The 224757-nt window shown below is 68.9% G+C and carries 216 protein-coding genes, 1 tRNA gene, 3 pseudogenes and 1 riboswitch (2 of these 221 only partly in view); of the genes and pseudogenes, 112 read left to right on the top strand and 108 right to left on the bottom strand.

Annotated features, from left to right (window positions below; genetic code table 11):
* The 3 genes in view from cobN to ACKTT0_RS03195 are tightly spaced (each overlapping or abutting the next) and all read left to right on the top strand, a layout consistent with a single transcriptional unit that may run on beyond the window.
* Positions 1-1334 carry the end of a cobaltochelatase subunit CobN gene (gene cobN / locus ACKTT0_RS03185; RefSeq protein ID WP_407848058.1) on the top strand. The gene continues 2623 nt to the left of window position 1, outside the view, so 1334 of the gene's 3957 nt are visible here — the last part of the coding sequence; its start codon lies off the left edge, out of view; its stop codon occupies positions 1332-1334.
* Positions 1331-1864: a MotA/TolQ/ExbB proton channel family protein gene (locus ACKTT0_RS03190; protein ID WP_407848060.1), complete on the top strand. Its 534-nt coding sequence runs from the start codon at positions 1331-1333 to the stop codon at positions 1862-1864. The genes cobN and ACKTT0_RS03190 overlap by 4 nt, the downstream gene beginning before the upstream one ends.
* On the top strand, positions 1864-2172 hold the full coding sequence (locus tag ACKTT0_RS03195) for a DUF2149 domain-containing protein (protein WP_407848062.1): 309 nt from the start codon (positions 1864-1866) through the stop codon (positions 2170-2172). The genes ACKTT0_RS03190 and ACKTT0_RS03195 overlap by 1 nt, the downstream gene beginning before the upstream one ends.
* A gap of 26 nt (positions 2173-2198) precedes the next feature.
* On the opposite strand, the gene ACKTT0_RS03200 is transcribed toward ACKTT0_RS03195, so the two are convergent.
* The 4 genes from ACKTT0_RS03200 to ACKTT0_RS03215 all read right to left on the bottom strand — a co-directional run bounded on the left by ACKTT0_RS03200 (position 2199) and on the right by ACKTT0_RS03215 (position 5920).
* Positions 2199-3515 carry an APC family permease gene (locus ACKTT0_RS03200; RefSeq protein WP_407848064.1) on the bottom strand — a complete coding sequence of 439 codons (1317 nt, stop codon included), beginning with the start codon at positions 3513-3515 and terminating at the stop codon, positions 2199-2201.
* A complete protein-coding gene (locus ACKTT0_RS03205; RefSeq protein ID WP_407848066.1) occupies positions 3512-4237 on the bottom strand; it encodes an alanyl-tRNA editing protein in 726 nt (241 codons plus the stop codon). The genes ACKTT0_RS03200 and ACKTT0_RS03205 overlap by 4 nt, the downstream gene beginning before the upstream one ends.
* A gap of 80 nt (positions 4238-4317) precedes the next feature.
* Positions 4318-5163 carry an AraC family transcriptional regulator gene (locus tag ACKTT0_RS03210; protein WP_407848068.1) on the bottom strand — a complete coding sequence of 282 codons (846 nt, stop codon included), beginning with the start codon at positions 5161-5163 and terminating at the stop codon, positions 4318-4320.
* Positions 5164-5254: 91 nt separating this feature from the next.
* Positions 5255-5920, bottom strand: a complete 666-nt coding sequence (locus ACKTT0_RS03215; protein WP_407848070.1) for an O-methyltransferase — start codon at positions 5918-5920, stop codon at positions 5255-5257.
* 92 nt (positions 5921-6012) lie between these two features.
* On the opposite strand from ACKTT0_RS03215, the gene ACKTT0_RS03220 reads away from it, so the two are divergent.
* Both ACKTT0_RS03220 and ACKTT0_RS03225 read left to right on the top strand, forming a co-directional pair.
* On the top strand, positions 6013-6660 hold the full coding sequence (locus ACKTT0_RS03220) for a TetR/AcrR family transcriptional regulator (protein ID WP_407848072.1): 648 nt from the start codon (positions 6013-6015) through the stop codon (positions 6658-6660).
* Positions 6661-6733: 73 nt separating this feature from the next.
* A complete protein-coding gene (locus ACKTT0_RS03225; RefSeq protein ID WP_407848074.1) occupies positions 6734-7180 on the top strand; it encodes an SRPBCC family protein in 447 nt (148 codons plus the stop codon).
* A 13-nt stretch (positions 7181-7193) separates the two neighbouring features.
* Here the strand turns inward: ACKTT0_RS03225 and ACKTT0_RS03230 are convergent, their stop codons facing one another.
* Genes ACKTT0_RS03230 through ACKTT0_RS03240 form a run of 3 tightly spaced genes read right to left on the bottom strand, consistent with a single transcriptional unit; the run spans position 7194 to position 8527 of the window.
* Positions 7194-7673, bottom strand: coding sequence for a DUF1801 domain-containing protein (locus ACKTT0_RS03230; RefSeq protein WP_407848076.1), 480 nt, complete (start codon positions 7671-7673; stop codon positions 7194-7196).
* A gap of 28 nt (positions 7674-7701) precedes the next feature.
* The gene (locus ACKTT0_RS03235; RefSeq protein WP_407848078.1) at positions 7702-8124 is read right to left on the bottom strand and encodes a hypothetical protein; all 423 of its coding nucleotides are present in this window, start codon (positions 8122-8124) and stop codon (positions 7702-7704) included.
* Positions 8125-8179: 55 nt separating this feature from the next.
* Entirely contained in the window at positions 8180-8527 is a 348-nt protein-coding gene (locus tag ACKTT0_RS03240; protein WP_407848080.1) for a hypothetical protein, read from the bottom strand.
* A 171-nt stretch (positions 8528-8698) separates the two neighbouring features.
* Between ACKTT0_RS03240 and ACKTT0_RS03245 the strand changes: the two genes are divergently transcribed.
* Positions 8699-9091, top strand: a complete 393-nt coding sequence (locus ACKTT0_RS03245) for a hypothetical protein (protein WP_407848082.1) — start codon at positions 8699-8701, stop codon at positions 9089-9091.
* 22 nt (positions 9092-9113) lie between these two features.
* Here the strand turns inward: ACKTT0_RS03245 and pdeM are convergent, their stop codons facing one another.
* The 5 genes from pdeM to ACKTT0_RS03270 all read right to left on the bottom strand — a co-directional run bounded on the left by pdeM (position 9114) and on the right by ACKTT0_RS03270 (position 15910).
* Positions 9114-9776, bottom strand: a complete 663-nt coding sequence (gene pdeM / locus ACKTT0_RS03250) for a ligase-associated DNA damage response endonuclease PdeM (RefSeq protein WP_407848084.1) — start codon at positions 9774-9776, stop codon at positions 9114-9116.
* Positions 9760-12219, bottom strand: coding sequence for a ligase-associated DNA damage response DEXH box helicase (locus ACKTT0_RS03255; protein WP_407848086.1), 2460 nt, complete (start codon positions 12217-12219; stop codon positions 9760-9762). The genes pdeM and ACKTT0_RS03255 overlap by 17 nt, the downstream gene beginning before the upstream one ends.
* Positions 12216-13820 carry an ATP-dependent DNA ligase gene (locus tag ACKTT0_RS03260; protein WP_407848088.1) on the bottom strand — a complete coding sequence of 535 codons (1605 nt, stop codon included), beginning with the start codon at positions 13818-13820 and terminating at the stop codon, positions 12216-12218. The genes ACKTT0_RS03255 and ACKTT0_RS03260 overlap by 4 nt, the downstream gene beginning before the upstream one ends.
* 114 nt (positions 13821-13934) lie before the next feature.
* Positions 13935-14939 carry a ligase-associated DNA damage response exonuclease gene (locus tag ACKTT0_RS03265; RefSeq protein WP_407848090.1) on the bottom strand — a complete coding sequence of 335 codons (1005 nt, stop codon included), beginning with the start codon at positions 14937-14939 and terminating at the stop codon, positions 13935-13937.
* Between the two features lie 50 nt (positions 14940-14989).
* Positions 14990-15910 (bottom strand): LysR family transcriptional regulator, encoded by a 921-nt coding sequence (locus tag ACKTT0_RS03270; protein ID WP_407848092.1) that lies wholly within the window; start codon positions 15908-15910, stop codon positions 14990-14992.
* 148 nt (positions 15911-16058) lie between these two features.
* Between ACKTT0_RS03270 and ACKTT0_RS03275 the strand changes: the two are divergent.
* The 5 genes and pseudogenes from ACKTT0_RS03275 to ACKTT0_RS03295 all read left to right on the top strand — a co-directional run.
* Positions 16059-16949, top strand: a pseudogene (locus ACKTT0_RS03275) (hydroxymethylglutaryl-CoA lyase); the annotation flags it as partial.
* Between the two features lie 153 nt (positions 16950-17102).
* On the top strand, positions 17103-18281 hold the full coding sequence (locus ACKTT0_RS03280; protein WP_407852375.1) for a CaiB/BaiF CoA transferase family protein: 1179 nt from the start codon (positions 17103-17105) through the stop codon (positions 18279-18281).
* Between the two features lie 48 nt (positions 18282-18329).
* Positions 18330-19319 carry a tripartite tricarboxylate transporter substrate binding protein gene (locus ACKTT0_RS03285; protein ID WP_407848094.1) on the top strand — a complete coding sequence of 330 codons (990 nt, stop codon included), beginning with the start codon at positions 18330-18332 and terminating at the stop codon, positions 19317-19319.
* A 105-nt stretch (positions 19320-19424) separates the two neighbouring features.
* On the top strand, positions 19425-20321 hold the full coding sequence (locus ACKTT0_RS03290) for a DMT family transporter (RefSeq protein WP_407848096.1): 897 nt from the start codon (positions 19425-19427) through the stop codon (positions 20319-20321).
* 114 nt (positions 20322-20435) lie between these two features.
* The gene (locus ACKTT0_RS03295) at positions 20436-21587 is read left to right on the top strand and encodes a metallophosphoesterase (RefSeq protein ID WP_407848098.1); all 1152 of its coding nucleotides are present in this window, start codon (positions 20436-20438) and stop codon (positions 21585-21587) included.
* A 34-nt stretch (positions 21588-21621) separates the two neighbouring features.
* Here the strand turns inward: ACKTT0_RS03295 and ACKTT0_RS03300 are convergent, their stop codons facing one another.
* The 7 genes from ACKTT0_RS03300 to dsbD all read right to left on the bottom strand — a co-directional run bounded on the left by ACKTT0_RS03300 (position 21622) and on the right by dsbD (position 29335).
* Positions 21622-22524 (bottom strand): DMT family transporter, encoded by a 903-nt coding sequence (locus ACKTT0_RS03300; RefSeq protein ID WP_407848100.1) that lies wholly within the window; start codon positions 22522-22524, stop codon positions 21622-21624.
* Positions 22525-22654: 130 nt separating this feature from the next.
* Entirely contained in the window at positions 22655-23374 is a 720-nt protein-coding gene (locus tag ACKTT0_RS03305; RefSeq protein ID WP_407848102.1) for a class II aldolase/adducin family protein, read from the bottom strand.
* Positions 23375-23414: 40 nt separating this feature from the next.
* A complete protein-coding gene (locus tag ACKTT0_RS03310) occupies positions 23415-24404 on the bottom strand; it encodes a tripartite tricarboxylate transporter substrate binding protein (RefSeq protein ID WP_407848103.1) in 990 nt (329 codons plus the stop codon).
* A gap of 169 nt (positions 24405-24573) precedes the next feature.
* Positions 24574-25776 carry an MFS transporter gene (locus tag ACKTT0_RS03315; protein WP_407848105.1) on the bottom strand — a complete coding sequence of 401 codons (1203 nt, stop codon included), beginning with the start codon at positions 25774-25776 and terminating at the stop codon, positions 24574-24576.
* Between the two features lie 137 nt (positions 25777-25913).
* The gene (gene dsbG, locus ACKTT0_RS03320; RefSeq protein WP_407848107.1) at positions 25914-26687 is read right to left on the bottom strand and encodes a thiol:disulfide interchange protein DsbG; all 774 of its coding nucleotides are present in this window, start codon (positions 26685-26687) and stop codon (positions 25914-25916) included.
* Positions 26688-26696: 9 nt separating this feature from the next.
* Complete coding sequence (locus ACKTT0_RS03325; RefSeq protein ID WP_407848109.1) at positions 26697-27533, bottom strand: prolipoprotein diacylglyceryl transferase family protein; 837 nt, start codon at positions 27531-27533, stop codon at positions 26697-26699.
* The gene (dsbD, locus tag ACKTT0_RS03330; RefSeq protein ID WP_407848111.1) at positions 27530-29335 is read right to left on the bottom strand and encodes a protein-disulfide reductase DsbD; all 1806 of its coding nucleotides are present in this window, start codon (positions 29333-29335) and stop codon (positions 27530-27532) included. Before dsbD ends, ACKTT0_RS03325 begins: the two co-directional genes overlap by 4 nt.
* A gap of 148 nt (positions 29336-29483) precedes the next feature.
* Here dsbD and ACKTT0_RS03335 point away from each other — a divergent pair, with 148 nt between their 5' ends.
* Positions 29484-30152 (top strand): response regulator, encoded by a 669-nt coding sequence (locus tag ACKTT0_RS03335; RefSeq protein ID WP_407848113.1) that lies wholly within the window; start codon positions 29484-29486, stop codon positions 30150-30152.
* Complete coding sequence (locus tag ACKTT0_RS03340; protein ID WP_407848115.1) at positions 30149-31486, top strand: ATP-binding protein; 1338 nt, start codon at positions 30149-30151, stop codon at positions 31484-31486. The genes ACKTT0_RS03335 and ACKTT0_RS03340 overlap by 4 nt, the downstream gene beginning before the upstream one ends.
* Before the next feature lie 80 nt (positions 31487-31566).
* Here ACKTT0_RS03340 and ACKTT0_RS03345 read toward each other — a convergent pair whose 3' ends face one another.
* Entirely contained in the window at positions 31567-31992 is a 426-nt protein-coding gene (locus ACKTT0_RS03345; protein WP_407848117.1) for a bleomycin resistance protein, read from the bottom strand.
* 115 nt (positions 31993-32107) lie between these two features.
* A riboswitch (yybP-ykoY riboswitch) is annotated at positions 32108-32279 on the top strand.
* A gap of 7 nt (positions 32280-32286) precedes the next feature.
* On the opposite strand from ACKTT0_RS03345, the gene mntP reads away from it, so the two are divergent.
* From mntP to ACKTT0_RS03370, 5 genes are all read left to right on the top strand, one after another.
* Positions 32287-32853 carry a manganese efflux pump MntP gene (gene mntP, locus ACKTT0_RS03350; protein ID WP_407848119.1) on the top strand — a complete coding sequence of 189 codons (567 nt, stop codon included), beginning with the start codon at positions 32287-32289 and terminating at the stop codon, positions 32851-32853.
* 83 nt (positions 32854-32936) lie between these two features.
* Positions 32937-33482: an AAA family ATPase gene (locus ACKTT0_RS03355; protein WP_407848120.1), complete on the top strand. Its 546-nt coding sequence runs from the start codon at positions 32937-32939 to the stop codon at positions 33480-33482.
* Between the two features lie 188 nt (positions 33483-33670).
* On the top strand, positions 33671-33958 hold the full coding sequence (gene groES, locus ACKTT0_RS03360; protein ID WP_012250823.1) for a co-chaperone GroES: 288 nt from the start codon (positions 33671-33673) through the stop codon (positions 33956-33958).
* A 31-nt stretch (positions 33959-33989) separates the two neighbouring features.
* On the top strand, positions 33990-35630 hold the full coding sequence (gene groL, locus ACKTT0_RS03365; protein WP_028352540.1) for a chaperonin GroEL: 1641 nt from the start codon (positions 33990-33992) through the stop codon (positions 35628-35630).
* A 269-nt stretch (positions 35631-35899) separates the two neighbouring features.
* Positions 35900-36808 (top strand): YihY/virulence factor BrkB family protein, encoded by a 909-nt coding sequence (locus tag ACKTT0_RS03370; protein WP_407848121.1) that lies wholly within the window; start codon positions 35900-35902, stop codon positions 36806-36808.
* On the opposite strand, the gene ACKTT0_RS03375 is transcribed toward ACKTT0_RS03370, so the two are convergent.
* From ACKTT0_RS03375 to ACKTT0_RS03415, 9 genes are all read right to left on the bottom strand, one after another.
* The gene (locus ACKTT0_RS03375) at positions 36781-37551 is read right to left on the bottom strand and encodes an SDR family NAD(P)-dependent oxidoreductase (protein WP_407848123.1); all 771 of its coding nucleotides are present in this window, start codon (positions 37549-37551) and stop codon (positions 36781-36783) included. The two genes, ACKTT0_RS03370 and ACKTT0_RS03375, sit on opposite strands and share 28 nt — an antisense overlap.
* A 1-nt stretch (position 37552) precedes the next feature.
* Positions 37553-38251: an ABC transporter ATP-binding protein gene (locus ACKTT0_RS03380; RefSeq protein WP_407848124.1), complete on the bottom strand. Its 699-nt coding sequence runs from the start codon at positions 38249-38251 to the stop codon at positions 37553-37555.
* 15 nt (positions 38252-38266) lie between these two features.
* Positions 38267-39046 (bottom strand): ABC transporter ATP-binding protein, encoded by a 780-nt coding sequence (locus ACKTT0_RS03385; RefSeq protein WP_407848126.1) that lies wholly within the window; start codon positions 39044-39046, stop codon positions 38267-38269.
* On the bottom strand, positions 39043-40038 hold the full coding sequence (locus tag ACKTT0_RS03390; protein ID WP_407848128.1) for a branched-chain amino acid ABC transporter permease: 996 nt from the start codon (positions 40036-40038) through the stop codon (positions 39043-39045). Before ACKTT0_RS03390 ends, ACKTT0_RS03385 begins: the two co-directional genes overlap by 4 nt.
* Positions 40039-40057: 19 nt before the next feature.
* Positions 40058-40978 carry a branched-chain amino acid ABC transporter permease gene (locus ACKTT0_RS03395; protein WP_407848130.1) on the bottom strand — a complete coding sequence of 307 codons (921 nt, stop codon included), beginning with the start codon at positions 40976-40978 and terminating at the stop codon, positions 40058-40060.
* Positions 40979-41004: 26 nt separating this feature from the next.
* A complete protein-coding gene (locus ACKTT0_RS03400) occupies positions 41005-42180 on the bottom strand; it encodes an ABC transporter substrate-binding protein (RefSeq protein WP_407848132.1) in 1176 nt (391 codons plus the stop codon).
* A gap of 61 nt (positions 42181-42241) precedes the next feature.
* Positions 42242-43696 carry a 2-hydroxymuconic semialdehyde dehydrogenase gene (locus tag ACKTT0_RS03405; RefSeq protein ID WP_407848134.1) on the bottom strand — a complete coding sequence of 485 codons (1455 nt, stop codon included), beginning with the start codon at positions 43694-43696 and terminating at the stop codon, positions 42242-42244.
* Positions 43697-43703: 7 nt separating this feature from the next.
* On the bottom strand, positions 43704-44417 hold the full coding sequence (locus tag ACKTT0_RS03410; RefSeq protein WP_407848136.1) for a class II aldolase/adducin family protein: 714 nt from the start codon (positions 44415-44417) through the stop codon (positions 43704-43706).
* A complete protein-coding gene (locus ACKTT0_RS03415; RefSeq protein ID WP_407848137.1) occupies positions 44414-45277 on the bottom strand; it encodes a VOC family protein in 864 nt (287 codons plus the stop codon). Before ACKTT0_RS03415 ends, ACKTT0_RS03410 begins: the two co-directional genes overlap by 4 nt.
* Before the next feature lie 132 nt (positions 45278-45409).
* Between ACKTT0_RS03415 and ACKTT0_RS03420 the strand changes: the two genes are divergently transcribed.
* The 5 genes from ACKTT0_RS03420 to ACKTT0_RS03440 are packed head-to-tail and all read left to right on the top strand — an operon-like array spanning position 45410 to position 49319.
* Positions 45410-46144 carry a GntR family transcriptional regulator gene (locus ACKTT0_RS03420; protein WP_407848139.1) on the top strand — a complete coding sequence of 245 codons (735 nt, stop codon included), beginning with the start codon at positions 45410-45412 and terminating at the stop codon, positions 46142-46144.
* Positions 46145-46194: 50 nt separating this feature from the next.
* Positions 46195-46623, top strand: coding sequence for a RidA family protein (locus ACKTT0_RS03425; RefSeq protein ID WP_407848140.1), 429 nt, complete (start codon positions 46195-46197; stop codon positions 46621-46623).
* Positions 46624-46671: 48 nt separating this feature from the next.
* Positions 46672-47205, top strand: coding sequence for a 3-hydroxyanthranilate 3,4-dioxygenase (locus ACKTT0_RS03430; RefSeq protein WP_407848141.1), 534 nt, complete (start codon positions 46672-46674; stop codon positions 47203-47205).
* Positions 47202-48197, top strand: a complete 996-nt coding sequence (locus tag ACKTT0_RS03435) for an amidohydrolase family protein (RefSeq protein WP_407848142.1) — start codon at positions 47202-47204, stop codon at positions 48195-48197. The genes ACKTT0_RS03430 and ACKTT0_RS03435 overlap by 4 nt, the downstream gene beginning before the upstream one ends.
* Before the next feature lie 57 nt (positions 48198-48254).
* The gene (locus ACKTT0_RS03440) at positions 48255-49319 is read left to right on the top strand and encodes a DUF481 domain-containing protein (protein ID WP_407848143.1); all 1065 of its coding nucleotides are present in this window, start codon (positions 48255-48257) and stop codon (positions 49317-49319) included.
* Between the two features lies 1 nt (position 49320).
* Here ACKTT0_RS03440 and ACKTT0_RS03445 read toward each other — a convergent pair whose 3' ends face one another.
* The 14 genes from ACKTT0_RS03445 to ACKTT0_RS03510 all read right to left on the bottom strand — a co-directional run bounded on the left by ACKTT0_RS03445 (position 49321) and on the right by ACKTT0_RS03510 (position 65171).
* Positions 49321-51528, bottom strand: a complete 2208-nt coding sequence (locus ACKTT0_RS03445) for a xanthine dehydrogenase family protein molybdopterin-binding subunit (protein ID WP_407848145.1) — start codon at positions 51526-51528, stop codon at positions 49321-49323.
* 13 nt (positions 51529-51541) lie between these two features.
* A complete protein-coding gene (locus tag ACKTT0_RS03450; protein ID WP_407848147.1) occupies positions 51542-52540 on the bottom strand; it encodes an FAD binding domain-containing protein in 999 nt (332 codons plus the stop codon).
* Between the two features lie 4 nt (positions 52541-52544).
* Positions 52545-53114 (bottom strand): (2Fe-2S)-binding protein, encoded by a 570-nt coding sequence (locus ACKTT0_RS03455; protein ID WP_407848148.1) that lies wholly within the window; start codon positions 53112-53114, stop codon positions 52545-52547.
* 14 nt (positions 53115-53128) lie between these two features.
* Positions 53129-54196: an Ldh family oxidoreductase gene (locus tag ACKTT0_RS03460; protein WP_407848150.1), complete on the bottom strand. Its 1068-nt coding sequence runs from the start codon at positions 54194-54196 to the stop codon at positions 53129-53131.
* The gene (locus ACKTT0_RS03465) at positions 54193-55695 is read right to left on the bottom strand and encodes a mannitol dehydrogenase family protein (protein WP_407848152.1); all 1503 of its coding nucleotides are present in this window, start codon (positions 55693-55695) and stop codon (positions 54193-54195) included. Before ACKTT0_RS03465 ends, ACKTT0_RS03460 begins: the two co-directional genes overlap by 4 nt.
* 4 nt (positions 55696-55699) lie before the next feature.
* On the bottom strand, positions 55700-56911 hold the full coding sequence (manD, locus tag ACKTT0_RS03470; RefSeq protein WP_028352559.1) for a D-mannonate dehydratase ManD: 1212 nt from the start codon (positions 56909-56911) through the stop codon (positions 55700-55702).
* A gap of 58 nt (positions 56912-56969) precedes the next feature.
* A complete protein-coding gene (locus ACKTT0_RS03475; RefSeq protein WP_407848154.1) occupies positions 56970-58508 on the bottom strand; it encodes a UxaA family hydrolase in 1539 nt (512 codons plus the stop codon).
* A 29-nt stretch (positions 58509-58537) separates the two neighbouring features.
* Complete coding sequence (locus tag ACKTT0_RS03480) at positions 58538-59404, bottom strand: fumarylacetoacetate hydrolase family protein (protein WP_407848155.1); 867 nt, start codon at positions 59402-59404, stop codon at positions 58538-58540.
* Positions 59405-59450: 46 nt separating this feature from the next.
* Entirely contained in the window at positions 59451-60197 is a 747-nt protein-coding gene (locus ACKTT0_RS03485) for an SDR family oxidoreductase (protein WP_407848157.1), read from the bottom strand.
* Positions 60198-60257: 60 nt separating this feature from the next.
* Positions 60258-61661, bottom strand: coding sequence for a TRAP transporter large permease (locus ACKTT0_RS03490; protein ID WP_407848159.1), 1404 nt, complete (start codon positions 61659-61661; stop codon positions 60258-60260).
* Between the two features lie 26 nt (positions 61662-61687).
* Positions 61688-62326, bottom strand: coding sequence for a TRAP transporter small permease (locus ACKTT0_RS03495; protein ID WP_407848161.1), 639 nt, complete (start codon positions 62324-62326; stop codon positions 61688-61690).
* 66 nt (positions 62327-62392) lie between these two features.
* A complete protein-coding gene (locus tag ACKTT0_RS03500) occupies positions 62393-63367 on the bottom strand; it encodes a sialic acid TRAP transporter substrate-binding protein SiaP (RefSeq protein ID WP_407848163.1) in 975 nt (324 codons plus the stop codon).
* Between the two features lie 71 nt (positions 63368-63438).
* Positions 63439-64470 carry an L-idonate 5-dehydrogenase gene (locus ACKTT0_RS03505; protein ID WP_407848165.1) on the bottom strand — a complete coding sequence of 344 codons (1032 nt, stop codon included), beginning with the start codon at positions 64468-64470 and terminating at the stop codon, positions 63439-63441.
* Positions 64467-65171, bottom strand: coding sequence for a FadR/GntR family transcriptional regulator (locus ACKTT0_RS03510; RefSeq protein ID WP_407848167.1), 705 nt, complete (start codon positions 65169-65171; stop codon positions 64467-64469). The genes ACKTT0_RS03505 and ACKTT0_RS03510 overlap by 4 nt, the downstream gene beginning before the upstream one ends.
* A 174-nt stretch (positions 65172-65345) precedes the next feature.
* Here ACKTT0_RS03510 and ACKTT0_RS03515 point away from each other — a divergent pair, with 174 nt between their 5' ends.
* From ACKTT0_RS03515 to pyrF, 3 genes are read left to right on the top strand one after another with little or no spacing between them, the layout of a single operon-like run.
* Complete coding sequence (locus tag ACKTT0_RS03515) at positions 65346-65741, top strand: diacylglycerol kinase (RefSeq protein WP_028352568.1); 396 nt, start codon at positions 65346-65348, stop codon at positions 65739-65741.
* Positions 65742-65775: 34 nt separating this feature from the next.
* Positions 65776-67104: an NAD(P)/FAD-dependent oxidoreductase gene (locus ACKTT0_RS03520; protein ID WP_407848168.1), complete on the top strand. Its 1329-nt coding sequence runs from the start codon at positions 65776-65778 to the stop codon at positions 67102-67104.
* A 4-nt stretch (positions 67105-67108) separates the two neighbouring features.
* The gene (gene pyrF / locus ACKTT0_RS03525) at positions 67109-67927 is read left to right on the top strand and encodes an orotidine-5'-phosphate decarboxylase (RefSeq protein WP_407848169.1); all 819 of its coding nucleotides are present in this window, start codon (positions 67109-67111) and stop codon (positions 67925-67927) included.
* Between the two features lie 34 nt (positions 67928-67961).
* Here the strand turns inward: pyrF and ACKTT0_RS03530 are convergent, their stop codons facing one another.
* From ACKTT0_RS03530 to ACKTT0_RS03585, 12 genes are all read right to left on the bottom strand, one after another.
* On the bottom strand, positions 67962-68531 hold the full coding sequence (locus tag ACKTT0_RS03530) for a CinA family protein (protein ID WP_407848170.1): 570 nt from the start codon (positions 68529-68531) through the stop codon (positions 67962-67964).
* A complete protein-coding gene (locus tag ACKTT0_RS03535) occupies positions 68528-69034 on the bottom strand; it encodes a phosphatidylglycerophosphatase A family protein (protein WP_407852376.1) in 507 nt (168 codons plus the stop codon). The genes ACKTT0_RS03530 and ACKTT0_RS03535 overlap by 4 nt, the downstream gene beginning before the upstream one ends.
* A 39-nt stretch (positions 69035-69073) precedes the next feature.
* Positions 69074-70051 (bottom strand): thiamine-phosphate kinase, encoded by a 978-nt coding sequence (thiL, locus tag ACKTT0_RS03540; RefSeq protein WP_407848171.1) that lies wholly within the window; start codon positions 70049-70051, stop codon positions 69074-69076.
* Between the two features lie 41 nt (positions 70052-70092).
* Positions 70093-70605, bottom strand: coding sequence for a transcription antitermination factor NusB (gene nusB, locus ACKTT0_RS03545; protein WP_094807562.1), 513 nt, complete (start codon positions 70603-70605; stop codon positions 70093-70095).
* Positions 70577-71095: a 6,7-dimethyl-8-ribityllumazine synthase gene (ribH, locus tag ACKTT0_RS03550; protein ID WP_028352575.1), complete on the bottom strand. Its 519-nt coding sequence runs from the start codon at positions 71093-71095 to the stop codon at positions 70577-70579. The genes nusB and ribH overlap by 29 nt, the downstream gene beginning before the upstream one ends.
* Positions 71092-72282: a bifunctional 3,4-dihydroxy-2-butanone-4-phosphate synthase/GTP cyclohydrolase II gene (gene ribBA, locus ACKTT0_RS03555; protein WP_407848174.1), complete on the bottom strand. Its 1191-nt coding sequence runs from the start codon at positions 72280-72282 to the stop codon at positions 71092-71094. The genes ribH and ribBA overlap by 4 nt, the downstream gene beginning before the upstream one ends.
* A gap of 73 nt (positions 72283-72355) precedes the next feature.
* On the bottom strand, positions 72356-73129 hold the full coding sequence (locus tag ACKTT0_RS03560) for a FadR/GntR family transcriptional regulator (protein ID WP_407848176.1): 774 nt from the start codon (positions 73127-73129) through the stop codon (positions 72356-72358).
* A 64-nt stretch (positions 73130-73193) separates the two neighbouring features.
* Positions 73194-74063, bottom strand: coding sequence for a fumarylacetoacetate hydrolase family protein (locus tag ACKTT0_RS03565; RefSeq protein ID WP_407848177.1), 870 nt, complete (start codon positions 74061-74063; stop codon positions 73194-73196).
* Positions 74064-74120: 57 nt separating this feature from the next.
* Positions 74121-74813: a molybdate ABC transporter substrate-binding protein gene (locus tag ACKTT0_RS03570; RefSeq protein ID WP_407848179.1), complete on the bottom strand. Its 693-nt coding sequence runs from the start codon at positions 74811-74813 to the stop codon at positions 74121-74123.
* Positions 74814-74838: 25 nt separating this feature from the next.
* Positions 74839-77007: a molybdopterin cofactor-binding domain-containing protein gene (locus ACKTT0_RS03575; RefSeq protein ID WP_407848181.1), complete on the bottom strand. Its 2169-nt coding sequence runs from the start codon at positions 77005-77007 to the stop codon at positions 74839-74841.
* Positions 77004-77498, bottom strand: a complete 495-nt coding sequence (locus ACKTT0_RS03580; protein ID WP_407848183.1) for a (2Fe-2S)-binding protein — start codon at positions 77496-77498, stop codon at positions 77004-77006. Before ACKTT0_RS03580 ends, ACKTT0_RS03575 begins: the two co-directional genes overlap by 4 nt.
* 7 nt (positions 77499-77505) lie before the next feature.
* Positions 77506-78468: a tripartite tricarboxylate transporter substrate binding protein gene (locus ACKTT0_RS03585; protein ID WP_407852377.1), complete on the bottom strand. Its 963-nt coding sequence runs from the start codon at positions 78466-78468 to the stop codon at positions 77506-77508.
* A 236-nt stretch (positions 78469-78704) separates the two neighbouring features.
* Between ACKTT0_RS03585 and ACKTT0_RS03590 the strand changes: the two genes are divergently transcribed.
* The 7 genes from ACKTT0_RS03590 to ACKTT0_RS03620 all read left to right on the top strand — a co-directional run bounded on the left by ACKTT0_RS03590 (position 78705) and on the right by ACKTT0_RS03620 (position 85778).
* Positions 78705-79520 (top strand): HAD-IIB family hydrolase, encoded by an 816-nt coding sequence (locus ACKTT0_RS03590; protein ID WP_407848185.1) that lies wholly within the window; start codon positions 78705-78707, stop codon positions 79518-79520.
* 15 nt (positions 79521-79535) lie between these two features.
* Positions 79536-80354 carry an IclR family transcriptional regulator gene (locus ACKTT0_RS03595; RefSeq protein WP_407848186.1) on the top strand — a complete coding sequence of 273 codons (819 nt, stop codon included), beginning with the start codon at positions 79536-79538 and terminating at the stop codon, positions 80352-80354.
* Between the two features lie 163 nt (positions 80355-80517).
* Positions 80518-81528 carry a phosphate/phosphite/phosphonate ABC transporter substrate-binding protein gene (gene phnD / locus ACKTT0_RS03600; protein WP_407848188.1) on the top strand — a complete coding sequence of 337 codons (1011 nt, stop codon included), beginning with the start codon at positions 80518-80520 and terminating at the stop codon, positions 81526-81528.
* A gap of 2 nt (positions 81529-81530) precedes the next feature.
* Entirely contained in the window at positions 81531-82304 is a 774-nt protein-coding gene (gene phnC, locus ACKTT0_RS03605) for a phosphonate ABC transporter ATP-binding protein (RefSeq protein WP_407848190.1), read from the top strand.
* Positions 82292-83164 carry a phosphonate ABC transporter, permease protein PhnE gene (gene phnE, locus ACKTT0_RS03610; protein ID WP_407848191.1) on the top strand — a complete coding sequence of 291 codons (873 nt, stop codon included), beginning with the start codon at positions 82292-82294 and terminating at the stop codon, positions 83162-83164. Before phnC ends, phnE (ACKTT0_RS03610) begins: the two co-directional genes overlap by 13 nt.
* Positions 83161-83985: a phosphonate ABC transporter, permease protein PhnE gene (gene phnE / locus ACKTT0_RS03615; protein WP_407848193.1), complete on the top strand. Its 825-nt coding sequence runs from the start codon at positions 83161-83163 to the stop codon at positions 83983-83985. The genes phnE (ACKTT0_RS03610) and phnE (ACKTT0_RS03615) overlap by 4 nt, the downstream gene beginning before the upstream one ends.
* Positions 83986-84134: 149 nt before the next feature.
* Complete coding sequence (locus ACKTT0_RS03620; protein WP_407848194.1) at positions 84135-85778, top strand: CYTH and CHAD domain-containing protein; 1644 nt, start codon at positions 84135-84137, stop codon at positions 85776-85778.
* 33 nt (positions 85779-85811) lie between these two features.
* Here ACKTT0_RS03620 and ftsY read toward each other — a convergent pair whose 3' ends face one another.
* A complete protein-coding gene (ftsY, locus tag ACKTT0_RS03625) occupies positions 85812-87077 on the bottom strand; it encodes a signal recognition particle-docking protein FtsY (RefSeq protein WP_407848195.1) in 1266 nt (421 codons plus the stop codon).
* A gap of 73 nt (positions 87078-87150) precedes the next feature.
* Between ftsY and rsmD the strand changes: the two genes are divergently transcribed.
* From rsmD to ACKTT0_RS03645, 4 genes are read left to right on the top strand one after another with little or no spacing between them, the layout of a single operon-like run.
* On the top strand, positions 87151-87732 hold the full coding sequence (gene rsmD, locus ACKTT0_RS03630; RefSeq protein ID WP_407848197.1) for a 16S rRNA (guanine(966)-N(2))-methyltransferase RsmD: 582 nt from the start codon (positions 87151-87153) through the stop codon (positions 87730-87732).
* Positions 87733-87790: 58 nt separating this feature from the next.
* A complete protein-coding gene (gene coaD / locus ACKTT0_RS03635) occupies positions 87791-88297 on the top strand; it encodes a pantetheine-phosphate adenylyltransferase (protein WP_028352592.1) in 507 nt (168 codons plus the stop codon).
* Positions 88298-88355: 58 nt separating this feature from the next.
* Positions 88356-88607 (top strand): YfhL family 4Fe-4S dicluster ferredoxin, encoded by a 252-nt coding sequence (locus ACKTT0_RS03640; protein ID WP_407848199.1) that lies wholly within the window; start codon positions 88356-88358, stop codon positions 88605-88607.
* Positions 88604-89806 carry a benzoate/H(+) symporter BenE family transporter gene (locus ACKTT0_RS03645; RefSeq protein ID WP_407848201.1) on the top strand — a complete coding sequence of 401 codons (1203 nt, stop codon included), beginning with the start codon at positions 88604-88606 and terminating at the stop codon, positions 89804-89806. The genes ACKTT0_RS03640 and ACKTT0_RS03645 overlap by 4 nt, the downstream gene beginning before the upstream one ends.
* A 5-nt stretch (positions 89807-89811) precedes the next feature.
* Here the strand turns inward: ACKTT0_RS03645 and ACKTT0_RS03650 are convergent, their stop codons facing one another.
* Together ACKTT0_RS03650 and ACKTT0_RS03655 are read right to left on the bottom strand one after the other, a co-directional pair.
* Positions 89812-90198 (bottom strand): MOSC N-terminal beta barrel domain-containing protein, encoded by a 387-nt coding sequence (locus tag ACKTT0_RS03650; protein ID WP_407848203.1) that lies wholly within the window; start codon positions 90196-90198, stop codon positions 89812-89814.
* Positions 90195-92711 carry an AsmA family protein gene (locus tag ACKTT0_RS03655; RefSeq protein ID WP_407848205.1) on the bottom strand — a complete coding sequence of 839 codons (2517 nt, stop codon included), beginning with the start codon at positions 92709-92711 and terminating at the stop codon, positions 90195-90197. Before ACKTT0_RS03655 ends, ACKTT0_RS03650 begins: the two co-directional genes overlap by 4 nt.
* Positions 92712-92875: 164 nt before the next feature.
* Between ACKTT0_RS03655 and ACKTT0_RS03660 the strand changes: the two genes are divergently transcribed.
* From ACKTT0_RS03660 to ACKTT0_RS03685, 6 genes are all read left to right on the top strand, one after another.
* Positions 92876-93925, top strand: a complete 1050-nt coding sequence (locus tag ACKTT0_RS03660; RefSeq protein ID WP_407848206.1) for an adenosine deaminase — start codon at positions 92876-92878, stop codon at positions 93923-93925.
* Positions 93926-94074: 149 nt separating this feature from the next.
* Positions 94075-94467: a MarR family winged helix-turn-helix transcriptional regulator gene (locus tag ACKTT0_RS03665; protein ID WP_407852378.1), complete on the top strand. Its 393-nt coding sequence runs from the start codon at positions 94075-94077 to the stop codon at positions 94465-94467.
* 1 nt (position 94468) lies between these two features.
* The gene (locus ACKTT0_RS03670; RefSeq protein WP_407848208.1) at positions 94469-96628 is read left to right on the top strand and encodes a TonB-dependent receptor domain-containing protein; all 2160 of its coding nucleotides are present in this window, start codon (positions 94469-94471) and stop codon (positions 96626-96628) included.
* A gap of 72 nt (positions 96629-96700) precedes the next feature.
* Positions 96701-97372 carry a PadR family transcriptional regulator gene (locus ACKTT0_RS03675; RefSeq protein ID WP_407848209.1) on the top strand — a complete coding sequence of 224 codons (672 nt, stop codon included), beginning with the start codon at positions 96701-96703 and terminating at the stop codon, positions 97370-97372.
* Positions 97373-97403: 31 nt separating this feature from the next.
* Positions 97404-98228, top strand: a complete 825-nt coding sequence (locus ACKTT0_RS03680) for a siderophore-interacting protein (RefSeq protein WP_407848211.1) — start codon at positions 97404-97406, stop codon at positions 98226-98228.
* A gap of 11 nt (positions 98229-98239) precedes the next feature.
* The gene (locus tag ACKTT0_RS03685; RefSeq protein ID WP_407848213.1) at positions 98240-98704 is read left to right on the top strand and encodes an NUDIX hydrolase; all 465 of its coding nucleotides are present in this window, start codon (positions 98240-98242) and stop codon (positions 98702-98704) included.
* 10 nt (positions 98705-98714) lie between these two features.
* On the opposite strand, the gene soxR is transcribed toward ACKTT0_RS03685, so the two are convergent.
* Entirely contained in the window at positions 98715-99203 is a 489-nt protein-coding gene (gene soxR, locus ACKTT0_RS03690) for a redox-sensitive transcriptional activator SoxR (protein WP_407848215.1), read from the bottom strand.
* Between the two features lie 105 nt (positions 99204-99308).
* On the opposite strand from soxR, the gene ACKTT0_RS03695 reads away from it, so the two are divergent.
* Genes ACKTT0_RS03695 through ACKTT0_RS03705 form a run of 3 tightly spaced genes read left to right on the top strand, consistent with a single transcriptional unit; the run spans position 99309 to position 104977 of the window.
* A complete protein-coding gene (locus ACKTT0_RS03695) occupies positions 99309-100427 on the top strand; it encodes an efflux RND transporter periplasmic adaptor subunit (protein WP_407848216.1) in 1119 nt (372 codons plus the stop codon).
* A gap of 1 nt (position 100428) precedes the next feature.
* Positions 100429-103509, top strand: coding sequence for an efflux RND transporter permease subunit (locus tag ACKTT0_RS03700; RefSeq protein WP_407848218.1), 3081 nt, complete (start codon positions 100429-100431; stop codon positions 103507-103509).
* Positions 103502-104977, top strand: coding sequence for an efflux transporter outer membrane subunit (locus ACKTT0_RS03705; protein WP_407848220.1), 1476 nt, complete (start codon positions 103502-103504; stop codon positions 104975-104977). Before ACKTT0_RS03700 ends, ACKTT0_RS03705 begins: the two co-directional genes overlap by 8 nt.
* Here the strand turns inward: ACKTT0_RS03705 and ACKTT0_RS03710 are convergent.
* From ACKTT0_RS03710 to ACKTT0_RS03735, 6 genes are all read right to left on the bottom strand, one after another.
* Entirely contained in the window at positions 104910-106217 is a 1308-nt protein-coding gene (locus tag ACKTT0_RS03710) for a four-carbon acid sugar kinase family protein (protein WP_407848222.1), read from the bottom strand. The genes ACKTT0_RS03705 and ACKTT0_RS03710 overlap by 68 nt on opposite strands.
* The gene (locus ACKTT0_RS03715) at positions 106214-107488 is read right to left on the bottom strand and encodes a ribulose-bisphosphate carboxylase large subunit family protein (RefSeq protein ID WP_407848224.1); all 1275 of its coding nucleotides are present in this window, start codon (positions 107486-107488) and stop codon (positions 106214-106216) included. The genes ACKTT0_RS03710 and ACKTT0_RS03715 overlap by 4 nt, the downstream gene beginning before the upstream one ends.
* Positions 107489-107528: 40 nt before the next feature.
* Positions 107529-108068, bottom strand: a complete 540-nt coding sequence (locus tag ACKTT0_RS03720) for a VOC family protein (protein ID WP_407848225.1) — start codon at positions 108066-108068, stop codon at positions 107529-107531.
* 25 nt (positions 108069-108093) lie between these two features.
* Positions 108094-110001, bottom strand: a complete 1908-nt coding sequence (locus ACKTT0_RS03725) for a TRAP transporter large permease (RefSeq protein WP_407848227.1) — start codon at positions 109999-110001, stop codon at positions 108094-108096.
* Entirely contained in the window at positions 110001-111032 is a 1032-nt protein-coding gene (locus ACKTT0_RS03730; RefSeq protein ID WP_407848229.1) for a TRAP transporter substrate-binding protein, read from the bottom strand. The genes ACKTT0_RS03725 and ACKTT0_RS03730 overlap by 1 nt, the downstream gene beginning before the upstream one ends.
* An 83-nt stretch (positions 111033-111115) precedes the next feature.
* Positions 111116-111916 (bottom strand): SDR family NAD(P)-dependent oxidoreductase, encoded by an 801-nt coding sequence (locus tag ACKTT0_RS03735; RefSeq protein ID WP_407848231.1) that lies wholly within the window; start codon positions 111914-111916, stop codon positions 111116-111118.
* 160 nt (positions 111917-112076) lie between these two features.
* Here ACKTT0_RS03735 and ACKTT0_RS03740 point away from each other — a divergent pair, with 160 nt between their 5' ends.
* A complete protein-coding gene (locus ACKTT0_RS03740) occupies positions 112077-113111 on the top strand; it encodes a LacI family DNA-binding transcriptional regulator (RefSeq protein WP_407848233.1) in 1035 nt (344 codons plus the stop codon).
* A gap of 8 nt (positions 113112-113119) precedes the next feature.
* On the opposite strand, the gene ACKTT0_RS03745 is transcribed toward ACKTT0_RS03740, so the two are convergent.
* Entirely contained in the window at positions 113120-113767 is a 648-nt protein-coding gene (locus tag ACKTT0_RS03745) for an FMN-dependent NADH-azoreductase (protein WP_407848235.1), read from the bottom strand.
* Positions 113768-113865: 98 nt separating this feature from the next.
* Here ACKTT0_RS03745 and ACKTT0_RS03750 point away from each other — a divergent pair, with 98 nt between their 5' ends.
* Entirely contained in the window at positions 113866-114732 is an 867-nt protein-coding gene (locus tag ACKTT0_RS03750; protein ID WP_407848237.1) for a LysR substrate-binding domain-containing protein, read from the top strand.
* Between the two features lie 12 nt (positions 114733-114744).
* On the opposite strand, the gene ACKTT0_RS03755 is transcribed toward ACKTT0_RS03750, so the two are convergent.
* Together ACKTT0_RS03755 and ACKTT0_RS03760 are read right to left on the bottom strand one after the other, a co-directional pair.
* Positions 114745-115167 (bottom strand): hypothetical protein, encoded by a 423-nt coding sequence (locus ACKTT0_RS03755; RefSeq protein WP_407848239.1) that lies wholly within the window; start codon positions 115165-115167, stop codon positions 114745-114747.
* A gap of 92 nt (positions 115168-115259) precedes the next feature.
* A complete protein-coding gene (locus ACKTT0_RS03760) occupies positions 115260-115937 on the bottom strand; it encodes an ankyrin repeat domain-containing protein (RefSeq protein ID WP_407848241.1) in 678 nt (225 codons plus the stop codon).
* A 103-nt stretch (positions 115938-116040) separates the two neighbouring features.
* Between ACKTT0_RS03760 and ACKTT0_RS03765 the strand changes: the two genes are divergently transcribed.
* The gene (locus ACKTT0_RS03765) at positions 116041-116919 is read left to right on the top strand and encodes a LysR family transcriptional regulator (protein WP_407848243.1); all 879 of its coding nucleotides are present in this window, start codon (positions 116041-116043) and stop codon (positions 116917-116919) included.
* Positions 116920-116932: 13 nt separating this feature from the next.
* Here ACKTT0_RS03765 and ACKTT0_RS03770 read toward each other — a convergent pair whose 3' ends face one another.
* Both ACKTT0_RS03770 and ACKTT0_RS03775 read right to left on the bottom strand, forming a co-directional pair.
* On the bottom strand, positions 116933-118114 hold the full coding sequence (locus ACKTT0_RS03770) for an amidohydrolase family protein (RefSeq protein ID WP_407848245.1): 1182 nt from the start codon (positions 118112-118114) through the stop codon (positions 116933-116935).
* Positions 118115-118193: 79 nt separating this feature from the next.
* Positions 118194-118613, bottom strand: coding sequence for a YybH family protein (locus ACKTT0_RS03775; protein WP_407848246.1), 420 nt, complete (start codon positions 118611-118613; stop codon positions 118194-118196).
* A 125-nt stretch (positions 118614-118738) separates the two neighbouring features.
* On the opposite strand from ACKTT0_RS03775, the gene ACKTT0_RS03780 reads away from it, so the two are divergent.
* The 8 genes from ACKTT0_RS03780 (at position 118739) to ACKTT0_RS03815 (ending at position 125456) form a co-directional block, all read left to right on the top strand.
* Entirely contained in the window at positions 118739-119656 is a 918-nt protein-coding gene (locus tag ACKTT0_RS03780) for a LysR substrate-binding domain-containing protein (RefSeq protein WP_407848248.1), read from the top strand.
* The gene (locus tag ACKTT0_RS03785; protein ID WP_407848249.1) at positions 119656-120225 is read left to right on the top strand and encodes a P-loop nucleotide/nucleoside kinase family protein; all 570 of its coding nucleotides are present in this window, start codon (positions 119656-119658) and stop codon (positions 120223-120225) included. The genes ACKTT0_RS03780 and ACKTT0_RS03785 overlap by 1 nt, the downstream gene beginning before the upstream one ends.
* Positions 120222-120368: a hypothetical protein gene (locus ACKTT0_RS03790; RefSeq protein WP_407848251.1), complete on the top strand. Its 147-nt coding sequence runs from the start codon at positions 120222-120224 to the stop codon at positions 120366-120368. Before ACKTT0_RS03785 ends, ACKTT0_RS03790 begins: the two co-directional genes overlap by 4 nt.
* A gap of 115 nt (positions 120369-120483) precedes the next feature.
* Entirely contained in the window at positions 120484-121803 is a 1320-nt protein-coding gene (gene hisD, locus ACKTT0_RS03795) for a histidinol dehydrogenase (protein ID WP_407848253.1), read from the top strand.
* Positions 121800-122567 (top strand): SDR family NAD(P)-dependent oxidoreductase, encoded by a 768-nt coding sequence (locus ACKTT0_RS03800; RefSeq protein ID WP_407848255.1) that lies wholly within the window; start codon positions 121800-121802, stop codon positions 122565-122567. The genes hisD and ACKTT0_RS03800 overlap by 4 nt, the downstream gene beginning before the upstream one ends.
* The gene (locus ACKTT0_RS03805) at positions 122564-123577 is read left to right on the top strand and encodes a LacI family DNA-binding transcriptional regulator (RefSeq protein WP_407848256.1); all 1014 of its coding nucleotides are present in this window, start codon (positions 122564-122566) and stop codon (positions 123575-123577) included. Before ACKTT0_RS03800 ends, ACKTT0_RS03805 begins: the two co-directional genes overlap by 4 nt.
* Positions 123578-123661: 84 nt before the next feature.
* Positions 123662-124642, top strand: a complete 981-nt coding sequence (locus ACKTT0_RS03810; protein WP_407848257.1) for a Bug family tripartite tricarboxylate transporter substrate binding protein — start codon at positions 123662-123664, stop codon at positions 124640-124642.
* 28 nt (positions 124643-124670) lie between these two features.
* Positions 124671-125456: an HpcH/HpaI aldolase family protein gene (locus ACKTT0_RS03815; protein WP_407848259.1), complete on the top strand. Its 786-nt coding sequence runs from the start codon at positions 124671-124673 to the stop codon at positions 125454-125456.
* 225 nt (positions 125457-125681) lie between these two features.
* On the opposite strand, the pseudogene ACKTT0_RS03820 reads toward ACKTT0_RS03815, so the two are convergent.
* From ACKTT0_RS03820 to ACKTT0_RS03895, 16 genes and pseudogenes are all read right to left on the bottom strand, one after another.
* Positions 125682-126627, bottom strand: a pseudogene (locus ACKTT0_RS03820) (COG2958 family protein).
* A 103-nt stretch (positions 126628-126730) separates the two neighbouring features.
* Complete coding sequence (locus ACKTT0_RS03825; RefSeq protein ID WP_407848261.1) at positions 126731-129073, bottom strand: restriction endonuclease subunit S; 2343 nt, start codon at positions 129071-129073, stop codon at positions 126731-126733.
* Positions 129066-130106, bottom strand: coding sequence for a PDDEXK nuclease domain-containing protein (locus ACKTT0_RS03830; protein ID WP_407848263.1), 1041 nt, complete (start codon positions 130104-130106; stop codon positions 129066-129068). The genes ACKTT0_RS03825 and ACKTT0_RS03830 overlap by 8 nt, the downstream gene beginning before the upstream one ends.
* Positions 130103-131575, bottom strand: a complete 1473-nt coding sequence (locus ACKTT0_RS03835) for a type I restriction-modification system subunit M (protein ID WP_407848264.1) — start codon at positions 131573-131575, stop codon at positions 130103-130105. The genes ACKTT0_RS03830 and ACKTT0_RS03835 overlap by 4 nt, the downstream gene beginning before the upstream one ends.
* Before the next feature lie 25 nt (positions 131576-131600).
* Positions 131601-133994, bottom strand: coding sequence for an EcoAI/FtnUII family type I restriction enzme subunit R (gene hsdR, locus ACKTT0_RS03840; RefSeq protein WP_407848265.1), 2394 nt, complete (start codon positions 133992-133994; stop codon positions 131601-131603).
* A gap of 111 nt (positions 133995-134105) precedes the next feature.
* Positions 134106-134423, bottom strand: coding sequence for an HVO_A0114 family putative DNA-binding protein (locus ACKTT0_RS03845; protein WP_407848266.1), 318 nt, complete (start codon positions 134421-134423; stop codon positions 134106-134108).
* 117 nt (positions 134424-134540) lie between these two features.
* Positions 134541-134942: an integrase arm-type DNA-binding domain-containing protein gene (locus ACKTT0_RS03850; protein WP_407848268.1), complete on the bottom strand. Its 402-nt coding sequence runs from the start codon at positions 134940-134942 to the stop codon at positions 134541-134543.
* Positions 134943-135058: 116 nt separating this feature from the next.
* Positions 135059-136150 carry a redox-regulated ATPase YchF gene (gene ychF / locus ACKTT0_RS03855; protein ID WP_407848270.1) on the bottom strand — a complete coding sequence of 364 codons (1092 nt, stop codon included), beginning with the start codon at positions 136148-136150 and terminating at the stop codon, positions 135059-135061.
* A gap of 61 nt (positions 136151-136211) precedes the next feature.
* Positions 136212-136982: a CPBP family glutamic-type intramembrane protease gene (locus ACKTT0_RS03860; protein WP_407852379.1), complete on the bottom strand. Its 771-nt coding sequence runs from the start codon at positions 136980-136982 to the stop codon at positions 136212-136214.
* Entirely contained in the window at positions 136979-137575 is a 597-nt protein-coding gene (gene pth / locus ACKTT0_RS03865; protein ID WP_407848272.1) for an aminoacyl-tRNA hydrolase, read from the bottom strand. The genes ACKTT0_RS03860 and pth overlap by 4 nt, the downstream gene beginning before the upstream one ends.
* Before the next feature lie 93 nt (positions 137576-137668).
* Positions 137669-138292 carry a 50S ribosomal protein L25/general stress protein Ctc gene (locus ACKTT0_RS03870; protein WP_407848274.1) on the bottom strand — a complete coding sequence of 208 codons (624 nt, stop codon included), beginning with the start codon at positions 138290-138292 and terminating at the stop codon, positions 137669-137671.
* Positions 138293-138425: 133 nt separating this feature from the next.
* Positions 138426-139376: a ribose-phosphate pyrophosphokinase gene (locus ACKTT0_RS03875; protein ID WP_028352630.1), complete on the bottom strand. Its 951-nt coding sequence runs from the start codon at positions 139374-139376 to the stop codon at positions 138426-138428.
* Between the two features lie 130 nt (positions 139377-139506).
* Positions 139507-139583: transfer RNA gene (locus ACKTT0_RS03880), tRNA-Gln, on the bottom strand.
* 1 nt (position 139584) lies between these two features.
* A complete protein-coding gene (gene ispE / locus ACKTT0_RS03885; RefSeq protein WP_407848276.1) occupies positions 139585-140514 on the bottom strand; it encodes a 4-(cytidine 5'-diphospho)-2-C-methyl-D-erythritol kinase in 930 nt (309 codons plus the stop codon).
* Positions 140515-140523: 9 nt separating this feature from the next.
* The gene (gene lolB / locus ACKTT0_RS03890) at positions 140524-141105 is read right to left on the bottom strand and encodes a lipoprotein insertase outer membrane protein LolB (RefSeq protein ID WP_407852380.1); all 582 of its coding nucleotides are present in this window, start codon (positions 141103-141105) and stop codon (positions 140524-140526) included.
* Positions 141106-141119: 14 nt separating this feature from the next.
* Positions 141120-143006, bottom strand: a complete 1887-nt coding sequence (locus ACKTT0_RS03895) for a tetratricopeptide repeat protein (RefSeq protein WP_407848278.1) — start codon at positions 143004-143006, stop codon at positions 141120-141122.
* On the opposite strand from ACKTT0_RS03895, the gene mutM reads away from it, so the two are divergent.
* From mutM to ACKTT0_RS03920, 5 genes are all read left to right on the top strand, one after another.
* Positions 143005-143832 (top strand): bifunctional DNA-formamidopyrimidine glycosylase/DNA-(apurinic or apyrimidinic site) lyase, encoded by an 828-nt coding sequence (gene mutM, locus ACKTT0_RS03900; RefSeq protein ID WP_407848280.1) that lies wholly within the window; start codon positions 143005-143007, stop codon positions 143830-143832. The two genes, ACKTT0_RS03895 and mutM, sit on opposite strands and share 2 nt — an antisense overlap.
* Before the next feature lie 159 nt (positions 143833-143991).
* On the top strand, positions 143992-144945 hold the full coding sequence (locus tag ACKTT0_RS03905; protein ID WP_407848282.1) for an MBL fold metallo-hydrolase: 954 nt from the start codon (positions 143992-143994) through the stop codon (positions 144943-144945).
* 90 nt (positions 144946-145035) lie between these two features.
* Positions 145036-146715 carry an FAD-dependent oxidoreductase gene (locus ACKTT0_RS03910; RefSeq protein WP_407848284.1) on the top strand — a complete coding sequence of 560 codons (1680 nt, stop codon included), beginning with the start codon at positions 145036-145038 and terminating at the stop codon, positions 146713-146715.
* Between the two features lie 14 nt (positions 146716-146729).
* On the top strand, positions 146730-146939 hold the full coding sequence (locus ACKTT0_RS03915) for a DUF2783 domain-containing protein (protein WP_407848285.1): 210 nt from the start codon (positions 146730-146732) through the stop codon (positions 146937-146939).
* A 168-nt stretch (positions 146940-147107) separates the two neighbouring features.
* Positions 147108-149099, top strand: a complete 1992-nt coding sequence (locus tag ACKTT0_RS03920) for a methyl-accepting chemotaxis protein (protein ID WP_407848287.1) — start codon at positions 147108-147110, stop codon at positions 149097-149099.
* Here ACKTT0_RS03920 and ACKTT0_RS03925 read toward each other — a convergent pair.
* A complete protein-coding gene (locus ACKTT0_RS03925) occupies positions 149059-149961 on the bottom strand; it encodes a LysR family transcriptional regulator (protein ID WP_407848289.1) in 903 nt (300 codons plus the stop codon). The genes ACKTT0_RS03920 and ACKTT0_RS03925 overlap by 41 nt on opposite strands.
* 99 nt (positions 149962-150060) lie before the next feature.
* Between ACKTT0_RS03925 and ACKTT0_RS03930 the strand changes: the two genes are divergently transcribed.
* From ACKTT0_RS03930 to ACKTT0_RS03945, 4 genes are read left to right on the top strand one after another with little or no spacing between them, the layout of a single operon-like run.
* Positions 150061-150714 (top strand): HAD-IA family hydrolase, encoded by a 654-nt coding sequence (locus ACKTT0_RS03930; RefSeq protein WP_407848291.1) that lies wholly within the window; start codon positions 150061-150063, stop codon positions 150712-150714.
* Between the two features lie 15 nt (positions 150715-150729).
* Positions 150730-151722, top strand: coding sequence for a tripartite tricarboxylate transporter substrate-binding protein (locus tag ACKTT0_RS03935; RefSeq protein ID WP_407848293.1), 993 nt, complete (start codon positions 150730-150732; stop codon positions 151720-151722).
* 25 nt (positions 151723-151747) lie between these two features.
* On the top strand, positions 151748-152896 hold the full coding sequence (locus ACKTT0_RS03940; protein WP_407848294.1) for a DSD1 family PLP-dependent enzyme: 1149 nt from the start codon (positions 151748-151750) through the stop codon (positions 152894-152896).
* Positions 152897-152936: 40 nt separating this feature from the next.
* Positions 152937-153332 (top strand): RidA family protein, encoded by a 396-nt coding sequence (locus ACKTT0_RS03945; RefSeq protein WP_407848296.1) that lies wholly within the window; start codon positions 152937-152939, stop codon positions 153330-153332.
* Positions 153333-153349: 17 nt separating this feature from the next.
* On the opposite strand, the gene ACKTT0_RS03950 is transcribed toward ACKTT0_RS03945, so the two are convergent.
* Positions 153350-154258: a LysR family transcriptional regulator gene (locus ACKTT0_RS03950; protein ID WP_028352643.1), complete on the bottom strand. Its 909-nt coding sequence runs from the start codon at positions 154256-154258 to the stop codon at positions 153350-153352.
* A gap of 133 nt (positions 154259-154391) precedes the next feature.
* Between ACKTT0_RS03950 and hmgA the strand changes: the two genes are divergently transcribed.
* Positions 154392-155693: a homogentisate 1,2-dioxygenase gene (gene hmgA, locus ACKTT0_RS03955; protein WP_407848298.1), complete on the top strand. Its 1302-nt coding sequence runs from the start codon at positions 154392-154394 to the stop codon at positions 155691-155693.
* Between the two features lie 10 nt (positions 155694-155703).
* A complete protein-coding gene (gene fahA / locus ACKTT0_RS03960) occupies positions 155704-157017 on the top strand; it encodes a fumarylacetoacetase (protein ID WP_407848300.1) in 1314 nt (437 codons plus the stop codon).
* 31 nt (positions 157018-157048) lie between these two features.
* Here the strand turns inward: fahA and ACKTT0_RS03965 are convergent, their stop codons facing one another.
* Entirely contained in the window at positions 157049-158947 is a 1899-nt protein-coding gene (locus ACKTT0_RS03965) for an LTA synthase family protein (protein WP_407848302.1), read from the bottom strand.
* A 116-nt stretch (positions 158948-159063) separates the two neighbouring features.
* Positions 159064-159798 carry a FadR/GntR family transcriptional regulator gene (locus ACKTT0_RS03970; RefSeq protein WP_407848304.1) on the bottom strand — a complete coding sequence of 245 codons (735 nt, stop codon included), beginning with the start codon at positions 159796-159798 and terminating at the stop codon, positions 159064-159066.
* A gap of 129 nt (positions 159799-159927) precedes the next feature.
* Here ACKTT0_RS03970 and ACKTT0_RS03975 point away from each other — a divergent pair, with 129 nt between their 5' ends.
* From ACKTT0_RS03975 to ACKTT0_RS03995, 5 genes are all read left to right on the top strand, one after another.
* Positions 159928-160752: an NAD-dependent epimerase/dehydratase family protein gene (locus ACKTT0_RS03975; protein WP_407848305.1), complete on the top strand. Its 825-nt coding sequence runs from the start codon at positions 159928-159930 to the stop codon at positions 160750-160752.
* Positions 160753-160754: 2 nt separating this feature from the next.
* Entirely contained in the window at positions 160755-161642 is an 888-nt protein-coding gene (locus ACKTT0_RS03980) for an SMP-30/gluconolactonase/LRE family protein (RefSeq protein WP_407848307.1), read from the top strand.
* A 77-nt stretch (positions 161643-161719) separates the two neighbouring features.
* Positions 161720-162703 (top strand): TRAP transporter substrate-binding protein, encoded by a 984-nt coding sequence (locus ACKTT0_RS03985; protein WP_407848309.1) that lies wholly within the window; start codon positions 161720-161722, stop codon positions 162701-162703.
* Between the two features lie 8 nt (positions 162704-162711).
* Positions 162712-163269, top strand: a complete 558-nt coding sequence (locus ACKTT0_RS03990) for a TRAP transporter small permease (RefSeq protein ID WP_407848311.1) — start codon at positions 162712-162714, stop codon at positions 163267-163269.
* Entirely contained in the window at positions 163260-164543 is a 1284-nt protein-coding gene (locus ACKTT0_RS03995) for a TRAP transporter large permease (RefSeq protein ID WP_407848313.1), read from the top strand. Before ACKTT0_RS03990 ends, ACKTT0_RS03995 begins: the two co-directional genes overlap by 10 nt.
* Positions 164544-164569: 26 nt before the next feature.
* Here ACKTT0_RS03995 and ACKTT0_RS04000 read toward each other — a convergent pair.
* Positions 164570-165983 (bottom strand): annotated as a pseudogene (locus ACKTT0_RS04000) (FAD-binding oxidoreductase).
* A gap of 185 nt (positions 165984-166168) precedes the next feature.
* Between ACKTT0_RS04000 and ACKTT0_RS04005 the strand changes: the two are divergent.
* Both ACKTT0_RS04005 and pgi read left to right on the top strand, forming a co-directional pair.
* Positions 166169-167572: a phosphomannomutase/phosphoglucomutase gene (locus ACKTT0_RS04005; RefSeq protein ID WP_407848315.1), complete on the top strand. Its 1404-nt coding sequence runs from the start codon at positions 166169-166171 to the stop codon at positions 167570-167572.
* Positions 167573-167589: 17 nt separating this feature from the next.
* Positions 167590-169155 (top strand): glucose-6-phosphate isomerase, encoded by a 1566-nt coding sequence (gene pgi / locus ACKTT0_RS04010; RefSeq protein WP_407848317.1) that lies wholly within the window; start codon positions 167590-167592, stop codon positions 169153-169155.
* A 19-nt stretch (positions 169156-169174) separates the two neighbouring features.
* Here the strand turns inward: pgi and ACKTT0_RS04015 are convergent, their stop codons facing one another.
* The 10 genes from ACKTT0_RS04015 to coq7 form a co-directional block, all read right to left on the bottom strand.
* A complete protein-coding gene (locus tag ACKTT0_RS04015) occupies positions 169175-170305 on the bottom strand; it encodes a glycosyltransferase family 4 protein (protein WP_407848319.1) in 1131 nt (376 codons plus the stop codon).
* On the bottom strand, positions 170302-171462 hold the full coding sequence (locus tag ACKTT0_RS04020; protein ID WP_407848321.1) for a glycosyltransferase: 1161 nt from the start codon (positions 171460-171462) through the stop codon (positions 170302-170304). The genes ACKTT0_RS04015 and ACKTT0_RS04020 overlap by 4 nt, the downstream gene beginning before the upstream one ends.
* A complete protein-coding gene (locus ACKTT0_RS04025; protein ID WP_407848323.1) occupies positions 171459-172574 on the bottom strand; it encodes a glycosyltransferase family 4 protein in 1116 nt (371 codons plus the stop codon). The genes ACKTT0_RS04020 and ACKTT0_RS04025 overlap by 4 nt, the downstream gene beginning before the upstream one ends.
* The gene (gene asnB, locus ACKTT0_RS04030; RefSeq protein WP_407848324.1) at positions 172571-174499 is read right to left on the bottom strand and encodes an asparagine synthase (glutamine-hydrolyzing); all 1929 of its coding nucleotides are present in this window, start codon (positions 174497-174499) and stop codon (positions 172571-172573) included. Before asnB ends, ACKTT0_RS04025 begins: the two co-directional genes overlap by 4 nt.
* A 42-nt stretch (positions 174500-174541) precedes the next feature.
* On the bottom strand, positions 174542-175675 hold the full coding sequence (locus ACKTT0_RS04035) for a glycosyltransferase family 4 protein (protein WP_407848325.1): 1134 nt from the start codon (positions 175673-175675) through the stop codon (positions 174542-174544).
* Positions 175675-177036, bottom strand: a complete 1362-nt coding sequence (murJ, locus tag ACKTT0_RS04040; RefSeq protein WP_407848327.1) for a murein biosynthesis integral membrane protein MurJ — start codon at positions 177034-177036, stop codon at positions 175675-175677. The genes ACKTT0_RS04035 and murJ overlap by 1 nt, the downstream gene beginning before the upstream one ends.
* Positions 177037-177043: 7 nt before the next feature.
* Positions 177044-178069, bottom strand: coding sequence for an SDR family oxidoreductase (locus ACKTT0_RS04045; protein ID WP_407848328.1), 1026 nt, complete (start codon positions 178067-178069; stop codon positions 177044-177046).
* A 9-nt stretch (positions 178070-178078) separates the two neighbouring features.
* Complete coding sequence (gene tviB, locus ACKTT0_RS04050; protein WP_407848330.1) at positions 178079-179353, bottom strand: Vi polysaccharide biosynthesis UDP-N-acetylglucosamine C-6 dehydrogenase TviB; 1275 nt, start codon at positions 179351-179353, stop codon at positions 178079-178081.
* A gap of 97 nt (positions 179354-179450) precedes the next feature.
* On the bottom strand, positions 179451-180545 hold the full coding sequence (locus tag ACKTT0_RS04055) for an MraY family glycosyltransferase (protein WP_407848332.1): 1095 nt from the start codon (positions 180543-180545) through the stop codon (positions 179451-179453).
* 721 nt (positions 180546-181266) lie between these two features.
* A complete protein-coding gene (coq7, locus tag ACKTT0_RS04060; RefSeq protein WP_407848333.1) occupies positions 181267-181944 on the bottom strand; it encodes a 2-polyprenyl-3-methyl-6-methoxy-1,4-benzoquinone monooxygenase in 678 nt (225 codons plus the stop codon).
* Positions 181945-182058: 114 nt separating this feature from the next.
* On the opposite strand from coq7, the gene ACKTT0_RS04065 reads away from it, so the two are divergent.
* From ACKTT0_RS04065 to ACKTT0_RS04075, 3 genes are read left to right on the top strand one after another with little or no spacing between them, the layout of a single operon-like run.
* Entirely contained in the window at positions 182059-182496 is a 438-nt protein-coding gene (locus ACKTT0_RS04065) for an OsmC family protein (RefSeq protein WP_407848335.1), read from the top strand.
* Positions 182497-182532: 36 nt separating this feature from the next.
* Positions 182533-183504: a thymidylate synthase gene (locus tag ACKTT0_RS04070; protein WP_407848336.1), complete on the top strand. Its 972-nt coding sequence runs from the start codon at positions 182533-182535 to the stop codon at positions 183502-183504.
* A gap of 10 nt (positions 183505-183514) precedes the next feature.
* A complete protein-coding gene (locus ACKTT0_RS04075) occupies positions 183515-184009 on the top strand; it encodes a dihydrofolate reductase (protein WP_407848337.1) in 495 nt (164 codons plus the stop codon).
* Here the strand turns inward: ACKTT0_RS04075 and ACKTT0_RS04080 are convergent.
* Positions 183991-185427, bottom strand: coding sequence for an aminotransferase-like domain-containing protein (locus tag ACKTT0_RS04080; RefSeq protein ID WP_407848338.1), 1437 nt, complete (start codon positions 185425-185427; stop codon positions 183991-183993). The genes ACKTT0_RS04075 and ACKTT0_RS04080 overlap by 19 nt on opposite strands.
* Positions 185428-185617: 190 nt before the next feature.
* Between ACKTT0_RS04080 and aptA the strand changes: the two genes are divergently transcribed.
* From aptA to ACKTT0_RS04145, 13 genes are all read left to right on the top strand, one after another.
* Entirely contained in the window at positions 185618-186943 is a 1326-nt protein-coding gene (gene aptA, locus ACKTT0_RS04085; RefSeq protein ID WP_407848340.1) for an omega-aminotransferase AptA, read from the top strand.
* 4 nt (positions 186944-186947) lie between these two features.
* Entirely contained in the window at positions 186948-188435 is a 1488-nt protein-coding gene (locus tag ACKTT0_RS04090) for a CoA-acylating methylmalonate-semialdehyde dehydrogenase (RefSeq protein ID WP_407848341.1), read from the top strand.
* A gap of 197 nt (positions 188436-188632) precedes the next feature.
* A complete protein-coding gene (locus tag ACKTT0_RS04095) occupies positions 188633-190144 on the top strand; it encodes a M81 family metallopeptidase (protein WP_407848343.1) in 1512 nt (503 codons plus the stop codon).
* 77 nt (positions 190145-190221) lie between these two features.
* Positions 190222-191787, top strand: coding sequence for an ABC transporter substrate-binding protein (locus tag ACKTT0_RS04100; RefSeq protein WP_407848345.1), 1566 nt, complete (start codon positions 190222-190224; stop codon positions 191785-191787).
* 18 nt (positions 191788-191805) lie between these two features.
* Positions 191806-192747 (top strand): ABC transporter permease, encoded by a 942-nt coding sequence (locus ACKTT0_RS04105; protein ID WP_407848347.1) that lies wholly within the window; start codon positions 191806-191808, stop codon positions 192745-192747.
* Between the two features lie 2 nt (positions 192748-192749).
* Positions 192750-193649, top strand: coding sequence for an ABC transporter permease (locus ACKTT0_RS04110; RefSeq protein ID WP_407848348.1), 900 nt, complete (start codon positions 192750-192752; stop codon positions 193647-193649).
* 3 nt (positions 193650-193652) lie between these two features.
* A complete protein-coding gene (locus ACKTT0_RS04115; protein WP_407848350.1) occupies positions 193653-195311 on the top strand; it encodes an ABC transporter ATP-binding protein in 1659 nt (552 codons plus the stop codon).
* 74 nt (positions 195312-195385) lie between these two features.
* Positions 195386-196861, top strand: a complete 1476-nt coding sequence (locus ACKTT0_RS04120) for a M81 family metallopeptidase (RefSeq protein WP_407848352.1) — start codon at positions 195386-195388, stop codon at positions 196859-196861.
* A 158-nt stretch (positions 196862-197019) separates the two neighbouring features.
* A complete protein-coding gene (locus ACKTT0_RS04125) occupies positions 197020-198936 on the top strand; it encodes a DUF945 family protein (RefSeq protein WP_407848354.1) in 1917 nt (638 codons plus the stop codon).
* A gap of 142 nt (positions 198937-199078) precedes the next feature.
* Positions 199079-200368 carry a glycosyltransferase family 4 protein gene (locus tag ACKTT0_RS04130; RefSeq protein WP_407848356.1) on the top strand — a complete coding sequence of 430 codons (1290 nt, stop codon included), beginning with the start codon at positions 199079-199081 and terminating at the stop codon, positions 200366-200368.
* A 128-nt stretch (positions 200369-200496) separates the two neighbouring features.
* On the top strand, positions 200497-201489 hold the full coding sequence (locus tag ACKTT0_RS04135) for an NAD(P)-dependent oxidoreductase (RefSeq protein ID WP_407848358.1): 993 nt from the start codon (positions 200497-200499) through the stop codon (positions 201487-201489).
* Between the two features lie 36 nt (positions 201490-201525).
* Positions 201526-202206 (top strand): Crp/Fnr family transcriptional regulator, encoded by a 681-nt coding sequence (locus ACKTT0_RS04140; protein WP_407848360.1) that lies wholly within the window; start codon positions 201526-201528, stop codon positions 202204-202206.
* Between the two features lie 87 nt (positions 202207-202293).
* Positions 202294-202419, top strand: a complete 126-nt coding sequence (locus tag ACKTT0_RS04145) for a hypothetical protein (protein ID WP_407848362.1) — start codon at positions 202294-202296, stop codon at positions 202417-202419.
* Positions 202420-202446: 27 nt separating this feature from the next.
* Here ACKTT0_RS04145 and ACKTT0_RS04150 read toward each other — a convergent pair whose 3' ends face one another.
* From ACKTT0_RS04150 to ACKTT0_RS04175, 6 genes are all read right to left on the bottom strand, one after another.
* Positions 202447-204279, bottom strand: a complete 1833-nt coding sequence (locus ACKTT0_RS04150; protein WP_407848363.1) for a VWA domain-containing protein — start codon at positions 204277-204279, stop codon at positions 202447-202449.
* A gap of 105 nt (positions 204280-204384) precedes the next feature.
* Positions 204385-205806: a cbb3-type cytochrome c oxidase subunit I gene (locus tag ACKTT0_RS04155; protein ID WP_407848365.1), complete on the bottom strand. Its 1422-nt coding sequence runs from the start codon at positions 205804-205806 to the stop codon at positions 204385-204387.
* Between the two features lie 3 nt (positions 205807-205809).
* Positions 205810-206250, bottom strand: coding sequence for a c-type cytochrome (locus ACKTT0_RS04160; protein WP_407848366.1), 441 nt, complete (start codon positions 206248-206250; stop codon positions 205810-205812).
* Positions 206251-206361: 111 nt separating this feature from the next.
* Positions 206362-206622, bottom strand: a complete 261-nt coding sequence (locus ACKTT0_RS04165; protein ID WP_407848367.1) for a cytochrome C oxidase subunit IV family protein — start codon at positions 206620-206622, stop codon at positions 206362-206364.
* 3 nt (positions 206623-206625) lie between these two features.
* A complete protein-coding gene (locus ACKTT0_RS04170) occupies positions 206626-207210 on the bottom strand; it encodes a cytochrome c oxidase subunit 3 (protein ID WP_407848368.1) in 585 nt (194 codons plus the stop codon).
* A complete protein-coding gene (locus ACKTT0_RS04175) occupies positions 207194-208009 on the bottom strand; it encodes a CbbQ/NirQ/NorQ/GpvN family protein (RefSeq protein ID WP_407848370.1) in 816 nt (271 codons plus the stop codon). The genes ACKTT0_RS04170 and ACKTT0_RS04175 overlap by 17 nt, the downstream gene beginning before the upstream one ends.
* A 236-nt stretch (positions 208010-208245) precedes the next feature.
* Between ACKTT0_RS04175 and ACKTT0_RS04180 the strand changes: the two genes are divergently transcribed.
* The 21 genes from ACKTT0_RS04180 to ccmI form a co-directional block, all read left to right on the top strand.
* Entirely contained in the window at positions 208246-209931 is a 1686-nt protein-coding gene (locus ACKTT0_RS04180) for a cytochrome D1 domain-containing protein (protein ID WP_407848372.1), read from the top strand.
* Positions 209932-209993: 62 nt separating this feature from the next.
* Positions 209994-210587 (top strand): NapC/NirT family cytochrome c, encoded by a 594-nt coding sequence (locus ACKTT0_RS04185; RefSeq protein WP_407848374.1) that lies wholly within the window; start codon positions 209994-209996, stop codon positions 210585-210587.
* Between the two features lie 23 nt (positions 210588-210610).
* Entirely contained in the window at positions 210611-211507 is an 897-nt protein-coding gene (locus ACKTT0_RS04190; RefSeq protein ID WP_407848376.1) for an ethylbenzene dehydrogenase-related protein, read from the top strand.
* An 80-nt stretch (positions 211508-211587) separates the two neighbouring features.
* The gene (locus ACKTT0_RS04195) at positions 211588-211872 is read left to right on the top strand and encodes a c-type cytochrome (RefSeq protein ID WP_407848378.1); all 285 of its coding nucleotides are present in this window, start codon (positions 211588-211590) and stop codon (positions 211870-211872) included.
* Entirely contained in the window at positions 211869-213047 is a 1179-nt protein-coding gene (locus ACKTT0_RS04200; protein WP_407848380.1) for a cytochrome D1 domain-containing protein, read from the top strand. The genes ACKTT0_RS04195 and ACKTT0_RS04200 overlap by 4 nt, the downstream gene beginning before the upstream one ends.
* Positions 213031-213507, top strand: a complete 477-nt coding sequence (locus ACKTT0_RS04205) for an Lrp/AsnC family transcriptional regulator (RefSeq protein ID WP_407848382.1) — start codon at positions 213031-213033, stop codon at positions 213505-213507. The genes ACKTT0_RS04200 and ACKTT0_RS04205 overlap by 17 nt, the downstream gene beginning before the upstream one ends.
* The gene (gene ahbB, locus ACKTT0_RS04210) at positions 213504-214013 is read left to right on the top strand and encodes a siroheme decarboxylase subunit beta (protein ID WP_407848384.1); all 510 of its coding nucleotides are present in this window, start codon (positions 213504-213506) and stop codon (positions 214011-214013) included. Before ACKTT0_RS04205 ends, ahbB (ACKTT0_RS04210) begins: the two co-directional genes overlap by 4 nt.
* Complete coding sequence (locus ACKTT0_RS04215; RefSeq protein ID WP_407848386.1) at positions 214006-214449, top strand: Lrp/AsnC family transcriptional regulator; 444 nt, start codon at positions 214006-214008, stop codon at positions 214447-214449. Before ahbB (ACKTT0_RS04210) ends, ACKTT0_RS04215 begins: the two co-directional genes overlap by 8 nt.
* Positions 214424-214924, top strand: coding sequence for a siroheme decarboxylase subunit beta (gene ahbB / locus ACKTT0_RS04220; RefSeq protein WP_407848387.1), 501 nt, complete (start codon positions 214424-214426; stop codon positions 214922-214924). Before ACKTT0_RS04215 ends, ahbB (ACKTT0_RS04220) begins: the two co-directional genes overlap by 26 nt.
* A 120-nt stretch (positions 214925-215044) precedes the next feature.
* On the top strand, positions 215045-216268 hold the full coding sequence (gene nirJ, locus ACKTT0_RS04225) for a heme d1 biosynthesis radical SAM protein NirJ (RefSeq protein ID WP_407848389.1): 1224 nt from the start codon (positions 215045-215047) through the stop codon (positions 216266-216268).
* Positions 216269-216285: 17 nt separating this feature from the next.
* Entirely contained in the window at positions 216286-217128 is an 843-nt protein-coding gene (cobA, locus tag ACKTT0_RS04230; protein WP_407848391.1) for a uroporphyrinogen-III C-methyltransferase, read from the top strand.
* Positions 217119-218606, top strand: a complete 1488-nt coding sequence (locus ACKTT0_RS04235; RefSeq protein WP_407848393.1) for a cytochrome D1 domain-containing protein — start codon at positions 217119-217121, stop codon at positions 218604-218606. Before cobA ends, ACKTT0_RS04235 begins: the two co-directional genes overlap by 10 nt.
* A 10-nt stretch (positions 218607-218616) precedes the next feature.
* Entirely contained in the window at positions 218617-219279 is a 663-nt protein-coding gene (gene ccmA, locus ACKTT0_RS04240) for a cytochrome c biogenesis heme-transporting ATPase CcmA (RefSeq protein WP_407848394.1), read from the top strand.
* Positions 219276-219947: a heme exporter protein CcmB gene (ccmB, locus tag ACKTT0_RS04245; protein WP_407848395.1), complete on the top strand. Its 672-nt coding sequence runs from the start codon at positions 219276-219278 to the stop codon at positions 219945-219947. Before ccmA ends, ccmB begins: the two co-directional genes overlap by 4 nt.
* 88 nt (positions 219948-220035) lie before the next feature.
* Positions 220036-220791 (top strand): heme ABC transporter permease, encoded by a 756-nt coding sequence (locus tag ACKTT0_RS04250; protein WP_407848397.1) that lies wholly within the window; start codon positions 220036-220038, stop codon positions 220789-220791.
* Positions 220788-220967: a heme exporter protein CcmD gene (gene ccmD, locus ACKTT0_RS04255; RefSeq protein WP_407848399.1), complete on the top strand. Its 180-nt coding sequence runs from the start codon at positions 220788-220790 to the stop codon at positions 220965-220967. The genes ACKTT0_RS04250 and ccmD overlap by 4 nt, the downstream gene beginning before the upstream one ends.
* Positions 220964-221431 carry a cytochrome c maturation protein CcmE gene (gene ccmE, locus ACKTT0_RS04260; RefSeq protein ID WP_407848400.1) on the top strand — a complete coding sequence of 156 codons (468 nt, stop codon included), beginning with the start codon at positions 220964-220966 and terminating at the stop codon, positions 221429-221431. Before ccmD ends, ccmE begins: the two co-directional genes overlap by 4 nt.
* A complete protein-coding gene (locus ACKTT0_RS04265) occupies positions 221428-223401 on the top strand; it encodes a heme lyase CcmF/NrfE family subunit (RefSeq protein ID WP_407848402.1) in 1974 nt (657 codons plus the stop codon). Before ccmE ends, ACKTT0_RS04265 begins: the two co-directional genes overlap by 4 nt.
* Positions 223398-223937, top strand: coding sequence for a DsbE family thiol:disulfide interchange protein (locus ACKTT0_RS04270; protein ID WP_407848404.1), 540 nt, complete (start codon positions 223398-223400; stop codon positions 223935-223937). The genes ACKTT0_RS04265 and ACKTT0_RS04270 overlap by 4 nt, the downstream gene beginning before the upstream one ends.
* Positions 223934-224422 (top strand): cytochrome c-type biogenesis protein, encoded by a 489-nt coding sequence (locus tag ACKTT0_RS04275; protein WP_407848406.1) that lies wholly within the window; start codon positions 223934-223936, stop codon positions 224420-224422. Before ACKTT0_RS04270 ends, ACKTT0_RS04275 begins: the two co-directional genes overlap by 4 nt.
* A protein-coding gene (gene ccmI / locus ACKTT0_RS04280; RefSeq protein ID WP_407848407.1) for a c-type cytochrome biogenesis protein CcmI crosses the window boundary here: on the top strand, positions 224419-224757 show its beginning. The gene runs 519 nt beyond the window's last position; the window shows 339 of its 858 coding nt (coding positions 1-339); its start codon is at positions 224419-224421; its stop codon lies off the right edge, out of view. Before ACKTT0_RS04275 ends, ccmI begins: the two co-directional genes overlap by 4 nt.

A 224757-nucleotide genomic window follows, 5' to 3' on the forward strand; every position in this document is an offset into this window, starting at 1 on the left:
CGCTCGGGCTGCGCCCGGTCTGGGATGCCGGCGGGCGCGTCACGGCGCTGGAAATCATTCCCGCCGCCGAACTGGGCCGGCCGCGCGTCGACGTGGTGGTGCAGGTAACCGGCGTCTACCGCGACCAGTTCGACAGTTTCATGCGCCTGCTCGACGACGCGCTGGCCAAGCTGGCGGAACTGGACGAGCCGGGCAACCCGATCGCCGCGAACAATGCGCGCATCGCCGGCGCGCTGCGGCAACAGGGCATGTCCGGCGCGCAAGCCGCCGCGGCGGCCCGCTACCGCATCTTCGGCAATGCCCCGGGCCAGTACGGCACCGGCGTGCCCGGCCTGGCGCTGCGCTCCACCGAATGGAACGACGATGCCGAGCTGGCGCGGCAGTTCCTGGCCAGCAGCCGGCATGCATACGGACGCCACGGTTGGGGCGCCGACCCGGCCGGCGCCAATTTGCTGGCCGAACAATTGCGCGGCGCCCAGGCGGTGATCATGTCGCGCTCCTCCAACCTGCACGGCGTGCTGTCCACCGACCATCCGTTCGAATTCCTGGGCGGCCTGTCGGCGGCCATCCGGCATGTCGACGGCCAGGCGCCGCAGCTGCTGGTGTCGGACCTGCGCACCAGCCGGATCGCCACCACCGGGCTCGCCCACTTCCTGGCCGACGAACTGCGCACCCGCTATCTCAATCCGCAATGGATCGCCGCCATGCAGCAGGAGGGCTACGCGGGCACCCTGCAGGTGCTCAACGCCACCAACAACCTGTTCGGCTGGCAGGCGATGGACCCCTCCACCGTGCGCGACGACCAGTGGCAGGCCCTGTTCGACACCTACGTGGCCGACACCCGCGGGCTGGGCACGCGCGCCTGGTTCGAAGCGCACAACCCCACCGCCCAGGCGCAAGTGCTGGAGCGCATGGCCGAAGCCATCCGCAAGGGCTACTGGGACGCGCCGGCGGCCACCCGGCAGGCCCTGGCGCAGCGCTGGCAGGAGCTCGCACAACAGTTCGGGGTGGACAGCGGGGCGGCGCTGACGCGGCAATACATCGCCGACATGGCGCAGGGCTTCGGCCTGGCGCAGGCGCCGGCGCCCGCCGCCGATGCCGGCGCGGCCGGCGCGGACACGCCGCCGGATGCGGCCGCCGCCCCGCCGGCCGCCGAGCCGGTGCGGGGCCAGGTGCTGGAACGCGTCGAGGCCGTCCGGCCGCGCGACGACCCGGCGCTGCCCTGGCTGCTGGGGCTCATGCTGCTGCTGTTCTGCGGCGGGGCCTTGCGGCAGGCCATGCGCCAACGCTTCCCACCCTATCCGGCCACCACGCATGGAACCGCCCGCTCATGACTGCCCTTGCTGATATCGAAATCCTGCTCTACACCTTGTCCCGCGTTTTCCTCTTGCCGGTCATGCTGCTGATCGCCGCGGCCCTGGCCTACGCCCTGGCCATGCTGGGCGCCTTCGCCGTGGAGGCGTGGCAGCGCCGTCGGCCATCGCATGCGCGCGCGCTGTTCCGCTTCGCCGGCCACGGCGCGCCGCGCGCGGCGGAGGGCCAACGGCCCGCCGCGCCGCCAGTCGCCAGCGACGACCTCGAACTGTGGATCATGAAGCAGCTCGAATGGCTGCGCATCGTGTCGCGCTCGGCGCCCATGCTGGGCCTGATCGCCACCATGATTCCCATGGGCCCGGCCCTGCTGGCGCTGGGCGAGAACGACGCCGCCGCCGTCGGCAAGAACATGGTGGCGGCGTTCTCGTCGGTGATCCTGGCGCTGCTGGCGGCCAGCATCTGCTTTTTCATCCTGACCATCCGCCGGCGCTGGCTGCTGCAGGACCTGCGCGAACTGGAGCGGCAGCGCCAGGCGGGAGGGCCGGCCTGATGCGCTTCCTGGACGACGAAGACGGCCACGATCCGATGCTGTCGGTGGTCAACCTGATCGACCTGTTCCTGGTCATCATCGGCATGCTGATGGTGGCCATCGCGCAGAACCCGCTCAACCCGTTCTCGCGGGACAAGGTCGTGGTGGTGGAGAACCCCGGCGAGTCCGACATGCGCATCACCATCAAGGACGGCCAGGAACTGACCCGCTACGAAGCCAGCGGCGAAATGGGACAGGGGCAAGGCGCGCGCGCGGGCATCACCTACCGGCTGGAAGATGGACGCATGATCTACGTGCCGGAGGATTGACGGCGCGTGCCCCTCCCCGCCGCCACTCAAAGCGGCTTCGAGCCCGCGCGCCCCGTCGAGCCCAGGTGCTGCAACACTCCGCCCAGCGCCATCCACGCCAGGCCGCCCAGCAGCCCGATCCACCCGCTGGACACCAGCATCACCAGCGACATGGCGAAGGCCAGCGGCAGCAGCAGCGCCGGGCACGGCATGCGGAAAGCCGGCGGCGGCCCGCCGCGCTGGCGCAGCTTGAGCAGCACCAGCAGCGGCGGCAGGAAATGCGCCACGTACAGGAACCCGCCCACGGCCGTCGCCAGGCGCAGGCTGCCAAGCGCCGCGACCAGGGCCAATATGGCCGCGCACACCAGCACCGCCGCCCACGGCGCGCCGGTCGCGGCGCTGACGCGCGCCAGCGCGGCGGGCAGCAGGCCGTCGCGCGCCATGGCGAAGCTGATGCGCGAGGTCACCACCAGCACGGCATTGGCGGTCGCGGCGGTCGTGCACACCGCCACCGCGGCGATCAGCTTGCCGCCCGCCGGCCCGAGAAACTGCGTGGCGGCGGCGCTCAGGGGCGCGGCCGACGCCCCCAGTTCGCGCCAGCCCAGGGTGCCGAGCGCGACCAGCACCACCAGCAGATAAACGAACAGCACCAGCGCCAGCGTCGCCAGGATGGCCCGCGGCAAGTTGCGTTCCGGCCGTTCGACTTCTTCGCCCGCCGCCGCCACCATATCGAAGCCGCCGAAGGCCAGGAACGCCGTCAGCGCGGCCGCCAGCAGGCCGCCCGTCCCGTTCGGCAGCCACGGCTCGAACCGCGCCGCCTCGACCGACGGCAGGCCGGCCAGGGAAAAGCCCAGCAGGCCGCCCAGCGCCAGCAGCATCACGGCCACTTGCACCTGGCCCGACAGCCTGACGCCGGCGACATTGACCAGCGCACAGGCGATCACCAGGCCGACCGCGCCCCACAGCGTCGGGATGCCGGTGAGCGCCTGCAAATAACCGCCGAAGCCCAGCGTGACGTAGCCGCTGACGAACAAATAGGCGCCCCAGAAGACCCAGCCCATCATGAAGCCCCAGCCGCGGCCCAGCACTTCGCGCACGAACACGTAGCCGCCGCCCGCCTCCGGATAGCGGCACGCCAGTTCGGCGTAGGGCAAGGCGATCAGTAGGGCGGCGACGAAGGCCAGCGCGAACGCCAGCAGCGCCGCCGGCCCGGCCACCGCGGCGGTGTGCCCCACCAGCACGAAGATGCCGCCGCCTATCGTGCCGCCCACGCCCAGCGCCACCGCGCTGCGCAGCCCCAGCGTGCGGCGCAGCCGGGCGCGCGGCGCGGCGGCGAGCCCCGGCTGCATATGGCCCTGGCTCATGGGTTCACCAGCCCGATGCGCACCCGGCGGTTGTGGCGCCCCTTGTTGTCGATCTTCAGGATCCGGATCGGCCGCGATGCGCCGGTCTCGCTCAGGTGCGTGCCGCCGCAGGCCTGGCGGTCCAGCCCGACGATGTCGACGATGCGGATACGGCCATCGGCCGAAGGCGGCGGCGCGACCGACTTGGAGCGGATCAGGCCGTGTTCGGCGCGGGCCTCGTCCAGCGGCACATAGACGTCGCGCACCGGCAGGTTCTGCCTGATTGCATCATTGATGGCGCCTTCGATGGCGCGGATGCGCTCGTTGTCCGCGCCGGGCACGTCGAAATCCATCCGCGCGGTGCCGTCGTCGCCCATCTGCACGCCGGTCACCAGGGCGCCATTGAAGGCCTGGAACACGAAAGCATTGAGGATGTGCGTGCCGGTGTGCAGTTCGCGCATCATCTGGCGAAAGCCGGGATCGACCTCGGCCTGCACCGCGCCGTCCGGCTCGGCGCCGGCGTCGGCCAGCAGGATCCAGGCCTGCCCGTCGATGATCTCGAAGCCGGCGACGGCCGTCTCGCCGCCGTGCCAGCGCAACAGGCCGCGGTCGGCCAGCTGGCCGCCGCCGCCGGGGTAGAACGGCGACTCGGCCAGCAGGACCCGGCCGGGCCGGGCATCGACGACGCGGGATTCGAGCGCCAGGGTGGCGGGGTTCTCGTGATAGAAAGCGCGTGCGGGCATGATGGTTTCCATGGGGTGGCTTGCGCCAGTATGGTCCGGCGCGCGCCCCGCGTATTGGCGAAAATTGCGGCGCGAGCCCGTCAGGCAGGCCGGCCGCCGTCCAGCGCGGCCCGCGCGAACTGCAGCGGAGTGATCCCGTAGCAGCGCTTGAAATGCCGCGTCAGCGCGCTCTGGTCATAGAAACCCGTGGCGGCGGCGACCTGCGCGATGGGCATGCCGCGCCGCAAGTCATGGCACGCGCGCTTCAGGCGCACCTGCACCAGGTAGGCGTGCGGCGTCATGCCGACGCCGCGCTTGAACAGGCCGATAAGCTGGAACGGCGTCAGCCCGGCGGCCGCGCTCAGGTCCTCCAGCCGCAAGTCGTGGGCATGGCGCTCGTGGATCAGGTCGATGACCCGGCGCAGCACGGCCTGGTCGCGCGGCGGCGCCTCGATGCGCCCGCCGCCGCTGCCATGGCGGCGGTACAAGCGCCCGAAAGTGGACACCAGCAATTCCCGTTCGCGGAACAGGTCGCGCCCGTCTTCCAGGGCGCGATGCAGCGCCAGGAAGCCGTCGATCAGGTCGGCGTCGCCGAACATGTTGCGGGTGAAATACGGCACATCGGCAATGCCCAGGCCGCGCGCCACCGCGTCGATCGCCGACTGTGTCAGGTAGAACGAGCGGTAGCGCCAGCGCTCGCTGCGCCCCATCCAGCCCGCGTGGGCCTCGGCCGGGTTGAAGACGAACAATGTGGAGGAACGCGCTTCTTCCACCACGCCGCGGCTCTTGATCACCGACCCGCCCGCCTCGGTGACGGCGATCACGAAGCCGTCATGGGTATGCGGGGGATATTCCTGGGTGGTGAAATCGGCGCACATCAGGCTCAGGCCCGGGGTGCGCCGATCCCACCAGTAGCGCGAGAGATTGTGGGGGTCGGTACGGGCCATGGGCGGCTCCTCGGCGGCGCGCGGCGTACAGGGGAATAGCCGATTTTATCGGCTCGCGGCTAGGCCGCCATGGACCGGCGCCCCGCCGGCGTCAGCCCAGCCGCATCGACAATTCGACGTCCTGCGCGAACGGCACGGATAAATAGCCGCGCGCCGGCGACCGCACCCGCGTCAGATAGTCGGGACTATGGTCGGCATTGTCGGCCACGATGAGCGCGCCGGGCCGCAAGCGGCTCTCGACCCGCTCCAGCACGTCCGGATACAGCGCCTTGGCGCCGTCCAGCAGCAGCAGGTCGATGGCCTGCGGCAGGTCCTCGCGCAGCGTCTCCAGCGCGTCGCCTTCGCGCAGCTCCACCAGGTCGGACAGGCCGCCGGCCGCCAGGTGCTCGCGCGCCCGCGCCGCCTTGGCCGGCTCGAACTCGGTGGTGATGAGGCGGCCGCCGCCGTTGTCCCGCAGCGCGGCGGCCAGGTGAAGGGTGGAAACGCCGAACGAGGCGCCGAACTCGACGATACTGCGCGCGCGGCAGCCGCGCGCCAGCAGGTACAGCAACCGGCCCGTTTCGCGCGAGACAGGCAGCGGCACGTCCTTCAGGCGCCGGTAGAGGTCGACGTAGTCCGCCTTGCTGCGCATCAGGCGTGCCTGCTCAGCCTCGGACAGGTCGGCGAACGCCGCGCGGATGGCCGGCAATGCCGCGTCCGCCTGGGCGAACAGGCGTTCCAGCAGCGGGGCGACAGGGGCAGTGGTCAGGGTGGTCATGCATTTCTCCAATGGGGATTTGAGCGCATTCATGTGCCGGACTAGAATACGACTAATTATTCGCGTTTTACTATTCGCATTCCGCGCCCCTCATGACCGAACGCCGCAGCACCCGGATTTCCCCGCGCAAACAACCCAAGCAGGCCCGCTCGACGGAACTGGTCGCGACGATCCTGCAGGCTGCTACTCAGGTTTTGGCCCGGGAAGGCGCGCAGCGCTTCACCACGGCGCGGGTGGCCGAGAAGGCGGGCGTCAGCATCGGCTCGCTGTACCAGTACTTCCCCAACAAGGCCGCCATTCTGTTCCGGCTGCAGAGCGACGAATGGCGGCAGACCACCGAACTGTTGTGCGGCATCCTGGAAGACGTCCGGCAGCCGCCGCTCGACAGGCTGCGCCGACTGGTGCACGCTTTCATTCGTTCCGAATGCGACGAGGCCGCCATGCGGGTGGCGCTGAACGATGCCGCGCCCCTGTATCGCGATGCCCCGGAAGCGCGGGCGGCCAGGGCATCGGGCGCGCGCGCCGTGCAGGCCTTCATGCGGGAACTCTTGCCCGACGCGACGGAAGCTGGCCGGACCCTGGCCGGCGACCTGGTGATGACGACGCTCGCCGCGGCCGGCAAGCAGTTCTCCGAAAGCCCGCGCACGCCGGGGCAGATCGCGGCCTACGCGGACGCCATGGCGGATATGTTGTGCGCGTACCTGAGCGGCCCGGCCCACCGTACCAAGGGTTTTCCCTAGTCGAGTGCGTGTCGATATCGGCGCGGCCGGATCGTCGTAGGAATACATCCCCCACTGTGAGAGGCGAACCACCATGACTACCGGAACCGTCCAACTGCACCGCGTCCTGCGCGCCACCCCGGAGCGCGTCTACCGCGCCTTCCTGGAACCCGACGCGCTCGCCAAGTGGCTGCCGCCCTATGGCTTCACCTGCCAGGTCCACCACATGGAAGCCAAGGTCGGCGGCAGCTTCAAGATGTCCTTCCGCAACTTCGGCACCGGCCACGGCCATTCGTTCGGCGGCGAATACCTGGAACTGGTCCCGTTCGAGAAGATCCGCTATACGGACCAGTTCGACGACCCGAGCCTGCCCGGCGCCATGCACGTCACCATCTCGCTGCGCCCGGTCGCCTGCGGCACCGAACTCACCGCCGTGCAGGAAGGCATACCCGAGGTCATCCCCACGGAAATGTGCTACCTGGGCTGGCAGGAATCGCTGCTGCAGCTGGCCAAGCTGGTCGAGCCGGAAATCCCCGACTGACCGGCACCGGTCCTCATTTGGCGCCGAATTCCCAGCCCGGCAGCTGCGAGGCCTGCCGTATCCATTCCGCCACGGCGGGCTCGTCCAGCCCGGCATCTTCATGGATGTCGAGGTAGCGCGTGTCCGGATCCTTGGACGGGCCGGGCGGCATGGGCTGCAGCGCCACGCCGCGAAAGAAGGTCACCTTGATGTACTTGGTGAAGCAGTGGAAGCTGAGGAACCAGCCGCGGCCCTCGACGCCGTAGAACGGCGAGTTCCACCGCACCGCCTTGCGCACGCCGGGCACGGTGCGCACGATCAGCGCATCGAGGCGGCGCCCGATGTCCCGCTTCCAGCCCGGCATGGCGGCGATGTAGGCCTGCACCGGCGCATCGCCGTCGGCCTTGGCGATCTGCGGATTGCCGCCCGAGAGCAGGACCGGGCCGGCGTCCGCCTGCCGGGCCGGGCCGCGGCTGGCGGCCTTGGATGCCTTGACGGGTGTCTTGCTTGCCATGGGTTTGGTCCTCCTGCGACCGCGTGGGTCAGTCCGTCGTGACCGCCTGCGCGAAGCAGCGCGCCAGGCCTTCGGGCGCGCCGAGTTGCCTGGCCCACTTGACCAGGTCCGGCTGGTCGGAAGCATCGGCCATGCCGCCCCAGACTTCCTTGAAGCGCGGCGCGCCGTCCCGGTCCTGGAAGAAGAACACGCCCGGCTCCTGGCCGGGTATGTCGAGCCACGCCGCGCTCCACGCGCCATCGCGATAGAGTTTCTCCATCTTGACCGAGGCCGGCCGGACCGGCACGGTAAGCCCGCGCGCGGCCGCCGTGGCATACGTCTTGTGGTTGTCCGCATTCATGGCAACCGTCAACCCGTCGCAAGGATCCGCATGGCCGGCCCCGGCCCATGCCGCCATCGCGACGCCAAGCAACGCGGCGCCGCCGACGCGGCGCGCCATCCGATGATTCATCTCGCCCTCCAGTCATGCCGGCGCGGCGGCGTCGCCGCGCCACGTGCGCCCGATGTTACGGCAGCCGCGACACAATGAAAGAAGTTTCGTAATCGTGGTTGGGGTACTGTGCATTGACACGGCTGGCGAATTCCTGCTTGGAGATCCTGTGCCGGTAGGCGTCGTGCAGCCAGACCAGGAATTCGTTTTGCTGCGCCTCGGTGTCGATAGGAATGCGCTTGTATTTCGGATCCGCCTCGACCTGGCTCGTCAGTTTGTTGAACCAGTCATAGAAGGGCTTGTCCTCCACCGCGGCCACGACGCGCGGATCGCTGCTGCTGGCTGCGCATCCGTGCATCAGCGGCATTCCCAGCGCCAACGCGGTCGCCACGGCAAGACTGGCCTTCTTGAATCGGATATTCATGCACGCCTCCTTGATGAGAACCTCACATTCGGAACCGCTACTGTAAAAGAAGAGTCTTGCAAGAAGAATAGCAGGGCGCCGCTCGACGGCCCGCCCCGGCAAGCGGCTGCGCCTGTCATGCAAAAGCCGGGTATCGTAGGGTTTGCGTTTTTTCCCGGAAACCCGATTTCAATGAAAAAGATAATCTGGCTCGCTTTTGCCGTCCTGTCCGTGCTCTGGACCGGGCTGGTCGCCCTCACCCTGCAGCTGTCCGATTGGCTGCTGAACACCGTGGCCTCGTCGCGCCTGCCCGGCACGCTGGCAGAACCCGCGCCATGGACGCCGCCCGCTTGGGCGGAGCCCTGGGCCGATGCCAGGCTGCTGGAATCGCTGCAGGCGGCCGCGGCGTGGCTGCTGAACGGCGTGAACCAGATCCTGCCGGCGTTCGGCGGGCTGGGAACCGTGATCGCGGTGGTGGGCTGGATCATCTGGGGCCTGGTGATGGCGCTCATGCTCGCGGTGGCGCTGGCCTTGCACTGGGCGGCGGGGCGGCGGCAATCGGGTAGCAGGGCGGTCCGTGCCTGAGCCGGCGGCGGCCCGGCGCCGATCAGCGCCCTACCCCGATGGGCACGGCGGCGCCCTCCACGCAGGCCACCGCCGCCTCGTCGGGCCCGGGGCCGACCAGGTGTCCGCCCGAGAAATCGGCAAACGCCGGCAGCACGGTCACCCCGGGCCGCAGCCAGAACGCCGGCCAACTGCGCGGCACGCCCGGCAGGCGCACCTTGGGATGCACGTGGCCGGCGATCACATGGCGGCCGCGCGGATCGGCATGCGGCAGATGGCGGAACAGGAACGGCCCGTCGTCCCAGGCCTCGCCCAACTGGCGCACGCCCAGCGACGCGCCCTGCAGCGCGCGGTCGTGGTTGCCGTTCAGCACCGCCACGTCGAGTCCGGCATGCGCCTGGCGCCAGCACGCCCAGCGGTCGCGCCAGCCAGCCTGAGAGGCCGGCCCGTGCAGCACATCGCCGACGATCCAGAGCTCGCGCGCGGCCGTCGCGGCCAGCAGGCGCGCCAGGCGCCGCAAGTCGTCCTGCGTGGCGCCGCCGGGGACGGCAATGCCGGCGCGGCGGAATACATGGCTCTTGCCCAGGTGCAGGTCGGCAATCACCAGCCGGCCGCGCGCGGGCCAGTACAGGGCGCGCTCGCCCATCAGCACCATCGGTTCGCCGGCCAGCCGCAAGGCCAGCGCCTGGTCAGGCGATGTCGGCATAGCGCTGCTCCAGTTGCGCCGCGGCGCGTCGCACGCGCGCCTGCCAGGTCTCGGTGCTGAGCTGGCCGCGCAGGCTCTCGGTCCAGAGCGGAAACGACAGCGGCGTAAGCGCGCGCGGCTCGCGCAGCGCCAGGACGCGCCGCTCGCAATCCTGCAAAGCCGCCAGCAGCCGCGGCGCCTCCAGTTGCAACTCGAAGACCTCGCGCTCGGCCTGCGCCAGCAACAGATGTTCGGGATCGTAGCGGCGCAGCACGTCATACAGCAGGCCGCTGGAGGCCTGCACCTGGCGCAGCGAGCGAGCCGCGCGGCCCGGCAGCGACGGCGTCAGCAGGCCCGCCACGCGGGCAATCTCGCGGAATTGCCGGCGCGCCAGCTCGCCCAGGTTGACGCCGTCGCGCAAGTCCTCGGCCATGCCGGCCGGGCTGAGCAATTGGCGCAGCAGCGCCTCGTCCAGGGCGGCCGGCGCGGCCAGCGTCAGCATCAGGCCATAGTCGTTGACCGCATAGGAAAACGTGTTCGCATGGCGGCGGCCCCAGCGCAGCGCCAGCATCGCCGCCATGCCTTCGTGCACGGCACGCCCCGCGAACGGGAACAGGAACAGGTGCATGCCGCGCCGCGTGCCGATGCGCTCCGCCACCAGGCGGTCGCGGCGCGGCAGCGCACTGGCGCCCTGCTGGATGCGCAACAGCGGCGCCACTGCGCGCATTTCGCGGTGCGCGCCGGGTTGCGCATAGAGGTCTTCCACTTCGCGCGCCAGTTGAGTCGACAAGGGCATGCGTCCGCCCTGCCAGGTCGCGACCGCGCCGTCGCCCCCCTTGGCGCGCCGCACATAGGCGGTCATGCCCTCCAGCCGCACCAATTGCAGCGCACGGCCGGCAAACTGGAAAACCGCGCCGGGGCGCAAGCGCGCCAGGAAACCCTCTTCCACCGAGCCCAGCGTCCCGCCCCGCAAATAGCGCACCGCCACCGCGCCGTCGGCGGCAATGGTGCCGATGGACAGGCGATGGCGCAGGGCGACGCGGCGGTCGTGCACGCGGTACCAGCCGTCCTCTTCGCGCTCGACGCGCCGGAACTCCGGATAGTTCTCCAACGCGCGGCCGCCCTGCACGATGAAGTCCAACACGGCTTGCCAGGTGGCGGCGTCCAGGCCGGCATAGGCGTGCGTGCCGGTGATTTCCCGGTACAAGGCGGCGGCCTCGAAGCCGCCGCCCAGGGCCAGTGTCACGGCGTGCTGGGCCAGCACATCCAGGCTGCCGCGCGGCGGCGGCCGCGACTCGATGGCGCCGCGCGCGATGGCCTGGCGGGCGGCGGCGTATTCGATCAGCTCCAGCGCCTGCGCGGGCACGCAGATGACGTGGCCAGCTGCGCCCGGACGGTGCCGTGCGCGGCCGGCCCGCTGCAGCAGGCGGGCCACGCCCTTGGGGCTGCCGATCTGCAGCACCTGGTCCACCGCGGGAAAATCCACGCCCAGGTCCAGGCTGGAGGTCGCCACCACACAGCGCACCGTGCCGTCGCGCAAGCCCTGCTCGGCGGTGGCGCGCAGCGCGGGGTCCAGCGAACCGTGGTGCAGCGCCAGCGTCGCCCGGTCTTCGGGCCAGATCGATTCCAGCGCGCGGTGCCACAGCTCCGCCTGGGCGCGCGTGTTGGTGAACAAGAGGCTGGAACGCACCGCGAACAGCCGCTCGAACACGCGCGGCAGTTGCACCAGGCCCAGGTGCCCGGCCCATGGCAAGGCGCGGCCGGGCTCCGGCAGCAAGGTCGAGATGACGATCTTGCGGGGCCGCGCGCCCGCCACCAGCGCGCCGTCCGGCGCATGCGGCAGCAGCACCGCGCGCGCCTCGTCCAGGTTGCCCAGCGTGGCCGACAGGCCCCAGGTGCGCAGCGGCGGCGACAGGCAGCGCAGGCGCGCCAGGCACAACTGCAGCAGCACGCCGCGCTTGTTGCCGAGCAGCTCGTGCCACTCATCCACCACCACGCAGCGCAGGGCGCGCAAGCGCGGCGCCGTGTCCGGGTAGGACAGCAGCAGCGCCAGCGATTCGGGCGTGATCACCAGCACGTCAGCCTTGCCCTGGCGGGCCAGGCGCTTGTCGCGCGCGCTGGCGTCGCCGGTGCGCATCGCGACGGCCCAGGGCAGGGCCAGGTCCGCAGCGATCCGCGCCAGCGCGCGCGTGGTGTCGGCCGCCAGCGCGCGCAGCGGCGTCACCCACAGCACGCGCGGCCCCTGGCCCGCGGCCCGCGCCGTATCCGGCTCGCCCAGCGCCTCCAGCAGCGGCCCGCCGAACGCCGCCAGTGTCTTGCCGCTGCCGGTGGGCGTATGCAGCAGGCCCGACTGGCCCGCCAGATAGCGGCGCCAGGTCGCGCGCTGGAAAGCCGCGGGCCGCCAGCCGCGCGCCTGGAACCAGGCCGCCAGCGGCGCATCCCGGGCGCGCGACGGGCCCTTCATCGCGCCAGTGCCTTGAGCGTCTCGAGCCGGTCCGCCTCGGCGGCCGGCTTGTCGCGCCGCCAGCGCAAGATACGCGGGAAGCGCACCGCCACGCCCGATTTGTGGCGCTTCGACAGGCTGACGCCTTCGAAGCCCAGCTCGAATACCTGCGCGGGATCGACCGCGCGCACCGGGCCGTAGCGTTCGCGCGTATGCGCGCGCAGCCAGCGGTCCAGCTCCAGGATCTCCTGGTCGTCCAGGCCGGAATACGCCTTGGCCACCGGCACCAGCGCATCGCCCTGCCACAGGCCGAAGGTGTAGTCGGTATAAAGCGTGCTGCGGCGGCCGTGGCCCGCTTGCGCGTACAGCAGCACGGCATCGATGGTCAGCGGGTCGACCTTCCATTTCCACCAGTCGCCGCGCCGCCGCCCGCTCTGGTAAGGCGCGCTGGCGCGCTTGAGCATGAAGCCTTCCACGCCGCGCTCGCGCGATTCCGCGCGCAGCGCGGCGGCCTGCTCCCAACTGGCCGGCGCCACCAGCGGCGACAGCGCCAGACGCGGGTCGGGATGGCGCCGCAGCAGCGCGGCCAGACGGCGCCGGCGTTCGGCTTGCGGCAGCTCGCGCAAGTCGGTCCCTTGCAGCTCCAGCAGGTCGTACGCCAGCAGGCGCACCGGCGCCTCGGCCAGCCAGCGGGGCCCGGGCTTGAGCCGCTGGATGCGCGTCTGCAGGGCGGCGAACGGCATCGGCGCGGCCGCGTCGTCCTGCCACGCCAGCAGCTCGCCGTCCAGCACGCAGTCGACATCGAGCGCGGCGGCCGCCGCCTCCACTTCGGGAAAGCGCCCGTCCAGGCGCTCCTCGCCGCGCGACCACAGCGCCACCTCGCCATGGCGGCGGATCAACTGCGCGCGGATGCCGTCCCACTTCCACTCGACCAGCCACTCATCGATCGGGCCCAGGCCGGCCGGATCGCCCTCCAGCGACGCGGCCAGGAAAAAGGGATACGGCTGCTGGCGGTCGCCAGGCAGCTCTTCCGCGCTGAGCAGGTCGCGCAAAAAAGCCGGGCTGGGTGTCCACGCGCCCAGCATGCGTTGGGCGATGCGCGCGATCGGCACGCCCGACATTTGCGCCAGGGCCTGCTGCACCATGCGCTGCGAGACGCCCACGCGCAGCGCGCCCGTCAGCATCTTGTTGAAGACCAGCCGTTCGTCGAACGGCAAGCCCAGCCAGGCCGGCACGATCACCGCGCGGCGCTCGGCTTCGTCGCGATTGGCAACCGGCAACAGCACTTCCTCGATCCAGTCCGCCAGCCCGCGTTCGGGCGCGGGCCGCTCCGGGTCGGGCACCAGCAGCGCCAGGGTCTCGGCCAGGTCGCCGACCTGGTCGTAGCTGGCATCGACCAGCCAGGGCGGCGTGCCGGACGCCGCCGCGACCCAGGCGCGCAACTCGCCCACGGCGGCGATCTTGCGGCGCGCGCTGGTGATCTTGCCACCCGCCAGCAGGTACAGCGCCCAGGCCGCGTCGCGCGGCAGCGCATCGCGGAAATAGGCCACCAGCGCCGCGCGCCTGTCCAGGATGGCGGTGGAACGATCCAGTTCCTGGTACAGCGCCGCGAATCGCTTCATGCCGCGGTCCCTATTTCCGCGCCAAGCCTGCCGGCGCTGCAGGCAGCCGCGCGCGGACCGGGGATCGGACGGCATCTGCTCATGCGCGGCTCCTCCTTCCGGCGTGCGCCGGCCTCAGTCATCGTCGCCGTACTGCGTCGCCAGCGTCTCGGCGGCCACGCCGGCCTCGTTCAGGGTGCGCACCAGCGCATGGGTGTCGCCATGCGTGGCAATCACGCGCCGCGCGCCGGTCTCGCGGATGGTGCGCAACAGGGCCGGCCAGTCGGCATGGTCGGACACGACGAAGCCGCGATCCATGTTGCGGCGACGCCGGTTGCCGCGCAGCCGCATCCACCCCGAGGCAAAGCCCTGCTGTGCCCGGCGGAAGCGCCGCAACCAGGCGCTGCCGGCCGCCGAAGGCGGCGCCATGATCAGTTCTCCAGCAAAACCCGTACCCGGCGGGGGCGCGGCGCCGTCCGTCTCGATCACCGGGCGCGTGTCGGCCATGTCGATGCCGGCGCGCCGGTACACGTCCACGCCCGCGGCAATCGCGCCATGCAGGTAGACCGGCCGGTCGATGCAGGGCTTGAGCTCGGCCAGCAGGCGCTGCGCCTTGCCCAGCGCATAGCAGTAGAGAATGGCGGCCTCGCCGCGCGCCGCGCAGTGGTCGCGCCAGCGCACGATATCGCGTGCGACGTCGGCGGCGCTGGGCCAGCGGTAGATCGGCAGGCCGAACGTCGCCTCGGTGATGAAGGTGTCGCAGGCGACCACTTCGAACGGGCTGCAAGTGGGATCGGGCTGGCGCTTGTAGTCGCCCGAGACCACCCACACCTGGCCGTCGGCTTCGATGCGGACCTGGGCCGAGCCCAGCACATGGCCGGCCGGATGCAGCGACACGCGCGCACGGCCCAGCACGAACGGCTCGCCGTAGGTGTGGGCGCGGTAATCCTGCTCCCCCAGGCGCCATTGCAGGATCGGCAGGCCTTCCGCGCTGGTGTGATAGCAGCCCATGCCGGCGCGCGCATGGTCGCCGTGGCCGTGCGTCAGCACCGCGGCGGCCACGGGCCGCCAGGGGTCGATGTAGAACTGCCCGGCCGGACAGTACAGGCCTTCCGGACGGAGTTGCACCAGATCAGGCATGGGGGCTCCCGACACGGCGCGGCGCCGTCGGCGCCGGCCGCCTGCCTCCTTTATAAACCGGCTGGCGCGGGCGCGGCGGCCGCGCCAGCCAGATGCTCCAGCAACAGGCGTGCCGCCGGCGTCAGGCTGTCCGCGTCGCGGAAGCACAGCATGAAGCGGCGCCGGGCCCAGGCGTCTTCGAGCGGAATGATGCGCAGGCCGGCGCCGCGCGTATACGGGCGGGCCACCTCGACCGGCACGATGGTGATGGCCAGCCCCGCCTGGACCACGCGCAAGGCCGAATCGAAATTGGCCACGATGACGCGGTGAATCAACGGCTTGCCGGCCCGCGCGGCGGCACGATGCAGCAACACCTGCACCGCGCTCGCGGTAGGCATGCCGGCGTGTTCGTAATCCAGCGTCTGCGCGAAGCTCACCCGCTTGCGCGCCGCCAGCGGGTGCCTGGCCGGCACCGCGATGGCCAGGCGGTCCTCGCGATACGGGCGCGCCTGCAAGCCCTTGAAATCCGCCGCGTCCCAGCAGATGCCGATGGACGCCATGCCCTCGCGTACGCCGCGGATGACCTGGTGGCTCAGGCCCTCTTCGAGGTCGACGCGGATGTCGGCATGCGCCGGCGCCTTCAGGAAGCGCGCCACGTCGTCGGGCAACGATTCTGCCATGGCCGACGACGATGCCAGGATGCGCACCAGCCCTGTCACCCCCTTGGTGTAGGAAAGCATGTCGCGCTCGATGCGCGCGGCGCTGTCCATGATGGAGCGCGCGTGTTCGAGCAGGGTCTCGCCGGCCGCGGAGGGTTCGACGCCGTGCCTCCGGCGCACCAGCAGCTTGGCGCCCACCGTGTGCTCCAGCTGCGCCAGCCGCTTGCTGATGGCGGAGCCGGCGATGTTGGCGCGCTCGCTCGCGCGGGCGATATTGCGGGTTTCGCAAACGATGGCAAAGAGCCGCAGGGAAGTGAAGTCCAAGTCGCGCATGAGTCTGCCGGGGCGGTGGACGGCATGCCCGCCGCCAAGGTTGAGATTTTCCGATACGGAATTTCTAGGCTTCCAATATTGATATTCTTGATCATATTGTCAATCCTAAACTGAGGGCTCCACGACGCATCTCCACGGATCCGCCCTCATGCCCGACCTGTCCGCCGCTGCTTCCCTCTCCGCACTCCCCGCCGCCTGGCCGCGCCGGGTGGTCCTCCGCGAGGTGGGGCTGCGCGACGGCCTGCAGAGCATCGCGCGCATCCTGCCGACCGACCTGAAGCGCCAGTGGATCGACGCGGCGCACGCCGCCGGCCAGCGCGAGATCGAAGTCGGCTCGTTCGTGCCGGCCCGCCTGCTGCCGCAACTGGCCGATACCGCGGAGCTGGTGGCGCACGCGAAAGCCCTGCCCGGCCTGTTCGTGTCGGTACTGGTGCCCAACCTGAAGGGCGCCGAGCTGGCGCTCGCCAGCGGCGCCGACTTGATGGTGGTGCCGCTGTCCGCCAGCCACGCGCACAGCCTGGCCAACCTGCGCAAGACGCCCGATGAAGTAGTGCGCGAGGTCGCACGCATGCGCGCCGCGCGCGATGCGGCCGGGTCGCGCGCCCTGATCGAAGGCGGCGTGGGTACGGCGTTCGGCTGCACCATCCAGGGCCGGGTCGACCCGGCCGAGGTGCTGCGCCTGGCGCTGGCCTTGCTCGACGCCGGCGCCGACCGCATCAGCCTGGCCGATACCGTGGGATACGCCGACCCGCTGATGGTGCGCCGGCTGTTCGAGGCGGTCCGGCGCGCGGTGGGCGAGCGCCTGAGCTGCGCGCACTTCCACGATACCCGCGGACTGGGCCTGGCCAATGTCATGGCGGCGCTCGACACCGGCGTCGAGCGCTACGATGCCTGCCTGGCCGGCATCGGCGGCTGTCCGCACGCCCCCGGGGCCAGCGGCAACGTCGCCACCGAAGACCTGGCGTATCTGCTGGGCAGCATGGGCATCGACACCGGACTGGATATCGGCCGGTTGCTGGCGCTGCGCCAGCGCGCCGCGCAATGGCTGGACGGCGAGTCCCTGCACGGCGCGCTGGCGCGCGCGGGGCTGCCGAAGACTTATCCCGGCCGGGATGCGGCCGGCCATGCGGCGGCCCCCGCCGGCGACGCCGCGCCGGCCGCCGCCGCGCCTGCAGCGGCCGCGCGGCCCGGCCTGCCGCTGGCCGGCATCCGCGTGGTCGAATTCACGCACATGGTCATGGGGCCCACCTGCGGCATGGTGCTGGCCGACCTGGGCGCCGAGGTCATCAAGATCGAGCCGGTCGAGGGCGACCGCACGCGCCACCTGCTGGGCGCCGGCGCGGGCTTCTTCCCGATGTTCAACCGCAACAAGAAGAGCATCGGGCTCGACCTGCGCAGCGCCGCGGGCGCGCAGGCGGCACGGCGCCTGGCCGACAGCGCCGACATCGTGCTGGAGAATTTCCGGCCCGGCACCATGGCCAAGTACGGCCTGGACTACGCCTCGATCAGCGCGCGCAATCCGCGCGTCATCTACGTCAGCCACAAGGGCTTCCTGCCGGGCCCCTACGAGCACCGCACGGCGCTCGACGAAGTGGTGCAGATGATGGGCGGCCTGGCCTACATGACCGGCAGGCGCGGCGACCCCGTGCGCGCCGGCTCCAGCGTCAACGACATCATGGGCGGCATGTTCGGCGCCATCGGCGCGCTGGCCGCCCTGATCGAGCGCCGCGTCACCGGGCGCGGGCAGGAAGTGCAGTCGGCGCTGTTCGAGAACAACGTCTTCCTGGTGGGCCAGCACATGCTGCAATACGCCATCACCGGCGAGGCGGCCGCGCCCATGCCCGACCGCATCTCGGCCTGGGCGCTGTACGACGTCTTCACCGTCAAGGACGGCGAGCAGATCTTCCTGGCCGCGGTCAGCGACGCCCAATGGGCCACTTTCTGCGACGCGTTCGGCTTCGACGACCTGAAGCGCGCGCCCCACCTGGCCACCAACAACGACCGCGTGCGCGCGCGCCCGACGCTGCTGGCCGACTTGCGCGAACGGCTGCGCGGCTATTGCGCCACCGAACTCGCCAGCATCTTCGAGCGGCACGGCCTGCCCTTCGCGCCCATCGTCAAGCCCGAGGAATTGTTCGACGACCCGCACCTGCGCGCCACCGGCGGGCTGGCCGACATCGTCCTGCCCGATGGCGAGCGGGCCGGCCAGGTGGCGCAGACCACCCTCTTCCCCGTCACCCTGGGCGGCCGGCGCCTGGGCGTGCGCCTGCAGCCGCCGCCGCTCGGCAGGGATACCGGGCCGCTGCTGGAATCGGTCGGCTACCGGCCGCCGGAGATCGACGCGCTGCGGCAGCAGGGGGCCATTGCCTGACCCGCGCCTTTGACTACCCATCACAACAATACCTAGGAGACAGACAACATGAACGAATCCCGACCCTCCGGCGCGCGCCGCGCCCTGCTGGGCGCCCTGGGGCTGGCGGCGCTGGGCGCGCCCTGGCTGCTGCGGGCCGAGGCAGCGGCGCGGCCGGTGCGCCTGATCCTGCCCGTGGGCGTGGGATCCGGCGTCGACACCATCGTGCGCAGCGCCGGGCCGGCGCTGAATGCCGCCTTCGGCACCTCCGTGGTGATCGAGAACCAGCCGGGAGCCGGCGGCATCGTCGGCACCGCGGCGCTGGTGCGCAGCACCGCGGACGGCTCGAACCTGGGCGTGGTATCGAACAACCATGTGATCTTTCCCAGCGTGTACAAATCGGTGCCCTTCGACCCCATCGCCGATATCACGCCCATATCGGTCATCGGCACCACCCCGCTGCTGGTGGTCGTCAACCCGGCCAAGCTGCCGCAGGGCAATGTCCAGGACCTGGTGGCCGCGCTGCGCGCCAGGCCGGACGCCTACAACTATGCGTCGTCGGGCAACGGCACCATCCTGCACCTGGCGGCCGAGATGTTCCTGCAGCAGGCCGGCCTGCGCATCCGGCATATTCCCTACAAGGGCGTGGGTCCCATGGTGACCGACCTGATCAGCGGCCAGGTGGACCTGGGCGTGCTGTCGCTGCCTTCCATCCTGCCGCACCTGCAAAGCGGCGCGCTGAAAGCCATCGGCGTGGGCGGCGCCAGCCGCAGCGCCGCGATCCCGGACATTCCCACCATTGCCGAACAGGGGCTGCCCGACTATCACGTGGAAGGCTGGTTCGCCCTGGTGGGGCCGAAGGGCCTGTCGCAAGCGGCGATCACGCGCGGCTACCAGGCGTTCGGCAAGGCGTACGCGGATCCGGAAGTCCGGAAAGCCATGGACGTGCAGGGCAACGCCATCGTCATGAAGAGTCCGGCCGACACCGCCGCGTACTTCCGCAACGAGATGGCGAAGTATGCCGCGATCGTCAAGGCGGCGCGGCTGGAGCCGCAGTAGGTACCCGGCCGGCCCGCGCCAGCCCTTCCTGCGGCGCGCCATGCCGCCGCCCCGAACGTGCCGCGGGCGGATATGATCCGTTGACGGCGCTTCGAGGAGACAGGCTTGGCCGACGCTTGCACCACGCGGTCATCGGTTCCGGGACGGACACATGGCATCGCCTATGCGTGCTGCGCCGCGATGCTGTTCGCCAGTTTCGTGGTCGTCTCGCGGGCGGGGTTCTCGACCGCCCTCGCCTTGCCCGACATCGCCGCATTGCGCTTCGGCATCAGCGGGCTGCTGCTGGCGCCGATTCTCGCCAGGCGCGGCATGGGCGGCCTGCGCATTGGCCAGGCGATTGGCCTGGCCATCCTGGGCGGGCTGGGCTTCGCGCTTTGCGCGTACGTCGGATTCTCCCTGGCGCCCGCCGCGCACGGGGCGGTGCTGATCCACGGCACCCTGGCGCTGACCACCGCGTTCCTGATATGGGCGGGCGGCGGCGGTCCGCCGGGCCCGGCGCGCCGGGCAGGCCTGGCGATCATTGTCATCGGCATTGGCGCCATGGCATGGGATGGTTTCTCGGGCGCGTCCGTGTCCTTGCTGGCGGGCGATGCCTGCCTGCTGCTCGCCTCGCTGTGCTGGTCGGGCTACGGGCTGTATGTGCGGCGCCTCGGCCTGCCGGCCGTCCACGCCGCCGCGCCGGTCGCCGCGATATCGGCGCTGATCTTCCTGCCGGCCTACGCGCTGATGCCCGGCAAGATGTTGTGGGCGGCCCGGTGGCAGGACATCCTGCTGCAGGGCGCGTTCCAGGGCGTGCTCATCGGTGCGCTTTCCGTTTTCGTCTACACGCGCGCGGTCGCCCTGCTGGGCGCCAGCGAGGTGTCGGTCTTCACCGCGACCGTACCCGTCATCACGGTCGTCGCCGCATTCTTCCTGCTGGCCGAAGTGCCCACCATCGCCACCTTGGCGGGCGTGGCGATGGTGACCGCCGGCATGCTGATCGCACTGCGCGGCACGCGCTGAACCCGCCTTGGCCGGCATGGCCGCGCCGCCCGGCAAGCGCGTAATATTCCACCCTGGTTCCACCAGCCGCAGGACGCGCGCCGCCGCCGGGGCGCCATGGCGGCAAGCTCCCCGATGTCCAGACTCTCTTTCCTCCTGCGCCTGTTCGCCATCGTCGCCGCGGCCCACGCCTACGTCGGCCTACGGCTGATTCCCGACCTTGCCCTGGCGCCCGGCCAGCGCTGGGCCGGCGTGGCGGCCTTGACGGTCTCCTGCATCCTGATGCCGCTGTCGCTGGTGATCCGTCCATTCGCCGCGCGCGCCTGGGCCGACTGGGTGGCGGGCGCCGGGCTGGTGATCATGGGGTTGTTCTCGTCGGTGTTCGTATTCACCATGTTGCGCGACGCGGCCCTGGCCATCACGCTCACGGCCGCCACGCTGGCCGGCGCGGCGCTGCCGATGGCCGCGCTCAAGGCCGACAGCGCCCTGGCGGTGCTGGCACTGGCGCTGGGCGCCACGCTGTGGGGCGCGGTCAACGCCAGGCGGCTGGCGCGCGTGCGGCGGGTCGACGTGCCCATCGCCGGCCTGCCCGCCGGGCTGCGCGGATTCACCATCGTCCAGATCAGCGATATCCACGTGGGCCCGACCATCAAGCGCGGCTATGTCGAGCACATCGTCCAGGCGGTCAACGGCCTGCGGCCCGACCTGGTCGCCATTACCGGCGATGTGGTCGACGGCCCGGTGGCGCAGCTGGCGCCGCACACCCGGCCGCTGGGCCGGCTGGCCGCGCGCCATGGCGTCTATCTGGTGACGGGCAACCACGAGTACTATTCCGGCGCCGCCCAGTGGGTGGCGGAGTTCCGACGCCTGGGGCTGCGGGTATTGATGAACGAGCACGTGGCGCTGGAGCACCAGGGCGCCGCGCTGGTGGTGGCCGGGGTCACCGACTACAGCGCCGGCGCATTCGACCCCGCGCAGGCCAGCAACCCGGCGGCCGCGCTCGCCGGCGCGCCGGCCGGCGCCGTCAGCCTGCTGCTGGCGCACCAGCCGCGCAGCGCCGCCGCGGCCGCGCCGCTCGGCTACGCGCTGCAGTTGTCCGGCCACACGCACGGCGGCCAGTTCCTGCCCTGGAACTTCTTCGTGCGGTTCCAGCAGCCCTTCACGGCCGGCCTGCACCGCTTCCAGGACATGTGGGTCTATACCAGCCGCGGCACGGGCTACTGGGGGCCGCCCAAGCGGCTTGGCGCGCCATCGGAGATCACCGTGCTGCAACTGGTGGCCGCCTGAGGCAAGCGCCGCGGCGGCCGCGCCGGTCGGCTATTCAGGCCCTGGCGCGGCGCGCCGCCGACGAACGCGCTTCGCGCCAGGCAATGTACAAGCCGCTGCCGACGATGAACAACGCGCCGATGCAGTCGTTCAGCCCGGGCGCGTCGCGCCACACCAGCCAGCCCAGCAGCGACGCCCACAGCAGGCCGGCATAATCGAACGGCGCCACCACCGACGCCGGGCCGATGCGAAAACCCTGGGTAATGAGCGTCAACCCCAGCGTGCTGAACAACGCGATTCCCGCGAAGTGCGGCCAGTGCTCCAACTGCGGCGGCGTCCAGAACATGGGCACGGCCACCGCGCTGCTGACAAGCTGGCCGACCACGATGTAGAACATGGTGGTGAACACGCTCTCGGCCTGCCCGATGGCGCGCGCGGTCAGCATCATCAACGCATACAGCACGGCGGTAGCGAGCGGGTACAAGGCGGCCGGCTGGAAACTGGCCGCGCCCGGCTGCACAATGACCAGCACGCCGGCGAAGCCTGCCACCACGGCCAGCCAGCGGGCGCCGTCCACGCGCTCCTTCAGCACCAGCACCGACAGCGCGGTGACGAACAGCGGCGCGGCGAAACCGATGGCAGTGGTCTCGGCCAGCGGCAGCGCCTGCAGGCCAAGATAGAAACAGGTGGCGGCGACCACGTTGATGGCGCCCCGCAGCAGATGCAGCCCCAGGTGCCGCGTGCGCAGCGCGCGGCGGCCGCCCAGCGCGGCAACCAGCACCAGCACGAACGGCAGGGCGATGGCGGCGCGCAGGAACAGCAATTGCAGCGGGCTGTAGAACTGCCCTACCCACTTGGCCAGCGCATCGCTCAGGGTAAGCAGCAGGATGCCGCCCGACACGCAGGCGATGCCGGCCAATGGGGTGGAACGGAACGAGGTACTGCCGGGAGTGGACAAGTTCGTGGCGATTCAGTCTGCGGGACGCGGATCCGCGCGCGCGGATCCATCAACCAGCGAACTATATCAACTCGACCGGCGGTTCCATAATGGCCCGCCTGAGGCGGGCCGCCGCCGCCGGCAACCCGCCTCAGGCGGCCTGCGCGGCCTTCTTCTTCCACAGCTCCCATGGCCGGTTCATCACCCCGGCCATCATCTCGTCGGCCAGCACGGCCTCCTGCTCGGACAAATAGGTGATCTCGCCGTTCAGGCCGATGGCCTTGTGCTGCAGCGCCGCGTTCATTTCGGTGTACATGGCGCGATACACCGCCACCGGGATGGACGGCCCCACCGCCACGAAGCCGTGTCCGCGCATCAGCGAGACCGGCCGGTCTCCCAGCGTGCTGGCCAGTTCGCGGCCATGGTCGTGATTGCGTACCAGCATGTCGGTATCGCCGAAGCAGCAGCGGATGTCGAACACCGGCGCGCCGCCGCCCAGGAAACCCGCCATATGATAGATGGGCCGCAGCCGCACCGAGGAACCGGCGAACGGAATCACCGAGGGCGAATGGCTGTGCACCACGGCGTGCACGTCGGGCCGCGCGCGGTAGATCTCGCCGTGGATATAGCGCTCCAGGTAGGGCTTGCGATCGTCGCCGGCGGCCGGCTCGGAATCCATGCCGAATTCCATGATGTCATCGGCCGTGACCAGCTCCGGCGCCAGCGAGCGCGACAACAGGAAGCGCTGCGCGTCGCGCGGATGGCGGACGCTGACGTGGCCGAAGCCGTCCAGCACGCCGAAGCGCGCGAGCACGCGGTTGGCGACCACCAGGTCGTCGATGCAGGCTGCCAGGTCAGGGGCGGTACTCATGAGCTCCTCCTTGGAATGAAGTCTGAAAAACGCGGCCGCGTCATTCCAGCGTGATGCCGGACTCGCGGGCCAGCTTGCGATACACGTCCAGGTCCCTGTCAATCTGCGCGGTCATGGCGGCTGCGCCGGTTTGCCCGATCTCGTAGTAGCGGTCGCGGAACTCCTTCTGCACCGCGGGATCGGCCATGGCCGCGCTGACGGCGCCCTCGAACTGCTCGCGCACGCCGGCGGGCAGGCCCTGCGGCGCGAACACGCCGAACCAGACAGAAACATCCAACCCGCTGAACGGCGCGGTCTCGGCGATGGCCGGCACATCGGGCATGAACGAGGCGCGCTTGGCGGACGCCACCGCCAGCATGCGCAGCTTGCCGGCCTGGGCGTGCGGCGCGAGGTTGGGAATCGTGCTGAAGAGAATCGGCACCTGGTTGCCCAGGCCATCGTTGACGGCCGGCGCGCAGCCCTTGTACGGCACGTGCACCATGTCGAGCTGGCCGGCCTGCTTGAACGATTCGCCGGTGAAATGCTGCGGCGTGCCGTTGCCGCAGGACGAATAACTGAGCTTGCCGGCATTCTGGCGGACATAGCCGGCCAGCTCGGCCACCGTGCGAGCCGGCAAGGCAGAATTGACGCCCAGCGCCACCGGGGCCGTCACCAGCAGGGACACCGGCGCCAGCGCCTGGCGCACATCGGGCGTGCCACGCATGTCGAGGCTGGCGTTGATGGTGAGCGTGCTGTTGGTCAACAGGAAGGTGTAGCCGTCAGCCGGGGCGCGGGCGACCTGCATGGCGCCGATGTTGCCGGAAGCGCCCGGTTTGTTGTCGACGATCACCGACTGCCCGCCCAGTTGCGCAGGCAGTTTCGAGGCGAGCAGCCGGGCGACCACATCGGCGCCGCCGCCGGCGGCAAACGGCACGACGAGAGTGATGGGGCGGTCGGGATACGGCTCGGCGGCATGCGCGGCGGCCGTGCCCAGCGCCAGGCCCAGCAACAGGGCGCGCGGCATCCGCCGCAATAGCGGGATTGCGGTCATGGCGGTTGTCTCCAGTATTGATTATTGGTGTGGAGCCATTATGTGGACGCCGCCATACCCGCTCAAATGAATTTATCTTATCAACCATACCCCCTGGCGTATGGCGGTGTTCCAGCCGGCGCTAGGCCGCCTGCGACGCCTTCGCGTGCCTCGGCCGCCGCCGCGCGCCTCATGCCGCGCGCCTCAGGGCCAGGGACGCAAAGCCCAGTGCGCCCACCGCCAGGGCCAGCGGCGCGAACGACACCCAGAGCACGGTGTCCCAATCGTAGGCCGCCAGCAAGCCGCCGGACGCGAACGAGCCGACCGCCATGGTGCCGAACACGATGAAATCGTTGAGCGACTGCACGCGGGTTTTCTCTTCGGGACGATGGCATTCGAGCACCAGCGCGGACGCGCCCACGAACCCGAAATTCCAACCGATCCCCAGCAGCACCAGCGTCAGCCAGAAATGGGCGACATCGATGCCGGTCAGCCCCACCGCGGCGGACAGCCCGGTAAGCAGCAAGCCGGCGCTGACGATGCGCCCCGCGCCGAAGCGGGTGATCAGCCGCCCCGTGAAAAAGCTCGGCGCATACATGGCGATGACGTGCCACTGCAGGCCGAGGTTGGCGTTTTCCTGGGAATGGCCGCAGATGTGCATGGCCAGCGGGGCCGCCGTCATGAGGAAGTTCATCAGCATGTACGACACGGCGCCGCAGATCACCGCGGTGATGAAGAGCGGCTGCCGCACGATGACCCCGAGCGGCCGGCCGCTCGCCACCTCGGCCTGCGTCGGCATGGGCAGCCGCACGCCGAGCAGCACCACGGCCGATACCGCGGCGACGGCGGCCTGCACCAGGAAGGTGGCGGCGAACATGTGCGGCGGCCAGAGATACATGGTGTGCGTCACCAGTTGCGGCCCGATCACGCCGGCCACGACCCCGCCGCCCATCACGAACGACAGCGCGCGGGCCCGCAGCGACGGCGCCACGCCATCGGCGGCGGCGAACCGGAACGACAGCACTACCGCGGCATACGCGCCGCCGAAGAAAGTGGCCAGGCAGAACAGCCAGAACGAGCCCAGCACCACGGCAGCCGCGGCCAGCAGGCCGACCAGCACGCCGCAGCCGGTGCCGGCCAGGAAGGCGGCACGCCGGCCATGGCGCCGGGCGATGGCGCCGGCGGGCAGGATGCACGCGGCCATGCCAACCACGAAGATGGAAATCGGCAGCGTGGCCAGCGTCTTGCTGGGCGCCAGCATATCGCCGACGATCGCCCCGGTGGCGTAGACCACCACCGAGTTCGCGCCGGCCAGCGCCTGCGCGACCGTCAGGCGCGCGATGTTGCCACGCTGTTCGCGCCGCGTCAGTTCGGGAATGGAATCGCTCGACAATGTTGCGGATGCAGCGTTCGACAAGGCTACCTCGACAAAAAAAGGGCGCCCCGGGGCGGGGCGACGGATCAGTGCGTATTGTCCACCCGATCGGCGCGCCTGTCTCGGAGCCGGGCCGGCGCGCCCTGGGAAGGCGGTCATCGCGGCCCCAGCACCTCTTCCAGGGCGCCTGGCCGCGGCATGCCGTTGTACTTCCTGAGCGCGCCATTGCCGTCGCGCACCACGATGCCCGGCGTGCCACGGAACCCCATGGACAACATCAGCGTCTGGTTCTGGTCGAGGATGGCCTGGATATCGGCGGGCACGCCGGCCGCCGGCGCAATGCCTCCCTGGTCGAACCTGGCCTCGTTGTCCCGCAGCGCCGCCGAACGGTCGGGCGCGCCGAGTATCGCGGCCGCCTTGGCCGGGCTGTCCTCCTTGATGATGCCCACCAGCAGGTGCCGCAACTGGACTTTCCCCGCCGCCACCCAGGGCCGCGCGGCTTCCCAGAAGCGATGGCAATACGGGCAATTCGCGTCGCTGAAGGTGTAGACGACGCGCGGCGCGTCGGCCTGCCCGTCCAGCACCCAGGTGGCCGATTCCAGTTGCGCCCAGGCCTGGTCGCCAAGCGGCCGGGCGACCAGGTTCTGCAGCGCCGCCTCGTCGAGCGGCTCGCCGTCGGCATCCAGCCGCGTGCCCACGATGGCCTGGCCGTCTTGCAGCACATAGACGGCGATGGGCCGGTCGCCCACCACCCCGGCAAATGCGCGCAGGCCGCCACCCACCTCGAACTCCTGCATGACGGTGAGCCCCTGGGCCTCCAGCGCCCGGACCGCCGCCGGCCTTTCGGCGCCTTCGGCCGGGCCGGCCCCGGCCATCAGCATCACGCTGAGGGCAACGCCGGCAATCAGGCGCGAACGCTGTCGAAACATACTTACTCCTTATTCCTTATCTGTGCGGGGCTCGGGCGACGGCGGAAAGCGGCGCGATAGCGTGTCTTTCAGGCTGGCCATCGAAAGCTCGCCCAAGTGCGTGTCGACCAGGCGCCCCTGTGCATCGAAAAACAGGGTGGTGGGCAGGCCGCGCGACCGCAGCGCCTGCATGGCCTGGGAGGCCGGGTCCAGCAGCACGTTGCGCAGCGCCAGGCCTTCGTCGGCGAGGAAGGCGCGCGCTTGTTGCGCGCTTTCCCCCTGGTTGACCAGCACGAAGGCGACATGCGGGAATTCCGCCTCGGCCTGTTCAAATGCCGGCATCTCGCGGCGGCATGGCGGGCACCAACTGGCCCACAGATTGAGCACCACCGGACGGCCCGCGTAGGCGCCCAGCGATATCGGACGCTGGTCCAGCGTCGCCAACTGCAAGTCGGGCAAAGGCGGGGCCGACCGCTGCGCCAGGTCGAGCACGGCGCCCGCGCAGACCCAGGCCGCCACGCCGGCCACGACACCGGCCAGCAGCGGCCACCTCAAGGCGCGCGCCGCGCGGGTGCGCCACCAGGCGTACGCCAGCGCGGCCGGCACGCCGACCCACCAGGAAAACCCACCGTCGCCGATGGCGATCATGGACATGGGCGCGGCGCGGTACTCCTCCCACCACTGCGCGATGTAGCCCAGGCGGGCCGCCGCCAGCCCCCAGAACGCGGCATCGATCGCCATCGAGCCGGCCGCCCGGTACGGCGCATCCGGCACACGCCGAGCCAGCGCGCGCGCCGTGAACCAGGCCAGCAGCACGGCGCCGGCGACCGTCAGCACATGGATCGAGAACGGCCCTACGCCTGTCATGGCGCGCCTGCCGCATCGAGCCGGTCGAGGAAGCCGCGCGCGCCGATCTCGCCCACGACACGCAGGGCCCGGCGTTCCTCGCCATCCGGGCCCACCAGGATGAGAGTAGGCGGCCCCATGACGCCCCAGCGCTTGAGCAGCGCCTGGTCCACCGCGTCATTGCGCGTGACGTCCGGCCGCAGCACCTGCATGCGCGCCAGCCGGGCCGCGACGGCCGGGTCGCCGAACACCGTGCGCTCGATCACATGGCAGCTGACGCACCAGTCCGCGTAGAAATCGATCAAGGTCCACTGGCCACGTGCGGCCGCCTGCGCCAGGCGCGCATCGACGTCCTGCGCCGATTTGGCGGCGACATAGGCAATGCCGGGGCTCGTGGCGGCCGCCTGGGCAACGCGCAGATGCGCCAGCGGCTGCCACGCCGAGTCGCCGCCGGAGGCGGCGCCGACCAGCATCAACGCCGACCACAAGCCGCCGAGCGCGGCGCCCGAGCGCAAGGCCCAGGCCAGCCGGCGCCGCGCCGCCAGCGCCTGCGCCCAGGCCACCAGGCCGATTGCCACGGACAGCATCCAGGCGCCCCACAGGCCCAGGCCCAGCGCGCCGGGCAGGAAGCGCGCCAGCATCAGCACGGCCATGCCTGCCATCACATACCCGAAAACCACGCGGACCCGCTCCATCCACGCGCCCGGACGCGGCAGGACGCGGGCACCGAACACTGCGATCGCCAATAGCGGCAGCCCCATTCCCAGGCCCAGCGCGAACAGGACCAGCCCGCCGTGCAACGCGCTGCCGGCCTGCCCGATGTAAAGCAGCGCGCCGGCCAGGGGCGCGGTCATGCACGGCCCCACCAACAGCGCCGACAAGAAGCCCAAGCCCGCGGCGCCGGCGACGCTGCCCCCAGGACGCCCCCGCCCCGCGGACGCGACCCGGTCCGCCAGGGCGGCCGGCAGGCGCAGTTCGAAGAGGCCGAACAGCGAACCGGCCAGCGCCAGGAACAGCGCGGCAAAGGCGCCCAGCAGCCAGGGCGACTGCAGCGTGGCCTGGAGATTGGCGCCCGCCAGCCCGGCCGCCACCCCCACCGCCGCATACGTGGCGGCCATGGCCAGGACATAGGCAAGCGACAGCAGGAACGCGCGCCGCGGCCGCGCCTGGCTGCCCACCACCATGGTGGAAACAATGGGGATCATCGGCAGGGTGCAGGGCGTGAACGCCAGCAGCACGCCGAAGCCGAAGAACAGCAGCGCGCCGGCCACCGGCCCCAGCGTTGCGAGCTGGCGCGCCGCCGCCTGGTCCTCGGCGACGCCCAGTGCCGCGGCCGAATCGCCGGCGGCCCGGGGCGGCTGCGCCGTGGCGCCGCCGGGCGACGAGGCGGCCGACAAACTCACCGTCATGGTCTGCGGGGGATAGCACACCCCCGCTTGCGCGCAGCCCTGCCAATGCAGCGTGAGCGGCCCCGCTGCGTCGAGCGGGAAGGCGAGCCGCAAGGCATCGCCCATATAGACCTCGGTATCGCCGAAGAACTCGTCGCGCTTGGGCGTTCCGGCCGGCAGCTCCAGGGTGACGGCGCGGCCTTGCGCATCGACCAGCTGCAACGAATGCCGGTAGACGTAGTAGCCATCCGCGATGCGCCCGCCGACCACGAACTGGTCGTCCTGGCGTCGCACTTGCTCCAGCCTGAACACATCCGCGGCATCGAGGAACTCGGGTTCCCTGTCCCAGGAGAACAGGTCGCCGACCGCCCACGCGTTGCCGACAGCGCTACAAAACACCAATACCAGCGCCAGCGCGCTCCGGTACCAGGACAAATCGCGATCCTCCCAACCAACAATGCCCGCATGATGAACTCGTTCGATTAAGCCAGACTAAATTCCCCTCTCGCGCGCCGCGCCGCCCTGACGCCGCGGGTTTTCTGCCCTAACATTTCCCTTTTGTGTTGCGCGGGGCGAGGCCGGAATGCGGGTGCTGCTGGTGGAAGACGACGAACTGATCGGCCAGGGCATCGTGACCGGCCTGCGCAACCACGGCATCGGCGTGCGCCATGTACGCACGGCCGCCGAGGCGGAAACCGCCCAGAAGGAAGGCATATTCCACGCCCTGGTGCTCGATCTCGGCCTGCCCGATCGCGACGGCATGGAATTCCTCGCGGTGGCGCGGGCCTTCGAACCCGGCTTGCCGGTGTTGATCCTTTCGGCGCGCGACGCGGTCGAACACCGGCTGGCGGGGCTGCATGGCGGCGCGGACGACTACATGGTCAAGCCGTTCGACCTGCGCGAGCTGGCGGCGCGCATCCATGCGCTGGTGCGCCGCACCCAGGGCCGCGCCGCCCAGGTCGTCGCCGCCGGGCCGCTGCGCCTGGAGCCGGACAGCGGCCTGGCCTGGCTCGACGGCGAACCGGTCGCCCTCTCCCGCCGCGAAGTCGACCTGCTGGCGCACCTGGCCAGCGTCGATGGCAGATGGGTGCCCACCGAGGTGCTCAACGAACGTCTCTACGGGCTGGGCGCCGAAGTCGGCAGCAACGCGCTCAACGTGCACATCCACAACATCCGCCGCAAGCTCGGCGCCGAATCCATCGAGACTGCGCGCGGTCTCGGCTACCGCCTGGGCTGGAGGCCCGCGCCATGAGCCTGCGCCTGCGTGCAGTGCTGATCGCGGGGATTGCCCTGGCGGTCCTGTGGGCTGGCGCCGCCGCCTGGATGATGCGCGGCGTGCACGCCAACCTCGACCGCACGCTCGATGGCCGGCTCGCGATGTCGGCCCGCATGGTATCGGGCTTGCTCGAACGCGCCGCGCTGCAGCCCGATGCGGGCAACGCCGGCCTGGCCGAAGCCGTGCGCGTCAGCGGCGGCTCCGGTATCGCCTGCGAAATCCGCTCGCTGCGCGGCGAGGTCCTGGCCCGCACCACCAGCGGCCCGCATTCCGACTTCGAAACCCTGCCGTCGGGCTACAGCACCCGCGAAGTGCGGGGCAACCTGTGGCGCATCTATGTGCTGCGCGCCAATGGCTACCAGATCACGACGGCCGACCGGGTCGACCAGCGCGACACCCTGGTCAATGAGCTGCTGTGCGCGGCCGGCGTGCCGTTCTTGATCGCCCTGTTCGGCGGCCTGGCAGCGCTGTGGATCGGCATCGGGCGCGGGCTGGCCCCGCTGGATGCCCTGCGCCGGCAGCTGCGCGCCAAGGACACGCACGACACCACGCCCATCGCGGTTGACCCCGCGCCGGCCGAATTGCGCCCGGTCCTGGACGCCATGAACGGCCTGCTGGCGCGGCTGGCGCAGACACTGGCCAGCCAGCGCGCCTTTACCGACGCCGCCGCGCACGAACTGCGCACCCCGCTGACCGTCATCGACACGCACCTGCAGGTCGTCCGCCTGACCGAAGGCGAAGAATCGGAAGCCTCTCTGCGCAGCGCCGAGGAAGGCGTACGCCGGTTGCGGCGCACCCTCGACCAGATGATGGCGCTGGCGTGGGCCGAGGCATCCACCGAAGGCGTCGACGGCTGCCCGTCGGTGTGCGCGGCAGTCGAGCACGTGCTGGCGCAGGCGCGCGCCGACGACCGCAAGCGCCTGGCCCTGACGCTCGATGGCCGCGACGCCGCCACCCCGGTCCCCAGGTCGATGCTCGAAGCCGCGCTGCGCAACCTGGTGGACAACGCGCTGCGCTACTCGCCGAAAGACGCCATGGTCGACATCAGCGTGACCTTTGACCACGCAGCGCAGCGCTGCCGCCTGGCCGTGGCGGACCGCGGCCCCGGCCTGGACATGGCGCAGGCCGCCCGGATCGGCAGGCGCTTCTGGCGCGGCGACCAGGGCCGGCAGCGCAAGGACGGCGCGGGGCTGGGGATATCCATCGTGCGCGCCATCATGGAACGCTTCGGCGGCAGCCTGCACTTGCGGCCGCGCGCCGGAGGCGGCCTGGCCGCGGAGCTGGAGATTCCAGTCAGGCCCCAGGCCTGACGGCCAGCAGATACGGACGTACTCCCGCCGGTCATGCCCGCCTGCGCGCCGGCGCGGCAAACCGCCGCCCGCGAAACCGGTCAGGCCGCCCGCTCGCCTATCCTGGCCGAGAAGCGCAACAGATATCCGTCCGGGTCTTGCACCAGGAACTGGCGCACGCCCACCTCGATCGCATCACTGCGGTACCAGCGCTCCTCTTGCTGCCGGTACAACGGCCAGCCAGCGGCCGCGAGCCTTTGCAGCAGCGGCTCGATCGACGCGACCTTGATCTCGAAGTTGATTCCCCGGCCCAGCGGCGCCTCGAGCGGCCCGGTGATCCAGTAAGCATCGCCGCGCCGCTCTTCCAGCATGAATTGCGCGCCATCCAGGTCCAGGTACACAAAGCCCTCGGCCTCGCGGCGATAAGCGATCTCGAAACCGCAGAGGTCCATCCAGAACGCCAGGCTGCGCGACAGGTCGCTGACCAGCAATTCCGGCACCATCCGGGCGCGGCGTAGTTCTTCCATGGTGGTGTGGTCCGTTTTCTTGAGTGCGCCATGATAATGCGCCGCAGGACTCGGCTGTCCGTCGCGCCTGGACAACCCGGCGGCGCGAGCGCGGCGCATGCAGTAATGTAAAATGCGCTTCTTCCTTGGGGAGTAGCCTCCTTTTGTCCATGACAAAGGGCCTGCGTCAACACTCTTGGCCGCCTTGGCCATGGCGCAGGCGGCCCGCTGGGCTTGGCGAGACCATCGGTGCTCCATAGTTTCGCCGGGCGATATGGACGTACCTATGCGATCTCGCCCGGCCGGATACTCCCGATGAATGCGCTTTCCACGATCATCCTTGCTTTCGCCATGTCGACGGACGCCTTCGCGGCGGCCGTCAGCAAGGGCGCGTCCTTGCACAAGCCTCGTTTTGCGGAGGCGCTTCGTACTGGCTTGATCTTCGGCGTGATCGAAGCATTGACGCCAGTCGCGGGCTGGGCGTTGGGCTCGGCGGCCGCCAGGCATGTCGAGGCCTGGGACCACTGGATCGCCTTTGGCATGCTCTGCGTGCTCGGCTTGATGATGATCCGCAATGCCTTCAAGGAAGATGAAGAGGCGGCTTCTCCCGTAGCCCGCCACTCATTCTGGCTGCTCGCGGCGACCGGCTTTGCCACCAGCATCGATGCAATGGCCGTAGGCGTGAGCCTGGCATTCATCGACAACAATATATTCATCACCGCGGTCGCCATCGGCCTTGCGACCTTGCTGATGGTCACGATCGGCGTCATGGTGGGCCGCCTCATTGGCGCCGTCGCCGGCAAGCGTGCCGAAGTGCTCGGTGGCCTGGCCCTGATCGGGATAGGCGCGACCATCCTGTATGAGCACCTATCGGCCGCGTAGCGCCCGACGCCGGGCATCGGGGCACGGAGCCGCCCGGAAGCCGCGCATGAATTGGACTGATCGTACTCAGGTGGGAGTCATTGGTGAACATCGATCGCAGCGGTGAAATCCTCATCCTCACCGGCCCGCCGGGCGCGGGCAAGACAACCACGGCATCCGCCCTGGCAGCCTCGGGCGGATCGTCGAAGGTGCATCTCCATGCAGACGATTTCTGGCGTTTCATAAAGCACGGGGCCATTCAACCGTACCTTCCTGAAGCGCATGCGCAGAACGAGGTCGTGCTCGATGTCCTGGCAAATGCCGCCTCCCGCTACGCCCGGGGCGGTTACTTCGTCATCGTCGACGGCATTGTCGGGCCCTGGTTCCTCGGGGCGTTTGCGGCGCTCAGCCTGCCGGTCCACTACATCGTGCTTCGCCCGCCCCTGCAGGCCGCGATCGAGCGCTGCCGCAACCGCGGCGGCGACACGCTGGCCGACCCCGCGCCCATCACGGCGCTGCACCAGCAGTTCGCCGCGCTCGGCCCGCTCGAGCTACACGTCCTGGCGACCGAAGGCAATGACCGGAAAAGCGTGCTGGCGCGCGTGGCGGCGGCGTTGGAAAGCGAAGGGTTCCGGCTTGGCGGGCAGTGAAACGGGGACAGCTCAAATCCAGTGAGCCCTGCCGCCCCCGCACGAAAATGTAACAACCGGCCCATCCCCCCTTGAACCCGTGGGCATCATCCCTATAATTAGCACTCGCCGCCGGTGAGTGCTAACAGCCCATCCCGGCCTGAAAACCGATCATTTTCACCCTTTCTATATAGAAACAGGAGTTCCTCATGGCCCTGCGTCCCCTGCACGATCGCGTGATCGTCAAACGCCTGGACAACGAGCGCAAGACTGCCTCGGGCATCGTCATCCCCGACAGCGCCGCCGAAAAGCCGGATCAAGGCGAAGTCGTGGCCGTTGGCCCAGGCAAGAAGACCGAAGACGGCAAAGTGCTGCCGGTCGACCTGAAGGCTGGCGACAAGGTGCTGTTCGGCAAGTATGCCGGCCAGTCGGTGAAAGTCGATGGCGAAGAGCTGCTCGTCATCCGCGAGGAAGAAATCCTCGCCGTGATCCAGTAATTTCTGAACGAATTTTCGAAGGAAGCTCACAATGGCTGCCAAGCAAGTCCTGTTCAGCGATGACGCCCGCGTCCGCATCGTCCGCGGCGTGAACGTCCTCGCCAATGCCGTCAAAACCACCCTCGGCCCCAAGGGCCGCAACGTCGTGCTCGAGCGTTCGTTCGGCGCCCCCACCGTCACCAAGGACGGCGTGTCGGTTGCCAAGGAAATCGAACTGAAGGACAAGTTCGAGAACATCGGCGCCCAGCTGGTCAAGGACGTCGCCTCGAAGACCTCGGACAACGCCGGCGACGGCACCACCACCGCCACCGTGCTGGCCCAGGCCATCGTCCAGGAAGGCCTGAAGTACGTTGCCGCCGGCTTCAACCCCATCGACCTCAAGCGCGGCATCGACAAGGCCGTCACCGCCGCCGTGGCTGAACTGGCCAAGCAATCCAAGCCGGTCACCACCAGCAAGGAAATCGCCCAGGTCGGCTCGATCTCCGCCAACAGCGACGAATCGATCGGCAAGATCATCGCCGACGCGATGGACAAGGTCGGCAAGGAAGGCGTCATCACCGTCGAAGACGGCAAGTCGCTGGACAACGAACTGGACGTGGTCGAAGGCATGCAGTTCGACCGCGGCTACCTGTCGCCCTACTTCATCAACAACCCCGACAAGCAAGTCGCCGCGCTGGATGATCCGTACATCCTGATCTTCGACAAGAAGATCAGCAACATCCGCGACCTGCTGCCCGTGCTGGAACAAGTCGCCAAGTCGAGCCGTCCGCTGCTGATCATCGCCGAGGACGTCGAGGGCGAAGCGCTGGCCACCCTGGTGGTGAACAACATCCGCGGCATCCTGAAGACCACCGCCGTCAAGGCGCCCGGCTTCGGCGACCGCCGCAAGGCCATGCTGGAAGACATCGCCATCCTGACGGGCGGCGTGGTCATCTCGGAAGAAACCGGCATGTCGCTGGAAAAGGCCACCCTGCAGGACCTGGGCCAGGCCAAGCGCATCGAAGTGGCCAAGGAAAACACCACCATCATCGACGGCGCTGGCGACAGCAAGTCGATCGAAGCCCGCGTCAAGCAGATCCGCGTCCAGATCGAGGAAGCCACCTCGGACTACGACCGTGAAAAACTGCAAGAGCGCGTGGCCAAGCTGGCCGGCGGTGTTGCCGTGATCCGCGTCGGTGCCGCCACCGAAGTCGAAATGAAGGAAAAGAAGGCCCGCGTCGAAGACGCCCTGCACGCGACCCGTGCGGCGGTGGAAGAAGGCGTGGTGGCCGGCGGCGGCGTGGCGCTGCTGCGCGCCAAGCAAGCCATTGCCGACCTGAAGGGCGACACGGCTGACCAGAACGCCGGCATCAAGCTGATCCTGCGCGCTGTCGAAGAGCCCCTGCGCACCATCGTGACCAACGCCGGCGAAGAAGCCAGCGTGGTGGTGAACAATGTGCTCAACGGCAAGGGCAACTACGGCTACAACGCCGCGACCGGCGAGTACACCGACCTGGTCGAGCAAGGCGTGCTGGATCCCACCAAGGTGACCCGCACCGCCCTGCAGAACGCCGCCTCGGTGGCCAGCCTGCTGCTGACGGCTGAAGCCGCGGTGGTCGAGCTGGTGGAAGACAAGCCCGCTGCTCCCCCCATGCCCGGCGGCATGGGCGGCATGGGCGGCATGGACTTCTAAGTCCAGGCCTACGCCGCTGCAGCCCCGGTACGCCGGGGCGCGCCAGACCGACGCCCCCAAGGGTACGCCCTTGGGGGCGTTTTCTTTTGCGGCGCCCCGGCCGACTGCCCCGTGGCGGCTTCGGTATCAGCCCAAGGTGTCTGACACCCGAAGGGTGTCAGACACCTTCCAATGGACCGGAGCCAGCGGACGGGCACGCCGCTTGCGGATTGTGGCGACCCGAGAGGCCCCCCTACAATGCGAGGGTCCCTGTCCTCACAATGAGCGCCATGACTATCCCGCCCCGCTTGCTGAAGATGCTGCGCCCTTCGGAAATCGCCGGCCTGCTGGTCGAGTCGGCCAAGCAGTGGTCGAACCACCGGGCTTCCAGCAAGGGCGCCGCGCTGTCGCTGTACATGGTGTTCTCGCTGGCGCCCATGCTGATCCTGGTGATCGCGGTGGCCGGCGTTTTCTTCGGCGAAGAGGCGGTGCGCTCGGAGCTGTTCGCGCAGGTGCGCGAGCTGACCGGGGCGCGCGGCGCCGAAGTCATCCAGACGGTGCTGGCCAGCGCGCACGAGTCCGGCGGCGGCTGGATCGCGGCGCTGCTGTCGATTACCGTGCTGGTCTTCAGCGCCACCACCGCGTTCGCCGAGCTGCAGGCCAGCCTGGACGAGCTCTGGGACGCCACCAGCCAGCGCAAGGCCGGCCTGCAGGGGCTGGTGCGCAGCCGCATGGTGTCGTTCGGCCTGGTGCTGGTGCTGGCGATGTTCCTGCTGGTGTCGCTGATGATGAACGCCGCATTGGGCGCGGCCAAGGCCTACTACGGCGATTTGTGGACCCATTCGGCTTTCGCGGTGGTAGCCGGCTGGCTGTCCAACCTGTTCTCGTTCGCGGTGGTCACGGCCCTGTTCGCGGTGGTGTACAAGCTGCTGCCCAGCATCGACATACCCTGGCGCGACGTCATCCCGGGCGCGATCGTAACCGCCGCGCTGTTCCTGGTGGGCAAGTGGGGCATCGGCCTGTACCTGGGCCGCGGCGGCACGGTGTCGGCCTACGGCGCGGCGGGCTCGCTGATCGCGCTGCTGCTGTGGATCTATTACTCCGCGCAGATCTTCTTCTTCGGCGCGGTGTTCACCCGCCAGTTCGCCGAACGCTTCGGCAGCCGCCAGGCTCAGGCGTCCGGCACGGACACGGTGTAGTTCAAGGCCAGGCGGCCGCCGTCGGCGTAGATGGTCTGGCCGGTGATGTAGCTGGCGTCGTCGCTGGCCAGGAACACCGCCACCTTGGCCACTTCCTCCGGCTCGCCCAGGCGGCCCATGGGTATGCGCGACAGCACCGTGCGCAGGGCCTGCGGGTCGGTGGCGATGGTCCGCATGATGTCGGTCTCGATACTGCCCGGGCCAATGGCGTTGACGCGGATGCCGCGCGCCACCAGCGACAGCGCCATCGACTTGGTCATCTGGCGGACCGCGCCCTTGCTGGCGCCGTAGGCGAGCTGGTCGGCCATGGCCAGTTCGGCGGTCATGGACGACATCAGCACGATGGCGCCCTGCCTGCCGCCGCGCACCATGGCGCGCGCGGCCGCCTGGGCCACCAGAAAAGTGCCGCACACGTTGACGTCCATAACGGCCTTGAAGTCGTCCAGCGTCAGGTCCAGGAAGTCGGCGGCGCGTATCATGCCGGCATTGCATACGCAGATGTCCAGCCCGCCCCACAGGCGCTCGCATTCGGCCACCATGGCGGCGGCGGACGGCGCGGCGGCCACGTCGGCGCAGAAGCTGCGCGCCTGGTCGGGCAGGCCTGCCATGGCGGCCTGCAGGGTGGCCTGGTCGCGGTCGACCAGCAGGACGCGCGCACCCTCGTCCAGGTAGCGGCGGGCAATGGCCAGGCCGATGCCGCGGGCGGCGCCGGTGACCAGGGCGACCTTGTCTTGCAGCTTCATTTCAGACTCCCACGTAGGTGGCGACGAGGTCGGGGCGCGCGGCCAGCTCGGCGGAGCTGCCGTCCCATACCGAGACCCCCTTGTCGAGGATGACGTTGCGATCGGACAGGCGCAGCAAGGCGGTGGTGTTCTTGTCCACCACGATCATCGACAGTCCGTCGGCTTTCAGTTGGGCCAGCACGCGCCAGATCTCGGCCCGCACGACCGGGGCCAGCCCCTCGGTGGCTTCGTCGAGCACCAGCAGGCTGGGGTTGGTCATCAGGGCGCGGCCCAGCGCCAGCATCTGCTGTTCGCCGCCCGACAGCTGGGTGCCGAGGTTGGCGCGCCGCTCGCGCAGCCGCGGGAACAGCGCGTAGACGCGTTCCAGGGTCCAGACCCGGGCGCCGCCGCGCGCCACGGCGGTGGCGACCAGGTTTTCTTCGACTGTCAGGGTGGGGAAGATCTGCCGGCCTTCCGGCACCAGCGACAGCCCCAGGCGGCCGATGCGGTACGGCGCCATGCCGCGCAGGGCCTGGTCGCGGTAGTGGATGCTGCCGGCCTGGACAGGCAACAGGCCGAACAGGCATTTGATGACCGTGCTGCGGCCCATGCCGTTGCGGCCGATCAGGCCCAGGACCTGGCCTTCGCGCACCTCCAGGTCGACGCCGAACAGCGCCTGGCAGTGGCCGTAGCCGGCGGTCAGGCCGCGGATGTTCAACATGGCGGGTCCTCCGGATCAGGCGTCGGCGTCGTCGCCCAGGTAGGCGCGGCGCACGTCGGGGTGGTTGCGGATGGCCTCGGCGTCGCCGGTGGCGATCAGCCTGCCGTAGACCAGCACGCTGATGCGGTCGGCCAGGGCGAACACGGCGTTCATGTCGTGCTCGACCAGCACGATGGTGTAGCGGCCTTTCAAGCTGCGCAACAGGTCGATGACGGCGGCGCTCTCGGCGGCGCTCATGCCGGCCATGGGCTCGTCCAGCAGCAAGATGCCCGGCTCCCCGGCCAGGGCCATGGCGATCTCGAGCTGGCGGCGCTGGCCGTAGGCCAGGCTGCCCACTTCGCTGTCGGCCACGTCCTGCAGCCGGCAGGCCGCCAAGGCCTGCCGCGCCGCGTCGACCACGTCCTGGCAGGCGGCCAGCGGCCGCCACGGCGACAGGCGCCGGCGGCGCTTGCGCAGCGCGGCCAGGCAGGCGTTCTCCAGCACGGTATAGCCATCGAACACCGAGGTCACCTGGTACGAGCGCAGCAAGCCGAGCGCCACCCGCTGCTGCACCGTCGCGGCCGAGATGTCGACCCCGTCGAGCCGCACCGCGCCGGCGTCGGCGCGCAACTCGCCCGACAGCAGGTTGATCAGCGTGGTCTTGCCCGCGCCGTTGGGGCCGATCAGCGCATGCAGCTCGCCCGGGCGGACCTCCAGCGATACGCCGTCGGTAGCCTTGAGGCCGCCGAAGCTGCGCGACAGGCCCTGGGTGGCGAGATGGCGCGCGCGCGGCGCCGGCAGGATGGCCGCCGTCATGCCGAGGCCTCCTTGCGCAGCGGGTCGGCGCGTGGCGGGGGATCGCCGGCCGCGGCCGGCGGCCGGCGGCGCGGCAGCGCCACATAGCCGTTGCGCGCCAGCATGGCGATCGCCACCACGACCGGCCCCATCAGCAGCATCCAGTGCTGGGTCATGCCCTTGAACAGCTCCTCCAGCAGCAGGTAGCCGATCGCCCCGACCACCGGACCCAGCACGTTGCCCAATCCGCCGATCACCACCATGACGATCAGCTCGCCCGAGACCGGCCAGGACATGTAGCTGGGCGAGGCGAAGGCCGTGAGGTTGGCCAGCAGCAGGCCGGCCACCCCGGTCAGCACGCCGGAAGCGACGTAGGCGGTCAGGCGCACGCGGAACACGGAATAGCCCAGGGCATCGACACGGCGCGTATTGACCTGGGTGGCGCGCAGGATCATGCCGAAGGGCGAGCGCCGCAGCCGCAGCATGCCCAGGCACGCGGCCAGCAGCAACGCCCAGGCGGCCCAATAGACCGGCAGGCTACCGCCCAGGTCGAACAGGCCGAAGTCGCTGCCTTCGTAGATGTTCAGGCCGTCGTCGCCGCCATACTCGCGCAGGCTGACCGCCAGGAAGTAGAACATCTGGGCGAACGCCAGCGTGATCATGATGAAACCGATGCCGGAAGTGCGCAGGCACACGGCTCCGACCGCCAGGGCGACCAGCGCGCAGACAGCCACGCAGACCGCCAGCTGCATCCAGCCGCTGGCGATGCCGTAGTACGACAGGATGCCCACCGCATAGCAGCCCAGGCCCAGGAACATGGCATGGCCGAAGCTGACCAGCCCGGCGAATCCCAGCACCAGGTTCAGGGCCACGGCCGCCAGCGCGTAGATCAGCACGCGGGCGCCGAAGGTGACGTAGAAGGGTTCATCGAGCCACTGCGCGGCCAGCGGCACGGCCGCCAAGACCAGGAACAGCAGCGGCAGGAACCATGGCGCGGTGCGGTGTGATGGCATGGTGGACTCCCCGGCGAGCTCAGCGCCGCGCGGCAAAGATCAGGCCGTGCGGGCGGAACGCCAGCACCACGGCCATCAGGATGTAGATCAGCATCGATGCCAGCGCCGGCCCGACCGCGTTGGCGACTGAACTGTCGAACGCGCTGCGCAGCAGGTCCGGCAGGAAGGCGCGGCCCAGCGTGTCGATCATGGCGATGAGCAGCGCCGCCACCAGGGTGCCGCGCACGGAACCGATGCCGCCCACCACGATGACCACCAGGGCCAGGATCAGCACCGGCTCGCCCATGCCCGACTGCACCGACAGGATCGGCCCGGCCAGCGCGCCGGCCAGGCCCGCCAGCGCCGCGCCCAGCAGGAACAGCAGCGTCTTGAGCAGGTCCACGTTGGCGCCCAGCACGCTGGCCATCGGCGCATTGCTGGCGCCGGCCCGGATCAGCATGCCGAAGCGGGTGCGCTGGATCAGGAACCACGCCCCGGCGGCGACCAGCGCGCCCACGCCCACGATGAGCAGGCGGTAGACCGGGTAGTCGGTGCCGAACACCGCCACCGAGCCGCGCAGCGCCGGCGGAATGGCGGCATAGTACGGACGGCTGCCCCAGATCACCGAGGCCAGCTCGTTGAAGAACATCATCAGCCCGAATGTAGCGAGCACCTGGTAGAGATGGTCGTGACGGTATAGCGGTCGCGCCACGACGCGCTCGAGGGCCACGCCCACCAGTCCGCTGCCGCACACGGCGGCCAGGATGGCGAAGCCGAACGAGCCGCTGGCGTTGTACGCGCTGGCGCCCAGGAACGCGCCGATCATGTACAGCGAGCCATGGGCCAGGTTGATGAAGTTCATGATGCCGAAGATCAACGTCAAGCCCGAGGCCAGCAGGAATAGCAGCGCGCCCAGTTGCAGGCCATTGAGGAATTGCGACAGCAGCAGCGATCCGTTCATGAGGAAACTCCGAGGGCGGGCGGCGCCTATTTCATCTTGCAATCGGCGGCGTAGGCATCCTTGTGATCCGTGAAGACGGTGGCCAGCTGCTTCACGCCGACGCCGCCCGCTTCTTTCACTACCTGGTAGGCGTAGAAGTTCTGGACCGGCATGTTGTTGGTGTTGAAGGCGAACTTGCCACGCACCGACGGGAAGGTCGCGCCGGCGGCCTTGACCGCGGCGGCCAGCGCCTTGCTGTCGCCCAGCTTGCCATCCAGCTTGCGCACCGCCTCGTCCAGCAGGAACGCGGCGTCGTAGCCGGCCGCCGCGTATTCGGACGGCAGGCGGCCGTACTTGGCCTGGAAGGTCTCGACGAACTTGCGGTTCTTGGGGTTGTCCAGCGTGGTGGCCCATGGCGTGCCATAGATGGCGCCCACGGCCTGTTCCTTCAGCGCGGCCAGGGTATTGGAATCGATCAGGCTTTCCGAGAAGAACGGCAGCTTCTCCATCAGGCCGGCCTGGCGCAGCTGCCGCACGAAGTTCACGCCTACGCCGCCGGTGTAGAACACGAACAGCGCATCGGGGCTGGCGGCGCTCATGCGCGAGATCTCCGCCGAATAATCGAGCTGACCCAATTGGGTGTAGATCTCGTCGGCCGGCTCGGCGCCGTAGAAGCGCTTGAAGCCGGCCAGCTTGTCCTTGCCGGCCTGGTAGTTCGACGACATGAGGTAGGCGCGCCGGTAGCCCTGGTCCTTGACGTACTGCCCCATCGCCTCGGACATGCTGTCGTTCTGCCAGCCCAGCACGAACAGGTTCGGCAGGCACATGCGGCCGGCGATGGGCGCCGGCCCGGCATTGGTGGAAATCGCCACCACGCCGGAATCCTTGATACGCCGCAGTTCCGCCATCAGCACGTTGGAAAAGCCCAGGCCGACCACCGCGTCGACCTTGTCGCGCTCGATGAACTTCTGCACGATCTGCGCGCCCACGTCCGGCTTGAGCTGATCGTCCTCGCGCAGCACCACGGCCTTCTGCCCGCCCAGGCTGCCGCCCAGTTGCTCGATGCCCAGCATCAGGCCGTCGTACTGGTCCTGCCCCAGCGCGGCCTGCGGGCCGGACAACACGCCCGAAAAGCCAATGGTAATGTCGGCCCGCGCGGCGCCCGCGCCGGCCAGCGTCGCGGCCGCGGCCAGGGCGGCCAGCCCTCTTGCGAATACTTGCATGCCTGTCTCCTTGTAGGCGGGGCGACCCGTTCTGCGCGGGCCGGCCCCGATGTCGGCCCTGTCAGAGCTTGACGCAGACGTTGCGCAGCTCGGTGTAGAACTCCAGCGAATGCACGCCGCCCTCGCGCCCGATGCCCGACTGCCTGGCGCCGCCGAACGCGGTGCGCAGGTCGCGCAGGAACCACGAATTGACCCAGCAGATGCCCACGTTGAGGGCCTTGCCCAGGCGATGGGCAGTGCCGACATTGCTGGTCCAGACCGTGGCGGCCAGGCCGTAGGGCGTGGCATTGGCCAGGGCAACGGCTTCTTCTTCGGTGTCGAACGGGGCAATGTGGCAGCACGGCCCGAAGATCTCCTCGCGGATCACGCGCGAGGACTCCGGCAAGCCGGTCCAGACGGTCGGCTGCACCCAGGCTCCCTCGGCCAGCGCGCCCGGCATGTCGGGCACGCCGCCGCCGGCCACCACCGTGGCGCCGTCGTCGCGGGCGTACTGGTAGTAGCGCAGCACTTTTTCGCGATGGCGCAACGAGATCAGCGGCCCCAGGTCGACGCCCGGATCGCGCGGCCGGCCCAGGCGGTAGGCGCGCGCCCGTTCGCCCAGCGCGGCGACGAAGCGTTCGAAGATCGGCCGCTGCACATACACGCGCTCGGTGCCCAGGCACACCTGCCCGGTATTGTCGAAGGCGGCGCGCGCGATGCCGGCCACTGCCTTGTCGAAGTCGGCGTCGGCGAACACGATGCCGGGGTTCTTGCCGCCCAGCTCAAACGACACCGGCCGCACGCCGCGCGCGGCGGCCTGCATGATGGCCTCGCCGGTGCGGGTCTCGCCGGTGAAGGTGATGCCGTCCACCTCCGGATGGCGCGTCAGCAGTTCGCCGGCCGAGTCCGGCCCGAAGCCGTGGACGACGTTGTAGACGCCGTGCGGCACGCCGGCCTCGTTCATGACCTCGCCCAGCAGCGTGGCGGTGCCCGGCGTGTCTTCCGACGGCTTGACCACGACGGTGTTGCCGCAGGCCAGGGCCGGCCCGACTTTCCAGGTCATGAGCAATAGCGGCAGGTTCCATGGGCAGATCACGCCGATCACGCCACGCGGCACCCGCACGGCGTAGTTCAGCGCATGGCCATGGTCGGGCGTGTCCATCTCGAAGCTCTCGTTGGGCACGTTGCGGATCAGGTCGGCGAATATCTTGAAATTGGCCGCGCCGCGCGGAATATCGAGATGGCTGGCCAGCCCGTAGGGCTTGCCGGTGTCGGCGATCTCGGCATCGACGAAATCGTCGAAGCGCTTGTCGATGCCGTCGGCCACCGCGTGCAGCAGTTCGGCGCGCTGCTGCGCCTTCAGGCCGGCCCACGGGCCGGACAGCGCGGCGCGCGCCGCCGCCACCGCGGCGTCCACCTCGGCCGCGCCGGCTTCATGCACCTGTCCGATCAGACGGTTGTCGACGGGATCCCGGTTGTCGAAAGTCTTGCCGGTGGCCACCCACTGGCCATTGATGAAGTTGCGGAACTCGGTCATGTCGTCCTCAGTCGGCGCCGCCGGCGCCGGCGTATTCCGGGTCGCCGTCGGCCAGGTATTCCCACATGCGCTCGTAGATGCGGCCGGTGCCCACCGCCCGCTCGCGCGCCTGCGCCTCGTCCAGCCGCGGCGCGCCGTCGGCCAGCCCGGCGGCGCGCAACTGCCATTCGATGCGCGCGGCATCCTCCAGGTACCAGGTCAGCACCACTGCCTGCGGCAGCGTCGGCGCCACCACCACCGCGCCGTTGCCTCGCATGACCACGGCCGCGGCCTCGCCCAGCGCGCGCGCCACGCCCAGCGCCTGCGCGTCGCTGCGCACCAGCAGCGGGTCGTCCCACAGCGGCACCGCGGGCCAGAAGTACGAACCCATGCCATGGCGCGGCGCGGGGGTGACGCGGGCGGCCGACAGCGCCATCACCGTGGGCGGCATGGTGCGCGCCACGCCGCCGACCTCAGGGCGGGCACGGTAGATCTGCTGGTGGATGCGCACCTCGCCCAGCACGCCGGCCGGCAGCTCGCCATGCACCGGCACCACCGCCCCGGGTTCGTCCGGCGCGATCAGGCCCATGGGACGGGCGGCGCACACCAGGAAATGACCGGCGTCCAGGCGCAGGCTGCAATGGCCATAGGCGTGCGCCAGCCCGGCCCGCGCCAGGGCGCGCGCCGCCACGCGCACGCGCGCCTGCTCGCCAGCGGTCGGAATCGCGGCCGCCGCGCTCATGACTTGAATTCCGGGATGTCGGGACGCGCGCCCCACATGCAGAATGACGCGGGCACCGCCGGGAACTGCCGCGGCCGGTAGGTCTTCTCGTCCTCGGCGGTGATCAGTCGCACGCCGCACGAGTACTCGTAGATCATGCCGTCGGGTCCCTCGAAGTACAGGAACATGGCTCCCGAGGTGGGGTGGCGGCCGGGGCCGAATTTGATCGGGATCTTGCGTTCCTGCAACAGGTACCAGGCGCGCATGATGTCGTCGATGCTCTCGACCTGGTGGTTGATGTGCTGCACGCCGGGATGGGCGGACGGGAACAGCGCGATCTTGTGATGGACTTCGTCGATGCGCAGCAAAGGGGCATCGCCGATGCGGTCGCTGACGCGCGCGGACAACAGGCCGGTCCAGAAGGCCTCGTCGCGGCGCGCGTCGAGCGTGCGCAGGCCGATGTGGCTGAAGCCGGTGATGCCGGCGTCGCGCGACGGGAAATAGCGGCGGCCGCTATGGTGCGGCGCATAGACCAGCTCGATGCGATTGCCGGACGGGTCGGTGAACTGCAGCAAATCCTGCACGTGGCGCTGCTCGGCCGCCTGGCGCGTGCCGCGCGCGACCTGGTAGCCGCTGCGCTCCAGCACGGCGCCGGCCCGCTCCAGTTCGTCGAGCGAATCCACTTCAAAGGCCGCCGTATGGTCGCGCGGATCGCCTTCGAAATAGCACAGCGTGTGGTCGCGTCCGTCGGAGCGGAAATAGACCGACTTGCCTTCCTTGCGGGCGACTTCCAGGCCCAGCACCTCGGTCGCGTAGCGCGCCGCGGCCGCCAGATCGCGAGTACCCAGCCGGACATACCGGATGTCATGTAGCCGTATCACTGCTTGTCTCCTGGAGCGCCTGGCCATTGGAAGGGAAAGCAAGGGCGACGCTTTTTTCTACGATAAGCAGCAAAAATCTCGGAGTCAATAAATTTTATCGAGATTTTTTCCAAGCGGTGCTACAGTACGCCCATGGCCGATAACGTCTCGCTTCCGTCGCTCGCGCATGCCGCCGCGCCCAACACGCTGGTGGGGACGGCTTACGTCAACCTGCGGCGCGACATCATCGAAGGCAGGCACCCGCCCGGCTCGCGCCTGCGCGTCGAGCACCTGAAGGACGACTATGGCGTGGGCGCCGGCACCTTGCGCGAGGCGCTGGCACTGCTGGTGTCGGACGCCCTGGTCACCTCGCACGGGCAGCGCGGCTTTCACGTCACGCCGATTTCGCTGCACGATTTCCGCGACATCACCGAAAACCGCGTGCTGCTCGAAACCGAAGCGCTGCGCCAGTCCATCGAACTGGGCGACGACGACTGGGAAAGCCGCGTCCTCGCGGCGTTCCACCGGCTCGGCAAGGCCGAGCAGCGCCTGGCCGGCGACCCCACCGCCGGATTCGAGGAATGGGAGCGCCGCAATCGCGAATTCCACCGCGAACTGATCAGCGCCTGTCCGTCGCGCTGGATGCACCACTTCCTGGGCATCCTGTACCAGCAGGCCGAACGCTACCGGCGCCTGACGATCACCCGGCGTCCCATCGCGCGCGACCTGCACGACGAACACCGGAGCATCGTGGACGCCACGCTGGCGCGCGACGCGCAAGCCGCCTGCGCCCTGCTGGCCAGCCACATCCGCCTCACCTACGAAGCGGTGGCGCACCTGCCGCCGGAACTCTTTTCGCCCACCCCGCAGTCCGGCGCAGACACTTGAGGCGCGCCCCGCGCCCGGCCGGTCGACGGATTGCCGACAAGGAAGACCCGATGAGCCGCGATTCCACCCACGCCACCGTTGTCGCCGGCAAGGCCACGCCGCGCGGCAAGTATCCGCACCTCAAGCGCGCCGGCGACCTGCTGTTCGTCTCCGGCACCAGCGCGCGCCTGCCGGACAACCGCATCGCCGGGGCCACGGTCGACGCCATGGGCACCACCAGCCTCGATATCCGCGCGCAGACCCGCGCGGTCATCGAGAATATCCGCGACATCCTGGCCAGCGCCGGCGCGACGCTGGCGGACCTGGTGGAGATCAGCGCCTTCCTGGTCAACATGAACGACTTCGGCGGATACAACGAGGTCTACGGCGAGTACTTCGACGCCGGCGGCCCGGCCCGCACCACAGTGGCGGTGCACCAGCTGCCCCACCCTCACCTGCTCATCGAAATCAAGGCGGTGGCCTACAAGCCCGCCGCCTGATGCCATATTTCGAGCCGTGGCGCCGGCCACGGCCACACGGAGACGCCGATGCTCGCCTACGGTACACCCCTGAATTTTGGCCGCTGGATAGACGATCACGCCCACCTGTTGAAGCCGCCCGTGGGCAACCAGCAGATCTGGCAGGACAGCGATTTCATCGTCACCGTGGTGGGCGGGCCGAACCACCGCACCGACTACCACGACGATCCGCTGGAGGAATTCTTCTATCAGCTGCGCGGCAATGCCTGGCTGAGCCTGTGGATCGACGGCAGGGAGGAACGCGTCGACCTGAAGGAAGGCGACATCTTCCTGCTGCCCCCGCACGTGCGCCATTCCCCTCAGCGCCCGGAGGCGGGCAGCGCCTGCCTGGTCATCGAACGGCAACGCCCGCCCGGCCTGCGTGACGGCTTCGAATGGTACTGCCTGGATTGCGGCGGCCTGGTACACCGGGTCGAGGTGCAGCTCAAGAGCATTGTGACCGACCTGCCGCCGCTGTTCGAAGCCTTCTATACCAGTGAAGCCAGGCGCACCTGCCCGCATTGCGGTCGGCTGCATCCCGGCAAGGAGCGTCCCGCATCATGATCCGCAAAATCGATATGCACGCGCACTTCTTCCCGCCCATAACGCGGCAGGAAGCGGCCGCGCTGGACCCGCTGGATGCGCCCTGGCTGCGCCTGGACGGCGACGGCAGCGGGCAGATCATGGCCGGCGAGCGGCCGTTCCGCCCGGTCGACGCCACGCTGTGGGACCCGGCCCTGCGCCTGGCGCAGATGGACCGGCACGGCGTGGACATGCAGATCCTGTGCGCCACGCCGGTGATGTTCGGCTATCGCTACCCCGCCCAGCCGGCGGCGCAATGGGCGGCGCGCATGAACGACCTGGCCCTGGCGCATTGCGCCCACGCGCCGGACCGCCTCAAGGCGCTGGCGCAGGTGCCGCTGCAGGATCTGGAACTGGCATGCCGCGAAGCCTCGCGCGCCCGCGCGGCCGGCCATCTGGGCGTGCAGATCGGCAACCACGTAGGCGCGCGCGACCTGGACGACGACGCCCTGGTGCAGTTCCTGATCCACTGCGCCAACGAACATATCCCGGTGCTGGTGCATCCCTGGGACATGATGACCGATGGCCGCATGAAACGCTGGATGCTGCCGTGGCTGGTCGCCATGCCGGCCGAGACTCAGTTGGGCATCCTGTCGCTGATCCTGTCTGGCGCCTTCGAGCGCATCCCGCGCAGCCTGAAGCTGTGCTTCGCCCATGGCGGCGGCAGCTTCGCGTTCCTGCTGGGACGGGTCGACAATGCCTGGCGGCACCGCGACATCATCCGCCAGGACTGCCCTCGATTGCCGTCGTCGTATACCGACCGCTTCTACGTCGACAGCGCGGTGTTCGACGCGCGCTCGCTGCGCCTGCTGGTCGACGTGATGGGCGAGGACCGCGTGTTGCTCGGGTCCGACTACCCCTACCCGCTGGGCGAACAGGAAGTGGGCCGGCTGGTCGCGACGGCCGGCCTGGAGGACAGCGCAGTGCGGAAAATCCAGTGCGACAACACCCTGGCGTTCTTCGGGCTGCAGTAGCGCGGCGCGGCGCGCGGAGGCTAGGATGGAGGCTTGTTGCTCCATCGATTGCCCGCCATGCCGCGACTCATTTCCCTGCCCCTTGCCTCCCTCGCGCGCCGCTGGCGCCTCGCCGCGCTCATACTGGCGCTGGCGGTGGCGCCGGCCTGCGCCGACACGGTCTGGCTGAATAACGGCGACCGCCTGACCGGCACCATCAAGTCGCTGGACGGCGGCAAGCTGCTGATCCACACCGATTACGGCGGCGACGTGCGCATCGCCTTCGAGCACGTCAAGACCCTGCAAAGCGATACGCCGCTGGTGATACGCGATGAATCCCTGGCGCACGACTATCGCGCCAGGCTGGCGGGCGGGCCACCCGGCACGGTGGTGCTCGAAGGCGTGGAGCGCGGCCCGGCGGGCGCCCAGCCGGTGCGGGCCGACGTGCCCCTGGCAGCGGTGGAGAGCATCGTGCGGCCGCACCCGTTCCTGAACGAAACCGCCGTGACCGGCCGCGTGGACCTGGCCGCCACCCGCAAGAACGCCTCGACGCAGACCCAGGACTACTCCATGGCGCTGGACACGACCGTGCGCCGTGCGCTGTGGCGCCACCGCTTCACCGGCTCGTACCTGCGCAGCAAGGACGACCACAGCGTCAGCAATCACAACTACGGGCTGGACTACACGCTGGACCGCTTCCTGACGGAAAAAGCCTTCTGGCAGGTACGGGCCATGCACCGGCGCGACTGGGTGGAAGACCTGGACCGCCAGACCGCCTACGGCACCGGGCCCGGCTACCAGTTCTGGGATAACGAGCTGGGCGCCTTCTCGCTGTCGGCCCTGGTCGGACGGGTGCACTACGGCTATCGCGACGGCGGCAGCGACAATGCCTACGCCGGCAGCCTGCGCTGGGACTACGTGCGCTACTTCAGCGGCAAGCAGTTCGAGCTGTTCACCAAGGGCGAACTGCTGCGCCCGTTCGACAGCGAGGCCGAGATGGCGATTACCGGCGAGGCCGGCCTGCGCTACAACCTCAACAGCTGGATGTCGCTGTACCTGAAATACGCGCGCAACCAGGTCAGCAGCTCGCGCGAGAGCCTGAATGAATCGATCTACAGCACCGGGGTCGGCGTGAAGTGGTAGTTCAGCCCGCCGCGGGCAGCAGGTCCTCGATGCGCACCGGCAATTGCCGCACGCGCACGCCGGTGGCATGGTGGACGGCATTGGCGATGGCGGCGGCGATGCCGGCCAGGCCGATCTCGCCGATGCCGCGCGCGCCCGCGTCGTTCCAGGCGTAGTCGGGGTAATCGAGGAACCTCACGTCCATGCGCGGCGCGTCGGCGTGGGTGGCCATGATGTAGTCGGCCAGGTTGCTGTTGACGGGCGCCCCGGAGCGGTCGTCGTAATGGGTCTGTTCCAGCAGTGCCATGCCCACGCCCATGACGATCGCGCCTTCGATCTGATTGCGCGCCATGCGCGGGTTGATCATGCGGCCGCCGTCGATCACCGTCACCACGCGGGCGACCCGCAGGCGCGCGGTGGCCGGGTGCCAGGCCACTTCGGCGAAATGCGCGCCGTACGAGTTGATCGAATACTGCTTCTTCTGCTCCCGGCCCGAGCCGCCGTGGCCATCGCCGGAAACCGCGGCCACGCCGGCGGCGGCCAGCACCTCGGCCAGCGGCACGCCCGGGCCGACGCTGTCGTCGTGCAACTGCAGGCGGCCATGCCGCAGCCTCAGTTCGTCGGGCTGGCTGCCGGCGAACGGCCCTCTGTCGCCCACTGCCAGCTTGCAGGCGCCCTGCACCGCCTTGCGCGCGGCGGCCAATACCGCCGGCACTACCGAGGCGGTGGCCGCCGAGCCGCCCGAAATCGGGCCGCGCGGCAAGCGCGTATCGCCTAGCTGCACCTGGATGCGATCGGGCGCGATGCCGGTCTCGGCGCTGACCAGTTGCGCCAGCACGGTATAGGTACCGGTGCCGATGTCCTGGGTGGCGCACACCACGCGGGCCGAGCCGTCGGCATGCAGGCTGACGCTGGCGTCGGTCGGCATGCGCAGCCCCAGCCACGAACACGATGCCACGCCCCAGCCCAGCACCAGCTCGCCGTCGCGCATCGAACCGACCGCGGGCGAGCGGTCGCGCCAGCCGAACGTCGCCGCGCCCTGCTGCAGGCATTCGCGCAGATGGCGCGATGAGAACGGCAGGCCGTTGCCTTCGTCGTGGCCGGGCTCGTTGCGCAGGCGCAGCTCGACCGGATCCATGCCGAGCGCGATGGCGAGCTCATCCATGGCCGATTCGAGCGCGTACATGCCCGGCACCGCGCCGGGCCCGCGCATCGACGTGGGCGCGCCGACATGGCGACGCGCCAGGCCGGAACATACCAGCAGGTTGGGCGTGCTGTACATGCGCGGCGTCGCTTCGCCGCAGTTCTCGCGGTAGTCATCCAGTATCGAGGCCTGGCTCAGATAGTGGTGCTGCAGGGCCACCAGCCGGCCCTCCGGCGTGGCACCCAGGCGCAGGCGCTGGCGGGTATACGGGCGGTGGCCGGTGCTGTGGAAGGTCATGGCGCGGCTGACCACCAGCTTGACCGGCCGGCCCAGCAGGCGCGCGGCGACTGGCGCCAGCAGCGAGTGGTTCCAGGCCCACAGCTTGCCGCCGAAACCGGTGCCCAGGTAGTGCGAGACGACTCGCACGTTCTCCTTGCCGGTGCCCAGCATCTGCGCCGCCACGTCGCGATGGTTGACCACGCCCTGGGTCGTCTCATACAGCGTGTAGGCTTGCCCGTCGTACTCGGCGACGCAGGCGTGCAGTTCCAGCGAGTTGTGGGTTTCCACCGGCGTGCAGTAGGTGGCGTCGATGCGCACGGCGGCGTTGGCGTAGGCGGCCGGCGCGTCGCCGCGCCGGCTTTCCACCTCGGAGGTGTCCTCGTCGGCGGGCGGCGCGACGTCGGGCGGCTGGCTGTCGTAGGCCACGCGCACGGCGCGCGCGGCCGCCTGGGCCTGTTCCAGCGTATCGGCCACCACCAGCGCCACGTACTGGCCGTAATAGCGGATGATGTCGTCATCCAGTGGCGGCCGGGCCTCGTCGATGGAACCGCTGGCGGCGCGGTACAGCGGCGGCCGGTTGCCGTGATGCAGGACGGTCCGCACCCCGGGCATGGCCAGCGCCGCTTCGGCCTCCAGGGCCAGGATGCGGCCGTTGGCGACGGTGCTGCATACCGGCACGGCGTAGAGCATGCCGGGCAGCATGAAATCGGCGGTGTAGCGCGCCGCGCCGCTGACTTTCAAGGGGCCGTCGATGCGCGGCAGGGGCTGGCCGATGGCCTCGGGATGAGCGATGCGGGGAGATTCCATGTCGGGTCCTTGCTCAGTGCGGCGGCAGGGCCATGGATAGCGCGTGCGCCAGGCAGCGCCTGGCCAGCTCAATCTTGAAGCCGTTCTGGCTTTGCGGCACGGCGTCGCGCAGCGCGGCGTGGGCTGCCTGCGCATAACGGCCCACGTCCGGCGCCTGGCCGACCAGCAACTGCTCGGCGGCCGGACAGCGCCACGGGCGCGTGCCCACGCCGCCCAGCGCGATGCCGGCCGCCACAATGCACTCCGCGTCGGACTGCAGCACCACCGCGGCCGAGGCCAGGGCGAATTCGTAGGAAGCCCGGTCGCGCAGCTTCAGGTAGGTCGAATGCGTGCCCGGGCGGGGCGCCGGCAGCGTCACGTGGGTAATCAGCTCGCCGTCGCGCAGCGCCGTCTCGCGCTCGGGCGTGTCGCCGGGCAGCAGGAAGAAATCGCGCAGCGCGATGTCGCGCGGCCCGCGCGCGCCATGCACGTGCACGGTGGCGTCGAGCGCCATCAGGGCCACATTCATGTCGGACGGGTTGGTGGCGATGCAGTGCGGGCTGGCGCCCAGCACCGCCAGGTTGCGGTTGTGCCCCGCGATGGCATCGCAGCCGCTGCCGGGCTCGCGCTTGTTGCAGCGCGCCGCGCGGTCGCGGAAATAGACGCAACGGGTGCGCTGCAGCAGGTTGCCGCCGGTGGTGGCCATGTTGCGCAGCTGTGCCGAGGCACCCGCCAGCAGCGCCTGCGACAGCGCCGGGTAATGCCGGGCAATATGCGGATGGCGCGCCAGGTCGGCATTGCGCACCAGGGCGCCGATGCGCGCCCGGCCGTCGGCCAGGACCTCGACCTGGTCCAGGCCCAGCCCGTTGATGTCGACCACATACGCGGGCATCTCGACATCGAGCTTCATCAGGTCGACCAGGGTGGTGCCGCCGGCCAGGAAGCGCACGCGGGTCTCGGGGCGGTCGGGCGCGGCCGCCAGCCGCACGGCTTCGTCGATGTCGGCGGCGCGCAGGTAGTGGAAGGCATGCATGGCGTCACCGGTTCCCGCGCACGTCCTGGATGGCGTCGATGATGTTGGCATACGCGCCGCAGCGGCACAGGTTGCCGCTCATCAGCTCGCGCACCTCGTCGTCGCTGTCGCCGCAGGGTTCGTTCAACAGCGCCGCCGCCGACATGATCTGCCCGGCGGTGCAATAGCCGCACTGGTAGCCGTCGCGCGCCACGAAGGCGGCCTGCAGCGGGTGCGGCGCGCGGGCATCGCCCAGGCCTTCGATGGTGGTCACGGCGCGGCCGCCCGCGGCGGCCGCCAGCACCAGGCAGGCGTTGACGCGCCGCCCGTCGAGGTGCACCGTACAGGCGCCGCACTGGCCGTGGTCGCAGCCCTTCTTGGTGCCGGTCAGGTGCAGGGTTTCGCGCAGGGTGTCCAACAGGGTGGCGCGCGGGTCCAGCCGCAGCGCGTGCTCTACCCCGTTGACGCGCAGGGTGGTGGAAATGGCGCCGCCGCCCGGGCCGTGGGCGTGCGGCGCGTCGCCGGAGGGATAAGACATGGGGAGGCTCCTGGCTGCGTGTGGCGGGAATGCGGCAGGCGCTACAGCAAGCAGCATGCCTGCCCGGCCGCTCAGGCGCAAGCGGGCGGCGCCGTGCCCAGCCGTTCACTCCAGTGCAGAAATTCCCGCCACAAACCCGGCTCGACCGGGATGCCGCCGCGTCGGCGCGCCGCCTCCGCCGCCTGTTCCGGGTCACCCGGCATGCGTGGCTGGCCGGGCTGCGCGGCCAGTTCGGCGGCCATCAGCGCCACCACGGCCGCCAATTGCGCGCCGCCGGCAAAACGCTGCGGATCCAGCACGATGAAAAAGGCGCCCAGCCGGCGCGGCTCGTCCAGTTGCTCGTACATGGGCGTGATATGCGGGCCATACGGGTTGCCATGCAGCGGCCCGCACAGCAGCTCGATCATCAGCGCCAGCCCGTAGCCCTTGTAGCCTTGCTGCGCGCCGCCCAGCGGCCGCAGCGCCCGCGCCGCGCGCGGATCGGTGGCCTCGCGGCCGTCCGCGTCCAGTGCCACGCCGGGCGGCAGCGCATGGCCCTCGCGGCGCGCGTTCATGACCCGATTCCACGGAATGGCGGTGGAGGCCATGTCCAGGCACACCGGCGGCCCGTCCTGGCGCGGGACCGCGATGGAGATGGGGTTGGTGCCCAGGAACGGCGCGTGGCCGCCGAACGGCGCGGCAATGGAATCCGCATGCGTGAACGCCAGGCCGACCAGCCCGGCCTCCGCGGCCGCGCGGCTGTACAGGCCGACCGCGCCGCAATGCGAGGAGTCGCTGACGCCCACGGCCGCCACCCCTGTCTCGCGCGCGATCTCCATGGCCAGGCGGTTGGCGCGGTGCGCCACCACGATGCCCAGCCCCTGTCCGCCATGCACCTGCGCGGTGGCGGGGCCGCTGCGCACGATGCGCACGGCGGGGCGTGGCAAGATCGAACCGTGCGCCAGGCGGTTGAGATAATGCGGCAGGCGCGCGATGCCATGCGAGTCGATGCCCCACAGGCTGGTCTGCACCAGGCTGTCGGCCAGGCAGGCCGCGTCGTCGGACGGCACGTCGAGCGCGTGCAGGCAGCGCCGCGCCCACTCGCGCAGCGCGGGCGCGGCGCTGCAATGCGGCGCCGCGGCGGCAGAAGTCTCGTTCACAGGGCCTCCCGGGCGGCGGCGCGCGCGCCATGCCGCCGCATGATGGATGCGTGGCGCGCCACGGCATCGACGAATGCCGCATGGCCGGCCAGGTCGCCGAATACCGGCGCATAGCTGACCAGGGCGCGTGCGCGCGCCGCATCGGCGGCGGCGCCCTCGCCCGCCGCCGCCACGCGGGCGCGCAGTTCGGCGGCGAGCGGGTCCTCGATCTGGTAGGACGCGCCGCGTTCGTCGTGGCCGCCCAGGTATTGCAGCCAGGCGGCCACGGCGAGCGCCAGCCGCTCGAAGCCCGCGCCGGCGCGCAGGCGGTCGCGCAAGGTGTCCAGCAGGCGCTGCGGCAGCTTCTGCGAGCCATCCATGGCGATCTGCTGCAAGCGGTGCGGCAGCGCCGGATTGGCGAAGCGCGCCAGCAGGCGGGCGCGCAGCGCGTCGGGCGCGAGGCCCGGCGTGGCCGGCAGCGTGGGCGCGATCTCGTCGCGCATCAAGGCGTCCAGGTAGCCACGCAGCGCGGGCTCGGCGACGGCCTCGCTGACCGTGGCGAAGCCGGCCGAGACGCCCAGGTACGCCAGCGCCGAATGCGGCCCGTTCACCATGCGCAGCTTCAAGCGCTCGAAGGGCGCGGCGTCGGCCACGAAACGCGCGCCGCCGGGCTGGTCCCAGGCGGGCCGCCCGGCGGCGAAGCGGTCCTCGATGATCCATTCCAGGAACGGCTCGCCGACCACTGGCCAGGCGTCGGCCACGCCCAGGCGCGCGGCAATGCGCCGCCGGTCGTCGTCGGAGCTGCGCGGCACGATGCGGTCAACCATGGAATTGGGAAACGTGCAGTGGCGCGCGATCCAGTCGCGCAGGCGCGGTGCGACGGCGGCCGCGAACTCCAGCACCAGGCCGCGCAGCGTGTCGCCGTTGGCGGGCAGGTTGTCACACGACAGCAGCGTGACCGGCCCGCGGCCGGCCGCATGGCGCACCCGCAGGCCATGCACCAGCATGCCGATGGCGCTGCGCGGCGCGTCGGGGCGGACCAGGTCATGGATGATGTCGGGGTCATCGCCGCGCAGCCTTCCCGTGGCCGGCTCGTGGCAATAGCCCTTCTCGGTCACGGTCAGGCTGACGATGCGCGTGTCGGGATGGGCGATCTGCGCCAGCACCGCGGCGGGGTCCTCGGCCGCCACCAGCACGCGCCGCACCGCGCCGATCACCGCCAGCGCCTCGCGCGGCCGGCCCGCCGCGTCGACGTCGCGCAGCGACAGCGTGTACAAGCCATCCTGCGGCGCCAGCGCGTCGCGCGTCGCCGGACTGCGCAACGATACGCCGACAATGCCCCAGCGCCGGTCGCCGCTGGCGGCCAGGGCCAGGTCGGTCACGGGCGCCTGGTGAGCGCGGTGGAAGGCGCCCATGCCCAGGTGCACGATGCCGGCGCGCAGCCGCCGCCGGTCGTAGGCGGGGCGCGCCACGTCGGCCGGCAGGCCGGCCAGGCTGGCGGCGTTCAGTCGGCCGGCCATGGCGCTACCAGTGCCACAGCGTGCCGTCGTGGGCCTGCCGGTTGACCGGCAGGTAGGCGCGCTGGTACGGATACCTGGCGGCCAGTTTCTCGTCGATCTCCACGCCGTGGCCCGGCGCCTCGCCCGGGTGCAGCATGCCGTCGGCGAAGGTATAGGCGTGCGGAAACACCGCGTCGGTTTCGTCGGTATGGCGCATGTACTCCTGGATGCCGAAATTGGGCACCCACAAGTCGAAATGCAGCGCCGCGCCCATGCACACCGGCGACAGGTCGGTGGCGCCGTGGCAGCCGGTGCGCACCTGGTACAGCGCCGCCAGGTCGGCGATGCGGCGCAGGTGCGTGATGCCGCCGGCATGCACCACGGTGGCGCGGATATAGTCGATCAGCTGGTTCTGGATCAGGTCCTTGCAATCCCACAGGGTATTGAAGATCTCGCCGACCGCCAGTGGCGTGACGGTGTGCTGGCGGATCAGCCGGAACGCCTCCTGGTTCTCGGCCGGGGTGGCGTCCTCCAGCCAGAACAGCCGGTAGGGCTCGAGCGACTTGCCCAGCCGGCCGGCCTCGATCGGCGTGAGGCGATGGTGCACGTCGTGCAGCAGGTGAGTGTCCCACCCCACCGCGTCGCGCACGCGCTCGAACAGCCGCGGCACGTGGTCCAGGTATTTCTCGGTGCTCCAGTCGTGCTCGGAGGGCAGGTCGGCGTCGGCCGGCTCGTAGAACATGCGGCCGCGGCCCACGCCGTACACGGCATTCAGCCCGGGCACGCCGCTCTGCGCGCGGATGGCGCGATAGCCCATGTCGCGGTAGCGCAGCACCTCGTCGACGGTCTCGTCGATGTCGCGGCCGTTGGCGTGGCCGTAGACCATCACGCCGGTGCGGCTGCGCCCGCCCAGCAACTGGTACAGCGGCATGCCGGCCGCCTTGGCCTTGATGTCCCACAGCGCCGTGTCGACCGCCGCGATGGCGGACATGGTGACCGGCCCGCGCCGCCAGTAGGCGCCGCGATAGAGGAACTGCCAGATGTCCTCGATCTGGTGCGCGTCGCGCCCGATCAGGCAGGGCGCCACGTGGTCGGCCAGGTAGCTGGCCACGGCCAGCTCGCGGCCGTTCAGCGTGGCATCGCCGATGCCGGTCAGGCCCTCGTCGGTCTCGATCTTGAGCGTGACGAAGTTGCGGCCTGGACTGCAGACGATGACGCGTGCATTGCTGATCTTCATGAAGAACCCGTTTGCGTGAACTGGGCGCGCGGCCCCGCGCCGCGCGCCGGAAATGACGCTACATCACCGCCCCCAGCTGCCAGGGCACGAATTCGTTCTGCCCGTAGCCGTGGATCTCGCTCTTGCTGCGGCGCCCGGACGCGGTATCCAGCATCAGGCGGAAAATGCGCTCGCCCATGGCCTGCACATCGCTGCTGCCGTCCACCACTTCGCCGCAATTGATGTCGATGTCGTCCTCCTGGCGCCGCCACAACTCGGTATTGGTGGCCAGCTTCAACGAGGGCGCCGGCGCGCAGCCATAGGCCGAACCGCGCCCGGTGGTGAAACAGATCAGGTTGGCGCCGCCCGCCACCTGGCCGGTGGCCGAGACCGGGTCGTAGCCGGGCGTGTCCATGAACACCAGGCCGCGCGCCGTGACGGGCTGCGCGTATTCATACACATCGACCAGGTTGGAGGTGCCGCTCTTGGCGATGGCGCCCAGGGATTTCTCCAGGATGGTGGTCAGGCCGCCCGCCTTGTTGCCGGCCGACGGGTTGTTGTCCATCTCGGCATCGTTGCGGGCGCAATAGTCTTCCCACCAGCGCAGCCGCGCCAGCAGCTTGTCGGCAACCGCCGGCGACGCCGCGCGGCGCGTCAGCAGGTGCTCGCCGCCGTAGATTTCCGGCGTCTCCGACAGGATGGCGGCGCCGCCGTGGCGCACCAGCAGGTCCACCGCCGCGCCCAGCGCAGGGTTGGCGCTGATACCCGAGTAGCCGTCCGAGCCGCCGCATTGCAGGCCGACCGTCAGGTGGCTGGCGGGCACCGGCACGCGCTGCGCGCGGTTGGCGTCCTCCAGCATGCGCTCGACCAGTTCGATGCCGCGCGCCACGGCGCGGCGCGTGCCGCCCGTGCCCTGGATGCTGAAGGTCTGCAGGCGGCCGCTTTGCTGCAAGCCCTCCTGTTCCATCAGGCCGCCGATCTGGTTGGTTTCGCAGCCCAGCCCCACCACCATCAGCGCGGCGAAATTGGGATGGCGCGCGTAGCCTCCCAGGGTGCGGCGCAACACCCGCAGCGGCTCGCCGTCGCTGCCGGTGGCGCAGCCGGCGCCGTGCGTGAGCGCCACCACGCCGTCGACATGCGGATAGGCCGCCAGCGCCTCGGGCCGGATATCGCGCCGGAAATGGTCGGCGATGGCGCGCGCCACCGTGGCCGAGCAATTCACCGAGGTCAGCACGCCGATATAGTTGCGCGTGGCGACGCGGCCATCGGGACGCACGATGCCCTGGAAGCCGGCCGGCTCGGCGACGTAGCGGGTGGGATGCGCGTCCCGCCCCACCGCATAGTCGCGCTCGAAATCGGAGAACGCCAGGTTGTGCGTGTGCACGTGCTGGCCGGGCGCGATGTCCTGGCGCGCCACGCCGATGACCTGGTTGTAGCGCCGCACCGGCTCGCCGGCGGCGATGGCGCGCACGGCCACCTTGTGGCCTGGCGGCACCAGGCCGGCCACGCTGATGCCTTCGGCGGGCAGCGGCGTGCCGCCCACCAGCTGGCGCCGCGCGATGACGACGTTGTCGGCGGGGTGAATGCGGATGACGGGATTGTCGCCGGGCGCGTCCATGGCGTGGGCTCCTGTTCAGGTGGATCGACCTAGCCGTCGATCAGTTCCGGATCCCACGCGTGCACGCGCTGCTGCTGTTCGCCCAGGCCGGCGATACCCAGGCGCATCACGTCGCCCGGCTGCAGATACACGGCGGCGGGTTTCTGGCCCATGCCCACGCCCGGCGGCGTGCCGGTGCTGATCAAATCGCCCGGATACAGCGTCATGAAGCGGCTGACGTAGCTGACCAGTTGGGCCACGCCGAACACCATGGTGCGCGTGTTGCCGTTCTGCATGCGCTTGCCGTTGACTTCCAGCCACAGGTCCAGCGCCTGCGGGTCGGCCACTTCGTCGGCCGTGACCAGCCAGGGCCCCACCGGGCCGAAAGTGTCGCAGCCCTTGCCCTTGTCCCAGGTGCCGCCGCGCTCGATCTGGTATTCGCGCTCGGACAGGTCGTTGACGACGCAGTAGCCGGCCACGTGGGCCAGCGCATCGGCTTCTGCCACATAGCGCGCCTGGCGTCCGATGACCACGCCCAGCTCGACCTCCCAGTCGCTCTTGCGCGAGTCGCGCGGCAGCACGACCGCATCGTTGCAGCCGATCACCGCGCTGGTCGTCTTCATGAAAATGACCGGCTCCTGCGGCACCGGCAAGCCGGACTCGGCCGCGTGGTCGGCGTAGTTCAGCCCGATGCAGACGAACTTGCCCATGCCGCGCCACGGCGGCGCGATGCGGCCGGGCCGCTCGACCACCGGCAGCGCTTCCGCCTGCAGGGCGCGCAGCGGCGCCAGGCCGGCTTCGGTGAGCGTGTCGGCCGTGATGTCGGCGATCGTGCCGGACAGGTCCCGCACGCGGCCCTGCGCGTCGACCAGGCCGGGCTTCTCGGCGCCCTTGGCGCCATATCGCATCAGTTTCATCAGTGGTTTCCTCGTGGTGATACAGGTAATTGCGTGTGCGCGGACCTCAATTGGACCAGCCCCCGTCGATGACCTGGGCCGTGCCGGTGGTGAACGCCGATTCATCGCTGGCCAGGTAGACCGCCAGGGCGGCGATCTCCTCGGCGCGGCCGATGCGGCCCATGGGCTGGCGGGCCACGAAGGCGGCTTCCACGGCGGCGTCGCTCTGGCCGCTGGCGCGCGCCTGCGCGGCAATGCGCTGGCGCAGCGAAGGCGACTCGACCGTGCCGGGGCAGATGGCATTGCAGCGCACGCCCTGCCCCACGAAATCCGCCGCCACGGATTTGGTCAGGCCGATGACGGCCGCCTTGGTGGTGCCGTACACGAAGCGGTTGGGCGCGCCCTTCACGCTGGAGGCCACCGAGGCCATGTTGACGATGGAACCGCCGCCGCGCGCGACCATGCCGGGCAGGAAGGCGCGGATCAGCCGGTACATGGCGCGCACATTCAGGTCGAAGGAAAAATCCCAGGCCGCTTCATCGCAGTCGAGGATGGTGCCGGCATGCACGAAGCCGGCGCCGTTGAACAGCACGTCCACCGGACCGGCCTCGGCCGCCGCGCGGGCCACCGCCTGCGCATCGGTCACGTCGAGCACCTGCGTCGCGCAGCCGGCCAGGTCGTGCAGCGACTGCGGGTTCAGGTCGGTCGCGACAACCCGCGCGCCCTCGCGGGCGAACGCCAGGGCGGTGGCGCGGCCGATGCCTTGTCCGGCCGCGGTCACGAACGCGGCTTTTCCTTCCAATCTGCCAGCCATGCCAGGAACTCCTCGATACAGGTCAACAGCCGGCGGCCGCGCCGGCGACGAATCCCGCCATCAGCGTCCGCCCACCAGATCGGGCAGCCACATGCTGACGCCGGGCAGGTAGGTGATGACGATCAGCGCGAGAAACAGCGGCACCAGCCACGGCAGGATCGCCATGGTGGTGCGCTCCACCGACAGCTTCGAGACCCGCGCCAGCACGAACAGCACCATGCCCAGCGGCGGATGCAGCAAGCCGATCATCAGGTTCAGCGTCATCACCAGGCCGAAGTGGATCGGGTCGATGCCCAGCTTCAGCACCAGGGGCAGCAGGATCGGTACCAGGATGGTGATGGCCGCGATGGTGTCGATGAAGCAGCCCACTACCAGGATCAGCACGTTGGCCAGCAGCAGGAACACCCATTTGTTGTCGGTCACGGCCAGGATGGCGTCGGTCAGGGCCTGGGCGGCCTGGGTGGTGGTGAGCAGCCAGGCGAACACCGAGGCGGCGGTCACGATGAACAATACCGACGCGGTGGTCTCGATGGTGTCGAAGGTGGCCTTGGCCAGCGTGCGCAGGGTCATGGAGCGGTAGCGCACCAGGCCCAGGAACAGCGCCCAGATCACCGCCGCCACCGCAGCCTCGGTGGGCGTGAACCAGCCCATCGTCATGCCGCCGATCAGGATCACCGGCGCCATCAGCGCCATGACGGCCGAAAAATCGAAGTACCAGTCGGCCGCCAGCAGCGCCGCGAATGCGACCAGGGTGGCGACATTGGCCGACATGCCATAGCGCGTCATCAGCCAGATGGTGAACGGGAAGGCCAGCACCACCAGCACTTCCACCGAGGCGCCGCCCAGGCGCTTCCAGTTGAACGGCACGTCGCCGCCCCAGTTGTTCTTGCGGGCGAAATAGGCCACGGTGAACATCATCAGCAGCGTCAGCACCGCGCCGGGCACCACGCCGGCCAGGAACAGCGAGCCGATCGACACATTGGCCATCATGCCGTAGATGACGAACGGCAGCGACGGCGGCAGGATGGGGCCCAGCGTGGCCGAGGCCGCGGTGACGCCCACCGCGAACTCGGTCTGGTAGCCATGGTCCTTCATGGCCTTGATCTCGATGGTGCCCAGGCCGGCCGCGTCGGCGATGGCGGTGCCCGACATGCCGGCGAACACCACCGACCCGACGATATTCACCTGGCCCAGCCCGCCGCGCATCCAGCCCACCAGGGCGACCGCGAAGTTGTAGATGCGGCCGGTGATGCCGGCGATGTTCATCAGGTTGCCGGCCAGGATGAAGAACGGCACCGCCAGCAGCGGGAACGACTCCACGCCGGCGATCATGCGCTGGGCCACCACCACGTCGGGCACGCTGCCCGACCACAGCACGAAAAACAGCGAGGCGCCGGCCATCGAGACAGCCACCGGCACGCCGAAGATCATCAACAACAAGAAGGTTCCGATCAAGATTCCCATACTGGCTCCTCGTCGCGCGCGGCGCGTCAGTCCTGGCTCTGGTAGGCGGCGGGGTTCTCCAGCGCGGAATACCCCTGGCGCCAGTTCTGCACGCTGACCTGCACCGAGCGCACGAACATCATCACGAAGCCGGCCAGGGCCAGCCAGTACACATACGCCTTGTTCCAGAAGATGGTGGTCATGGGCTCCACGCCCACCAGGTCGATGTAGCGGTACACCAGCCAGACGGCATAGCCGAAGAACACCGTGCGCAGGCCATCGATCAGGGTGGCCAGCACGCGCGCCAGGCCCTTGGGCAGGTAGCGGTACAGGAAATCCACCTGGATGTGGCGGCACATCCGCACGCACATGGCCGAGCCCATGAACACCACGCCGATCAGCGCGTAGACGGCCAGTTCCTCGGTCCAGGCGAACGAATCGTTGAGCACGTAGCGCGTGAAGAACTGCAGGAAGACCAGCGCCCCCATGACCCAGAACAGGGCCAGGCAGAACCAGTCCTCGAACGCGTAGCCGGACAGGCTGACATGCTGCTGCTGTTCGTCGGCCTCTTCGAAACTGTGGACGATGGACTCGACCGTGGTCTGGTGCGATTCAGCCGCGGCGCGCCCGTCCTCGCCCCGGTACTGGGCCATGGCCGGCGGCGCGGCCCCGCTGTCGATGTGCATGGCATTCCCCTGTCGGTTGCTGGCCGGCCAGGCCGGCGCGACGCCAGCCCGGCGGCGCGCTTACGCTTACTTGACGGCCTGGATCTGGTCCCAGTCGGCCTTCTCGTAGCCGTACTGCTCGAACGGCACTTTCTTCAGCACGGTGTCGCGAAAGCCCGCCGTGTCGACTTCCGCCACGTTCAGGCCCTTCTGGCGGAACACCTCCACCAGCTCCTTCTCGCGCTTGGCGACTTCCACCGACGCGGTGGCGGCGGCTTGCTGGGCCACTTCGGCGAAGATCTTGCGGTCCTCCTCGGACAGGCTCTTCCAGAGCTTGCCGGAGATGACCGTGTTGAGATGGTCGACGATGTGGCCGGTCAGCACGATATTCTTCTGCACCTCGTAGAACTTCTTGGCCTCGATGGTGGTGAGCGGGTTCTCCTGCGCCTCGACGGTGCCGTTCTGCAGCGCCAGGTAGACTTCGGCGAAGGCGATCGGCGAGGTATTGGCACCGCAGGCGCGCGGCATCGCCAGGTAGGCCGGCACGTCGGGCACGCGCATCTTCAGGCCCTGCATTTCCGGGCAGGTGGTGAAGGGGCGGTTGGAAGTGGTGTGGCGCGTGCCGTAATACGTGGTGGCGACGATGTGGTTGCCGCTTTTCTCCTGGTAGCCCTGAGTCAGCGTCTTGTAGATATCGCTCTTGGTGTAGGCCAGCAGGTGCTCGGGATCGCGGAAGGTGTAGGGATAGTAGGTGACGCCGATGCGCGGGAAGCTCTTGGCGGCGAAGCTGGAGCCGGAAATGATCATGTCCACCGTGCCCAGCGTCAGGCCCTGGTTGATGTCGTTTTCCTTGCCGAGCTGCGAGGCCGGGTAAACGTCGATGTGGTAGCGGCCATTGGTGCGCTTCTCGATTTCCTTGGCCGCCCACACCGAACTGGTATGGAAGGGCTCGGAAGTCTCGTACACGTGCGCCCACTTCAGCTTGGTCTGGGCCAGCGCGCTACCCGTTGCGGCCAGCGCGACGGCGGCCAGTAGCGCCTTGACGGCATTGCCTTGCTTCATCGTTGTCTCCTCTCGTGAGGTTGAGCAGGTGGCGGCGTGTTGTTATCGGTTGCCGCTGCCTTTGGTGGTGGTCAGGATTCACATACGAGCTGCACCTTGGTACTGCGCGCGCGGTCGGCGGCCAGTTCGAAGGCCTCGGCCGCGCGTTCGAGCGGCAACTGCGCGCTCATCAACGGCCGCACATCGACCCTGCGCGTGCGCAGGAACGTGACGGCCCAGTCGAATTCGATGCCGGCGCGGAACGCGCCGACATAGTCCAGTTCGCGCGCCATGATGTCGTTGGCGGGGAACGGCATGCCCCCGGCCGGCAAGGTGCCGACCTGGACGATGCGCCCGCCGCGGCGCACGGCCGCCAGGCAGGTGCCCAGCGCGGCGGGACTGCCGGCCGCCTCGATCGCCACGTCGGCCAGGCCGGCCAGGCCGTCCGCTGCCGCGGCGTCGACGCGCACGGTATCGTCGGCGCCCACCTGGCGCGCCATCTGCAGCGGCCGCTCGGCGATGTCGGCCACCACGATGCGCGCGGCGCCCGCCAGGCGCGCGGCGATGACGGTCATGCAGCCGATGGTGCCGCCGCCGGTGACCAGCACGGTCTTGCCCAGCAGCGGCCCGGCGCGGTTCACGCCGTGCAGGCCGATGGACAGCGGCTCGGCACAGGCCAGTTCGCCCAGCGAGATGTCTTCGTCGACGGGGGTGAGCTGGCGCTCGCCCATCACGAAGCGCTCGCGGAACATGCCTTGCACATGCGGATAGACGCTGGCGCTGCCCAGGAAACGCATGTTGCGGCACAGGTTGTCGCGCCCGGCGCGGCAGTAGTCGCACTGGCCGCACGGATGCGAAGGGTTGATGGCGACCTTCATGCCGGCGCGCACGCGCGTGACCGCGCTGCCCGCGCGCAGCACCACGCCCGACGCCTCGTGGCCGGGAATGAGCGGCTCTCGGATGACGAACGCGCCGACGCGCCCGTGCAGGTAATAGTGCAGGTCCGACCCGCAGATGCCGGCCGCGCCCAGCCGCAGCTCGACGTCGTGCGGCGCCAGCGGCGGCGGCTCGTCGGGTTCCAGGCGCAGGTCGCGCGCGCCGTGTATCTTGCAGGCCAGCGTCATGGTTTCACCTTGTCGGCGGCGGGCGCCCAGTTGGCGGTGAGGCGGTCGTGCGAACGCGACAGGTGGTGGTGCATGGCCTCGCGCGCGCGCGCGGCGTCGCCGGCGGCGATCGCCTCGACGACGCGCTGATGCTCGGCGATGGCGGCCTCCCAGCTGGCCGGGTTCTCGAAGTAATCGCCCAGCTTGACCGACAGCGGGTTGTGGCGTTCGTCGAACAGCTCGCCCACCACCCGCAGCAGCACGGAATTGCCGGATATCTCGGCGATGCGCAAGTGGAACAGGCGGTCGCCCTGGATCGGCACCTGCCCCGCGGCGGCCTCTTCTTGCATGGCCTGCAGCGCCTCGCGCAGCCCGGCCACCTGGGCGGGCCGCGCCAGTTCGGCCGCCTGTGCCGCCAGCTCGCTCTCGATGAGGCGGCGCGCCCGGATGGTCTCGAGCGGGCTTTCCGCCACCACGCTGTCGGCCGCCACCCGGCTGCGCACGTAGATGCCCGACCCCATGCGCACCTCGACCAGGCCCTCGACTTCCAGCGCGATCAGCGCCTCGCGCACCGACGGGCGCGAGACGCCCAGCTTGAGCGCCAGGTCGCGCTCCGGCGGCAGGCGCGCCCCGACCGGGAATTCGCCGCCCTGGATCAGCAGCCGCAACTGGTCGGCGATCTGGCGGTACAGGCGGCGCGGCTCAATGGGCTGAAAGGGCATATAAGCGGCAAGAAGGTAAAGTGGCCTTACCAATTTCCCGCATCTTGCGCCCAAGCCTGCTTCCGTCACAATTAGGGTTTGCGCGTAGGCCCGCCGGCGCGCCCGCGCCGCCACGTCGGCAATGCGAATCTGTTAAAAACGACGCGCCGAACGAATCGCCCACCTGACGCCTTCATGTCCCACCATCCGCACCCCTCCCCCTACAAGAGCTCCGGCGGCCTGCGCCGCATCCTCAACGCGCTGCGCTATTCGCTGCAGGGGCTGCGCGCCGCCATCAAATACGAGGCCGCGTTCCGCCAGGAACTGGCGCTGGCGATCCTGCTGATCCCGGCCGCGTTCTTCCTGGGGCGCACCACCGACGAGGTGTTCATCCTGATCGCCTCGGTGATCCTGGTGCTGGTCGTGGAACTGCTCAATTCGGCCATCGAGGCCGTGGCCGACGCCCTGTCGGTGGAAACCCACACCCTGCTGGGCCGGGCCAAGGACCTCGGCAGCGCGGCGGTCATGCTGATGCTGCTGTTCACCGTGGCGGTCTGGGCCGGCGTGGCGATCAGCCGCTTCTTTTTATGAGCCCGCGCCGCGGCTATCCCTCTATACTCGACGCATGGCTAACGACACATCCCGGCCGGCGTCCGGCCCCGCGCATCGCGTAGTCATCGTCGGCGGCGGCGCCGGCGGCCTGGAGCTGGCCGCCAAGCTGGGGCGCGCATATGGCCCGCAGTGCGTCACCCTGGTCGACAGCCGCCCCATCCACATCTGGAAGCCCTCGCTGCACGAAGCGGCGGCCGGCACCCTGGATATCTACCAGGAAGGCCTGTCGTACCTCATGCTGGCCAACCTGTGCGGCTTCACGTTCGCGCTGGGCGAGCTGCAGGCGGTGGACCGCGAGCGCCGCGCCGTCAGTATCGCGCAGGTGCTCGACGCGCAGGGCGACATGGTGCTGCCGCAGCGCGAGCTGCCCTATGACACCCTGGTGCTGGCGCTGGGCAGCGTCTCGAACTTCTTCAATACGCCGGGCGCCGCGCAGCACGCGGTGACGCTCGACACCACCGAGAACGCCGAGGAATTCCGCCTGACCATGCTCAAGGCCATGGTGCAAGTGGACCAGGCCAAGGTGCGCGATCCGTCGGCCCGGCTGGATATCGTGATCGTGGGCGGCGGCGCCACCGGCGTCGAACTGGCGGTCGAGCTGCACGAAGCCGGCGGCGTCGTGGCCGCCTACGGCCTGCCGAATTTCCGGGCCGACCGCGACCTGGTCATCACCCTGGTGGAAGGCGCGCCGCGCATCCTGGCCGCCCTGCCCGAGAAAATCTCGCGCGCCGCGCACACGCGCCTGACCGAGCTGGGCATCCGGGTCGAGACCGACTGCCGGGTCGCCGAAGTAACCGCGCACAGCGTCAAGACCGCCGACGGGCGCGAATTCGACGCGGCGCTGTGCATGTGGGCGGCCGGCATCCAGGGCCTGCCGCTGATGGCCTCGCTGGACATGCCGCTGAACCGGCTGGGCCAGCTGGTGGTGAACGAACGGCTGGAATCGCCCGACCCGCACATCCTGGCGCTGGGCGACTGCTGCGCGGCGCCGATGGGCGAAGGCCGCAGCGTGCCGGCCCGGGCCCAGGCCGCGCACCAGCAGGCCAGCTACCTGCGCCGCAAGATCGGCGCGCGCATCCGCGGCCAGGCCGAACCGCAGGCCGCGTATGTGTACCGCGACCATGGCTCGCTGGTTTCGCTGGGGCAGGACGCCGGGGTGGGCAGCCTGATGGGCAAGCTGGCCGGCCGCGGCCTGTTCGTCAGCGGTACACTGGCGCGCTTGATGTACATGAGCCTGCACCTGATGCACCACCACGCCGTGCTGGGCACCTGGCGCACCGCCACGCTGGCGCTGGCGCGCCTGCTCATGCGGCGCACGCACCCGCGGGTCAAACTGCACTGAATCCATGACTTTCATTCAAAAACTCGAACAGGCCTGGGCGGCCGGCAACACCCTGCTGCAAGTCGGGCTGGACCCGGATCCGCAGCGCTTTCCGCGCGAGCTGGACGGCAAGCCCGACGCCATCTTCCAGTTCTGCCGCGAAATCGTCGACGCCACCGCGCCCTACGCCTGCAGCTTCAAGCCGCAGATCGCCTATTTCGCCGCCCATCGCGCCGAAGACCAGCTCGAGGCGCTGTGCGAGCACATCCGCGCGCGCCACCCCGGCCTGCCCATCGTGCTGGACGCCAAGCGCGGCGATATCGGCTCGACCGCCGAGCACTACGCGCGCGAAGCCTATGAACGCTACGGCGCGCATGCGCTGACGGTCAGCCCCTACATGGGGCTGGACTCCATCGAACCGTACCTGGGCTGGAAAGACCGCGGCGTGATCGTGCTGTGCCGCACCTCGAACCCGGGCGGCTCGGACCTGCAGTTCCTGAAGCTGGACGACGGCGAGCCGCTGTACCTGCGGGTGGCCGGCCTGGTGGCCGACAAATGGAATGCCGACGGCCAATGCGGCCTGGTGGTCGGCGCCACCTTCCCCAACGAACTGGCCGCGGTGCGGCAGCGCATCGGCGACGCCGTGCCGCTGCTGGTGCCGGGCATCGGCGCGCAGGGCGGCGACATCACCGCCACCGTGAACGCCGGCCGCAGCGCGGCCGGCACCGGCATGATGATCAATTCCTCGCGCGCCATCCTGTACGCCAGCGGCGCCGACGACTGGCGCCAGGCCGCGGCCGACGCCGCGCGCGGGCTGCGCGACGCGATCAACGCGGTCAGGTAGGCGCGGCCGCTGGGGCTTCTGGAGGGAACAGGCGCTAGGGCCGGCTGCGGTTGACCGGCTCGCCGATCAGCTCCAGCAAGCCGCGCAGCGCATAGACCACCGACCCCTGGCGGACCTGGGCGCGGTCGCCCGGAAACACCTGCGTGAAGGCGCGCGAGGTAATGCCGTCGGCGCCGCGCATGGCGAAGCCGAAGCACACCATGCCCACCGGCTTGCCCGGCGTGGCGCCGCCGGGGCCGGCGATGCCGGTGGTGGAGGCGGCGATCTGCATGCCGGAGCCGGCCAGCAGCACCCCGTTGGCCATCTCCAGCGCGACCGCCTCGCTGACGGCGCCGTGGCGATCCAGGGTGTCGGCCGACACGCCGAGTTCCGCCACCTTGGCGGCATTGCTGTAGGTGACGAAGCCGCGCTCGAACCATGCGCTGGAACCCGCCACGGCGGTGACGGCCCCGGCCAGCAGGCCGCCGGTGCAGGATTCGGCGGTGCCCATCACCCAGCCGCGGCGTTGCAGGGCCGCCCCCAGGCGTTCGGCCAGGCCCAGCGCCTGGGCCTGCGACAGCGAGGCCGGCGCCAGCCCCGGCACGGGCTTGTGCTGCGTACTCATGCGAAGACTCCCAGGCGCACGATGATCGCCATGACCAGCAAGGCATAGGCGGCCGCCACGATGTCGTCCCACATGACGCCGAAGCCGCCCTTGACCTTGGCATCAAAGTATTTGATGGGCGGCGGCTTGGCAATATCGAACAGGCGGAACAGCGCGAACGCCAGCAACTGCGCGGCGAAGGTGTCGGGCGTGAGCCACAGCACCAGCCAGAAGGCCACCATCTCGTCCCACACAATGCCGACGTGGTCGTGCACCTGCAGTTCGCGGGCCACGCGCTGGCATGCCCAGCAGCCGTGGGCGAACGCCACCGCCAGGAAGATCGCCAGGGCCAGGTCCGAGGCGGCTGGCGCGGCGGCGGCCCAGATCAGCCAGGCCAGCAGCGTGCCCCAGGTGCCCGAGGCGGGCCGCAGCAGGCCGCTGCCGAAGCCGAAGGCAATCAGGCGGCCGGGGTCGCGCGCCACCCAGCGCGCCGGGGGAAAGGTCACGCGCGCCCGGGCGCTCATGGAGGGAGAGGACGAATCGCCGGAAGCTGAGGACATGGATCAGGAAGCAAGGAAATGGTCGAAGCCGCGCGGCAGGTCGGCAAGGGGCTGGCCATCGGCATCGGCCACCACGATGCCGGGGCGCGGGTCGATGCGGCCGATGGTGGTCACCGGCACGCCGGCCGCGGCCGCGGCGGCCTGGACGCGATCGCGATCGCCGGGCGCGGCCGTGAAACACAGCTCGTAGGCGTCGCCACCGCCCAGCACCGCGCGCGACACCGTCGCCGGCGCCAGGCCGTGCAGCGAGGACGCGACCGGCAGGGCCGCATACGCCAGGCGGGCGCCGACCCCGCTGGCCTCGAGCACATGCCCCAGGTCCTGCAGCAGGCCGTCGGAAATATCGATGGCGGCGTGGGCCAGCCCGCCCAGCGCCTGCCCCAGGGCCACGCGCGGCTCGGGCCATTCGAGCGCGCGGCGCGTGGCGGCGAGCCGTTGCGGGTCGGCCGGCAACTGGCCATCGAGCAGGCGGTAGGCGATGTCGGCGGCGCCCAGCGCGCCCGACACCCAGATGTCGTCGCCGGCGCGCGCGGCGTCGCGGCGCAGCGCGCGTTCGGGCGCGACCGCGCCGAACACGGTGACGCTGATGGCCAGGTCATGCGGGCTGCGGGTGGTGTCGCCGCCCATCAGCGGGCAGCCGTGCCGGTCGGCCAGGCCGTGGAAGCCCTGGGCGAAGCCGGCCAGCCAGGGCTCGCTGGCCTGCGGCAGGGCCAGCCCCAGCACGCAGCCGATCGGGCGGGCGCCCATGGCGGCCAGGTCCGACAGGTTGACGGCCAGCGCCTTGTGTCCCAGCGCCGCCGGATCGACGTCGGGAAAGAAGTGGCGGCCCTGGATGAGCAGGTCGGTGCTGGTGGCGATCTGCATGCCGGCCGGTACCGGGAACAGCGCGCAATCGTCGCCCACGCCCAGCATGCCGGCCGGCGCGGGCCGGGTGAAGTAACGCGCGATCAGGTCGAATTCGGACGCCACGATGGTCTCCATGCCAGCGCGCGGGCGGACGCCGGCCGGCCCGCCCCGGCGGGTCAACTCTGGCGCCGTTGCGCCGCCGCGGCCCGCACCTCGTCCGCGCGGACATCGGCGGCCAGCTTGTCGAGCACCCCGTTGACGAACTTGAAGCCGTCGGTGCCGCCGAACGACTTGGCCAGCTCGACCGCCTCGTTGATGGCGACCTTGTAGGGCACTTCGAGGTGGTGCGCCAGCTCGTAGCTGCCGATCAGCAGGATGCCGTGCTCGACCGGCGAGAGCTCGTCGAGCGGGCGGTCGATATAGGGCGTGAAGCGTTCGCGCAGGCCGGGCGCCTCGCGCAGCACGCCGTGCAGCAGCGTCTTGAACCACTGCGCGTCGGCTTCGGAGAAATCGTCGGCATCGCGCAGGTGCGCGTCGATTTCGCCGGCGTCCTGCGTGCCCTCGCCGCCGCGCAGCAGCCAGGCGTACACCCCCTGCAGCGCGAACTCGCGGGCGCGGCGGCGCGCGCTGCGGGCGCTGGCGCGCGCCTGCGCCGCGCTATCAGCGGCGGTCGTCTTCTTCGTCGTCAAAATCTTCGTCCTCGTCTTCGTCGTCTTCTTCGGGCTCGAGCGCCGCCACCAGGTTGGCCATCTCGACGGCCGTCTGGGCGCAGTCGCGGCCCTTGCCCGCGGCGCGGGCCTGCGCCTGCTCGTCAGTATCGACGGTCAGGACGCCGTTGGCCACCGGAATGCCGGTTTCCAGGGAAATGCGGGAAATCGCCCGCGCCATCTCGTTGCTGACCACCTCGAAATGATAGGTCTCGCCACGGATGACCGCCCCCAGGGCGATGAGCGCGTCGAATTCGAAGGTCTCGGCCATGTGCGACAGCGCCACGCCCAGTTCGAGCGCGCCGGGCACCGAGACGACCATGATGTCGCGCTCGTCCACGCCCATCTCGCCCAGCTGTTGCAGGCAGGCGTCCAGCTCGGCCTGGCCGATTTCCTCGTTGAAGCGGGCACGCACGATGCCGATGTGCAGCCCTTCGCCGTTCAGGTCGGGGGTAAGGATGTAAGGATTCATGTGTCGGCCTTGGTCTGGGTGGCGGGGGTGGAGGGGTCGCAATCGTAACCCGTAATGGTGAGCGAGAAGCCGGCCATGCTGGGCATTTTGCGCGGGCGCGCCAGCAGCCGCATGCGGCCGACGTTCAGGTCGCGCAGGATCTGCGCGCCGATGCCGTAGGTGCGCAGCCCGTAGCGGTCGCCGTCGCGGCTGGCCTGGCGCGGGTCGGGCTCGGCCCAGCCGGCGATCTGCTGGAACAGGTGCTCGGTGGACGATTGGCAGTTCATCAGCACCACCACCCCCGCGGGCGACTCGGCGATGGCGCGCAGCGCGCGGCCCACGCCCCAGCTGTGGGCGGTGGCGCCGGTGTCGAGCGCGTCGAGGATGGAGGCCGGCTCGTGCACGCGCACCAGGGTCTCGGCCTGCGGGTCGATGGCGCCGTGCACCAGCGCCAGGTGCGCCGAGCCGCTGGCGGTGTCCTTGTAGGCCACGGCGCGGAACTCGCCCCAGGCGGTGTGCATGGGGCGCTCGCCCACGCGCTGCACGACCGATTCGTGCTCGCTGCGGTACTGGATGAGGTCGGCGATGGTGCCGATCTTCAGGTCGTGCTGGCGCGCGAACCGGACCAGGTCGGGCAGGCGCGCCATGGTGCCGTCAGGGTTGAGGATCTCGCAGATGACGGCGGCCGGCGTCAGGCCCGCCATGGCGGTGAGGTCGCAGCCGGCCTCGGTGTGGCCGGCGCGCACCAGCACGCCGCCGGGCACCGCCCGCACCGGGAAGATGTGGCCGGGCTGGACCAGGTCGCTGGGCTTGGCGTCGCGCGTCACCGCCACGCGGATGGTGTGGGCGCGGTCGGCCGCCGAGATGCCGGTCTCGACGCCTTCGGCGGCCTCGATCGACTGGGTGAAGTTGGTGCCGTAGCGGGTGCCGTTGCGGCTGGCCATGAGCGGCAGGTCGAGCTGGCGGCAGCGTTCTTCGGTAAGGGTCAGGCACACCAGGCCGCGGCCGTGGGTGACCATGAAATTGATGGCTTCGGGCGTGACGAATTCGGCGGCCATGACCAGGTCGCCCTCGTTTTCGCGGTCTTCTTCGTCGACCAGGATGACGATGCGGCCGGCGCGCAATTCGGCGATGATCTCGGCCACCGAGGCGATGCCGAAGGATTCCGGGGCGGAGCCGGGGGCGATGGAGGCGAGCGGGGCGGACATGGGATCTGCAGACAGGCGGGAAAACCTTGATTTTACCGCCCCTGGGGCGGGCCGGAACGGCGGCGCGGCCGGGTCAGTCGCCGAACAGGTTCTTGCGGATCAGCACCAGGTGCTCGGTGATCAGCCTGCGCGACTGGTCCAGGTCGCGGTTCTTGAGCGCCTCGACGATGGCGCGGTGCTGCGCCATGTACTGGCGATGCCGCTCGGGCGTGTAGCTGCGCTCTTTCAGGACCCCCCAGCCGCCGTCCGTGCGGGCCTTGCCGACCAGGTCCAGGATATGGATGAAGAAGGAGTTGTGCGTGGCCACGGCAAACAGCCGGTGCAATTCGTGGTCCAGCTGCTCGAATTCGGCCATGGTGCCGGCCTGCTCGGCCCGGCGCAGGCACTGCTCCATGGCCAGGAAGTCATCGGCGCGCGCGTTGCGCACGATCAGTTCCGGCAGCAGGGGCTCGATGTACAGGCGCGCCTCCAGCAGCTCGGCCGGGCTGGCGAGCCTGGGCAGGCCGGCCGGCGCCGCCAGGCCGTCGGACATCGGCTGCACGAACGTGCCGCTGCCGCGCACGCTGACGACCCGGCCTTCGGTTTCCAGTTGCTTGAGCGCCCTGCGCACGGTGCCGCGCGAGATGCCGAATTGCTCGGCCAGCGCGCGCTCGGCCGGCAGCCGGGCCCCGGGCGGCAGCGCGCCGCTCGAGAGTTGTTCGCCAAGGGCCTGCAGGAACCGCCTGGCGGCCTGCGAGCCGGCGGGCGCGAAGGCTGTCGCGGAGCCCTCCGGGCGCGCCGGATCTGCTGCCGGGGTGCCCTGCGTGCAGGGTTGCTCGAGCGCGGACGAGAGCACCTGGCTGCTCATGGCATTTCACACGGGATGGCTGGTATTCCTGGGATGGACGCCGCCCACGGGCGGCGTCCATACACTATACCTTGAACACGTTCTCGATGTAGCCAATGCCCTCGATCTCGACCCGCACCACGTCGCCGTGCTTCAGGAAGCGCGGCGGATCCATGCCCATCCCGACGCCGGCCGGCGTGCCCGTCGCGATGACGTCGCCGGGATACAGCGTGATGCCGCGCGAGCAGTTCTCGATGATGGCGCCGAGGTCGAAAATCAGGTCGCGCGTATTGGCCGACTGCCGGACCTCGCCGTTGACCAGGCAGCGGATATCGAGATTGCCGGCGTCCAGCTCGTCGGCCGTGACGATCCAGGGACCCATGGGGCAGAACGTGTCGAACGACTTGCCCAGGTGCCATTGGCGGTGGCGCTGCTGCACATCGCGGGCGGTCACGTCGTTGACGATGGTGTAGCCGTAGATGTAGCCGGCCGCGTCAGCCGCGGCAATGTTCTTGCCCTGCTTGCCGATCACCACGCACAGCTCGGCCTCGTAGTCGATCTCCGAGGAAATTCCCTCGGGCAGGCGCACATCGTCGGCGGGCCCCACGACCGACTCGGGCACCTTCGAGAAAATGATGGGCCATGCCTCGCCGTCCTTGCTGTCCTTGAAGATGGAGCCGGACAACTCGTTGGCGTGCTCATGGTAATTGCGCCCCACGCAGAAGACATTGCGCGGCGGACGCGGCACCGGCGCGCGCAGGCGCAGCCCGCCCAGCGGCTGCGCGGGGCCCGCCCGGCCGGCGAGCTCGGCCAGGGGGATCTGCGCGGTGATCAAGGGCAGGATGCCGGCCCCGGGATCCACGCCGTCCAGGTCCAGGGGACGGATGGATCCGCCATCCTCCGACACAATGCCGATGCGGGGAACGCCCCGCTCTTCATATGCAGCTAGCCTCACTTCGTTTCCTCTCTGGTTGACAATTGCCGTCGCGCCAAGCAACGCCGGCGGCCGGGTTCAGACCCTGAACCCATGCGCATTCTTGTAGGCGTCCAGGTCGCGGCCGGCCAGCAGGTCGATCAGCCGGCCCGCCAGGGCCGTCTCGCGCGCGTCCGTGGTCACGGCCGCGGTGTACACCGTGTCCAGCTCGCAGCCCGCGGGCAGCAGGCCGACGGCCTGCACCCCGGGGCTGTACAGAATCTCGGTGATCTGGGTGCAGCCCACCGGCCGGCCGGACGCCTCGGCCATGGCCTTCATGGCCGTGGCGCCGTTGGGAAACTCCCTGACCTTCGCCGCGACGGCGTCCAGCACGCCCAGTTGCCGGAAGACCTGCTGCATGTGCTGGCCGGCGGTGGAGCGCTGCATGTCCGGCACATACACCGCGTCGGCATCCAGCAGGGCGCGCCCGAAGGCCTCCGGCGTATCCACCGCCACGGGCGGGCTGCCCGCCTTGACGCCCACCCCGGTGCTCACCACTCCCAGGTCGCGAATGCTGGCGGGCCGGACCTTGCCCTCGCCGGCCAGGCTGTCGACCAGCTTGCGCGACAGGATCACGATATCGCACTCGGCGCCCGCCAGCAGCTTTTCCTTCATGGCGCCCACGGCGCCGAACTCGCCCTCGATCCGGCAGCCAGCCTCGGCCTCGAACCGGGCGCGGACGTGCTCGACCAGGCCCAGGGCGGCGCCTCCGCTCAAGATGGACAGCTTCATTCATGCTCCTTCAGTTGTACGCGCATCATGCCTGCGCCTCGATGGCGCGCGCGATGTTGTCGAAATCCAGCGGCAGCACCGCCACGCGCAGCCCCAGCGCGTCGCGCACCGCGTTGCCGATGGCGCCGGCGGTGGGACCGAGCGACGGCTCGCCCGCGCCCGCCGCCGGCTGGTCGGGCCTGGACAGGATCCGCACCCGCACGTCGGGAATGTCGGGGAACCGGATGATCGGATACTGTTCCCACTGGTCGTCGGTCAGCCGCCGGTCGTTGAAGCGCACTTGCTCCATCAGGGCCCAGGAACAGGCCTGGATCGCGCCGCCCTCGATCTGCTGCGTCACGCCGTCCGCATCGATGACCTCGCCGACGTCCACGGCGATGAACAAGTCATGCACGCTGACCTTTTCCGCCACCGACACGCGCGCGACGACGGCGCAATAGGCGCCCTTGTTCTTGTAGCGCGCGAACCCCATCCCCCAGCCGCTATCGCCGTCGCGGCCGTGCCGGCCGTCCCAGCCGCTCATGTCGCGCACGGCCTCGATGACGGCAACGGCGCGCGCATCGGACAGCATGCCGAGCCGGTAGTCGGCCGGGTCGATCGCGTGGGCGCGCGCGATGTCGTCGATCATCGCTTCAATGGCGAACACATTGGCGAAGGCCCCCAGCGAGCGCAGCGAAGACGTGCGCACCGGCATGCGCACCACCCGGTGCGAGGACAGCGCGCTGCACGGGATGTCATAGCAGGGGATGATATTGCGCTCGGCGCCGCCGCCCGCGGCGATCGGCGCGTTGATGGCGGACAGCCACGGGCTGGGGTGCTCCCGGTGCCAGCTGCCCAGCAGGGTCGGCGTCGGCGCCCGACCGGGCCGCAGGCTGTGGCCGGGGCTCCACACATCGGCGCGCCAGTCCAGTATGCGGCCCCGGGCGTCCACATCCACTTGCAGCCGCACCGACATCGGCGGGCCTTGCGGCGCCCAGCACAGCTCGTCCGCGCGGGACCACTGCACGCGCACATGGCGCCCCGGCGCATGCCGCGCCAGCCAGGCCGCGTCGAAGGCGACATCGTCGGCGCCATTGTGCCCGTAGCATCCCGCCCCCGGCACATGCTCCACGACGATGCGGTCGTGCGCCAGGTCCAGCGCGACGGCGAGATCGTCCCTGAGGTTGTAGATGCCCTGCGCGTGCGTCCATACATGCAGCGCGCCGTCCTCGCGCGCGCAGGCATGCGCGCAGGACGGCCCGATGGAGGCATGCTTGATGAAGGGCTTGAAGTAATCGGCGGTATAGGTGGCCGCGACCGCCGCGCCAGGCGTCGCGGCGGGAATGTCCTGCCGGTAGACCGTGGTGTCGCAGGTCTGGCGCCGCAGCCATGCCGGCAATTCCTCCTGCGCCGGCAGGCAGGCCTGCTCGCGCCACCGCGCCGATGCCGCCAGGCGCTCCACCGCCATGACGGCAACATGCTCTTGTTCGGCCAGCACGCCGACCAGCGAGCCATCCCGCACGACCTGCACGGGGCAGGCCAGGCCCTGTGCGGCGCCCGCATCCAGGTGCTCTAGCCGCGCCCCGATGGACGGCGGACGCAGCATGCGCCCATGCAGCATGGCGGGCGCCGCCATGTCGTGGATGAAACCGAACCGGCCGTGCGCCTTGTCGGCCAGACCGAGCGCGGGGCCTGCCGCCTCTTGCACGGCGGCGAGCCGCGCCCCGGCCGCGTCGGGCGGGGCCGGCTCGACCGGCACGTCCAGGTCCACCTGCCCGGCCAGGGTCCAGTAGCTGCCCAGCGCCCGGTCGCCGGCCAGGAACACGCCATCGCGCACGCGGACCGCCGCCACGTCGACGCCGGCCACGGCGGCGGCATGCGCGGCGAACAGCCGCCGCGCGTGGCCGCACGCCATCCGGAGCGACATGCCGGAATGCTGGACCGACAGGCTGCCCGAGGTCACCGATTCATCGGGGCTCAGGCCGGTGCGGGCGGGCGCCATCCGGATGCGCGCCATCGGCACGCCCAGCGCCCGCGCGGCGATGCGCGCCAGCGCGGTCAGGATGTTCTGCCCCAGCTCGACCTTGCCCGAGCGGATCGAGATGGTCCCGCCCTCCTCGTCGCGCACCTCGAGCCAGGTCGACAGCCTGGGATTGCCCTTCAGGCTGACGGGCATGCCGTCGTCCGATGCGAGCGGCGCGAATGCCGGTTTCATCGCGCGCCTCCCGCATCGGTATCGGCCGCCGCGGCGCTGATGGCGCGGATCACCCGCAGGTGGCTGCCGCAGCGGCACAGGTTGCGGGCCATGTGCGCGCGGATCTCCTTGCCGTCGGGCGAGGGCTGCCGGGCCAGCAGCCCGGCGCCCGCCACCAGCATGCCGGACGTGCAGTAGCCGCATTGCGCCGCGCCATGCTCGACAAAGGCGCGCTGCAGCCGGGCGCCGGCGGGCAGGCTGGCCAGGCCCTCCACGGTCACCACCTGCTTGCCGGCCACCGACCACAGCGGCGTGTTACAGGCATAGACAGGCACCTCGTCGACCAGCACCATGCAGGCGCCGCAATTGCCCTCGCCGCAGCCGTAATGCGAGCCCTTGAGGCCCAGCTCGTTGCGCAGGATATCGAGCAGGAAGCGCTGCTCGTGCGCCTCGACCTCGCGGCGCGCGCCATTCAGGTTCATGACCGTTGTCATCTGTTCGTCTTGCGTCATGGCCGGCTCACTGCTGCACCATGCCGGCGTCCAGGGCGATCTTGCGCAGGCGCTCGATGTCCTGCTGCAAGTATTTCCTGAAGGCCGGCGGGTCCATGACCATGGGCGAGACGCCATCCTTGCGCCATTGCTGCTCGACCTGTGGATCCCCGGCGATCTCGCCGATGGCGCGGTTGAGCTTGGCGACGATCTCCGGCGCGGTGCCCTTGGGCGCCAGCAGGCCCAGCCAGATGTTGGCCTCGTAGCCGGGCAGCCCGGCCTCGCTCACGGTGGGCAAGTCGGGGAACACCGGCGATCGTTCCTTGCCCGTGGTGGCCAGCGCCTTGACGCGGCCATCGTCGACGAATGCCTGCATGGTGGCGATCGCATCGAACATGTAGTCGACTTCGCCGGCGGCCACGCCGGTGCGCGCCTGGCCGCTGCTCTTGTAGGGCACGTGCTGCACCTTGGTCCCGGCCATGGAACTGAAGAGCTCGCCGGCAATGTGGTACGGCGTGCCGATGCCGGAACTGGCGTAATTGAGCTCGCCCGGCTTCTGCTTTTCGAGCGCCACCAGGTCCCCGACGCTGGCGACATCCAGCCCTTTCTTCGCCACCAGCACCAGGCTTGCCTCGTTGATGGGGGCGACCGGCTCGAAGTCCTTCATCAGGTCGTAGGGCCGGTCCTTCAGCAAGGTCTCGTTCACGGTCTGCGTATTGGACATGACCAGCAGCGTGTAGCCGTCGGGCTGCGCGCGCGCCACGTAGGCCGTGCCGATGACCCCGCCGCCGCCCGGCTTGTTCTCCACCACGACGGACTGGCCGAACTGCTTCTGGAGCCGGTCGCCCAGGTAACGGGCATAGACATCGGCGGAGCCACCTGCACCAAATGGTACAACTATGGTTATAGGCCGGCGGGGATAGTCCCCGGCCGCCCCCGCGGCCCCCGCGGCTCCCGCAGGCGCCGCGGCGAACACGGCGCTCGCCATCATAAGCCAGGAAATCAGGCGTTTTTCGTTCAAGGTGTCTCCTCCTTGGTTGGCAGCGTCGGGGCGTCCGCGCCGCGTGTCATCATGACAGCAAAGAGTACCAGTTAGAGTCCAAATTACCAATATTTTTTAATTGGTTCACTAATTGGTATATCCCTCTCTTCCACATCCGCCTCGCAGCCGCCGGGCGAACGGTAAACTCCGCCCAGGACAAAACCCGCCGCATCCCAAGGACCCTCATGCAAGCGCTCGCCGCCATGCCTGCCACCGTCGCCGCCGCGGTACGCATCGTGCTCACCGACATCGACGACACCCTGACCACCGACGGGCGCCTGCCCGCCGATGCCTACGCCGCGCTGGAGCGGCTGGAAGCGGCCGGCATCCAGGTGGTGCCCATCACCGGGCGCCCGGCCGGCTGGTGCGACCACATCGCCCGCATGTGGCCGGTGCGCGCCGTGGTGGGCGAGAACGGCGCCTTCTATTACGCCTACGACCGCGCGGCGCGCCGCATGAAAACCCACTACTGGGCCGACGCCCGCGCACGCGCGCAGAACCGCGCCCGGCTGGACGCCATCCGCGAGCGCGTGCTGCGCGAGGTGCCCGGCGCCGCCGTGGCCAGCGACCAGGACTACCGGGTGGCCGACCTGGCCATCGATTTCTGCGAAGACGTGCCGGCCCTGCCCGACGCCGCCATCAACCGCATCGTCGAGATCTTCCGCGAGGCCGGCGCGCAGGCCAAGGTCAGCTCGATCCACGTCAACGGCTGGTTCGGCGACTACGACAAGCTCGCCATGACCCGCACGCTGTTCGAGCGCGAACTGGGGCTGGACATCCGCCAGGCCCTGCCCACCTGCCTGTTCATCGGCGACTCGCCCAACGACGAACCCATGTTCGCGTTCTTCCCCGTGTCGGTGGGCGTGGCCAATATCCAGGCCCAGTTGCACCGGCTGGAGCACCGCCCCGCCTATGTGGCCGCGCGCCATGGCGGAGGCGGCTTCGTCGAGATGGCCGAGCGCCTGCTGGCGGCGCGCGGCGCGCTGTCGTCCGCCGCCTGAGGAGGCCATCCGTCCATGAGCAGCGCTGCCACCCCCTCCGCCAAGCCGGCCGGCGACGGCCGCCGCAGCATCCAGTCGGTCGAAGTCGGCTTCCCGCTGCTGGCGGCGCTGGTCGATGCCGGCAAGCCGCTCACCCTGCGCGACCTGGCCGGCGCGGCCGGCATGACCTCGGCCAAGGCGCATCCCTACCTGGTCAGCTTCATCCGCGTCGGCCTGGTGCAGCAGGACGCGGTCACCGGCCAGTACGAGCTCGGTCCCTTCGCGCTGCAGATGGGCCTGGTCAGCCTGCAGCGGCTGGACCCGGTGCGGGTGGCCATGCCGGAGATCGCCAAGCTGCAGTCCGAGATCGGCCACACGCTGGGCATCGCGGTGCTGGGCTCGCACGGCCCCACCATGATCCACATGACCGAGGCCAGCTACCCGGTGCACGTGAACATGCGCAAGGGCACTGTCATGTCGATGCTGCATACCGCCACCGGCCTGGTCTTCGCGGCCTGGCTGCCGCCCAAGGTCGCCGAGCACTACATCGCCCGCGAGGAAGGCGACACCGCCGTCATCGCCGGCCGGCAGCCGCCCCGCAAGGTGGCCTATGCCGAGATCGAGGCCCGGTTGGCCGACATCCGCGTGCACGGCATGGCACGGGCCATCGGCAACCCGCTGCCCGGCGTGGACGCCCTCTCGGTGCCGGTATTCGACAGCACCGGCAACGTGGTGCTGGCCCTGACCAGCCTGGGGCCGTCCGGCCTGTTCGACATCGCCTGGGACGGCGCCATCGCCCGCCCGCTGCTGGCCTGCGCGAAGGAAATCTCGCGCAAACTGGGATATCGCGCATAAAACCCGGCGGTGACCGCAAAACGAAAGCAAATCGAAAAAAACGAAAGCGACACGAAAGCAACACGAAAACAAAGGCAGGTATTTACCCGGCTGGGCGAGTTCGTTTTTTTGTGTTTGAATAAATGTGTCTAGTCATATTCGAACACTCAAGAGGAGACGCACCATGCCAGCCCTGCGCCTGTTGCAGGCCGCCGCCGCCATCGCCATGGCGTGCGGTTTCCAGGCGGCCCATGCCGCCGACGCCTGCCCCAACCGCGGCGATCTCGACCAGATGTACTGCGATGCCAACAAGGACCTGGTCGCCGATACGCCCACCGACGCCGACAAACTCAAGACGCCGTCGACCCTGGTGTTCACCTACACCCCGGTCGAAGACCCGGCCGTATACGCCAACATCTTCAAGCCGTTCACCGAATACCTGGGCGAATGCACCGGCAAGCGCGTGGTGTTCTACCAGGTGCAGAGCAACGCCGCCGAGATCGAAGCCATGCGCTCGGGCCGCCTGCACGTGGGCGGCTTTTCCACCGGCCCGACCGCCTACGCGGTCAATATCGCCGGCGCCGTGCCGTTCGCCGTCAAGGGCTACGCGGACGGCTTCCAGGGCTACAACCTGATCGTCATCGTCAAGAAAGACAGCCCCTACCAGAAGCTCAGCGACCTCAAGGGCAAGAAACTGGCCCATACCTCGCCGTCGTCGAACTCCGGCCACATGGCGCCGGTGGCGCTGTTCCCCAAGGAAGGCCTGGTGCCGGACAAGGACTACAAGATCATCTTCTCGGGCAAGCACGACCAGTCCGTCATGGGCGTCAACTCGGGCGACTACGATGCCGCCGCGGTAGCGTCGGACGTATTCCACCGCATGGCCGAGCGCGGCCAGGTCAAGGAAGAAGATTTCCGCATCATCTACACCAGCGAGAAATTCCCGACCTCGTCGTTCTCGTATGCGCACGACCTCGAGCCCAAGTTCCGCGACAAGATGCTCAAGTGCTTCTACGACTTCCGCTTCCCGGATGAAATGAAGGAAGCCTTCGACGGCGCCGACCGCTTCTACCCGGTGACCTACCAGAAGGACTGGGCCATCGTGCGCCAGGTGGCGGAATCGGGCGGCGAGCGCTTCAACCGCGACGCCTATGACCGCGAAACCGCCAAGAGCAAGAGCAAAGGCAAGCAGTAAGCATGACCACATCTTTACGTATTGCCGGCCTGGTCAAGGAATACCGGGCCGGCAGGCCGGTGCTCAAGGGCATCGACCTGCAGGTCGAAGGCCAGGGCCTGACCGCCATCATCGGCCCGTCCGGCACCGGCAAGAGCACGCTGTTGCGCTGTATCAACCGGCTGATCGACCCCACCCGCGGTGAGATCGTGCTGCGGACCGAGGCCGGCGCGGTGGTCGACCTGGCCGCCATCCGCGGCACGGCGCTGCGCCAGGCGCGGCGCCGCATCGGCATGGTGTTCCAGGAATACAACCTGGTCGAGCGCCTGACCGTGATGGAAAACCTGCTGACCGGCCGGCTGGGCTACAGCAGCGCCCTCAACGCCTGGATGCGGCGCTTCGAGCCCGACGACATCGAGCGCGCCTACCAGTTGCTGGACGTGGTCGGCCTGGGCGGCTTCGGCGACCAGCGCGCCGACGCCCTGTCGGGCGGGCAACGCCAGCGCGTGGGCATCGCGCGCGCCCTGATGCAGCGTCCGCAACTGCTGCTGGCCGACGAACCCACTTCCTCGCTCGACCCCAAGACCTCGGTCGAGATCATGGAACTGCTGGCCGCGCAGGGCAACGCCAATGGCATCCCGGTGCTGGTCAACATCCACGACGTGGAGCTGGCGCGCCGTTATGCCAGCCGCATCGTCGGCATGTCGGGCGGCCACATCGTCTACGACGGCGACGGCCGCGGCCTGGACACCGCCACGCTCAAGACCATCTACGGAGGCGAGTCGTGGCTGCAGTGAAGCGCCGCCCGTTCGCGCTGTCCTGGCAGGCCAGGCTCAGCGCCGTGCTGGTATTTGTCTACGCGCTGTATGCGGCCGGGCAACTGGACTTCAGCCTGGCGCGCTTCCAGGACGGCCTGGGGCACGCCGCCACGCTGCTGGGCCGCATGTTCCCCCCGCGCATCCAGCAGCCGGACACGCTGTGGCAAGGCCTGGCCGAAAGCCTGGAGATCGCCGTGCTGGCCTCGGTGCTGGGCATCGTGGTGGCCCTGCCCATCGGCTTGCTGGGCGCGCGCAACCTGATGCCGTCCTGGGCCTCCTGGCCAGCCCGGGCCATCGTGGCGCTGTGCCGCTCGCTGCACCCGGTGATCGTCGCCATCCTGTTCGTCAAGGCGGTCGGCTTCGGCGCCCTGGCCGGCATCCTGGCGCTGGCGGTGGCATCAGTCGGCTTCATCGGCAAGCTGTTCACCGAGTCCATCGAGGAAATCTCGCTCAAGCAGGTCGAGGCGGTGCGCGCCACCGGCGCCTCGTTCGCCAACGTGATCCTGTTCGGCGTGCTGCCGCAGGTATTCGCGCGCTTCATCGGCTTCGCCACCTACCAGTTCGACTCCAACCTGCGCAACTCCACCATGGTCGGCATCGTCGGCGCGGGCGGCATCGGCGGCACGCTGTTCTCGGCCTTCCAGCGCTTCGACTACGATTTCGTGGCGGCCATCCTCATCACCCTGATCGCCATCATCATGGTCGGCGAGTTGCTGGCGCGCTTCGTGCGCGCGGTGTTCCTCGACAACCTCGGCTTCGACACCATCCTGCAGCGCCGCTTCGACGCGGCGCGCGGCCTGGGCGGCAAGCCGCCGGCGCGGCCGGAGGCGGACGAATGAACAGCACCGCCACCCCGCTGGCCGGCGCCGGCTATCCGCGCACCTGGCAGCGCTACACCATGGGCCAGCGGCTGCTGCGCTTCGCGCTGTACCTGCTGGTGGTCGCGGCCATCGTGCAGGCGCTGCGCAGCGTCGAGATCATCCCCGAGTTCCTCTACGACGCGCCCGAGCAAATGGCCGACCTGTTGCGGCGCATGTGGCCGATCGACTGGTCGTACTACCCGGAGGGCGTGCACGGGCCGCTGCTCGAAACCCTGCACATCGCCACGCTGGGCACCATCCTGTCGGTGCTGCTGGCCGTGCCGGTGGGGCTGCTGGCGGCCAACAATCTGACCCCCAGCCGCCTGGTCAACCAACTGGCGCGCCTCATCCTGGTGTCCAGCCGCTCGGTCAATTCGCTGGTGTGGGCGCTGCTGTTCATCGCCATATTCGGGCCTGGCGCGCTGGCCGGGACCCTCGCCATCGCGTTCCGCTCCATCGGCTTCGTCGGCAAGCTGGTGGGCGAGGCCATCGAAGAAGCGCAGCGCGGCCCGGTCGAGGCCCTGACCGCCACCGGCGCCAGCAAGGGCGCGATCCTCTGGTACGGCTACTGGCCGCAGATCCGCCCGGCGTTCTGGTCCATCGTCCTGCTGCGCTGGGACATCAACGTGCGCGAGTCGGCCGTGCTGGGCCTGGTGGGCGCGGGCGGCATCGGCATGGCGCTCGATACCGCGCTGAACCTGTTCCAGTGGGATCGCGTGGCCCTGGTGCTGGCCGCTATCTTCGCCGTGGTGATCGTCGCGGAAATCCTCATCACGCAGGCGCGCAAGCGGATCCTGTAGGGCGCGCCTGGCGTTCCCCGCAAGATGCTGGCAGGTGTCAGACACCTTTCCCTCTCCCCGCCCGCTTCGATGAACTTTTCATGACTAGTCATCAAATCGGCGCGCCCGATTGAGTACCATTGGCTGTTTACCAGCACTGGTCGCGGGCCATGTCAGAACAAGAATTGAAATTGCACGTCCCGGCCGCGGCGCGCCGGCCGGTCCAGGATGAAATCCGCCAGCGCGATGCCACACGCATCCGCCTCCATGCCCTCTATTTCGACACGCCCGCGCGCGAACTGGCGCGCGCCCGCATTGCGCTGCGTCTGCGCCAGGAAGGCCGCGAATGGGTGCAGACGCTGAAGATGCCCGGCGCCGACGCCATCACCCGCGTCGAGATCAACCACCCCCGCCCCGGCCCGGTCCTGGACCTGTCCGTATACGCCGGCACCGAAGTCGAGGCGCCGTTGGCCGCCATCAAGGGCGAACTGGGGCTGCGCTACGAGACCGACGTGCAGCGGCTGGTGCGCAAGGTGCGCAGCCGCCAGGGCACGGTCGAACTGGCCTACGACACCGGCATCCTGCGCGCCGGCGCGCTGGAACTGCCCATTTCCGAACTCGAATTCGAGCTGGTGTCCGGCCGGCCGGCGGCGATCTTCGCGGTGGCGCGCCGCTGGCAGCAGCGTCACTGGCTGGTGCTGGACGCGCGCAGCAAGTCCGAACGCGGCGACGCGCTGGCCAGCCTGGCCCGCGAGCTGGCGACGCTGGACCCGGCCGCGCCCGACACCGAGGCGCGCCGCGCCACGATCATCGCGCGCTTCTGGGCGCCGCGCGGCGCCGCGCCGGTGGTGCTGGACGACTCCCTGGATGCGCCCGGCGCCATGGGCCGCGTCGCCGCCGAATGCCTGGACCAGATCGCGCGCAATGCCGCCGTGCTGGCCGAGGTGGACACCCTGGGCGTCTATCCCGCCGGCAACTCGGAGCACGTGCACCAGTTGCGTGTCGGCATGCGCCGCCTGCGCTCGGCCTGGCGGCTGTTCGACGGCTGGACCGCGCCGCCGCCAGACCCGGTACTGCAGGGCGCGCGCACGCACTTCGGCGCATTCGGCCAGAACCGCGACCAGGACGTGCTGAACGAATCCGTCACCCCCGCGCTGCTGCGCGCCGGCATGCCGGTGCTGAGCTTCGACACGCCGCCGCCGGACATCGATTCGCAGGCCATCGCGGCCAGCGCCGGCTTCCAGGGCTGGCTGCTCGATGCGCTGGAATGGAGCCTGGCCGTGCAGCCGCCCGCGCCGGCCAGCGCGCCCGAAGCGGCGGCCATGTCCGACCAGGCTCCGGAACCGGCCATGCGGCTGGACGGCACGGCCGCCCCTTCGCCCGTCACGCCCACGATCATCCCGCTGGCCGCCGAGCCCGGGCCGCAGCCCTTGCGCAAGCTGCTGGCGAACCGCCTGCATCGCTGGCACAGCAAGGTGGCCGCGCAGGGCAAGCGGTTCCGCACGCTCGACATCCCGGCGCGGCACGAACTGCGCAAGCGCGGCAAGCGCCTGCGCTACGGCCTGTCGTTCGCCGAATCGCTGCTGCCGCAGGCGCGGCTGCGCGGCTACCGCAAGCAATTGGCCGAAGTACAGGACCTGCTGGGCGAGATCAACGACCTGGCCATGGCCAAGGACTACTACCAGGCGTGCACGGACGCGCATCCGCAAGCCTGGTTCGCGCTGGGCTGGATCAGCGCCCGGCTCGACAAGCTGACCGCCGAGGCGCAGCAGGCCTTCGACCGGCTGGCCGACGCCAAGCCCTTCTGGAAATAGCGGCCGGGCGGCGGCGGCCCGGACCGCCCGCGTTCAATCGGCCAGCAGCGCGGCCGCGAACTCGTCGGCCACGAACGGCTGCAGGTCTTCCATGCCCTCGCCCACGCCGATCCAGTACACCGGCACCGGCCGCACTCCCTGGCTGCCGGAGGCCACGGCCGCCAGCGTGCCGCCCTTGGCGGTTCCGTCCAGCTTGGTGACCACCAGGCCGGTCAGCTGGATGGCCGCGTCGAAGGCGCGGATCTGCGCCAGGGCGTTCTGGCCGGTATTGCCGTCGACCACCAGCAGTACCTCGTGCGGCGCCGCGCCGTCGGCCTTGCCGATGACGCGGCGGATTTTCTTCAGCTCTTCCATCAGGTGCAGCTGGGTCGGCAGGCGGCCGGCCGTGTCCACCATGACCACGCCCGCGCCGCGCGCGCGGCCGGCATTGACCGCGTCGAACGCCACCGCGGCGGGGTCGCCGCCTTCCTGGGCAATGACGCTGACATTGTTGCGGCTGCCCCATTCGATCAGTTGCTCGCGGGCCGCCGCGCGGAAGGTGTCGCCGGCGGCCAGCAGCACGCTGGCGCCCTGCCGCTGGAAAGCATGGGCCAGCTTGCCGATGGAAGTGGTCTTGCCGGCGCCGTTGACGCCGGCGATCATCACCACCAGCGGACTGGCGCGCCGCAAGTCGAACGGCCGCTCGAGCGGCCGCAGATGGTCGGCCAGCACCTGGCGCAGCGCGGCCTTGACCTTGGCGGGGTCTTCGATGCGTTCCTTGCGCACGCGCGCGCGCAAGGCGGTCAGCAGCTGCTCGGTGGCCTCGAGGCCGGCGTCGGCCATGATCAGCGCCGATTCGAGCTCTTCGAACAGGGTTTCGTCGACCTTGACGCCCACGAACAGGCCGCCCAGGCTCTGGCCGGTGCGCGACAGGCCCTGCTTGAGCCGGCCCAGCCAGGAAGTCTTCCTGGCCGGTTCGGCGGCGGCGGGCGCGGTGGTGGCGGGCTCCGGCGGAACGACCGGTTCGGGTCGCGGCTCCGGCACGGCCTCGGCGGGCCGGGCCGGCGCGGGCTCGGCTGACTGGGCCGGCGCCGGCGCGGCCGGCGGGGCAGCAACCGGCGCGGACGCCGGCGGCTGCGGGGACGCCGGCTCGACCGCGGGCGCGGGACGGCCCGTGTCAGGCTCGGGCGCCGGGGCCGGCGCGGGGCCCTCGGGCGGCGATTCTACGGCTGGCGGCGCCGCGGGCGCGTCCGCCGGCGGCGCGGCATCGGGCTGCGCGGGGGCGGGCGGCGGGGATTTTTTCTTGAAGAAGCGAAACATGGACGAAAGTATATTCCGCCGGGCGGCCGGGTGCCGCCGGGCCGGCTACTATTCGCCCGAGGAGGTCGTTTTCTTGAAGAAATCCAGCACGGGCGGCAAGCCCATCCGCATCGTCGCCGGCCAGTACCGGCGCACGCCCATCGCCGTGCCCGACGTGCCGGGCCTGCGGCCCACGCCCGACCGCGTGCGCGAAACCCTGTTCAACTGGCTGGCCCACTTGTGGGGCGGCGAATTCGCCGGCAAGCAGGTGCTGGACCTGTTCGCCGGCAGCGGCGCGCTCGGCTTCGAGGCCGCCTCGCGCGGCGTATCGCACGTCCAGATGGTGGAAGCCGACCGCACCGCCCTGGCCGCCCTGCGCGGCTTGCGCGACAAGCTGCAGGCCCAGGCGGTGCGCATCCATGCCGGCGACGCCATGCAGGTTGTCGAGCGCATGGACGCTTCCCGGTTCGACCTGGTCCTGCTCGACCCGCCCTTCGGCCAGGGCTGGCTGCCGCGCCTGTGGCCCCTGCTGCCCGGCATCCTGGCCAGCCACGGCCTGGTCTATGCCGAGTCGGAAGCGCCCCTGGACCCGCCTGCTGGCTTCGAGGTGCTGCGACACGACCGGGCGGGCGCCGTCCACTACGGGCTGCTGCAATTTGCTGCAATGCGCAATTAGGTCAATAATCCGGAATTCGGAGGAAGGTGTACGCCAGCCACAAGGATACGGAGCCAGCATGATTACCGCCGTCTACCCCGGTACGTTCGACCCGCTCACCCGCGGCCATGAAGACCTGGTGCGCCGCGCCGCCGCCCTGTTCGACAAGGTGGTGGTGGGCATCGCGCACAGCCGCAACAAGAAGCCGTTCTTCAGCATCGACGAGCGCGTCGAGATCGCCCGGGAGGTCCTGGGCCACTACCCCAACGTCGAGGTGCAGAGCTTCGCCGGCCTGCTCAAGGACTTCGTGCGCGAGCAGAACGGCCGCGTCATCGTGCGCGGCCTGCGCGCCGTGTCGGACTTCGAATACGAATTCCAGATGGCCGGCATGAACCGCCACCTGCTGCCCGAGGTCGAGACCATGTTCATGACGCCGTCCGACCAGTACCAGTTCATCTCCGGCACCATCGTGCGCGAAATCGCCCAGCTGGGCGGCGACGTCAGCAAGTTCGTGTTCCCCTCGGTCGAGCGCTGGCTGCAGGCCAAGGCCAAGGAACACCGCGAGCAGTCCTGGCCGAGCGCCTGAGGCCGCGCGGCGGCGGCGCTACAATGGCCTGTACCCGCCCCGCCCTGTTTTCTCCGCCATGGCTCTGAAGATCACCGAAGAATGCATCAATTGCGACGTCTGTGAGCCGCAGTGCCCCAACGAGGCCATCTCCATGGGGCCCGAATACTACGTCATCGATCCCGACCGCTGCACCGAGTGCGTGGGGCACCACGACGAGCCCCAGTGCAAGGTGGTGTGCCCGGTCGAGTGCATCGAGCTGCATCCGCAGTGGCAGGAAGGCCAGGACGCGCTCATGGCCAAGTACCGACGCCTGACGGGTACCGCGTGAATCCTCCCGACAGTCTTGCCGTGCCGCTGCGCGCCTCGCCGGCGCGCGACCTGTCCGTCTCGGCCGTGGTGGCGGGGCTGGTCGCCGTGCTGGTCAGCTTCGGCGGCACCGCCGTGCTGATGGTGCAGGCGGGCCACGCGGCCGGCCTGGACGCCGCCCGCATCGGCTCCTGGCTGGGCTCCATCTGCCTGGCGCTGGGCCTGGGCGGCCTGGCCATCAGCCTGCGCAGCCGCATGCCGGTAGTACTGGCGTGGTCCACGCCCGGCGCGGCCCTGCTGGTCACCGCCCTGGCGGGCGTGCCGTTCGACCAGGCGGTCGGCGCCTTCCTGCTGGCCTCGGCCGTGACCCTGGCCTGCGGCCTGTTCGGCTGGATCGACCCGATCATGCGGCGCGTGCCGCCCGAGATCGCCAGCGCCATGCTGGCCGGCGTGCTGCTCGACTTCGGCCTGAAGATCTTCACCCGCCTGGGCGACCAGCCGACGCTGGTGCTGGCCATGTGCGCGGCCTACCTGCTCGGCAAGCGCTGGGCGCCGCGCTATGCCGTCCTGGCGGTGATGGCGGCGGGCCTGGCGGTGGCGGGCGCGACGGGCCAGCTGCGGCTGGGCGAGGTCGACTGGCGCCTTACCGAATTCGTCTGGACCACGCCCGTCTTCACCTGGCAGGCCACCATCAGCATCGGCGTGCCCATTTTCGTGGTGGCGCTGGCGTCGCAGAACCTGCCCGGCCTGGCCATCCTGCAGGCTTCCGGCTACCGCCCGCCGGCCTCGCGGCTGGTGGCGGCCACCGGCCTGCTGGGCCTGCTGGCCGCGCCGTTCGGCGCGCACAGCGTGACGCTGGGCGCCATCGTCGCGGCCATCTGCACCGGCCCGGAGGCGCATCCCGAGCCGACGCGGCGCTACATCGCCGCCGCGACTTACGGGTTGGCCTACGTGCTGCTCAGCGTGGTGGCCGGCGCGGTGGCGGTGTTCTTCCAGGCCTTGCCGCCGGCCCTGATCGCCGCCCTGGCCGGCCTGGCCCTGCTGGGCGCCATCCTGGGCGGCATGACCGGCGCCATGGCCAACGCGCAGCGCCGCGAAGCCGCCCTGATCACGCTCCTGGCCACCGCGTCGGGCTTCAGCGCCTGGGGCATCGGCTCGGCGTTCTGGGGGCTGGCCGCCGGGCTGGCGGCCCACGCGGTGCTGGCATACAAGCGGGCCTGAGCCGCTCAGGCCGGCCAGCGCACCTCGGCCATGTCAGGGTGCACTTTCAGCAGGCGGCAGGGCAATTGCAGGAAGTTGGACAGCCAGGCGGCCGCCAGGTCGCCTTCGTCGACCACGTCGACCGTCTGCTCGCCGATGCGGATCTGGTAGCGCACGCTATCGTCGTCCTCGATCACGTCGAGCGGGATGTCCATGCGCAGCATGCCCGGCGCCTTCATGACCAGGTAGCCCATGCGCAGTTCCACCGTCACCTCGGCCAGGCGCGGGCACAGCGCGCGGTTCAGCCAGGTACCGGCATCGTTGCTGACCAGCCAGCGCCGGTGATAGGCCCCGGCCTGCGCCTGGGTGGTCTCGCCGCACTCGGCGACGGGCTGGAAAGCGGGTGCGCTCATTTGTTCAGGAGCCCCTTCAGGGCTTTGTCGAGTTGTCCGGGCAGCTTGGCCCCGTCGGCCTGGCCGCCGACGGCTTCCTTGAGCCGGTTCTCCAGGGCGCGCTTGAGCGCGCTGCCGGCCACGTCGCGCCACTGCACCGTATAGACCGGCTTGTCGAACGGACCGCTGATCAGCACCGGGATGGTGATGCCCTTGAGCTCTTCGAGGTCCTTGCCGTCCTGGCCGGTAGTGGTATTGACCACGCGCACCTTGGCGACGAAATTGAGGGTGTTCTGGACGAAATCGATGGCCGCCGGATCGCCCTGCGACACGCGCAGCAACGGCGAGGCCATGTCCAGCCGCTTGGCATTGGCCACCCCCTTGACGAACACCAGGTCGGCTTCGAGCGAGGTGAAGTCGGTCTGGCGGGCCTGGTCGGCGGCCACTGTGGGGTTGTCCAGCTGGCCGCTGAAAGCAGCCTTCAGCTCGCGCAGGGTCTGCGCCACATTGATGCCCCGCACCGCGCCGTCGCGCAGGCGCAGTTGCATGCTGCCGTTCAGGCCGGTGGTCAGCGCGTAGGAGTTCGAGCCGGCGGTCTTCAAGTCGAGCGCCAGGCTGCCCTTGCCGGTCAGCGCCTGCCGCTGCACCAGGTCGGCCAGCAGCGGCCCGATGTCGATGCCGGCCAGGGTCATCTTGGCGGCGACCTGGTTGCCTTCCGCCGCGTCGACCGACAAGGCGCCGCCCAGCTTGCCGCCGTACAACGAGGCCGCCAGCGTGGAGACGTCGAGCTTGCCCTTCTCGAGCTTGAGCTTGGCGCTGAGCTCGCTGGCCTTCAGGCCGCGCACCACGAGCTCGCCGACCTTGATCGTGCCGTTGGCCGTCGGGCCCACCAGCGCCGACAGGTCGATCGAACCGTCCGAGGCGGGCGTGGCGGCGGGCGCCGGCTTGGCGGGCGGCTTGGCGGGGTCGTCCTGTTTGCCGTCGCCTTCCTGCGGCTTGGCGGGCGCGGCGGCCACCGGCGGCGCCAGCTTGTCCAGGTCGAGCGTGTCGACCGCCAGCGCGAAGGTGATGTCCGGCACTTCGGACAGATTCTTGACGTCGGCGGTGAGGTCGAACTTGCCGCCTTCGAGCACCGCGTTGATCTTGGCGCCGGCCTGGTCTTTCTGCAGGTTGGCGTTCATGCTGCCGATGACCGGGATCTGCAGGCTGCCCTTGGGCAGGCCCGGGTCGGTGATGCTGACGTCGCCCTTCATGGCCGACAGGCCGATGGCGCGCTGCCACAGATTGAACGTGGCGGGCGAGGTGAACACCGCCTTGACCACGCGCTCGCCCTGCGTGAGCGTGCTGTCGAGCTTGATTTCCTTGATGTCCAGCTCGCTGGCATTGCCGCTGATGCCGTTCAGGCCGAAGCTGGCGTCCAGCCCCTGCAGGCGCACCCGGCCGGTGAGCGCCTGGCCGGTGGCCGAGGACGGCGAAATATTCAAGGCCGGCGCGTCGGCGGCCAGTTCGAACGGACCGCCGGGCAGCGCCCCCTTGGCGCGCACCGCCAGCTTCTCGATCTGCAGTTGCAGCTTGTGCGGGTCGACCGCCAGTTTGGGAATGGCGACGCTGGCCTCGACATTCTGCATGGGCGTGGCCGGATCGGGCACGTTGCCCTGGAAGACGATTTCCAGCCCCGCCACGTCCAGCGAGGAAGTGCGGCCGTTGAAGGCCAGGTTGCCGCGCGCGGCCAGGCTCTTGGCTTCCGCGCCCAGCACATTGCCGTCCATGCGCACATCGAGTTTCTGCGCGGCGAAGCGCTTGGCCAGCGGATCGAGCGTCAGCAGCCCCTGGCCGGTCAGGTTGGCGTCCACGCGGGGATTGCCGCCTTCGACGCGGGCCGACAGGCTCACGTCGAACGGCTGGTTGTAGGTGACGCGGCCCGTGTTGGCGGTGAGATTGGTGACCGCCACGGCCATGCCGGAGATTTCGTCCTGCAACTGCAGTTCGCCGGACTGCAGGTCGAGCCCGGCGATGTCGATCTGCATGGTGGCCGGCGCCGCGGCGCCGCCGGTGGCGAGGGCCTGGGCCGCGCCCGCCATGGCGCCGACCGCCGCGCCGGCCGGGCCGGCCGGCGCGGCCGTGTTGCCCGCGCCGCCGCCGACGAGATCCTCGAAATTGAAATGGCCGTTCTTGTCGCGCACCATGCGCGCCTTGAAGCCGTTGATGGCCACATGGTCGACCACCAGGTTGCTGGACAGCAGCGGCCACACCGCCACGGCCAGGCGCATGCTCTCGATGGAGGCGAAGGTGTCGGGACGGCCGGCCTCGGACAGCGACACGCCCTGCACCGACAGGCCGATGCGCGGGAACAGCGACAATTCGATTTCGCCGTCGATCGCCAGGGTGCGGTTGTACCGTTCCTGGACCAGCTCTTCCAGCTTGTATTTATAGGCGTTGGGGTCGAACGTGAGCAAAAAGATGGCCAGGCCGACGACGGCCACGACAACCAACACCACCAGGCCTATCAATATGCGCTTGAACCACGTCTTCATTGCCGCCCCGCGGGGTACCTCGACTGGGAAAATTTGGGAATAACCGCCCGCCATCCGGTAAGGTATGGGACGATTCCCGCCGTTTCGAACCGACGGCGTGGCAATATGGTAACAAACCAGGGCCGCGGCCTTGCGGCGCGCCGGCCGGCACCCTACGCCCCGCCATGAACACAATGACCGATTTTCCCCGCGAAAAACTCCCCGAACTGCTGCGGGCCATGCCCAAGGCCGAGCTGCACGTCCACATCGAGGGCACGCTCGAGCCCGAGCTGATCTTCGCGCTGGCACAGCGCAACGGCGTGCGCCTGCCCTACGCCAGCGTCGAGGCGCTGCGCGCGGCATATGCCTTCACGGACCTGCAGAGCTTTCTCGACATCTACTACGCCGGCGCCGGCGTGCTGCTGCATGAACAGGACTTCTTCGACATGGCGATGGCGTACTTCCGGCGCGCCGCGGCCGAGCGCGTGGTGCACGCCGAACTGTTCTTCGACCCGCAGACCCATACCGCGCGCGGCATGCCCATGGGCACGGTGATCGCCGGCCTGGCGCGGGCCTGCGCCGCCGCGCGGGCCGAGCTGGGCGTCAGCAGCGCGCTGATCCTCTGTTTCCTGCGCCACCTGAGCGAAGCGGACGCCTTCGCCACGCTCGAACAGGCGCTGCCCTACCGCCAGCACTTCATCGGCATCGGGCTGGACAGCGGCGAGCGCGGCAACCCGCCGGAAAAATTCGCCCGCGTATTCGCGCGCTGCCGCGAACTGGGGCTGCGCATCGTCGCGCATGCCGGCGAGGAAGGCCCGGCGCAATATATCCGCGACGCGCTCGACCTGCTGGGCGCCGAGCGTATCGACCACGGCGTGCGCTGCGTCGAGGACCCCGGCCTGGTGGCGCGCCTGGCGCGCGAACAGATACCGCTGACCGTCTGTCCGCTGTCCAACATCAAGCTGCGCGTATTCGACAGCATGGCCGGCCACAACCTGGCCGACCTGCTCGATGCCGGCCTGTGCGTCACCATCAATTCCGACGATCCGGCCTATTTCGGCGGCTACCTGAACCAGAACTTCCTGGAGGCCTTCCGCGCCCTGCCCCGCCTGGATGCCCGCCAGGCCGTGCGGCTGGCCGAGAACAGCTTCGCCGCCAGCTTCGTGCCCGACGACTGGAAAGCGCGCTGGCGCGACGACCTGGCGCGTACCGTGGCGCGGCTGGGCCGCGCCTGAGCGAACCGCGCCGCCATTCCTGGCACAATGCCCCGGATGGGGCGGCGCCAGGCGCCGCGCTTCCAGATATTCCGCAGGAGACCCTACCCTTGTCCGACCAACCAGAAGGCCTGCAGATCGTGCAGCACCTGGGGCAGGCCTATCGCGCCATGCAGGCCGCTTTCAGCAGCCGCGTGGGCCATGCGCTGCCGCGCTGGCGCATCCTGCTGACGCTGCACGAATGCGGCCAGTGCTCGCAAAAGCTGCTGGCCGAGCGCTGCCGCCTGGATCCGGCATCCCTGACCCGCCTGCTGCAGGCCATGCAGCAGCAGGGCTGGGTCACGCGCAGCGCCGACCCCCACGACAACCGCGTCACCAACGCCGTCCTGACCCCGGCCGGCCAAGCCGTGGTGGACCAGGCCTTGCCGCGCCGCGCGGCATTCTTCGAGGAGGCGCTGCAAGGCCTCTCGGCCCAGGACATCGCGGCGCTGAATCGCGTGCTGGGCGTGCTGGAACGCAACTTCGCGCAGGCCGCCGCGCCGCGCGCCGAACCGGGCGGCTGACATGCGGGGCGCGCGCGCGGGCCGGCCCGGCTTTGCCGCGCTGCTGCGGCACGCCAACCGCTGCGCCGCGCTGGCGCTGGCCGGCGCCGCTAGCCACGCCGCCGAGGACGTCACCACGCTGGAGCCGGTCACCGTGACCAGCACCGGGATCGTCCAGCCCGCCTTCACCACGCCGGCCTCGGTGGACGTGATCGACGGCAGCACCATGCGCGACAGCCAGATGCAGGTCAACCTGTCGGAAAGCCTCGCCCGCGTGCCTGGCCTGCTCATCCAGAACCGCCAGAATTACGCGCAGGACCTGCAGCTTTCGGTGCGCGGCTTCGGCGCCCGCTCGACCTTCGGCGTGCGCGGCGTGCGGCTGTACGTGGACGGCATTCCGGCCACCATGCCCGACGGCCAGGGCCAGACGTCGAACATCGACATCGCCTCGATCGACCGCGTGGAAATCCTGCGCGGGCCGTTCTCCGCGCTGTACGGCAACTCGTCGGGCGGCGTGGTGCAGGTCTATACAGAGGATGGCAGCGACCCGCCGCGCGCCAGCGCCAGCTTCGCCGCCGGCAGCGACGGCCAGCGCCGCTATGGCCTGCAAGCCAGCGGCGCCGCCGGCGCCGCGCCGCACGAACTGGGCTATGTGCTCAGCACCAGCCGCTTCCTGACCGATGGCTACCGCGCGCACAGCGCCGCCCGCAAGACCCTGGCCAACGCCAAGCTGGACATCGGGCTGGACGCCGACCGCACGCTCACCCTGGTGCTCAACAGCGTGGACCTGACCGCCGATGACCCGCAGGGACTGACGCGCGAGGAATTCGAGGACGACCCGCGCAGCGCGGCGCCCAGCGCGCTGCGCTTCAACACCCGCAAGTCGGTGCGCCAGGCCCAGGGCGGCGCCATCTACGAGCAGCGCCTCGACGGCGACAACGACCTGCGGCTGGCGTTCTACTACGGGCAGCGCCACACGCGCCAGTTCCTGTCCATACCCGTGGCCGTGCAAGCCGCGCCCGGCCAGGCCGGCGGCGTGATCGACCTGCGGCGCGACTACGGCGGCGCCGACCTGCGCTGGACCTCGCGCCTGCAATTGGCGGCGCGCCCGCTCACGGTAGCGGCGGGCATCGCGTACGACACCATGACCGAAGACCGCCGCGGCTACGAGAACTACGTGCTCACGGCGCAGGGGCCGCAACTGGGCGTGCAGGGCGCGCTGCGCCGCAAAGAGCGCAACGAGGTGTGGAACCTCGACCCGTACCTGCAGGCTGCCTGGCAGGTCGCGCCGGCCTGGGCGCTGGAGGCGGGCCTGCGCTACAGCACCGTGCGCTTCGATTCGCACGACCAATACATCGCGCCCGGCAACGGCGACGACAGCGGCCGGGCCCGCTACCGCAAGGCCCTGCCGATGGCGGCGCTGCGCTACCAGCCCACGCCCGACTTGAACCTGTACCTGACCGCCGGACGGGGCTTCGAAACGCCGACCTTCAACGAAATCTCGTATCGGCCCGATGGCCTGCCGGGGCTGAACTTCGGCCTGCAGCCCTCGGTCAACACTAGCATCGAAGCGGGCGCCAAGGCGCGCGTCGGGCAGGGCACCCTGACCGCCGCGCTGTTCCAGACGCGCACCGCCGACGAGATCGTGGTCGATACCAGCCTGGACGGCCGCACCACTTACCAGAACGCCGGCCGCACGCGCCGCCACGGTGCCGAGCTGAGCTGGACCGGCGCGCTGGCGCGCCACTGGCAGGCCACGCTGGCCTATACCTGGCTGGACGCGCGCTACCGCGACAGCTTCTCCAGTGGCGAACCCAGCGCCGCCAACCGTGTGCCGGCCGGCAACCGCATTCCCGGCACGGCGCGCCACGCCGCCTATGCCGCGCTGTCGTGGGCGCCGCCGCAAGGCTGGCGCGCCGGCGTGGAAGGCCGCTACCTGAGCGCCATGTACGCCGACGACCGCAACCAGCACCGCGCGCCGGGCTATTTCACGGCGGCCGTGCACGCGGGCTACGTCTGGTCGTGGCGGGACTGGCGGATCGACGCCTTCGCCCGCGTCGACAACCTGTTCGACCGCCACTATGCCGGCTCGGTCATCGTCAATGCCGGCCAAGACCGCTATTACGAGCCGGCGCCGGGCCGCACCTGGGCGGCCGGCCTTGGCGCCACCTACCAGTTCTGAGCATCCGGGGCTTGACATCGCCCTACGCGGGAAACTATCGTACGATACATCGTAAGATAAATAGGAAACACCATGCACGGATGGCATCGTTTATTCCACGGGCTGGAGCCGGCGCGGCCCGCCCACCCCCGCCTGTGGCTGGGCCCGGCCGGCCAGCGCGGCCGCCACGGCGGGCACGGCTGGTTTGGCGACGGCCACGGCATGGGCGGCGACGGCCCGGGCATGCTGCGCGGCCGCAAGTTCGGCGCCGATGAGCTGCAGCTGATGCTGCTGGCCCTGCTGGAAGAACAGGCGCGCCACGGCTACGAGCTGATCAAGGAACTGGAGACGCGCTCCAATGGCTACTACAGCCCCAGCCCCGGGGTCATCTATCCCGCCCTGACCTACCTGGAAGAGCTGGACTACGCTACCGTGGAAGCGCACGGCAACCGCAAGCGCTATCACCTGGCGCCGGCCGGCCGCGCCCACCTGGATGCCCAGCGCGAGCGGGTGGAACTGCTGTTCGCCGGCCTGCAGCACGCGGCGCGCAAGATGGCCTGGATGAAGCAGGCCTGGCAGGGCGAGGCCGGCGAGCAGGAAGCGGCCGAAGCGAGCGGCTGGCTGCGCGAGTTCGTCGAGGCGCGCCGCGCCCTGCGCGAAGCGCTGCTGCGCCGCTCGCAGGCCGATGCCGGCGAACAGCGGCGCATCGCCGCCATCCTGCGGCGCGCCGCGGCCGAGATACTGGGCGGCGACAAGGCCTGTTGACCCATCTACGCCGCAAGCGACAAGGATATTCATGCAAGCCTCATCCACTCTCGATCCCTATGCCGTGCAGAAAGTACGGCACCCGCTCAGGGCGCGCCTGCTGCAAGTGCGCCGTGTCCAGCGTATCGGCCCGCACCTGGTGCGCGTGACGCTGGCGGGCGAACAACTGGCCGGGTTCGTCTCGGCCTCGTTCGACGACCACGTCAAGGTGTTCCTGCCAGAGGCCGGCGCCATGCCGGTGCTGCCCGTCATCGGGCCAGACGGCCCGAGCTACCCCGAAGGCGCGCCGCGCCCGGTCGCGCGCGACTACACGCCGCGACGCTACGATGCCGCGGCCGGCGAACTCGATATCGACTTCGTGCTGCACGGCCATGGCCCGGCCGCCAGCTGGGCGGCCCAGGCCGCGCCGGGACAGTACCTGGGCGTGGCGGGCCCGCGCGGCTCGTTCGTCATCCCGCACGCGTTCGACTGGCACCTGCTGATCGGCGACGAGACCGCCCTGCCGGCGATCGCGCGGCGGCTCGAAGAACTGCCGCGCGGCAAGCGCGTGCTGGCCGTCATCGAAACGCGCCACCCGAGCACCCGCATCGCCCTGCCGACCCGCGCCGACCTGACCCTGCAATGGGTCCACGGCGCGGCCGAACCGGACGACGGCCCGCCGGTGCTGGAACGCGTGGTGCGCCGCCTGCAATTGCCCGACGGCGAAGGCTACGTCTGGGCCGCGGGCGAATCCGCCGTCATCCGCGGCATCCGCCAGCACCTGGTGCACGAGCGCGGCATCGACAAGTCGCGCATCCGCGCGGCCAGCTACTGGCGCCGCGGCGATGCCGGCGCCCACGAAGTGTTCGGCGACTAGCGGGCCACGCCATGGCCGAGCCTGCCCCGCCCTTGCCGCCGCGCGACCCGCGCGGGCCCATCGCCGCGACCATCGCCGCCGTGGTGCGCGACGGCCGCGTGCTGCTGGTGCGGCGCGCCCATCCGCCCGACGCCGGCCGCTGGGCCTTCCCCGGCGGCAAGATCGAGCCGGGCGAGACCGTCCATGCCGCCGCCGTGCGCGAACTGCGCGAAGAAACCGGCGTGCGCGGCGAGGCCCTGCATGTGTTCGACGCGCGCGACGTCTACGAACGCGACGAGCACGGCGCGCTGCGCCGGCATTACATCCTGATCGCGGTGCTGTGCCGCTGGGCCGGCGGCGAGCCGGTGGCCGCCGACGATGCGCTGGAAGCCCGCTGGTTTGCTCTCGACGAACTGGAGTCGCAGCAACTGGCGCTGAGCTTCGGCGTGGCCGAGGTGGCGCGCCAAGCCGCCCGGCTGGCCGGGGCGCAGGCCTGAGCGGCACGCCTCAATCGGGATCCAGCAGCCGCGGCCCGGGGCCCTCGCCGGCCCACACATCCGCCGGATTGCGCAGCGGGCAATCCTCCAGCGACAGGCAGCCGCAGCCGATGCAGGAACTGAGCTGGTCGCGCAGCCGCACCAGCCGGTCGATCCGGTCGTCGAGCTCGGCGCGCCATTGCGCCGACAGCGCGCGCCAGTCGGCCGCGCTGACCGGCCGGTCGTGCGGCAGGTGCGCGAGCCGCGCGCGGATCTCGGCCAGCGGAATACCCGTGCGCTGCGCCACCTTGATGACCGCGATCAGGCGCAGCACCGCGCGCGGGTAGCGGCGCTGGTTGGCCGCATTGCGGCGGCTGCGGATCAAGCCCTGGGCTTCATAGAAGTGCAGCGCCGAGACGGCCACGCCGCTGCGGCGCGCCACCTCGCCCACGGTCAGTTCGCGGGCCCATTCTTCGTGGGTCATGGCCGGCGGCGGCCCGGGCGGCGGACGGGTAGGCATGGCGGTTCCTGGGGCCCGATTCCCGGGCATGATGTCGGGAAATACTTTACCTCAAGTTATCTTGAGGTCTTAGAGTGCGGGCCAACCCGATGACTGGAAACCCGCATGACTCCCGGTACCTCCCTTCCGCCCTCGCCCCGGGCGCAGCGCTCTGCGCGCGCCCTGTTGATTGCCGCCGTGGCCATCGCCCTGCTGTGCGGTGCGCTGTTCTTCTGGCGCGCCTGGAAAACCGCCGCGCCGGAATACGCCTCGCCGCCGCCGGTGGTGGTGGCCGCCGCCCGGATCCAACCCGCCGATGCGCCGGCCGCGCTGCGGGCCGTGGGCTCGCTGCGCGCGGTGCGCGAAGTGCGCCTGGCCCCCGAAATCGCCGGGCGCGTGGTGGCCATCCCGTTCGAAGCCGGCACGCAAGTGCGCCAGGGCGACCTGCTGGTGCAACTGTACGACGCGCCGGAACAGGCCGATCGCCAGGCCGCCTTGGCACGCGCCGGACTGGCGCGCGCCCAGTACGCCCGCGCCCGCACGCTGGCGGCGACCGGCGCCGAATCCCGCGAAATACTGGAGCAGCGCCGCGCCGAGCGCGACCAGGCGCTGGCGGCGGTCGCGCAACTGGATGCCCGCATCGCGCAGAAACAGATCCGCGCGCCATTCGCCGGCACGCTGGGCATCCGCCAGATCGACCCGGGCCAGTACCTGGATGCCGGCGACACCATCGCCAACCTGGCCGACCTGCGACGCCTGTATGTGGATTTCAGCGTGCCGCAGCAGCACCTGCCGCAGCTGCGGAGCGGCGGCGCGGTCCAGCTGGCCACCGACGTCTATCCCGGCCGCGTGTTCGAGGCGCGCGTCCATGCCATCGAGCCGCAGGTCGACGCCGGCACCCGCAACATCCGCGTGCAGGCAGTGCTGGACAACCCGGACGGCGCGCTGCGTCCCGGCATGCACGTCGAGGCGGCGCTGCAACTGCCGCCGCAGCGCGGCGCGCTGATCGTGCCGGCCACCGCCGTGCAGGTATCGCCCACCGGCGACAGCGTGCTGGTGATCCGCGGCCCCGACGCGGAGCGCGCCGGCACGGCCGAAACCGTGGCCGTGACGGTGGACCGGCGCATCGGCGACCGCGTCGTCATCGCCCACGGCCTGCAGGCCGGCGACGTGGTCATCACCGAAGGCCAGTTGCGCGTGCCGCCCGGCGCCGCCGTGCAAGTCGCCGCGCGGCAGGAGGACTGACATGCGCTTCACCGACTTGTTCATCCGCCGTCCGATCCTGTCGGCCGTGGTCAGCCTGCTGATCCTGCTGGTCGGCGGCAGCGCCCTGTTCGCCCTGCCGGTGCGCGAGTATCCCAGCATGGAAAGCGCCACCATCGTGGTCGACACCCAATACCCTGGCGCCACGCAGGCCGTCATGCAGGGCTTCATCACCACGCCCATCGCGCAATCGATCGCCACCGCCAACGGCATCGAATACCTGAGCTCCACTTCCACCCAGGGCAAGAGCCAGATCAAGGCCAAGCTGGTGCTCAACGCCGATGCCGACCGCGCCATGACCGAGATCCTGGCCAAGGTGCAGCAGGTCAAGTACCGCTTGCCGGCCGACGCGTACGACCCCGTCATCACCAAGATCACCGACGGCGCCTCGGCGGTGCAGTACGTGTCCTTCGTCAGCGAGTCGGTGCCGTTGTCGCGCCTGACCGATTTCGTGACGCGCGTGGCGCAGCCGCTCATCACGTCGGTGCCGGGCGTGGCGTCGGTCGACGTGTACGGCGGCCAGACCCTCGCCATGCGCATCTGGGTGGACGCCGACAAGATGGCCGCGCGCGGGCTCACGGCCAGCGACGTGGCGGCCGCGCTGCGCGCCAACAACGTGCAGGCCGCGCCCGGCCAGCTCAAGGGCGCCGACACCGCCATCAACATCACGGCCAGCACCGACCTGACCAGCCTGGACGGCTTTCGCGCCATGGTGGTCAAGCGCGGCAGCGACGGCGGGCTGGTGCGGCTGGGCGACATCGCCACCGTCGAGATCGGCGGCCAGAACTACGACAGCAGCGCCACCAGCAGCGGCGGCCGCGCCGTGATGCTGGGCATCTCGCCCACGCCGGACGGCAACCCGCTGGAGATCGTCAAGGCGGTCAAGGCGCTGCTGCCCGACATCCAGCGGGTCGCGCCGCCCGGCGTGACAGTAACCAGCCAGTTCGACGTGGCGCACTTCGTCAATGCCTCGATCGACGAGGTCACCCGCACGCTGGTCGAGGCGGTGGTGATCGTGGTCGCGGTCATCTTCCTGTTCCTGGGCTCGCTGCGGGCGGTGATCATCCCGGTGGTCACGATTCCGCTGTCGCTGATCGGCACGGCGGCCCTGATGCTGGCCTTCGGTTTTTCGCTCAACCTGCTGACCCTGCTGGCCATGGTGCTGGCCATCGGGCTGGTGGTGGACGACGCCATCGTGGTGGTCGAGAACATCCACCGGCATATCGAGGCAGGCCTGTCGCCGGTCCGCGCCGCGCTGGTGGGCGCGCGCGAGATCGTCGGGCCGGTGATCGCCATGACCATCACGCTGGCCGCGGTCTATGCGCCGATCGGCCTGATGGGCGGGCTGACCGGCGCGCTGTTCCGCGAATTCGCCTTCACCCTGGCGGGCTCGGTGATCGTGTCGGGCGTGGTGGCGCTGACCCTGTCGCCCATGATGAGCTCCTGGCTGCTCGACAGCCGGCTGGCCGAAGGCCGCCTGTCGCGGGCCATCGAGCGCCGCATGCACAGCCTGGGCGAGCGCTACGACCGCCTGCTGGGACGCGCCCTGGCGGCGCGGCCGGCGGTGCTGATGGTGGGCGCGGCGGTGCTGGCGACCATCGTGGTGCTGTTCCTGGGCGCCCAGCGCGAACTGGCGCCCACCGAGGACCAGGGCTACGTGTTCGTGCAGACCAAGGCGCCGCAGTACGCCAACGTCGATTACACCGGACGCTATGCGCAGCAGATCGACGCCATCTTCCATACGCTGCCCGAATACGAAAGCAGCTGGTTCACCAATGGCACCGACGGCGCCAACAATGGCTTCGGCGGCGTGGTGCTGAAAGAGTGGGACCAGCGCGAGCGCGGCACGGCCGAGATCCAGGCCCTCTTGAGCGCGGAAGGCGCCAAGGTGACCGGCGTCTATGCCGCGGCCTTCCAGCCGCCCGCGCTGCCGGCCGGCAGCGGCGGCCTGCCGGTGCAGATGGTGCTGCGCGCGCCGGAGGGCTTCCCGGCGCTTTACGCCGCGGCGGAGCAAGTCAAGGCAGCGGCGTGGCGCAGCGGCCTGTTCGCCTTCGTCGACAGCGACCTGGCCTTCGACAGCCCGGAGGCGCGCATCGTGGTGGACCGCGACAAGGCGGGCGAACTGGGCGTGAGCATGCAGGCCATCGCCGATACCCTGGCGGTGCTGGTGGGCGAGAACTACGTCAACCGCTTCAACTGGCACGACCGCTCGTACGACGTCATCGCCCAGGTGCCGCGCGGCCAGCGCCTGGCGCCAGGCAACCTGGCCGGCTTCCACGTGCGCGCGGCGTCCGGCCAGCTGGTGCCGCTGGACACGGTGGTGCGCTTCGACCTGCGCCCGGCCGCCAACCGGCTGCCGCAGTTCAACCAGATGAACTCGGCCACCGTATCGGCGGTGCTGGCGCCCGGCGTCACCATGGGTCGCGCGGTCGAGTTCCTGCGCGCCCAGCCGCTGCCGGCCGGCTTCACCATCGACTGGCTGTCCGACAGCCGCCAGTACGTCACCGAAGGCGACCGGCTGACGGTTTCCTTCCTGTTCGCGCTGATCGTCATCTTCCTGGTGCTGGCGGCGCAGTTCGAATCGTTCCGCGACCCGCTGGTGATCCTGGTGACCGTGCCGCTGGCGATCTGCGGCGCGCTGGCGCCGTTGTTCCTCGGCTACGCCACGCTCAACATCTATACCCAGATCGGCCTGGTGACGCTGATCGGGCTGATTTCGAAGCACGGCATCCTGATGGTGGCCTTCGCCAACGACATCCAGGTGCGCGATGGCCTGGACCGCGTCCAGGCCATGCGCCGCGCCGCCGTCGTACGCATGCGGCCGGTGCTGATGACCACCGCCGCCATGGTGGCCGGGCTGGTGCCGCTGCTGTTCGCCAACGGCGCCGGCGCCGCCAGCCGCCACGCCATCGGCATCGTGGTGGTGATGGGCATGCTGGTAGGCACGCTGTTCACCCTGTTCGTGCTGCCGGTGCTGTATACCCTGGTGGCGCGCGACCACCGCGCCGCCAGCGCCAGCCCGCGCGCCCGTGAACTGGCCGATGCGGAGGTGCAACATGGCTGACTCCCTGGCGCGCCTGGGCGCGCCCCTGATGCTGCTGCTGGCCGGCTGCGCCAGCGGCCCGGATTACCGCACGCCCGCCACCCCGGCCGCGGCGTCGGGCAGCTTCGTCACGCAGTCCGCCCGCATCCAGGAGGCGCCGCTGCCGGACGACTGGTGGCGCCTGTACGATGACCCGGCGCTCACGGCCCTGATCGGCCGGGCCTTCGCCGCCAACGCCGACCTGCGCCAGGCGCAGGCCAACCTGGCCCGCGCGCGCGCTGTCTACGCCGAAGCGCGCACCGGCCAGTGGCCGGCCACCCAGGCCGGCGGCGGCGCGCAGTACGGGCGCGACCAGACCGCCTGGTCGGGCAGCGGCCAGGCTCCCACGCAGTGGTCGTACAGCGGCGGCCTGCAGATCGCGTACGAGGTCGACCTGTATGGCCGCGTGCGGCGCGACATCGAGGCGGCCCATTACGATGCCGAAAGCATGGCGGCCGCGCGTGATGCGGTGCGCGTCGCCGTGGCCGCCGAAACGACCCGCGCTTATGTCGACGCCTGCGCGCTGGGCGACGCCATCGATGTGGCGCAGGCGTCGGCGGCGCTGGCGGCGCGCAACCTGCGCCTGGTCGAGCAGCGCCTGCAGGCCGGCGCGGCGGCGCGCCTGGATGTCGAGCGCGCCGCCGCCAGTGCCGCGCGCGCCCGCGCGGCGGTGCCGCCCCTGCATGGGCAGCGGCAGGCGGCGCTGTACGAACTGGCCGCCCTGACCGGCCGTCCGCCGGCCGGGGTGCCGGCCGAGGCCGCGCAATGCCGCCGCGCGCCCGCGCCCGCGGCGGCGCTGCCGGTGGGCGACGGCGCCGCCCTGCTGCGGCGCCGGCCCGACCTGCGCCAGGCCGAGCGCACGCTGGCCGCCGACACCGCCCGCATCGGCGTAGCGGTCGCCGACCTGTATCCGCGCATCACCCTGGGCGCGTCGGCCGACTACCTGCGCAACGACCAGCTGCGCGGCAACCGCACCTGGTCGTTCGCGCTGGGTCCGCTGGTCTCGTGGGAGTTCCCCAATATCGCCGCGGCGCGCAGCCGCGTGCGCCAGGCGCGCGCCCAGGCCGACGCCTCGCTGGCGGCGTTCGATGCGGTGGTCCTGCGCGCGCTGAAGGAAACCGAGCAGGCGCTGGCCGCCTATGACGCGGCGCTGGCGCAGCGCGACGAACTGGCGCAGGCGCGCGAGCGCGCCGGCCGGGCCCTGGAACTGGCCGAGCAGCGCTACCGGGCCGGCGCCATCACCTACCTGGACGTGCTGGTGGCGCAGGGCGACTTCATCGACGCGCGCGCACAATTGGCCGATGCCGAGCGGCGGGCCGGCGCCGAACGCGTGGCGGTATTCCGGAGCCTGGGCGGCGGCTGGCAGGCGGCGGACGCGATGGTCAGCCCTGCGCCCGGCCCCGCGCGAACCGCTCGAACAGATCCGCCGAGCCCATCTGGCCGCCCTTGAGCATGACTTCCATGCCGTCCAGCGTCGCCACGTCGCTATGCAGCCGGCATAGCGCCACACCCGGCTCCAGGCGCGTCAGGTACGACAGCCCCCAGGCATCCAGCGCCTGCATGGCCAGGCTGGAACTGTCGCCCCCGGCCACCCCCAGGCGCGCGACCGGGGCGCGTCGCAGCACCAGGTCGAGCAGGCTGCCGCCGGCCCGGGCCAGGGCCTGGCTGTGCACGCCGGTGGTGGGCCGGCCCTGCGCGTTGTCGATGCAGGCCAGCACATGCTGCCCGGTCTGCAGGGCCTGCGCGATGGCGGCCACGGCCTGCGCCTGGTAGACCGGGTCGCCGTCCGCCAGCCGCGCGGGATCGAAGCGCAGCCGGCGATAGGACGCGGCGGCGTCGATCTGGCGCGCCGTCATGGGCGACAGGCTGCCGGCCAGCACCAGCACGGGCCCGCGCGCCGGCGCCAGGGCGGCGGGCGGCGCGGCGGCCATGTTCCCCCACTGCGTACCAAGCGCCTCGATCACGCTGCTGGCGCCCACGGCCAGCAGCGGCTGTGCCGCGGCCGCCCCGGCCAGCACCGCGCCGATGGCCGCCAGGTCGGCGGGCCGGGCGACATCGAACAATGCGCTGTCCATGCCGCCATCGAGCAGCTCGCCAATGCGCGCGCGCACGGCATCCGGCCCTTGCGCGATGCTGCGGTAGTCCACCAGGCCGACCCGGCCGGCCCCCAGCGCGGCGAAGTGCCGGCGCAAGTCGGCCTCGTGCATGGGCGTGACGGGATGCCGGCTCATGGTGGGATGCCGGTCGATGCGGTGCACTTCGCCATCGGCCGCGGCATAGAGCTGCGCGAACAGGCAATAGCGGCCCAGGCTGGGCTGGCCGCCGACGATGGCGCGCCAGGGTTGCCGCGCCGCCGCGCCCAGACATTCCATCGCCACGGCAATATTGCCGACCTGCGGCGCGCTGTCGAAAGTGGAGCACACCTTGTAATGAACCACGCGCGGGCCCAGCGCCGCGAAGAACCGCGCCACCGGCCGCAGCGCGGCACGCATTTCATCCGGCGCCATGGCGCGCGTGGCGCCGGCGATGCCCAGGCAATCCAGTGGCCCGGCGCGCCGCAGCTGGGCGGCCGACGGCACGCCGAAGAACAGCAGGCTGCGCAGGCCGGCGCGCGCGGCCGTGGCCAGGGCGTCGGTCGCGCCGGTGAAATCGTCGCCGTAATACGCCAGGCGGGGCGCGCCGCCGCTCATCGCGCGCCGAAGAAGTCCAGCGCGCGCGCCAGCTCGGGCGCCTGGCGGGCGTAGTCGGCCAGCGCCACGCCGCCGCGCGCCGCCTGCCAGGCCTGGCGGATGCTGGCCACGCCCGCCGCCACGCCGTCGGGATGCGCCAGGATGCCGCCGCCGGCCATGAACAACAGGTCGTCGCGGCCGATCGCGGCCCAGGTGGCCGGCACCGTGCCGGCCCACTGGCCCGAGGAAAACGCCGGCATCACGGTGTCATCGCGCGCCTGCCCGGCCGCCAGCGGCGCATAGCAATCGCGCGCGGCGGCGACCACCTCCTCGTCGGACTGCGAGAACTTGCCCTGCAGGCCGTGCACGTGCATGTGGTCCACGCCCGCCAGGCGCCACAGCGTCTGGTACGCCTGGAAACCGATGCCCAATAGCGGATGGCGCGACAGCGCGCCGAAACCGTTGCGGTGCCCATGCAGGACCAGCGGCGTGTGGCGGCGCAGGCTTTGTATGGCGGAATAGCCGCAGGCATTCAGGCTGGCCATGACACAGGCGCCGCCCTCGCGCTCGACTAGGTCGGCGTGGCGCCGCATCGCGTCGGTCTCGTCGGTGATGTTGAACGCCACCATCACCTGCTTGCCGGTGCGCTCGGCGTGCTCCCGCACCACCCGCATCACGGCCGGCACGCGCTGCGCCAGCGGCGCATGCGCGGGGTCGGCGCACACTTCGTCGTCCTTGATGAAGTCCACGCCGGCGGCGCACAGGCGGCCCACCAGCTCCGCGGTCTCGGCGGCCGAAAAGCCCACATTGGGCTTGATGATGGTGCCCACCAGCGCTCCCGCCGGCACCCCGGCGGCGCGGCGCGTGCCGGCGATGCCGGCGCGCGGGAAGTCGAAGCGGGCCCGGTACTCGGCCGGCACGCGCAGCGTATCCAGGCGCAGGCCGGTCACTTCGCCCAGGTCGTACAGGTTGCCCGCCACCGTGCTGGCCAGGGTTGGCAAGTTGGCGCCGATATTGGCCGGCGGGAATGCGATATCGACGCGGGCGCGGCGCCACGGCCCGGCCTGGCGCCGCCGTTCCAGCAGCGCATTGGGCAGGCTGGGCTGCGCCGCCTCGTCCAGCAGCCGCACCGACTCCACGGTGGCGCGCGCGCGGGCGCGCAGCGCATCGGTCTCGCCCGCCACGCGGGTAAAGGTGCCGCACGATTGCTCGCCAGCCATTACCTCGGCCACGGCGGCCGGGTCCAGCGGCGTCTCGATCAGGTAGCTCGCCAGGATGCGCTCGCCGCTCATGCCACGGCCTCCCGCGGCACGGCCGGCTGGCCGGCGGCGCTCATTGCGCCCCCAGGTTCGGGAACGGCCGCACCGGCTCGCTGCCGTCCCAGCTTTCCGCCGCTTCGCGGATCTGCCGGAACATGCGGCCCTTGGGGCCCGAGACCTCCGACAGCTCGATCACCGTGCCGGGATGGTATTCGGTATCGAAATAGATGAAGCGGCCGCGCTCGCCGACCTCGCCGCTCATCTTGGGCTTGAAGCCCTGGGCCAGCAGGCGCCGCAGGTCGGCATCGTAATCCTCGGTCCAGTAGGCCACGTGCTGCAGGCCGGTGCGGCCCGCCTGCTGGAAGTCGCGGTACATCGACGGCACGTCGTTGCGCGTCTGGATCAGCTCGACCTGCACATAGCCGGAGTTGGCCAGCGCCACCGAATTGTGCGGCTCGTACGGCTGGCCGTCGTAGCGATAATTCACGATCGGCACGCGCGGGTTGTAGAACCAGGGGCCGACGCCCAGGGTCTTGCTCCAGTAGGCCATGGCGGCCTCGATGTCGGGCACCACATAGCCCAACTGGCGGATCTGGCCGAGGAATCGGCTCATGAAATGCTCCAGTGCGAAAAAAAGCTCAGTTGTCGAGGAAACCGATGGAAATCCAGGGAATCGCCGCCACCAGGACCAGGCCGACCAGCAGCGCCGCCATGTAGCCCCAGATCGGGCGGATGCCTTCGTCCGGGTCGACCTTGCCGACCGCGCAGGCGCCGTAATAGCCCACGCCGAACGGCGGCGCGAACAGGCCCACCCCCATCGCCAGGATCACCACCATGGCGTACTGCACCTCGTGGATGCCCAGCTCGCGCGCGATGGGGAACATCAGCGGGCCGAACAGCACGATGGCCGGAATGCCTTCCAGCACGCTGCCCAGCACGATGAACGCCACCAGCGACACCGCCATGAAGGTGAACTTGCCGCCGGGCAGGCCGGCCATGGCTTCGGCCAGGTCGTGCGCGAAGCCGGACTGGGTCAGGGCCCAGGCCATGGCCGTGGCGCAGCCGATGATGAACAGGATGGCGCCGGACAGGGTGGCGGTCTCGACCAGGATGCCGGGCAGCCGCGCGAAATCGAACTTGCGGTACAACAGCAGCCCGGCAACCACCGAATAGGCGATGCCGATGGTCGAGACCTCGGTGGCGGTCGCCACCCCTTCCACCACCGCCGCGCGGATCACGAACGGCAGCGCCAGCGCGGGCAGCGCCACGACGAAGGTCTTGCCGATCAGCTTGCGCGAGGGCCGCGGCACGGCGCTCAGGTCTTCGTGGCGGTAGCGCCACCACACGATCACGCACAGCGCCAGCCCCAGCACCAGGCCGGGCAGCATGCCGCCGGTGAACAGCGCCGAGATCGATACGCCCGTCACCGAGCCGATGGTGATCAGCACGATGGACGGCGGAATGGTCTCGGTCTGCGCGCCGGTGGTCGACAGCAGCGCGATCAGGTCGCCCGGCTTGGCGCCGCGCTGCTTCATTTCCGGCAGCAGCACCGGCGCGATGGCCGCCATGTCGGCCGTCTTGGAACCGGAAATGCCCGACACCAGGTACATGCCGCCGATCAGCACATAGTTCAGCCCGCCGCGCACGTGGCCCAGCAGGCTGGACAGGAACTGCACCATGGCTCGCGCCATGCCGGTCATCTCGATCAGCATGCCCAGCAGCACGAACAGCGGCACCGCCAGCAGGATCAGGTGCGACATGCCCTCGTCCAGCCGCCCCACCATCACCAGCATGGGCGTGCGGGTGGTCAGCGCCAGGAAGCCGAACGTCGCCAGCGCGAACGAGAACGCGATCGGCACCCCGGCGAACACGCAGGCCCCCACCACGCCGGCAAAGAAGATCAACAGGTTCAGCTTGCCCAGCGTCATCAGCCAGGGCCCGGCCAGCCAGAACAGCAGCGCGATCGCCATCGCGCTCAGCACGGCCGGCGCCACGTGCTGGGCGTGCTCGGTGCGCAGCAGCCGCACCACGCACACCAGCAGCATCAGCAGCGTGCCCACCGGCAGCGCGGCGGCGCGCCAGGCATTGCTGATCTCCATGGCGGGCGTGACGATGATCCGCTCTTCATAGGCGTACTCCCAGGCCGGGTGGATCAGCAGCACCAGGAACACCAGGGCCGCGGCCAGGGCGAAAGTTTCCAGGAAGGCCCGCGCGCGCGGACTGCACTTGGTCACCACCGCCGTCATGCGCATGTGCGCGCCGCGCCGCAATGCGATCACCGCGCCCAGCATCGACAGCCACAGGAACAGGATCGAGGCCAGCTCGTCGGACCAGACGATGGGCTCATGGAACACATAGCGCGCCACCACGCCCGACAGCAGCACGGCCACTTCCACCAGCACCAGCACCGCGGCCGGCCATTCGGACAGCGCGCCCAGCGCGCGGTCCAGCCCGGCCAGCAGCCCCGTGTCCGCGCGCGGCCGCGCCGGCGCGGCCGGCGGCGTCCCGGCCGCCCAGACGGCCTTGGTCTCGTGGCCGGCCGCCATCAGGACACCTTGCCGACGGATTCTTCCAGCAGCGCCCAGGCCTCGGCGCCGAATTTTTCCTTCCACTCGGCGTAGAAGCCGGCCTTGCGCAACTGCTCGCGGAAGCTCTGCGCCTCCGCGGCATTGAACTGCATGCCCTTGGAGGACAGATCGTCCTGCAGGGTCGTATTGAGCTTGACCAGGTCTTCGCGCTGCTGCAGGCCGGCCTCATTGAAGGCGCGCGCGTAGATGGTCTTCAGGTCGTCGGGCAGGCCGCGCCAGGCGCGGCCATTGACCACCAGGTGATAGCCGTCCCAGCTGTGGTTGGTGAGCGAGCAGTACTTCTGCACTTCGTACAGCTTGGCGGTCTGCACGATGGCCAGCGGGTTCTCCTGCGCGTCCACCACCTTGGTCTGCAACGCGGAATACACCTCGCTGAATTGCAGGCTGGTGGGCGCGGCCGACAGCGACTTGAACAGCGAAATGCCCATCGGGCTGACCGGCACGCGGATCTTCATGCCGTCCAGGTCGGCGGCCGTGGCCACCGGGCGGGAGCTGCTGGTGATCTGGCGGAAGCCGTTGTTCCACATTTTCTCCAGCGTATACAGGCCGACCTTGGCGAACGCGGCGCGGATGCTGCTGCCCAGCTTGCCGTCGACCGCGTTCCAGACCTCCTGGTCGTCCGAGAACGCGAACCCCATGGCGGTGATCGCGCTGATGGGCGCCAGCGTGGCGATCACCATCGTGCCGGCGTTGAACATGTCGATGCCGCCGCTGCGCACTTGCGCCAGCATGTCGGTGTCGCCGCCCAGCTGGTTGTTGGGAAACACCCGCACTTCCATGCGGCCGCTGCTCTCCTTGGCGATGCGCGCGGCCGCCTCCTGCGCGCGCACGTTCAGCGGATGGCTGGTCGGCAGGTTATTGCCGTACTTGAACACGTATTCGGGCGCGGCGGCGCTGGCCAGCCGCGGCGCGCCGATCATGGCGGCCAGCGGCAGGCCGGCCAGGGTGCGCAATGCGCTGCGGCGCGTAAAGGTCTTGTTCTGGTTCATGGCACTGTCTCCTGTGCTCGGGCTTTCCGGCTGTCGCCGGCGATGTTGGAAGTATCCGGGCCGCCGGACCGGCCCGGGTCGTTTCAGTTGCAGCGGGCGTGCATGCCCCCGTCGACGAACAGCTCCACGCCGTTGATGTAGCGCGCCTCGTCCGAGGCCAGGAACACCGCCGCATGGGCCACGTCCCAGCCATCGCCCATGCGGCCGGTGGGCGACAGCCTGTTGCGCGCTTCGACCATTTCCCGCGTGTCCTGGTAGAACCCGGAGATCTGCTGGTAGATGTGGGGCGTGTCCATCACGCCCGGCAGGATGCAGTTGGCCCGGATGCCCTTGGCCGCGTACTGCAGCGCCACGCTCTGGGTAAAGGAATTCACCGCGCCCTTGGAGGCCGCGTAGGCGCAATAGGCATAGCCGGTCCAGCGCACCCCGCCGAGCGCGCCGATATTGACGATGGCGCCGCGCTGGCGCGCCTCCATGTGGGGCAGCACGGCCTTGCAGGTCAGGAACATGCTCTTGACATTGACCGTCATGACGCGGTCCCAGACGTCTTCGCCGGTCTCGACCGGCCCGCCCTGCGAGGTGATGCCTACGTTGTTGTGCAGCACGTCGATCTGGCCGTAGCGCGACAGGGCCTGGTCGACCACGCGTTGGATGTCGGCGAAGCTGGTGACATCGGCCTGCACGCCCTCGGCCTCGTGGCCCTCGGCGCGGATGGCAGCCTCGGTCGCCAGCGCGGCTTCGCGCACCCGGTCCACTGCCACCACGCGGGCGCCCTGGCGGGCATACGCGGCCGCCGCGGCCTTGCCGTTGCCCCAGCCCTCGCCCACCGAGCCGGCGCCGAATACCAATGCCACCCGGCCGGCCAGCCTGCCTGTTGTCTCCATGTTTTTCCTTGTGTGCGCCCGCGGCGCTGCTGCGGATAGTTGCGTAGGATAGGGGCGGCGGGCGCAAACCCCAAGCCGGTTTTTTGATGGCTTTTGAGGTCCACCTCGGCAGTGCGTGTAATGTATAGCCCACACGTTTCCGCATGAAGGGAGACTTTCCGTGCCTCAAGCCTTACCCACGGTGATTGATATTGCGCGACTGGCGGGCGTCTCGCCGGCCACCGTCGACCGCGCGCTGCATCGCCGCCCCGGCGTGCGCCAGGCCACGCTGCAGCGCGTGCTCAAGGCCGCCGCGGAATTGCAGTACTTGCCCCAGGCCGAGCTGTACGCCGCCATGGCGCCTCCGCCCATGCGGCTGCTGTTCATCCTGCCGGACCGCAGCAGCCGCTTCCTGTGGATGCTGGGCGAATGGGTGCGCCACTCGCAGGAACATTGGGCGCCCTTCAACGTCAGTTGCCGCGTGGCGCCGGTGGAGAGCTTCGATCCCGACGCGCTCACGCGCATCCTGCTGCGGCGGGGCAGGCAGAGCGACGGCGTGGCCTTCATGGCGCTGGAGCACCCCCAGGTGCGCGAGGCGGTGGCGGAACTGGCCGACCGCGGCATCCCCAGCGTGACGCTGGTGTCGGACCTCTCCCATTCGCGTCGCAGCGCCTATGTCGGCCTGGACAACCGCGCCGCCGGGCGCACTGCCGCCCACCTGATCGGCCGCTTCCTGGGCCGGGCGCGGCGCGCCAAGGTGGCGATGATCGCCGGCTCGCTCAGCTACCGCGCGCACGAAGAGCGCGAGGCCGGCTTCCTGCACCTGTTCGCCGAACAGTATCCGCACATCCGCGTAGTCGGGCTGCGCGAAGGCTACGACGACGCGCAGACCAACTACCGCCAGACCATCGCGCTACTGAAAGAACACCCCGACCTGGCCGCCATCTACAACATCGGCGGCGGCGCCGAAGGCATCGGCCAGGCCTTGAAAGAGTGCGGTCGCCAGCACGACGTCATCTTCATCGGCCATGGCCTGACGCCCGACACCCGCGGCCTGCTGATCGACGGCAGCATGGACGCGGTCATCAACCAGAGCCCGCTGACCACCATCCTGAACAGCATCCGCATCTTCACCAACCTGCGCGAACACCGCAGCGTGCTGTCCGGCGTCGAAGCGACCCGCACCGACGTGATCTTCCGGGAAAACCTGCCGTAGCGGCCGCGCTACGGCGCGGGCGCCATCGCGTCCAGCAGCGCCTCCGCCTGCGCCTTGGCGCGCTCGCGCGACTGGCGGTCCTCGTCGGGGCCGTAGATGGTCTTCTCGACGATCACCGAATGAATGTCTTCCACGCCCACGAAGCGCAGCCATGCCTCGACATAGGGCTTCTGCAGGTCGAAGCGTCCGGCCGGCGTGAACGACGCGGCGCTGTAGTCCAGCCCGCGCGCGTAGACGGCCAGCGCGCGCTTGCCGCGCAGCAGCCCCGCAAAGCCGCGCTGCGGATCGAACGAGAACAGGATGTCCTTTTGCGACACCAGGTCGATGAAATGCTTGAGCTTGTAGGGAATGCCGAAATTCCACAGCGGCACCGACAACACCAGCATATCGGCCTGGTGCAGGCATGCCGCCAGTTCCCGCAAGGTGGTCCAGGCCTGCTCCTGCGCCGGCGTCAGCGGCGTGCCGCTCAGGCCGGCGTACTTGGCATCCATCGCCTCCTGGCCGAACTCCGGCAGACGGCATTGCCACAAGTCCAGTGTCCGCACCTCGGCATCGGGCTGGCGGGCGCGCCAGCGCTCGATGAAATGGACCGCGACTTCCGTCGAGGCGGAGCGCTGCGAGCGCGGAGAGGCAACGAGGTGCAGCAGGCGGGGCATGGCGGCTCCTTCGAGAACATGACGCCATGGATTGCAGCACATCTCGGTTCAGAATATAAATCGATTATTTTTCCTCTATTCATCTTGAATCGATATATATGCTGGATCCCCTCCTGCTGCGCAGTTTTGTCGCCATCGTCGACGAAGGCGGATTCGGCAAGGCCGCGTCCCGCCTGCACCTGACGCAATCGGCCATCAGCGGCCACCTGCGCCGGCTGGAAACGCAACTGGGCAAGCCCCTGCTGGCCCGCACCACGCGCTCGCTGGAACTGACGCCTGACGGCGAACGCCTGATCACCTATGCCCGCGCCATCCTGGCGCTCGGGCGCGACGCGTTGGCCGAATTCACCCGCACGCCTTTTCGCGGCCGCGTGCGCATCGGCCTGTCCGAAGACTTCGCCAACGTCGCCATGCTGGGCGTGCTGCACCGTTTCGCGGCGCGCCACGAAACGGTCGAAATCGAGATCCAGGTCGGCATCCCCGGCGCCCTGCTGCCCATGATGAAGCGCGGCGAACTGGAGATGGTCATCGGCGCGCACTGCGAGACGCACGAAAGCGGCCGCATGCTGTGGCGCGAGCCGCTGGTGTGGGCCTGTTCCGCGCAGGCCGGCGTGACGCTGCCGCGCCCGTTGCCGCTGGCGCTGTTCCCCGAGCCCTGCCCTTACCGCGAGGCGGCGCTCGCCAGACTGGCGCAGGCCGGCATCGCCGCCCGCATCGCCATGGCCTGCAGCAGCAACGCCAGCCTGGCGGCCGCCGTACTGGCGGGCTTCGCCGTCGCCCCCATGGCGGCCAGCCAACTCGTCCCGGGCATCGTCGCCGTGCCCGCCGAGCGCGGGTTGCCCGCCCTGCCCGACGCCGAGTTCAGCCTGTTCATGTCGCGGCGCGCCGACCCGGCCCTGGGGCAGGCACTGACCGCGGTAGTCCTGGAAGGCGCCGCGACCCGGCCATTGCGCAGCCCCGTCTAGCGTGGGCAGGCCCTAGTTCGGCGCCTGCGCCAGGCGGCGCGCCAGCGCGGCGGCATCGTCCAGCGTGGCCACCGCCTCGTGGGCGATGCCGAACGCCTTGGTGGCCATGCGGCCCTGCTCGATCGCTTCGGCGCGGCGCGCCGGATCCGCATCCACCGTGACCAGGGCCCGGCACACCTGCGCCAGGGCCGCCTTGTTCTGCTTGAGCCACATGGCGCGATCACGGCGGTCTTCGTGCGCCTCGCCGTCGGGCGTGCCGGCGAACGCCACGACGAACGGCGCCGCGTGCGCGATCAGGGCGGCCATCTCCGTCGCCCATTGGGCGGCGTAGCCGGGCGCCGCCGCGTCGTTGCGGAACACGCAGAGCGGAAAACGCGAGATATCGTGGATGATGAATTGATCGGTATCGAGCATGGCGGCATCGCGGTCGGACAACTTGGCGACAGCTTACGCCGCCAGCCTTGCGCCGGCTCGCGCTGGAATGCCAATCGATGGCTGGAAAATGCCATTGCGGCGCGGCGCTCGCGCTACGGCCGCGCGCCCGCCCGCAGCAGAATCTGCCCGATATCCGCGTAGCCGCGCTGGCGCGCGTGCGCCAGTGGCGTCACCCCCTGGCCGTCGGCCAGGCCCGGGTCCGCGCCGGCATCGACCAGCAACTGCACGATGCGCGCGTGGCGCGGGCCGCCGTCGCCCAGGATGATGGCCTCCAGCAGGGCCGTCCAGCCCAGGTTGTTGACGTGGTCGACCGCGACACCGACCTCGATCAGTGTGCGCACGGTCGCCACATGGCCGCGCTCGGCGGCCGGAATGAGCGCCGTCCCGCCGTAGCGGTTCACGCTCTCGAGATCGGCGCCATGCGCCAGCGTCAGCGCCAGGATCTCGTCGAGTCCGCGGGCGCCCGCGTACAGGTACGGACTGTCCTGGATGGCATCCTTGGCGTTCACGTCGGCGCCGGCTTCGATCAGCGCCCGCGCGGCGGCCGCGTGGCCGTGATGCGTGGCGATCAGCAGCGGCGTGCGGCCGCGCGCATCGCGCGCCTCGATGTCGGCGCCCTGCGCCAGCAGCGCGCGGACCTGCGCCGCATCGCCCGAGGCCGCCGCCTGCCGCAAACGGCTCTCCGGCGAATCGCCGGCGGCGCCGGCAGCGGCGCACGCCAGCGCGGTGGTCGCGACGGCCAGGCAAAAAGAAAAATACTTGAACAACATGCTCGCTCTCCACAGTGCCGGCGCGACGGAACGACCCACGCGCGGCGTTGCCCGCCGGGGCGGGCCATGATAAAAATCGGCCATTCAGAAACCGAATACATGAATGGCGGCCAGTTTGAAACCGAATAACGTGCTCTTCGAGCTGGACCTGCTCAAGGCCATCGTCGCGGTGGCCGATTGCGGCAGCTTCACCACCGCCGCCACGCGGCTGCACTCCACTCAATCCACCGTCAGCCAGAAAGTGCGCCGGCTGGAACAGTTGGCCGGCCATGCGCTGCTGGACCGCGGCAACCGCGAGGTGCGCCCGACCGAGGCCGGCCACTTGCTGCTGCGCCATGCGCGCCAGATGCTGGCCACCAATGAGCAACTGGCCGAGGCGTTGGCGGGCGCGACGGTGGCGGTGACCATCCGGCTCGGCCTGCCGGAAGACTTCGCCACCGACAAGACCACCCGGGCGCTGTCGGCCTTCAGCCGGCGCCACCCGCAAGCCAAGCTGGAAGTCACCAGCGGCCTCAGCCGCGACCTGGCCAGCGGCTACGACCATGGCGAACTGGACCTGGTGCTGGTGAAGCAGCGCCGCCACAGCCGCGCCGCCGTCGCCTGCCGGCCCGAGCAAATGGTATGGGTCGACAGCGCCGCGCATCCCGCCTTCCAACAGGACCCGGTGCCGCTCGTCACGTTCCCGGTCCGCGGGCTGTACCGCGACGACATGATCCAGGCGCTCGAAGCGCTGGGGCGCCGCTGGCGCATCAGCTTCACCAGCTCCAGCCTGGGCGGCATCCAGGGCGCGGTCGCCAATGGCATGGGCATCAGCCTGCTGCCGCTGCGCGCGGTCACCCGGGACCACGCCGTCCTGAAGAAAAAGCACGGGCTACCCGCCATCGACGGCTTCGAGATCGGCCTGCTATACCGGCCGGCGGCCGACGCCCTGGTCAAGGAACTGGCCGACGCGCTGCTGCGCATGATCGACCGCGAAGGCTGAGCCGTCCTCGCCGTCATGCCCCGGCCGGCCCGCCCTCCCAGGGCTGGCCGTTGTGCACCACCATGCGGCCGGCCGGCGCGGCGGCCACCGCCGCCGCCGCATTGGGCGCGCGCAGCGCGACGAAAGTCGCCGCGTGGCCGACTTGCAGCCCATGGCCCGGCCGGCCCAGCACGGCGGCGCCCGCCTCGGTCGCCATGTGCAGCGCGAACCGCAGGGCCGCGTCGGTATAAAACCCCGAACGGTAGCCGATCAGCATGGCGCGCTGGAGCATGTCGCCCGAGCCGTACGGCCACCAGGCGTCCTGGATATTGTCATTGCCGGCGAACACATTGACGCCCGCCTCGCGCAGCCGCAGCACCGGCGGGAAAGCCCGGCTGCCGGGCGCGTTGGTCATGATGGCCACGCCCGCGTCGGCCAGCGCCGCCGCCACGCCATCCAGCGCGTCCGGCGCCACGTCGCCCAGGCTGTACGCATGGCTGACCGCCACCCGGCCGCCCAGCCCGGCCGCGCGCGTGCGCGCGGCGATGCGACGCAGCTGCGCCGCGCCCTGCTCGCCCGGCTCGTGCAAATGGATGTCGATCTTCACGCCGTGCCGCTCGGCAATGCCGAACACCACATCCAGTTGCCCGTCGGCGTCGCCGTCCAGCGTGGTGGGGTCGATGCCGCCGACCACCTCCGCACCGTCGCGCACCGCCGCTTCGAGGATCGCGGCGGTGCCCGGACAGGACATGACCCCGGCTTGCGGGAACGCCACCAGCTCGATGTCGACGATGCCGCGCCACCGCTCGCGCGCCTGCATGACCGCATGCAGGTTCGCCAGCCCGGTGGTGGCGTCGACATCGACATGGCTGCGCATGGCGACCGTGCCGAAGGCGGCCGCCTGGCGGATCAGCGCGTCGGCGCGTTCGGCGATGGGACGCGCGCCGGCCAGCGCCTGCTTCTCGATCGCCAGGCGCTCGCGCAGGCTGCCGGCAGGCTGGTGCGGGTGCCAGCGGTCGCCCACGAAACTCTTGTCCAGGTGGATGTGGCCGTCGACGAAGCCGGGCAGCACCAGTTGCCCGTCCAGGTCCACGACCTCGGCGCCATCCGCCGCCGGCAGGTCCGGCCCGATGGCGACGATGCGGCCCTCGGCCACGGCAATATGCAGGGGTTCGCCGCCGGCCGCGACGGCATTGGTGAACAGGCGTTCAATCATGGTCCGATCTCCTATGCGGCCAAGATAACGAACCGGCGATGCATTCACAAGTTAAATATCTGAATGCACGGCATTCGATTTATGGATAGCGATCACGCGTGATCCGCGTGTTGTGCAACGCACGGATACGCCAACCGCCGGCAGCCCGGACCAGCACCAGCGTCAGCAGGCCGCGCCGGTCCTCGGGCGCCTGCCCTGCTTCGGCAAAGCCAGCCCATCGCCAAGTGGCGTGCGCCAGCGCCACTTCGCCGGACAGGCAGTCCAGCTCCTCCAGCCGCAGCCGGTAGTTCGGCATCTGCGCGGCGACGGCGGCCGGCGCGGCGCGGTGCCCGGCCACGTTCTCGGCGCGCGTCTTCCACCACACGCCCCGCCAGGTAATGAAATCCGCATCGGCGGTAAACAGTTCGCCCCAGCGTTCGAAGTCGCGCGCGTGCCATGCGTGTTCGAAATCCCGCATGAGCGCGCGCGCCGCGTCGAGGTCCGCGCGTGTCGTTGGCATTGCCTTGCTCCTTTCCTGTCTGCTTGCGTGCCGGATGGCCGGGTCTTATCCTCCCTGGAACATCAATCCGTGACCAGACCGGCACCAATCGACGCACTGTCCACTCACATGAACAATCCTGCGCCATGAAGCTCAACGATCTCTACTACTTCGTCCAGGTCGTCGACCACGGCGGCTTTTCCGCCGCCGCGCGCGCGCTCGGCCTGCCGAAGTCGAGTCTCAGCAAGCGCATCGCGGTGCTGGAGCAAGACCTGGGCGCGCGGCTGATCCAGCGCACCACGCGGCGCCTCGCCCTGACCGAAGCCGGGCAGGCCTTCCACCGCCACGCCGCGGCCGCGCTGCTGGAAGCCCAGGCCGCCCAGGAGGCCGTCACCAGCCGGCTGGCCGAGCCGCGCGGGCTGGTGCGCATCAGCGCCTCGCCGGCCACCGTGCAGATGGGGCTGGCCGACATCCTGCACGGGCTCGCCAGGCGCTATCCCAAAATCCGCATCGCCCTCACGGCGACCCACCGCTATGTCGACCTGGTCCAGGAAGGCGTCGACATCGCGATACGCGCGCACCGGCGCCCCCTGCCCGACTCGGAACTGGTGCAGCGGCGCCTGGGCTACGCGCCGAACTACCTGGTGGCCGCGCCGCAGTACCTGGCGGAGCGCGGCCATCCGCGCCAGCCCGCCGACCTGGCGGCGCACGACGGCATCTTCATCGACCCGCTGGCGGCGGAAGCGGGCTGGCGCCTGCACCAGGACGGCGCGGCGCCGTTCACCGCGCATCCCGCCGCGCGGCTCTACGCCGACGACCCGCATGCCATGGTGCAGGCCGCGCTGGCCGGGCTGGCCATCGCCAACCTGCCGCACGGCCTGTGCGGCCCCGCCATCGCGACGGGCCGCCTGGTGCGCCTGCTGCCCGCGTGGGACGCCGGCGGCGCCACCACCACGTTGCTGGTGCCGCACCGGCGCGGCCAGTTGCCGTCGGTGCGGGCGGTGCTCGACTACCTGGCCGAGACGCTGCCCGGTCGCGCCTGCCCGCCGCCATGCGCCACGTGATGACCCGCCAGCAGGCCCTCGACCAGGCGCTGCGGCTCATCGCCCCGACCGGCCGGATCGTCTTCATGATGTGCGGCGTGGCGGGCGCGGGCAAGACCACCTTCGCGCAGGCCCTGGCCGCCCACGGCTGCGAACGCCTGTCGATCGACGAGGAAATCTGGGCCACGCATGGCGCCTACGATATCGACTATCCCGCCGCCGACTACCCCCGCCTGGGCGCCGCGGCGCAGCAGCGCCTGCGCGCGCGCCTGGAACGCCTGCTGGCCGGCGGCGCCTGCGCCGTGCTGGACTTCAGTTTCTGGAAAGCCAGCGACCGCGCCGACTACCGCGCGCTGATCGAGCGCCACCAGCATCGCTGCCAGCTCGTCTATTTCCGCGTGCCGCGCGAGGAACTGCGGCGCCGCCTGGCGCAACGCAACCAGCGCCGCGACGCCAACGCCGCCTTCGCGATCGACGACGCGCGGCTCGACGCCTACCTGGCCGGCTTCGAAGCGCCGCGCGACCCGACGGCATGGATCGTCGACGACGACGGCGCGGGTAGCGGCCGCACACCAGGAGCCACCCCATGAGCAGCCTCAGCGTCGACGATGTGCGCTACCACCGGGACGGCACGCGCGAAACGCTGGAAATCGTCATTTCTCCCGGCCAGCGCTTGTTCCTGCGGCTGCGACCCACCCCGCTGATTACCCAGGACGCCGCCAACCGGTCCTGACGCGCCGCCGGCGCGCCACGCCGCAGACTAGGGTTTCTCCCTATTTGCATACGTATGCAAGGCCCTGAAAGTGGGCGCCGATTCATCGACCCCATGCCTACATAGCCAACAAACCATGATCCGTTACCTGAAGCGCGGCCGCACCGCCGCCGTAAAGACCGACGATGACGCCAAGGTGCGCGCGACCGTCGAGGCCATCATCCGCGACATCGAAACCCGCGGCGACGAAGCCGTGCGCGACTACAGCCGCCGGTTCGACAATTGGGACCCGGCCGACTTCCGCCTGTCGCGCGCCGAGATCGAAGCGGCCCGCAAGCAACTGTCGGCCCGCGAGATCGAAGACATCGCCTTCGCCCAGGCGCAGGTGCGCAACTTCGCGCAGATCCAGCGCGACTCCCTGCGCGAGGTCGAGGTGGAAACCTACCCGGGCGTGGTGCTGGGCCACAAGCACGTGCCCGTCAACGCGGTGGGCTGCTATATCCCCGGCGGCAAGTATCCGCTGCTGGCCTCGGCCCACATGAGCGTGCTGACGGCCAAGGTGGCAGGCGTCAAGCGAGTCGTGTCGACCGCGCCGCCCTACCAGGGCAAGCCGCATCCCGCCATCGTGACCGCCATGGACATGGCCGGGGCTGACGAGATCCTGGTGCTGGGCGGCGTGCAGGCGGTGGTCGCCATGGCGGTCGGCACCCCCAGCGTGGCGCCGGTCGACATGCTGGTGGGCCCGGGCAACATGTTCGTGGCCGAAGCCAAGCGCCAGCTGTACGGCCGGGTCGGCATCGATTTGTTCGCCGGCCCCACCGAAACACTGGTGATCGCCGACGACAGCGTCGATGGCGAACTGTGCGCGGTCGACCTGCTGGGCCAGGCCGAGCACGGGCCGACCTCGCCCGCGGTGCTGCTGACCGACAGCGAACAACTGGCGCGCGACACGCTGGCCGAAGTGGAGCGCCAACTGGCGATCCTGCCGACCGCCGCCATCGCCGCGCAGAGCTGGGCCGACTGCGGCGAGGTCATCGTGTGCGACAGCCGCGAGGAAATGCTGCAAGTGGCCGACGAACTGGCTTTCGAACACGTGCAGGTCATGACGCGCGACCCGGACTACTTCCTGGCCAACATGACCAACTACGGGGCGCTGTTCCTGGGGCCGCGCACCAACGTCAGCTTCGGCGACAAGGTGATCGGCACCAACCATACGCTGCCCACCAACCGCAATGCCCGCTACACCGGCGGGCTGTGGGTCGGCAAGTTCCTCAAGACCTGCACCTACCAGCGCGTCCTGACCGATGCCGCCAGCGCCGCCATGGGCGAATACTGCTCGCGCCTGTGCCACATGGAGAACTTCGCGGGCCATGGCGAACAGGCCAATATCCGCGTGCGCCGCTATGGCGGCCGGCCCGACCTGCCCTGGTACCAGCCGGTCGAGGCGCAGGCATGATCGCCTTGCCCCAGGGGCCCGATTTCCGGCTCGACGGGCGCCGCGCCCTGGTCACCGGCGGCAGCGGCGGCATCGGACTGGCCGCGGCCGCCGCGCTGGGCCGGGCCGGCGCCCACGTCACGGTGGCGGCGCGCCGCCGGCCGGAACTGGAGCAAGTGTGCGCGGCCATGCGGGCCGAAGGCATGGACTGCGCCTACGCCGTGCTGGACGTCACCGACGCCGCCGCCGTGGACGCCTTCGTCGGCGGCGCGGCGCCGTTCGACATCCTGGTGAACAACGCCGGCCTGAACCGCCCCAAATTGCTGGTGGACCAGTCCGACGACGACATCGACGCGGTGCTCGACCTGAACGTCAAGGCGGCCTTCTACACCAGTCGCGCAGTGGCGCGCCGCTTGCTGCAGGCCGGCCTGCCGGGCTCGATGATCAACGTGTCCTCGCAAATGGGGCACGTCGGCAGCCCGCGGCGCGCCCTGTATTGCGCCAGCAAGCACGCGCTCGAAGGCATGACCCGCGCGCTGGCGTGGGAACTGGGCCCGTCCGGCATCCGTGTCAACACCGTGTGCCCCACCTTCATCGAAACCCCCATGACCGAGCCGATGCTGGCCGAGCCGGGTTTTCGCGACTGGGTCTGCGCGCGCAATGCCCTGGGCCGGGTCGGGCGGCTGGACGAAGTGATGGGCGCCATCGTGTTCCTGGCCGGCCCGGCCTCCAGCCTGGTGACCGGCAGCGCGCTGATGCTGGACGGAGGATGGACAGCCGCATGAAGACCGCACCGCGCGCGCAGGACGTGGCGGACCTGGCGCAAGTCTCGCAATCGGCCGTCAGCCGCACCTTCACGCCCGGCGCCAGCGTGTCCGAAGCCACGCGGCGCAAGGTGCTGGCCGCCGCGCAGAAACTCGGTTACCGCCCCAATGCGCTGGCCCGCAGCCTGATCACGCGGCGCAGCCGCATCGTCGCGCTGGTGATGAGCTACCTGGAAAACCAGTTCTACCCGCTGGTGATCGAGCAGTTGTCGCAGAAGCTGCAGAAAGAGGGCTATCACGTGCTGATGTTCATCGCCGAAGTCGACGAGGCGGCCGACGGCGTGCTGGCGGAAATCCTGCAATACCAGGTGGACGGCATCGTCATGGCCTCCGCCATGCTGTCCTCCAACGTGGCGCGCAGTTGCGCCGCGGTGGGCGTGCCGGTGGTGCAGTTCAACCGTGTATCCATCCTGGGCGGCCTGGCGCGCCACTCAAGCAGTTCGGTCACCTCCGACAACTACGCCGGCGGCCAGCTGGCGGCCCGCCTGCTGGTCGAACGCGGCTACCGCCGCTTCGCCTACCTGGCGGGGCTGGAGGACTCCTCCACCAGCATCGAGCGCGAACGCGGCTACCGCGCGGCATTGCGCGAGGCCGGCCACGAACTGCACCGGCGCGAAGTCGGGCACTACGACTTCGACCAGGCGCAGGCGGCGGTGCGCCGCCTGTTCAGCGGCGACGCGCCGGATGCCCTGTTCGCCGCCAACGACCACATGGCCATCGCGGCGCTGGACGTGCTGCGCCAGGAACTCGGCGCGCGCGTGCCGCAGGACGTGGCGGTGGTCGGCTTCGACGACGTGCCGCAGGCCGCCTGGGGCGCCTACCGCCTCACCACGGTGCGCCAGCGCGTCGAGCCCATGGTCGATGCCACCGTGACACTGCTGCGCGAACAGATGCAGGCCGAACTGCGCCCGCGCGACATCGTCGTGCCCTGCGACCTGGTCGAGCGCGCCACCGTCAGGCCGGCGCATTGAACCGGATCCAAGCCAGCGACCAACCCCAGACATCCAAGGCGGGGCCCGCATCCCGCCTGCCATTCATCCATAGGAGACACATCAATGCGCAGCTTTTTCCTAGGCACCCTGGCCGCCGTGGCGGCCCTCGGGTTCTCTGCCCCCGCCGCGGCCCAGGATGCCCAGGCCTGGCCGGCCAAGAACATCCAGTACATCGTGCCGTTCTCGCCGGGCGGTGTCAGCGACGGCGTGGCCCGCCTGCTGGCCGAGCAACTCAGCGCCCGGCTGGGCCAGTCCGTCATCATCGAAAACAAGCCGGGCGTGTCCGGCATCGTCGGCACGCAACTGGCCGCGCGCGCCAAGCCGGACGGCTATACCATCGCGGGCGGCACCATCACCACCCACGCGGTCAACCCGTTCTTCATCAAGTCGCTGGGCTACGACCCGGTCAAGGACTTCACGCCCGTCGCGCTGGTGGGCATGGTCAGCAACGCGCTGGTAGTGCGCGCCGACAGCCCGTTCGACAGCGTCCAGCAAGTCATCGACGCCGCCCGCGCCCGCCCCGACGAACTCACCTACGGCACCGCCGGCGCCGGCACCTCGCAGCACCTCTCCGGCCAGCTGTTCCAGTCCATCTCGCACACGCGCCTGCGGCAGATCGCGTACAAAGGCGGTTCGCAGTCGATGGTGGACCTGATCGGCGGCCAGATCGACATGGTGTTCGACACCGTCGCCGCCGCCCGTCCCATGATCGACGCCAAGCGCGTCAAGGTGCTGGGCGTTACCTCGGCCAAGCCGCTGGCCGACCTGCCACAGGCCCGCCCGCTGGCCGAGCTGGGCCTGCCGGGCTTCGAGATGCAGTCCTGGCAGGGCATCTTCGTGCCGGCCGGCACCCCGGCGCCCATTGTCGAACGCCTGGCGCGCGAAATCGCCGCCATCGTCCAGACGCCGGAAGTGCGCGACAAGCTGCTGACGCTGGGCGTCGCGCCGGACGGCCGCGGCCCCGCCGAATTCGCGCAGTTCCAGCGCAGCGAAATCGAAAAGTGGCGCAAGGTGATCGAAGACGCCGGCATCCAGGCCGACTGACCTTCGCCACTGTTTATTGGAGACCTGAATGAGCGACTCCCGCTTTCCCCTGGACGGCCGCCTGCCGGCCATGCTGCGCGGCGGCAAACCGGTGCGGGGCCTGTTCAACGGCCTGCCCAGCCCGGCCATCGTCGAGATGTGCGCCTACGCCGGCTTCGACTTCATCATCCTGGACAACGAGCATGGCAGCGCCGGCCTGGGCACCACCGAGCACATGCTGCGCGCCGCGCGCGCGGCCGGAATCGTGCCGGTGGTGCGCTGCTTCGAGCACGACCTGCCGCGCATCCTCGACATGGGCGCCAGCGCCGTGCAGATACCGATGGTGGAAAGCGCCGACCAGGCGCGCCGCCTGGCCGGCCTGGTCCGCTATCCGCCGCTGGGCCAGCGCGGCAGCGCCTTCAGCACGCGCGCGGCCGGCTACGGCGCCTTCGGCGGCACCGGCCACACCCAGCGCAGCAACGACGGCATCTGCCTGATCGCCATGATCGAATCGCCGCGCGGCATCGCGGCGGCGGCGGACATCGCGCAAGTGGACGGGGTGGACGCGGTCTTCATCGGCCCCAACGACCTGGCGCACGCCATGGGCCACGGCAGCGACTGGAACGCGGCCCCGGTACAGCAGGCCATCGAACAGGGCCTGCGCGCCATCGCCCAGGCCGGCAAATGCCCCGGCATCATCGCGCTGACACCCGAGGACGAACAGAAATACGGCGCCCTGGGCGCGCGCTACTTCGCCAACGTGTCCACCAGCATCATCACCCGCGCGCTCGCCCAGGCCGCCGCGGCCGGGCGGGACGCGGGACTGCGGTATTGAGGGGAGCGGGGAGACGGGCGGCGCAGCAAGGGGCTGCGCCGCGCGGTGGGGGCGGGGATCAGACGTTGATCGATCGGCAAAGGAGCGTAAACAACCAGAATGATCGGAATGCAAATTTTCTTCATAGCTTGCAATCGCATCCCAAGAAGCATGGGGGACGAGTAGTAGAGATCAACTTTCGCTTTGCAGGTCCATGTATTGTGGGTTGATCATGTGGTCATCTCATTACCGGCTCGAGTATTCTTCTTCCGGCGCATCCCAATCCTTTGGCCGTGCTTCTCCAGTTTGATAAAACTGCTTGACCAGCTTGACGTAGTTGAGAAAATCCCGATTGTCGTGGGCAATCGATTGGCCATGTTCCAATCAATTTCGTCACATTCACGCGCGGGGCTCAGTACTTGGCTGTCAACAGGGTTATCCGCATCCAGCTTGATGAAGCCAATGCCATGGGCAGCAAAGAGCATTTGCAACTCTTTCAGTGTGTCCTGCCCACTGATTTCTGCTGCAACCAAGTACCCAAAATTTCCCCACGACGAATTCGATACCGCTTGGAAAAAACACTCGGGCACATTCGAGCGGTTGACCAGTAACTTGACCTCGAACGACCAGAGCTTTGTTCGCTTGTCGGAATACTGTTCCACGCAATCTCGGACCTCCCGGTGCCAGTCTGCACCTAGGTCCTCCATGCCGACCATGTCCGGGTACAACCATCGGTTTCAATTCGGCCTGCGCTTGTTCGATGAGCGCTTCATCAATGCGTTTTGGAAAAACCCCGAACTCTTTTCGGAGATAATGTGAAAGCAGCGGGTACAATGCATGCTCAGCTATTGAAGTGCCGGCATCTGCTTTTACAGAACTCTCGCTCTCGGCGGCAGCCGCTTCGGCACTGTCCGACTTCTCCGAGTAGTAGTACTTACGCGCCCCCCTTCGGTGGTTTTCAGCGCTGGATGCTTCGTCTGCATGCGGGGCCGCTGCGAGCTGATTCCGCAACAAGCTGCTGTACCAGATCTGCGTCCGACTGGAGATAATCGCCCCGGCTATTCGCCCGCTTCTCTTGGCATTCCTCAGGAAAAGTAGCGAACACCCATTCGGCGATCTGCCTAGCAGTAAACTTTTTCTCAGGCCGAGCCTGTAGGTAGCCCACTACTGCTTTCGAGAGATTCAGCGTCACGTCATTGCTCCATTTTCCCTGTCACGAGGCCATCAGTGAATGCTCACAATGGCATGCATGATATGAATCTTTACCCGCCCTCGATGCGATTCAAAAATTGTCGTTAATCGAGACTTAATTTTGATTGTTGTACGGTCCTCGGTGGCAATCCTTGAGGAATGATGTTCTCTCTGCGTAACCAATCAAGCCACCGACCGAGTTCGGCAGGGGTGAAGCGTGCTTTGCATTCATGCCAGTTCTCGCGAACATCAGAAATGATCTGCGCATCCGTTGGTTGAGCACCGTCGATCAGAAAATCGTTCCAGACCGCAAAAAGGGTGGCGATGATCTCGACTTGTTCGGTCTTCTTATCTGCCAGGGCGTAGATCAGACGGTTAAATTCAGTCTTCTGGCCGGGCGTCATCAGGGCCTCGGCTGTCGCCGCAGGCCCCGACAATGCCGACAAGCAGCGGTATTCCGTCTTTTTCCTACCGTTGGCCAAAGTCTTTTCATTAACTTCGAACCAGCTCTTGCCTTGGCCTTGCCTCTCGAAGTCATAAATCCAAGGATCCAGTGGCCCGGCAGCTTTACGTTCGGGCTTCAGATTCAGCTCCAGACCTACATGCACTTGCGCCAGGTACATCACCTTGGCGGCAGCAGTTCGGCCGAAGTATTGGGCATTGGCGAGTTTACTGAGCGCATAGCAGCCGATGCTGGCGCGGTAGGCAGCCAGATCAATAACTTGGGCTGGTGGAAGCGGTGCAGGTTGTAACTGTACCGCTGTATTGCTTTGCGATTGCGCATCAATCAGAGCATTCAGTAATTCGGCCTGCTTGCTGGTTGCAGTATCGATCTGTTGATCCAGAGATTCGCACAAGATCATTAGTTCGTCGATTTTTGCAACGATTCGGCCTTGCTCAGAAACTGGTGGCAAGGGGATCGGGCATCTTTGAAGCTGAGCCTTGTTAATGGATGCAAGATTTGTCGTCTGCTTCGATGCAGTAGCGAAGTACGCACGTGCAGGTCCAGAGTTCAAATATTTCTCAAGCCAAGCCTCAGATTGGGATGTGATATAGCGCCTTGCACGGAAAACATGGTTCTGATGCACACAAACAGAAATTTCGCCTCGCCAAATACAAGTACGCCCCACTTTGTCCCAGTCCCCTCCCTCAGTAATCAGCAAATCACCCGTGACCAGGGAATATTTTCCTAATTCTTCCCTCGGAACGTCTATCTCTTTGACAGCAGACAAGTCGAGGTAGCTGCGCTGTACGTTAGCAACCCGCAGATAAGGAATGTTGGCGATTTCTCTGCCAACCAAGTTTCTACCCTTTGTTACTCCGCTACCAATGTCCACAACTTCATCAAACCTTACCCATATCCAGCCCTGCGGCAACAGATAGGGCTTTTCCTCTTCCGTTACCGGTGGCAAGGGCTTGGGTACTTTGAGCTTGCCTTCCTTCACCAGCCGCTGCTTCTCGGTTTCGATCTCTTTCAGCAACTCGCTCGCGGGTTGGTCGTCTGGGTTCCGAGGGACGAGTTTGCCCATCACCGCCAATTGCAGGATGGCTTTGCGCAATTCGGCGACGTTTTCCTTGACGGTGTAGAGCTCGCCGAAGTGTTCGGCGAGAAAGGCCTGGGCCCTCTGGTGCTGTTTGAGTGCGGCAATGTTCAGCAGTTGCTTGATGGCTGCGGCATGAACAGTTAGTCGTGCGCTCTGTTGCGCGGTACGCAGCTTTTCCAGCTCATCGCAATGTGCCATCAGTTCGTCCACTTTGGCGACGATGCGGTGTTGTTCTGCAAGGGGGGCTAGTGGAATGGATATCGATATCAATCTAGCCTGATTCAGCTTTGGAACAGTCATGCCAGTGATGTATTGGCGCAAGTCCATACCCACCAAGCGATACACCAAGAAACTATCTATCAGCGCCGATCTATTTGGTTTAATTACATGAGCATGATTGTTTACCCACGTTTTCCCAGATATGGAAAATGCGGTTTTATCACCACTTCCCCATTTGGCCCCATCTTCACCCACAAGAACAAGAGGCTCATCAAATATATATTCTGAGACATAGTCAACAATGCCCGATGCACCATAGTAGGGATATGGGCCTGGCTGACGGTCCTTTTTGGTTACAGGCTTTCGAAGGTGATCAAGGATTTCAACTACAGCTCCGAGTCGCACCCACTCCCACCCCTGAGGCAGCGAATAAGGCCTCTCTTCTTCCATCATCGGCGGCAAGAATTGGAGCTTTTTTATCTTGCCTTCCTTCACCAACCGCTGTTTCTCGGCTTCGATCTCTTGCAGCAGCTCACTGGCAGACTGATCGTTCGGGTCTTGCGGCACTAGCTTGCCCTGCATGGCCAGTGTCAGAATAAGCTCACGCAGTTTCTTGATGCCGTCGGGTGCAGCGAAAGCGGTGTCGAAGTGCTTTTCCAGCAGTTCGACGTTGTACTTATTCATGCTCGCCCCCCAGTTCACGCTCGATCTGTTCGATGCTGGGCAGGCTGGTTTGTAGTTCTTCAGGCAGGGATTCGATCAACTGGTATTCCGCCACGCCGATGGGCTGGGTCTTGTCGCGCAATGCGTATTCGGCCACCACAGTGTTCTTGCTCTTGCACAGCAACAGGCCGATGGTTGGGTTGTCCTGTTCGACCTTGACCTGCATATCCACAGCGGTGAGGTAGAAGCTCAACTGGCCGAGGTGTTCCGGTTTGAACTTCTCGGCTTTCAGCTCGATAACCACGTAACAGCGCAGCTTCAGGTGATAGAACAACAGATCAATGTAGAAGTCGTCACCGCCCACTTCCAGATGAACCTGGCGGCCGACAAAGGCAAAGCCCGCACCCAGTTCCAACAAGAACTGGGTGATGTGCTTGACCAGTGCCATCTCGATTTCCCGCTCGTTCGCTTCCTGGCCAACATTCAGGAAGTCGAACAGGTAGGGATCTTTGAGGACTTGCCGGGCCAGATCGGTCCCCGACGCAGGGAGACGGTCGGCGAAGTTGGTGACCGCCTGGCCTTCCCGCTCGAGCAGGCGGGATTCGATATGGACTTCCAGTGTGGCGCGTGACCAGCCGTGTTCCACGGCGCGCTGAGCATAGGCCAGGCGTTGTTCTGGCTGCTTCAATCTGGTCAGTAACACCAGGTTGTGGCCCCAGGGCAATTGTCCAACAGCCTGTTGGACAATTGCCGCGTCCGGCCAGGCGTCGGCGAAGGAGCGCATATACATGAGGTTGGCGCGGGAAAAACCCTTCATCTCGGGAAAGGCCGTCCTGAGATCGTGCGCCAGCCGCTCGATGACCTTGGCCCCCCAGCCTTGCTCTGTCTGCCACTGCAGGATGTCACGGCCAATCTGCCAGTAGAGCTGCACCAACTCACGGTTGGCGGCCAGTGCGGCCCGCTGCTGGGCACTATGGATGCGGTTCTTCAGCTCGCCCAACCAGTTGGCGTAGCCTTTCGGAGCTGGAACGAGGGAGACGGGCTTGTCGCTCATTCCGCTCCCCCACTGGTGGTCTTGAGTGCGGCCAGCAGCTCGGCTTTCAGAGCCTGTTGGGCGGCCTGCAACTGGCGGGTGATGTCCTGGTATTCGGCCATCAATTCGTCCGGATCACCGAATTCAACGGCAACCTGGTGCGGGTTCTTGCAGTCCAGGTTGTAGTTGCGGGCGGCAAGCTCCTTGGCAGAGACCTTCCAGGCATGCTCAGTGGTCTTGCGTCCCTTGCGTTGTGGGCCGCCCCACCAGGTCTTCTCGCGATCGAATTCCTCAATGGTCAATGGCTTGGAACGGGAATAGTTCTTGTAGCCTTCCGGGTAGGGATGCTCGAAGAACCATACGTCCTTGGTGGGGTCGCCCTTCTCGAAAAACAGGATGTTGGTGGCGATGCTGGTATAGGGGGCGAACACGCCTTTGGGCAGGCGCACAATGGTATGCAGGTTGAACTCTTCCAGCAGTTCACGCTTGAGCGTTGTCTTCACCCCCTCGCCGAATAGGAAACCATCTGGCAGCACTACGGCTGCACGGCCCGTGTCGTGCTTGAGAAGGTGCATGATCAGCGCCATGAACAAATCAGCGGTCTCGCGAGTTCGATATTTAGCGAGAAAATTCTTTTCGATGCCATCCTCTTCCATGCCACCGAACGGTGGGTTGGTGATGATGATGTCTACCCGTTCACTTGGGCTGTAGTCCTGAAGGGGGCGTGCCAGCGTGTTTCCGTGTTTGATTTTGGGAACGTCGATGTCATGCAGCATCATGTTGGTCATGGCCAGCATGTGCGGTAGGGGCTTCTTTTCAACGCCACGAATGTGTTCAGCCAAAAACTTGCGGTCGTCAGTGGTTGCTTCTTGCTTCTTCAAATGCTCAACAGCGCAAATCAGGAAGCCAGCCGTGCCGCAGGCCGGGTCGAGAATGCTCTCGCCAAGTTTCGGGTCGAGGATATCGACCATGAACTGCGTGACCGCACGCGGGGTGTAGTATTCACCCGCATTACCAGCCGACTGCAAGTCGGCAAGGATCTTCTCGTAGATATCATTGAACAGGTGACGGTCGCTGGACTTGTTAAAATCAACATCTTCTTCGATGGTGTTGATCACCTGGCGCAACAACGTGCCCGACTTCATGTAGTTGTAGGCATCCTCGAACACCGAGCCGATCACTCGGCCCTGCGCGGAGACACCCGCCTTGGTGGCAAGCTGTTTCAAGGAAGGAAAAAGATCGTTGTTCACGAAGTCGATCAGCTCTTCACCTGTCATGCCTTCCGGGTCCTTAGCCCAGTTGCGCCAACGAAAACGGCTTTGCAGCGGGGAGCGATAATTGAGCCCGAGATCCCATTCATCTTCCTTATCGTCAAAGATCTTCAGAAACAATAGCCAGCAGATCTGGCTGATGCGCTGGGCGTCGCCATCGACGCCGACATCCTTGCGCATGATGTCCTGGATGGCTTTGATGAGAGTTGCAAGTGACATGAATACTTCCTGGATCTAGTTCTGATCAGGCACTGTAGAGCTCTCGCTCGAGCTCGTTGACGGCCTGTTGGTATTGGGTTTTTCCACCAAAGGCACGCACCAGTTCGATCGGTGTGCCCAGGCGATTGAAGGGGGCGATGGCGAGGATTTGCGTTTCCTCGATAGCGGCCACGCCTTCGTCGGCATACTTGTCGAGCAGGGCTTCGAGCACCTTCTGCGCCTGCTCGCCGTACTTGGCGAAGTAATGGCGCTTCTTGACCTGCTCGGCCCGCTCCTTGCGCGTGAGTGGGGGTTGATCCCAGGCCACGTGGCACAGCAGATCGAAGGGATCGAAATCCTTGCCGGATTGCTTGTCCACCTCGTCGGCCAAGGCCTCGAAGAAGATGCCTTGATGGGCCAACTCGTCGATGATGGCCTGTTTCTTCTCGGCCTTGCTCCAATGGCGCAGGAAATCGTCGAGCGAGGCAAACTCCTTGGCCAGTGTGTTGCGGGTGTAGTCCTTCAGGGACTCGGTGATCAGTTTGCCGTTGGCATCAAAGTACTGCACCCGTTCGGCCGCCACCTTGACCTCAACATTAGCGACAATATAACGGCGTACGCTGCTACCTTCCTCGCCTGGCAGCGGTTCCGCTATGCCACCGGGAGACAAGGGGTTGTCATCCGGCATGGGATAGGTGAAGCCATCGTCAGGCGACAACCCCTCTCCGGCCTCTCCATCTGGAGGAAGCGATGGCTCGTCGGGGCCTGGCTCATAAATTTGCACTGGGTCGCCGTCGAAAGCTGGGTCAGCAAAAAGCTCGGTCGCTTTCTTGAAATCGAGAATGGTGAACCAGTACTTGTCGAAGTCTTCGTTGATGCGCGTTCCGCGACCGATGATCTGCTTGAATTCGGTCATGGACTGGATGCGCTGATCCAGCACGATGAGCTTGCAGGTCTGGGCATCGACGCCCGTGGTCATCAGCTTGGAAGTGGTCGCGATGACGGGGTATTTGCTTTCCGGGAAGATGAAGTTATCCAGCTCCATCTTGCCTTCTTCATTGTCGCCGGTGATGCGTACGACATAGCGATGATTCTGCGCCACCAGGTCGGCGTTTTCGTTAACCAGCGCCTGGCGCATGCGTTCGGCATGGTCGATGTTGTCGCAAAATACGATGGTCTTGTCGAAGCGGTTGCTAGCCTTCAGGTATTCGCTGATCTTACGTGCCACGACTTGCGTGCGCTGCTCCAGCACCAGCGTCTTGTCAAAATCACGCTGGTTGTAGATACGGTCTTCGATCTCGTTGCCATGCTTGTCAAGCATGCCCTTGTCGGGACGCCAACCGGTCAGGTCTCTATCCAGGTCGATACGCACCACCTTGTAGGGCGCGAGAAAGCCATCGTCGATGCCCTGGCGTAGCGAGTAGGTGTAGATGGGCTCGCCGAAGTAGTCGATGTTGGAAACGTCCTTGGTTTCCTTGGGCGTAGCGGTCAGGCCGATCTGGGCGGCGGCATGGAAATACGTCAGGATCTCACGCCAAGCCGAATCTTCGGCAGCGCTGCCCCGGTGGCATTCGTCGATCACGATCAGATCGAAGAATTCCGGGCTGAACTGCTTATAGATGTTCCGTTCTTCTTCGTTACCGGTGACGGCCTGATAAAGCGACAGGTAGATCTCATACGACTTGTTGGCCTGCCTCCTCTGGATCTTGGTCATCGCCGCACCGAACGGCTTGAAGTCGTTGGTCATGGTCTGATCGACCAGGATGTTGCGGTCCGCCAGGAAAAGGATGCGTTTCTTGGCACGCGACTTCCACAACCGCCAGATGATCTGGAAGGCGGTATAGGTCTTGCCTGTGCCCGTGGCCATCACCAGCAGAATGCGCTTCTGATCTTTGGCAATCGCCTCAATGGTCTTGTTGATGGCAAGCAATTGGTAGTAGCGAGGCGTCTTGTTGCTGCCGTCGCTGTAGTAGTCCTGGGCTACCAAGGCCTGTTGCTGCGTGCTCAGGTCCTGATGCTCTGCCCACCATTGCCACAGCGTATCGGCACTGGGGAACTCGCCCAGGCTCAGTTCGCGCTCGATAACACCATCCTTGGCGATCTTGTTGTGGAACAGGAAGCCATCTCCATTGCTGCTGAACACGAAAGGCACTTGCAGCATTTCTGCATAGCCGAGGGCCTGTTGCATGCCCGAGCCGATGGCATGCTTGTTGTCTTTAGCTTCGATGACGGCAATGGGCAGGTTGGGCTTGTGGAACAGCACATAGTCGGCGCGCTTATGCTGACCACGTGTGTGCAGTTTGCCGCGCACGATGATGCGCCCCTTAGTCAGCAGGAACTCTTCGCGCACTTGGGTCAGAACGTCCCATCCTGCCTTTTCTAGCGCTGGCGTGATGAACTTGGTGCAGATGTCGCGTTCGCTGAGCGTCTGCTTATTCATAGGATGTAGTTCCTTCCATGCTGCCTTGCCCCATTGTTCCTGCCTGTCGTTCAGTGCTCGACGCGCGATCTTGTAGCCGTGTAACGACGTCATCCTCTTCGTCCATGACACTCAATCCAACACAACCAGAAATTCGGTTGCTAACGCAGTCGGCTGAACATCGCGAACATTGCGTTGCAGTGAAACCAGCCCGTAATCGGCCATCGTCTTCAGAGTGCGAGACAGATTTGGCACCTTGCGGCCGCTGAGTTCAGCCAGCTCCGTCAAAGACTTAGGCTGCTTGTTATGGATCAGGTGCAGCAGACGGCGGTTGTCATCCGACAGCACGGCTGCCAGCGAAGCCAAAGACGGGAACCAGATGCTGGGAATCTCGTCGCCCTGTGGATACGAGCGATCCGGCTGTCGAACACCGACGATGCAGCGTTTCATGTGCATGAGCCCGAAGACACGTTAGCTTACAATAATATCAGTCTCTGATAATATTGACGAACGACCAGAGAAACCTTGATGCGGCGACACAAAATGGGGTAATTCAAAAAAATTACCTCAATATCCCACAGTGACTACCCCATTCCCTGCACCCATCCTTCGGCAATAACACGGGAACAGGTACTTTCTGATGCGGACTCTTTCGTCCGATAGGAACTGAGCGCAAAGACAGGCTCGATCTCCGCGAAGTAAGCCCTGCACCACCTTGGCGAACGAGCATTCCCTTGCGCGCTTGCGTTCCTCCAGCGCTTCCAGGTTGCGCTGCTTGATCTGCTGCCACTCATGAGCAGGATGGATACCCTGCTTGACCAAGGCACGGGTCTTCTCTCGAGCCGCGCGAGCCCCCGCAAGGCTTACTTGGGGAAAGCTGCCAATAGCAGAGAGGTTCTCCTTGCCGTGCAAGCGGTACTTCCACCGCCAAAGCTTGTCCCCGGTGGGCTTGTTGACCAGCAGGAACAAGCCCCGCCTGAAAGCTTCCAATCTCGATCAGTCGGTTTGGCCGCCCTGACCTTGGCGTCAGTGAGTAGACTCTCGGGCATCGTTGGACCCCACTGCGGCCCCCCCACGATTGAACGTCACACGTTGAACAGGAAATTCATCACGTCGCCATCCTGCACGACGTATTCCTTGCCTTCCGCCCGCATCTTGCCGGCTTCCTTGGCGCCCTGCTCGCCCTTGCAGGCGATGAAGTCGTCGAAGGCGATGGTCTGCGCGCGGATGAAGCCGCGCTCGAAGTCGGTGTGGATGACGCCGGCGGCCTGCGGCGCGGTGGCGCCGATGGGGATGGTCCAGGCGCGCACTTCCTTCACGCCGGCGGTGAAGTAGGTCTGCAGGCCCAGCAGCTTGAAGGCCGCGCGGATCAGGCGGTTCAGGCCCGGCTCGTCCATGCCCATGTCGGCCAGGAAGGCCTGACGGTCTTCTTCGGGCAGGTCGACGATTTCCGACTCGATGGCGGCGCAGATGGCCACCACCGGCGCATTGCGCGAGGCCGCGAAGGCGGTCAGGCGGTCCAGCAGCGGGTTGTCGGTGAAGCCGTCGTCGCTGACGTTGCCCACGTACATGGCCGGCTTGGCCGTGATGAAGCACAGCGGCTTGACCAGCGCGGCTTCTTCGTCGCTGAGGTCGACCGAGCGCACCGGCTTGGCCTCGTTCAGCGCGGCGATGCATTTCTCGAGCGCGGCCACCAGGCGCTGCGCTTCCTTGTCGCCCGAACGCGCCGTCTTGGAATGGCGATGCAGGGCTTTCTCGGCCGTCTGCAGGTCGGCCAGCGCCAGTTCGGTCTCGATGACCTCGATGTCGGCGATGGGGTCGACCTTGCCGGCCACGTGCACCACGTTGGGGTCTTCGAAGCAGCGCACCACGTTGACGATGGCGTCCGTCTCGCGGATGTGCGACAGGAACTGGTTGCCCAGCCCTTCGCCCTGGCTGGCGCCGGCCACCAGGCCGGCGATGTCCACGAATTCCACCGTGGCCGGCAGGATGCGCTCGGGCGAGACGATGTCGGCCAGCTGCTGCAGGCGCGGGTCGGGCACCTCGACCACGCCGACGTTCGGCTCGATGGTGCAGAAGGGGTAGTTTTCCGCCGCGATGCCCGCGCGGGTCAGGGCGTTGAAAAGCGTCGATTTGCCCACGTTGGGCAGGCCGACGATGCCGCATTGCAGAGCCATGGAAATTCCTCGATGATCAAGACGGGGATTGTAGCCGCCCGGCCCGCCGGGCGCCCCCGCCCTACTTTGGCAGCCCCACCATCAGCCAGATCAGCAGCATGGGCCCGGCGTTGAACAGGCCGTGCAGCGCCACCGACGCCCCGATGCCGCGCCGCACGCGGATCCAGCCCAGCACCAGGCCGGTGGCCCACTGCGGCAGCACCAGCAGCGGCAGCATCCAGTACGCGACATCGGCCAGCACGAAATTGTTCAGGTGCACCAGCGCGAACGCCAGGCCGGACAGGTGGAACACCCGGCCGAAGTGCATCCGGTAATGGCGGCGCCAGGCCATCCGCGGGCGCGTGCGCGCCGCCCTGCCGCGCCGCAGCGGCAGGCAGGCCAGCAGCACCACCGCGGCCGCCCAGGCCAGCGTCCAGCCGTGCACGCCCCACAGCAGCGGCGGCAGGATGGTGGGGCAGACCCACAAGGCCTGCACGGGGCGCCGCAAGCCGTAGCGGAACAGCATTTCTTCGATCAGCGGCGCCCACAGCACCGCGGTCAGCCAGGGGATGGCGGACGGGTCCAGGCGATGCACCGCGCCGCCGGCGCCGGCGGCGGTGACCGCGATCGGCCCCAGGGCGAAGAAATTCAGGCCCCACAGCACCGCCGCCCAGCCCAGCAGCCGGCGCGGCGAGACGTCGGGCAGCCAATCGTTGCGCAACTGGTTGGACGAACGCCGGCCGGGCAGGCGGCGCAGGTCGGGGGCGAACAGGAAACGCCAGAAATCGGCCAGTTCGTCGCGGAAGCGCGGTTTGCGGGGCGCGGCCGCCGATGTCGCAGCCATGCCGCTCAGGCCCCGTTGCCGCTGTGCAGTTGGCGCGTGGCCAGCGCGAAATCGCCGTCCAGCATGGCCGGCACCACGGCGCGGCAACGCTGGATGACGTCGTCGATGGCGCCCTGCTCGTCGCGGCGCGGCGGGTGCAGCACGAAGTCGGCCACCTGCTGCGCCAGCCCCAGCGTGCGCGGATGGCCGATGCCGATGCGCAGGCGCCAGAAAGCGGGGCTGCCCAGGGCGGCCTGGATATCCTTCAGGCCGTTGTGCCCGGCATGCCCGCCGCCCTGCTTGAGCTTGACCTGGCCGGGCAGCAGGTCGAGCTCGTCGTGCAGCACCAGCACCTGCTCGGGCGCCAGCTTGTAGAAGCGCGCCAGCGCGCCCACGGCCTGGCCGGAGCGGTTCATGTAGGTGATGGGCTTGAGCAGCAGCACGCTGTCGCCGCCGCGCCGTGCCTTGGCCACCAAGCCGTGGAAGCCCTTTTCCAGCGCGAAGCTGGCGCGCAGGTCGTCGGCCAGGTGGTCGGCCAGCCAGAAGCCGGCGTTGTGGCGGGTGGTTTCGTAGTCGGGCCCCGGGTTGCCCAGGCCGACGATCAGGCGGATGGCGGTAGACATGATGGGCATCTTTAAAACATAAAAAACCCCGCGCATGCAACTCGCATGCGCAGGGTTTCCGTTCTGGCGTCCGGCGCGGACCGGCGCCGCGGCTTAGGCGGCGGGGGTTTCGCCAGCGGGCGCGTCGCCTTCTTCTTCAGCGGACGCAGCGCCGCCGCCCTTGACCAGCGCCGAGGCCAGCACCGGGTTGGCGTCGCCGCCGTGCGCGACGTAGGTCACGCCCTTGGGCAGCTTGACGTCGGCCAGGTGGATCGAGGCGCCGCCCAGCAGGTTGCCCAGGTCGACTTCGATGAACTGCGGCAGCGCCGAAGGCAGGCAGGTGATTTCCAGTTCGGTCATCACGTGGCTGATGATGGCGTTGCTGAGCTTGACCGCCGGCGAGGTCTCGCCGTTGATGAAGTGCAGCGGCACCTTGGTGTGCAGGGCCTGGTTGGCGTCGACGCGCTGGAAGTCGACGTGCAGGACTTGCGGCTTGTAGGCGTGCCATTGAACCGCACGCAGCAGCACGGGCTCTTCCTTGCCGTCGAACTGCATCTGCAGGATCGAGGCGTGGAATTCTTCCTTGCGCAGGGCGTGGTAGATCTCGTTGTGGTCGAGTTCGATGTTCAGGGGGGCAGCCGTACCACCATAGACAATGGCGGGAACGCGGCCCGCGCGGCGCAGGCGGCGGCTCGCACTCGAACCCTGGACGCTACGCGCAGTGGCAGTGAATTTCATGGATGACTCCAGACAATCTGGCAGCGGTGAAGCTGCCGGCTAAGTTGCACGGCACGCGACATGCGTACCGTGTTGTTTGCCTGCCTGCCGCGACCAGCAGGCGGGCAAATTCGAAAATACGGGCTGCGCCGGCTCAGTCGACGAACAGCGAGCTGACCGATTCCGCGTTGGAAATACGCAGGATGGTTTCGCCCAGCAGCGCCGCGCACGAAAGCTGGCGGATCTTGCTGCTGGCCTGGCCTTGTTCGGACAGCGGGATGGTGTCGGTGACGACCAGTTCGTCCAGTTCCGACGCCTCGATGCGGTCGATGGCGCCGCCCGACAGCACGGGGTGCGTGCAGTAGGCGTAGACGGCGCCGGCGCCGCGGTCTTTCAGGGCCTGCGCGGCCTTGCACAGCGTGCCGGCGGTATCGACCATATCATCCATGATGATGCAGGTGCGGCCGTCGACTTCGCCGATGATGTTCATGACTTCCGACACATTGGCGCGCGGGCGCCGCTTGTCGATGATGGCCAGGTCGGCCTCGAGCTGCTTGGCCAGCGCCCGGGCGCGCACCACGCCGCCGATGTCGGGCGACACCACCACCAGGTTGGCGAAATTGCGGCGCCAGATGTCGCCCAGCAGGATCGGCCCGGCGTAGATGTTGTCGACCGGGATATCGAAGAAGCCCTGGATCTGGTCGGCGTGCAGGTCCATGGTCAGCACGCGGTCGACACCGGCGACCTGCAGCATGTTGGCCACCACCTTGGCCGAGATGGCCACGCGCGCCGAACGCGGGCGGCGGTCCTGGCGGGCATAGCCGAAATACGGGATGGCGGCGGTGATGCGGCCGGCCGAGGCACGGCGCAGCGCATCGACCATGACCATGATTTCCATCAGGTTGTCGTTGGTCGGCGCACAGGTGGGCTGCAGCACGAAGACGTCCTTGCCGCGCACGTTCTCGTTGATCTCGACCATGACTTCGCCATCGGAGAAGCGGCCAACCGTCATCTTGCCCAGGGACATGTCGAGATGGTTGACTACGTCCACGGCCAGGCGGGTGTTGGCCGTGCCCGTGAAGATCATGAAGCTGTCGTTTGCCATGATGGAAGCTGCGATGGTCGATTAGGACGCGAACGTTTGCTGCGGCCGGCAAAACCGGCAAATAAAAAAGCTGCTGAACCGTGGCCAGTGTCTGACAGGCGTGTTCAACAGCTTTTTTATTGATATTTGGTGGCTGGGGAGGAAGGATTCGAACCTTCGCATGCCGGAATCAAAATCCGGTGCCTTAACCAGCTTGGCGACTCCCCAACTATCTTGCAATCCAGTTCCGCAACGGATGCTCGGCCAACCCGGGACATACCCGCACCAACCGGAACCCTGCTTGCGCTTGGCTGGTTGATTCACCAGCGACGCGCATTGTAGCGGTAATTTCCTGCTGCGCCAAAACGGCCTGTTGCGGTGTGGCGTACTGGGCGAACAAACACGCGCCAGACCCCGACATGCGGACGTGGGCACCACGCCCCGACAGCCACCGCGCCGCCCGTGAAACCTCAGGATAGCGCCGGTAAACCACCGGTTCCAGGTCGTTCTTGCCAAAAAAGCCCTGGCTCGAGCCGTGGCTCGGTTTTGTGCCGGACTCTTGCGAAGCAAGAAAGTCCGCTATTGTGACTGAAGGTGTGTTCCTTGTCAAATCGGGGTCGGAAAAAATGCCGGCCGTGGGCACGCTGGCGTCGGGCTGGGCCACCAGGTAGGCGGCCGGCGGCAGCTGCAGGGCGGTGAGGATCTCGCCCACGCCCTCGGCGAAGGCCGATTGGCCGAACACGAACACCGGCACGTCGGCGCCCAGCGGCAAGGCCAGCGCCATCAGGTCGCGGCGCGACAGGCCGGTGTTCCACAGGCGGTTGAGCGCGATCAGGGTGGAGGCGGCATCGCTGGAGCCGCCGCCCAAGCCGCCGCCCTGCGGAATGCGCTTTTCCAGCCCGATGGTGACGCCCTGCCGGACGCCGGTGGCTTGTTGCAGGGCGCGCGCCGCGCGCACGGTCAGGTCCTGGTCGGCCGGCACGCCGGGCAGTTCGGCGGCGCGTTCGATGCGGCCGTCGGCGCGCGCCTCGAAGTGCAGCGTGTCGCACAGGTCGATGAAGCGGAAGACGGTCTGCAACAGGTGGTAGCCGTCGGGACGGCGGCCCACCACGTGCAGGAACAGGTTCAGCTTGGCCGGCGCGGGTACGTCGTACAGCATGGCCGGCGGTCAGGGCTGGCTGACGGCCAGCCGGACCATGATGCGCCGCCCCGGCTCGCTGCGCTGGAGCACCAGCAGCCCGGGGCCGAGATTGTCGTAGCGCGACAGCCGCGCATGCCAGCCGTCCTGCTGGAAAGCCGCCGGGCGGCCCTGCTCGTCGCGCTGCATGCCGGCCACCGGGGTATCGTCCGCCACCCGGCCGCGCAGCCAGTCGCGCAGGCTGGCCACCGGCACGGGGCCGCCCAGCGCCTCTTCGGCCAGCGCGTCGGGGGTATCGGCTTCGAGCCGGGTGCCGTCGGCCTTGGTCAGCGTGGCGCGCCCCGGGCCGCCTTCGACGCGGGCCTCGGTGGAGCCGAGCGGATTGGTGAGGTCCAGCACGTAGCGGCGGCCGTCGTCGCGCCAGGTGAAACCGCCCTGCACCGCCTGCTGCTGGCCGCCGGCCTCGGTGACCGTGATGGCGAAACGGCCGCTGCGCGAGAAGGCGCCGTCGGCCGTGCCGGAAGGCGCGTCCGGCACGCTGGCGCAAGCCGCCAGCAACGCGCACAGCCCGCCGGCCAGCCAGCCGCGCAGCCAGGCGCGGCGCGGCGCCATGCCCGCGGCCGCGCTCACAGCGAGACCCCCAGACGCTTGGCGGTATCCAGCAGCGTGCGGTTCTTGGGATCCTTCTGGAAGCCGGCGCGCAGCAGCTCTTCGGCCTGCTGGCGCTTGCCCTCGGACCAGAACACCTCGGCCAGGTGCGCCGCGATGTCGGCCTCGGGGCGCTGCGCATAGGCGCGCGACAGGTACTCGGCGGCGGCCTGGCGGTCGCCCATGCGGAATTTGACCCAGCCCATGCTGTCGAGGATGAACGGGTCGTCGGGCAGCAGTTCCAGGGCCTGGGTGATCAGGTCGAGCGCCTCCGGCAGGCGCTGGTTGCGGTCGGCCAGCGTGTAGCCCAGGGCGTTGTAGGCGTGGGCATGGTCGGGGTCGAGGGCGATCACCTGCCGCAGCTGCGTTTCGAGTTCGTCGTAGCGGCCCTGGCGCTCGTACAGCATGGCCAGTTCGTACTTGATCTCGACCGTATCGGGCTGCGCCTGGTTGGCGGCCTCGAGCGTGGCCACCGCCTGGTCGAGGCGATCGGCGTCGCGCAGGATCTGCGCCTTGGTCAGCACCCCCTGCACCTGGTCGTCCTCGTCGTGCGGCTGTGCGGCGTCGATCATGGCCAGCGCGTCGTCGATGCGCCCCTGCTTGGCGCGCAGCGCGGCCTGGCGCATCTGCGCGGAATAGCGCAGCGCCGGATCGTCGATCTGGCCGAGCTGGGCGATGGCTTCGTCGTAGCGGCCCTGGTCCTCGGCGATGCGCGACAGCAGCACCCGCGCGTCGGCCTCGGCGGCGGGCGCATCGGAGGCGCCGGCCACGATCGATTCCTGGCGCTGGTTCTGCACGTCCAGGTATTGCTGCAGCAGGCTGCGGGCCTGGTCCTTGCGGCCGGCCTTGTAGGCCAGCTGCGCCTGCATGAACAGCAGGTCGAAGTCCTCGGGCGAGCGGCGCGACATGGCCTGCAGTTCCGCCAGCGCGCTGTCGTAGTCGCCGCGCTCGGCCATCTGGCCGGCCAGCGCCAGGTGCAGCTTGCGGGCATCCGGATGCTTGGCCAGGAAGGCGCGCGCCTCGGTCTCGGCGCGGCGCGGGTCGACGCGGGCGCCGTATTCGAGCACGCGCTGGGCGGCCGCCTCGGAGTGCGGGTCGGCCGCCAGCGCGGCGCGGGCCTCGTCGGCGGCGCGACCGTAGTCGCCCGCGGCCTGCGCCACATCGGCCAGGGCCAGGTGCGCCGCGGGCAGCTTGCGCACCGGCGGGCTGAGCGACTCGTCGAGGATGCGCAGGGCCAGGCGGCGGTCGTTCAGGCGCGCCAGCACGCCCAGCGCCTGGGAAATCGCGGCGGGCTTGTCGTCCGCCGCGTCGATGCGCTGGCGCAGCGCCGCCGCCAGGCCGGACGTCTGGCCATTGGCGGCGGCCAGCGCCAATTCGGTGGAGCTGGCCTCGATGTCGCTGGGCGCCAGGCGGGCCCATTCGCGCGCCGCGTCAAGCGCCCCCGGCAGGTTGCCGCCCGCCAGCTGGAATTCCAGCGCGCGCCGGGCCAGGCGCGGGTCGCCGGTCTCGCGGGCCAGGTTCGCCAGCGTGGAGGCCGCCGTGCTGTACATGCCGCGCTGCGCGGCGATCTCCGAGGCCAGCACGCGATAGAAGATGTCGGCGGTCAGCGAGACGTATGGGATCTGCCCCGGCCGCAGGCGGATGACCTGGGTTTCCGGCGTGCGCGACTGGGGCACCAGGCGCGGCCCGGTGGCATCGCGGCCCGGCCCATCGGCCGCCAGCGCCGGCACCGACTGCAGGCCCGCCAGCGCGAGCGCCAGCACGGTGATTACGGAATGAACTTGTTTGAGCGAGGACTTCACGCGGCCCGTCCGGTTGATGGCACAATCTCTGGTCAAGCAATTGATCATCTTACACTGGCTCATGCCGGAACTTCCCGAAGTCGAAACCACCCGCCGCGGAATCGACGCCGTCATCACGGGCCAGACACTGCGCCGGCTGGTGGTGCGCGAAGCGCGCATGCGCTGGCCCATTCCGGCCGAACTTCCCGCCCTGCTGTCGGACCGCACCGTGCTCGAATGCGCGCGGCGCGGCAAGTACCTGCTGCTGCGCTTCGAACACGGCACGCAGATCGTCCACCTGGGCATGTCGGGGTCGCTGCGCAGCGTGCCGGCCGGCGAAGCGCCGCGCAAGCACGACCACGTCGACTGGGTGTTCGACCACGCCACGCTGCGGCTGCACGACCCGCGCCGCTTCGGCGCCGTGCTGTGGCATCCGGACAGCGCCGGCCCGGTGGCCGCGCACCCGCTGCTGGCGCGGCTGGGCATCGAGCCCTTCGACCCGCGCTTCGACGGCGCCTGGCTGCACAGCCAGTTCCGCGGCCGCAGCGTCGCGGTCAAGCAGGCATTGCTGGCCGGCGACGCGGTAGTGGGCGTGGGCAATATCTACGCCTCCGAAAGCCTGTTCCGCGCCGGCATCGACCCGCGCACGCCGGCGCGCCGCGTTTCGGCGGCGCGCTGCCAGCGGCTGGCCGACATGGTGCGCGCCACCCTGGCCGACGCCCTGGCCTCGGGCGGCAGCACCCTGCGCGACTACGTCGGCGCCAGCGGCCAGCCCGGCAGCTATTTCGAGATCCACGCGGCGGTCTACGAACGCGCCGGCCTGCCCTGCAGGGTGTGCGCCACGCCCATCCGGCGCCTGGTGCAGGGCCAGCGCGCCACTTACTACTGCCCCGCCTGCCAGCGCCGCTAGGGCCTGTTCCCTCTAATAAAGCCCCGCACTGGCCGGCGATCGGGGGCCCGCCCGCCGCCTTGTCGCGCCGGCTGAATTCGTCTATAGCGAATGTATTGCACAAAAACAAATGCCAGGCTATATTGGCCCGCATCAGAAGCCCACATATCAGGAGACGCCGTGAGCAAGCAATTCGCCTCCCACGCCGACCTGGCCGACAAGGTCGTGTCGTTCGAGAAACTATCCGACAACGCCTACGCCTACACCGCCGAAGGCGACCCGAACACCGGCGTCATCATCGGCGACGAGGCCGTCATGGTGGTGGACACCCAGGCCACCCCCGTCATGGCCCAGGACGTCATCCGTCGCATCCGCGAAGTCACCGACAAGCCCATCAAGTACATCCTGCTGTCGCACTACCACGCGGTGCGCGTGTTCGGCGCTTCGGCCTACAACGCCCAGGAAATCCTGGCCAGCCGCGACACCTACGACCTCATCGCCGAGCGCGGCGAACAGGACAAGGCCAGCGAGATCGGCCGCTTCCCGCGCCTGTTCCGCAACGCCGAGTCGATCCCGCCCGGGCTGGTCTGGCCCACCATGACCTTCCAGGGCGCCATGACGGTCAACCTGGGCAACCTGGAAGTCCACCTGCTGCAGGTGGGGCGCGGCCACACCAAGGGCGACACCATCGCCTGGCTGCCCGAGCAGAAGATCCTGTTCGCCGGCGACCTGGTCGAGTACCAGTCCACGCCCTATTGCGGCGACGCCTATTTCCGCGACTGGCCCACCACCCTGGACGCGCTGGCCCGCTTCGGCGCCGAAAAGATGGTGCCCGGCCGCGGCCCGGCGCTGAAGAACGCCGCCGAAGTGCGCCAGGGCCTGGCGGGCACGCGCGCCTTCCTGACCGACCTGTACGGCGCGGTCAACCGCGGCGTGGCGCAGGGCAAGGACTTGAAGTCCATCTACCGCGAGGTCTACGACTTCATGCAGCCGCGCTACAGCGACTGGGTCATCTTCGACCACTGCATGCCGTTCGACGTGTCGCGCGCCTATGACGAGGCCACCGGCCACGACCATCCGCGCATCTGGACCGACAAGCGCGACCGGGAAATGTGGCAGCAGCTCGAAGGCTGATTCCCGCATGAGGCCGCGCCAGCGCCCCGCAGAGGGCGCAGCGGCGCGCATGGCGGGCGCAGCGGCGCACCCGCCTACAGGAGACAACGCGTGAGCGACATCGATTACCAGGCGCTGGAGTTCGCCTATCAAAAGCACGCCGACCAGGATTGCCCCGCCCCCGCCAGCCACCGCGTAGTGGTAGTGGGCGCCGGGCCGGTCGGCCTGACCACCGCGCTGGACCTGGCGCAGCGCGGCGTGCCCGTGGTGGTGCTGGACGACGATTACCGGCTGTCGACCGGTTCGCGCGCCATCTGCTTCGCCAAGCGCACACTGGAAATCTGGGACCGCCTGGGCGTGGGCCAGCGCATGGCCGACAAGGGCGTGTCCTGGCACGTGGGCAAGGTGTTCTTCCGCGACCAGGAAGTGTGGCGCTTCGACCTGCTGCCCGAGCCCGGCCATCGCCGCCCCGCCTTCGTCAACCTGCAGCAATATTATGTAGAAGGCTTCCTGCACGAAGCCGCCTGCGCCCACCCGCTGATCGACCTGCGCTGGAAAAGCAAGGTGGTCGGCGTGACGCAGCGCGGCGACGGCGTCGACCTGGCGGTCGAGACGCCCGATGGCACCTATGCCCTGCAGGCCGAGTGGCTGGTCGCCTGCGACGGCGCGCGCTCGCCGGTGCGCAAGCTGCTGGGCCAGGAAAGCCACGGCCGCGTATTCAAGGACCGCTTCCTGATCGCCGACGTCAAGATGACGGCGGACTTCCCCGCCGAACGCTGGTTCTGGTTCGACCCGCCATTCCACCCCAATCAATCCGTGCTGCTGCACATGCAACCCGACAATGTCTGGCGCATCGATTTCCAGCTGGGCTGGAACGCCGACCCGGTCGAGGCGGTCAAGCCGGCCAATGTGCTGCCGCGCATCCGCGCGCTGCTGGGGCCCGATACCCAGTTCGAACTGGAATGGGTCAGCGTCTATACCTTCGCCTGCGAACGCATGGACGCCTTCCGGCACGGCCGGGTGGTGTTCGCGGGCGATGCCGCGCATCGCGTTTCGCCGTTCGGCGCGCGCGGCGCCAACAGCGGCGTGCAGGACGCCGAGAACCTGGCCTGGAAGCTGCAGCTCGTGCTGGCCGGCGCGGCGCCCGAGCGCCTGATCGATTCCTACGCGGCCGAGCGCGAACAGGCGGCCGACGAGAACCTGCTGAACTCCACCCGCTCCACCGACTTCATCACGCCCAAGAGCACGGCCAGCCGTCATTTCCGCAACGCGGTGCTGAACCTGGCGCGCGAACACCCGTTCGCGCGCGCGCTGGTCAACAGCGGGCGCCTGTCGGTGCCCACCACCTACGCGGATTCGCCGCTCAATACGCCGGACGTCGATGCGTTCGACGGCCGCATGGTGCCGGGCGCGGTGGCGCTGGACGCGCCGGTGCGCGATGCCGCCGGCCGCGACGGCTGGTGGCTGTCCTGCCTGGACGGCAGTTTCGTGCTGGCGCTGTTCTGCGGCGCGCGCGCGCCCGCCGCGGCCACCCTGGCTGCCCTGCGCAAACTGGCCGACGGCGCGGTGCCGCTGCGCATCGTGCTGGTGGGCGACGGCAGCGCGCCGCTCGATGCGCCGGCCGACTGCGCCGTGGTCTACGATCACCAGGGCTGCCTGGCGCAGCGCTACGATGCGCGGCCCGGCACCTGCTACCTGCTGCGGCCCGACCAGCACGTCGCGGCGCGCCGCCGCGCGTTCGACCCGGCCGCGCTGGCCGCCGCCGTGACGCGCGCGCTGGGCCAGGCCTGAAGGAGCCCACCGACATGCCCCTGAACATCGACACCAACCTGCCGGCCCCGGACGCCTTCTACGAGGCCCTGATCGACACCCACCGCGACCTGGACGACGTGCAGAGCGCCGAACTGAATGCCGCGCTGATCCTGTTGCTGGCCAACCATATCGGCGACATGGAAGTGCTGCGCGACGCGCTGGCGCGCGCGCGCCGCTCGGTGCTGCCGGACGCGGCTGCTTGAACCTGGCACGGGCGCCGCAAGCCCCGTTGTTTCCATTGATGCCGATCAACCGAGCTCGCACAACATCCCTACAGCCGCCTCGCCAACTGCCGTAAGACAGCCGAAGGAGAAACGCCGGCGCGCCGCTAGTCATGGCGGCGCGCCGGCAGGACGCTAGGCAGACGGGATATGAAACGGTTATTGGGCATGTTGTCGCTGCGGCGGAAATTCATGTTGCTGGGCGGCCTGAGCCTGGCATTGTTCGCCGCCCCATTGTTCTTGTATGGACACGCGTCGTGGCAGGCCGCGTCGCAGAAACGGCTGGAAGCGGCAGGCACATCGCCGATCGGCAGACTGCTGAACCTGACGCGCGCCATGCAGGCGCATCGGGGATTGTCGAATGTGTACCTGAACGGCGGCCAGCAGGCCGGCGCCGAGCGGCAGGCGCTGGCGCCGTCGGTCGACGCCGGCTTTGAAGAACTGGCCGCCCAGTTGCGCCAGACCCATGCCGACGAGGCCGCGCCGGCGGGCCTGGCCGAGCTGCAGCAGGCGTGGCGGGACTTGCATGCGCGCGTCGCCGCCGGAAACATCGACGCACAAGCCAGCTTTGCGCGGCACACGGAACTGGTGACGCGGCTGCTGCAGTTGAAAGACGAATTGCTGGACCGCTTCCGCTTGAGCGTGGCCAGCGACCTGGCCGAGACCGCGCTGATCGCGACGGCCTACCGTACCCTGCCCGCTGTCGCCGAAGAGCTGGGACTCGTACGGGCGCGCGCATCGGCCGCCCTGCTGAACGACGCCATCTCGGCAACCGACCGCCTGCTGTTGGACACGAGCCTGGCGCGCGTCAATGACGCCAAGGTCACTATCGCGCGCGACCTGGCCCGCGCGCGCGCCGCGAATCCCATGCTGGCCGACGACATCGACTCCGCCGGCGCTCGGATCGAAACCGCGCTGGATGCTTCGATCGCCCTGACACGCACCATGCTGACGCGCATCGCCACGCTGTCCGCCGATGAACGGCGCAGTTTTTTCAGGCAAGCCACCGTCCATCTGGAAACCCTTTACCAGGTCATAGACCAGGTCACGGCATTGACCGCCGGGCTGCTGCTGCGGCAGGTCAGCGCGATCCAGAACGAGCAGGCGCTGCTGTGGGCAGTGCTGGCGGCCCTGGGCGCACTGGCCTGCGTCCTGGCCGTGATGATCACGCGCTCCATCACGCAGCCTCTGTCGCAGGCGGCGGCTTTGGCCGGGCGCGTAGCGGCGGCGGACCTGAGCACGCGCGCTGTGCCGCAAGGCCGGGACGAGGTCGCACGCTTGCTGGAGGCACTGAACGACATGAGCGCGGGATTGAGCGCCACCGTGCGCGGCGTGAAGTCCAGTGCGGGGGCCATCGAAGTCGCGGCGCGCGAGATCGCCGCCGGCAACCAGGATTTGTCGCGACGCACCGAGGAACAAGCCTGCAGCCTGGAGCAGACGGCGGCCTCGATGGAACAGTTCACCGCCACTGCGCGGCAGAACGCGGCCAACGCGCTGGCAGCGCGTGATCGCTCCGCCAGCGCGGCGGAACTGGCCGATCATGGCGGCGCCGTCACGCGCGAAGCCACCGCCGCCATCAACGCGGTGCAGGAAAGCGCGGGCAGGATCGGCGAGATCATCGCCGTCATCGAAGGCATTGCCTTCCAGACGAACATTCTTGCGCTGAACGCGTCAGTCGAGGCGGCCAGGGCCGGCGAGCAAGGCAAAGGCTTTGCCGTGGTCGCCAATGAAGTGCGCAGCCTGGCGCAGAAATCCGCGATGGCGGCACGGGAAATCAAGACGCTGATCCAGCACTCGGTGAAGCAGATCGACGAGGGAGCGGGCAAAGCCGCGCGGGCCGGCGTGGCCATCGACGACCTGGTGGCGGAAATCCGCGAGGTGGCCGCCATCGTCGCGAAAATCGGCATCGCCGTGGAAGAACAGACCCAGGGCCTCGAGCAGGTCAACCATGCTGTCTCGCAGATGGACGATATTACTCAGCAGAACGCGGCGCTGGTCGAGGAGGCGTCGGCAGCATCCGAAAACCTGCTGGATCAGGCCGCCGCGATGAACCGCCTCATGATGGCGTTCGTGCTGGGCGAGGACATCATCCCCGGCGCTGTCATCCGACTCGCTCGTCCAGGCATTCCAGCAAGGCCTTGACCCGCGCGCTGCGGCCCTTGCGGCCCGGCACCAAAAGCATGACCGGCGCGGCGTCGAGCTGCCAGGCCGGCAGCACCCGCACCAGCGTGCCGCGCGTCACCGCGGCCTCGGCGTCCCATTGCGACCGCACCACCAGGCCCAGGCCTTGCTCGGCCCAGGCCCGCGCCACGTTGCCGTCGTTGGAGACATAGGCGGGCGTCACGCGCACCGTCTCGAAAGCCTTCTGCCCCGCCGCGCGCCTGCCGGGCCGCCGGAAGCGCCACAGCGTGGCATCTTCATCGTTTTCGCGGATGCAGATGCAGCGGTGCCGCAGCAGGTCGCGCGGCTCGCGCGGCGTGCCGTGGTCCTGCAGGTACTGCGGGCTGGCGCACAGCCAGCGCGCATTGGCGGCCAGCCGGCGCGTCACCCAGGACGAATCGCGCACCGCGCCGATGTGCACCACCGCGTCGGCGTCGTGATGGTCGGGCCACGGCGTCTCGCGCAGATCCAGTTGCACGCGCAAGTCGGGATGGCGCAGCGCCAGGCGCGCCAGCACGGGCGCGATATGGCGCCGGCCGTAGCCAAATGGCGCGGCGATGTGCAGCGTGCCGGTCAGCCGGCTGTCGTCGCGCTGCAGCGACTCGGGCAGCGCGCGCAATTGCGCCAGCAGCGCCGCCGCCTCGCGCGCGAAGCGCTCGCCCTCGGGCGTCAGGCTCAGGCGGCGCGCGGTGCGCACCGCCAGGGCCAGCCCCAGCCCGGCCTCCAGCTTGCGCAACCGCATCGACAGCGCGGGCGGTGTCACATTCAACGCGCGGGCCGCTGCGCTCAACGACGGCGCCTGCGCCAATGCCGCCGCCAGCTCCAGGTCTTCGATCCTGATCATTCAGCGATGCTTAACGATTGATGAAGAACCATTAAATCACGACCGTAGTTATCCGCCCTATAGTCCCGCCATTGCCTGATCCCAACCTGGAGCGTTTTCATGTCCGCTGTGCCTGCATCTTACCCGCGCGCCGTGCTGTTCGACCTGCTCACGGCGCTGCTCGATTCCTGGACCGTCTGGAACACGGCGGCAGGCTCGGAAGCGGCCGGCCGGGCCTGGCGCGCCGAGTACCTGCGCCTGACCTACGGCTGCGGCCGCTACGTGCCTTATGAAGAACTGGTGCGCCAGGCGGCGCGCGCGGTCGACCTGCCCGACAGCGCGCCGGCCGCGCTGGAGGCCGGCTGGCACGGGCTGCCGCCCTGGGACGGCGCGCGCGCCCTGCTGCAGGCCCTGCGCCCGCACTGCAAGCTGGCGGTGGTGACCAACTGTTCACAGCGGCTGGGCCATCAGGCCGCGGCGCTGCTGGGCATCGATTGGGACGTCGTCGTGACATCGGAGCAGGCCGGCTATTACAAGCCCGATCCGCGCCCCTACCAGATGGCGCTGGATACGCTGCAGGTGGCGCCGGCCGATGCGGCCTTCGTGGCCGGTTCGGGCTATGACCTGTTCGGCACCGCGCGCGTCGGCTTGCGCACTTACTGGCACAACCGGGTCGGCCTGGCCCTGCCGCAAGGCGCGCCCGCGCCCGAACTGCAATCGCCCACCCTGGACGCCGCGCTGCCCTGGCTGCAGGCCTTCCGCCGCGCGTCCTGATCCCCGGAGCAAGCCATGATCCGCCTTCCCTGCCACATCGCGGCGCTGGCCGCCCTGGCCCTGCTGTGCGGGCTCGCCGCGCCGGCCCACGCGCAGCAGGCCGACTACCCGCGACGCCCCGTCACGCTGGTGGTGCCGTTCCCGCCCGGCGGGCCGAGCGACGCGCTGGCGCGCGGTTTCGCGCAGCAGATGGGCAACCGGCTCGGCCAGCCGATCGTGGTGGAAAACGTCGGCGGCGCCGGCGGCACCATCGGCCTGCAGCGCGCGGCCCGCGCGGCGCCCGACGGCTATACCCTGGCGTTCGGCACGCTGGGCACCCATGTGGCCAATGCGGCTGTCTATCCCAGGCTGCCCTACGATCCGCTGGCCGACTTCCTGCCGGTCGGCCTGGCCGGCTCGGCGCCCATGCTGCTGCTGGCGCGCGCCGACTTTGCCGCGCAGGACCTGCCGCAGTTCGCCGCCTGGCTGGCGGCCCGGGACGGCCAGGCCACCTACGGCAGCGCCGGCGTCGGCTCGATCTCGCATTACGGCTGCGTGCTGCTGCTGGCGGCGCTCGGGCAGCCCGCCACGCACGTCCCGTATCGCGGCGTGGCGCCGGCCATCAGCGACCTGATGGGCGGACAGACCGATTTCATGTGCGACCAGACCACCACCTCGCTGCCGCAGATCGCCGGCGGCAAGCTCAAGGCCATTGCGGTACTCTCGGACACGCGCCTGCCGCAATTGCCCGGCGTCGCCACCGCGGCGGAAGCGGGCCACGCGCTCGACCTGCGCTCCTGGAACGCCATCTTCGCGCCGCGCGGCACGCCCGAGCCGATCATGGCGCGGCTGCGCCAGGCCTTGCAGGACGCCGCCGCCGATCCCGGCTTCGGCGCGCAGATGCGGGCCGTCGGCGTGGACCTGCCGCACGGCCCGGCGGCGCAGCCGCAGGCGGTGACGACCCTGATCGAGCGCGGCCTGCGCGACGACGTGCCGGCCCTCAAGGCCCGGCAGGAATTCCTGAACTGAGGCGCCCCGCGCCATTCATCGCACCATGACCATGCCCACCCACCCCCTGGAAACCCTGGACACCCCGGCCGCCATCATCGATGTGGCGCGCATGCAGGCCAACATCGCCCGCATGCAACAGCGCATGGATACGCTCGGCGTCGCCCTGCGGCCACACGTGAAGACCAGCAAGTGCACGCCCGTGGCGCAGGCCCAGCTGGCCGCCGGCGCGCGGGGCGTGACGGTGTCGACGCTGAAAGAGGCCGAGCAGTTCTTCGAGGCCGGCATCGGCGACATCCTGTACGCCGTCGGCATGGCCGAACACCGCCTGCCGGCGGCCCTGGCGCTGCGCCGGCGCGGCTGCGACCTGAAGATCATCACCGACAACAGCGCCGCCGCACGCGCCATCGCCGCTTTCGGGCGCGAGCATGGCGAGCGCTTCGAAGTGTGGATCGAGATCGACACCGACGGCCACCGCTCCGGCATCAAGCCCGAGGAGGCCGCGCTGCTGGACGTGGGCGCCGTCCTGCACGCGGGCGGCATGCAGCTGGGCGGCGTCATGACGCACGCCGGCTCGAGCTACGACCTGGACACTCCCGAGGCGCTGGCGGCCATGGCCGAACAGGAACGCGCCGGCTGCGTGCGCGCCGCCGAACGCCTGCGCGCCGCCGGCCTGCCATGCCCGGTGGTCAGCGTGGGCTCGACGCCGACCGCGCTGTCGGCCGCGCAGTTGCGAGGAGTAACCGAAGTGCGCGCCGGGGTCTATGTCTTCTTCGACCTGGTCATGCACAACATCGGCGTTTGCCGCACCGACGAGCTGGCGCTGAGCGTGCTGACCACGGTGATCGGCCACCAGGCCGAGAAAGGCTGGGTGATCGTCGATGCCGGCTGGATGGCGATGAGCCGCGACCAGGGCACGCGCAAGCAGAAGCAGGACTTCGGCTACGGCCAGGCCTGCACGCTGGATGGCGCCCTGTTGCCGGGCTATACCCTGATCGGCGCCAACCAGGAACACGGCATCCTGGCTGCCGCCGCCGCGCCGGCCGGCGAGGACGTGGCGGCGCGCTTCCCGATCGGCACGCGCCTGCGCATCCTGCCCAACCATGCCTGCGCCACCGGCGCGCAATTCCCGCAATACCACGCCCTGTCGCCCGACGGCGGCCTGCGGGCCTGGGACCGCGCGCACGGCTGGTAGCCGCGCCGTTACTGACCAACTTGCCGGAGACCCGACCACCATGACCGACCGCGATTCCGCCCCCCGCTACCTGTCGCCCGCCGCGCTGGCCCTGCCCGGCGGCCACTACAGCCATGCCTGCGTGGCCAATGGCATGGTCTACGTCTCGGGCCAGTTGCCGATCCGGCCCGACGGCGCGCTGCTGGCCGACGCGCCGTTCGACACCCAGGCGCGCCAGGCGCTCGCCAATGTGACGGCCGCGCTGGCGGCCGCCGGCAGCGGCATCGGGCGGCTGGTGCAAGTGCGGGTATACGTGGATAGCGTCGAGAATTGGCCGGCCTTCAACGCCGTGTATGCCGAATGGGCGGGCGCGGCGCGGCCGGCGCGCGCCGTAGTGCCGACCGGGCCGCTGCATCATGGTTGCAAGGTGGAAATCGAGGCCGTGGCGCTGGCCTGAGCGCCCGCCGGCCGCGCTCAGGCGGCGTCGGCGAAAGTCTCGATCACCACCCCGCGCAGCCATTGGTTGCCGCTGTCGCGGTGAAAGCGGCGATGCCAGTACAGGTTGGTCTGCAGGGCCGGCACGCGCACCGGCGGGGTCAGCATGCCTAGCTGGAAGTGCGGCGCCGCGCTGGCCGCCAGCTTGCGCGGCACGGTGGCCAGCAGGTCGGTGCTGCCGACGATGTACGGCACGGCCGCGAAATGCGGCACGCTGAAATGCGCATCCAGCGCCACGCCGGCCTTCTCCAGCGACTGGTTGACCTGCCCGTAGGGCGCCGCGCGCGACACCACCAGGTGGCGCTCGGCCCGGAACGCCTTCAGCCCCATGCCCTCGTGCGCGGTCGGGTGGCCGCGCCGGAACAGCGTGGCGTAGCCCTGGCGGAACAGCATGCGCTGCATGATGCCGCTGCCCAGGTCCTCGAACGCGCCGATCGCGAGATCGACGCGGCCGGCATCCATCTCGCGGCGCAAGTCGGCGCCCAGCAGGCGCAATGAATCGATGCGCACGCCTGGCGCGCGGCGCGCGCACTGCTCCATCAGCTGTGGCATGAAGTGGATCTCGCCCACGTCCGACATGGCGATGCGGAAGCGCCGCTGGCTGGCGGCGGGACGGAAGTCATGGGTGGCGTCCAGCGTATGCGACAGCAGCGCCAGCGCCTCGCCCACCGGGCCGCCCAGGCGTTCGGCCTGCGGTGTGGGCTGCATGCCCTGCGGCGTACGCACGAACAAGTCGTCGCCCAGCGCGGCGCGCAGGCGCCGCAAGGCGTTGCTGACGGCCGGCTGGGACAGGTCGAGCCGCCGTGCCACGGCCGAGATATTGCGCTCTTCGAGCAGGTGCTGGAACACCACCAGCAGGTTCAGATCGAGATTGCGCAATTCGGCCATGGCTGCTCCTATATTCATGAAAGTTATAGTCGATATTTTTGTATTCCCATAGCCAGGGATGGCGGTTTTGCGGAAAATGACCGCTGCACGTACGCCGCGCGGCCTGATCGCGCGCGTCACAGGAGACCCCGCCATGTCCTTGCAATACCAATCCGGCTTCGGCAACGATTGGGCCACCGAAGCCCTGCCCGGCGCGCTGCCGGTGGGCCGCAACTCGCCCCAGCGCTGCCCGTACGGGCTGTATGCCGAACAGTTGTCCGGCACCGCGTTCACGGCGCCGCGCGCCGAGAACCGCCGGTCCTGGCTGTACCGCATCCGCCCGGCGGTCCAGCACCGGCCCTTCGAACCGTTCACCGGCGCCGCGCGCTGGCTGAGCGACTTCGGCGCCGGCCCGGTCACTCCCAACCAGCTGCGCTGGAGCCCGCCGCCCATGCCCGACGCGCCCACCGATTTCATCGAAGGCGTGCAGACCTGGGGCGGCAACGGCGCGCCCGGCGAGCACAGCGGCGTGGGCATCCACTTGTATGCCGCCAACCGCTCGATGCAGGGCCGCTTCTTCTACAACGCCGACGGCGAGCTGCTGATCGTGCCGCAGCAAGGCCGGCTGCGCCTGGCCACCGAGCTGGGCCTGATCGACGTCGAGCCGCTCGAGATCGCCGTCATTCCGCGCGGCGTGCGCGTGCGCATCGAACTGCCCGACGGCCAGGCGCGCGGCTACATGCTGGAAAACTTCGGCGCCGCGCTGCGGCTGCCCGAACTGGGCCCGATCGGCTCGAACTGCCTGGCCAATGCGCGCGACTTCCAGACGCCGGTGGCCTGGTACGAAGACGTCGAGGGCGACTTCGAACTGATCGGCAAGTTCACCGGCGGGTTCTGGCGCGCGCCCATCGACCACTCGCCGCTGGATGTGGTGGCCTGGCACGGTACCCACGCGCCGTACAAGTACGACCTGCGCCACTTCAACCCCATCGGCTCGATCAGCTTCGACCATCCCGACCCGTCCATCTTCACCGTGCTGACCGCCCCCTCGGACACGCCGGGCACGGCCAACATGGATTTCGCCATTTTCCCCCCGCGCGTGCTGGCCATGGAAGACACCTTCCGCCCGCCCTGGTTCCACCGCAACGTGGCCAGCGAGTTCATGGGCCTGATTCACGGCGTCTACGACGCCAAGGCCGACGGCTTCGCGCCGGGCGGCGCCAGCCTGCACAACTGCATGAGCGGCCACGGACCGGACGCCGGCACCTTCGAGAAAGCCACGGCCGCCGATACCCGGCAGGCGCACTACATCCGCGATACGATGGCGTTCATGTTCGAGACGCGCCGCGTCATCCGCCCCACCGCGCAGGCGCTGGCGAGCCCGCAGCTGCAGCGCGACTATTACGAATGCTGGCAGGGGCTGAAGAAGCACTTCGACCCCGCCAAGCCCAACTGACCGACAGCCCATGACCACTCTGAACGAAACCCACGACGCCAACCTGACCAGCTGGGTGGCCAGCGCCAACGCCGAAGGCGCCGGCTTCCCGGTGCAGAACCTGCCCTACGCCGTGTTCCGCCGGCGCGGCAGCCAGGAAGCGTTCCGCCCGGGCGTCGCCATCGGCGACCGCATCCTCGACCTGGCGGCCCTGGCGGAACTGCAGGTATTCGAGGGCCAGGCCGGCGCAGCCCTGGCCGCCTGCACGGCGGACAGCCTGAACCCGCTGATGGCGCTGGGCCGCGCCCACTGGAGCGCGCTGCGCCTGGCGCTGTCACGCGCGCTGCGCAGCGGCGCGGCGCTGCAGGCCCGCCTCGAGCCGCTGCTGGTGGCCCAGGCCGAGGCCGAATACACCACGCCCGCGCGCATCGGCGACTACACCGATTTCTATATCTCGCTGCACCACGCCACCGCGGTCGGCAAGCAGTTCCGTCCGGACAACCCGCTGCTGCCCAACTACAAATGGGTGCCCATTGGCTACCACGGCCGCGCCTCCAGCATCGGCGTCGAGCAGCGCTTTCCGCGCCCGGTCGGCCAGACCCGTCCCGCCGCCGAGGGTGGGCCGCCGCAGTTCGGCCCGTGCCAGCGGCTCGACTACGAACTGGAACTGGGGGTGTTCGTCGGCACCGGCAACGCGCAGGGCGAGCGCATCGCCCTGGACCAGGCCGATGACCACGTGTTCGGCCTGTGCATCCTCAACGACTGGTCGGCGCGCGACATCCAGGCGTGGGAATACCAGCCGCTGGGGCCGTTCCTGGCCAAGAACTTCGCTTCCACCATCTCGCCGTGGATCGTCACCATGGAAGCGCTGGAGCCGTTCCGCGCAGCCTGGACCCGCGCGGCCGGCGAGCCGCAGCCGCTGCCCTACCTGGCCTCGGAACGCAACCGCGCGCAGGGCGCCTACGACGTGCAGATGGAAGTGCTGCTGACCACCGAGGCCTCGCGCGCCGCGGGCCACCCCCCGGCCCGGCTGTCGTCCAGCAACTTCCGCGACGCCTACTGGAACATCGCGCAACTGCTCGCGCACCACACGGTCAACGGTTGCAACCTGCAGCCCGGCGACCTGCTGGGCACCGGCACGCTGTCCGGCCCGCGGCCCGAGGAAGCGGGCTCGCTGCTCGAACTGACCCAGGGCGGCAAGGCCCCCATCGAACTGCCCTGGGGCGAACAGCGCGTCTTTCTGCAAGACGGCGACCAGGTCATCATCCGCGCCGAATGCCGCAAGCCGGGCTACCCGCGCATCGGCTTCGGCGAATCCGCCGGCACGGTGCTGGCGGCGCGCTGAACGGCCGGGCCCACGCGGGCCCGTGCCGGCGCTACTGGGCGGGCAGCCGGTAGCGCTCTTCCCGGTAGGCCCAGCTGGCCCACAGGGCGTGGGCCAGCGCCTCGTCCACCAGCCCCGGCGGCGCCGCGGTTTCCGCATAACCGTCCTCGCGCTCGAGCGGCGCGCGGCTGTAGCGGTAGGCGCGCGCCGCCTTGCGCGGCTCCAGCACCACCAGCGTATCGCCCTTCAAGTAGCCGAAATTGTCGCCATACTGCATGAGCGCCCGGCCCGGATCGCGGCGGGTCAAGTCGGCCCCGGGCATGGGGTGCGTGCTGTCCAGCCCGATCAGCGACAACAGCGTCGGGCCCATGTCGATCTGGCTGACTAGGCGCTGGTCCTGGCGCGGCGCGACCGTGCCGCCCAGGATCAGCGCCGGGACGCGGAAGTGGCGCACCGGCACGAGGTTGGCGCCGAACACGCGCGAATCGTGGTCGGCGATCACCAGGAACACGGTGTTATCCCAGTACGGGGCGCGGCGCGCTTTCTCGAAGAACTGGCCGAGCGCCCAGTCGGCGTAGCGCACGGTATTCTCCACCGTGGCCGGCTCGCCCACCGGCTGGATACGGCCGGCCGGGTATTCCCAGGGTGAATGATTGCTGACGGAAAACGCCAGCGTGAACGCCGGCCGGTCGCCGTCGGCGCGCAGCAGGCGGTCGAGCTGGTTGAACATGTCCTCGTCCGAGGCGCCCCACGAGCCGACGAAGGCCGGCGCCACGAAAGACTTGCGGTCCACCACTTCCTTGAAGCCATTGCCCAGGAAGAAGCCGCGCATGTTGTCGAAATGCGCCTCGCCGCCGTAGACGAAGCGCGCGTGATAGCCGTGCTGCCCCAGCAACTGGGCCAGGGTGAAAAAGCCGGTCTGCGCGCGCGGCAGCTTCAGCACGGCCTCGGCCACCGAAGGCGGGAACCCCGCCGCCACCGCCTCCAGGCCGCGCACGGAGCGCGTGCCGGTGGCGTAGGCGTGATGGAACATCCAGCCCTGCTGCCCCAACTGGTCCAGGTTGGGCGTCAGGTCGCGGCCGCCCAGGCTGCCGACATACTGCGCGCCCAGGCTTTCTTCCAGGATGATCACCAGGTTCAGCGGCTTGTCGCGCCGCGCGCTCGCCTGCTGGGCGTGCAGCGTGGGCAGGTGCGGGTCGGCGGGCGGCCCTTGCAGGCCGGCCGCCTCGCGCACGATGCGGTTCATTGTGGCCGCGTCCATGGCCGGGTACAGCGCCGCCGACGAACGCTCGTCGCGCAGGCGATAGGCCGCGTCGAACACGTTGTACAGCGAGTTGAGCGCCAGCGTATTGACCATGGCGTCGCCGGAAAACGCCACCATCGACGGGTTGATGGGCCGGTGGCCGAGCGTGCCCCGCGCGGCCAGCACCGTGACCGCGATGATGGCCAGCGAAGCCAGCGGGCGCTTCCACCAGGCCAGCCGGGCGTCGCGCGCCTGGGTCGGGAACAGCCGGGTGGCCAGCCACGCCGCCAGCGCCAGCACCACGAACGCCGCCACCAGCACGCCCTTGTAGCCCTGCCACAGCATGGCGGCGACCTCGCGGGGATGCACCAGGTATTCGAAATACAGGCGGTTCGGCCGCGTGTCGTATTCGGCGATGAACTGCGGCGTGGAGACTTCCAGCAATACGTAAAGCATCCACCACAGGCGGAACCACCACGCCGTCAGGCGTGCCGCCAGCGGCCGGTGGCCCAGCCATGGCGACAGCGCCGCCGGCAGGGCCGCCACCATGGCGAGCAGGCACAGGTCGATGCGCAGACCGCCCGCCATGACCGGCCACAGCCCGCCCGCGTCCTGCACGCGCGGCCATAGCCAGAAGCAAAGAGCCAGCCGGCTCAGGGTCAGGAGCGCCAGGACGGCGACAATGAACCGCAAGGTGAGACTACGCAAGAAGAACTCCGCAATACCGGGCCGGGCATGGCGCGGCGTGGCGGCGCGCCCGGCGGATCCGCCAGCATACTGCGGGCGAATTGTTGTATGACATCATATGAATTTTGGCGATTATCCTAGCGCACCTGGGCGCGGCGCAGCCGCTCGCGGCTGTTGCTCAGGTGGGTGCGCATGGCCGCCCGCGCCGCCTCGGCCTCCTGCCGCACGATGGCGTCGTAGATGTCCTCGTGCTCGAGGTTGACGCGCGCCAGGTATTGTTCGCGGTCTTCGTGGGCGATGCGCGCCGAGTTGATGCGCGTGCGCGGGATGATGGCCGAGCCCAGGTGCGACATCAGGTCCGCGAAGTAGCGGTTGTCGGTGGCCTGCGCCACCAGCAGGTGGAAGCGGAAGTCGGGCGTGATGGTGTCGCCGCCCGCCGCCAGGCAGGCGCGGAATTCGTCCAGCGCGCGGCGCATGTCGGCCAGCTGGGCATCGGTGCGGCGCTGCGCCGCCAGGCCGGCGGCCTCGCTTTCCAGGCAGATACGCAGTTCCAGCAATACCAGCACGTCGCGCACCGTGGCGATATCGGCCGGGTCGACGCGGAAGTCGGCGCTGCCGCTGGGCTCGAGCGCATAGGTGCCCACGCCGTGGTGGGTCTCGACCAGGCCGGCGGCCTGCAGGCGCGACAGGGCTTCGCGCACCACGGTGCGGCTGACGCCGAATTGCCGCATGAGCGCCGATTCGGTGGGCAGCTTTTCGCCGGGCCGGATCTGCCCGCCGCGAATGCGCTCGGAAAAATCCTCGACCAGCCCTTGCGCCAGGTTGCGCGGACGGCGCGGCGTAGAGACCGGCGATTCTGGGGTATCGGTCATCAAGGGATATCCCGGGTGGCGCCGCGCTTGACGGCGAATTTTTGGCCTAATTATACTGCCCACAGGTTGTACGATAACTGATCTGGCGAAGACCAGGCGCAGCATTTTCCCCAACTTGCTGGACCACGCATGACCGTACCCGCCGATTTGCCGCCCCCCGCGTCCCGATGCCGCCGCCTGCTCATCACCGGCGCCGCCGGCGGCCTGGGCCAAGTACTGCGCGAACGCCTGCGGCCCCACGCCGATATCCTGCGCTTGTCCGACATCGCCGCCATGGCCCCGTCCGGCCCGGACGAAGAGGTCGTCCCCTGCGACCTGTCGGATCCGCAGGCCGTCATGGAACTGGTGCGCGGCTGCGACGCCATCGTGCACCTGGGCGGCATATCGGTCGAGCGGCCGTTCGACGAAGTCCTGCCCGCCAACATCCAGGGCACCTACGACATCTACGAAGCCGCCCGCGTGCATGGCGTGCGACGCATCGTGTTCGCCAGCTCGAACCACGTCACCGGCTTCTATCGGCAGGGCGAGATCCTGGACGCCGACACGCCGCCGCGGCCCGACGGCTATTACGGCATCAGCAAGGCCTTCGGCGAGAACCTGTCGCGCTTCTATTTCGACCGCTACGGCATCGAGACCGTCTGCCTGCGCATCGGCTCGTCGTTCCCGGAAGCGCGCGACCGCCGCATGCTGGTCACCTGGCTCAGCTACGACGATCTCACCCAGTTGGTGGTGCGCTCCCTCTTCACGCCCAAGGTCGGCCACACCATCGTGTACGGCGCCTCGGCCAACCGTGACCGCTGGTGGGACAACCACGCCGCGCGCCACCTGGGCTTCGAGCCCAAGGACTCCTCCGAGCGCTTCCGCGCCGCGGTCGAGGCGCAGCCCGAGCCGGACCCGGACGACCCCGCCACGCAATACCAGGGCGGGGCGTTCGTGAAAGCGGGGCCTTTCTGATCATGGACGCTCCGCAAGCCGAACGGCTGGGCGACATGCTGTGCGAAGTCGGGGAAAGCCCGGTATGGCGCCCCGCCGAACAGGCGCTCTACTGGACCGACATCCCCGCGCGCCGCCTGTGGCGCTACGAGCCGTCCAGCGGCCGGGCCCGCCAATGGGCGCTGCCCGAGATGGCGGGCTGCATCGCCATGCGCGGCGACGGCTGGCTGGCCGCCATGGAAAGCGGCCTGTACGCCCTGCCCGCCCTCGCGCCCGGCCAGCCCGCGCCCGCGGCCACCCTGCTGGCGCGCGTCGCCCATGCCGAACCGGCCATGCGCTTCAACGACGGACGCTGCGACCGCCAGGGCCGCTTCTGGGCCGGCACCATGGCGCTGGACATGGCGCGCGGCCGCGACAGCGGGCGCCTGTACCGCTATGGCGGCGGCCGGCTGGACGCGCCGCTGCCCCTGGCGCTGATCGTGCCCAATGGCATGGCCTTCAGCCCCGACGGCCGCACCATGTACCTGTCCGACTCGCATCCCGGCCGCCAGACGGTATGGGCTTTCGACTACGACATCGACGCCGGGCTGCCGCACCGCCGCCGCGTCTTCATCGACCGCCTGCCGGCCGGCCGCCCGGACGGCGCGGCGGTGGACCAGGACGGCTGCTACTGGATCTGCGGCAATGATGCCGGCGCGGTGTACCGCTACACCCCCGACGGCCGCCTCGACCGCAGCCTGCCGCTGCCGGTCGCCAAGCCGGCCATGTGCGCCTTCGGCGGCCCCGGCCTGGACACCCTCTTCATCACTACGATCCGGCCGTCCGCGGTCCCGGACGAGGCCCTGGACGGCGCTGTCCTCGCCTTGCGCCCCGGCACGCGCGGCCTGGAGGAACCCGCTTACCTCGATTAGACCCGCACCGCAGTCAGGCTGAGATTTCCACAAGAGCACCTCACGACACGCCACCACTCCCACCCCGGAGGTAGACAATGCTGCGCTTCATCCCCCAACGCGCCACCCTGGCCGCGTCCGTCCTGCTGTTGTCCGCGGCCGCCTGGTCCGCCCATGCCGAGACACTGCGCTCGGCCGACATTCACCCCGACGACTACCCCACCGTGCTGGCGGTGCGCCACATGGGCGAACTGGTCAAGCAGCGCACCAACGGCCGCCTCGAGATCAAGGTCTATGCCGGCAGCAAGCTGGGGCGCGAGGAAGACTCGATCGAGCAAGTGAAGCTGGGCGCGCTCAGCATGACGCGGGTCAGCAGCGCGGCCATGCACAACATCTGCGAAGTGACGCGCGTGCCGTCGCTGCCCTTCCTGTTCCGCTCCAAGGAACACCTGCACAAAGTGCTCGACAGCGACATCGGCGAGCAGATCCTGCGTTCCTGCGAAGACGCCGGCTTCGTCGGCCTGGCCTGGTACGACAGCGGCGCGCGCTCGATGTACACCCGCGACAAGCCGATCAAGACGGTTGAGGATGTGCGCGGCCTGAAGATCCGCGTGCAGCAGTCGGACCTGTCGGTGGCGATGGTCGAGGCGCTCGGCGCCAATGCCACGCCCATGTCCATGGGCGAGGTCTACACCGCGCTCAAGACCGGCCTGGTCGACGCCGCCGAAAACAACTTCCCCAGCTACGAAAGCGCCCACCACTACGAAGTGGCCAAGTACTACTCGATGACGCAGCACACCATGACGCCGGAGATCCTGCTGTTCTCCAAGCGCCAGTGGGACAAGCTGCCCGAGGCCGACCGCAAGATCATCCGCGACGCGGCCCGCGAGTCCGTGCCGTACATGCGCAAGCTGTGGAGCGAGCGCGAGGACAAGTCGCGCGCGCTGGTCGAGCAGGCCGGGGCGCAGGTCGTCGAGCCCGACAAGGCCTCGTTCCAGGCGGTCATGAAGCCGGTGTACGACCGCTATGTCACGACCGACGCGATGAAGGACCTGGTGTCCCGCATCCAGGCGGTCAAGTAGAGTCCGCCATGTCCGTCCAAGTGATTCCAACGGCTGAACAGCGCGCGGCTGGCGGCGCGTTCGCGCGCGCGCTGGATTGCTACGCGCGCGGCTGCGCCGCCCTGGCCCGCCTGTGCATGGTGCTCAGCGTCGCGGGGCTGGTCTGCCTGATCGCGGCGGTCTCCTACCAGATCTTCGGCCGCCACGTGCTCAACAGCACCCCCACCTGGGCCGAAAGCCTGTCGCTGCTGCTGGTGCTGTACGTCACCATGATGGGCGCCGCGGTGGCGGTGCGCGATGCCGGCCACATCGGTTTCGAATCGCTGGCCCAGCTGCTGCCGCCGCGCGGCCAGCGGCGCCTGCAGCTGTTCGTCCATGCGCTGGTGCTGCTGTTCGGCGCGCTGATGGCCTGGCAGTGCGGCGTGCTGGCCGAATCGGTGCACAGCTACAAGATCCCCAACCTGGGGTTGTCGGAGGGCTGGAAGTACGCGCCCGCCACGCTGTCCGGCGGGCTGATCGTGCTGTTCTCGCTCGAGCACATCATCGCGCTCCTGCGCAACCAGAAGGTGGTCCCCGCATGGCACTGACGCTGCTTTCCATGACGTTCATGGGCTTCCTGGCGATCGGCGTGCCGGTGGCCTTCGCCATCGGCCTGGCCTCGATTACGGCCATCCTGTATGAAGACCTGCCCATCGCGGTGGCCTTCCAGCAGATGACGTCGGGCATGAACGCGTTCTCGTTCCTGGCCATCCCGTTCTTCATCTTCACCGGCGAGCTGATGCTCTACGGCGGCATCGCCGACCGCATCGTCGCCTTCGCCAAATCCGTGGTGGGGCACGTGCGCGGCGGCCTCGGCATGTCGAATGTGCTGGCGTGCACCCTGTTCGGCGGCGTGTCCGGCTCGCCGGTGGCCGATGTCTCGGCCATGGGCTCGGTCATGATCCCGATGATGAAGCGCGACGGCTACCACGCCGACTACGCCGTCAACGTGACCACCCACGCGGCCCTGGTGGGCGCCCTGATGCCCACCAGCCACAACATCATCATCTACACCCTGGCCGCCGGCGGCAAGGCGTCCATCGCGGCCCTCATCGCCGCTTGCGTGGTGCCGGCGCTGATCCTGACCCTCTGCAACCTGGCGGCGGCCTACCTGGTCGCGCGCAAGCGCGGCTATCCGGCCGGCGCCTTCCCGGGCTGGGGCATCGTGGCGCGTTCGCTGGCGGCGGCCACGCCCGGGCTGTTCGTCATCGTGCTGATCATCGCCGGCATCCTGAGCGGCGTGTTCACCGCGACCGAATCGGCCGCCGTGGCGGTGCTGTACGCGCTGGCGCTCACCGCGCTGGTCTACCGGTCGCTGACCTGGGACCAGTTCCTGCGGGCGGCCGCCAAGGCGGTCAAGACCACCGGCGTCGTGCTGCTGCTGATCGGCATCTCGGCCACGTTCGGCTACCTGATCGGCTTCTACGGCGTGGCCGAGAAAACCGGCGAACTCATGGCCACCATCTCGGACAGCCCTTGGGCCATCTTCCTGATGGTGAACATCGCCCTGTTCGTGCTGGGCACCTTCCTGGACATGGCGGCCACCATCCTGATCTGCACGCCGATCTTCCTGCCGATCTGCATGCAGTACGGCATGAGCCCGGTGCAATTCGGCGTGGTGATGCTGATCAATTGCGCGCTGGGGCTGAACACGCCGCCAGTGGGCACGGTGCAGTTTGTCGGCTGCGCCATCGGCAAGGTCGCGGTGGGCACCGTCATGCGCACCATCTGGCCGTTCTACGGCGCCCTGCTGGCGGCGCTGGCGCTGGTGACCTACGTGCCGGCGTTCTCGTCCTGGCTGCCCGACCTGTTGTTTAAATAAGGCGCGGCCGGGCGGCCCCGCCGCCGTCAGGCCTGCAGCACCTTGCCCGGGTTCATCAGGCCGCGCGGGTCAAGGGCCTGCTTGATGCGCTTCATCAGCGCCAGTTCGACGGCGCCCTTATAGTGCGGCAGCTCGTCGCGCTTGAGCTGGCCCACCCCGTGCTCGGCGCTGATCGAGCCGGCGTGCGCCTGCACGCTGCGATGCACCACGTCGTAGATGTCCTGCTGCAGGGCCAGCAGGTCCGCCTCGGTCTGGCCGGGCGCGCGCGCCACGTTGTAATGCAGGTTGCCGTCGCCCAGGTGGCCGAACACCACGTTGCGCACATTGGGGAACCGCTGCTGCAGCAGCGCGTTGGTCTTGTGCACGAAACCGGCGATGGACGAGATGGGAATCGAGACATCGTGCTTGATGCCCTTGCCCTGCTCGGCCTCGGCCAGCGGAATGCTTTCGCGCAAGTGCCAGAGCGCGCGGCTCTGCGCCACGTTGGCCGCGATGGCGGCGTCCTGCACCAGCCCGGCCTCGATGGCGGCGCCCAGCACCGTCTCGAAGCGCTCGCGCGCATGTGCCTCGCTCTCGCTGTCGGACAGCTCCAGCAGCGCGAACCAGGGCGCCGCGGCCGACCCGCCCTCGAACGGCAGGCGCTGCTGCGGGAACAGGCGCACCACCAGTTGCAGGCAGTCGCCGGCCATCAGCTCGAAGCCGGTGAGCGCGGCGCCGAAGCCGGCGCGCGCGCGACAGCAGCTCGACCGCGTCATCGATCGACCCCAGCGCCAGGAGCGCCGTGCAGGACGCCACCGGGCGCGGGAACAGCTTGAGCGTGGCGGCGGTGATGATGCCCAGCGTGCCCTCGCTGCCGATGTACAAGTCGCGCAAATCGTAACCAGTATTGTCCTTGCGCAGGCCGCGCAGGCCGTCCCAGAGCTCCCCTTCGGCGGTGACCACTTCCAGGCCCAGCGCCAGCTCGCGCGCATTGCCGTAGCGCAGCACCTGGGTGCCGCCGGCATTGGTGGCCAGGTTGCCGCCTATGGTGCAGCTGCCCTCGGCGGCCAGGCTCAGCGGGAACAGCCGGCCGGCATCGGCGGCGGCCTGCTGCACCGCCTGCAGGATGCAGCCGGCCTCGACCGTGATCGTGTCGTTGTCGGTATCGATGTTGCGGATGCGGTTCAAGCGCGCCGTCGACAGCAGCACCGCCTGGCCGGAGTCGTCCGGCGTGGCGCCGCCGCACAGCCCGGTATTGCCGCCCTGCGGCACCACCGGCGCGCCATGCTGCGCGCACAGGCGCACCGCCTGCGCGACCTCGGTGGCGCTGCCCGGCCGGATGACGGCCTGCGCCGTGCCGCGGTAGCGGCGCCGCCAATCCTGCAGGTAGGGTTCGGCGTCGGCGCCGGTCAGGACATGGGCGGGGCCCAGGAGTGACTGCAGTTCATTCAGTAGGGACATGGGCGGGATCGGCGGTCGGGGCGCCCGGCCACGCCGGGCGACAGGAGAAGGAACGAGGGTTATTGTAGGACGAGCCCGCCGGGCGTGGTCGCCCCCCGTCCGGCCGGCGAATCGGGGATAATTCACCCAAAGCGGCCGCCGCAGGCGGCCCGGCCTGGCAACCCGGCTTACGCAAAGGAACCCATTTGAACGACGCCCCCCGCTATCCAGATTCCGTCTTCAAGGCCTACGATATCCGCGGCACCGTCCCCGACACCCTCGATGCCGGCTTCGCCCGCGCGCTCGGCCGCATCCTGGCCGACCAGGCGCGCGCGCAGGGCGTCGGCGCGCTGGTGGTCGGCCGCGACGGCCGGCTCAGCAGCCCCGGGCTGGCGCAGGCCCTGCAGGACGGCATCCAGGACGGCGGCGTCGACACCATCGACATCGGCCAGGTGCCCACGCCGCTGGTGTACTACGCGGCCCATACGCAGGGCACCGGGTCGGGCGTGGCCATCACCGGCAGCCACAACCCGCCCCAGTACAACGGCTTCAAGATGATGATGGCCGGCAAGGCCCTCTACGGGCCGGCCGTGCTGGCCCTGCGCGACGCCATGAACGCCGCGGCCGCGCAAGGCGGCGCCCCGGCGGCCGCGGCGCGCGGCACGCGGCGCGCGCTCGACCTGGTGGACGAATACATCGACCGCATCGTCGGCGACGTCAAGCTGGCGCGCCCGCTCAAGGTCGCCATCGACTGCGGCAACGGCGTGGCCGGCGCGGTGGCGCCGCGGCTGTTCCGCGCGCTGGGCTGCGAAGTCACCGAACTGTACTGCGAGGTCGACGGCACCTTCCCCAACCACCACCCCGATCCGGCCGACCCGCGCAACCTGCAGGACCTGGTCGACTGCCTGGCCCGCACCGACTGCGAAATCGGCCTGGCCTTCGACGGCGACGGCGACCGCCTGGGGGTGGTCACCAAGTCGGGCCAGATCATCTGGCCCGACCGCCAGCTCATCCTGTTCGCGCGCGACGTGCTGCAGCGCTGCCCGGGCGCCACCATCATCTACGACGTCAAGTGCAGCCGCCACGTCGGCCTGGCGGTCGAGCAGGCCGGCGGCCAGCCGCTGATGTGGCAGACCGGCCATTCGCTGGTGAAGGCCAAGCTGGCCGAGACCGGCGCGCCGCTGGCCGGCGAGATGAGCGGGCACATCTTCTTCAAGGAACGCTGGTACGGCTTCGACGACGGCCTGTACACCGGCGCGCGCCTGCTCGAGATCGTGTCGCGCCACGCCAACCCTTCCGAACCGCTCGAGGCGCTGCCTCAAGCCCTGTCGACCCCCGAACTGAAGCTCGAAATGGCCGAGGGCGAACCGTTCGCCCTGGTGCAGGCCCTGCGCGAACAGGGCAAGTTCCACGGCGCCCTGCAAGTCATCACCATCGACGGGGTGCGCGCCGAATACCCCGACGGCTTCGGCCTGGCGCGCGCGTCCAATACCACGCCGGTGGTGGTGCTGCGTTTCGAGGCCGACACCCCCGAGGCGCTGGCGCGCATCCAGGACGACTTCCGCCGGCAGCTGCAGCGGCTCGCGCCCGACGCCGCCCTGCCCTTCTAGAACGAGCCGCCCCGCCCATGCCCACTTCCCTGCCGTTCAGCCCCGCATGGCTGGCCTTTGCCCAGGCGGCCCAGAATGCCTCCCGCCGGGGCGACCAGTTGCGCATCATCGAAGCCGCCGGCCTGCGCATCGACCTGACCGCGCAGGCCCAGTCCGAGCAGCTCGACCAGGCCGCCCAGGCCCTGCTCGTGCAGCAGAACTTCGACGCCGCGCGCGCCCACCTGTACGACGGCGGGCAAGCCAACTGGACCGAACGCCGGCCCGCCTGGCACACCGCGCTGCGGGCCGACAACCCGCCGCCGGCGGTGGCCCAGGCCGTGCTGTCCGAGCGCGAGCGGGTGCGGCGCTTCGTGCGCGAACTGGACGGCGCCGACGCCTATGGCGGCATTCTCCACCTGGGCATCGGCGGCAGCGACTGGGGGCCGCGCATGGTCACCCGCGCGCTGCGCCACTGCGGTCTGCGCCGCAACATCCAGTTCGCTTCCAATGTCGATTCGCACGCGGTGGCCGACGCCATCGGCCAGCTCGATCCCCACGACACGCTGGTGATCGTCGCGTCCAAGTCGTTCACCACCACCGAGCCGCTGGCCAACGCCGAAGTGGCCATGAACTGGCTGCGCGACGCCGGCGTGGCCGATCCCATCAAGCACGTGGTGGCGATCACCGCCAATGTCGACGCGGCGCTCGATTTCGGCATCTCGCCCGAGCGGATCTTCCGCTTCTGGGACTGGGTCGGCGGGCGCTACTCGCTCTGGTCGGCGATCGGCCTGCCGGTCGCGCTGGCGCTGGGCTGCGAGGCGCTCGACCAACTGTTGGCCGGCGCCGCGGCAATGGACCAGCACTTCCTGCAGGCGCCGCCGCTGCGCAACGCGCCGCTGCAGATGGCGCTGGCGGGCATCGCCAACCGCAGCGTGCTGGGCTACGCCACGCTGGCGATCACCCCCTACGACTCGCGCCTGCTGCACCTGGTGCCCTGGGCGCAGCAGCTCGACATGGAATCGCTGGGCAAGGTCGCCACGCGCGACGGCACTCCCGTGGGGGTGCCCACCGGCCCGGTGGTATGGGGCATGCCCGGCACCGATTGCCAGCACACGTTCTTCCAGTGGCTGCACCAGGACACCACCGGCGCGCCGGTGGACTTCATCGTCTGCGAACAGCCGGACCATCCCTATGCGCGCCACCACAAGCTGCTGATCGCCAACTGCCTGGCGCAGCGCTCGGCGCTGCTGCGCGGCAAGTCCTACGAAGAAGCCCTGCACGAGACGCGCCAGCACGAACCCGACGCGCAGCGCGCCGAATTGCTGGCCCGCCACCGCGTGCATCCGGGCGGCCGCCCGTCCAATCTCATCGTGTTGCCGCGCCTGGATGCCTATTCCCTGGGCGCCCTGCTGGCGCTGTACGAACATAAAGTGTTCGCGCAAGGCGCGCTGTGGGGCATCAACCCGTTCGACCAATGGGGCGTGGAATTCGGCAAGCTGCTCGCCAAGAACATCATCCGCGAACTGGACGCCCCGTCCACCGAATCCTCCGACCAGGACCCGTCCACGCGCCACTGGATCGACATCCTGTCGCGGCGCGGCTGAACGTCGCCGCGCCGCGGCGCTACTGCCCGAGCGCCCGGTAGATGTCCAGGTGTTTGCGGCAGACGTCCTCGATATCGAACTCCCGTTCGGCCAGCTCGCGGCCGGCGGCTCCCAGCCGCTGCCGCAGTCCATCGTCGGTCGCCAGCCGTCCGATCGCGGCGGCCAGCGCCATGGCGTCGCGCGGCGGCACCAGCAAGCCGGTTTGATCCGGTTCGATCGCGTCGCGGCAACCCGGCACGTCGGTGGTCACGACGGCGCGTCCGCAAGCCGCCGCCTCGATCAGCGAGCGCGGCAGGCCTTCGCGATACGACGGCAGCACCGCGATGTGCGAGCCCGCATACAGCTCGGCCACATCACTGCGCTCGCCCAGGGCTTCAATGCTGCCCTCGCGCTGCCAGGCGTCGACATCGGCTTGCGTGACCGAGGCCGGATTGCCCGGATCGACCCCGCCCGCCAGCACCATGCGCACCGGCACGCCGCGGCTGCGCAGCAAGCGTGCCGCCTCGACGAATTCCAGCACGCCCTTGTCGCGCAGCAGGCGGGCCACCATCAGCGCCGCCACCGGCGGCGGCGGCTCGGCCACCGCCGCGTACGCCGACAAGTCCACGCCCGAGCCGCGGATCATCACCACCTGGTCCGCGCGCACCGCGCCCACGCCACGCAGCAGGTCGCGGTCGTTGGCGTTCTGGAACACCACGCGACTGTTGCGGTGCCCGAGCGCCAGGCGGTACAGGACTGTCACGATGGCACGCACCGCGGCCGCCTTGGCGCCACGCGCCACGAAGACGAAACCCAGTCCGGAGATCGCCGAGACCATGGCCGGCACGCCGGCCAGCCGGGCGGCAATGCCGCCGTACAGCACCGGCTTGATGGTCACCAGGTGGACCAGGTCGGGCCGCAGGCGGCGGAACAGGCGCCAAAGCGCCCAGAGAGTGGCCAGTTCCTGCAGCGGCTGCTGGCCGCTACGGGTCATCGGCACCGCATGGTGAGTCAGGCCATGAGCCTCGATCTGCGCGACACTGTCGCCCGGCATGGTGGCCACGTGCACCTCGTAGCCGGCGCGCCGCGCGGCCAGCGCGAGCGGCAGCCGGTGCGACAGGAAGAACGCCGGGTTGTTCACCACGAACAGCAGGCGCGGGGATGCGGTCATGGGCGGGCTCCGGCTATGCGGCGCCAGGCGGCCTCGTAGGCGGCCACCATGTGCGCCAGGTCGAATTCGGCCAGCACCCGCTCGCGGCCGGCCGCACCGACGGCGGCGCGGCCGCGCACGGCGATATCGTCCAGCGCCGCTGCCACGCCGCCCGCCAGCGCCTCGGGCTGTTCGGGCGGCACCACGGGCGCGGTAGCGCCGACGATATGGGCGGCGTCGCCCACGTCGGTCACGACGCAGGGGGTGCCGCAGGCCATCGCCTCGGCCACCACGTTCGGAAACCCTTCCGCGCAGCTGGACAGCACATGCAGGTCGAGCGCATTCATCACGGCCGGCACGTCGTCGCTCGGACCGGTCAAGAGGATCCGGCCGCGCAGTTGGTGGTGGTCGATCAGGGCCGCCAGTTCGGCATTGCCGGGCGACATGCCGCGTCCCACCAGCACGCACTGCAGGCCGCGGTCGCGTCCGTCGCGCACCAGCGCGGCCACCGCGGCCAGCAGGTTGGCATGGTCCTTGAGCGGGTCCCAGCGGGCCACGCAGCCGATCAGGGGTGTCTGCGGCGCCACCTGCCACAATTGGCGCATCCGTTCGCGCGCCGGCTCGTCGGGCTGGTAGCGCGACAGGTCGTAGCCGTTGGCGATCACTTCCAGCCGGTCGGCGCGGTAGCCATACTGTTCGTGCCGCACGGCCGCATCGCGCGCCGCGCAGACGATGGTGGCGGGCACGCGCCCCGACAGCAGCGCGCACAGCTTCAGCACCAGCCGGGCCGAGCGGCTGCTGCGCTGCAGGTGCGCGCCGGAATTGCGTATGCCCCAGGCCACCGCGCGTATGCCGGCCAGCCGCGCGGCCAGGCCGCCGATCAGGTCGGCGTGGTACATCCAGGTCTGCACGGCATCGGGCCGCTCGCCGGCCAGCAGCCGGCGCAGCGCCAGGAAGCCATCCAGGGTCAGCCGGCCGCGCGGCATGCCGAGCGCATGCACGGGCACGCCGGCAGTGCGCAGGCGCGCGCCGTACACGCCCTCGTCGGTCAGCGACACCACGCTGTGGCGCACCCGCTGGTCCGGGTAGGTGGCCAGCCGGAACAGCACCGATTCGGCGCCGCCCTGCCCCAGGCCGGTAATGACATGGATGACCCGCAGGATGGCGGGGCCGCTCATTGCTTGCTCCGCACCGCGTCGAACAGGGCGTCCCATTCAGCCAGCACGGCGGGCAGCGCATAGCGGCGTCGCACCGACTCGGCCGCCCGCGCGCCCAGCTCGCGCCGCGCCGCCGGGTCGCTCATCACGCGCCGCAGGGCCTCGGCCAGTTGCGCGCGGTCGCCGGCCGGCACCAGCAGGGCATCCTGGCCGTCGCGCGTCATCTCGCGCGGGCCGCTCGGGCAATCGAAGGCCACGCTGGGCAGGCCCAGCGCCATGGCCTCCAGCAGCACATTGGGAAAGCCCTCCACCGCCGAACTCAGCACGAAGGCCTGCCCTTTGGCCAGCTCTTCCCACGGCTCGGTGGTGCGGCCCGGCAGCTGCACGCGGCCGTCCAGGCCGGCCTGGGCGAGGCGCGCCTGCAGCGCATCGCGGTCGGGGCCTTCGCCCCAGATCCACAGGTCCCAGTCGGGGAAATCCGCCGCCAGCGTGGCATACACATCGATCAGCAGGTCGAACCGCTTGGCCGGCGCCAGCCGGCCCATCGCCAGCAGGCGCTTGCGCGGCGCGGCCGCGGCCGGGTCGACTCGCGGCGCCTCCAGCAACTCGGGCGGCAGGGGGTTGGGAATGACCTTCAATTGCTTGATGCCAGGCACCTGGCAGGCGAACGGCTCGACCGTATCCTCGGCCTGCACGGTGACCATGTCGGCGCGCGGGTAGAACAGGCGCCGCAGCGCCCGCCACACGCGCCCGGTGGACTGCTCCACGACCGGGTTGGTGCGTTCGCAGACGATCAGCGGCACGTCGAGTCCGCGCGTGGCCAGGATGGCGGCCACGTTGACGTTGGTCAGGAACGAAATGACCACGTCCGGCGCCTTCTCGCGGATCAGCGCGCGCAGCGCCCGCAACCGGCGCCAGGCGGCCAGCGCCCCGCCGTCGCGCGTGCCGACGCGATCGGCCAGCCACACCAGGTCCACCGCGTCGGACAACGGATAAAAACAAGTGCCCTTGGCGGAATAGGTGGGCACCAGGGTCACGGCATCGCCGCGATCGGTCCAGGCATTGACCAACGTCGCGGCCACCCGTTCGGCGCCGCCCGCGTGCATGGAACTGACCAGCAGCAGTATTTTCATGTATTGGAATCCTGTTCGCCGGCCATGCCGGCGTGATAGCGGTCCAGCCAGGCCTGCATCATCAGCACGCCCCACAAGCGGCTGTCCCAGTTGCGATGCCCGGAAACATGCTCGCGCCACTTGTGCAGGATCGGCTCGGGCTCGAACCAGCCTTCCTGGCGCAGGCGGGCCGGATCCAGCAGCGCCTCGGCCCAGTCGCGCAGCGGGCCGCGCAGCCAGCTGGCCAGCGGCACGGCGAAGCCGCGCTTGGGGCGATCGACCAGCGCCTGCGGCACGTGGCGGTACAGCACCTGGCGCAGCAGCCATTTGCCGGTATTGCCGCGCACCTTGTATTCGAACGGCAGGCGCCAGGCGAATTCGTAGACGCGATGGTCGAGCAGCGGCACGCGCGTCTCGAGGCTGACCGCCATGGCGGCCCGGTCGACCTTGACCAGGATGTCGTCGGGCAGGTAGGTGACCGTGTCCAGCTTCATCATCACGTCGAACGCGCTGCCGTCCATCGGCTGCTCGAACAGCGAAGGCGGCTCGACGCCGCCCTTGACCACCCGGCCCGGGTCGGCCCAGTAGGACACGAACAGGCGATAGAAATCGCCCCGCGTGTCGGCGCGCAGCAGCTCGCCCAGCTTGCCTACCTTGCCGCGCCAGGCGCCGCGCCCGGGCAGCGCGGTGGAAGCCCCCATCAGCGCGCCCATGGCGTGGCGCAGCGGTCCCGGCACCCGTTCGCACTGGCGCCACCAGTCGCGCACGCGGAAATAGCGCGAATAGCCGCCGAACAGCTCGTCGCCGCCGTCGCCCGACAAGGCCACTGTCACGTGCTGGCGCGCCATGCGCGTCACCAGCGAAGTGGGGATCTGCGACGAATCGGCGAACGGTTCGTCGTACATGTCGGCCAGCGTGGGCACCACCGCCAGCGCATCGTCGGCGGTCACGTACAGTTCCGTGTGCTCGGTGCCCAGGTGCCGCGCCACGGCCTTGGCGTGCTCGGCTTCGTTGTAGCCCTTTTCGTGAAAGCCGATGGCGAAAGTGCGCACCGGCTGGGCGCTCTGCTTCTGCATCAGCGCCACGATGGTCGAGGAGTCGATGCCGCCCGACAGGAATGCGCCCAGGCTCACGTCGGAAATCATCTGGCCGCCCACGGCCTGCGAGAGCACGGCCTCCAGGGCCTCGGCGGCCTGCCCGTCGGAGCCGAACGACAGCGGCGCGGCCAGCCCCTGGTCGGCCATGTCCAGCGCCGACCAGTACGTGCGCGGCGCCGGCATGCGCGCGCCGCGCAGCTCGGCCTCGACGAGCTCGAGCCAGGTGCCCGGCGGCAGCTTGTAGATTCCCTGGTAGATCGATTGCGGCGCCGGAATGTAGTTATGGCGCATCAGCGACGCCAGGGCGGCGCGGTCCAGCTCGCGCCCGAACCCCGGAATGGGCATCAGCCCCTTGAGCTCCGACGCGAACACGAAGTTCGCCCCCGTGTAGCCGTAGTACAGGGGTTTTTCGCCCATCCGGTCGCGCGCCAGGGTCAGCGTGCGCCGCTCGCGGTCCCACAGGGCGATGGCGTACATCCCCACCGCGGCCTGCAGGGTCGCCTCCACGCCCAGCCCGGCGAAGCAGGCCAGGATGGTCTCGGTGTCCGAATGGCCGCGCCAGTCCGGTGCCAGGCCGGCCTGCTCCAGGCGGGCGCGCAATTCCAGGTGGTTGTAGATCTCGCCGTTGAGCACCAGCACATGGCGGCCGCTGGCCGAGACCATCGGCTGGTGTCCCGCCTCGGTCAGGTCCAGGATGGCCAGCCGCACATGGGCCAGCGCCAGGTCGGCGCCGGGATCTTCCCACAAGCCATGGCTGTCGGGCCCGCGATGACGGATGCGCCGGCAGCTATCGGCCAGCACGTCGGCCTTGCCCTGCAAAGGCCCCCAGATTCCAGCGATTCCACACATGATGGTGATTTCCGCGATGGTCAGGACGACAGGCTGCCGGGGCTAACGCCCCGGTCCGCGCACGTCGTCGAAAAGTTGCTGCCACAAACCCAGCACGCGCCCGGCCGAAAACCGCTCGCGCGCCTCGACGGCGCGCCGCGCCATGGCCTGGCGCGCGGCCTCGTCGCCCATCAGCGCCGACAGCGCCGCGGCGAGCGCCGCCACGTCGCCGTTGGGCCGCACCAGCACGCCGTCGACACCGTCGCGCACTACTTCGCGCGGTCCGGTGTCGCAATCGAAGCACACGGCCGCCAGGCCGCTCGCCAGCGATTCCAGCAATGTATTGGACAATCCCTCGAAACGCGAGCTCAGGACGTAGAGGTCGGCGCTGGCGTACCAGTCGCCCACATTGCCCACCCGTCCCGGCAGCGCGACGCGGCCGTCCAGCCCGGCCTCGGCGACCTGGGCCTGCAGCCGCGCCCGCTCGGCGCCCTCGCCGAGGATGACCAGGTCCCAGTCGGGATGCTCGCCGGCAATGCGCGCATAGGCCTGGACCAGCAGGTCGAAGCCCTTGTCGGGATGCAGCCGGCCCACCGCCAGCAGGCGCCGGCGTCCGTCGCGGGCCGGCGGCGCCTGCACCGGCTCGGTGCGCGGCAATGGCCAGTGCACCGGATTGGGAATCACCGCCAGCCGCGACCCCGGCACATGTCGCGCCAGCCAGTCGGCCGTGCCGCGCGTCAGCGCCACCACGCGCGCGGCACGCGGATACGTCAGGCGCCGCAAGCGCTGCCAGAGGCCCGACAATGCCTGCGACGGCGGGTGCGTATGCTCGGTGGCAATGACCTGGCACGGCAGGCCGCGGGCGGCCAGCACCGCCAACACCGAGGCGGTGGTCATCATGCCCAGCACGATATCGGGCTGGAACTGCCGCAGCACGCGGCGCAGCGCGCGCACGCGCCGCACGTTGGCAAGCGCGCCGCGCAGGCCGCCGCCCTCGCCCGCCGTGTGCAGTATTTCGCGTTGCACCGCCGGATGCAGCGTGTAGGCGTCGTCACGCGCATCGGCCTGCGTCACCACCATGACCTGCCGGCCGGCCTCGGCCCAGTGCTCGCTCAAGTCGGCCGCGACACGCTCGGCGCCGCCGCCATGCAGCGAATGGATGAAGATCAGCACGCGCGGTGCGGAGGGTCCGGCCATCAGGCTGCCTCCCGGGATGCGGGCGGCTCGTGGGGCCGCGCGGCCACCAGCGCGTAGCAAGCGAACGACAAGGCGTACATCAGGCTGGTGGCCAGCATGATGCCGGCCGTGCCCATGCGCGGCGCCAGCATGGCGTTCAGGATGATCTTCAACAGGAAATTGCCCACCGCGATCAAGGCCATGACGCGATAGCGATTCTGGCTGGCCAGCAACTGCACCAGGATCAGCACCCCGAAATAGAACGGCAGTTGCAAGAGCCCCCAGCGCAGCACCCGGGCCACCGCGGCGGTGTTCTCGGCGGTGAAGGCGCCGCGCTCGAACAGCAGCGCCACGCCCCAGGGGGCAAGGGCCCACGCCAGCGCCACCGCCGCGATACCGGCGCCCACCATCAGCACCGACCACTTCAGCGCCATGGCGCGGGCCCGCGCCGCGTCGCCGCGGCTTTGTATGTCGGCCAGCACCGGCAGCGCCGCCCGCCCCACCGACACCGCGCCGATGCCCAGCAGCAGCGACAACAGGCGGCTGGCATAGCCCAGCGTGGCGTTGGCGTTGTCGCCGAGGTTGGCGGCGGTGTATTGGTCCAGCGGTCCCACGAAACTCATGGCGACCTGCCCCACCAGCATGATGCCGGCGGCGCTCATCAGCTCGGGCCAGTGCGGCGAGCGCAGCGACAGCCGCGGCGCGCCCCACAGCCCGCCATCGGCGCGCGCGGCCAGCCACGCCAGCCACACGGCCTGGATCAGGTAGCCCACCAGCGTGCCCCACAGCAGCGGCCCGACGTCGTCGGCCGACACCGCCGCCAGCATTACCCACGCCAGCGTGGCGACCGCCGGCATGCTGTCGAGCAGGGTGTTGACGTGGCGTTCATGCGACCGCAGCCGCGCGCCGCTGACGCCCGCCATCAGCACCAGCACGGTGACCGGCACGAAGGCGTACAGCAGCTGGCGGCTCATGGCCGCCACTTGGGCGGACAGGCCGCTCCCCAGCCATTGCAGCACCCATGGCCAGGCCAGCGCGGTCAGGGCGGCCAGCAGCAGGCCGCCCGCCAGCACCATGCCCTGCAGTTCGCGCACGAACAGGTCGCGCTCGGCCCCGCCGGTGCGGCGCAGGCGCACCAGCACCGGGATCAGCACGACCCCCAGCACGCCCACGATGGTGACCGGCAGCCAGGTGGCCATGGTCATGGTGAACTGGTAGGCGTCCACGGCGTCGCTGACGCCATAGCGGTACGCGACCGCCATTTCCTTGACGGCGCCCGCCGCCTTGCCCAGCACCAGGAAGACCGCCACCCGGAAAGCACCCCTGAAGATGCGCAGGTGGTCAGGGTGGATGGCGTTGAACTTGCGTAGTAGCGTTTTCAAAAAACGTTCAGCGCAGGAAGTGCTTGTACCAGGGCATGGCCACCTCGAGACCCTTGAGGATGTCGTAGGCCGGCTGGTAGCCCAGCAGCTTGCCCGCCTTGCCGATGTCGGCCTGGGAATGGCGCACGTCGCCGGCGCGGAAGTCGGCGTAGACCGGCTGCTTGTCGTAGCGCACGCCCTCGCCCGCCAGCGCCTGGGCCAGGAAGCGGAACAAGTCGTTCAGCGTGGTGCGGCCGCTATAGGCGACGTTGTAGACCTGGTTGATGCCTTCTTCGGGGGCCAGCGCGGCCAGCAGGTTGGCCTGCACGGCATTGTCCACGAAGCAGAAATCGCGGCTGGTCTCGCCGTCGCCGTTGATCACCACGTCGTCGCCGCGGATCATGGCGGCCGTCCACTTGGGGATCACCGCCGCATAGGCGCCTTCCGGATCCTGGCGCTTGCCGAATACGTTGAAATACCGCAACCCCACGCTGGCAAAACCATAAGAGCGCGCGAACACGTCGGCATAGAGCTCGTTGACGTACTTGGTCACGGCATACGGCGACAGCGGCTTGCCGATGGTGTCCTCGACCTTGGGCAGGCCGGGATGGTCGCCATAGGTGGAGCTGGATGCCGCGTAGACGAAGGTCTTGGTGTTGGCGTCGCGCGCCGCCACCAGCATGTTCAGGAAGCCGCCGATATTGACGTCGTTGGTGGTGATGGGGTCGTTCAGCGAGCGCGGCACCGAACCGAGCGCGGCCTGGTGCAGGACGTGGTCCACGCCCTCGACGGCCTGGCGGCACGCCGGCAGGTCGCGGATGTCCCCTTCCAGGAAAGTGAAGCGCGCCCACTGGGCCGGTTCGACCGAATCGCGCACCTCGTCCAGGTTGTGGCGATGGCCGGTGGCGAAGTTGTCCAGCCCCACCACGGTCTGGTCCAGTTTCAGCAGGGTTTCCACCAGGTTCGAGCCGATGAACCCGGCGCAGCCGGTCACCAGCCATTTGCGCGGCGCGCGGCGCAGTTCGTCTTTGAGGTTTTCGTAGCGGTTGCTCATTCGTGTTCCTTACAGGCGCAGATCGGATTCGTTGGGGGCCAGCACGTACTTCAGGTCGTACAGCACGTGCTTGGCCTTGCCCAGCTTGCGGATTTCCGCCGCGCCCATCTCGATGAACTGGCGATGCGACACCGCCAGGATGATCGCGTCGTACTTGCCCGCCTCCGGCTCGGCCACCGGCGTAATGCCGTATTCGTGCACCGCTTCCTGGGGGTCGACCCACGGATCGTAGACATCCACGTCGACGTTGTATTCGCCCAGCTCGTTCACGATGTCGACCACCCGGGTGTTGCGCAGGTCCGGACAGTTTTCCTTGAAGGTCAGGCCCATCACCAGCACCCGCGCGCCCTGCACGTGGATGCGCTGCTTGGTCATGCATTTGACCAGCTGCGACACCACGTAGCTGCCCATCGAGTCGTTCAGGCGGCGGCCGGCCAGGATGATCTCGGGGTGGTAGCCGATGGCCTGCGCCTTGTGCGTCAGGTAGTACGGATCGACGCCGATGCAATGGCCGCCCACCAGGCCGGGCCGGAACGGCAGGAAGTTCCACTTGGTGCCCGCCGCTTGCAGCACCGCTTCGGTATCGATGCCCATCTTGTTGAAGATCAGGGCCAGCTCGTTGATCAACGCGATGTTGACGTCGCGCTGGGTGTTCTCGATGACCTTGGCGGCCTCGGCCACGCGGATGCTGGATGCCTTGTGGGTGCCGGCCGTGATGATCTCGTTGTAGAGCGTGTCGACCAGGTCGGCCACTTCGGGCGTCGAGCCGGAGGTGACCTTCTTGATGGTGTTGACGCGATGCGCCTTGTCGCCCGGGTTGATGCGCTCGGGGCTGTAGCCCGCATAGAAGTCCTGGTTGAACTTCAGGCCCGAGACGCGCTCGAGCACCGGCACGCAGTCTTCCTCGGTGGCGCCCGGATAGACCGTGGATTCGTAGATGACGATATCGCCGCGCTTGAGCACCGCCCCGATCGTCTCGCTGGCCTTGACCAGCGGCGTCAGGTCGGGCTGCTTGTAGGCGTCGATGGGCGTGGGCACCGTGACGATGTACACGTTGGCCGCGGCCAGGTCGGCGCGCTCGGCGGTGTAGGTCAGGTGCCGGGCCTCGGCCAGTTCGGCGTCATCGACTTCGAGCGTATGGTCATGGCCCGCCTTGAGGGCCTCGATGCGCTTGGCATTGATGTCGAAGCCGATCACCGGACGCTTCTTGCCGAATTCAACGGCCAGGGGCAGTCCGACATAGCCCAGGCCGACCACGGCAAGTTTCACCTCATCGATACGCAAGATAGCTCTCCCTTGCCGTGTTGAATGCACGGCATTTCAAATAGGAACGGTAAATTGTAACAACGGCCATTAGCCGGCACGGGCCATGCGGCATCCGTCAATGCGCACGCGGCAGCAGCAGCCAGCCCGGCCGGCGCCACGACACCAGCCGCACGTACAGCCAGATATAGGCCGCCGCGAACACCAGCAGGCTCAAGCCGAGGATCCAGGCGTTGTCCCACCAGATCGTGGCCGGCACCAGGCCGATCAGCGCCAGCACCCACATGTAGGGCGAGGCCAGCGCGTTGCACAGCGCCGGCACCGCGTGGCGGCGGTTCTTGCTGAAGGTCACGCGCACCAGCCGGCGGAACACCAGCTGGTGCAGGTGCAGGGCATCGGGCTGGTCGACCGGCACGCCGCGCTTGAAGCGGCGTCGCCAGATGGAGAAACCGGTTTCGAACACAGGATAGAACAGCACCGCCAGCGCGTAGAACGGCGAGACCGACGGGTTGCGCACCACCAGCAGCACGGCCAGCTCGGCCAGCATGAAACCCAGGAAGTAGGCGCCGCCATCGCCCAGGAACACGCGGCCGAACGGGAAATTCCAGACCAGGAAGCCGAGCGTCGCCGAGGCCAGCGCCGCGGCGATCATGGAAATGGGCATGTCGCCGACCTGCAGCGCCACCAGCGCGATCGACACCGCCATCAGGGTGGCCACCATGCCGGCCAGCCCGTTCATGCCGTCGACGATGTTCAACGCGTGGGTACAGCCGCCCACCGCGAACATGGTGAACACCAGGGAAACCGGCCAGAACGCCAGCACCCAATCGACCGGGGCGATGCCCACGCGGCTGACCCCGCCCAGCAGCCACCACGCGATGGCGGCCGACAGGAATGCCGCCAGCAAGCGCTTGCTGGCGCCGATGTCCTTGGTGATGTCTTCGAGCAGCCCGGCCACGAACACCGGCAGCACGGCGACGAACAGCGCGGGCCACAGCCAGGTGAGCGTCATGTTGCTCGGCCCCAGCACCAGCAGCCCGGCCAGCGACCCGGCCAGCACGGCCAGCCCGCCCACGCGCGGCGTGGCGCGCGAATGCGACGCCTGCGGCTTGCTCAGATCGCTGTCGCCGGTGAAGGCGCCATGCCAGCGCTCCGACGCCACGATGAGGCCCCCCACCATGAACGCCACCACGCAGATGTACAGCCAGGTCACGGAAACACCTTAGTCGGGTCGAGTATTGAAGAAATAGAGCACAACATTATCGAGAGCGCGTGTAACGGTCATATATGTGAGACCTAAACAAGTGCAAGCCCGCCGCACAGAACGTAACGCCCCGTCAAGCGCCCCCCACGCGGGAGGGACCATCGAAAACCATTGTAATTCTTTCCATCCCGTTGCAAGGCCCGAAATTAAGGGTAAACACGGAGGGATAGACGCCCCGCAACGGCACGGCCGACCCTTGGCGGAAAAATTAAGGGACGCATTGGCCCGACCCAAAAAAAAGCCCGAGATCTTGCGATCTCGGGCTAAATCCACCAAAGGAGGAGGGTGGAGGAGACAACCGGGGCATGTTGGGGTGAACACTGCGATATCGCTACCGGGTTCTACCGCTACGCAACCGGGGTTAGGCACCGCGCCGACTGCGTTTCAACATCCATGAACGAATCATAGCCCATTCATTTGTGCGATGCAAGATTTTTTTGCGGCGGATCCAGGCGACTGGCGGATGTTGCGGTTTTGCCGCAACGCCTCGATGGAAGTGGCGCGAATACTGGCCATCGCGCGGCAGAGGGTTTTCTCCGAAAGGGTAAACCCTTGCGGGCTTACCCTATATTTTTCAACCACTTAGCTCGGCTGCGTGGACGTGATCCAGGCCTTGCGCGGGCCACGATGGTGCAATGCACCATCGTGTGCACCATGCTGGCGCGGCGGTTCAGATCCAATAAGCCGTCGAGGTCATCACCCGCGACATGGCCCGCATCGCGCCGCGCACCGGGGCCGGCAGCGGCACGCCGCCGGCATCTTCGGCGCTGGCGCGGTGCTGGGCCTCGTCCTCTTTCATCTGGCGCACGATCTGGCGCGAACGCTCGTCTGCATCAGGCAGGCTGCGCAGGTGGCCGTCCAGGTGCGCCTCGACCTGGCGTTCGGTCTCCGCCATGAAGCCCAGATTGCGCGGCGTGCCGGCGCGGCTGGCCAGCACCCCCAGCGCGAACGAGCCGGCATACCACAATGGATTGAGCAGGCTCGGACGGCTGCCCAGTTCCTCCAGGCGCTGCGCGCACCAGGCCAGGTGGTCCACCTCTTCGGCTGCGGCGCGGCGCAGCAGGTCGCGCGTGGGCGCTTCGCGGCAGGCCGCCGCCTGGCCGCGATACAGGGCCTGGGCGCATACCTCGCCCACATGGTTGACGCGCATCAGCCCGGCGGCATGGCGCTTCTGCTGGTCGGTCAAGGGCTGGGCCGGGTCGGCGGCCCGCGCCGGATAAGGCCGCGACGACGCGGCCGCGCCCGACAACACGCGCAACGCGCGGTCCACTTCGGCGAACAGCGGATCGAGCGGGCCGCGCCGGCGTGCAAACGGCGCCGGGCCGGCGGGTGAGGAAGCGACGGACATGGCGGGACTCCTGTAACGGCCCCACCCTGTCGGCAGGCGGGGCACTCATTCGGGAATTGTACGCAACGGGTATCATCGGTTTTTGTTCGCGCTTCACGTACAAGGAACCCTCTCATGGACTGCACGATCAACTGGGGCGGGCCCGACGGCATGCTCTTCGTGGCCACCACCGGCAGCGGCCACGTCGCCACGATGGACGGCGCGGTGGACGGCGGCGGCCACAACCTGGCGCCGCGTCCCATGGAGCTGCTGCTGGCCGGCACGGGCGGTTGCACCGCCTACGACGTCGTGCTCATCCTCAAGCGCGGCCGCCACGCGGTCAGCGGCTGCAGCGTGAAGCTGTCGGCCGACCGCGCCGAAACCGATCCCAAAGTCTTCACGCGCATCCATTTCGCCTTCACCGTCACCGGCCAGAACCTGCCGCGCGCCGCGGTCGAGCGCGCCGTGCAGCTGTCACACGAAAAATACTGCTCGGCCTCGGCCATGCTCGAAAAGACCGCGGAACTGAGCTTCTCGGTGGACATCGTCGACACGCAGGCCACGCCCGCCTGATGCCGCCGCGCCGCCGGCCGGCCTGCCCGAACTGACATGAAACAATACCTCTCGCTGATCCAATCCATTCTCGACCACGGCTCGTGGCAGGAGAACCGCACCGGGATACGCACGCTGTCGCTGCCCGGCGCGTCCCTGCGCTTCGACCTGCAACAGGGCTTCCCGGCGGTCACCACCAAGAAACTGGCCTTCAAGTCCGCCGTCGGCGAGCTGGTGGGCTTCTTGCGCGGCGCGCGCAGCGCGGCCGATTTCCGCGCGCTGGGCTGCAAGGTGTGGGACCAGAACGCCAACGAGAACGCCGCCTGGCTGGCCAATCCGTACCGCGAAGGCCCGGACGATCTCGGGCCGGTGTACGGGGTGCAGTGGCGCCGCTGGCCCGCCTACAAGCTGGTGCCGCGCGCCAACACGGCCCAGGTCCAGGATGCCCTGGGCCGCGGCTACGCCCAGGTGGCCGAGCTCGACGAAGGCGGCGTGCCGCACGTGCTGCTCTACAAGGCGGTGGACCAGCTGCGGCAATGCCTGGACGCCATCCACCACACGCCGCAAGACCGCCGCATTCTCTTCCATGGCTGGAACTGGGCGCAAATCGAGGAAATGGCCCTGCCGCCCTGCCACTTGCTATACCAGTTCCTGCCCAACGCCACCACGCGCGAAATCTCGCTGTGCCTGTACATCCGCTCCAACGACGTGGGGCTGGGCACGCCGTTCAACCTGACCGAGGGCGCGGCGCTGCTGCACCTGGTGGGCCGCCTGACCGGCTACACGCCGCGCTGGTTCTCGTACTTCATCGGCGACGCGCACATCTACGAAAACCACCTGCCGATGCTGCGCGAACAGCTCACCCGCGAGCCTTATCCCGCGCCGCGGCTGGCGCTGTCGGACCGCATCCCGGACTACGCCGCGACCGGCCGCTACCAGCCGGAATGGCTCGAACAGGTCGAGCCGTCCGATTTCACCTTGCAGGACTACCAGCACCATCCGGCGTTGACCGCGCCCATGGCCGTGTAGGAAAGACGCCATGTCCATGCCGCCTCGCCTGGCCCTCGTGGTCGCCTATTCCGACAACCGCGTCATCGGGCGCGACAACGCACTGCCCTGGAAACTGCCCGGCGACCTGGCGCACTTCAAGCGCACCACCCTGGGCAGCCCCATCATCATGGGACGCAAGACCTGGGAATCGCTGGGCCGTCCGCTGCCGGGCCGCGCCAACATCGTGATCAGCCGCAACCTGCAGTACAGCGCGCCGGGCGCCCAGGTCGTGCCCACGCTGCAGGCCGCCCTGGCCGCCTGCGGAGCAGTCGACGACGCTTACGTGATCGGCGGCGCGCAAATCTACGCGCAGGCGCTGCCGCTGGCCCAGCGCGTCATCGCCACCGAAGTGCACGCGCAAGTCGAGGGCGACGCCTTCTTTCCCCTGCTGCCGTCGTTCGCCTGGCGCGAGACGTCCCGCCAGCCCCAGCCGCCGGAAAACGGCTACGCCTACGACTTCGTCGTCTACGAGCGCGCCGCCTGACGCGCCGGCCCGCCGGCGCCTGCCAGGAATCGCCACAATTCGGGCGCCTGCGAATAGGCGACATTGAAGCGTATCCACGGGATATCTGCTTCGCCCGGGTCGAAGTACGAACCCGGCGCCAGCCAGATGCCGTCCTTCAAGGCCTGCTCGGCCAGGCCATTGGCACCCTGCGCATCGGCGCCGGGCAAGCGCGCCCACAGGAACAGGCCGGCCTGCGGCCGCGCCCACACCTGCATGCCCAGTTCGTCCATGCGCTGCCCGGCCATGGCATGGGCCTGGGCCAGGCGCTCGCGGGTGCGCACGATGTGGGCCCGGTAGCGCCCTTCGCGTATGACCTGGTGCACCACCCGTTCCATGATCTCCGGCGAGGTCAGCCCCACCGCCATCTTGGTGCGCGCGATATCGCGCATCAGGTCGCGATGCGCCACCACGTAGCCGACCCGGACCGAGGGGCTGATCACTTTCGAATACCCGCCCAGGTACACCACCCGCTGGGCGCCGTCCAGGGCCGCCAGCAGCGGCGCGACGCCGGGCATCAACTCGCGCGAGATATCGTCTTCGATGACCCAGAAATCGTGCTGCTGGGCGGCCTGCAGCACGCGGAACGCGTTGGCCATGCTCATTACCGCGCCGGACGGATTCTGCAGCACGGTATTGACGAACAGTGCGCGCGGCCGGTGCTCGGCCGCCACGCGCCGCAGCGCATCGCAATCCAGGCCGTCCGGGGTGCGCGGCACCGTGACCGCGCGCATGCCGGCCAGGCGCAGCAGCGGCAGCAGGTTGGCATAGCAGGGCTGCTCCACCGCCACCGTGTCGCCGGGACGCAGCAAGGTGCGGATCACCAGGTCCAGGCCATGCGTCACGCCCTGGGTCAGCACCACCTGGTCGGGCGCGACTTCCAGCCCGTGGGCGGCCAGGCCGGCCGCCACGCTTTCGCGCAGGGGCGCATACCCATAGGGATGCCCATAACCGGCGATGCGCAGCGCCGGCACCCGGCCCAGGTGGCGCAGCGCCTGGTGCAGCCCTTCTTCGTTCAGCCATTCGCCGGGCAGCCAGCCGCAGCCCGACTTGATGGGAATGGAGTGATCGGCATAGATGTCGGCCAGCAGCCAACCCGCGTTCAGGCGCGGCGGCTGCCAGGGCGCCAGGGCCGGCCCGAGCGCCGGACGGGCGCGGGCCGCCACGCGGTACCCGGCACCCGGCCGGGCCGTCAGCCACCCTTGCGCCACCAGGCGGCTATAGGCGCCGGCCACGGTGAAGGTGCTGATCTCGTGGCTGCGCGCGAATTCACGCACGGACGGGACCGCCATGCCCGGCCGCAGCGCTTGCGACTCGATGGCGCGCACGAAGGCGTCGACCACCTGGTCGACCAGCGAGGGCGCCTGCCTGCGCGAACGGACCGGCTGGAAATCAAGCATGGCTCGGGGTGGAGACGGATATCAATACAGTTTTCGCGAATCTAACTATACAGTTAGCACCGTTTACGCCGATTGTATATTTTCATCCGTGGCAAGCGCGCTCAGAATGGGCTGCAATCCTGCATTCACGCGCCGCGCACGCCGTACAGGCCGCCGGCCCGCCACGCAGGTTCTTCCTGGAGACCGCACCATGAACGCCCCCACCGGCCTGCCCGACCTGTCCCATCTGTGGATGCCGTTCACCGCCAACCGGCAATTCAAATCCCAGCCGCGCATGCTGGCCGGCGCCAAGGGCATGTACTACACCTCGACGGACGGCCGCCAGATCCTCGACGGCACGTCCGGCCTGTGGTGCGTCAACGCCGGCCACTGCCGCGAAGAAATCGCCCAGGCGATCGGGCGGCAGGCAGCCACGCTGGACTACGCCCCGGGGTTCCAGCTGGGCCATCCGCTCGCCTTCGAGGCAGCCTCCGCCGTGGCCGGCCTGATGCCGCAGGGCATGGACCGGGTGTTCTTCACCAACTCCGGTTCGGAATCGGTCGACACCGCGCTGAAGATCGCGCTGGCCTACCATCGCGCCCGCGGCGAGGCACAGCGCACCCGCCTGATCGGCCGCGAACGCGGCTATCACGGCGTGGGCTTCGGCGGCATCTCGGTGGGCGGCATCTCGCCCAACCGCAAGACCTTCTCCGGCGCCCTGCTGCCCGCGGTGGACCACCTGCCGCACACGCACAGCCTGGAGCACAATGCGTTCTCGAAAGGCCAGCCGGCCTGGGGCGCCCACCTGGCCGACGACCTCGAGCGCATCGTCGCGCTGCACGACCCGTCCACCATCGCGGCCGTCATCGTCGAACCCATGGCCGGGTCCACCGGCGTGCTGGTCCCCCCGCAAGGCTACCTGGAACGGCTGCGCGAGATCACCGCGAAATACGGCATCCTGCTGATCTTCGACGAAGTCATTACCGGCTATGGCCGGCTCGGCACCGCCACGGCCAGCGAATACTTCGGCGTGACGCCCGACCTCATCACCATGGCCAAGGGCATCAGCAATGCGGCCGTGCCGGCCGGCGCCGTGGCGGTCAAGCGCGACGTGCATGACGCCATCGTCAATGGCGCCCAGGGCGGCATCGAATTCTTCCATGGCTATACGTATTCGGCCCACCCGCTGGCCACCGCCGCGATCCTGGCCACGCTGGACCTGTACCGGCGCGACGACCTGTTCGCCCGCGCGCGCAAGCTGGCGCCGGCGTTCGAGGCCGCCGCGCACGGGCTCAAGGACGCGCCCAATGTGATCGATATCCGCAATATCGGCCTGGTGGCCGGCATCGAGCTGGCGCCGCGCGACGGCGCCCCGGGCGCGCGCGCCGCCGAAGCCTTCCAGAAGTGCTTCGACAGCGGCCTGATGGTCCGCTACACCGGCGACACGCTGGCCGTCTCGCCGCCCCTCATCATCGAAGAGGCGCAAATCGCCGAAATGTTCGACTCGATCGGAAAAGTCCTGAAGGAAGTTGCCTGATTCCATGAAAACGCTTACCCACTACATCGACGGCCGTCCGCAAGAAGGCCGCAGCGGCCGCTACGCCGAGGGCTTCAACCCGGCCACCGGCGAGGTCGCCACGTCGATCCCGCTGGCGTCGCCGGACGAGGTCGACGCCGCGGTCGCCGCCGCCCGCGCGGCCTTTCCCGCGTGGTCCGAAACGCCCGCGCTCAAGCGCGCGCGCATCCTGTTCAATTTCAAGGCCCTGCTCGACCGCCACCAGGACGAGCTGGCCGAGCTCATCACGCGCGAGCACGGCAAGGTGTTCTCCGACGCCAAGGGCGAAGTCGCGCGCGGCATCGAGGTGGTGGAGTTCGCCTGCGGCGCGCCGCAACTGCTGAAAGGGCAGTACACCGACCAGATCGGCGGCGGCATCGACAACTGGAGCATGCGCCAGCCCCTGGGCGTCGTGGCCGGCATCACGCCGTTCAACTTCCCCATGATGGTGCCGTGCTGGATGTTCCCGGTGGCGCTGGCCTGCGGCAATACCTTCGTGCTCAAGCCGTCCGAGCGGGACCCGTCGGTTTCGCTGCGCCTGGCCGAGCTGCTCAAGGAAGCCGGCTTGCCCGATGGCGTCTTCAACGTAGTGCATGGCGACAAGCAGGCCGTGGACGCGCTGATCGCCCATCCCGACGTCGAAGCCCTGTCGTTCGTGGGCTCCACGCCCATCGCCGAATACATCTATGCCGAAGGCACGCGCCGCGGCAAGCGCGTGCAGGCCCTGGGCGGCGCCAAGAACCACATGGTGGTCATGCCCGACGCCAACCTGGAGCAAGCCACCGACGCCCTGATCGGCGCGGCCTACGGATCGGCCGGCGAGCGCTGCATGGCGATCTCGGTAGCCGTGGCGGTGGGCGACGTGGCCGACAAGCTGATCGAACGCCTGGAGCCCCGCGTGCGGGCGCTGGTCATCAAGAACGGCATGGAAGCGGACGCGGAGATGGGCCCGCTGGTCACGGCCCAGCACCGCGCCAAGGTGATCGGCTACATCGAGGACGGCATCGCGGCGGGCGCCCGCGTCGTGGTCGACGGCCGCGACCAGAAGGTGGCCGGCCAGGGCTTCTTCCTGGGCGGCACGCTGTTCGACCAGGTCACGCCGCAAATGAACATCTACCGCGAGGAAATCTTCGGCCCGGTGCTGTGCGTGGTGCGCGTGCCCGACTTCGCCGCGGCGGTCGAGCTCATCAACGCCCACGAATTCGGCAACGGCGTGGCCTGCTTCACGTCCGACGGCGGCGTGGCGCGCGCCTTCGCGCGCCAGATCAAGGTCGGCATGGTGGGCATCAACGTGCCCATCCCGGTGCCCATGGCCTGGCATTCCTTCGGCGGCTGGAAGCGCTCGCTGTTCGGCGACCACCATGCCTACGGCGAGGAAGGCGTGCGCTTCTACACGCGCTACAAGAGTGTCATGCAGCGCTGGCCCGACAGCATCGCCAAGGGCGCCGAGTTCACCATGCCGGTGGCCAAGTAAAACACCGTTGGGCTTCCCGGGTGTCAGGCTCCGCACAGCGGTGCCTGACACCCTCTCCGACAGTCCTTCCACGCCCCTCCTTTTCACAGCCGCCTCATCCACGGGCATCGCCGTATTGCCCAACGCGCATTTCTTCAGCAGAATCCTCCTATCCGGTTTCTTCAAGCGAACGCACGGCCCTTGGGAGGATCACTCCGATGCGCATCGGAATAGGCGGGTTCCAGCACGAAACCAACACGTTCGCGCCGTCGCGCGCCACCTGGGAAGAATTCGCCGACAAGGGCGGCGGCTGGCCCAGGCTCGTATCCGGGCCGCCCATGTTCGAGGCGGTCGCCGGCGCCAATATCCCGGTGGCGGGCTTCATCGACGCCATGCGCGAACACACCCTCCTGCCTGCCACCTGGGCCGCGGCCAGCCCCTCGGGCCACGTCACGCGCGATGCCTACGAGCGCATCGCCGGCATGATCCTCGACGGCCTGCGCGAGGCGCTGCCGCTCGATGCGGTCTACCTGGACCTGCACGGCGCCATGGTGGCCGAACACCTCGACGACGGCGAAGGCGAACTGCTGCGCCGGGTGCGCGGCCTGGTCGGCCCCGCCGTGCCCATCGTGGCCAGCCTCGACCTGCACGCCAACGTCACCCGCGCCATGGTGGCGCATGCCGACAGCCTGGTCTGCTATCGCACCTATCCGCACATCGACATGGCCGAAACCGGCCGGCGCGCGGCGCAGTTGCTGGACCGCCGCCTGCACGGCATGCCGCGCCCCTACGTGGCGCTGCGCAGCATTCCCTACCTGATCTCGCTGTGCTGGCAATCCACCGACATCGAGCCGTCGCGCAGCCTCTACAAGCTGCTCGAGGACCTCGAATCGCGCGACCCCACCATCAGCCTGTCGTTCGCCACCGGCTTCCCGGCGGCCGACTTCCCCGAATGCGCGCCCGCGGTATGGGCCTACGGCGACACCCAGGACGACGCCGACGCCGCGGCCGACGCCATGGCGCGCGCGGTGCTCAATGCCGAAGCCGATTTCGGCGGCAAGATCCACGCCCCGGACGAGGCCGTGCAGACGGCCATGGCCATGGCGCGGGACGCCGCCAAGCCGGTCATCATCGCCGACGTGCAGGACAACCCCGGCGCCGGCGGCAGTTCCGACACCACCGGTATCCTGCGCGCGCTGCTGCGCCACCGGGCGGCCAACGCGGCCATCGGCCTGATCGTCGATCCGCGCGCCGCGCTGGCCGCGCACCAGGCTGGTGCAGGCAACACCATCAAGATCGCGCTGGGCGGGCATTCGGGTATTCCCGATGACGAGCCCCTCGAGGCCGAATACCTGGTGGAAACGCTCTCCGACGGGCGCTTCGACACCCACGGGGCGTTCTACCGCGGCTTCCACATGGATCTCGGCCCCAGCGCCTGCCTGCGGCTGGACGGCGTGCGCATCGTCGTGGCCTCCAACAAGGTCCAGATGGCCGACCAGGAAATGTTCCGCTTCGCCGGCATCGAGCCCACGCGCCAAGCCATCCTGGTGGTCAAGAGCTCGGCGCACTTCCGCGCCGACTTCACCGACATCGCGCAGTCCATCCTGGTCTGCGCGGCGCCGGGCTCGATGCTGATGGACGCCAGCCGCCAGCCATGGACACGGCTGCGCCACGGCATCAGAATGGCACCTTGCGGCCCGGCCTTCTCGGCCAGCGCCGCAAGCGCCTGACCCGGCGCGCCACGCCAGCGGCACGCGGATATCGCGGCGGCTACCCGCCGCCGCAATCGACTCTAAGGGGAATCTCCATGCTGAAGTTTGTCCGTACGGCCATCCTGGCCGGCGCAACGCTCCTCGCGGGGAGCGGCGCGCACGCAGAATCCGTCATCCGGGCGGTCATGCACTCGCCGCTGCGGCTCACCGACCCGCATGCCACCACGGCCTACATCACCACGTGGCATGGCTACATGATCTACGACACGCTGCTGGCCACCGACGCCGACAACAAGGTGCAGCCGCAAATGCTCGAAAAATGGGAAGTCTCCCCCGACGGCAAGACCTACACCATGACCCTGCGCGCCGGCCTCAAGTGGCATGACGGCCAACCGGTCAAGTCCGAGGACTGCGTCGCCTCCATCAAGCGCTGGGCGGCGGGCGACGGCATGGGCCGCACGCTGCTGAAGTTCACGTCCAGCATCGACGTGGTCGACGACCGGACCTTCCGCATCGTCATGACCGAGCCCACCGACCTGGCGCTGCGCGCCCTGTCCAAGCCGACCGGCACGGCGGCCTTCATGATGCCCAAGCGCATCGCCGAGATCCCCATCGGCACGCCCATCACCGACATGACCGGCTCGGGTCCGTTCAAGGTGGCCGAATTCAAGCCCGGCGTCACCACGGTGTATGTCAAGAACACCGAATACGTGCCGCGCCAGGAGCCCGCCAGCGGCCTGGCCGGCGGCAAGGTGGTCAACGTCGACAAGGTCGTCTGGAACGTCATGCCCGACGCCCTCACCACCGCCAACGCGCTGATGGGCGGCGAGATCGACTACGTCGAGCAGTTCCCGTACGACCTGCTGCCCATGCTGGACGGCAACGCCGACTTCAAGGTCGAGTCGCTCAGCCCGGTCGGCTACTTCACGATGTACCGCTTCAACTTCAAGTACCCGCCCTTCGACAACAAGAAGATCCGCCAGGCCGCCATGTACGCCATCGGCCAGGAAGACGTCATGAAGGCGCTGGTGGGCAATCCCAAGTACTACCAGACCTGCGCCTCGCTGTGGGGTTGCGGCACGCCCTTCCAGAGCGATATCGGCAAGGATGTCGTGGTGCCGTCCAACATCGATAAGGCCCGCGCGCTGCTGAAAGAAGCCGGCTACGACAACACGCCCATCCTGGTCATGCATGCCACCGATGTCGGCACGCTCAGCCCGCAGCCGGTCGTCATGGCGCAGGCGCTGCGCAAGGCCGGCTTCAACGTCAACCTGGCCGCCATGGACTGGCAGAGCGTGGTGGCGCGCCGCGCCTCCAAGGCCGCCCCCGATGCCGGCGGCTGGAACATCCACAACACCAACTGGTACGCCACCGACATCATGGACCCGGTCCGCTCCGCGCCCGCCTCGGCCAACGGCGACAAGGCCTGGTTCGGCTGGCCCGACTTCCCGCAGGTCGAAGCGCTGCGCACCAAGTTCGCCCTGACCTCCGACCCGGCCGAGCAGAAGAAGATCGCCGACGAAGTGCAGCGCATCGGCATCGAAGAGGGCCTGTACGTGCCGCTCGGCCAGATGTCGGTGCCTACTGCCTATTCGGTCAAGCTCAGCGGCCTGGTGCACGCGCCCATCATGGCGTTCTGGAACGTCAAGAAAGCGCCCTGATCCTGGCGGGAGGCCTAGATGCTGGCATTCATCCTGCGGCGGCTGCTGGCCACCATCCCCGTGCTGGTGCTGGTGGCCGTGGTCGTCTTCGCGATCCTGCGGCTCAGTCCTGGCGATCCCGCCGTCATCATGGCCGGCGACGGCGCCACGCCGGAACGCATCGCCCAGATCCGCCAGGTCATGGGCCTGGACCAGCCACTGGTCAAGCAGTTCTTCCTGTGGGCCGGCCGGCTGCTGCAAGGCGACATCGGCACCTCGCTCATGTCCGGGGTGCCGGTGCGCCAGCTGATCAGCCAGCGCCTCGAGCCCTCGCTCAGCCTGGCGGCGCTGACGCTGCTACTCACCCTGGTCGTCGCCATTCCGCTCGGCATCCTGGCCGCCTGGCGCCAGGGCCGCCTGCTGGACCGCCTGGTCATGGGCTTCTCGGTGCTGGGTTTCTCGGTGCCGGTCTTCGTCACCGCCTACGTGCTGATCTGGGCCTTCGCCATCGAGCTGGACTGGTTCAAGGTGCAGGGCTACGCGCCGCTGTCGGGCGGTTTCTGGCCGTTCCTGCACCGCCTGATCCTGCCGGCCCTGGCGCTGTCCACCATCTACGTGGCGCTGATCGCCCGCATCACCCGCACCAGCGTCATCGAAGTCATGGGCGAGGACTTCATCCGCACCGCGCGCGCCAAGGGGCTCGGCGAAACCGGCGTGCTGCTGGGGCACGCGCTGCGCAACGCCGCCGTCCCGATCGCCACCGTGGTGGGCGTCGGCATCGCGCTGCTGATCAGCGGCGTGGTGGTCACTGAATCGGTGTTCAACATCCCAGGGCTGGGGCGGCTGGTGGTCGAGGCCGTGCTGGCGCGCGACTACCCCGTCATCCAGGGCCTGACGCTGTTCTTCGCCTTCGTCTACGTCTTCATCAATCTGGTCGTCGATTGCGCCTATACGCTGTTCGACCCGCGCATCAGGTATTGACCATGGCCACGCAATCCGACGCCCTGCCCCACGCCGCCGGCCTGCCTGGCGCCGATCCGCGCGCCTCCGCCTGGCGGCGCGTGCGCCATACCCTGAAGACCTGGCCGGTGCTGCTGGCGCTGGCGGCGCTGTCGCTGGTCGTCCTGGCGGCGCTGCTGGCGCCGTGGCTGGGCACGGTCAGTCCCACCGCCATCGACCCTGGCAACCGGCTCAAGCCGCCATTCGGCGGCTACCTGCTCGGCACCGACGCGTTCGGCCGCGACATCTGGTCGCGCGTGGTCTACGGGGCGCGCGTCTCGCTGGTCGCCGGCCTGGGCGCCGCCGTCATCAGCGTCGCCGCCGGCCTGGCGATCGGCCTGGTGGCGGGCTGGTTCCGCTCGCTGGACGGCTTCATCATGCGCGTCATGGACGCGGTCATGGCCATTCCCGGCATTCTCCTGGCCATCGCCCTGGTGTCGGTCACCGGGGCCAGCCTGACCACCGTCCTGGTGGCCATCACCATTCCCGAGATCCCGCGGGTGGTGCGCCTGGTGCGCGGCCAGATACTCAGCGTGCGCGGCGAGCCCTACGTCGAGGCCGCCCTGGCGCTGGGCACGCCGCTGCACTTGCTGCTGTGGCGGCACCTGGTTCCCAGCACGGTGGCGCCGCTGACGGTGCAGGGCACGTACGTGTTTGCCTCCGCCATGCTCACCGAAGCCATCCTCAGCTTCCTGGGCGCCGGCATCCCGCCCGAAATCGCCTCGTGGGGCAACATCATGTCCGAGGGCCGCATGTACTTCCGCATGCTGCCCGGCCTAATCCTGTTCCCCGGCCTGTTCTTGTCGCTGACCGTGCTCAGCGTGAACATCCTGGGCGATGCGCTGCGCGACGCGCTCGACCCCAAGATGGCGCGCAGGATCTGAACCATGTCCTATTCCCCCAATCCGCCCGCCGGCGACACCACTTCCGCGGTACTGGCCATCCGCAACCTGTCCGTCGCGGTGGCGGGCGCCGGCAACCGCGTGGTGCGCAATCTCAGCCTGGACGTACATGCCGGCGAAACCGTCTGCGTGGTGGGCGAATCCGGCTCCGGCAAATCGGTCAGCTCGCTGGCGGTCATGGGCCTGCTGCCCCCCGGCGTGCTCGAGCCCAGCGGCGCCATCCGGGTCGAGGGCGAGGACGTTCTCAGCGCCACGCCGCGGCGCCTGCGCGAACTGCGCGCCACGCGCATGGCCATGGTGTTCCAGGAGCCCATGACCGCGCTGAACCCGGTGCATACGGTGGGTCGCCAGGTCGACGAAGTGCTGCGCCTGCACCGCCGCATGACGCGCGCCCAGCGGCGCGCCAAGGTGCTCGACATGTTCCGCTCGGTGCACCTGCCCGACCCGCAGCGCATCTATGAATCCTATCCGCACCAGCTGTCCGGCGGCCAGCGACAGCGTATCGTCATCGCCATGGCGCTCATTCTCGAGCCGCGCCTGCTGATCGCCGACGAGCCCACCACGGCGCTGGACGTCACCACCCAGAAGCAGATCCTCGCCCTCATCAAGGAACTGCAGGTCAAGCACCGCACCGCCGTGCTGTTCATCACGCACGACTTCGGCGTGGTGGCCGAGATCGCCGACCGCATCGTGGTCATGAACCAGGGCGACCTGGTCGAAACCGGCACGCGCGACGAGATCCTGGCGCGGCCGCAACAGCGCTACACCCGCCGCCTGGTCGCGTCGGTACCGAGCCTGGTGCCGCTGCGCCGCGACGCGCCGGGTGGCGACACGGTGCTGAGCGTGCAGGGGCTGGGCCGCGTCTACACCGACAAGCGACCCTTCTGGAGCGGCGGCAAGCGCGCCGTGCTGGCCGCCGACGACGTCAACCTGACGCTGCGCAAAGGCGAGATACTCGGCATCGTCGGCGAATCCGGCTCCGGCAAATCCACTGTGGCGCGCTGCATCCTGCGCCTGATCGAACCCACGGCCGGCAGCATGCGCATCGGCGGCGACGACATCTCGGCGCTCGCCGGCGCGGCGCTGCGCCCCGTGCGCCGGCGCATCCAGATCGTGTTCCAGGACCCTTACCGCTCGCTCAACCCGCGCCGCAAAGTGGGCGAATCCATCATCGAAGGGCTGTTGAATTTCGGCGAACCGCGCCAGCAGGCACTCGAGCGCGCCGCGGCCACTCTCAAGGTGGTCGGGCTGGACGGCAATGCCATGGAACGCTATCCGCACCAGTTTTCGGGTGGCCAGCGGCAGCGCATCTGCATTGCCCGCGCGCTGGTCATGGAACCGGAAGTCCTGGTGGCCGACGAAGCCGTCTCGGCGCTCGACGTCTCCGTCCAGGCCCAGGTACTGGAACTGCTCGAGCAGATCCGCGGCCGCACCGGCGTGGGCGTGCTGTTCATCACGCACGACCTGCGCGTGGCCGCGCAGATCTGCGACACCATCATGGTCATGCAGCACGGTCGCGTCGTCGAAACGGGCGCCGCCGAACTCGTGCTGACCCGTCCGTCGCACGACTACACCCGCGCCCTGATCGACGCTGCGCCAGGGCGCGGCTGGGACTTCCGCAACTTCCGGCCGCTGGCGGCGTAAAGTGATGGCGTCGACCGCCCCGCGCCGTTCCCCGCTGCCTGGCTACACCGTAAACCCACCTGGAGCACGACACCATGCGCTGGCTGCTGGCAATGATCAAGCACGAAACCAACACCTTTTCCCCGGTGCCGACGCCGCTCGAGCGCTTCTTTCGCGGCAGTCCCGAGATACTCGCCGGCGAGCGGGCCATCCGCGCCTACGAGCACACTGACAGCGGCCTGGGCGGCTATATCGAAGTCGCGCGCCGCGAAGGCGCGGAAATCGTCGTGCCGGTGGCGGCCGAATCCTGGCCCAGCGCGCCCACCGACGCGGGTACCTATGAGCGCCTGTGCGGGCTGGTGCTCGACGAAGTGCGGCGCGGCGGCTACGACGCCATCCTGCTCGACCTGCACGGCGCGATGGTCGCCGAGGGCGTGGAAGACGCCGAAGGCTACCTGCTGCGCCGCCTGCGCGAGATCGACCCCGCCACCCCGGTGGGCGTGACGCTCGACATGCACGCCAATATCTACGACGACATCGTGCGCCACGCCACGGTGGTGTCCGGCTTCCACACCTACCCCCATGTCGACATCCGCGCGGCCGGCGTACGCGCCGCCGATGTCATCGCCCGCACCCTCAAGGGCGAGATCCGGCCGGTCATGGCCTGGGCCAACAAACCCATGCTGCCGCACATCATGTGCCAGGGCACCCACGCCGACCCCAACAAATCGCTGCAGGACCGCTGCCGCGCGCTGGAATCCCAGGGGGTGCTGGCCGCGTCGGTGTTTGTCGGGTTCCCGCACGCCGATATCCGCGAAGCGGGCCTGAGCGCGGTGATCTGCACCGACGGCGACCTGCTTGCCGCGCAGCGCTGGCGCGACGAGCTGCTGGAGACCGCCTGGAACGGCCGCGAACAATGGGTGTTCCATTGCGAACCCCTGGCGCCGGCCATCGCGCGCGCCAAGGCCATCGAGCAGGGCCCCGTCATCCTGCTCGACCACTTCGACAACACCGGCTCCGGCGGCACCATGGACACCACCGCCGTGCTGGCCGAGATCCTGCGCCAGGGCCTGGAGAACGTCGCCTTCTATGCCTTGTGCGATCCGCAGGCGGCGCAGCAGGCCGCCACGGCGGGCGTGGGCGCCGAACTCACCCTGTCGCTGGGCGGCAAGGTGCCCATGCCGGCGCTCAAACAGAACAGCGAACCGCTGTCCGTCGCCGGCCGGGTCAAGCTGGTGTTCGACGGCGTATACCTGAACCGCGGGCCCATGTACCGCGGAGTGCGCAACGACACCGGGCTGACCGTGGTGTTCGACACGGGCAAGGTGCAGATCGTCATCGTCTCGCGCCACCAGGAACCCTTCGACCTCAATTGCCTGCTATCGGCCGGCATCGACCCGCTGCAAAAGCGCTACGTGGCGCTCAAGAGCCGCGTGCACTGGCGCGCCGGCTTCGCCGACATGGCCACCGCGATCATTCCCTGCACGGGTGTCGGCGTTACCACCTCGGACTACAGCCAAGTCGAATTCAAGCGCGTGCGCCGCCCGATCTATCCCCTGGATCCGCTCTGATGGACTGGCATTTCGTCGCACCCTGATACGCAACGTAACGTCTATGAGAGGCGCCGCACGGGCGCCTCGTTATACTCGCCGCGGGCAATCGGTGCCCTCCGGACATCGCCCGGTGGCGGTCCGGATCATTATCCATAAATCGAGTTGGACGAATAACAATGAAGAAGGCTGTAGGGATCACCGCGGGCGTGGTCATCGTTCTGGCGGCAGGCTGGCTGGGCGCCACCTGGTACACCGGCAAGCGTATCGAAAGCGAGGCGCCGGCCCAGCTGGCGACCGTCAACAAGGAACTGGCCGATGCCCTGGCTGGCATGGGCTTCACCCTGACCATCCAGCAGCTGGACCACGAGCGCGGCTTTTTCACCAGCCGGGCGCGCTACAGCATCGCGCTGGCCAAGGCGCCCGGCGGCCCCGAGGACCTGCCCGAGGGCGCGGTCGAAGTCGTCTCCGATATCGAGCACGGCCCCTTCCCCAAGCGCGCCATTGCCGGCGGGCACCTGCTGCCCAAGCTGGCGTTCGTACACGCCGAGCTGGCCGCGACCGAAAACCTGAAACCGTTGTTCGAGCTTACCAAGGGCACCACGCCGCTCTGGAGCGATACCGTGGTGTCATACAACGGCGACAGCGTCGGCACCGCCGGCATTGCGCCCATCGAAGTCAGCCGCGAAGACGGCAGCCTGAAATTCAGCGGCGCGCACGCCGAAGGCCGCTTCGTGCGCGCCTCCAAGAACTCCATCGGCCATATTACGATCGGCCAGGTGACCCTCGACGCCAGCAAGGCCGAGGCGCCGATCAAGCTGGACATGTCGGGCTTGAACTTCGACTTCGACACCCGCATGGGCCAGTTCGGATTCGGCATCGGCAGCTCCAACGCCAAGATCGACCGCTTTGGCTTCGAAGACATCGATACCGGCGCCAAGATTGCCTTGCAAGGGCTGGCCTACACGGCCGCGCTGACCGAGAACGGGGCCAACATCAATCTCGAGGCGGGCTACCAGATCGGCCAGATCAACGTCAATGGCAACGATTTCGGCAAGGGCCAGGCGACCCTGAAGATGGAGCGGCTCGACGGCAAGGCCGCCGCCGAACTCTCCAAGCTGTACCGCGAGCTGGTCGCCAACATGAGCGAAGATGGCGAAGATGTACCGTTGACCGACGAACAGCGCCAGCAAGCGCTGCAACAGGTCAAGCAACTGCTGGCCGGCAATCCGTCGTTGCGCCTGGATCCGTTCGTGTGGCAAACCGGCAAGGGCGAAAGCCGCGTGACGCTGGCAGTCGACCTGGCCAAGCCAGCCGAAGGCGACGCCGCGGCCGCCGAGCTGCCCGATGCGGTGCGGGAAGCGATCAAGGCTATCGACCTCAAAGTCACGCTGTCCAAGCCCATGCTGCAGGACCTCATCGCGCAGTACATGCAGGGACAAGGCCTGGAAGCCCAGGAAGCGGCCACCGAAGCCAGCGACCAGGTTGGCTCCCTGGCCGGCATGGCGGAAATGCTGAACATCGGCAAGAATGACGGCGACAACATCGTCGGCACCTTCCACTACGCGGACGGCACCGCCAACCTGAACGGCCAGGCCATCCCGGCCGACGAGTTGTTCGAGAACCTGCTGGGCGGGCTGGCAACCGACGAAGCCAGCGAGGCCGACGGCGCCGCGGGCCAGATGCTGGGCGCCGTGGATCCCGCCATCATCGGCGGCATCCTGGACGAAACCGGAGTCAGCTACGAAACCGAGGTATCGGAAAGCGGCATACCCTTCATCAAGATCGACCCGACGGACACTGGCGCCAGCAGCGTGCGGGTGGACTTCAACGATTGCGACGAAGCCTCATCCAGTTGCTCCGACCTGATGCTGCGTGCCGTCGTCGCGTCCGCCCGTCCCATCCCGCTGGCCCGGATCAACGACTGGAACACCCGCAACCGCTGGACGCGCGCTTATCTGGAAGACAACAAGAACGCCGTGCTGGAAATGGACGTGAACGCCTACGGCGGGATCGGCGGCGACAGCGCCAGCTACCTGGTCGGCACGTTCCTGACCACGCTGCCGGCATTCGCCGAAGTCATGACCGCCAAGTAACAACCACGCCGCCCCATTCTCTGATGGGATGATGTTTCTCAAAACGCCCGCATGGCAAGCGGGCGTTTTGCTTTGGCCGACTATTACACTTGCGCACCATCCGCGGCAGGCCATGCAGGTCAGCCGCACTTCCGCACCGCGCATGGCCATCTTCACCCGCTTCTCGTCCCTGTTCCGCAGGCGCCAGGCCACACCGGCCGGCGCGGGCGCGCAGGCCCCGCATGGCAAGGACCGCCATGCGGAACTGCCTGGCCCGGAATCCCCCATTGGCGCTCCCCGCCTGCTATTCGTCGTCAACAATCCGGCCTACTTCCTGTCGCACCGCCTGCCGCTGGCAATGGCCGCACGAGGTGCCGGCTATGACGTGCGCGTGGCCACCATGGCCGGCGACGGCGTCGCGCAGATCAAGGCACATGGCCTGGAGCACCATGTGCTGCCCATGACCCGCAGCGGCCGGCGCCCCCTGCAAGAATTGCGCACACTCTGGTCGCTCTGGCGCCTGTTCCGCCGCTTGCGGCCGGCGGTGGTCCATCTGGTGACCATCAAGCCGGTGCTGTACGGCGGCATCGCAGCCCGCCTGGCCGGGGTTCCGGGCGCGGTATTCGCCATCTCGGGCCTGGGGTTCGCCTTCATCGAGCGCGGCATCAAGGCGGCGCTGCTGCGCCAGGTCGTGGCGGGCCTGTACCGGCCGGCGCTCAAGCACCGCAACAGCCGGGTGGTATTCCAGAACGCCAACGACCGCGACCTGCTGCACGGTCTCGGCGCGCTACGCGAAGGACAGGCCGTGATGACTCGCGGCTCGGGCGTGGACTTGTCCGTCTACGCAGCGGTGGCCGAGCCGGCCTGCCCGCCAGTCACCGTCCTGATGGCCGCCCGCCTGCTGCGGCACAAGGGCGTACTGGAATTCGTCGAGGCCGCGCGCCTGCTGCGCAGCCGCCATGCGCCGGTGCGGATGATGCTGGCCGGCGGCATCGATCCCGGCAACCCGGCCTCGGTCGCCCAGGCCGACGTAGACGCCTGGCAGCAAGAGGGCTGTATCGAAACGCTGGGTGAACGCAACGACGTGGCCGCGCTGTACGCGGCCTCGCATATCGCCGTGCTGCCGTCATATCGCGAAGGCCTGCCGCGCTCGCTCATCGAGGCGGCGGCCTGCGGTCGCGCGGTGGTCACCACCGACGTGCCGGGTTGCCGCGACGCCATCAAACCCGGCCGCACCGGCCTGCTGGTGCCGCCACGCAACGCCCAGGCGCTGGCGGCGGCGATCGAGCAGTTGGCCACCGACAGCACGTTCCGACAACGGCTCGGCGCCGCGGGCCGCGCGCTGGCCGAACGGGAGTTCAGCATCGACGATGCCTGCCGCTTGCACCTGGATATCTACCAAGCCCTGACCATCAAGCAATACCGCCAGCCGCGGCACCAGCCCCAAGGATGATTTCCCGCAAGGCGTCCGCGTGGCGTCTTGCGCGCAGCCGGCAACCCGGACTTACACTGCCCGGCATTGTCTGTCGCGGTCGATTGCACCGGCCCGGCGCACCCGCACAGCGACGCAGTGCCGCCACCATGGATTTCCTCCCCCTGTTCCACCATCTCGAGGGCCGTACCGTACTGATCGTCGGTGGCGGACTTGTCGCGCTGCGCAAGGCGCGCCTGCTGCATGCCGCGGGCGCGCGCGTTCGTGCCGTGGCGCCGCGCGTGCACCCGGAACTGCGCACGCTGGCCGCCGAACTGCACGAACGCGCCTACGCCGAATCCGACCTGCGCCAGGCAGTCCTGGCAGTCGCCGCCACCGACGACGCGGCGCTCAACGCAGTGGTATCGGCCCAGGCCCAGGCGCACGCCGTACCCGTCAATGTGGTCGACGCGCCCGCCCTGTGCAGCGTGGTATTCCCCGCCATTGTCGACCGCTCTCCCCTGGTCGTGGCCATTGGCAGCGGCGGCCATGCGCCTGTCCTGGCGCGCCTGGTCCGCGCCAGGATCGAAACCTGGCTGCCGGCCCGTTACGGGCAGCTCGCCCAGCTCGCCCGGCGTTTCCGGGCCCAGGCCAAGCTGCGCCTGCCCAACGTGCAGCAACGGCGCATTTTCTGGGAAGAAGCCTTCCAGGGGCCGGCGGCGGAAGCGGTCTTCGCCGGCCGTCCCGAACAGGCTGGCAGGCTGATCGAAGCCCGGCTGGCCGACGCCGCGCCGCCGGCGCCGGGCGAAGTGTATTGGGTCGATGCCGGCCCGGGCGACCCGGACCTCCTCACTTTCCGCGCGCTGCGCCTGATGCAGCAGGCCGACCTGGTCATGCACGACCGCGCGGTGCCGCCGGCCATCGTCGACTTGTGCCGCCGCGACGCAGACCGCATCGCCATCGACCCGCAGGCCGCCCCGCCGCCGGCCGGCCAGCTGGCCGAGCTGGCCCGGCAAGGCAAGCGGGTCCTGCGCCTGGCCGCCGGCAATACCCCGCCCGCCCGCCGCAACGAAGCGCTCGATGCACTTGCCGCCGTGAACGTGCCGTTCCAGATGGTGCCTGGTATCGAAGCCACGCCGGCAACCAGCCCGGCGCGGGCCTGATTTCGCCCATCCGCGTCTGAATCGCAGGCTTCCACCATGCAGCTCCATCGTGTACATCACCAGATTCTCCGCAGCCATCATCTGTTCGAGCCGCTCAGCGAAGCGCAGCTCGATACCCTTCTGCAAACCGCGCGGCTGATCAACGTCGACAAGGGCGCCAAGCTGTTCCACCAGGGCGAGCCGGCCCACGCGTTCTATTTCGTGATTTCCGGCACGGTGAAGATCTACCGCCTGACGCCGGACGGCCAGGAAAAAGTCTTCGAAGTCATAGGCAGCCGCCAGACGTTCGCCGAAGCCATGATGCTCATGGACACGCCAGACTACGTGGCTTCCGCCCAGGCTATCGCGCCGTCGCAGCTCTACCGGTTCTCCAACAACACCTATATGGAGCTGCTGCACAACAACGGCAAACTCACCTTCGCGCTGCTGGCCAAGCTGTGCATCCGCCTGCATCAGCGCATCAACGAAATCGAAACGCTATCGCTCAAGAATGCCACGCACCGCGTGGTTCGGTATCTGCTGACACAGCTGGCGCGCCGTCCGGGCGCCACCAGTTTCGAGCTGCCCATGGCCAAGCGGCTGGTGGCGGGGCACCTCTCCATCCAGCCCGAGACCTTCTCTCGCATCATCCGCCACCTGATCGACGAAGGCATCATTGCCCAGCAGGGCAATCGCATCTCGGTCCTCAACAGCCAGCGGCTGGAACAGTTCGAATAAGCCGGCCGCCACCTCGCACCCATGTCACATTGCCTGTACTGCCAACAGCAAGCGCCCGCCGGCGCAACCGCATGCCATCACTGCGGCATGCCGCTACCGACCCAGGCCGAGCGCGCCCGCCGCCGGCGCCTGCGGCGCTTCCAGTGGTTCTGCGTGGGCCTCACCCTGTTCTGCGCGCTGATGGTCTACTGGCTGCCGCGCACGATCGAATAGCCAGCCGGCGCCATGCGCGCGGCGGCGTCACGAACGGGTCAGCTGGCGATAGAGCTGCGGCAGCCGGAACGGCAATTGCTCAGGCTGGCGTATCAAGGTGAAGCCGTTCGCGCCGAACATATAGGGCAGATAATCCCCGGCTTCCCGGTCGATGGTGATGCAGAACGGCAGCAACCCTTCGCGACGCGCCTCGACGACCGCCTGGCGCGTGTCCTCCACTCCGTATCGTCCTTCGTAGCGGTCCAGGTCATTGGGCTTGCCGTCCGTCACCAGCAGCAACAGCCGGCGCCGGCGCTTGCTGGCGACGAGCAGCCGCGTGGCCTGGCGGACCGCCGCCCCCATGCGCGTGTAATAACCGGGCCGAAGCGCCTGGATGCGCCCGCGCGTGCCATCGTCGTAACGCTGCTGGAACGTCTTCAGCTCCAGCATGCGTACCTGCTCCCGGCGCAAGGACGAGAACCCATACAGGGCGAACTGGTCGCCCACGGCGGACAGCGCTTCGCCGAACAGCAGCAAGCTGTCGGCAATGACATCGATGACCCGATGCGAGTCATCCAGGTGTGCGTCGGTAGACATGGAGAGATCCGCCAGCAGCAGGCAGGCCAGGTCGCGTCGAGCCTGGCGACGCTCCATATACCAGCCTCGTTCGGCACAGCGTCCATGCTGGCGCTCGACCAGGAAATCGAGCCAGGCCTGCATGTCGAGTTCGGTGCCGGACTGCTGCTGCCGCAGCCAATGGCGGTCGCTGCGCAGGTGCTCGAACTGGCGCCGCAAGCGGCGCGCCAGCGGCGCCAGGCGCGACGGCAGCGGCTGCGGCTCGCAGCGTCGCGGCCGCATCATGTACAGCTGCACGAAGTTCGGCTGCAGGCACTGGCGGCGGTAGTCCCATTCCGGCAGGGCGGCCGCCGCGCCCAGCGGCAGGTCGTCGGATTCGGCCGGCGGCAGGTCCAGATCGAGCTTGAGCCCGCCCCCCCGGCGCATCCGTTGGCGCGACAAGGCGAGTTCATCCAGGTCTTGCGCCACCCTGCCCGCATCCGGATTGTCCGCATCGTCACCGCAACGGTCCAGGTCGACGTGCTCGGACCAGCTGAACAGGCTTTCGAGGCGGAACAGCAACAGCCCCCCCTTGCCGGTGCGCTCCTCGACGCGGCCGGCCCGCTTGCGCGCGGCCGTGCCTTCCGGAACGCCGGACTGCGCCGCCTCCTCCTCATCGGCGAATTGCGCCTTCTGCGGCGCGCCAAGGTGCTCCGGAGGGTACAACCAGAGGGGCAGCGGCCATGGCGCCCGCTCGCTGTGCGGAAAATGCTGGACGCTGCCGGGCATCGCCAGCGCCTGGCGCAACGCCCGCTCCAGCGCGGCTTCGTCGCGCCGTAGCCTGGCAGGGTCCGGACGCTGGTGCAGGTGGGCCTCGACCAAGCGCTGGTAGCGCGGTCGCAATGCTGGATACTGCCGCAGCAAGGCCACCGTCCAGCGTTGGTTGTCCCGCCCCCAATGGCGCATGCCGCCCGACTGGGCAGCGAGCAGTGCCAGCCAGCGGTACAACTCCGCATTCAAGCCAGCCTCGGGATATGCCGCCAGTTGCGGCGGTAGCCGCAGACTGTCGGCATTGCACCAGGCCACCGACATGCCGTGACCGGCCCCCGCCACCCGTTGCAGCACGCTGCGACGCAGCGGCAGATTGCGCGTCGCGGCAGCCTCCACGCCGATTCCCCCTCTGCCGCCCATGGCGCGAAACAGCAGTCCCAGGGTATGCCGCAGGTCGTCAAGCGCGACCCGTGCATCGGGAAAATCATGGCTGGCCTGGCGGGTAATGAACCGATGCCAGATGCCGCCCACCCATTCTTCTGGTTCGAAAGCCAAGGCAGCCTCGTCAAGCACATTGGGAAACGCCCTCGCGGCGACGTCGGCGAATGCGAGACGGCCCGCCTCGATGCGGCGGGCCGTCCGGGCGCGGGTGGGCCGGCGTCAGGCCTGGGCGCCCAGGGCAGACTGGCCTGCCACGCCCCGCTGGCGGAAGCTGAGCAGGTAGCAGACCAGGCCGACCAGGAAGAACACGCCGGCCCCCAGCCGCAGCCAGAAGAACAGGGACAACTGCTCCATGGTGTTCATGAAGGACATCGCGGCCGCGTCGCCAGGCAGGCGCTGCAGCCATACCTGGACGATTCCGGCCGCGGTCAGCAGCAGGGTGATCGCGAACATCGACAGGGTCATCAGCCAGAATCCCCAGATCTCCACCCGCTGCGCTGCGGGGCTGGGCGCCTCTCCCAGGCCGCGCAAGCGCGGCATGGCATACGAGATCATGGTCATGACGATCATGGCGTAGGCGCCGTAGAAAGCCAGGTGGCCGTGCGCCGCCGTGAGCTGGGTGCCGTGGGTGTAGTAGTTGACCGGCGCCAGGGTATGGATGAAACCCCATACGCCAGCCCCCAGGAACGCCGTGACGGTGGTACCGATGGCCCAGTACGACGCGGCGCGGTTCGGATGCTGGCGCCGGCGCCGGTTCACCATGTTCCAGGCGAACAGCACCATGGCCAGGAAGGGCAGCGGCTCCAGTGCCGAGAACACCGAACCCAGCCATAGCCAGATGCCGGGCGCGCCGATCCAGAAGTAGTGGTGGCCGGTGCCCAGGATGCCGGTGATCAGCGCCATGCCGATGATGACATAGAGCCATTTCTCGATCACCTCGCGGTCGACCCCGGTGATCTTGATGAGCACGAAGGCCAGCATGGAGCCCATGATGAGTTCCCATACGCCTTCGACCCACAGGTGCACCACCCACCACCAGTAGAACTTGTCGCGCGACAGGTTCTCGGGGTTGTAGAACGAGAACAGGAACAGCACCGCCAGGCCGATCAGGCCGGTCATCATGACCATGCTGATGGCGGTCTTGCGTCCCTTCAGCAGGGTCATGCCGATGTTGTACAGGAAGCCGAGCGCCACTACCACGATGCCCGCCTTGGTGATGGTGGGTTGCTCGAGGAACTCACGTCCCATGGTGGGAAGCAGGTCGTTGCCCGTCATCTTGGCCAGGCCCGCGTAGGGCACCAGCAGGTAGCCGAGAATGGTCAGCACGCCGGCTATGGCGAAGATCCAGAACAGTGCCAGCGCCAGCCTGGGGCTGTGCAGCTCGCGGTCTGCTTCTTCGGGAATCAGGTAGTAGGCCGCGCCCATGAAGCCGAACAGCAGCCAGACGATGAGCAGGTTGGTATGCACCATCCGGGCGACGTTGAACGGGATCAGCGGGAACAGGAAGTCGCCCACCAGGTACTGGACGCCCATGATCAGGCCGAACAGGATCTGTCCCACGAACAGGATCAGGGCGAATATGAAATAGGGTTTCGCCACGGCCTGGGAGGCGAATTTGAGATGCGGATTCACAGTGGTCATGGCTCAGCCCTCGCGGTTCGGAGGCCAGTTGAAGTTGTTGATCTTCGAAGTCCATTCGAGGAATTCGGCCACGTCGTCCACTTCCTGCTTGGTGAGGTTGAACTGCGGCATGGCGCGGCGGCCGGGAATGCCCAGCGGCTGCGCGCCCATCCAGGCGTGCAGGAACGAATTGAACTCCGCCTCGCCGCCGCGGCGCTCGAACACATTGCCGAGTTCCGGCGCGAAGTACGCGCCTTCGCCGAGCAGCGTGTGGCAGCCGACGCAGTTGTTCTGCTCCCAGACCGCCTTGCCGCGCACGACGGCCTCGGTCATCTCGGACTGGTTGGTGAGCTGGGGTATTTGTTTTTCGGTATGGAAGGTCAGGGCCAGGAATATCAGGATGAAGAATACGCTTCCCCCGAAATAGATGTTCCTGGCCATGCCTTTGGTGAAGGTTTCCGGCATGATCGCCCCTCTTGGCTTAAGGTGGGCATCATTCTAGAAAGCCGGCCCACGGGGGCCGCTTGACTGCAATCAAGAAAGAAAAGTTGTCGCCGCGCGCCCCGCCGGACGGCCTCAGCGGCCGGCTACGATATTGACCAGCAGCAGGCCGGCAGCCATGACGATAGGCCACGCCAGCATCAGCCACCGCCATGCGCGCGGCGCGTGGTGCAGTTCCATGAAACCGTCGATGATCAGCCATGCCTTGGCGACGGCCAGTGCGACCAGCACGGCGCCGGCGCCCGCCGCCCAGCCCATCCCCGCCACCCGCACCGTGGCCACGGACAATACCGCCAGGCCCAGCCAGAAACACAGGAGCCCTTTGATTTCAGACATGCGTCAACCCAGCAAATAAACCACGGGGAACAACAGCACCCAGACCAGATCGACCATGTGCCAGTAGAGCACTCCCGATTCCAGGCCCGCGCACTGGCCCGGCCCATAGCGACGCGCGCGGCAGCGCAAGGCCATCCAGGCCAGGATCACCATGCCCAGCAGCACGTGCAGAAAGTGGAAGCCGGTAAGCACCCAATACAGCGTGAAGAAGGTGTCGTGCTCCAGGCCCAGGCCCAGCCCCGCCAAGTGGCGGTATTCGGCCAGCTTCAAGCCCACGTACACGCACGCCGACACCAGGGCGGCCGCCAACAGGCACGCCCCGCCGCGCTTGCCTTGCCGCACCCGCGCCAGGCCCATGGCGGCGAACAGCCCGCCGGTCAGCAAGCTGAGCGTCAGGGCCAGCCCCGTTGAGGCGTCCAGTGCCGCGCGTCCGGCCTGGAACAGCGCCGGCTGCAGGGCCTGGGCAACGGCGAAGGCGCAGATCAGGATGCCGAACACCGTCAGTTCGGCCAGGATGAAGAACCACATCGCCAGGTCGCCGGCCAGACGCCGGCTGGCCGCGCCCGCGCCTTCAGCCGAAATGGACATCCACCACTTCCATCAGGGCGGCGACGGTCTGCGGATCGTCGGTCAGGGGTTCGGCCAGGCAGGCCAGGCAGGCGTCGCGCGGCGCCATGCCGCTGCGGATCATGCGCGCGGTGAAGATCAGCAGCCGTGTCGAGGCGACCTCTTCGAGGTCATGGCTCTCGAGCCGGCGCAACGCCTGGCCCAGCCCGACCACGCGGGCCGCCAGCTCGGCATCGACCTGCGCCTCGGCAGCGACAATGCGGCATTCCTCAACGGGCGGCGGATAGCCGAACCGCAACGCCACGAAGCGCTGGCGAGTGCTGGGCTTCATGCCCTTGAGCAGGTTCTGGTAGCCGGGGTTGTAGGACACCACCAGCATGAACCCCGGCGGCGCGCGCAGGGTTTCCCCAGTGCGCTCGATATACAGTTCGCGGCGATCGTCAGCCAGCGGATGCAGCACCACGGCGGTATCCTGGCGGGCTTCCACGACTTCGTCCAGGTAGCAGACGCCGCCTTCCCGCACGGCGCGCGTCAGCGGCCCGTCCTGCCACCAGGTGCCGGCGGCGCCGATCAGGTGCCGGCCCACCAGGTCGGTGGCGCTCAGATCGTCATGGCAGGCCACCGTGTATAGCGGCACCCCCAGGACATGCGCCATGTACTGCACGAAACGGGTCTTGCCGCACCCGGTCGGCCCTTTTACCAGTACCGGCATGCCGTGCCGCCAAGCTTGCTCGAACAGCGCTGCCTCGTTGCCCAGCGGTTGGTAGAAGGGTGCGTCCGGAGCATCCGGCGCGCCCAGGGGGGCCGCAGGCGAATTCATGCCTAGTCCTTGTTCAAGCTGATGGTCAGCGGACATTACCCGCAACGAAGCGGAAGGCTCAAGCCGTCCATCGAAGCCCATTGACTGCAGTCAACACCACGCGATGCAGCTTGACTGTCGTCAATCACAACGGGGAGGGCCTTTCAGTACGATCCGGCCAGAGATGCGCAACCCAAGACCATCCACAGCGCCGTGACCCGGGGCGTCCAGAAACCGCTCCTTTAGGAGAAGTACCGATGAGAATCCCTCGAAAAAACCTGCTGGCCGGAGCCATCGCCAGTCTCTCGCTGCTAGGCATCACGGGTGCCTATGCCAATAGCGCCCCGTCCATGACGGGCGACGAAAAGGAGGTCGCCAAGCAGATCTACTTCGAGCGCTGCGCGGGCTGTCACGGCGTCCTGCGCAAGGGAGCCACCGGCAAGAACCTCGAACCCCACTGGACTCAGACCCAGGCCGACGGCTCCAAGCTCGAGGGCGGCACGCTGCAACTCGGCACCAAGCGGCTGGAAAACATCATCGCCTATGGCACCGAAGGCGGGATGGTCAACTACGACGACATCCTGACCGAACAGGAAATCAACCTGATGGCGCGCTACATCCAGCAGACGCCCGACGTGCCGCCCGAATTCTCCCTGCAGGACATGAAGGACAGCTGGAAGCTGCTGGTTCCGGTTGCCGAGCGTCCGAAGAAGCAGATGAACAAGGTCAACCTGAAGAACGTGTTCGCCATCACGCTGCGCGACGCCGGCAAGCTGGCCCTGGTCGACGGCGACAACCACAAGATCTGGAAGATCCTCGACACCGGCTACGCGGTGCACATCTCGCGCCTGTCCGCCTCCGGCCGCTACGTTTACACCGTAGGTCGCGACGGCCTGACCACCATCATCGACATGTGGTTCGAGGAACCCACCACGGTGGCCACCGTGCGCCTGGGCTCGGACGCCCGCTCGGTGGACGTCTCCAAGTTCAAGGGCTACGAAGACAAATACCTGATCGGCGGCACGTACTGGCCGCCCCAGTACTCCATCATGGACGGCGAAACGCTCGAGCCCATCAAGATCGTCTCCACCCGCGGGCAGACCGTCGACGGCGACTACCATCCCGAGCCGCGCGTGGCCTCCATCGTCGCCTCGCTGCAAAAACCCGAATGGGTGGTCAACGTGAAGGAAACCGGCCAGATCCTGCTGGTGGACTACACCGACCTGAAAAACCTGAAGACCACCGCGATCGAGTCGGCCAAGTTCCTGCACGACGGCGGCTGGGACGCATCCGGGCGCTACTTCATGGTGGCCGCCAATGCGTCGAACAAGGTCGCCGTGGCCGACACCAAGACCGGCAAGCTGGCAGCGCTGGTCGATACCGCCAAGATCCCCCATCCCGGCCGCGGCGCCAACTTCGTCCACAAGCAGTTCGGTCCGGTCTGGGCCACCGGCCACCTGGGCGACGACGTGGTGTCGCTGATCTCCACGGCGTCCAGCAAGCCCGAGCACGCCAAATTCAAGGAACACAACTGGAAGGTCGTGCAAGAGCTGAAGATGCCGGGCGCGGGCAATCTGTTCGTCAAGACCCATCCCAAGTCCAGGCACTTCTGGGCCGACGCTCCCATGAACCCGGAACGCGAGGTCGCCGAATCCGTCTATGTGTTCAACCTCGATGACCTGTCCAAGCCGCCCACCCGCCTGGATGTCGCCAAGGATTCCGGCCTGCCGGAAAGCAAGGCGATCCGCCGCGCCGTCCAGCCCGAGTACAACCAGGCCGGCGACGAGGTCTGGATCTCGCTGTGGGGCGGCAAGGCCGACCAGTCCGCCATCGTCATCTATGACGACAAGACCCTGAAGCTCAAGCGCGTCATCACCGACCCTGCCGTGGTTACCCCCACCGGCAAGTTCAACGTCTTCAACACCATGAACGACGTCTACTAGCCCCTGCCGTTCTTCACCACCCGGCGGTTCCCGTGCATCGCGCGGGAACCGCCAATCAAACCATGACACACCAAGACGGCAAGAATGGCTTCATCGCCACCCTCCGGCGCCCAAGCGCAAGATATTCGTTGGGCGCCCTTCTCCTGGCGGGCATACTGCTCGGCGTCCTGCTCTGGGGCGGGTTCAATACCGCCCTCGAAGCCACCAATACCGAGGCATTCTGCCTGTCGTGCCACGAAATGCGCGACAACGTCTATCCGGAATACCAGGAGACCATCCACTACAAGAACCGGACAGGCGTGCGAGCCACCTGCCCCGACTGCCACGTTCCCAAGGACTGGACCTACAAGATGATACGCAAGGTCCAGGCGTCGCGGGAACTGTGGGGCAAGCTGGTCGGCTCCATCGATACCCGCGAGAAATTCGAGGCCAAGCGGCTGACGCTGGCGCGCAGCGAATGGAAGCGCATGAAAGCCTCAGATTCGCGCGAATGCCGCAATTGCCACAGCCTCGAGAGCATGAAGAGCGAGGCGCAGCAACAACGGGCGCGCAAGCAGCACGAAATGGCCATCGAGGACGACATGACCTGCATCGACTGCCACAAGGGTATTGCGCATCACAAGCCGCAAGGCATGACCGAAGAAGACGAAGAATAGCGCGGCGGCGTTGCGCCGCCCGTATGACCGAAAAGGACCTCGACATGACAAAGACCGCTCTGCTCGGCACTCTCGCCGCCGCGCTCAGCCTTTCCAGCGGTGCCGCGCTGGCCGCCGCACCGTCCGACTGGAACGCCATCAAGGCGACCGAGATCATATTGTTCTACCCCGGTGTCTCGCCGGTCGAATGGATCACCAAGGGCACCGAGCATGGTGGTGCCCGGGCGCTCAAGAAGGGCGAGACCTGCCTCGACTGCCACTCGGAGGAAGTTACCAAGATGGGCCAATTGCTGGTCAGCGGCGAGAAAATCGAACCTGCTCCCATTCCCGGCAAGGCGCCTTTCATCAATGCAAAAGTGCAGGCGGCTCACGACGGTGAACAACTCTATCTGCGCTTCAGCTGGATGCAACCCAAATCTTCCGGCGCGCCTGCGATGGATGCCGACAACCCCGTCAAGATCACTTACCTGCTCGAAGCGGACTCCAAAGTCGAGCTCGCCGGACTCGGCGGCTGCTGGGGCGCCTGCCATGGCGACGCCCGCACCATGCCAGGCGCAAACGACAGCAAGACCAAGTACGTGAAAGGCGCGTCGCTGGCCGATGGCGTCTACTACGACTTGAATCAATGGCGCAGCGGCGAGAACAAGGCCTACGACGGCTATATCGCTAGCGAACGCGTCATGGAAGGCGGCCAGGCCTTGGTCAACGCAGTCGGCACGCGCGACGGCGACACCTGGACGGTAGAGTTCACCCGCAAGTTCACGGGCGGCGAAGGCGATGTCACGCTCGAACCCGGCAAGACATACAACTTCGGCGTAGCCATCCACGACGACAGCAGCATCGGCCGCTTCCATCACGTCTCGCTCGGCTACCACCTGGGTATCGATGCAGTGGCGGATATCACCGCCGCGAAACAGTAGCGGGGCCATCGGTGTCTGGTGGCGGCTTGGCACGGCTCCCTGGCGTCGCATGGATGCTGTCCGGCGTCCTGGCATGCTGCATGCCGTTTGCAGACACCCAGGCGGACCCCGGCAGGCTGCGCCAGGAGCAGCTCGAACACCTGCTGCGGCAGGACTGCGGTTCATGCCATGGGCTGCGCATGACGGGCGGCCTGGGTCCGCCCCTGACGCGCCAGGCGCTGGCTGGTAAGCCACGCGAACTGTTGATCGCCACGATCGCCCTGGGCCGCCCCGGTACCGCCATGCCCAACTGGGGCGCCCTGCTCGACGAACAAGACATCGCCTGGCTCGCGGACAGGCTTCTGCAAGGATACCCTCCACCATGATTCGCCCATTGTTGCTCTTGCTGTGTACTGCCCTGCTGACAGGTTGTGCGCAGCAGCCGCCGTTGCGTGGCAGCGGCGACCTGGGAGTGGTCATCGAACGCGCCAGCGGCAGCCTGCAGATCATCGACAGCACGACGCGATCGAGCCTGGCCCGCGTGCAAGGCCTGGGCGACCTATCGCACGCCTCGGTAGTGTTCTCGCGCGACCAGCGCTACGCCTATGTCTTTGGCCGCGACGGCGGCCTGACCAAAGTCGACCTGCTGGCCCGGCATATCGACAAGCGCGTCGTCCAGGCAGGCAACAGCATAGGCGGCGCCATCAGCCAGGACGGCAGCCTGATCGCCGTCGGCAACTACGAGCCCGGCGGTGTCAGGGTGTTCGACGCACATACGCTGGAGCCGGTAGCCGATATTCCCGCCACTCCGCTGGCCGACGGCGAGCGTCGCTCGCGGGTAGTGGGTGTGGTGGACGCACCAGGACAGCGGTTCGTGTACAGCCTGTTCGACACGGGCGAGATCTGGGTGGCGGATTTCAGCCGGCGGCGGCAACCCGCCATCAGCCGCTACACCAGCATCGGCAACCAGCCCTACGATGCCCTGCTCACGCCGGACGGCCGGTACTACATGGCGGGCCTGTTCGGCGAGGACGGCATGGCCCAGCTCGACCTCTGGCACCCCGAACGCGGCGTCAAGCGCGTCCTCGCCCACTACGGACGCGGCAACCGCAAACTGCCGGTGTACAAGATGCCCCATCTGGAAGGCTGGACGGTGGCCGGCGAACGCACCTTCGTCCCGGCCGTGGGGCGGCACCAGGTGCTGGTCATGGACTCGCGCAGTTGGCGGCAGGCCGCCGCCATCGAGGTCGCGGGGCAACCCGTATTCGTCATGGCACGCCCCGACGCGCGCCAAGTGTGGGTGAATTTCGCCTACCCGGACAACCATCTGGTGCAAGTCATCGACACGGAAAGCCTGGCAATCGTGGCAACGCTCGAACCAGGGCCCGCGGTGCTGCACATGGAGTTCACCGCCCGCGGCGACCAGCTCTGGCTATCGGTGCGCGACGGCGATGAGGTCCAGGTTTGGGATCCCTACCGCCTGGAACGCATCGACCGCCTGCCGGCGCCCAGCCCAAGCGGCATCTTCTTCAGCAGCCGCGCACATGCAACGGGCCTGTAGCGTGGCGATCGACGAATTCGACCTGCGCCTGCTCAACCGGTACCAGCACGGCATGCCGTTGTCCGAACGCCCGTACCGGGCCATGGCCGAAGCCTTGGGATGTAGCGAGGCACGACTGCTGGACTGCCTGCGCAGCCTGCGGCAGCAAGGCGTACTGAACCGCGCCGGGCCGGTTTTCGAACACCGCCGCGCCGGCGCGAGCACCTTGGCGGCGCTGGCTGTCGACGACGGCCAGCTCGACAGCGTGGCCGCCGCGATCAGCCGCTATCCGGAAGTCAACCACAACTACGTACGCGATCATCACTACAACTTGTGGTTCGTGCTGACCGCTCCGAACCGCGCCCGGATCGACAACATCCTGGCCGAGATCGCGGCCGATACCGGCCTGGAACCCCTCGACCTGCCCATGCGCCGCGCCTACCGCATCGACCTCGGCTTCTCCCTTGGCATACCAGCATGAATGTCCTCCTGACTGCCGAACAGAAGCAGCGACTGCGGCGCCTGATCGAGCCCGGCCTGCCGCTGACGGAACGCCCCTACCACCAGTTGGCGGAACAGCTGGGCACGACCGAACGCGCCGTGCTCGCCCAGATGCGCCGGTGGAACGACGCGGGCCTGTTCCGGCGCGTGGGCCTGGTGGTCAACCATCGCGCACTGGGCTTTCTGGCCAATGCCATGCTGGTGCTCGACGTGCCAGACGACCGGGTCGACGCGGCCGGCCGGCTGCTGGGCCAGGCAGCGGGCGTGAATCTCTGCTATCAACGGCCGCGCCGCCCGCCTCGCTGGCGCTACAACCTGTTCTGCATGGTGCATGGCCGCCAGCAGGCCGAGGTGCGGCGGCACATCGACCGCCTGCTGCACGACCTGGACCTGGCTGACCTGCCGCACGAGCTGTTGTTCAGCACGCGGGCGTACAAGCAGTGCGGCGGCCGCTACGCGCCCGCCGGCGAGCATCGTCATGGATGACTTCGGCCGGCGTCTGCTCGACCGCCTGCAGCATGGCATGCCGCTGGTCCGCCGTCCATGGGAGGCGCTGGCGGCGGAACTCGGCGGCAGTCCGGCCGAGCTGCGGGCGCGCGTCGAGGCGTGGCTCGCAGACGGCACCCTGACGCGGTTCGGCCCCATGTTCGATATCGAACGCCTGGACGGCGCATTCACCCTGGCGGCCCTGTGCGTGCCTCCGTCGCGCGTCGACGAAGTGGCTGCCATGTTGTTCGCCATGCCGGAGGTGGCGCACAACTACCAGCGCGAGCATGTCTGGAACATGTGGTTCGTGCTGGCGTGCGCCTCGCCGCGCGATGTGGCGGCCACGATCGAACGCATCGAACGAAGCACCGGCCTGAGAGTCCTCAATTTGCCCAAAGAACAGACTTACCATGTCGGCCTGCATTTCCCCGTCTGACGCCTCGCTGGCCAAGCGCCTGATCCAGCTCACCCAGGCCGGCCTGCCCCTGGTGGGCGATCCATGGGCTTGGTTGGGCGTTCGCCTGGGCCTGGCGCCCGAGGCCATGCTCGCCCTGTTGCAGCGTCTGCAGGACGACGGCGTCATCCGTCGCATCGCCGCCGTGCCCAACCACTACCGCCTGGGCTATCGCCACAATGGCATGACAGTCTGGGACGTCGACGACGAAAAGATCGACCGCCTGGGCGGGCTCGTCGGCGCGCTGCCGTTCGTCAGTCATTGTTATCGACGCCCGCGACGCCACGGGTGGCGCTACAACCTGTTCGCCATGGTGCATGGCCGCAGCCCCAGCGAAATCGAGGATTACCGAGGTCGCATCCGGACGCTGCTCGGACGCGCCAGCCTGGCCGACGACATGCTGGTCAGTACCCGCATCCTGAAGAAAACCGGCCTGCGCATGCCGCAGCCGGGGTAGCACGACTTCCGTGAGTCTTATTGTTCCCGGTCAAGGCATCCATTGCTTGCCTCAGCCATGCTGCCAACGTGGCTGGAGCCGGCCGCCGCGCAAGTCCGCCATATCTAGAGAATGCCCCCAATGTTGAGAATCAGTCATTACCTGCGCGCCCTTACCCGTCCGGGCCGCGGGCCGGTGGCCGGCGCCCGCGGCACGCCCGGCCAGCGCGCCCCCGTCGTGATCTGGAACCTGCTGCGGCGCTGCAACCTCGCTTGCAAGCACTGCTATGCCACGTCGGCCGACAGCCCATTCCGCAACGAACTCGACACCACCGAAGCGCTACGAGTCATCGACGATCTGCGCGACGCCGGCGTGCGCGTGTTGATTCTCTCCGGCGGCGAGCCGCTGCTGCGCCACGATCTCTTCCAGCTTGCCGCCTATGCGCGGGAACAGGGCTTCTTCGTGGCGTTGTCCAGCAACGGCACGCTGATCGACGAAACCAACATCGGACGCATCGCGGCGGCCCGGTTCGACTATGTCGGCATCAGCATCGACGGCCTTCAGCAGGTGCACGACGCCTGGCGCCAGATGCCCGGCAGCTTCGCCGCGGCGATGCATGCCGTCGCGCTGTGCCGGCGGCATGGCATCCGCGTGGGCCTGCGCACCACGCTGACACGCGACAACCATCTCCAGCTGCCCGCCATCCTGGATCTCATGCGCGAACATGACGTGCACAAGTTCTACCTTTCGCACCTGAACTACAGCGGCCGCGGCAGGCGCAGCAGCAAGTTCGACGCCCACCACCAGATGACGCGGGATGCCATGCACCTGTTGTTCGAGCGCGCCTGGGAAGACATACGCGCCGGCCGGGACAGCGATTTCGTCACGGGCAACAACGACGCGGACGCCATACTGTTGCTGCAATGGGCGGAACGGCGCCTGCCACAACATCGCCAGCAACTGGAGCACATGCTGCGCGACTGGGGCGGCAACGCCTCCGGCTGCGGCATTGCCAACATCGACAACACCGGCGATGTGCACCCCGACACCTACTGGTGGCAACAACAGGTCGGCAACGTGCGCCGCCAGTCTTTCCGCCAGCTCTGGACCGACCAGCCCGATCCGCTCCTGCTGCAGTTGCGCCAGCATCCGCGGCCAGTGGGCGGCCGCTGCGCCGAGTGCCGCTGGCTGTCCATCTGCAACGGCAACACCCGTACCCGTGCCTGGGCCGCCGGCGACCTATGGGGCGAAGATCCCGGCTGCTATCTCAGCGACACAGAAATCGGCCGTCAAGCGACCGTCATCGCAGCCGAAACGGCACGGTCGCATCCCGATGCCGCAATACCAATGTCCCGGCCCGCATGAACATGCCCCACGTCTCCATGAGCTCCCTCACGCTTCCCGTCGCTCTGCAGCGGGCCTTCCGGCCGGGCGAAGTGGCCCTGGTCGGCGCCGGCCCGGGCGACCCCGGCCTGCTGACCCTCGCCGCCTGGAGCCTGCTGGTGCAGGCCGACGCGCTGGTCTACGACCGGCTGGTCAGCCAGACGCTGCTCGACCTGCTGCCGGACACCTGTCGCCCCTACTATGTCGGCAAGGCCAGCGGGCGCCACAGCCTGCCACAGGGCGAAATCAATCAACTGCTGCTGCGGCTGGCACGGCAGGGCATGCGCGTAGTGCGCCTGAAGGGCGGCGACCCGTTCATTTTTGGCCGTGGCGGCGAAGAGCTCGAATTCCTGCTTCGCCACGGGGTCGACTGCCAACTGGTGCCGGGCATCACCGCGGCGTCCGGGTGCATGGCCTATGCCGGCATCCCGCTGACGCATCGCGACCTGGCGCATTCGTGCCAGTTCATCACCGGCCACCTACAGCAGGACGGCGAGCTGGCGCTGCCCTGGCACACCATGACGGACCCTGCCTGTACGCTGGTGTTCTACATGGGGTTGGCCAGCCTCGATGAAATATCACGCCAGCTGACCGCCGCCGGCCTGTCGCCCGGCACACCCGCCATGCTGGTCGGCAACGGCACGCGGCAAGACCAGCAAATCGTGCGCGGCACGCTCGCCAGCCTGCCCGAACTGGCACGCAGCCACCGACTGGGCACGCCGACATTGACCGTGATCGGCCGGGTGGTCGGCCTCCTGGCCGAGCGAGAAGCCGAGCATCCCGGCAGGCTGCGCGCCAACCCCATGCCGATGCGCCCGGCGCCGGAGCGCCTATGCGGTTGAGCGTCGGCATTGCATTGACGGCGGCCGTGCTTGGGCAAGGCCCGGCCCTGGCCTCCGGGGTTGCCGCCGCGCTTTACCAGCAGCATTGCGAGACCTGCCACGGCGTGGGTCGCCTGGGCGGGACCGGTCCCGCATTGCTGCCGGAAAGCCTCATGCGCATCAAGCGCGAGGAAGTCCGCCAGGCCATACGCGACGGACGTCCAGCCAGCCAGATGGCCGCATTCTCCGGTGTGCTGGACGACCTCCAGATCGACGGCCTGATCGACTACCTATACCAGCCGCCTCTCCAGGCGCCCACCTGGACGGAAACGGACATGCAGGCCAGCCACCGGCTGCTCGTCGACCCGACCACGCTGCCCGCCACGCCGCAGCACGGCGCGGACCCGCTCAACCTGTTCGTGGTGGTCGAGGCCGGCAACCATCATGTGGTCGTCCTGGACGGCGACCGCTTCGAACCACTGGCGCGCTTCCCGTCGCATTTCGCGCTGCATGGCGGGCCGAAGTTCTCGCCGGACGGCCGGTACGTGTACTTCGCGTCGCGGGACGGCTGGATCAACCTCTACGACCTGCACAACCTGACGATGGTCGCCGAGATCCGCGCCGGGCTCAACACGCGCAATCTTGCCGTAAGCGGCGACGGCAAGTGGGTGCTGGTAGGCAACTACCTGCCCGGCGGCCTGGTCGTGCTGAACGCGCACGACCTGTCGCTGATAGGGCACCTGGACACGCCCGCCGTCCAGGGCGTGCCGTCGCGGGTCAGCGCGGTGTACACCGCGCCGCCGCGGCAGAGCTTCGTGGTCGCCCTGAAAGACGCCCAGGAAGTCTGGGAACTCTCGTATGCGGGCCAGCCCGATTTCCTGCCGCGCCGTATCCCGGCCCAGGACTTCCTCGATGACTTCTCCTTCACGCCCGGATATCGCTATCTGCTGGCCACGTCGCGCAAGGCAAAAGGCGGCCAGGTCATCGACCTGGACAGCGGCGCCGCGGTCACGGACATCCCCCTGCCCGGCATGCCGCACCTGGGGTCCGGCATCTACTGGCAGCGCAAGCAGGGCTGGGTATTCGCCACGCCCAACATCAGCCAGGGGCTGATATCGGTGCTCGACCTGGCAACCTGGGAACTGGTGAAGGAGATTCCCACCGAAGGCCCCGGCTTCTTCATGCGCAGCCACCGGAACTCGAAGTACGCCTGGACCGACGTCTTCTTCGGCCCCAACAACGACGCAGTACATCTCATCGACAAGCAAACCCTCGAAATCGCCCATACGCTGCGGCCCATGCCCGGCAAGAACGCCGCGCACGTCGAGTTCACCCGCGATGGCCGCCATTTGCTCCTGAGCGTCTGGGACACCGAGGGCGCCCTGATCGTCTACGACAGCCAGACCTTGCAGGAACTCAAGCGCATTCCCATGAACAAGCCGTCCGGCAAGTACAACGTGGGCAACAAGATCGAGTTCGCCGAAGGCACTTCCCACTGAGCGACATGCCATGCACGAAAGCCCCGCGCCAGCGAATGCCGCCCCCGTGCTCGATGCGACGGACCTCGCCTGCGTGCGGGATCAGCGCCGCCTCTTCATGGGGGTGAGCTTCCGGCTGTGGCCCGGCGACATGCTGCGCGTGCGCGGCCCCAACGGTTGCGGCAAGAGCAGTCTGCTGCGCCTGCTATGCGGCCTGGCCCGGCCGGCGGCAGGCCGCGTGCAGGTGTACGGCCAAGATCCCGCCAAGCAGCGCGGCGCGCTGGCGGCCAGGCTGCTGTGGATCGGCCATGCCGCCGGCGTCAAGGCACTGTTGACCAGCGAGGAAAACCTGGCCTGGTTGGACGCCTTGCACGCGACAGTCGTCGAGCCGGCCAGCGGCACGGCGCTGGCGGCGGTGGGCCTGCGCGGTTTCGAGGAAACCCCTTGCCATGCGCTGTCGGCGGGCCAGCAGCGCCGCGTCGCGCTGGCCCGCCTGTACCTGCCGGATACGCCGCCACTGTGGATCCTGGACGAGCCATTCACGGCGCTGGACGCCCAGGGCACGGCGCAACTGGAACAACGCCTGGCCGCGCATTGCACCCGCGGCGGCACAGTCGTGCTGACGACACATCACGAGCTGGCGCGACGGACGCAGGCCTATCGCGACCTTGATCTTGGACAGCACGCCGCATGAGCAAGGCCATTATTCTCCTATTCACTAGTGAGCTACGTCTGCTATGCCGCCGTCCCGCGGAACTTGCCAATCCTCTGGTGTTTTTCTCCGTTGTCGTCGCCTTGTTTCCCCTGGCACTCGGACCGCAATCGCAGTTTCTGCAAGATGCCGCGCCGGGGCTGCTGTGGGTGGCGGCGCTGCTGGCGGTGCTGCTTTCGCTCGATGGCCTGTTTCGCGCCGACTTCGAGGACGGCTCGCTGGAACAATGGGTGCTCGCGTCGCATTCTTTGGTAGCGCTGGTGCTGGCCAAGGTGGCGGCGCATTGGCTGTGCAGCGGCCTCGCGCTGGTGGTCCTGGCGCCGCTGCTGGCACTGATGCTCGGCCTTCCGTCACATTGTCTTCCGGTGCTGCTGTTGTCGCTGCTGCTGGGCACGCCTGTGCTCAGCCTGCTGGGCGCGGTCGGGGCGGCGCTGACCGTTGGCCTGCGGCGCGGCGGGCTGTTACTGGCGCTACTGATCCTGCCGCTGTACATCCCGGTACTCATCCTGGGCAGTGGCGCCCTGCAGGCCGCCCTGCAAGACCTGCCCGCGACGGGGCACCTGCTGTGGCTGGCCAGCCTGGCGGCGCTGGCGATCACCCTGGCCCCCTTTGCCGTTGCGGCGGGGCTGTCCATCAGCGTCGCCGAATGACGCGCGGCGCCCGCACCAGCCCGTCGGCTGTCGGCACCTGCCCGGCACGATACCCCGCCGCCCCGGCGCCCTCTGACGAGCGACTCGCATGAACTGGACCTGGCTGCACAAGTGGGGCTCGCCCAAATGGTTCTACGACATGAGCGGCAAATGCCTGCCCTGGCTGGCCGCGGCCAGCGCGCTGCTGATCGCCGTCGGCCTGGGATGGGGTCTGGCATTCGCGCCGCCCGATTACCAGCAAGGCAACAGCTTCCGCATCATCTACATTCATGTGCCGGCCGCCCTGCTGGCCCAGTCCATCTACCTCGTACTGGCCGCGGCAGGTATCGCGGGCCTGGTCTGGAAACTGAAGCTGGCCGATGTCGCACTGCGGCAGGCGGCACCCATCGGAGCCTGGATGACCGTCATCGCGCTGGCCTCGGGCGCTATCTGGGGCAAGCCCACCTGGGGCGCCTACTGGGTCTGGGATGCGCGGCTCACGTCGATGCTGATCCTGCTGTTCCTGTACCTGGGCGTGATCGCGCTGGGCCAGGCAATCACCAACCGCGACAGCGCGGCCCGGGCGTGCGCGGTGCTGGCCTTGGTCGGCGTGGTCAACATTCCCATCATCAAGTATTCGGTCGAATGGTGGAACACGCTCCACCAGCCCGCCAGCTTCTCGCTCGCGCAGAAACCGGCCATGCCGGCGCAGATGTGGTTGCCGCTGTTGCTGGCAGTGGCGGGGTTCTATTGTTTTTTTGGCGCGGTGCTGTTCGCGCGCATGCGCCTGGAAGTGCTGCGGCGCGAGGCCGACAGCCGCTGGGCCGGCAGCGAAATCGCCCGGCTGCTCGGAAAGCGGACATGAGCGTATTCGCATCGTTTGCCGAATTCTTCGCCATGGACGGCCATGGCGCTTACGTCTGGAGCGCCTATGGCTTGTGCGCGGCGCTGATGGCATGGAACGTTGCGCTACCGATCGTGGCGCGACGCCGCTACCTGGACGAACTGGCGCGCCGCCGGCGTCGGGAGGCCTCGCAATGACCCCTGCCCGCAAGAAGCGCCTGTACTGGATTGCGGCCCTGGTCTGCGGCGCCGGCGCCGCCGTGGCGCTGGCCCTGGCCGCCCTGCAGGAGAACATCAACCTGTTCTATACGCCCAGCCAGATTGTCGCTGGCGCAGCGCCCCGCGACACGCGCATCCGGGCCGGCGGCCTGGTCGAAACCGGTTCGCTGCAACGCTCGCCGGATTCGCTGGCGCTGCGCTTCGGCGTGACCGACGGAACGAGCAGCATCCTGGTGCGCTACCAGGGGATCCTGCCCGACCTGTTCCGCGAGGGCCAGGGCATTGTCGCGCTGGGCAGGCTCGACCAGGACGGCGTGCTGCACGCCGACGAGGTGCTGGCCAAGCACGACCAAAACTATATGCCACCCGAGGCCATGCACGCGCTGGAACAAGGCGGCGCGGTCGAGCCTGGTGAGCAGGACGGACGGGAGCCGGCCCGATGATTCCCGAGCTCGGCCTGCTGGCCCTGATCCTGGCGCTCTGCCTCGCCGCGGTGCAGGCGAGCGTGCCGCTGGCCGGCGCCTGGCGCGGCGACCGCCGCTGGATGGGGCTGGCGGCGCCGGCCGCCTGGGGGCAGTTCGCATTCCTGTTGTTTTCTTTCGGCTGTCTCGCGCATGCCTTCCTGAGCAACGATTTCTCGGTCGCCTACGTCGCGCACAACTCCAACAGCATGCTGCCCTGGTACTACAAGGTCAGCGCGATATGGGGCGCGCACGAGGGTTCCCTGCTGCTGTGGGCCTTGATGCTGGCCGGCTGGACCTTCGCCGTTTCCCTCGGCGCGCGCCAACTGCCCGCAGCCATGCTGGCGCGCGTGCTGGCCGTGATGGGCATGATCAGCATCGGCTTCCTGCTGTTCCTGATCGCCACCTCGAACCCGTTCGAGCGCCTGTTGCCCGACGCGCCCGCCGACGGCCGCGACCTCAATCCGCTGCTGCAGGATTTCGGCCTGATCCTCCACCCGCCCATGCTGTACATGGGCTATGTCGGCTTCTCGGTGGCATTCGCCTTCGCCATCGCGGCGCTGCTGGACGGCAAGCTGGACGCCGCCTGGGCGCGCTGGTCGCGCCCCTGGACAACCGTAGCCTGGGCGTTCCTCGGCCTGGGCATCGCTCTGGGATCGTGGTGGGCCTACTACGAGCTGGGCTGGGGCAGCTGGTGGTTCTGGGACCCGGTCGAAAATGCCTCGTTCATGCCGTGGCTGGTGGGCACGGCGCTGATGCACTCGCTGGCGGCGACGGAGAAACGCGGCGTGTTCAAGAGCTGGACCGTGCTGCTCGCCATCGCGGCGTTCTCGCTCAGCCTGCTGGGCACGTTCCTGGTCCGCTCGGGCGTGCTGACCTCGGTGCATGCCTTCGCCACCGACCCGGCGCGCGGGGTGTTCATCCTGGTATTCCTGCTGGTGGTGGTGGGCGGCTCCCTTGCGCTGTTCGCGCTGCGGGCGCCGGTCGTCAAGAGCCAGGTCGGGTTCGGCATCTGGTCGCGCGAGACACTGCTGCTGGTCAACAACCTGCTTTTGTCAGTGGCGGCGGCGATGATCCTGCTCGGCACGCTCTATCCGCTCATCCTCGACGCGCTGACCGACGCCAAGCTGTCGGTCGGACCGCCCTACTTCAACGCCCTGTTCGTGCCGCTGATGGCGTTGCTGATGGTGGCAACCGCCATCGGCGTGCTGGCCCGCTGGAAAGACACGCCGGCCGACTGGCTGGCGCGCCGGCTCGCTCCGGCGCTGGCGGGCTGCGTGGTGGTCGCGCTGGCCAGCGCCATGCTGCAAGGCCGGTTCGATTGGGCGGTGGCAGCCGTCTGCCTGCTGGCGGCCTGGATCGTGCTGGCGGGTCTGTGCGACGTCTACGACAAGACGCGCCACCGGGGCCTGGCCAAGGGCCTGTCATTGCTGGGACGCAGCTACTGGGGGATGCACCTCGCCCACCTGGGCTTCGCCATGTGCGCGCTGGGCGCCGTGCTGACCAGCACCGGCAATCTCGAACGGGACCTGCGCATGGCACCCGGGGATACCGTCGAACTGGGCGGTTATCGCTTCGTATTCGAGGGCACGACGCGCATCCAAGGGCCCAATTACCACGCCGACCGAGCCAGCGTACAGGTCATGCGCAATAACCGCGAAGTCGCCCGGCTGCACCCGGAAAAGCGCGTCTACCAGGTCCAGCAGGCAACCATGACAGAAGCCGGCATCCAGGGCGGCTTCACGCGCGACCTGTTCGTGGCCCTGGGCGAGCCGCTGGCCGACAGCGCCTGGGCGGTGCGCGTGCAAATCAAGCCATTCGTGCGCTGGATCTGGCTGGGCGCGCTGCTGATGGCCCTGGGCGGCTTCCTGGCGGCGGCCGACCGGCGCTATCGCCTGCGGCCGGCTGTCCGGCCCGCGCAGGCCGCCCCGATCGCCGGGATGCAATCATGAAACGCGCCTTGTTGCTGCTGCCGCTGGCATTGTTCCTGGTCATTGCGATACTGCTGTACCGCGGCTTGTTCCTCGACCCGTCCAGACTGCCCTCCGCCCTGATCGGCAAGCCGTTTCCCGCCTTTGCGCTGCCATCTCTCGACGATCCGGCCCGCACGCTGACGCGCGACCACATCCAGGGCCGGCCGGCGCTGGTGAATGTCTGGGCGACCTGGTGCCCGTCGTGCCGACAGGAGCACCCCGTACTGAATCAGCTGGCCAAGCAAGGCGTGGTCATCTACGGTGTCAACTACAAGGACGACCGCGACGCGGCGCAGCGCTGGCTGCGCACGCTGCACAACCCCTACCGGCTGAATATCGAAGACGCCGCCGGCACGCTGGGCCTGGACCTCGGCGTGTACGGCGCGCCCGAGACATTCTTCATCGACGCCCGCGGCATCATTCGCGAGAAGTATGTCGGCGTCATCGACGAGCGCGTCTGGCGGGAGAAACTCGCCCCTGTCTACAACGCGCTGCTCCAGGAGGCCACGCCATGAAACGCCTGATCGCCGCCGTCGTGCTGGGCGCAGGCCTGCACGGGCAAAGCCTGGCGGCCATCGACACCCATGAGTTCGCCGACGACGGCCAGCGCCAGCGCTATCGCGACCTGGCCGCGGTGCTGCGCTGCCCCAAGTGCCAGAACCAGAATATCGCCGAATCGAACTCGCCTATCGCCAACGACTTGCGCGGCGAGATCCATCGCATGCTGGGCGAAGGCCGGAGCGATGACCAGATCATCGACTTCATGGTGTCGCGTTACGGCGATTTCGTGTTGTACGACCCGCCATTGACGACCCGTACCGCACTGCTGTGGTTCGGCCCCGTCGCGCTGCTGCTGGCGGGAGGCAGCGCGCTGGCGGCGATCGTCGCCAGGAGGCGCCGCGCATCGGCGGCGGCCGCGCCCGCCTTGTCCGACATCGAGCGGCGGCGCCTGGCCAGCCTGCTGGACGCCTCCGGCTCTCCCCCCGGGCAAGACTCATGACTGCTTTCTGGCTCTACGCGGCGTTGTTGCTCCTGGCGGCCCTGGCCTTCATCCTGGTGCCGCAGTTGCGGGCGCCGCGCGCGCGCGCCGATGCCGACCGCGCCGGCCTGAACGTCGGCCTTTACCGGGAACGGGTGCGCGAACTGGAAATGCAGCATGGCGCCGGCGCCCTCACCGCGGCGCAGCTCGAAGCCGCCCGGATGGAGGCGGCCCGCGAGCTGCTCGACGCTGCGCAAGGCAGCCCCGGCCGCGACGCCGATGCGCTGCTGGGCCGGGCCGTTCCCCTGGCGATGGCCGTATTGGCGCCGCTGCTGGGGCTAACCCTGTACCTGCAC

Origin of the sequence: Bordetella saccharivorans (assembly GCF_045862855.1) — a bacterium.
GTDB lineage: Bacteria > Pseudomonadota > Gammaproteobacteria > Burkholderiales > Burkholderiaceae_B > Bordetella_A > Bordetella_A petrii_F.

Coding starts and splice junctions, on each gene's coding strand:
- ACKTT0_RS03190 (WP_407848060.1), top strand. CDS start 1,331: ATGACTGCCCTTGCTGATATCGAAATCCTGCTCTACACCTTGTCCCGC.
- ACKTT0_RS03195 (WP_407848062.1), top strand. CDS start 1,864: ATGCGCTTCCTGGACGACGAAGACGGCCACGATCCGATGCTGTCGGTG.
- ACKTT0_RS03200 (WP_407848064.1), bottom strand. CDS start 3,515: ATGAGCCAGGGCCATATGCAGCCGGGGCTCGCCGCCGCGCCGCGCGCC.
- ACKTT0_RS03205 (WP_407848066.1), bottom strand. CDS start 4,237: ATGCCCGCACGCGCTTTCTATCACGAGAACCCCGCCACCCTGGCGCTC.
- ACKTT0_RS03210 (WP_407848068.1), bottom strand. CDS start 5,163: ATGGCCCGTACCGACCCCCACAATCTCTCGCGCTACTGGTGGGATCGG.
- ACKTT0_RS03215 (WP_407848070.1), bottom strand. CDS start 5,920: ATGACCACCCTGACCACTGCCCCTGTCGCCCCGCTGCTGGAACGCCTG.
- ACKTT0_RS03220 (WP_407848072.1), top strand. CDS start 6,013: ATGACCGAACGCCGCAGCACCCGGATTTCCCCGCGCAAACAACCCAAG.
- ACKTT0_RS03225 (WP_407848074.1), top strand. CDS start 6,734: ATGACTACCGGAACCGTCCAACTGCACCGCGTCCTGCGCGCCACCCCG.
- ACKTT0_RS03230 (WP_407848076.1), bottom strand. CDS start 7,673: ATGGCAAGCAAGACACCCGTCAAGGCATCCAAGGCCGCCAGCCGCGGC.
- ACKTT0_RS03235 (WP_407848078.1), bottom strand. CDS start 8,124: ATGAATCATCGGATGGCGCGCCGCGTCGGCGGCGCCGCGTTGCTTGGC.
- ACKTT0_RS03240 (WP_407848080.1), bottom strand. CDS start 8,527: ATGAATATCCGATTCAAGAAGGCCAGTCTTGCCGTGGCGACCGCGTTG.
- ACKTT0_RS03245 (WP_407848082.1), top strand. CDS start 8,699: ATGAAAAAGATAATCTGGCTCGCTTTTGCCGTCCTGTCCGTGCTCTGG.
- pdeM (WP_407848084.1), bottom strand. CDS start 9,776: ATGCCGACATCGCCTGACCAGGCGCTGGCCTTGCGGCTGGCCGGCGAA.
- ACKTT0_RS03255 (WP_407848086.1), bottom strand. CDS start 12,219: ATGAAGGGCCCGTCGCGCGCCCGGGATGCGCCGCTGGCGGCCTGGTTC.
- ACKTT0_RS03260 (WP_407848088.1), bottom strand. CDS start 13,820: ATGAAGCGATTCGCGGCGCTGTACCAGGAACTGGATCGTTCCACCGCC.
- ACKTT0_RS03265 (WP_407848090.1), bottom strand. CDS start 14,939: ATGCCTGATCTGGTGCAACTCCGTCCGGAAGGCCTGTACTGTCCGGCC.
- ACKTT0_RS03270 (WP_407848092.1), bottom strand. CDS start 15,910: ATGCGCGACTTGGACTTCACTTCCCTGCGGCTCTTTGCCATCGTTTGC.
- ACKTT0_RS03285 (WP_407848094.1), top strand. CDS start 18,330: ATGAACGAATCCCGACCCTCCGGCGCGCGCCGCGCCCTGCTGGGCGCC.
- ACKTT0_RS03295 (WP_407848098.1), top strand. CDS start 20,436: ATGTCCAGACTCTCTTTCCTCCTGCGCCTGTTCGCCATCGTCGCCGCG.
- ACKTT0_RS03305 (WP_407848102.1), bottom strand. CDS start 23,374: ATGAGTACCGCCCCTGACCTGGCAGCCTGCATCGACGACCTGGTGGTC.
- ACKTT0_RS03310 (WP_407848103.1), bottom strand. CDS start 24,404: ATGACCGCAATCCCGCTATTGCGGCGGATGCCGCGCGCCCTGTTGCTG.
- dsbG (WP_407848107.1), bottom strand. CDS start 26,687: ATGTTTCGACAGCGTTCGCGCCTGATTGCCGGCGTTGCCCTCAGCGTG.
- ACKTT0_RS03325 (WP_407848109.1), bottom strand. CDS start 27,533: ATGACAGGCGTAGGGCCGTTCTCGATCCATGTGCTGACGGTCGCCGGC.
- ACKTT0_RS03335 (WP_407848113.1), top strand. CDS start 29,484: ATGCGGGTGCTGCTGGTGGAAGACGACGAACTGATCGGCCAGGGCATC.
- ACKTT0_RS03340 (WP_407848115.1), top strand. CDS start 30,149: ATGAGCCTGCGCCTGCGTGCAGTGCTGATCGCGGGGATTGCCCTGGCG.
- ACKTT0_RS03345 (WP_407848117.1), bottom strand. CDS start 31,992: ATGGAAGAACTACGCCGCGCCCGGATGGTGCCGGAATTGCTGGTCAGC.
- mntP (WP_407848119.1), top strand. CDS start 32,287: ATGAATGCGCTTTCCACGATCATCCTTGCTTTCGCCATGTCGACGGAC.
- groES (WP_012250823.1), top strand. CDS start 33,671: ATGGCCCTGCGTCCCCTGCACGATCGCGTGATCGTCAAACGCCTGGAC.
- groL (WP_028352540.1), top strand. CDS start 33,990: ATGGCTGCCAAGCAAGTCCTGTTCAGCGATGACGCCCGCGTCCGCATC.
- ACKTT0_RS03370 (WP_407848121.1), top strand. CDS start 35,900: ATGACTATCCCGCCCCGCTTGCTGAAGATGCTGCGCCCTTCGGAAATC.
- ACKTT0_RS03375 (WP_407848123.1), bottom strand. CDS start 37,551: ATGAAGCTGCAAGACAAGGTCGCCCTGGTCACCGGCGCCGCCCGCGGC.
- ACKTT0_RS03380 (WP_407848124.1), bottom strand. CDS start 38,251: ATGTTGAACATCCGCGGCCTGACCGCCGGCTACGGCCACTGCCAGGCG.
- ACKTT0_RS03385 (WP_407848126.1), bottom strand. CDS start 39,046: ATGACGGCGGCCATCCTGCCGGCGCCGCGCGCGCGCCATCTCGCCACC.
- ACKTT0_RS03390 (WP_407848128.1), bottom strand. CDS start 40,038: ATGCCATCACACCGCACCGCGCCATGGTTCCTGCCGCTGCTGTTCCTG.
- ACKTT0_RS03395 (WP_407848130.1), bottom strand. CDS start 40,978: ATGAACGGATCGCTGCTGCTGTCGCAATTCCTCAATGGCCTGCAACTG.
- ACKTT0_RS03400 (WP_407848132.1), bottom strand. CDS start 42,180: ATGCAAGTATTCGCAAGAGGGCTGGCCGCCCTGGCCGCGGCCGCGACG.
- ACKTT0_RS03405 (WP_407848134.1), bottom strand. CDS start 43,696: ATGACCGAGTTCCGCAACTTCATCAATGGCCAGTGGGTGGCCACCGGC.
- ACKTT0_RS03410 (WP_407848136.1), bottom strand. CDS start 44,417: ATGAGCGCGGCGGCCGCGATTCCGACCGCTGGCGAGCAGGCGCGCGTG.
- ACKTT0_RS03420 (WP_407848139.1), top strand. CDS start 45,410: ATGGCCGATAACGTCTCGCTTCCGTCGCTCGCGCATGCCGCCGCGCCC.
- ACKTT0_RS03425 (WP_407848140.1), top strand. CDS start 46,195: ATGAGCCGCGATTCCACCCACGCCACCGTTGTCGCCGGCAAGGCCACG.
- ACKTT0_RS03430 (WP_407848141.1), top strand. CDS start 46,672: ATGCTCGCCTACGGTACACCCCTGAATTTTGGCCGCTGGATAGACGAT.
- ACKTT0_RS03435 (WP_407848142.1), top strand. CDS start 47,202: ATGATCCGCAAAATCGATATGCACGCGCACTTCTTCCCGCCCATAACG.
- ACKTT0_RS03440 (WP_407848143.1), top strand. CDS start 48,255: ATGCCGCGACTCATTTCCCTGCCCCTTGCCTCCCTCGCGCGCCGCTGG.
- ACKTT0_RS03445 (WP_407848145.1), bottom strand. CDS start 51,528: ATGGAATCTCCCCGCATCGCTCATCCCGAGGCCATCGGCCAGCCCCTG.
- ACKTT0_RS03450 (WP_407848147.1), bottom strand. CDS start 52,540: ATGCATGCCTTCCACTACCTGCGCGCCGCCGACATCGACGAAGCCGTG.
- ACKTT0_RS03455 (WP_407848148.1), bottom strand. CDS start 53,114: ATGCTGCTTGCTGTAGCGCCTGCCGCATTCCCGCCACACGCAGCCAGG.
- ACKTT0_RS03465 (WP_407848152.1), bottom strand. CDS start 55,695: ATGGCCGGCCGACTGAACGCCGCCAGCCTGGCCGGCCTGCCGGCCGAC.
- manD (WP_028352559.1), bottom strand. CDS start 56,911: ATGAAGATCAGCAATGCACGCGTCATCGTCTGCAGTCCAGGCCGCAAC.
- ACKTT0_RS03475 (WP_407848154.1), bottom strand. CDS start 58,508: ATGGACGCGCCCGGCGACAATCCCGTCATCCGCATTCACCCCGCCGAC.
- ACKTT0_RS03480 (WP_407848155.1), bottom strand. CDS start 59,404: ATGAAACTGATGCGATATGGCGCCAAGGGCGCCGAGAAGCCCGGCCTG.
- ACKTT0_RS03485 (WP_407848157.1), bottom strand. CDS start 60,197: ATGGCTGGCAGATTGGAAGGAAAAGCCGCGTTCGTGACCGCGGCCGGA.
- ACKTT0_RS03490 (WP_407848159.1), bottom strand. CDS start 61,661: ATGGGAATCTTGATCGGAACCTTCTTGTTGTTGATGATCTTCGGCGTG.
- ACKTT0_RS03495 (WP_407848161.1), bottom strand. CDS start 62,326: ATGCACATCGACAGCGGGGCCGCGCCGCCGGCCATGGCCCAGTACCGG.
- ACKTT0_RS03500 (WP_407848163.1), bottom strand. CDS start 63,367: ATGAAGCAAGGCAATGCCGTCAAGGCGCTACTGGCCGCCGTCGCGCTG.
- ACKTT0_RS03505 (WP_407848165.1), bottom strand. CDS start 64,470: ATGACGCTGGCCTGCAAGATACACGGCGCGCGCGACCTGCGCCTGGAA.
- ACKTT0_RS03510 (WP_407848167.1), bottom strand. CDS start 65,171: ATGCCCTTTCAGCCCATTGAGCCGCGCCGCCTGTACCGCCAGATCGCC.
- ACKTT0_RS03515 (WP_028352568.1), top strand. CDS start 65,346: ATGTCCCACCATCCGCACCCCTCCCCCTACAAGAGCTCCGGCGGCCTG.
- ACKTT0_RS03520 (WP_407848168.1), top strand. CDS start 65,776: ATGGCTAACGACACATCCCGGCCGGCGTCCGGCCCCGCGCATCGCGTA.
- pyrF (WP_407848169.1), top strand. CDS start 67,109: ATGACTTTCATTCAAAAACTCGAACAGGCCTGGGCGGCCGGCAACACC.
- ACKTT0_RS03530 (WP_407848170.1), bottom strand. CDS start 68,531: ATGAGTACGCAGCACAAGCCCGTGCCGGGGCTGGCGCCGGCCTCGCTG.
- ACKTT0_RS03535 (WP_407852376.1), bottom strand. CDS start 69,034: ATGAGCGCCCGGGCGCGCGTGACCTTTCCCCCGGCGCGCTGGGTGGCG.
- thiL (WP_407848171.1), bottom strand. CDS start 70,051: ATGGAGACCATCGTGGCGTCCGAATTCGACCTGATCGCGCGTTACTTC.
- ribH (WP_028352575.1), bottom strand. CDS start 71,095: ATGAATCCTTACATCCTTACCCCCGACCTGAACGGCGAAGGGCTGCAC.
- ribBA (WP_407848174.1), bottom strand. CDS start 72,282: ATGTCCGCCCCGCTCGCCTCCATCGCCCCCGGCTCCGCCCCGGAATCC.
- ACKTT0_RS03560 (WP_407848176.1), bottom strand. CDS start 73,129: ATGAGCAGCCAGGTGCTCTCGTCCGCGCTCGAGCAACCCTGCACGCAG.
- ACKTT0_RS03570 (WP_407848179.1), bottom strand. CDS start 74,813: ATGAAGCTGTCCATCTTGAGCGGAGGCGCCGCCCTGGGCCTGGTCGAG.
- ACKTT0_RS03575 (WP_407848181.1), bottom strand. CDS start 77,007: ATGAAACCGGCATTCGCGCCGCTCGCATCGGACGACGGCATGCCCGTC.
- ACKTT0_RS03580 (WP_407848183.1), bottom strand. CDS start 77,498: ATGACGCAAGACGAACAGATGACAACGGTCATGAACCTGAATGGCGCG.
- ACKTT0_RS03585 (WP_407852377.1), bottom strand. CDS start 78,468: ATGATGGCGAGCGCCGTGTTCGCCGCGGCGCCTGCGGGAGCCGCGGGG.
- ACKTT0_RS03590 (WP_407848185.1), top strand. CDS start 78,705: ATGCAAGCGCTCGCCGCCATGCCTGCCACCGTCGCCGCCGCGGTACGC.
- ACKTT0_RS03595 (WP_407848186.1), top strand. CDS start 79,536: ATGAGCAGCGCTGCCACCCCCTCCGCCAAGCCGGCCGGCGACGGCCGC.
- phnD (WP_407848188.1), top strand. CDS start 80,518: ATGCCAGCCCTGCGCCTGTTGCAGGCCGCCGCCGCCATCGCCATGGCG.
- phnC (WP_407848190.1), top strand. CDS start 81,531: ATGACCACATCTTTACGTATTGCCGGCCTGGTCAAGGAATACCGGGCC.
- phnE (WP_407848193.1), top strand. CDS start 83,161: ATGAACAGCACCGCCACCCCGCTGGCCGGCGCCGGCTATCCGCGCACC.
- ACKTT0_RS03620 (WP_407848194.1), top strand. CDS start 84,135: ATGTCAGAACAAGAATTGAAATTGCACGTCCCGGCCGCGGCGCGCCGG.
- ftsY (WP_407848195.1), bottom strand. CDS start 87,077: ATGTTTCGCTTCTTCAAGAAAAAATCCCCGCCGCCCGCCCCCGCGCAG.
- coaD (WP_028352592.1), top strand. CDS start 87,791: ATGATTACCGCCGTCTACCCCGGTACGTTCGACCCGCTCACCCGCGGC.
- ACKTT0_RS03640 (WP_407848199.1), top strand. CDS start 88,356: ATGGCTCTGAAGATCACCGAAGAATGCATCAATTGCGACGTCTGTGAG.
- ACKTT0_RS03650 (WP_407848203.1), bottom strand. CDS start 90,198: ATGAGCGCACCCGCTTTCCAGCCCGTCGCCGAGTGCGGCGAGACCACC.
- ACKTT0_RS03655 (WP_407848205.1), bottom strand. CDS start 92,711: ATGAAGACGTGGTTCAAGCGCATATTGATAGGCCTGGTGGTGTTGGTT.
- ACKTT0_RS03660 (WP_407848206.1), top strand. CDS start 92,876: ATGAACACAATGACCGATTTTCCCCGCGAAAAACTCCCCGAACTGCTG.
- ACKTT0_RS03665 (WP_407852378.1), top strand. CDS start 94,075: ATGCAGGCCGCTTTCAGCAGCCGCGTGGGCCATGCGCTGCCGCGCTGG.
- ACKTT0_RS03670 (WP_407848208.1), top strand. CDS start 94,469: ATGCGGGGCGCGCGCGCGGGCCGGCCCGGCTTTGCCGCGCTGCTGCGG.
- ACKTT0_RS03675 (WP_407848209.1), top strand. CDS start 96,701: ATGCACGGATGGCATCGTTTATTCCACGGGCTGGAGCCGGCGCGGCCC.
- ACKTT0_RS03680 (WP_407848211.1), top strand. CDS start 97,404: ATGCAAGCCTCATCCACTCTCGATCCCTATGCCGTGCAGAAAGTACGG.
- ACKTT0_RS03685 (WP_407848213.1), top strand. CDS start 98,240: ATGGCCGAGCCTGCCCCGCCCTTGCCGCCGCGCGACCCGCGCGGGCCC.
- soxR (WP_407848215.1), bottom strand. CDS start 99,203: ATGCCTACCCGTCCGCCGCCCGGGCCGCCGCCGGCCATGACCCACGAA.
- ACKTT0_RS03695 (WP_407848216.1), top strand. CDS start 99,309: ATGACTCCCGGTACCTCCCTTCCGCCCTCGCCCCGGGCGCAGCGCTCT.
- ACKTT0_RS03700 (WP_407848218.1), top strand. CDS start 100,429: ATGCGCTTCACCGACTTGTTCATCCGCCGTCCGATCCTGTCGGCCGTG.
- ACKTT0_RS03705 (WP_407848220.1), top strand. CDS start 103,502: ATGGCTGACTCCCTGGCGCGCCTGGGCGCGCCCCTGATGCTGCTGCTG.
- ACKTT0_RS03710 (WP_407848222.1), bottom strand. CDS start 106,217: ATGAGCGGCGGCGCGCCCCGCCTGGCGTATTACGGCGACGATTTCACC.
- ACKTT0_RS03715 (WP_407848224.1), bottom strand. CDS start 107,488: ATGAGCGGCGAGCGCATCCTGGCGAGCTACCTGATCGAGACGCCGCTG.
- ACKTT0_RS03720 (WP_407848225.1), bottom strand. CDS start 108,068: ATGAGCCGATTCCTCGGCCAGATCCGCCAGTTGGGCTATGTGGTGCCC.
- ACKTT0_RS03725 (WP_407848227.1), bottom strand. CDS start 110,001: ATGGCGGCCGGCCACGAGACCAAGGCCGTCTGGGCGGCCGGGACGCCG.
- ACKTT0_RS03730 (WP_407848229.1), bottom strand. CDS start 111,032: ATGAACCAGAACAAGACCTTTACGCGCCGCAGCGCATTGCGCACCCTG.
- ACKTT0_RS03735 (WP_407848231.1), bottom strand. CDS start 111,916: ATGGAGACAACAGGCAGGCTGGCCGGCCGGGTGGCATTGGTATTCGGC.
- ACKTT0_RS03745 (WP_407848235.1), bottom strand. CDS start 113,767: ATGCCCCGCCTGCTGCACCTCGTTGCCTCTCCGCGCTCGCAGCGCTCC.
- ACKTT0_RS03750 (WP_407848237.1), top strand. CDS start 113,866: ATGCTGGATCCCCTCCTGCTGCGCAGTTTTGTCGCCATCGTCGACGAA.
- ACKTT0_RS03760 (WP_407848241.1), bottom strand. CDS start 115,937: ATGTTGTTCAAGTATTTTTCTTTTTGCCTGGCCGTCGCGACCACCGCG.
- ACKTT0_RS03765 (WP_407848243.1), top strand. CDS start 116,041: ATGGCGGCCAGTTTGAAACCGAATAACGTGCTCTTCGAGCTGGACCTG.
- ACKTT0_RS03770 (WP_407848245.1), bottom strand. CDS start 118,114: ATGATTGAACGCCTGTTCACCAATGCCGTCGCGGCCGGCGGCGAACCC.
- ACKTT0_RS03775 (WP_407848246.1), bottom strand. CDS start 118,613: ATGCCAACGACACGCGCGGACCTCGACGCGGCGCGCGCGCTCATGCGG.
- ACKTT0_RS03780 (WP_407848248.1), top strand. CDS start 118,739: ATGAAGCTCAACGATCTCTACTACTTCGTCCAGGTCGTCGACCACGGC.
- ACKTT0_RS03785 (WP_407848249.1), top strand. CDS start 119,656: ATGACCCGCCAGCAGGCCCTCGACCAGGCGCTGCGGCTCATCGCCCCG.
- ACKTT0_RS03790 (WP_407848251.1), top strand. CDS start 120,222: ATGAGCAGCCTCAGCGTCGACGATGTGCGCTACCACCGGGACGGCACG.
- hisD (WP_407848253.1), top strand. CDS start 120,484: ATGATCCGTTACCTGAAGCGCGGCCGCACCGCCGCCGTAAAGACCGAC.
- ACKTT0_RS03800 (WP_407848255.1), top strand. CDS start 121,800: ATGATCGCCTTGCCCCAGGGGCCCGATTTCCGGCTCGACGGGCGCCGC.
- ACKTT0_RS03805 (WP_407848256.1), top strand. CDS start 122,564: ATGAAGACCGCACCGCGCGCGCAGGACGTGGCGGACCTGGCGCAAGTC.
- ACKTT0_RS03810 (WP_407848257.1), top strand. CDS start 123,662: ATGCGCAGCTTTTTCCTAGGCACCCTGGCCGCCGTGGCGGCCCTCGGG.
- ACKTT0_RS03815 (WP_407848259.1), top strand. CDS start 124,671: ATGAGCGACTCCCGCTTTCCCCTGGACGGCCGCCTGCCGGCCATGCTG.
- ACKTT0_RS03825 (WP_407848261.1), bottom strand. CDS start 129,073: ATGAATAAGTACAACGTCGAACTGCTGGAAAAGCACTTCGACACCGCT.
- ACKTT0_RS03830 (WP_407848263.1), bottom strand. CDS start 130,106: ATGAGCGACAAGCCCGTCTCCCTCGTTCCAGCTCCGAAAGGCTACGCC.
- ACKTT0_RS03835 (WP_407848264.1), bottom strand. CDS start 131,575: ATGTCACTTGCAACTCTCATCAAAGCCATCCAGGACATCATGCGCAAG.
- hsdR (WP_407848265.1), bottom strand. CDS start 133,994: ATGAATAAGCAGACGCTCAGCGAACGCGACATCTGCACCAAGTTCATC.
- ACKTT0_RS03845 (WP_407848266.1), bottom strand. CDS start 134,423: ATGAAACGCTGCATCGTCGGTGTTCGACAGCCGGATCGCTCGTATCCA.
- ychF (WP_407848270.1), bottom strand. CDS start 136,150: ATGGCTCTGCAATGCGGCATCGTCGGCCTGCCCAACGTGGGCAAATCG.
- pth (WP_407848272.1), bottom strand. CDS start 137,575: ATGTCTACCGCCATCCGCCTGATCGTCGGCCTGGGCAACCCGGGGCCC.
- ACKTT0_RS03870 (WP_407848274.1), bottom strand. CDS start 138,292: ATGAAATTCACTGCCACTGCGCGTAGCGTCCAGGGTTCGAGTGCGAGC.
- ACKTT0_RS03875 (WP_028352630.1), bottom strand. CDS start 139,376: ATGGCAAACGACAGCTTCATGATCTTCACGGGCACGGCCAACACCCGC.
- ispE (WP_407848276.1), bottom strand. CDS start 140,514: ATGCTGTACGACGTACCCGCGCCGGCCAAGCTGAACCTGTTCCTGCAC.
- lolB (WP_407852380.1), bottom strand. CDS start 141,105: ATGGCGCCGCGCCGCGCCTGGCTGCGCGGCTGGCTGGCCGGCGGGCTG.
- mutM (WP_407848280.1), top strand. CDS start 143,005: ATGCCGGAACTTCCCGAAGTCGAAACCACCCGCCGCGGAATCGACGCC.
- ACKTT0_RS03895 (WP_407848278.1), bottom strand. CDS start 143,006: ATGAGCCAGTGTAAGATGATCAATTGCTTGACCAGAGATTGTGCCATC.
- ACKTT0_RS03915 (WP_407848285.1), top strand. CDS start 146,730: ATGCCCCTGAACATCGACACCAACCTGCCGGCCCCGGACGCCTTCTAC.
- ACKTT0_RS03920 (WP_407848287.1), top strand. CDS start 147,108: ATGAAACGGTTATTGGGCATGTTGTCGCTGCGGCGGAAATTCATGTTG.
- ACKTT0_RS03925 (WP_407848289.1), bottom strand. CDS start 149,961: ATGATCAGGATCGAAGACCTGGAGCTGGCGGCGGCATTGGCGCAGGCG.
- ACKTT0_RS03930 (WP_407848291.1), top strand. CDS start 150,061: ATGTCCGCTGTGCCTGCATCTTACCCGCGCGCCGTGCTGTTCGACCTG.
- ACKTT0_RS03935 (WP_407848293.1), top strand. CDS start 150,730: ATGATCCGCCTTCCCTGCCACATCGCGGCGCTGGCCGCCCTGGCCCTG.
- ACKTT0_RS03940 (WP_407848294.1), top strand. CDS start 151,748: ATGACCATGCCCACCCACCCCCTGGAAACCCTGGACACCCCGGCCGCC.
- ACKTT0_RS03945 (WP_407848296.1), top strand. CDS start 152,937: ATGACCGACCGCGATTCCGCCCCCCGCTACCTGTCGCCCGCCGCGCTG.
- ACKTT0_RS03950 (WP_028352643.1), bottom strand. CDS start 154,258: ATGGCCGAATTGCGCAATCTCGATCTGAACCTGCTGGTGGTGTTCCAG.
- hmgA (WP_407848298.1), top strand. CDS start 154,392: ATGTCCTTGCAATACCAATCCGGCTTCGGCAACGATTGGGCCACCGAA.
- fahA (WP_407848300.1), top strand. CDS start 155,704: ATGACCACTCTGAACGAAACCCACGACGCCAACCTGACCAGCTGGGTG.
- ACKTT0_RS03970 (WP_407848304.1), bottom strand. CDS start 159,798: ATGACCGATACCCCAGAATCGCCGGTCTCTACGCCGCGCCGTCCGCGC.
- ACKTT0_RS03975 (WP_407848305.1), top strand. CDS start 159,928: ATGACCGTACCCGCCGATTTGCCGCCCCCCGCGTCCCGATGCCGCCGC.
- ACKTT0_RS03980 (WP_407848307.1), top strand. CDS start 160,755: ATGGACGCTCCGCAAGCCGAACGGCTGGGCGACATGCTGTGCGAAGTC.
- ACKTT0_RS03985 (WP_407848309.1), top strand. CDS start 161,720: ATGCTGCGCTTCATCCCCCAACGCGCCACCCTGGCCGCGTCCGTCCTG.
- ACKTT0_RS03990 (WP_407848311.1), top strand. CDS start 162,712: ATGTCCGTCCAAGTGATTCCAACGGCTGAACAGCGCGCGGCTGGCGGC.
- ACKTT0_RS03995 (WP_407848313.1), top strand. CDS start 163,260: ATGGCACTGACGCTGCTTTCCATGACGTTCATGGGCTTCCTGGCGATC.
- pgi (WP_407848317.1), top strand. CDS start 167,590: ATGCCCACTTCCCTGCCGTTCAGCCCCGCATGGCTGGCCTTTGCCCAG.
- ACKTT0_RS04015 (WP_407848319.1), bottom strand. CDS start 170,305: ATGACCGCATCCCCGCGCCTGCTGTTCGTGGTGAACAACCCGGCGTTC.
- ACKTT0_RS04020 (WP_407848321.1), bottom strand. CDS start 171,462: ATGAGCGGCCCCGCCATCCTGCGGGTCATCCATGTCATTACCGGCCTG.
- ACKTT0_RS04025 (WP_407848323.1), bottom strand. CDS start 172,574: ATGAAAATACTGCTGCTGGTCAGTTCCATGCACGCGGGCGGCGCCGAA.
- asnB (WP_407848324.1), bottom strand. CDS start 174,499: ATGTGTGGAATCGCTGGAATCTGGGGGCCTTTGCAGGGCAAGGCCGAC.
- ACKTT0_RS04035 (WP_407848325.1), bottom strand. CDS start 175,675: ATGGCCGGACCCTCCGCACCGCGCGTGCTGATCTTCATCCATTCGCTG.
- ACKTT0_RS04045 (WP_407848328.1), bottom strand. CDS start 178,069: ATGAGCAACCGCTACGAAAACCTCAAAGACGAACTGCGCCGCGCGCCG.
- coq7 (WP_407848333.1), bottom strand. CDS start 181,944: ATGTCCGTCGCTTCCTCACCCGCCGGCCCGGCGCCGTTTGCACGCCGG.
- ACKTT0_RS04065 (WP_407848335.1), top strand. CDS start 182,059: ATGGACTGCACGATCAACTGGGGCGGGCCCGACGGCATGCTCTTCGTG.
- ACKTT0_RS04070 (WP_407848336.1), top strand. CDS start 182,533: ATGAAACAATACCTCTCGCTGATCCAATCCATTCTCGACCACGGCTCG.
- ACKTT0_RS04075 (WP_407848337.1), top strand. CDS start 183,515: ATGTCCATGCCGCCTCGCCTGGCCCTCGTGGTCGCCTATTCCGACAAC.
- ACKTT0_RS04080 (WP_407848338.1), bottom strand. CDS start 185,427: ATGCTTGATTTCCAGCCGGTCCGTTCGCGCAGGCAGGCGCCCTCGCTG.
- aptA (WP_407848340.1), top strand. CDS start 185,618: ATGAACGCCCCCACCGGCCTGCCCGACCTGTCCCATCTGTGGATGCCG.
- ACKTT0_RS04090 (WP_407848341.1), top strand. CDS start 186,948: ATGAAAACGCTTACCCACTACATCGACGGCCGTCCGCAAGAAGGCCGC.
- ACKTT0_RS04095 (WP_407848343.1), top strand. CDS start 188,633: ATGCGCATCGGAATAGGCGGGTTCCAGCACGAAACCAACACGTTCGCG.
- ACKTT0_RS04100 (WP_407848345.1), top strand. CDS start 190,222: ATGCTGAAGTTTGTCCGTACGGCCATCCTGGCCGGCGCAACGCTCCTC.
- ACKTT0_RS04105 (WP_407848347.1), top strand. CDS start 191,806: ATGCTGGCATTCATCCTGCGGCGGCTGCTGGCCACCATCCCCGTGCTG.
- ACKTT0_RS04110 (WP_407848348.1), top strand. CDS start 192,750: ATGGCCACGCAATCCGACGCCCTGCCCCACGCCGCCGGCCTGCCTGGC.
- ACKTT0_RS04115 (WP_407848350.1), top strand. CDS start 193,653: ATGTCCTATTCCCCCAATCCGCCCGCCGGCGACACCACTTCCGCGGTA.
- ACKTT0_RS04120 (WP_407848352.1), top strand. CDS start 195,386: ATGCGCTGGCTGCTGGCAATGATCAAGCACGAAACCAACACCTTTTCC.
- ACKTT0_RS04125 (WP_407848354.1), top strand. CDS start 197,020: ATGAAGAAGGCTGTAGGGATCACCGCGGGCGTGGTCATCGTTCTGGCG.
- ACKTT0_RS04130 (WP_407848356.1), top strand. CDS start 199,079: ATGGCCATCTTCACCCGCTTCTCGTCCCTGTTCCGCAGGCGCCAGGCC.
- ACKTT0_RS04135 (WP_407848358.1), top strand. CDS start 200,497: ATGGATTTCCTCCCCCTGTTCCACCATCTCGAGGGCCGTACCGTACTG.
- ACKTT0_RS04140 (WP_407848360.1), top strand. CDS start 201,526: ATGCAGCTCCATCGTGTACATCACCAGATTCTCCGCAGCCATCATCTG.
- ACKTT0_RS04145 (WP_407848362.1), top strand. CDS start 202,294: ATGCCGCTACCGACCCAGGCCGAGCGCGCCCGCCGCCGGCGCCTGCGG.
- ACKTT0_RS04155 (WP_407848365.1), bottom strand. CDS start 205,806: ATGACCACTGTGAATCCGCATCTCAAATTCGCCTCCCAGGCCGTGGCG.
- ACKTT0_RS04160 (WP_407848366.1), bottom strand. CDS start 206,250: ATGCCGGAAACCTTCACCAAAGGCATGGCCAGGAACATCTATTTCGGG.
- ACKTT0_RS04165 (WP_407848367.1), bottom strand. CDS start 206,622: ATGTCTGAAATCAAAGGGCTCCTGTGTTTCTGGCTGGGCCTGGCGGTA.
- ACKTT0_RS04170 (WP_407848368.1), bottom strand. CDS start 207,210: ATGTCCATTTCGGCTGAAGGCGCGGGCGCGGCCAGCCGGCGTCTGGCC.
- ACKTT0_RS04175 (WP_407848370.1), bottom strand. CDS start 208,009: ATGAATTCGCCTGCGGCCCCCCTGGGCGCGCCGGATGCTCCGGACGCA.
- ACKTT0_RS04180 (WP_407848372.1), top strand. CDS start 208,246: ATGAGAATCCCTCGAAAAAACCTGCTGGCCGGAGCCATCGCCAGTCTC.
- ACKTT0_RS04185 (WP_407848374.1), top strand. CDS start 209,994: ATGACACACCAAGACGGCAAGAATGGCTTCATCGCCACCCTCCGGCGC.
- ACKTT0_RS04190 (WP_407848376.1), top strand. CDS start 210,611: ATGACCGAAAAGGACCTCGACATGACAAAGACCGCTCTGCTCGGCACT.
- ACKTT0_RS04195 (WP_407848378.1), top strand. CDS start 211,588: ATGCCGTTTGCAGACACCCAGGCGGACCCCGGCAGGCTGCGCCAGGAG.
- ACKTT0_RS04200 (WP_407848380.1), top strand. CDS start 211,869: ATGATTCGCCCATTGTTGCTCTTGCTGTGTACTGCCCTGCTGACAGGT.
- ACKTT0_RS04205 (WP_407848382.1), top strand. CDS start 213,031: ATGCAACGGGCCTGTAGCGTGGCGATCGACGAATTCGACCTGCGCCTG.
- ahbB (WP_407848384.1), top strand. CDS start 213,504: ATGAATGTCCTCCTGACTGCCGAACAGAAGCAGCGACTGCGGCGCCTG.
- ACKTT0_RS04215 (WP_407848386.1), top strand. CDS start 214,006: ATGGATGACTTCGGCCGGCGTCTGCTCGACCGCCTGCAGCATGGCATG.
- ahbB (WP_407848387.1), top strand. CDS start 214,424: ATGTCGGCCTGCATTTCCCCGTCTGACGCCTCGCTGGCCAAGCGCCTG.
- nirJ (WP_407848389.1), top strand. CDS start 215,045: ATGTTGAGAATCAGTCATTACCTGCGCGCCCTTACCCGTCCGGGCCGC.
- cobA (WP_407848391.1), top strand. CDS start 216,286: ATGAGCTCCCTCACGCTTCCCGTCGCTCTGCAGCGGGCCTTCCGGCCG.
- ACKTT0_RS04235 (WP_407848393.1), top strand. CDS start 217,119: ATGCGGTTGAGCGTCGGCATTGCATTGACGGCGGCCGTGCTTGGGCAA.
- ccmA (WP_407848394.1), top strand. CDS start 218,617: ATGCACGAAAGCCCCGCGCCAGCGAATGCCGCCCCCGTGCTCGATGCG.
- ccmB (WP_407848395.1), top strand. CDS start 219,276: ATGAGCAAGGCCATTATTCTCCTATTCACTAGTGAGCTACGTCTGCTA.
- ACKTT0_RS04250 (WP_407848397.1), top strand. CDS start 220,036: ATGAACTGGACCTGGCTGCACAAGTGGGGCTCGCCCAAATGGTTCTAC.
- ccmD (WP_407848399.1), top strand. CDS start 220,788: ATGAGCGTATTCGCATCGTTTGCCGAATTCTTCGCCATGGACGGCCAT.
- ccmE (WP_407848400.1), top strand. CDS start 220,964: ATGACCCCTGCCCGCAAGAAGCGCCTGTACTGGATTGCGGCCCTGGTC.
- ACKTT0_RS04265 (WP_407848402.1), top strand. CDS start 221,428: ATGATTCCCGAGCTCGGCCTGCTGGCCCTGATCCTGGCGCTCTGCCTC.
- ACKTT0_RS04270 (WP_407848404.1), top strand. CDS start 223,398: ATGAAACGCGCCTTGTTGCTGCTGCCGCTGGCATTGTTCCTGGTCATT.
- ACKTT0_RS04275 (WP_407848406.1), top strand. CDS start 223,934: ATGAAACGCCTGATCGCCGCCGTCGTGCTGGGCGCAGGCCTGCACGGG.